Source organism: Burkholderia sp. AU15512 (genome assembly GCF_002223325.1).
GTDB lineage: Bacteria > Pseudomonadota > Gammaproteobacteria > Burkholderiales > Burkholderiaceae > Burkholderia.
The window spans coordinates 2,293,600-2,519,372 of sequence record NZ_NKEX01000006.1; the positions used below are offsets into that span (position 1 = coordinate 2,293,600).

Consider the following 225,773-nt stretch of genomic DNA (forward strand, 5'->3'; position numbering starts at 1 on the left):
ACGGGCGCGGCGCCAGTCCGCATCTTCCATAGGGGCGGCACGGCGGCCCCGCAGCGCTTTCAGCATGTAAGCGGACAACGCCGGCGGCCACGCGCCGGATCGGCCGTTTACACGCATTCGCGCAACGCGGCGAACCTGCACGGCCCTCCCTTTCCGGCCGCCTTTACATGCCTGCCGGCCCCGTCCGGCGCACCGGCCGACGCGCCGCCCACCTTCGCCCGATAGCGGCCGGCCGTGCTCGCCGCCCCCTTCCCCGCCCATACCGATGCGACCGGCACCCGCGTCCCGGTCGTGCGTGGTTCCTCGCAATTCGACTTTTGTGCGCGCGCAACAATGGCGATGCCTCGCGCCCGGCGCCCTGCGGGACACTCGCCTCCCGCTCGGCACCGGGCGCGACGGTCTTCGAAAACCACATCTCACGAGGACATACCATGCAACTCCAATCCCATCCCGCGTGCCGCCCGTTTTATGAAGCCGGCGAACTCACGCAACTGACTGCCTTTTATGAAGAGGGACGTAATGTCATGTGGATGATGCTGCGATCGGAGCCGCGGCCGTGCTTCAACCAGCAACTCGTTACCGACATCATCCATCTCGCACGCGTCGCACGCGATTCGGGCCTGCCGTTCGACTTCTGGGTGACAGGCTCGCTCGTCCCCGAGCTGTTCAACGTCGGCGGCGACCTGAGCTTTTTCGTCGACGCGATCCGCAGCGGCAAGCGTGACCTGCTGATGGCCTATGCGCGCTCGTGCATCGACGGCGTGTACGAGATCTACACGGGCTTCGGCACCGGCTCGATCTCGATCGCGATGGTCGAGGGCAGCGCGCTCGGCGGTGGCTTCGAGGCCGCGCTCGCGCATCACTACGTGCTCGCGCAGAAGGGCGTGAAGCTCGGGTTTCCCGAGATCGCGTTCAACCTGTTCCCGGGCATGGGCGGCTATTCGCTCGTCGCGCGCAAGGCCGATCGGGGCATTGCGGAGCAACTGATCTCGACCGGTGAAGCGCACGCCGCCGAGTGGTACGAGGATCGCGGTCTCGTCGATCAGACGTTCGACGCGGGCGACGCGTATCTCGCGACGCGCACCTTCATCGACGTGACCAAGCCGAAGCTGAACGGCGTGCGCGCGATGCTGCGCGCACGCGAGCGGGTGTTCCAGCTGACGCGCTCCGAGCTGATGGACATCACGGAAGCCTGGGTGCATGCGGCGTTCACGATCGAGCCGAAGGACCTCGCGTACATGGAACGCCTCGTGATGCTGCAGAACCGGCGCGTGTCGAAGCTGCGCACGGTGTAATGCGACGGGCGCCGCCGCTCGCCGGCGGCGCCTGTTCGTGAACGAAGCTCAGGCGATCAGCCTGAGCTTCCTCGTCTCCGCGAGCCACGCCTCGAACGCCTGGGCCGGCATCGGGCGGGCGTAGTAGTAGCCCTGCGCATGATCGACGTCGAGCTGCTTGAGGAATTCGGCTTCCGCATGCGTTTCGACGCCCTCGGCGACCACCGCGAAATTCAGCGCCTTCGCGAGCGACACGACCGAGCGCACCAGCGCCTGCGAGCGCGGATTGCGGTCGATGCCCGTGATGAAGCTGCGGTCGAGCTTGATCGCGTCGAGCGGCAGGCGCGACAACTGCGACAGCGACGAATAGCCGGTGCCGAAATCGTCGAGATGGATCTCCGCGCCGAGCTGGCGGAACTGTCGCATCAGCCCGTTGGCCGCATCCTCGTCCTCGATGAAGCAGCTCTCGGTCAGCTCGATGTCGAGCAGGCCGGGCTTGAGGCCCGCGGCGTCGAGGATCGACGCCAGCTGGTGCACGATGTTCATGTCCTGCAACTGCCGCGCGGACACGTTCACCGCGATCCGGATGCCGAGCCCCTTCGCCTTCCAGGCGGCGGCCTGCGCGGCCGCGGTTCGCATCACCCAGCGCCCGAGCGGCGCGATCAGGCCCGACTCCTCCGCGAAGCGGATGAACTCGACCGGCGCGACGAGCCCGCGATCGGGCGACTGCCAGCGGATCAGCGCCTCGACGCCGTGCACGTCGCCGGTCGCGATATCGACGACCGGCTGGTAGTGCAGCACGAACTGCTCCTCTTCGAGCGCCTTGCGCAGGTTCGTGTCGAGCCACATGTACTTCGCGACCTTCTGGTTCATCTCCAGCGAGAACACGCGATACGTATGCTTGCCCTCTTCCTTCGCGACGTACATCGCGGTATCCGCGCTGCGGATCAGCGTCTCGAGCGAGTCGCCGTGCTGCGGATGCATCGCGATGCCGATCGAGCAGCTCGTGTAGACCTCCATCAGCCCGAGATGAATCGGCGTGCGCAGCCGTTCGAGAATGATCTGCGCGGTCGCTTCGAGCAGCGGCCGCGTGCCGTGCTCGAACAGCACGAGGAATTCGTCGCCGCCGAGCCGCGCGAGCGTCGCGCCGGACGGCAGGCAGCCGCTGATGATCGCCGACACGTCCTGCAGCAGCCGGTCGCCGGTGATGTGCCCGTAGTGATCGTTGACGCGCTTGAAGTTGTCGAGGTCGAGGAACAGGATGCCGACCTGCCCGCGCGTCGCGGCGGTCTCGGCGGCGATCGCCGCGTGGATGCGCTCGCTGATCGCATGGCGATTCGGCAGGCCGGTCAGCACGTCGGTGTTCGCGAGCTCGATGAGCCGCTGCTGCGCGCTGCGCTCCTCGGTGATGTCGATGCCCGAGCAGATCAGGAACTGCTCCTCGACGCCGCTGCCGCTCTGCACGAACTTGTTGCGGAACTGGAACAGGCGCGGCCCGTTGACCGTGTTGATGTAGCGCTCGACCGCGAACGAATGGTTGCTCGCGAAAAATCCCGTGATGTTGCTGCGCGACTGCGCGCCCTGCTCGGGGGTCATGAACAGCTCGAACGCGCTGCGGCCGATCACGTCGACCTCGCGCTTGCCCGTCACTTCCTCGCACAGACGGTTGAAGCGCTGCACCATCCCGTTGCGGTCGAGGATCACCACGAGCGAATTCACTTCGGACACGACCTGCTCGGCGAATGCGAGCCCGTGCGCGAGATCGCCCGCGACGGACTCGGCATCGGAATAGGCGGACGCCGTGCCGGCCCAGTTGGTCGTGTCGACCTTCCGGCCGACGAGATGGAGCTTGACCGGTTCGCCGAACAGCGCGATGTCGAGCACCAGGTGCGACGTGACGCCGGTCAGCGCGCGGATGCACGCGGCCTGTTCGACCGTCAGCGCGACGGCAACGTTGGTCAGGCCGCGGACGGCCGCCAGTTCGAGTGCGTTGCTGTCGCTGCCGAGACGCCAGCAGGGGCTGCGCGTACCGACGTGCGCCTCGAGCACCGCGCTATCGTTTTCGTCATCCATGGAGACGCCCCGATCCAGAAAAAACGCACAGTTTAGACGGAGGCGAGCCGGCCGGCCGCCCTGCCGGGTCGCGCGTCATGCGCGCCCGGCAAGGCGGCCGTGAGTGCCGTGCTGATGGGCCTCGTCCCGTACTTGTTTCCCGCTAATGCGACCCGGCGTTCGCGCGTCATGCGCGCAGGTGCTGCCTAACGAATGATGAGAGCCATCTTATCAAATGACGATCAGGATTGGCACTCACATTTAGAGCAGAGTGTCAAGGAATTGGGACTCGATTGGCAAGCCGGATTTTTCATGATTGGCAGCCGGCTCAATTGGGGTGGCGGCGCTGCGAAGCGGGTTCGGCGGGTTGGCTGAGCGCCCCGCCAGTCGGGCGTTTGCGGCTGATTCCAGCATTCGGGGAGCGCGCGCTGACGCGACCGCGAGGACAGGGTCGGATCGCCCTCCGGCGACCCGACCTTCCGTCGAATTTGATTCCTTTCGTGCGTTAATGCGCAGCTTTATTCCACAGTCCGTTGCAATGCCGGCCGAGCGCCGGCGCGACGCGCCGGCACCGGCTGCCCGGCTCAGCCCGCGGCGCCGTATCCGCCGCCGCCCGGGGTTTCGACGACGAATACATCGCCCGGCGCCATCTGCGCTCGGCCGATATGGTCGAGCGCCTCGACCGTGCCGTCCGCGCGCTCGATCGTGTTGCGGCCCAGCGCGCCGGCCTCGCCGCCCGCCGCGCCGAACGGCGCGTGGATCCGGTTGTTCGACAGGATCGACGCGGTCATCGGCGCCAGGAAGCGGATCCGCCGCACCGCGCCGTCGCCGCCGCGCCAGCGCCCGCCGCCGCCCGACCCGGCGCGGATCCGGTGCGAGTCGAGCCGCACCGGGTAGCGCCATTCGAGCACCTCGGGATCGGTGAGCCGCGAGTTCGTCATGTGCGTCTGCACCGCGCCGACGCCCGCGAACCCGTCACCGGCGCCGCTGCCGCCCGCAATCGTCTCGTAGTACTGGTACTGATCGTTGCCGAATGTGAAGTTGTTCATCGTTCCCTGGCTCGACGCGACGCAGCCGAGCGCGCCGTACAGCGCGTTGGTGATCGCCGACGACGTTTCCACGTTGCCCGACACGACCGCCGCCGGATACTCGGGGTTCAGCATCGAGCGCGCGGGCACGATCACCGTGAGCGGCTTCAGGCAGCCGGCATTCAGCGGGATGTCGTCGCCGACCAGCGTGCGGAACACGTACAGCACGGCGGCCATGCACACGGCCTTCGGCGCGTTGAAGTTGTTGTCGAGCTGCGCGGACGTGCCCGTGAAGTCGATTTCCGCGCGCCGTGCCGCACGGTCGACGCGGATCGCGACGCGAATCTCCGCACCGTTGTCGAGCGGGTAGCGGTACGCGCCGTCCTGCAGCGCGCCGATCACGCGCCGCACGGCTTCTTCCGCGTTGTCCTGCACGTGCCCCATGAACGCGAGCACGACGTCGCGGCCGAACTGCGCGACCATCCGGCGCAGCTCGTCGACGCCCTTCTGGTTCGCGGCGACCTGCGCGCGCAGGTCGGCCATGTTCTGCTCGACGTTGCGCGCCGGGTAGCGGCCCGACGCGAGCAACGCGCGGGTTTGCGCATCGCGCAGCGTGCCGGCCGACACGAGCTGCCAGTTGTCGATCAGCACGCCCTCCTCGTCGATGTGGGTCGAATCGGGCGGCATCGAGCCCGGCGTCGTGCCGCCGATGTCCGCGTGGTGGCCGCGCGAGCCGACGTAGAACAGCGGCGCGTCCGAGCTGTCCGCGAACACCGGCGTGATGACCGTCACGTCCGGCAGGTGGGTGCCGCCGTGATACGGGTCGTTCAGCATGAACACGTCGCCGTCGCGCATGCGGCCGCGGTTGCGCTCGATCACCGTGCGGATGCTCTCGCCCATCGAGCCGAGGTGCACGGGCATGTGCGGCGCGTTCGCGATCAGGTTGCCGTCGCCGTCGAAGATCGCGCACGAGAAGTCGAGGCGCTCCTTGATGTTCACCGAGTACGCGGTGTTCTGCAGCCGCAGCCCCATCTGCTCGGCGATCGACATGAACAGGTTGTTGAAGATCTCGAGCCGCACCGGGTCGGCGTCGGTGCCGAGCGAGCGGCGCGTCGGCAGCGGCGTCGTGCGCGTCAGCACGAGGTTGCCCTGCGCGGTCATCTGCGCGCGCCAGCCGGGCTCGACGACGGTCGTGCCGTTCTGCTCCGCGACGATCGCCGGGCCGTCGATCGCGTCGCCGGCCCGCAGCGTGTCGCGCACGTAGAGCGCCGCGTCGTGCCATTGGCCGCCGGAATGGAAGCGCACCGCGGAATGGGCGCGCAGTGCGGCATCGTCGCCGTTGCCCGCGTGGCGCGGCGCGAGCGGGGCGATCTCCACCGGCGCGTCGGAGCGGCCGATCGCCTCGACCGACGCGAGCTCGGCGACGAGCGGCGTGCCGGGCATCAGGAACGCGTAGCGCTGCCGGTACGCGGCCTCGAACGCGTGCTGCATCTCGGCGACGCTGCCGGCCGGCACGTCGAGCGCCGAATCGGTGCCCTGGTAGCGCAGGTGCACGCGCCGCTCGGTCGCGATCCGCTCCGGCGGCACGCCCTGTTCGAGCAGCGCGCCGACGGCCTCGTCGGCCAGCCGGTCGAGCGCGGCATTCAGCGCCGGCAATGAATCGTCGGACAACACCGCCTCGACCGCGCGCTCGCGCATCGCGGTCTGGTCGGCGAGGCCCATCCCGTATGCGGACAGCACGCCCGCCAGCGGATGCGCGAACACCTGCGTCATGCCGAGCGCATCGGCGACGCCGCACGCGTGCTGGCCGCCCGCGCCGCCGAACGTCGTCAGCACGTAGCGCGACACGTCGTGGCCGCGCTGCACGGAAATCTTCTTGATCGCGTTCGCCATGCTGCCGATCGCGATTTCCAGGAAACCTTCGGCGAGCGCCTCGGGCGTCTCGCGCCGCCCGGTCGCTGCGTGGATCTCGTCGGCGAGCGCGGCGAACTTCGCGACCACGCCGTCGCGGTCGAGCGGTTCGTCCGCATGCGGGCCGAACACGCGCGGGAAATGCTCGGGCTGGATCTTGCCGAGCATCACGTTGCAGTCGGTCACCGTCAACGGGCCGCCGCGCCGGTACGCGGCCGGCCCCGGGTTCGCGCCGGCCGACTCGGGCCCGACGCGCAGCCGTGCGCCGTCGAAGCCGAGCACCGAGCCGCCGCCCGCGGCCACCGTGTGGATGCTCATCATCGGCGCGCGCATCCGCACGCCGGCCACCTGCGTCTCGAACACGCGCTCGAACTCGCCGTGATAGTGCGACACGTCGGTCGACGTGCCGCCCATGTCGAAGCCGATCACGCGCTCGAAGCCGGCCGCCTGCGCGGCGCGCACCATCCCGACGATGCCGCCGGCCGGGCCCGACAGGATCGCGTCCTTGCCCTGGAACGCATCGGCGCGCGTCAGCCCGCCGCTGCTCTGCATGAACTGCAGGTTCACGCCCGGCATCTCGTGCGCGACCTGCTCGACGTAGCGGCGCAGGATCGGCGACAGGTAGGCGTCGACCACCGTCGTATCGCCGCGCGACACCATCTTCATCAGCGGCGACACCTCGTGCGACACCGACACCTGCGTGAAGCCGATGCGGCGCGCCAGGTCCGCCAGCGCGCGTTCGTGCGCGGTGTAGCGATAGCCGTGGATCAGCACGATCGCGAGCGCGCGCACGCCCGAGTCGAACACGCGGCGCAGCGACGCCTCGGCGCCCCGCGCATCGAACGGCACGACGACGTCGCCGTGCGCGCCGATACGCTCGTCGATCTCGACGACGGTCTCGTACAGCGCATCCGGCAGCACGATGTCGAGATCGAACAGGCGCGGCCGGTTCTGGTACGCGATGCGCAGCACGTCGCGAAAGCCGCGCGTCGTCGCGAGCGCGGTGCGTTCGCCCTTGCGTTCGAGCAGCGCGTTGGTCGCCACCGTCGTGCCCATCTTCACCATGTCGACGCGCTCGGGCGTGATCGGCTCGCCGGCCGCGAGGCCGAGCAGGTGGCGAATCCCGGCCACGGCCGCATCGCGGTACTGCTCGGGGTTCTCGGACAGCAGCTTGTGCGTGACGAGCGTGCCGTCGGGCCGGCGCGCGACGATGTCGGTGAAGGTGCCGCCGCGGTCGATCCAGAATTGCCAGCGTGCGGCGTCGGACGGAACGGAGGAAAGGTGTCGGTCAGTCATGATGTCGGGTCGATGCGTCGTGGAATCGAGGGATGAGCGCCGCCGCACGGCGCGCGTCGCACGCCGTGTCGCGGGGTCGGTCAAGGGGGAAGAAAAACGACGGGCCGGCCGCCCGTGCCGCTTACGCGGCGTCGAGTTCGCGGCCGCGGGTCTCGGGCAGCGTCAGCGCGGCGACGATCACCACGCCGTACGCGGCCACCGCGAAGAGGCCGATGCTCGTGCCGAGCCCGTATTGCTTGGACAGCGCGCCGATCAGGAACGGGAACAGCGCACCGATCGCGCGGCCCACGTTGTAGCAGAAGCCCTGGCCGGAACCGCGCACGCGGGTCGGGAACAGTTCGGTGAGGAACGCGCCCATCCCCGAGAAGATGCCCGATGCGAAGAAGCCGAGCGGGAAGCCGAGCCACAGCATCGACGCGTTGGTCAGGTTCAGCGACGTGTACGCGAACGCGATCACCATCGAGCCGACCGCGAACAGGATGAAGTTCGGCTTGCGGCCCAGGCGGTCGGTCAGGTACGCGCTCGTCAGGTAGCCGACCCACGAGCCGAAGATGATCATCGCGAGATAGCCGCCGGTACCCATCACCGTGAGGTGACGCTCCGTCTTCAGGAAGGTCGGCAGCCACGTCGTGATCGCGTAGTAGCCGCCCTGCGCGCCGGTCGTCAGCAGCGCCGCGCGCAGCGTCGTCGTGATCAGCTTCGGCGCGAAGATCTCGGTGAGGCGCGGCGCATCGGCCACTTTCGCCTGCGCGGCCTTCTCCTTCTCGTAGACGTCCGGCTCCTTCACGTAGCGACGGATCGCGACGACCAGCAGCGCGGGCGCGAGGCCGACGAGGAACAGCGCGCGCCACGCCTGCTCGGCCGGCAGCACCGAGAACAGCAGCGCATACAGCAGCGCGCACAGCCCCCAGCCGATCGCCCAGCCCGACTGCACGAGGCCGACCGCCTTGCCGCGGTCGCGCGCGCGGATCACTTCGCCGATCAGCACCGCACCCGCGGTCCATTCGCCGCCGAAACCGAAACCCATCAGCGCACGCGCCGCGAGCAGCTGGTGGTAGTTCTGCGCGAGCCCGCACAGCGCGGTGAACACGGCGAACCACAGCACGGTGAGCTGCAGCGTGCGCACGCGGCCGATCCGGTCGGACAGGATGCCGGCGATCCAGCCGCCGGCCGCCGACGCGAGCAGCGTGATCGTGCCGATGAAGCCCGCGTCGGCGAGCGAGATGCCCCAGGTCGCGACGAGCGTCGGGATCACGAACGACAGCATCTGCGTGTCCATCCCGTCGAGCATGTAGCCGACCTTGCAGCTCCAGAACGCGCGGCGCTCGCGCGGCTGCGCGTCCCCGTACCACGAGAACAGGCCGTTACGCTCGGGGCTCGCGGGCTCCGCGGCGTGCGCCGCGAGGGTCTTGCTTTCCATGGTGGTACTCCTGTCGTTATGCGCCGTCGAATGATTGTCGCGCGTGCGGCGTGCCGTGCGGGTCGGGTTGTCGTCGTCCTGGCTCAGAACACGGCCAGCGACGCGTTCGTGATGTCGGTCATCAGCATGTGGCCGGGCGTATGCGCGATCGCGATCGGCAGCTTCGCGTCCATCAGCGCGGTTTGCGGCGTCACGCCGCACGCCCAGAACACCGGAAGCTCGCCGTCGCGGATCGTCACCGCGTCGCCGAATTCGGGGGCGTTCAGGTCGGCGATGCCCAGCTCGCGCGGATCGCCGAGATGGATCGGCGCGCCGTGCACGCCCGGAAACCGGCTCGTGATCTGCACCGCGCGAATCGCGTCGGCGCCGCGCATCGGCCGCATCGACACGACGAGCTGGCCGCCGAAGATCCCCGCGCGGCGATTCGGAATCGACGTGCGGTACATCGGCACGTTGCGCCCCTCCTCCACATGGCGCAGGCCGATGCCTTCGCGCGCCAGCATGTCCTCGAACGAGAACGAGCAGCCGATCGCGAACACGACGAAATCGTCGCGCCACAGTGCCTCCAGCGATTCGACGCGCTCGGTCAGGCGGCCGTCGCGGTAGACGTTGTAGCTCGGCACGTCGGTGCGGATGTCGAGATCCTCGCCGAGCACGTCGACCCGGAACGCGCCCGGTTCGCCGACGCCCAGCAGCGGGCAGGCTTTCGGGTTCGCCTGGCAAAAGCGCAGGAAATCGTGCGCGAACGCGTCGGGCAGGATCGCGAGGTTCGCTTGCGCGTACGGGCCGCAGTGGCCGGCGGTCGGGCCGCGGAACGCGCCGTGGCGCACGGACTGGCGGAATTCGGAAGGGGTCATGAGGTTCTGTCGCAGATCGGTGTGTCGTCGGGATGACGGTGCCGTGTCATCGGATACAGCGAAGAGTAGAAAAGAAAAAATTTTGTCGCCAACGAGTTTTTTTGCGCTTCGTGTATAGAATTTCTTAACGGATCTCGGGGTTTTCCCCGGCTCCGTTCACTTTTCCTCACCGGCAAAGTGCGCGCTCACCCTCCGTCCGACCGCCATGAACACGCGTTTTCTCGAAACCTTCGTCACGCTCGCGAAGCTGCGCAACTTCCGCACGACGGCCGCCGCGCTGCACGCGACGCCGGCCGCGATCTCGCAGCGCCTGAAGGCGCTCGAGGACGAACTGCAGACGGTACTCGTCGACCGCGACAGCCGCGAATTCCGGCTCACGCCGAACGGCGAATACCTGCTCGGCTATGCGAAGGCCGTGGTCGAGGCGACGCAGGAGCTGCAGGCCGCGGCCTCCGGCGAGCGCGCGCTGCGCGGCAAGCTGCGGCTCGGCGTGATCGAGACCGTCGTGCACAGCTGGCTGCCGCACTACATGCGGCGGCTGGCGGCCGACTATCCGCAGCTCGAGATCGACCTGACCGTCGACGTCAGCGTCGTGCTGCAGCGCCGGCTGATGGCCGGCGAACTCGACCTGATCATCCGCGTGGAAGGCAGCGACGAGGCGTCGGTCGTGTGCGATGCGCTCGCGAACTACCCGGTGCGCTGGATCGCGCGCGCGGGGCTGCTGCCGAACACGCGCACGGGGCTCGCCAGGCAGGTGCTGCGGCAGCCGATTCTCACCTATGGGCGGGGTACGGCGCCGCATCGCGCGCTGGAGGATATCGTCCGCACGCTCGCGCATGCGCACGGCGTGCCGTTGTCGGACACGCGTATCACCGGGTCGCCGTCGATCTCGGTGATCGTGCAGCTCGTGCGCGACGGGTTTGGCGTGGCGGCGATTCCGGTGCTGTTCGTCGATGCGTTGATCGAAAGTGGTGAAGTCGTGGAGTTGCCGCTGCAGCCGTCGCCGCCGTCGATCGTCGTGTCGATGTCGCGGCGGGCCGATGCGCCGCGGTTCGTGCATGGCGCGTCGATTGCCGCGCGGGCGGCTTGTCACGAGTATTGCGAGAAGAGCAAGCGGTTGCTGGTTGAGGCGCTTTGATGCGGTGCAAGCCGGTGAATGGCCGGGCCGGGTATCCGGCACGCATTCGACATCGCGCGAATCACCCACACTCGCCTGCGACGCGTGCGCCCCATGCGTCGTGCATGCCGGGCATCGATCACCGCAAGGTCATCGACGCGCAGGCATCAGACAAGAATGCGATGTTTCCGATCTGGCGGCGTGCGGCTCGGGCTGAGCCGAAAGACAGCGAAACGCAACGCGCCGGCTGAATCCGTACCACGACAAAGTCGAAGGGCACGGCCACACCAACGCGCGACCGTGCCCGAGTCACCCGGCATCAATCAGCCCGGGGCTCTGCTACCTCAGCGCCACCGCCCCGTATCCGTCCCCGGCGCGAACTCGATCCCCCGCAGCACTTCCGCAAACTTCGCAGTCCGCAGCACCGCGAATTGCTCATGCGCAGCCGTCACCGCACTCGTGTTCTTCAACACATCACGCACCGCCACCAGCCGGTTCGGATCCGCACCGACGTCGCCGTTGCCGCTGACGGTCGACGTAATCGCCCAGATCGTCACCGTGCCGTCGCGTTCGACGCGGCCCGTCAGGTTGCGCAGGCCGGCCGTCGCCGGTGCCCACGGCAGGCCCGTCGCCGAATTGTTGCCCGCCGGATAGCCGGCGACCGAATACGGCTGGCCGAGGTTCAACCCGTTCTGCAGCGTGTACGCGAGCTTCCACTGCTTCGTACCCGCGTCGTAGACCCACTTCTGCAGGCCCGCCGTCTTCTGCGCAGCGGCGTGCGTGTACAGGTCCGCGCCGCCCGTGTAGCCGTCGCCTTCGTCCGCGACATACAGCGTGTTCGCGTCGGCGAACCAGATCCCGAACGGATAGGCGAGCGTCGTCGCGGTCTTGTTCGGCGTGCTCGGGAAGCCGGCCAGCACGCACATGTTGTTCGGCAGGCCCGCCGTCTGCAGCGTGGCGGCGTTGTACGCGAGCGGCGCCGTCGGCAGCACGGCCTTCGGCGACGGCACGCCGACGCCCGACGGGCACGCGGTGCCGGTCGTATCGACGAAGTACACCGTGTTCACGCCGTTGCCGCCGCTGCCCTTCGTGTAGTACACGACGTTGTCGTGCACCGCGATGCCGCGGAAGTTGTCGTCCTTGCCGATCTTGTCGGCCTTCGCGCCGAGTTCCGTGACCGAGAAGCTCGCGAGCGGCGTCGGCACGCCCGGATCCTGCTGCGCTTCGTGATGCTTCGCCCCGTCGATGAGCTGCGCGCCCGCGCCGAGGATCACGTTGTCCGGCTGCGGGTTCGCGCCGTTGCCGGCGTTGCCCGACGTGTAGTAGATCTCGCGGCCGTCGCGATCGTTCAGGATCGCCGCGCGGCCGTTGTTGCCGCTGTACGCGTTCGTCTCGGTGAAGCGGACATGCCCGTGGCGATCGATGCGCGCGATCGCGCGATAGAAGTTCTGCCCGTCCGGGTTGGTCGTATCGACCGCGAGCGGCGTGTTCGAGTTCGACACGTCGATCGCATTGACCGGCGCGACGTAGCCCATGAACGTCAGATAGCGGCCGTCGAGCGACAGGTGCAGGCCGAGTTCCGACTTCGAGCTGAAGCTCGTCACCAGCTGGTCGTGCGCGAAGCCTTTCTGCAGGCTGTTCGGCACTTCGAGCGTGCTGACGACACCGCCGGCCGGCGTGATCTGGTCGAGGAAGATACGCGACGTGATGCCGAAGCTGCCGTCGTAGCGGTCGTTGTTCCACACGGTCGGATAGGTGCCGTCGTTCGGCGCGCCGGATGCCGCGCCGCATCCGCCGGTGGTCTTCGCGCAGTTCGGCGGCAGGATCGCGCCGGGCTGGACGTTGGCCGACACGTTGTCGTACACGCTGCGGCTGACGACCAGGAAGCCCGGCACGAAACCCGGCTCGAAACGGCTGTCGCCGTCGTTGTCGTGCGGGGCAGCGTGTGCGCCGATGCTCGCGGCAATCAGCGTCAGTGCGAAGACGGGAACGGTGCGAGCGCGCAGCGCACGGCGGCGCTTCGCGGACAAGGCGAGATTCGGCATGGACAAGGCTCCGTACGACATCGAGTGAGGACGTTGTGGGTGGACAGACTGACGACGTGAAGCCCCGCCACCTTAGCCATGCTTGATGAAGAATTGATTGCACGCGATCCCGCGGAAACCCGCGTGAAAACACGGGCTGCCGCGCACGGCACCTTGTTATTGATCCGTAATGCGAAAGAAATGAATCAGACAGCAATTCGGGCGCACTGCCCCGCATGCGGCTGCGCGAGCTTGCCGTCGCCATACTCGCGCAACACTTTCGAAATCACGACGCGATAGCCGTCCAGCCAGCGCGCCTGTTTCGTCTTCGCCTCGAGATGCGCCGGGTGCTGCATCAACTGCTGCAGCGCCGCCTCCGACTCCCAGTAATAGACGTTCTGGATCAGCCCCGATGCTGCGTTCTCCCACGTCTCCTCGCCCAGATAGCCGGGCGTTGTGCGCGCCATGTCGGCGATCTGCCGGTCGAGCCGGTGGAATTCGTCGTCGTATTGCCCGGCACGGAAAATGAAGGTCGACGCGTACATGCCCGCTCCATCGAAAGCGATTGAAAGAGCGCAGATTGTAAGGCACGTGCGGCTGGCCGCTGTCGCTACGCGGCGAGCGTATCGAGGTCGGGCCGGTCGGCGAGCCACGCGTCGATGCGCGGTGCGTCCTCACGGATCCCGGCCGCGGGCGCCGGCATCGCGGCCAGGGCGTGCCGTGCCCGTTCAAGCGCCTGCGCGAAACCGCGCAACTCTCGCGTCGCGGGCCGGTCGTCGGCGTGCCGGCGCGCGAGTGCTGCTTCGATGTTCAATCCGATCAACGCGAGTTGCGCGTCGATAAACGCGAGGCAGCGTGCACGGCAATGGGCTGATATCGAGGCGACGGCCAGCAGCACCGGCACGATCGACACGGTCAGATAGCCGCCGGGCGCAAGCCGCGACAGGGCATGCCGCACGTCCTGCCCGCCATCGGTCAACGATGCGAACACGGCATCCCGCCAAACCGCGCGCTCGAACACGAGCGCATCGCGATACGCGTCGAGCGCCGCACGGTCCGCGACCTCTCCGGCCGTCACCAGCGGAATCGGGAATGACGATTCAACGGACGATTGCGCGCTCGCCGTTTCGACGATGCAGTTCGCGCCAAGCCATCCCGCATCGTCGCGCCGCGCGGCCAGCACGCGCGACTGCAAGCGATCCGGCAGCATCGGATCGAGCGGCACCGCGCGGCAGATCGACGGCTTGTCCGCATGCACGCTGCAGCGTCCGTCGTCGGCCAGCGCCGCGCAACGGCCGAGCGACGGATAGTCGTAGCCCTGCAGCGTCAGCGCGATCCATTCGCTCGCCGCGCCGCCGCTGCGATGAAACAACCGCGCCGACAGCGCATCGGACGCCGCGACGTCTTCCGCATCGAGCGCGTGCTCGCGGCCGCCCGCACGCCAGCGCTCGCCGGTTCGACGCGTCGGCACGCGGCGGATCGTCAGCGCACCGACGAAGCGATGCCCGTGCCGGAACAGTTCGCGCAACGACAGCGTCGGTGCGCTGTTGCAGCAGCGTCCGCATGCGTTGCACGCGAGCAGCCAGGTGTCTACCACGGCCGTCGCACCGAATCCTGGTAGCGCGTGAGGATGAAGCGCGCGACGTCGTCCGAGTGATACGCGGCGACGAGCTGCGTGACCCACGGCTTCGCGCGATCGGCCTCGCGCACTGTCAGCACGTTCGCATACGGCGAGCGCGCATCCTCGATGCTGATGCTGTCGCGTGCGGGTTGCAGCCCGGCATGCGCGGCATCGTCGCTGTCGATCGCGACGAACGCGGCCGAATCGAGCGCGGCATAAAGGCGATCGCGGCGCAGCGCGACGAGCTTCAGCCCGAGCCGGTTGCCGGTCACGTCGCGCAGCGTCGCACGCAGGCCGGCCCGCTCGCGCAGCGTCACCAGCGTGTCGTTCTGCAGCAGCACGAGCGCGCGCGCCATCCCGCGCGGATCGGCGGGAATCGCGACCGTCGCCCCGGGCTGCAGTTCGTTCAGGTTCTTCAGCTTGCGCGAATAGAGCGCCATCGGCAGCGTGACGGTCGGCGCGATTTCGGTCAGCGCGTAGCGTTTCTGCGCGCGCGTCGCGGCAAGCTGTTGTGCATCCTCGAAGCTGGCTGCGTCGATCCGGCCGTCGGCCAGCGCCGCGTCGATGCGCGATGCATCGTCGAATTCGACGACGTCGATGCCGAATCCTCGCGATGCGGCGACCCGCTTCACTTCGTCGAGGATCTGCGCATGTACGCCGCGCGTCACGCCGACGCGCACCGCCGGTGCGGCCGATTCGGCGGCCAAGGTCAAACCCGAATGAACGATTGCACACGCCGCCATCAGCCACGCGCCCACGCAAACCATGACGCGCTTCATGACGCATCCCTCAGAATCGTGCGAAATCCGATATGCGACGCGCCGAGATCGGCTTCCTGCTGTTCGCGCGACGACGCGCGATAGCGCACGCAGTAGTCGCGCGAGCACAGGAACGAGCCGCCCTTGATGACCATCGGCGTGTCGTGCTTCCGCGTCGGCGGCGCGACGGCCGCCGTGTCGCCGTTCGTATGCGACTGGTGCGGGCCCGTGTATGCGTCCTTGGTCCATTCCCATGCATTGCCGATCATGTCGTAGAGCCGGAACCCGTTCGCCGCGTAGCAGCCGACGGGCGCGAGCCCCGCATGGCCGTCCTCGGCCGTGTCGAGCACCGGGAACACGCCCTGCCAGTAGTTCGCGGCCGGCTTGCCCTGCGCGTCGCGCGGCGCCGCGTCGAGCGCTGCGTCGTCGCGGCCGGCCTTGCCCGCGTATTCCCACTCGGCTTCGGTCGGCAGGTCGCGGCCAAGCCAGCGCGCATACGCGAGCGCATCGCGCTGCGTGACGAGCGTGACGGGCAGGTTGCCGAGCCCGTCGATGCCGCTGCCCGGCCCGTGCGGATGACGCCACGACGCGCCCTTCACCCACGACCACCAGGCAAGATCGCGCGCGTTCATCTCGTCGCGCGTCGGCACATGGAACACGGCCGCCCCCTCCTGCTGCTCGGCCTCGGTCACGTAGCCGGTCGCCTGCACGAACGCGGCGAACTGCGCGATCGTCACGTCGGTCTGGTCGATCCAGAACCCGCCGACACGCGTGCGGCCGTCGCCCGCCGGGCGCTCGTCCGCATAGCCGCGCGTGCTGCCGAACACGAACGCGCCGCCGCGCAGGTGCACCATCCCGGCTTTCGGGTCGTCGCGCCATCCGGCCGGCAGCCCCGAATAACGCGCGCACTGTCGCTCCGAACCGAGCGGCGCGAGCGCGCGGCCGCGATTCGCGTCGTCGAAGGCGCCGCCCGCCGGCGCGACGGGATTCGCATAGCCGGCCGCGAATGCCGCTGCGAACAGCGTGCCGGCCAGCGCCGCGCCGATGGTCCAGAACCGGAACCGCATCGTGTCGCTCCCGGCTTCAGTAGTAGCCGCGCGGACGCAGCGGTTCGACACCGCCGACGTTGCTCATGTAGGTCTTCCACTGGTCGACGAGCGTGCTGATCACCGACGGGTTCTGCGCGGACACGTCGGTCGTCTCGCCGCGATCCGCCGCGAGGTCGTACAGCTGCCAGTGGCCGTCGAGCGGCCCGAGCGGCGGCTCGGTCCACAACGCCTTCCAGCGGCCGTCGGCGCTGCGCAGGTACGCGCGGCCGTACGCTTCGTCGCCGAACGGCGCGGTATGCACCTCGCCCGTCGCCGTGCCCGTCAGCACCGGCAGCAGCGACTGGCCGGTGACCGGATACACGTAGCGGTTGTTGTAGACGACCTTGCCCTTGTTCTGGTCGACGCCCGTCAGCGTGTTGACGAGCGGCGGCGCCGGCTGCGACGGCGGCGTGACGCCCGCGACCGCGAGGAACGTCGCCGTGTTGTCGGTCACGTGCGTGAACGCGCGCAGCGTCGGCAACTGCTGCGTCTGGCCCGGCAGGCGCACGATCGTCGGCGTCGAGACGCCGCCTTCGGCCGAATAGCCCTTCGTGAGCCGGAACGGCGACGCGCTCACTTCGGCCCAGCGCAACCCGTACTGCAGGCGCTGCGCGTTCTGCTTGCCGTTGTCGGTGCCGAGCGTCGAATAGATCGGATCCTGCCCGTTCGCGGTATCGGTCGCCGTCGGGTCGGCGCCCGAATCGATCGGCCAGCCTTCCGCGCCGTTGTCCGACTGGAACATGATGAACGTGTTGTCGTATTCGCCGATGTCCTTCAGGTGCTGGATCAGCAGGCCGATGTTGTAGTCGAGGTTCTCGACCATCCCCGCATAGATCTCCATGTAGCGCGCCTGAGCCTTGCGCTCGGCCGGCGACAGGCTCGCCCACAGCTTGTCGACCTTGCCGGGGCCGTAGTCGCTGTAGCCGTCCGCGGCCGAATGCACCGCGCTGATGTATTTCGCGGCGGCCGTGCCGTTGTTCGCGGTCGCGGGCGACGCAGCCGTGGTTTCAGGCAGGCCGTCGAACGGCTTGAAATCGGCGGGGATCAGGCCGAGCGCCTTCTGCCGCGCGATCCGTGCGTTGCGGATCGCGTCGTAGCCGGCGTCATAGACGCCCGCGTACTTGTGCAGCCACGGCTCGGGCACCTGCAGCGGCCAGTGCGGCGACGTGTAGGCCGCGTACGCGAAGAACGGCTTGCCGTCGCGCTGGTTCGAATCGATGTACGAGATCAGCTTCTGCGTATAGAAATCGGTCGAATAGAACACGGCCGGGCTGCCGCCCGTGCCGCCCGGCTGCCCGGGCTGGCCAGGCTGCACGTAGCGGCCGTCTTCCGTGTAGTTCGACGAGCCGGCCGGCTCGTGCGCGAAGTGATTCGTCGCCGCGCCGCCGAGCAGCACGTAGCTGCGCTCGAAGCCCCACTGGTCGGGCGTCTGCCCGCTGCCCGTCGCGCTGCCGACGATCCCCGAGCCGATGTGCCACTTGCCCGCGATGTACGTGTGGTAGCCGGCGTCCTTCAATAGTTGTGCGAACGACAGCGCACGGTCGTTCAGGTAGCCCTCGTAGCCGGGCAGCCCGCGCCGTTCGTCGGTCGGTACGCCCATCGTGCCTTCGCCGACGAGATGGTGGTCGGTGCCGGACACCAGCATCGCGCGCGTGATCGCGCAGACGGTGCCCGTGTGATGGTTCGACAGGATGCGGCCCGACGCGACGAGCGCGTCGAGGTTCGGCGTGTTGATCTCGCCGCCGAATGCATGGATGTCGGAATAGCCGAGATCGTCGGCCATGATGTACAGGATGTTCGGGCGTTTCGCGGCCAGCGGCGGCGGGGTGTTCGTCTGGGACGACGGCGTATCGCTGTCGACGCCGCCGCACGATGCAAGCGACAGCGCGCCGGCAATCGCGGCGCAGACGACACGGAAACGAAAGGCATGCAACGGCGACGCGGACTTTTTCATTGTTCTGGAACGCTCGATCTACGGGATCGGCGATCTTAGCGTCGCGTGCGCGGCACCCAAAGTCCGATTCGTCACATGCTAACGGGGTGGCGGAATATGCGCGCAAACAGAATACCCGCCATCAGCACGCACACATATGCGCGAGCGCGATGCGCGCCGACACCGGCGCGCGGGCATCGTCGCGAGCACCGGAACCCTGCGCTTTTCATCGGACGATTCCACGTGCGTAACGGCACGTTACGTCGTGTCGTTACGGCCGAACCCGTAGCAACACGTTACGTTTTCTCCGCGTCAGCATCGCGAGGAATTTCCAAATCACGATTTTCAGAAAATATCGTCTGATTAAACTGTAATGCTCCATTTATAAAAGAAAGCTTGTTAATGAATATCCAACTCGCAAACGTTTTACGCGACGAAAATATGCGATTCAAAAATTAGACGAATAACGACTTAACAAAATATACCGTTTAAAACAACGGCAGGCATGCCTCTTGCTGACTCCCCCCACCATGTGCCGCGTTCGACCAGGAACGAATAACCCGAAAATCGGGCGGGGCCTTATTTCGTACAAATGATTCCGGGGTCGGGGAAATGGTATCGAGCGCAAGCAGGCGATTGGCCTGGGGGGCCGTGACGTGTCTGTCGCTATTCGCGACGGCGCGCGCGCAGGCACAAGACACCGTCGACGCACCGCCTGCCGCGGCGGTGAATGGCGGCCATCCGATTGCGCCGCCCTCGACGCTGCTGAACGCCGAACGCGTCCTTGAAGCACCGAAGCCCGCGCCCGGCGCGGGCCCGGCCGCGGCGAAGCCGGCCGCCGGCGCCGCGTCGGCCGGTGCCCGGGCCGCCGCCCGCCGCGCCCTTCCGGAAGACCAGCTCGGCGGCACGGTCACGACCGATGCCGTGACGCTCGCCGGCCGTGATTTCTATACCTACTTCTCGCAGACGTGGTCGGAAATCCCGCTGAGCGAGCGCTACATGGTCGCCATTCACGAACGTCCGTCCGGGCGTTACGGCAGCCTGATCTGGGTCGAATTCCAGCAAAAGCGCGTATTCCAGACTTTCCTGCCGATCGCACGCGCAAACGTCAAGGCCGTGGCCGAAAGCGCCGCCAGTATTTCCTTTCAGACCGTCATTCAGGACGATCTGTCGAATTTGCTGTTTCCCGATTCGGATCTGGCCAAAGACGAAATTTAATCGATTAATCAAAAACGGGGGTTGGAGAAAATGAATCGAATCAGATTGAGCGTGATCGCGCTGGTCGCGATGACCGCGGTGTCGCCGTATGCGTGGTCGTCGACGCTGGTTTATCAGCCGAACAACCCGAATTTCGGCGGCAACCCGGCAAACGGTCCCAACCTGCTCAACGAGGCCAACGCGCAGAACAAGCATACGGATCCGTCGCTGTCGGCCTTTTCATCGCCGACGTCCACGTCATCGCTCGACCAGTTCAACGCGCAGCTGCAGCAGGCGATCCTGTCGCGCGTCGCCGGCTCGGTGACGAACTCGATCGTCGGCACCAACGGCGAGCTCAAGCCGGGGACGATCAGCACGGGCAACTTCACGATCGTCGTGAGTGCGGCCGGCAACGGCAACCTGCAAGTGACGACCACCGACAAGACGACGGGTGCGACCTCGACGTTCATCGTCAGCAACGGCCAATAAATCAAAAAACGACTGAGCGAATCATGAAAAAAAATGCTGAACGCACACGCGTGAACACGGGGACGACACGGATCGCCATGGGCGCGCTGTTGCTGATGTCGCTGGTCGGCTGCGTCACGCGGCCGATGCCGGCCTTGAGCAACGCGACGCTGACGCCGCCGACGCGCACCACGCGCGACCTCACGCACCTGCCGCCGCCGAAGGGCAAGATCGTCGCGGCCGTGTACGGCTTTCGCGATCTGACGGGGCAGTACAAGGCCTCGCCGGACAGCTCCTTCTCGTCGCAGGTCACGCAGGGCGGCGCGTCGTTCCTCGTCAAGGCGATGCGCGACTCCGGCTGGTTCACGCCGGTGGAACGCGAGAACCTGCAGGACCTGCTGACCGAACGCAAGATCATGCGCGCCACCGACGGCGCGGATGCGAAGAAGGCACAGAACGATGCGATGGCGCCGCTGATGCCCGCGAACATCGTGCTCGAGGGCGGCATCGTCGGCTACGACACGAACGTCCGGACCGGCGGGGCCGGCGTCGCGTACCTCGGGATCAGCGGGTCGACGCAATACCGGATCGACCAGGTCACGGTCAACCTGCGCGCGATCGACATCCGCACGGGCCAGGTGCTCAACAGCGTGTCGACGACCAAGACCGTCTACTCCTATCAGGTCGACACGGGCATCTATCGCTTCGTCGGCTTCAAGGACCTGCTGCAGGCGGAAGCCGGGCTGACACGTAACGAACCCGCGCAGATCTGCGTGAACGAAGCGATCGAATCGGCGCTCACGCACCTGATCGTCCAGGGGGTCGCGAATCAGACCTGGGTGCTGAAGAACGACCAGGACTGGTACGACCCGACGATGCAGCGGTATCTGCAGGAAGACCGGAAATACGCGCAGGACATGGAGGACGCGAACACCGCGTACGACCCGCAGAAGATCGATCGCTCGGGCGTGTCCACTCATTAACCGGCATCAGGCCGGCCAGCGGAGAAAACAGGATGAATCGACACCATGATCGAAACGGGCGCGCCCGCGTGGCATGGCAGGCGCTCGCGACCGTGTGGGCAGCGGCCGCCATGCAGGCGGCGTGTGCGGCACCCGTGCCGCTCAACGATCTCGGCCCGCCCGAACCGGCATTCGACTACAGCGGCAACATCGTCGCGGTGCGCCAGAGCGGTGTCGGCAATGCCGCGTCGCTGGACCAGGCCGGCCACAACGGTGCGCTGATCTGGCAGGCCGGCGACGGCAACGCGATCGTCGCGCGGCAGGCCGGCGCGCAGAACTGGATCGCGGCGTCGCAGGCCGGCGTCGGCAACAAGCTGAATGCGACGCAGCGCGGCAACGGCAACACGTTGCAGGTGCAACAGAACGGCGCCGGCAATTCGGTCGACTCGACGCAGGTCGGCACATCGCTTTCGGCGCGCGTCACGCAGAACGGCAGCAACAACGCGGTGAACCTCGTGCAGGGCGGATCGAACGCCGGGATCCAGGTGATCCAGACCGGCAACGGTGCGCGCGCGACGGTGCTGACGCGGTAACGGTGACGCAGTTTGCAGGTGCTTTGCTTCAAGTGGTGTGAGGTGTGGGACGTGAGAGCGTCCTCAATTGGCGGGGGTGCCGGCAAAGACCCACTTTTCCGGCGAATTTTCTTTCGAATCAGGAGCAACAAATGAAGGTGACCAAGTCTGCAATCGCAATCGCAGTGCTGATGCTCGCATCGGCTGCGGCACAGGCCGATTCGTCGGGTAACAACGTGACCGTCGGGCAAACCGGTAGCTTCAACTCGGCAACCGTCGAACAGACGGCGACGAGCGGTGATTCGGTGTCGATCAACCAGTCGGCAGCCGGCGACGATCCTCGTTACGGGTTCGTCGCCAACGTGACGACCGTGGGCGGCAGCGGCGACACGACCGTGATCCAGCAGAACTCCTGGTGGGCGGAGCCGTATTCGAGCGTGAACGTGTCGCAGACGGGCACGTCGCATGAGCGGAACTATGTGACGCAGTCCGGTGGCGGCGACTTCTCGGCGACCATCACGCAGACGACGTCGGCCTACACGGGCGGCCCGCAATACGACACCAACACGATCAACCAGTACAGCTATATCGACAGCGCGTCGATCTCGCAGCAGGGCGGCGGCTGGAACGCGGTGACGATCAACCAGGGCTCGCCGAGCCAGTCGGCGATCGGCAACAACGCGACCGTCGCGCAGACGGACACGGTCGGCAACACCGTCGGCATCACGCAGACCGGCAACAACGGCACCGCGAACGTCCAGACGACCTGGGGCGGCGGGAACGCGACGTCGATCACGCAAACGGGCGGCACGACCAACGCCAGCGTGACGCAGTTCGCCGAGATTGGCGACCAGGTCACGACGACCCAGAGCGGCACCGAAACCGCCACCGTGAATTCGTCGTTCGGCGGCGGCAACTCGACGACGATTTCGCAATCGGGCGGCGTGAGCGGCAACAACGCAGCGGTGCACCAGCTCGCGGCGGCCGGCAACGCGACGTCGATCACGCAGACCGCCGACGGCAACAACGCCACGGTCAACCAGTGGTTCGAGTCCGGCGACAGCGCGACGATCAACCAGTCGGCCGCATCGAACAACGCAACGATCACGCAGCAGTACGGCTACGGCAACGGCGCGTCCATCACGCAATCGGCCGCGTTCAACACGGCGTCGATCACGCAGAGCAGCTCGAACGGTTCGACGGCATCCATCACGCAGGCTTCGGCGGACAACGTGGCATCGGTGACGCAGTCGGCATCGGGGTCGTCGACGACGGTGAGCCAGTCGGGCGACATCGGCAACTACGCCAATGCGTCGCAGACGGGTGCGGATGACCTGCTGAGCCTCTCGCAAACCGGTGGCTTCAACATCATCAACGCGTCGCAAGTGTCGGGCACGGGCAACCAGGGCTACGTGACGCAGATCGGCTACAGCAACAATGCCACGCTGCTGCAGCAAGGCAACGGCAACTACGCGAGCATCAGCCAGACGGGCGCCTTCAACACCGCATCGATCAAGCAGCACTGAGCACCGCCGGTGTAACGAAAAGGCCGGACGGTTGCCCGTTCGGCCTTTTTTTCATTCGACAGGGGACGATCATGGTCGGCATTCACGATCTCAACGCCTATTTCGACATCGCCGCCAGTGCCGGCGGCGTGAACATCGTGCCGCACGTGCGGGCGGCCGCGCCGGTCGACGTGTCGTACAGCCTGCGCATTACCAAAACCGGCGGCGCCGGCTCGGCCTCGCTCACACGCTCCGGCGAATCGCGACTCGCCGGCGGCGAGGATCAACCGCTTGCGACGCTGCGGCTGAGCGTCGATTCGGGCGACATCTGCACGGCGACGCTGGTATTGCACGTCAATGGCGAGCACGCGGAGTATTCGGTGGACTGCAATCCGCATCGGGCCGCGAATTGAGCCGGCGCGGCGCGAGCCTGTCGCGAACGCCGCACCGCGCCCGCCTCAATCATCCGACGCCAGCATGCGCGGTATCTCGTCGACGAGCGCATCGATGACCACGCGCACCTTCGACGGCACCTGGCGCGAGGCCGGCCGCACCGCGAACACTTCGGCGCCCGACACGCTGTTGCTGTCCATCACGAGCGCGAGGCGGCCGTCGCGCAGGTAAGGCGCCATCAGCCAGCACGGCAGCCACGCGAGGCCCGCGCCGGCGGCGGCCGCATCGGCGATCGCCTGCAGGTCGTCGAGCCGCAGGCGGCCGGCCGGGCGATGGTCGTGCACCGCGCCGTCCGCGCCGAGAACCCGCCACGGCGTCGGTTGCCCGCCGCGCGAATACGCGATGCCGACGTGCGACGCGAGCGCGTCGAGCCCCGCCGGCCGGCCATGACGGTCGAGATACGCGGGCGACGCGCAGATCCCCATGCGCTGCACGCCGAGCTTGCGGCCGACGAGCGCGCTCGTGTCGGCCAGCTCGCCGATGCGCACCGCGATGTCGAAGCCGTCGTTCACCAGGTCGGCCACGCGGTCGCTGAACGACACGTCGATCTCGAGCCGCGGATGGCGCTCGACGAGGCGCCGCATCACGGGCGCCACGCATTGCCGCCCGAACAGCACCGGCACGCTGACGCGCAGCCGCCCCGCCGGCTCGCGTTGCCCCGCGTCGAGCGCGGCCTCCGTCTCGCCGAGTTCGGCCAGCAGCCGCCGGCATTGCTCGTAATAGACGAGCCCCTCGTCGGTCAGGCCGAGCTGGCGGGTCGTGCGCTGCAGGAGCCGCGCGCCGAGGCGGCGTTCCAGCCGCGCGACGACCTTCGCGACGGCCGAGCGCGTGACGCCGAGCCGCAGCGCGGCCGCCGCGAAGCTGCCCGACTCCACCACGTCGACAAATTCGGCCACGCCTCTCAGCCGCTCGTCCATGCGATTCCGCTCCAGTTGGGTCACAGGGTTGTGTCCACACAGGCGACAGTCGTCGGCCGAATTCTCGCCAATGCGTCCCCGTGCGCAACACTATGATAGTCCGCTCTATCTCGAAAAGGAGTCGACATGCACGCATGGCAAGTGAAACCGGGCGACGGCGCGGCCGGACTTCGGCGCATCGACGCGACACGCCGCGCGGTCGGGCCGACCGACGTCGTCGTGAAGATCCATTCCGCCGGCCTGAACTACCGCGACCTGATGTTCGCGCGCGGCGACTATCTCGGCATCGGCACGGACGCGCTGATCCCGGTGGCCGACGGCGCCGGCGAAGTCGTCGAAACCGGCCGCGACGTCACGCGCTTCAAGCCGGGCGATCGCGTGATCAACACGTACTTCCCGCACTGGATCGACGGGCCGCCGACGCTGCAGAAAGTCTCGGGGTCGCCCGGCGCGCAATTCGACGGCGTGCTGGCCGAACATTTCGTGTCCGACGAAGCCGCGCTGGTCGCGATTCCCGCGCATCTGAACTACGACGAGGCGGCGACGCTGTCGTGCGCCGGGATTACCGCGTGGAACGCGCTGTTCGCCGACGGCGGCCTGCGGCCGGGCGCGACCGTCGTGCTGCTCGGCACCGGCGGCGTGTCGATCGTCGCGCTGCAGCTCGCGCATGCGGCGGGGCTGCGCACGATCGTCACGTCGTCGAGCGATGCGAAGCTCGAGCGCGCGCGCGCACTCGGTGCGGACGCCACCATCAACTATCGCGCGACGCCCGAATGGCAGCACGAAGTGCTGCGGCTCACCGGCGGCGCGGGGGCGGATCTGGTCGTCGAAGTCGGCGGCAAGGACACGCTGCCGCGCTCGGTCGCCGCGACGAAGCTGGGCGGCATCGTGTCGGTGATCGGCGGCCTCAGCAGCTTCGCCGGCCCCGAACTCGGGCTGCTGTCGCTGATCGGCGGGATCCGGCAGTTGCATGGGATCATGGTCGGCAGCCGCGCGATGCTCGACGATGTCGTGCGGCTCGTCGACGCGAAGCAGATTCGGCCGGTGGTCGATCGCGTGTTCGGCTTCGACGAAGCGCCGCAGGCGTATGCCTATCTGCAGTCGGGGCAACACTTCGGAAAGGTCGTGATCCGCGTTGCGCAGTAAGCGCGTCGAGGCGGCGGGTCGCTCGGCCCGCCGCCTCTTCCGTCATCGCACTCAGAACTTGTGACGGATCCCCGCGTGAACCATCAGCTGCTTCGAGGTCGACGACAGGTCCGCCGCGCCGGGAACATAGGCCTGGTCGAGCGACGAGCCGGTCGCGTCGCCCGCGATCCGCTGGTACGCGCCCATCAGGTACACGTCCGTGCGCTTCGACAGGCTGTAGTCGGCCATCAGCCCGAGCGAATGGATCTTCGGCTTCGCGCTGCCCGTCGTCGCGTCGTAGCGCACCGTCGTGTACACGTACTGCGCCCCGACGAACAACGCCGGCGTGAACTGGTATTTGCCGTTCACCTCGAAGTTCTGGTACTTGATCGACGACACCGTGCCCCCCGCGAGCGGGCCGGTCACCGGCTCGATCGTTTCGTCGCCGAACAGGTAGCCGACGTTCGCGGTCGGCCGCGTGACGTTGCTGTTCGTGTACGCGAACCCGACCGTCGCGGGCCCGGCCGTGTAGTTGATGCCCGCACCGAAGATCCGCAGCCGCGCCGACGCAAAGTTCGCATCGGCGCCGACCGACCCCGAGCCGGCGATCGCGCCGCCCGCCGTCGCGCCCGGGTTGTCCGCATTCAGGAAGGCTGCGCCGACCAGCAAGCCGCCCTGCTCGTACTGCGCGCCGACGCTCCACTGCCGGTTGTTCGCGAAGTCCGTGTCGTTGCTGAAGCTGTACGTGCCGCCGAACGAGAAGCCGGCGAAATCCGGGCTCGCATACTTCACCGTGTTGTTCACGCGGAACGTGTTGCCGGTGTTGTCGTTGTCGAGCGGATGCGAGAACGGGTAGACGCCCCAGCTTCCGTTCGCGGTCGTCGGCGCGAGATAGTCGACCACCGCATCGTATTGCCGGCCGAGCGTCAGCGTGCCGAACCGCGCGCTGCCGAGCCCGACGTACGCCTGCCGCCCGAACATGCGGCCGCCCTGCGCGAGCGTGCCGTTGTTCACGTTGAAGCCGTTCTCGAGCTGGAACAGCGCGCTGTAGCCGCCGCCCAGATCCTCGGTGCCCTTCAGCCCCCAGCGGCTGCCTTGCGCGAAGCCGCTTGCCATCTGCCACGCGCTGTGGCCGCCGACGTTGTTCGTGTAGTCGATGCCCGCATCGACGAGGCCGTACAACGTGACGCTGCCTTGCGCGAATGCGAGCGCGGGCGCCGTACACAGCGCCGGGACCGCGACGAAAGCCAATCTCCAGTTCATTCGTTTTCCTTATTTATCGTGTCGTGACTGCCCGTGTTCCGGGCGTCGCCGCTTACTTCGCGCCGTAAATGTCGAAGTCGAAGTACTTCTTGTTGATCCGCTGGTACGTGCCGTTCGCGAGGATCGTCGCAAGTGCGTGGTTGAAGGCGTCGCGCAGGTCGTTGTCCTGCTTGCGCAGCCCGAGCCCGTCGCCCTGCCCGAAGTACTTCACGTCGTCGATCGCCGCACCGACGAACGCGAAATCCTTGCCCTGCGGCTTCTTCAGGAAACCGTCGCTGGCCGCGATCGATGCCTGGAACGCCGCGTCGAGCCGGCCCGTCACGAGATCGGCATAGACCTGGTCCTGGTTCTGGTACGACACGACCTGCACACCGGCCGGCTGCCAGTTCGCGACCGCGTAGTCGGCCTGCGCGGAACCCTGCTCGACGCCCACGCGCTTGCCCTTCAGCGCGTCGGCCGTCGGCAGCAGCGGCGAGCCCTTGCGCGCGACGAGACGCGCCGGCGCATTCGAGATCCGGTTCGTGAACGCGATCTGCTGCTGCCGCTTCGGCGTGATCGTCATCGACGACGCGATCACGTCGAACTTGCGCGCGAGCAGCCCCGGAATCATCCCGTCGAAACTCGACTCGACCCACACGCAGCGCGCATGCAGCTCCGCGCACAACGCGTTCGTGATGTCGATCCCGAAGCCCGTGAGCGTGCCGTCGGGCAGCTTGTATTCGAGCGGCGGGTACGTCGGATCGACCGCGAGGCGGATCTCCTTGCCCGCCCAGTCGCCCGCATGCGCCGCCCCCGCCGCCAGCGCCACCGCGAGCGCCGCCATCCGTTTCCATTGCTTCATTACCAGTCTCCTTCCTTGTGTGAATCGTCAGTCAAAATCGTGCGGGCCCATCACGCGAGGTAGCGCTCCGCCAGTGCAATCCAGTAGCTCGCGCCGGTGGCGAGGCACGCGTCGTTGAAGTCGTAGCCGGGGTGGTGCAGCCCGCATCCGGCGGCGCCGTCGCCGTTGCCGATCGACAGGTAGCTGCCGGGGCACGCGTTCAGCATGAACGCGAAGTCCTCGCTTGCCGCGATCGGCCGCAGGTGCGGGATCAGCGCACCGTCGCCGCCCCATTCGCGGGCGACGTCGCATGCAAACGCGGTTTGCTCCGCGTGATTGACGAGCACCGGGTACGCGTGCCGGTAGTCGATTTCGGCGGTCGCGCCATAGCTCGCGGCCTGCCCGTGCACGATCTCGCGAATGCGCCGTTCAAGTAGCGCCCGCACGTCCGGCGACAGCGCACGCACGCTGAGTGCCAGATCCGCGTGCGGCGGAATCACGTTCGATGCGGCGCCGGCATGGATCGAGCCGGCCGTCACGATCGCCATCTCCTGCGGGTTCACGTTACGCGACACGACGGTCTGCAGCGCCATCACGATCGACGCGCACACGACCACCGGATCGATCGTCGTATGCGGGGCCGCGCCATGCCCGCCGCGCCCGATCACACGCACTTGCACCTCGTCGGCCGAGGCCATCGCCGGGCCGTCGCAGAAACCGAGCACGCCGGCCGGCAGACCCGGCACGTTGTGCATCGCGAACACCGCATCGCACGGAAACCGCTCGAACAGCCCGTCGTCGATCATCCGCTTCGCGCCGCCGAGCCCTTCCTCGGCCGGCTGGAAAATCAGGTTCAGCGTGCCCGTGAAGCGCTCCCGCTCGGCCAGGCAGCGCGCCGCCGCGAGCAGCATCGCCGTATGGCCGTCGTGGCCGCACGCGTGCATCACGCCGTCGCATCGGCTCGCGTGCGGCAGCCCGGTCGTCTCGCGGATCGGCAGCGCGTCCATGTCCGCGCGCAGCCCCAGCCGCTTGCCGGGGCCGCGCGTCAACGTGCCGACCACGCCCGTGCCGCCGATCCCGCGCGTCACCCGATAACCCCACGTTGTCAGGAAACCGGCCACGAGATCGCTCGTCGCATGTTCCTCGAAGCCAAGCTCCGGATGCGCGTGCAGCCGGTGGCGCAGCGCGATCATCTCCGCCTCGATGGCCGCCATTTCCGGATGGATAGGTTTATGGTCCAACCCCGATTCTCCTCGATGCGTTCCGGTTGCCGATCGCCCGAATGACCGATCGTGTCCGCATCGTAGGCAGCGAAAATCCCGGCGAACAGCCGCGGTTTCGTTATGATGACAACCTTTCGTTGTCGGGTATCGCACCATGAGCACGATCAAGCTGCATCAGTTGCAGGCGCTCGTCGCGAGCGCGGAGGCCGGCAGCATCCGCGGCGCGGCGCGCACGCTCGGGCTGTCGCAGGCGGCCGTCACGCGCGCGCTGCGCGAGCTGGAGGCCAGCGAACGCCTGCCGCTGCTGGTCCGCGCGCCGGAGGGGATCGGCTTCACCGAATACGGGAAGACGCTGCTCACGCACGCGAAGCTCGTGCTGAAGCAGCTCGAACACGCGCAGAGCGATCTCGAGCGCATGCGCGGCCGCATCGAGGGCCGGTTGAGCATCGGCGTCACGCCGTGGCTCACGATGACCTTCCTCGCGGAAGCGGTGCTGCGTTTTCGGGAGCAGATGCCCGACGTACGCCTCGAACTCTACGAAGCGCTGATGGCCGTCGCGCAGCCGCTGTTGCGCGACGGCAGCATGGATTTCGCGCTCGGGCACGTGCAACCGGGCGGTACGCCGGAATTCGCGTTCGAGCCGATGCTGCGCTACGAGACCGCGGTGATGGTGCGCGCCGGCCATCCGCTCGAGCACGCGCGTTCGATCCACGACCTGCTCGACCACGACTGGGTGCTGAATTTCGCGGCCGACGGCCAGGGCGCGCTCGTCGATTACCTGTTCACGCGCCACGGCGCCAAAATCGACGAGCGGCGCATCGTGCGTGCGCAGTCGGTGGCAATGCTGCAGACGATGCTCGAGCAGGCCGACATGTGCACGTGGTGCCCGACGATCCTCGCGGCCGTGCCGTCGTTCGGCGAACGGATGCGCGCGTTGCAGTTGAAGGAGACCTTCGAGCCGCGCGACCTCGGGATCGTCACGCGGCGCAGCAGCACGCTCAGCGACGCGGCGCGCTGCTTCATCGACTGCCTGCTGCACGTGATCCGCCGGCATGCGCGCTCGGCACGCAAGGCGGATCTCGCGCTGTTCAGGACGCTGTCGTTGCTGATCTGACGCGCGGCAGACGCGGCTCGCCGCCGCGCCGCCGCATGTTGCCCGTCAGATCTTCGCCGTCAGCGTGATCCCGACCGTGCGCGGATCGCCATACAGCACCGGATACGCGCCATACGACGGCAGCAGCTCGAGCTTCTTGTAGACCTTGTTGGTCAGGTTCGTCACGTAGCCCGTCACGATGTACTTCTGGTTCGGCGTCGTGTAGGACACGTGCGCGTTCAGCACCGTGTAGCCGCCCTGCCAGAGCTGCGGCATCGTCTGCCGCGTCGCGCTGAAGTATTCGCGGCTGCGGTAATTCACGTCGCCGCCGGCCGTCAGCGTGCCGAACGACACCGGCACGCGATAGTCGAAGCCCGCGTTGATCGTCGTATGCGGCGAACGCGCGAACGAATTGCCGACGGCGGTCGGCACGTAGCGGAATTCCGTGTAGCGCGTGTTCAGCATCCCGAGGTTCGCGAACAGGTAGAGGCTGTTGACCGGCTGCGCCTTCAGCTCCAGCTCGAAGCCGTCCGCACGCCCCTGCCCCGCATTCGACAGCGTCGACACCGGCGGGCCGCCGAACGGGTTCGGCGCCAGCGCGAACACCTGGATGTCTCGATAGTCGTAGTGGAACACGCTCGCGTTGACGATCAACCGCTTGTCGAACCACTCGCTCTTGATGCCGACTTCGTAGTCGGTCAGGTACTCCGGCGACACGGTCGACACCGTGCTCTGCGTGTACGCGTTGCCGTTGTAGCCGCCCGAGCGGAAGCCGCGCGCATAGCGGAAATACGCGCGCACGTTGCTGCTGAGCGCATATTCGGGCGTGAGGTCCCAGGTCGGCGCGCGCCACGTGTTCGTCTGGTTCTGCCGCGCGCTGACCGCCAACGGCGACGACACCGACGACGGATCCCACCAGCTGCCCGGATTGCTGAACGTCACGTTGCCGGTGCCCTGCAGCCCCGTCAGGTTGATGTTCTTGCGCTCGATCGTGTAACGCAGCCCGCCCGTCACGTTGAAGCGGTCGGTGAAGCGGTACTTCACGCTGCCGAAGATCGCCGCGCTCTGCGTGTGCTGCGTGAGGTCGGTCAGGTGGTAGAACGCGGGCGACGGCGAGCCCGGCAGGCCGCCGCCGGCACCCTGCTCGGCCAGTTGCTCGGTGAACAGGTGCGTGCCGACGAGCCAGCTGAACCGGTCGTTCTGCGGCGATTCGAGCCGGAATTCCTGCGAGAACTGGCGGCTCGACAGGCGATCGTGCGAGCGTGCGGCGTCGAACGCCGAATAGTCCTCGTCGTCCTGGTACCAGCGGTGCAGCCCTTCGAACGCGGTGATCGACGTCAGCGTCACCGCCGGGTTGATGCGCCAGTGCGCGGTGAGCGACGTGCCCCAGGTCGAGATGTGATCGCTCGACGGCGCATTGAGCGACACCGTGTACGGATCGCTCGACCCGACGAAGCCGAACTGGTTCGCGCCGCCCGGCCCCGCGCCCTCCGCGTGCCACGCGTTGCCGCCGCCCGTGTAGTTGCGGCCGTGGATGTTGAACAGGAAGTCGGTGTCCGAGGTCGGCACGGCCAGCACCTGGAAGCGCACCGCATTGTCGTGGAAGCCGCCGAAGCGCCCTTGCTGCACCGTGTTCGTGTAGAAGCTGTCGGCGTTCTCGTGATACACCGACACGCGCGCGGCCAGCACGTCGTTCTTGCCGATCGGGCCGCCGATCGCGGCTTCCGCGAGCCGGCTGTTGTACTGGCCGAGCCCGATCTTGCCGTAGCCGCTCACGTCGAAGGTCGGCTTCTGCGACGTGATGCTGAGCGCGCCGCCGACGGTATTCTTGCCCCACAGCGTGCCCTGCGGGCCGCGCAGCACTTCGATGCGATCGAGGTCGAACAGCGGGAAGCCCTGCCCGAACACGCTGTTGATGTAGACGTCGTCGAAGTACACGCCGATCGGGCTCAGCGACAGGTCCGACGGATCGTTGCTGCCGACGCCGCGCAGGAACCAGCGCGGCCGCTCGCGGCCTTCGGTCGACTGGCCGGTGAAATTCGGCACGTACTTCGTGACGTCGTTCACCACGCGCAGCTCGTTGTTCTTGATCGTGTCCCCGCTCAGCGCGCTCACCGCGACCGGCACGTCCTGGATGCTCTCCTTGCGCCGGCGCGCGGTCACCGTCACCGTGCCGAGGTTCGTTTCGCGTGCGGCCGTGCCGCGGGTCGCACGGGCGGCCTTCGGCGCCGCCGCGGCTGCATCGTCCGCGCCCTGTTGCGCCGGTTTCGCGTCCGGCGCCGCCGTCACTGCGCCGTCTTCCGCCCATGCGGGCAACGATACGGCTGCGCCCGTCAGCAGTCCCCCCAGCGCGGTGACGATTAGTTTTTTCCTGAACATCGATGAGTCATCCTGTTTGATCGGTTGAACGCACGTGCGTGCGCGACGCACGGGTGATCTATTGCAATTCGGATGCCAGCATCGAGAGGCCTGTCGCACGGGGTTTCCGGCCTGCGCGTGGTGCAGGTGTTGCTGCATGCGCATCTGTGACGGGGAGCAAACTGCTGGTCACGCAACACCGCGCGGATTCCGCCACATCCGATTCGATGGTCGTCAGGACAGCTTCGCAGTTGCAGCACGCGATGCCTCGCGCCGCCCTGTCGACGCGTGCAGCGCGAGCCCAACCAGCACGACCACGGGCAGCCAGCACAGAAACACGCCCGGCAACCCGACGATCGGCACGAGCGCGCTGCCGGCCAGCGGGCCGCAGAACGCGCCCGTCATCGATGCGAGGTTGTAGAGGCTCGACACCTGGCTCTTGTCGGCCGGGTGACGGCCGAGGCGCTGCATGTTGACGAGATGCAGCAGCGACGAGCCGGCGCACAGCGCGGCGAGCCCCGCGCCGACGACCCATGCGTCATGGGCGAGACCCAGCGCGAGCAACCCGGCCACGCCACCGGCAAGACTGAGTGCCTGGCAACGGCGCGCGGTCATCCGCTGCGCGACGTGCCCGAGCCCGAACAGTGCGATCACGGCGACGACGCCCTGCAGCGTCAGCAGCACGACGGCTTTCGTTTGCGACAGCCCGAGCGACTGAATCGCCAGCACCACCGTATACGCGCCGGCGAGCGAACGGGTCGCGCTGTTCACGGCCTCCAGCACGAGCTGCTCGCGCACGTCGTGACTCCACGCGAGCGCCAGCAACGCGCGCAGGCCGCCGGGTTCAGGCGGCGCACCGCGGGCCGCGGGCTCCGCATCGCCGAGCAGCGTCCGGCTGAACAGCGCCATGCCCGCGAAGCTCGCGGATGCCGCGCAGAACGTCGCGACCGCGCCGTGCGCGCCGATCAGCCCGCTCGCGAGCCACGGCCCGACCATGCCGGTGCCGACCGACATCGCCGCGCGGTACCAGCCGGCGCGGGCGAGGCCGATCTGCGCGAGACGCGCGAGGAACACGCCGTTGATCGACACGATCCGGAACGGGATGCACAGCCCGATCAACACTTGCGTGAGCGCGATCAGCGGCCATGCGCCGGTGAACGGCACGACGAGATTGAGCAGCATCGGCCCCATGCTCGCGACGAAGTACACGCGCCGCGCGCCGTAGCGCGCGACGAGCAACCCGGCCGGCAGCGTCATCAACGCGATGCCGAGCGGCTCCATCGCCGCGATGATGCCGAGCCGTGCGCTGTCGACGCCGAGCGCGAGCGCGAGCGCGTACAGCGTCGTCGCGAGCTGCGCCATGCTGATCGTCGTGCCGCTCGCGAGCGCCAGCAGCATGAAGCCGCCGGTGAAACGCTCGCGCCGCCATGCGTCGGCGACGCGTGCCGGCGCGCTCACCGCGCGGCGTCGCGAGACCGCGTCGCGATGCAGTCGAGCGCACGCCGGTCGATCCACGCATGCACGTCGAAGTCGGCCGGCAGGAAGCGCCAGTCGACGAGGAAGCGCTTGAAATCGTCGAGCGCGGCGATCGATGCTTCGTCGAGGTCCGTGCGCAGCCGCCGGTGCACGTCCGCGCCGTATGCCAGCCGCAGCCAGTCATGGCCCGATCCCGTCTCGCGGCCGAGATAGCCGAGCACGTCCTGCTCGTGCTCGCGCGCCCAGCCTTCGACATCGGTCACGCGCGCGAGGAAGCGGCTGACGATGTCGGGATGCCGTTCGAGCGTCGACGCATTGACGGTCAGCGGGCGCGGCGACCCGTTGTTGATGCGGATCTGCGGATCGGGATGAAAGCCGATGTCGATCACCGCCTGCGCGCCGATCAGGTGCGCGGTTTCGAGCCCGAGCGAGCCCTTCACGTAGATCGCGTCGACTTCGCCGCGCACGAGCGCGGCCGCTTCGGCCGCATAGAGCCGGCGGCTCGACAGGCTCGCGGGATGGCTGAAGGCCGCGTCGCGCGTCGCTGGGGTCGACACCGGTGCGCGCAGGTTCGACGCCGGCACGTCGATCCATTCGACATCGGCGGGGCCGAGCCCGTCGAGCGACAGCGCACTGACGAAGCCGCGCAGCGCCGCCGCACGAAAGATGTCGATGCGCTCGCCGTCGCGGCGCGGCAGGCCGATGCGGCGCCCGCGCAGGTCCTTCGGCCGCGTCAGCCCGCTTTCCGGCAGCGCGACGATCGCCTGCGCCTCGTCGACCCACGTGAGCGCGACCACGCGCGTCTCGGCGCCGGCCGCGCGCGCCCACAGCGCGGGAATGCTGCCGCCCTGCCGGAATGCGTTGTCGAGCGAATGATCGACGTGCGCGTGATGCAGTGCCGCGTGCTGGCTCTCCTGCAGCGCGCGCACGGTGATGCCGTCGCCGGCGAATTCACTGTCGAGCCAGCCGAGATGCGCGGCGATGCCGAGCGGCGTCGGCACCGGACAGCGTGTGTACCAGATCGACTGGACGTTGGAGGAAGCCGTGATGCTCATGGATGCGTTCTTGGACAGAGTCGTGAACCGCGCGTCAGCCGCGCGGCGCGGTGAGCACCGACAGCCGCGTGATGCCCGCATGCTCGATCGCGGCCATCAGCTTCGCGACCGTGCCGTACGGCACGTGCTCGTCGGCCTGCAGGTCGAGCGCGACGTCGGGCCGGCCGGCCTTCAGCGCGGCCAGCTCGGCCGGCACGGCGGCGAGCGCGACCGCCCGCTTGTCGAGATACACGACACCCTTGTCGTCGACGCTCACGGTGACGTTCGGCTTGCGATCGGCCGGCGCCGTGGCGACGGTGTTCGGCAGGTTCACGTGCACCGCGTTGTTCAGCAGCGGCGCCGTGACGATGAAGGCGACGAGCAGCACGAGCATCACGTCGACGAGCGGCGTGATGTTGATTTCGCTGAGCACGTCGTCGTTGTCGGAGGAAGAGGAGAAGGCCATTATGCGAACGCCTCCTGACGGGTGTCGCCGGCACGGCGCGCCGGCGCGGGCGCGGCGGCGGCGGCCGGCACGCGGAAGCCGGCCTTCTGCGCGAGCGTGACGAAATCGGTGGCGAACGCGTCGAGGTCGGCCGACGCGGCCTTCACGCGGCGCACGAAGAAGTTGTACGCGAGCACGGCCGGCACGGCGACCGCGATGCCGATCCCGGTCGCGACGAGCGCCTCGCCGATCGGCCCGGCCACGACGTCGATGCTCGCCGACGCGCTGTGCGTGATCGCGGTCAGCGCATGGATGATGCCGAATACGGTGCCGAACAGGCCGACGAACGGCGCGGTGCTGCCGATCGACGCGAGCACCGCCAGCCCCGCCTCCTCGCGCCGGCGCGCGTTGTGGATCTGCTGCCGCAGATGCCGTTCGAGCAGATCGTGGCGGCTCCAGCTGTGTTCGAGATCGTGCGCGCTGCTCTCGTCGGCGCGCCGCAGCGCGTCGAAGCCCGTCGCGGCGAGTTCGCCCACCGGGCTGTTCGCGCCGTCGAGCGCGGCGGCCTCGTGGAAGCTGTTCGCCGCCCAGAACGCGCTGACGTAGCGCCGGTTGCGCACGCTCGCCCGCAGGCTCTGGATCGCCTTCACGACGATCAGCGTCCACGTGACGACGGAAAAGACGACGAGCAGCCAGAGCGCGCCCTGGACGATGAAGGTGGTCGGAATACCGTTCATGATGTGAGTTCCTTTGAAAATGTGGCGGGCTGCCCGGCGGGTCAGCCCAGCTTGAAATCGATCGGCACGTTGACCCAGCCGTCGACCGCCTCGTCGCCGCGCTTCGCGGGCACGAACGTCCAGCGCTTCACGGTGGCCACCGCCGCGGTGTCGAGCATGCGGCGGCCGCTGCTCGTGCGGACCTCGACGGAATCGGGTGAACCGTTCGCGAGCACGTGCACGCGCAGCACGACGCGCCCTTCCCAGCCCTGGTCCTGCGCGAACGCCGGATAGTCGGGCGCCGGGTTGCGCAGGTAGGCCGCGTCGCCGATCGGTGCGGTTTCGCGCACCGGTGCGGCAGGCGCGGCCGGCGCGGGAGCCGGCGTGGCTGGCGCGGCGGCGGCCGGTGCCGCCGTCGCAGGGGCCGCCTCGCGGGTGAATTGCGGCGCGGCAGCGGGCACCGGCGCCGGATGCGCGACGGCCGCACGCGGCTTCGGCGGGGTCGGCGCCTGCTTCAGCGGCTTCGGGGGCACTGCCGGCGGCGGCGGATGCGCGGCCTGCGGCAACGGTTCGGGCGGCCGCGTCAATTCGACCGTCATCGGCAGCGGCCGCGGTGGCTGCACGGGCGGCGCGGCAGGTGCGCGCGCGGCCAGCAACGCGACACCTGCATGCAGCGCCGTGACGGCGAGCGCAATCGCCCCCGTGACGCGCCACGCGCCCGGCTTCGCCTTCGGCGCATCCGGCCGTGCCGACGGCGAAGCGGACGGCGGACGCGCGACCGCCGCCCCGCTCGCACCCGCACCTGCACGCGGCACGGCGCGCGCCGCATGCCGGCGCGCCGGCGGCACGCCGTATTCGATCGTCAGACCTGTCATGCTCGACTCCTTGGAATGACGCGCCGCGGCGCGCTACGCGACCCACGCATGGCGTTGCCGGTCGATGCGCGTGAACGGCGCCGGGTCGATCCACGCGCGTGCATCGAAATCCTGTTCGAGAAAGCCCCACTCGACGAGGAAGTCCTTGAACGCGACCAGCCCGTCGATCGACGTCTGCGCGAGCCCCGTCTCCAGATGGCGGTGCACGTCCGCGCCGTACGCATAGCGCACCCACTCGTCGGATGCGCGCGTCTCGCGGCCGATATACGCAACCGTCTCCGCCGGATGGCGCGCGGCCCAGTCGCCCGCCCCCACCACCACCGACAGGAAGCGGCTCACGAGATCGGGGCGCGCGTCGATCAGTGCGCGGTCGACGGTCAGCGTGCGCGGCGTGCCATTGCCGATCCGCACGAGCGGATCGGGGTGCGCGCCGAGATCGATGACGACCTGCGCATCGATCAGATGCACGGTCTCGAGCCCTTCGACGCCTTTCACGAACACCGCGTCGACCTCGCCGCGCACGAGCGCCGCGATCTCGATCCCGTACTCGTGCGGGCCGCGCGTGAACGATGCCGGGCCGGTGCGACGTTCACGTTCGTCGGGCAGGTCGACCCATTCGGCGTCGCCGTGCCCGAGCCCTTCGAGTTCGAGCGCGCTCAGGAAGCCTTTCAGCGCGGCCGCCCGCCAGAAGTCGATGCTGATCGGATGGCGCGGCAACCCGAGCCGCCGGCCGCGCAGATCGCGCACCGAGCGAATGCCGCGATCGGGCAGCGTGACGATCGCCTGGAATTCGTTGGTCCACGACAGGCCGATCACGCGCGTATCGGCGCCGCGTGCCCGCGCCCATAGCGCCGGAATGTTGCCGCCCTGCCGGAACGAGTGCGGCAGGCTGTGATCGAAATGCGATTCGCGCTTGCCGGCATCGGCCGTCTCCTGCAGCGAATTCAGCGTGATGCCGTCCGGCCCGAACTCCTCGTCGAACCAGCCGCGGTGCACGGCGATGCCGAGCGCGGTCGGCACCGGGCAGCGCGTGTACCAGAGTGCGTCGCAGGCCGTGGCCTGCGCAGCGAGTGTCGTCATGGTGAATGTCCTTGTCGATGTCGTTGGATGACGCGGGAAGGCCGTCGCGTTCATGCGCCGGCCACGCGCAGCGCCGCCTGCGTGCCGCGCGCGTTCAGCGCGCCGTCGACGAGCGGCAGCACTTCCTCGCCCACGCGGTACGCCTCCTCGAGATGCGGGTTGCTGGCGAGAATGAACGTCGACACACCGATGTCGACGTATTCCGCGAGCCGCTCGGCCACCTGCTCGTGGCTGCCGACGATCACGCAGCCGGGGCCGCCGCGAATCTGCGACATCCCAGCCCACAGGTTCGGGCCGACGATCAGGTCGTCGAAGTGCTGCGTGTTGCCCTGGTGCAGCGCGAACTGGCGTTTCGCGCCGACCGACTCCGACGATTCGCCGCGCCCGCCGAATCCGCCGCGCGTCGCGTCGCCCACCGTCGCGAACATCTGCCGCAACTCGGCCCACGCCTGCTCCTCGGTCTCGCGCGCCAGGATGTCGATGCGCATGCCGAAGCGCAGGTCGCGCTCGGCGTTCTGGCGGTCAAGCGCGCGGCGCGCCGCATCGATCACTTCCTTCTGTTTCGCGAGCGGTTCGCCCCAGCTCAGGTGCACGTCGCCGTGCTTCGCGGCCACCGCGAGCGCGGCATCGCTCGCGCCGGCCAGGTAGATGCGCGGCGGCTTCTGGCCGCTCAGCGGCGGCAGCAGGCCGCCGGCTTCGACGCGATAGAAGCGGCCGTCGAACGTGAACGGCTCGCCGGCCGCGACGCCCTTCACGACATCGAGGAATTCGTCGGTGCGCGCATAGCGGCTGTCGTGATCGATGAAGTCGCCGTACGCACGCTGGTCGGGGCCGCCGCCGCCCGTGACGACGTTCCACTCGACGCGCCCGCGGCTGATCCGCTGCAGGCTCGCGGCCATCTGGGCCGCATAGACCGGATGCACGAAATGCGGCTGCAGCGCGATCAGGAGCCGCAGCCGGCGGGTCTCACGCGCCAGCGCGGCAGCGACGACCCACGGTTCCTCGGTAAACCGAAAGATCGGAATCAGCGCGCCGTGGAAGCCGGCGATGTCGGCCGCGCGCGCGACCTGCGACAGATAGTCGATGTAGCCGAAATCGTCGTCGTCGACTTTCGGCGCGACGCGCGATGCGCGCTGGCGGTTCCATTCGCCGCGCGTATGCAGGTCGTGTGCGCGCCGGCCGTCGCCATGCATCGGCAGGCGCCACAGAAATTCAACAGCCATCGGAGTTCTCCTGGTCGGGCCATTCGGATTGCGTGCGGCATCGGCGTGCCGCGCGAGTGCTGCGCTGTAAAGCACGCGGTGTGCCAACGCGCTCGCCGCTGCGCGAACGTGGTCGCCGGCGATCCCGCGCAGTGCCTTGCATACCGGGCGTCAGCGGCAATCGAATCGCCCCCGCTCGCGGTTACCCATGCCGTCACGACACGCACCTATCGCGCTGCTGCACCGCCCCCACTGCTGCTGCGCGCGCAACAGCGGCCGACGCGACTGTTGCTGGCGCAACAGGCGCTGCATCGGTACGCGCACCGCTCCTCCCGCGCGATGCCCGCGCCGCGTGCGGCCGCGCCGTTTCCGTTCACTGGCCCGGAACTTGCAACGTTGACCGGCCCACGCGTGCGACACCGACACCGTGCGCGACCGGGCTTCAACCATGCTTACGCAGAGAGGGAATCTCACCCATGACAGACAGGCCCGATTCGTCATCGGACAAGCAACAGACGTTCTGGTACGCCCGGTCGCCCGTGCCGACCCCGCTCGGCATCGCCGTGCATCTCGGCTGGCTCAACGGCGAGACGTCGGCCGACGGTGTCGCGATCCGCTCGCCGCGCGGCGCCACGCGGCACGACGTGTCGTCGATCAGCGATCACACGCTCGCGCAGTCGTTCCGCCAGGGCGGCAGCATCCCCGCGATGTGGGCGCGCTCGAACGGCGCGAACACGCGCGTGATCGGGCTGTCGTGGGTCGACGAATCGCAGTTGATCCTCGCGCGGCCCGAGTCGGGCATCCGCTCGGTGAAGGCCTTGCGCGGGCGCCGCATCGCGATCCCGAGCCGCCCCGACGACCGCATCGACATCTTCCGCGCGTCGGCGCTGCGCGGCTTCGTCAACGCGTTGAGCCTCGACGGGCTGACCACGCGCGACGTCGAATGCGTCGATGTGCGCGCCCGCACGCTGCAGGCCGTCGGGCCGGCGCGCGCGGCGGACCTGTTCGCGTCGCCGCACGGCTTCTCGAGCCGCGCGCTGTACGCGGCCGAAGCCGGCGCGCTGCTGCGCGGCGAGGTCGACGCGATCTACGTCAAGGGCTCGACCGGCCTCGAGATCGCGCAGCTGATCGGCGCGCACGTCGTGATCGACATCGGCTTTCATCCCGAGCGCGCGATCCGCAACAACAACGGCACGCCGCGCCCGCTGACCGTCAACGCGGACGTGCTCGCGAATCATCCGGACATCGTCGCCGGCTTCCTGAAGCTCGTGGTCGCCGCCGGCGACTGGGCCGGCACGCATCCCGACGAAACCGCGCTCTACGTGGCCGGCGAAACCGCGTCGTCGATCGACTGGGTCCGCGCCGCGTACGGCAACCAGCTGCACCGGCACCTCGGGGTCAACCTCGACGACGAATCGATCGCCGCGCTCGACGACTTCAAGACGTTCCTGCACGACCACGGCTTTCTGGAGGCTGACTTCGACGTCTCCGACTGGATCGACCCGCGCCCGCTCGCCGACGTGCTGCGGCCATCGCTGCAGAAGCGCGCGTGAGCCCCTTTTCCGCCTATCGTTCCGGACCACCATGAAACACACGCTCTCCCTCGCCGCGCTGCGCCGCCCGCTGCGCGCGCTGTTCGCCGCGCTGCCGTTCGCCGCGGCATCGCTCGCCGCACCGGCCGCGCATGCGGACGACGCGCCCAAGGTCGTGCGGATCGCCGTCGTCGCCTATTCGAGCGGCGGCAAGACGCAATACGCGGGCGCGTCGGCACTGATCGACGCCGACAAGTCGCTCGAGAAGGCGCTCGCCGCGCGGCACGTGAAGCTGCAATGGGTGCCGGTGTCGACCGCGGCGGTCGGCACGCTCGTGAACGAAGCATTCACGAACGGCAGCATCGATTTCGCCGGCTACGGCGACCTGCCGTCGGTCGTCGTCAACGCGTCGGGCACCCATACGCGGCTGATCGTGCCGGGCAGTGTCGGCAGCAACACGTATCTCGTCGTGCCGGCCGGCTCGACCGCGAAATCGATCGTCGACCTGAAAGGCAAGCGCATCGCGCTCAATCGCGGCCGGCCGTGGGAAGTCACGTTCAGCAAGCTGCTCGCCGAGAACGGGCTGAAGCTGTCCGACTTCAAGATCTACAACCTCGACCCGCAGGCCGGTGCGGCCGCCGTCGCGGCCGGACGCGTCGACGGCTTCTTCACGCTGTCCGACGCGTATTCGCTCGTCGACAAGCACGTCGGCAAGATCATCTGGTCGACCAAGACCGCGCCCGACGACTGGAAGATGCGCGCGGAACTGTGGGCGTCCGACGATTTCGTGCGGCGCTATCCCGACCTCACGCAGCTCGTCGCGACGGCCTACGTGCGTGCCGCGCACTGGATCTCGCAGCCGCAGAACCGCGACGCGTACGTGAAGATCCTGAGCGCATCCGGCCAGCCGGAAAGCGTCGTGCGCCGCGAATACGCGGATGAGGCGACACCGTGGAAGGACCAATGGGCGCCGCTCTTCACGCCCGCGCTGACCGGCCACTACCGCGACGTCATCGCGTACAGTCGCCAGGCCGGCCTGACGTCCACGCCGGTCGACGTGAACGCGCTGCTCGCGCCGACGTTCGTCGCGACCGCGCTCAAGCAGCTCGGGCTCGACGGCTACTGGCGCGCCGACGCGGCACGCGTCGCGAGCCGCTGATGCCGATGCATGCCCTCGCGTCGAACGGTGCACGCGCGCTCCGCCCGCCCGGGATTGCCCGGCTTGGCGGGCTCGCGCTGTGGTGGGCCACGCCCGTCGCGTTCGTCACACTGTGGTGGCTCGCGAGCGCGCAGCGCTGGTTTCCGCCGCAGCTCGTCGTGCCGCCGGATCGGCTCGCGGCAACGCTGCGCACGCTGCTCGACACCGGCGAACTGCGCGACAACCTGCTGATCACGCTGCATCGCCTCGCGCTCGGCTTCGCGATCGGCGCGACCGGCGGTGCCGCGTTCGGCATCCTGCTTGCGCGCAGCCGGCTGTTCGCCGACTACCTGCGGCCGACGTTCGACCTGCTGCGGCAGGTGCCGACGCTCACGCTGATTCCGCTGCTGATCCTGCTGATCGGCGTCGACGAGCCGCTGAAGCTCGTCGTCGTCGGCAAGGCCGTGTTCTTTCCGGTCGCGCTGGCCGCGTACACGGGCGTGCACGACGCGCCGCGCGACCTCGTCGAAATGGCGCGGCACTACGGGCTCGGCCGCTTCGCGCTGCTGCGCGACGTGCTGCTGCCGGCCGCGTTGCCGCCGCTGCTGACCGGCGTGCGGATCGCGCTCGCGCGCGCGTGGCTCGCGCTCGTCGCGGTCGAGCTGCTCAGCGCCGACAGCGGGATCGGCCAGATGATGGAACTGGCGCGGCAGATGCTGCGGCTCGACGTCGTGCTCATCGACGTCGCGGTGATCGGGCTGATCGGCTTCGCGATCGACCGGTCGATCGCACTCGTGCAACGCTACGCATTGCGCTGGCAGACGCCTGCGCGCTGAACGAACAGGTATCCGAATGACCCTCGCCATCCCCGCATTCTCGTTCGCCGCGCTGCGCCGTCGTGCACGCGGCCTCGTCGTGCCGGCCCTGCTGGTCGCCGCCTGGCAATACGCGTCGTCCGGCGACGCGGCCCATCAATACGCGTTCGTACCGTTGCAGCAGGTCGGCGCCGCGCTCGTCGAGCTCGCACGCAGCGGCGAACTCGCGACCGATCTCGGCGCGAGCCTGCGCCGCACGACGGTCGGCCTCGTGGCCGGCGTCGCGTTCGGGCTCGTGTTCGGCGCGGCGATGGCGCGCTCGACGCTCGCGCGCAAGCTCGGCGAGCCGACGTTCCAGGCGCTGCGCTACGTGCCGCTGCTCGGGCTGATTCCGCTGCTGAGTTTATGGGCCGGCACCGGCGAATTCGCGAAGGTGTTCATCATCGCGCTCGCCGCGTTCTACCCGATGACCACCGCCAGCTTCGACGGGCTGCGCCGCGTCGATCCGCGCTATGTCGAACTCGCGCAGTCGTATCGCCTGACGCGCATCGGCCTGTGGCGCGACGTGCTGATTCCGGGCGCGCTGCCCGACCTGTTCGCGGGCGTGTTGCAGGCCGTGCCGTTCGCGTGGATCACCGCGACCAGCAGCGAGCTGCTGTTCAACGCGGGCGCGGGGGTCGGCAGCCTGATGCAGAACGCGCAGGCCGGCGCACGTGCCGACGTGTTGCTGGTCTGCGTGCTGGGGGTGACGGCGCTTGCCGTCGGCATGAGTGCGCTATGCGAGCGGATCGCGCAGCGCGCGCTGCGCTGGCGCGATCACGCCTGACGGCGCAGCCGCGCGTCGGCGTCGCTCGCGTCGCCCGCGTCGCGCGGCTTCAGGATGCCGAGCTGCGCGAGCCGCGCGCGCACGATGTTGCGCGACTGGTCGAGCAGGCGCGACATGCGCAGCTGGTTGTGGTCGCTGTAGTCGAACACGCTGCGGTAAACGGTGTCCTCGATGTGCTGCCACAGCGCCGGCGTGCCGAGATCCAGCAGCTCGATCACCGCGTGGCGCAGCGCATCGGTGGCCTCGGCCACGTCGCGCGCCCGGCGCGGCGGTGCCGCCGCCGTGCTGCGCGGATCACCGGCATCGGGCGCCAGCGACAGCGCGGAAAACTGCAGGTCGCCCACGTCGATCGCGCCACCCGCGCAGATCAGCACCGCGTGGTGGATCACGTTCTCGAGTTCGCGGATGTTGCCGGGCCACGCATGCGCATGCAGCCGGGCGCGCGCGGCGTCCGTCAGCGTCGGCGCGGCCACGCGCAGCCGCTTCGCGTAGGTGTCGATGAAGTGCTCGATCAGCGGCGCGATGTCGCCGGGCCGCTCGCGCAGCGGCAGCAGGCTCAGCTTCACGACGTTGAGCCGGTAGTACAGATCCTCGCGGAAATTGCCCGCGCGCACCGCGGCTTCAAGATTCACGTTGGTGGCCGCGACGAGCCGCACGTCGATCTTCACGGTCTTGCGCGAGCCGACCGGCGTCACTTCGCGCTCCTGCAGCACGCGCAGCAGCTTCACCTGCGCGGACAGCGGCAGGTCGCCCACCTCGTCGAGAAACAGCGTGCCGCGATTCGCGGATTCGAACCAGCCGGGCTGGCTGTTGATCGCGCCGGTGAACGCGCCGCGCTCGTGGCCGAACAGCTCGCTCTCGATCAGCGTCTCGGAGAATGCGCCGCAGTTGACCGCGACGAACGGGCCGTCGTGGCGCTCGCTCAGCGAATGCACGAGGCGCGCGATCAGCTCCTTGCCGGTGCCGCTCTCGCCGGTGACGAGCACGGTCGCGTCGCTGGGCGCGACGAGCTGGATGCGCTCGAGCAGCACCCGCGATTTGGGATCGTCGAACGTCAGCGCCTTCGCACGAATCGTGATCGCATGCGAAGTCGGGTCCGGCAAGCTGAAGATGGCCATGGCACGACCGGCGTGTTGAACGGGGAAGGTTCGACGATAGCAAGGCGCGCGCCGGCCACGAACCAATTCATCGAGCTATCGGTATGACGGCGGCCGGATTGCGCCGGCCGCGGCACGAGGTCACGCGAGGCCGGTCATCTTCCATTGCTGCTCGAGCGCGCCCGGCCCGAATTCGAGCGAGCCGCCGAGCGGTTCCGCGAGCGCCTGGAAATACGCGGCCTCCTCGAGGATCAGGATGTACTTCGAAACATCGAGGATCGATGTGCCCCAGAACGTCGCGCCGCCGTTCGCCTCGATGATCGCCGGCACCTCGGGGTCGCGGCGGATCGTGTCCACGATGAAGCGCGGCTCGCCGGGGCGACGATCGACATACACCGGAATCTCGCGGGCGCGCGTGTAGCGCGCGGCCGGCGCATAGCGGATCGGCAGCGGGCGATGCGCGCTCGCCCACGCACCGAGGTACGGGCCGTGCACGTGGATCACGACGCCGACTTCCGGCACCTCGCGGAACACGTCCGCATAGCGCGGCCCGCTGCCGCCCGCGCGCGCGTCGCCGTGCAGCACGTCGCCGTCGAACGTCACGACGACGGGCTGGATCTCCTGCGACGCGGCCCACGGGCTCGGCGCCGACAGCGCGACGATGAGTTCCGTGCCCGGCACGCGCTGGAACGCCTGGAACGTGTTGGTCGCGGACAGCGTGCGCGTGTCCTTCAGCACGCGTTCGGCCTGCGTGAATTCGCGCGTGGCGCGCTCGACGAATGCCACGAGTTCGCCGCTGTCGATGGTGGAGGTGACTGGCATGAGGACGGTTTCCTTGATCGGATGGACGGATGGGCTCGCATCGCGATGTCGTGACACCGCGACGCACGGCCACCGGATCAGCAGCAATCGTGCCAGCCGGGCATGCATGCGGCGCAGGCCCGCGCCACGGTGCGTGTGCGCCTTTTTCACGACGCGCGTCATGCGCCCCCCGCGTGCACCTCTGTTGCGGGAGCAACAGCCTGCCGGCCCGGATTGTTGCGCGACGCGCAGCGGCCGAAAGCGTGCGCGGCTCGCCGTACGGCGCGGCGGCCCGTCGTGTCTCGCGCCTGGCCCCCAACGGCTGCGCTGGTTCGAAACTTGCGTCGTGGTCGGCCCGCGCCGCGCACTGTCCGGCGCGCCCGATCCGATTTCACCGACACCCATCCGACCATGACGCTCCTCCCCCTGCGCGGCTACGCCGCACGCACGCTGCTGGCTTCGGCGCTCGCCGTCTCGTCTCTCCTCTCGCATGCGGCGTCCCCCGGCCGCGTGCCTGCGCCCGATCCGTTGCAAGGCGACGGCCGCGTGTCCGCGTTCTACACGTGGGACCGCGACATTCCGGCGACGCCCGGCGTGCTGCTGCGCACCGAGCCGCTGCCGGCGACGCTCGGGCTCGCGAGCGCCGGCCACCAACTGCGCATCCTCTATGCATCGACCGACGGTGTCGGCGGCCGCACGCCGATCGCCGTGTCCGGTGCGCTGTTCGTGCCGCGCGGCACACCGCCGGCCGGCGGCTGGCCGATCGTCGCGTGGGCGCACGGCACGTTCGGGATGGCCGACATCTGCGCGCCGTCGTGGTTCGGCCGCTCGTATCGCGACGTGCGCTACCTGAACGCGTGGCTTCAGCGCGGGTTCGCGGTCGTCGCGACCGACTACCAGGGGCTCGGCACGCCCGGCCCGAATCCGCAGCTCAACAACCGCTCGAACAGCTACACGCTGCTCGACAGCGTGCGCGCGGTGCTCGGCGGCGTACCGGGCCTCGCGAACGAGGTCGTGCTCGTCGGCCAGTCGCAGGGCGGCTCGGCCGTGTTCGCGGCGGCCGGCTACGCACCCACCTATGCGCCCGAACTCGCGATCCGCGCGACCGTGGCCACCGGCACGATCTACAACGCGTCGCCCGCCGCGCTCGCGTCGCTGCCGAAGTTCGAGAGCGCGTACCGGCGCGATCCCGAGCGCGTCGATCCGACGCTCGCGTACCAGTTCTACTCGGTGCTCTCCGCGCAGCAGATCGACCCGTCGCTGCGCGCGGACGAGGTGCTGACCGACCAGGCATTGCCGATCCTCGAACAGTCGCGCATCAGTTTCCTTGCATCGCTCGAGGACGACGCGGCGCTCGCGCACCTCACGCACGCGAACACCGTGAAGCCCGGCGGCGATGCACGGCTGAAGGCCTGGTGGGACGAATACCTGAAATACCCGACGCTGAAGATCGCCACGCCGGTATTCATCGGTGCGGGTGCCGACGACGGGCTCGCGCCGCTCGAACTCGCGCTCGCAAAGGATGCGTGTGCGGCGGGCACGACCGTCGAGGCGCACCTGTATGCGGGCCGCGAACACAACGGCACCGTGAACGCGTCGCTCGTCGATTCGATTCCGTTCGTGAAGCGCGTGCTCGCCGGCGAGACGATCCGCCGGGTCTGCACGCCCGCCGCCCAGCCGGCCGTGTCGCAATAGCGGACATGATGCGCTTTTGCACGGCGGCGCGAATGCATTTCGGAATCCGTTATTGGATCGCGCCGCCGCGCATTTTTATACTCGTCAGCACTCTCTGTTAAAGAGTGCCAGCCCATTTCAACAGATCAGCACAGGACGAACCAATGAGCCTACGCCCCTTGCACGACCGCGTGATCGTGAAACGACTCGACCAGGAAACCACCACCGCATCGGGCATCGTGATCCCCGATAGCGCCGCGGAAAAGCCCGACCAGGGTGAAGTGATCGCCGTCGGCCCCGGCCGCAAGGATACGGACGGCCAGCGCATCGTGCCCGACCTGCAGGTCGGCGAGCGCGTGCTGTTCGGCAAGTACGCGGGGCAAGCCGTCAAGGTGGACGGCAACGAGTTTCTCGTGCTGCGCGAAGAAGACATCGTCGCGGTCGTCAATCAATAACGGAGCGCAATCATGGCAGCGAAGGAAATCATTTTCAGCGACGTCGCACGGGCGAAACTGACGGAAGGCGTGAACATTCTCGCGAACGCGGTGAAGGTCACGCTCGGGCCAAAGGGCCGCAACGTCGTACTCGAACGCAGCTTCGGCGCACCCGTCGTCACGAAGGACGGCGTGTCGGTCGCGAAGGAAATCGAACTCGCGGACAAGCTGCAGAACATCGGCGCGCAGCTCGTGAAGGAAGTCGCGTCGCGCACCAGCGACGCCGCCGGCGACGGCACCACGACGGCCACCGTGCTCGCGCAGGCGATCGTTCGTGAAGGCCAGAAATACGTCGCGGCCGGGCTTAACCCGCTCGACCTGAAGCGCGGCATCGACAAGGCCGTCGCGGCGGCCGTCGACGAGCTGAAGAAGATCAGCCGCCCGACCACCACGAGCAAGGAAATCGCGCAGGTCGCGACGATCTCCGCGAACGGCGAGGAATCGATCGGCCAGCGCATCGCGGAAGCGATCGACCGTGTCGGCAAGGAAGGCGTGATCACCGTCGAGGACGGCAAGTCGCTCGCGGACGAGCTCGACGTGGTCGAAGGGCTGCAGTTCGATCGTGGCTACCTGTCGCCGTACTTCATCAACAACCCGGACAAGCAGATCGCCGAGATCGAAAGCCCGTACATCCTGCTGCACGACAAGAAGATCTCGAACATCCGCGACCTGCTGCCGGTGCTCGAACAGGTCGCGAAGTCGGGCCGGCCGCTGCTGATCATCGCGGAAGATGTCGAAGGCGAAGCGCTCGCGACGCTGGTCGTGAACAACATCCGCGGGATCCTGAAGACGGTCGCCGTGAAGGCGCCGGGCTTCGGCGACCGCCGCAAGGCGCTACTCGAGGATATCGCGATCCTCACCGGCGGGCAGGTGATCGCCGAGGAAACGGGCCTCACGCTCGAGAAGGCGACGCTCGCCGAACTCGGCCAGGCGAAGCGCATCGAGGTCGGCAAGGAGAACACGACCGTGATCGATGGCGCGGGCGATGCGAAGAACATCGAGGCCCGCGTGAAGCAGATCCGCGTGCAGATCGACGAAGCGACGTCCGACTACGACCGTGAAAAGCTGCAGGAACGCGTCGCGAAGCTCGCGGGCGGTGTCGCGGTGATCAAGGTCGGCGGGGCCACCGAAATCGAAGTGAAGGAGAAGAAGGACCGCGTCGACGACGCGCTGCACGCGACGCGCGCGGCCGTCGAGGAAGGCATCGTGCCGGGCGGCGGCGTCGCGCTGATCCGCGTGCGGCAGGCGATCCGCGAGCTGCAGGGCGTGAACGCCGACCAGAACGCAGGAATCAAGATCGTGCTGCGCGCGCTCGAGGAACCGCTGCGCCAGATCGTCACGAATGCCGGCGAGGAAGCGAGCGTCGTCGTCGCGAAGGTGGCCGAAGGCTCGGGCAACTTCGGGTACAACGCACAGACCGGTGAATACGGCGACCTCGTCGAGTCGGGCGTGCTCGATCCGACCAAGGTCACGCGCACGGCGCTGCAGAACGCAGCGTCGGTTGCGGGGCTGTTGCTGACGACCGATGCGACCGTGTTCGAGGCGCCGAAGGATGCGGCACCGGCGGCAGCCCCGGGCGGCCCGGGTGCGGGTGGGCCGGGGTTCGATTTCTGACGATGTAGCGCGTGTGCCGTGTGCCGGTTCGCCGGCATGCGCGCGACCTTGCAGACTCCCATTGCGCGTGGCGATGAAAGTCGTCACGCGCATTTTTTTTGCCGCGATGCCTCTCGCGCGGCGCCGGCTACCACGTCGTGGCGTTCCCGCCGCGATCGAGTTCGAACACCTTGTGCGCCTGCATTCGCCGCTTGAGCCACGTGCCGGCCTTGCCGAGCACGCGCGCTTTGCCCCAGATCAGGTCGACGCCGACCAGCCAGTCGGTATGCGGATACGCGGCCAGTTGCAGCTCGACGAGTTCGCCGGCGTCCAGTTCCCGCAGGATCAACTGGCGCGGCAGCGTCGTCCAGCCGAGCCCCGCGCGCACCATCTCCAGTAACGCCAGATAGCTTTCGGCCTGCCAGCAGCGCGCCGAGTCGAGATACTCTGTACTCGGCAGCGTGTCGTTGTGCGCGCTGAATGCAAGCCGGCGATGCGAGCGCAGCTCCGCGAAACTCACGCTGTCCTGGCACGCGAGCGGATGATCGCGACGCGCCACGTGCGCGAGGATCAGCTTGCCCATCTGCGCAAAACCGAGGTCGCGCGGATACGCGGGCTGCGCGAACGCAACGCCCAGGTCCGCTTCGTCCTTCAGCAGCAGATCGGTCACGTCGCCATGAAACGGATGGCGGATATCGAGATCGACATTCGGAAACTGCGTCGAGAAATCGACGATCGCCGGCATCACGGTGTTGTACGGCACCTCGATCGCGAGCGTCAACCGTGGCTCGACCAGGTCGCCCAGTTCGTTCGCATGCGACTCCAGATCGAGACAGCGCTCGAGCACCAGCTCGACTTCATTCAGCAGCTTGAGGCCGGCCGGCGTGAGCGCGGGCAGCTTGCTCGTGCGGTCGAAGAGCGGCAGGCCCCAGTCGACTTCCAGGTTCGCGATCGCGAGGCTGATCGTCGATTGGGTCTTGCCGAGGCTGCGCGCCGCCGCGGAAAACGAGCCCGTCTTCACGACGCGGGCAAACATCTCGAGCTGCTCGAGCGAATAGCGCATGGCGCTTCCCTGACCTATTGAAAAAACCGATGGATATTCATTTGGTGCCCCGGCAGGCGTGATGGATTATGGCGCACCGACCAGCACGCATCCAGCCGCTTCCGGGCAGGGAATTCCCTTGGATCCGGCAGCACGGCCACCCGGTTCGAGACAAACCACAGGAGTCATCGCATGAGCAAGCCACGCCCGCATCCGGTCGACGAAATCCTGCCGTTACGGCAACTCGGCAGTTATGGACTGCAACACGTGTTGGTGATGTACGCCGGCGCCGTAGCCGTCCCGCTGATCCTCGGCAGCGCATTGGGACTGTCGCAGCAGCAGATGGTCATGCTGATCAACGCGAACCTGCTGACTTCCGGCATCGCGACACTGATCCAGACGATCGGAGTCTGGAAGTTCGGCGCGCGGCTGCCGTTGATCCAGGGCTGTTCGTTCATCGCCATCGCGCCGATGATCATGATCGGCAAGCAGTACGGCATTGCCAGCGTGTTCGGCTCGGTGATCGCCGCGGGCGCGCTGACCGTCGTCATCGCGCCGGTATTCAGCCGGCTGCTGCGCTTCTTTCCGCCGGTGGTCATCGGCAGCCTCATCACGATCATCGGCGTGTCGCTGATGCCGGCCGCCGCGATCTGGCTCGGCGGCGGCAACCCCGACGCACCGGCGTTCGGCTCGACCGCCAACCTGCTGCTCGGCTTCGCGACGGTCGCGATCACACTGTTCGTCTATGCGCGGTGCCGCGGCTTCGTCGCCAACCTGTCGGTGCTGATCGGGCTGATAGTCGGCACCGCGATCGCCACCGCGTGCGGGATGACGAGTTTCGCGCACGTCGGCGAAGCCGCATGGTTCGAATTCAGCACGCCGTTCGCGTTCGGCATGCCGAGTTTCGCCGTGACGCCGATCCTCGTGATGGCGCTGGCGATGCTCGTCATCATGGCGGAGACGACCGGCAACGTGCTCGCGATCGGCACGATCATCGGCCGCCCGTCGTCGCAAACGACCCTCGGCAACGCGTTTCGCGCCGACGGACTCTCGACGATGCTCGGCGGCATCTTCAACAGCTTTCCCTACAATGCGTTCACGCAGAACACGGGCCTCATCGCGCTTTCGAACGTGAAGAGCCGCTACGTCGTCGCATCCGCCGGCGTCATCATGATGCTGATGGGGCTATTCCCGAAACTGGGCGCGCTGATCGCATCGGTACCCCGCCCGGTGCTCGGCGGCTGCGCGATCGTGATGTTCGGCATGACGACGGTCGCCGGCATCCAGGAACTCGCCCGCGTGAAATTCGACGGCACCCGCAACGCGATCATCGTGGCCGTGTCGGTGAGCGTCGGCGTGCTGCCGATGTCGCTGCCGGCCCTGTTCGGTCACGTGAGCGGCCCGGCCAGGCTGATTCTCGACAGCGGCATCTTCCTCGGCGCGCTGACCGCCATCGTGCTCAACGTGCTGCTCAACGGCACCCGGCACGAAGCCGATACGCACGCGCCGGCCGCTGTCGTTCCGGACGGCGCGGGCACGCACGCCCGCTGAATTTCCCCCTCCCTGATCTGAATCCTGATTCGAACCCGAACCATACGGAGAACGCACCATGCAAATCGACACGACACCGGCACCCGCGAATCTCGACGAACGCGACCTGGCGCTGCTGCGCGCGGCAATCGAACTCGCCGACGAATCGCGACAGGACGGCCATCACCCGTTCGCCGCGATCGTGGCGGACGAGCACGGCAACATCGTGGCATCCGCAGGCAACAACTCGATGCCGCCCGAAGGCGACCCGACGCAACACGCCGAACTCGCCGCGGCGGCCAAGGCCGCGCGCCTGCTGTCGCCCGAGCAACTCGCGCGATGCACGCTCTACACGAGCGCGGAGCCGTGCTGCATGTGTGCGGGCGCGATCTACTGGTGCAATATCGGCCGCGTCGTGTACGCGCTGTCCGAGCACCGGCTGCTTGGGCTGACCGGTGCGCACCCGGAGAACCCGACGTTCTCGCTGCCGTGCCGCGAAGTGTTCCTGCGCGGGCAGCGGCACGTCGAAGTCGTCGGGCCGCTGCTCGAGGATGAGGCCGCCGGCTCCCACCGCGGCTTCTGGGCGTAGGTCGCGACATGCCCGGCATTTCGATTCACGTGATCGACGTCGCGCGCGGCGTCGTCGCCGAAGGGCTCGGCGTCAGCGTCGAACGGATCGGCCCCGCGAGCCGGGAACTGCTGTGCCGGGGGCGCATCGGATCGAACGGCTGCCTCGATGCGCTCGACTCGGTCGCCCTCGCGTGCGTGTCCGGCGTGTACGAGGTGACGCTCCGCACGGGCGCGTGGTATCAGGATCGAGGGATGGCGGACGCCGATCCGCCGTTCCTCGGCGACGTCGTCTACCGGTTCGGGCTGGCCGATGCGGCGCAGCACTATCACCTGCCGTTCAAGATGACGCCGTGGGGGCTGTCCTGCTTTCGCGGCGGCGCGTGAGCGGGCGGCGGGCTCGGGCCAGATGAAATCTGGCAGTGCACGTCGTGCGGACCGCACAACCTTTACGACCTTTTTACTTGCGCCCGCGCATGCGTTCACTAGAATGTGTTCGCAATCGATCCATCCACGAGTACGCATATGCGCATCCGAAGTCCTCGCCCTCCGAGTTGCTTTTCTGCCTGACCGGCAGGACGCCTGCGTCTCTCTGTTCCCGAGCCACCGTCCTGCCCGCAGGCGGACGGTGCGCGCCGTAGTCCTTCCCGTGCACGCTTGAACACGACGTCGATGCGTTAGCCGCGCATCGCGCGCTGCAAGCGTGTCCGCGCGGAAATTCCCGCCTCACGACGCGCCATCGATCCGCCGCCCCGGCAACGATCGACTGGCATGCCTCGCATCCCCCATGTCGATCCAACCTGATTACTTTGCATACCTGATTTAACCAACGGAAGTTTCCGATACCGGAGCACGATCATGTTCGAGATCGACAAGCAGTACACCCGCGAATTCATCCACACCGCGTGCGGCGGCAGCAAGCAGGCGTTCCTGCCGACGAAGAACGGCAAGGTCGTGGCCGCCTGCCTGCGCACGGACCTCAATCCGCACGCACCCGACGTGATCCTCTGCGACGGCAGCGCGTCCGCACGGGCGGCCGGCAGGACGCTCGCCGCGCAACGCGATGCGATTCCGGTGTTCATCCGCATGGCCACCGACGCGTACCGCTTCGTCGGCCAGTACGTCGTCAGCGAATCGCTCACCGCACCGCTCGACTGCGCGCCTTACGTACGCAACAGCAGCTTCACGCCCGGGCAGATCTCGCGCGTGCTCAAGCTCAAGCGTTGCTGATACGCATGCGGGGCGCCTCGCGCACCCCATTCCGGCCATCTTTCATACAGGAGCCATCATGCTTGGCCTGACGTTCTGGAAACACGTGATCGGTGCGCGGACCGGTGCAATCCGCGATGACAGGGCGGCTGCACACGACCGGCACCGACGGGTGTCGAGAACGCTCGTGCTGACCAGCGCCGCGGTGGCGTTCGGGGCGATCGCGTTCGGCGCGCCGGTGGTCGGCATTTCGGTGTTTCTGCTGACGACGCTGCCGTTCGTGCTGTCGGGCACCTGAAGCGCTACGTTTCGGGCCTGGCTCCATCGGCAATCGATACACAATTTTAATGTCGGGCCCGCTCGTATCTAACACCGTCTTTACGCGGTTTTGTCTAGGATTTCCCTGTCATCCCGACACGGAGAGATCCGCATGCAAACGCAGCAGGCCGCCGCCGGCGGCCAACCCGACCTTCCCTACCGACGCGGCGGCACACCGTTCGCGACCCGGCTGGCCGACGCCTGCCCGCCGGACAATATCCTGCTCGACGTACCGGTCGAAAGCGCGATCCAGTTGTTCGACCTCGTCGCGCGCTATGTCGAGCGCGGCAGCGGCGTGTCCGCGGAACGGATCAGGACCGAACTGACCAAGCGCGAGCAACTCGGCTCGACCGGCCTCGGCCAGGGCGTCGCGATTCCGCATGCACGCGTCGCCGGTCTCCGCTCGGCCATCGCGCTGTTCGTCCGCGCGCAGTATCCGTTCAGCTTCAACGCACCGGACCGCAAACCCGTGCGCGAATTCATCGTGCTGGTCCTGCCGCAGGAAGACAATCGCGCACACCTCGAACTGCTCGCCGACGCGGCGCGGTGTTTCAGCGAACGCCCGTTTCGGCAGGCATCGCGCGACGCGCTGACGCCCGACGAGATTCACCAGCTGATGCAACGCACGCACTGATGCCGAATTGATGCCGCACCCTGCGGCGACAAGCACTCCCTTCATCCATTCGAATTCTCATGTTCCCAGACCCTGAAAGTCCCACCCTGACGTCGCGCCGCGTAGCCGGCCTGGCGCGCTCGCTGCCGTTCATGCAGGCCCTGCACGGGCAGACCGTCGTCATCGTCGATGGCGGCGCCGCGAGCGATGCACGCGCCCGCCAGGCGTTCGCGCAGGATGTCGCGCTGCTCGCCCTCACCGGCGTTCGCCCGATCGTCGTCCAGGGCGTGCCGGCCGCGGCCAGCACGCAATCGATCCACGCCGTTCACGCGGCGATGGCGGGCGTCAATCATGAACTGGTGCGCCTGATCGGCAGTCACGGCGCCAAGGCAATCGGCATCGACGGTCACGACGGCGGCCTGCTGGTGGCGAGCGCCGATTCCGACCGCACCGACGCGAGCGCGGTCGCACGGTTCGACGGCACCGCGTTGAACGCGTTTCTCGAGAACGGGCTGGTGCCCGTCGTGATGCCGGTCGCCCCGGACGACGCGGGCCACGATCACCTGCTGCGCGCGGAACGGCTCGGCAGCCTCTTCGCGCAGCGCACGGGCGCCGTCACGCTGGTGATGATGGTCGACGGTGCGCTGCTGCGCGAACTCGGCGAACTCGCGGGGCTGTACGGCATCACGGAACTCGAGCACTGGCTCGCCGAGCACCCGGCTGCCGCGGCGGCGCCCTGCGTGCGGGACGCGCTCGATGCGCTTGCGCACGGCGTGCAGAACGTCCATCTCGCCGATATCGGGCAACCCGAATCGCTGATCGACGAACTGTTGACGGAGGAAGGATCGGGGGTCGTGTTCTGCCGGCGCGGCAACACCGACCTGCTGTCGGAAACCCGCCGCTACTTCGCGGATTCGGCGAGCGTGCTGCGCGACGGCTTCAACGTCGAGCAGAAGCAGGTCGTGCGGTTCTGACTTTCTGGTAGCGATAAAACGCTTGCGGCGACCCACCCGGGCCGCCGCGAGCGAATGGCGTCAGCGCCGCGTCGCAAGCCGCCGCACGACGCTCACCAGCGCATCGACTTCGTCGCACGTGTTGTAGAACGCGAGCGACGGCCGCACCGTGGCCTCGAGCCCGAACCGCCGCAGGATCGGCTGCGCGCAGTGATGCCCCGAGCGCACCGCGATGCCCTCTTCGTTCAGCGCCTGCCCGACTTCCTCGGTCTCATAGCCCTTCAGCACGAACGACAGCACGCTCGCCTTGTCGCGGGCCGTGCCGACGAGCCGCACGCCCGGCACCGGCGCGAGCACGCTCGTTGCATACGCAAGCAGGTCGTGCTCGTAGCGCGCGATGTTCTCGATGCCGACCCGGTTCACGTAGTCGAGCGCGGCGCCCAGCCCCACCGCATCCGCGATGTTGCCGGTGCCGGCCTCGAACCGGTTCGGCGGCGGCTGGAACACCGTGCGCTCGAACGTCACGTCCGCGATCATGTTGCCGCCGCCCTGCCACGGCGGCATGTCGTCGAGGATCGCGCGCTTGCCGTACACGACGCCGATCCCGGTCGGCCCGTAGATCTTGTGCCCGGAGAACACGAAGAAATCCGCATCGAGCGCCTGCACGTCCACGCGCATGTGCGAGATCGACTGCGCGCCGTCGACGAGCGCCTTCGCGCCCGCACGATGCGCGAGCTCGACGATCTCCTTCACCGGCACGACCGTGCCGAGCGCGTTCGACACCTGCGTGACGGACACGATCTTCGTGCGGTCGTTGAGCAGCTTCCGGTATTCGTCGAGCAGCACCTGCCCCGAATCGTCGACCGGAATCACGCGCAGCTTCGCGCCCTTGAGCGCGGCAAGCTGCTGCCACGGCACGATGTTCGCGTGGTGCTCGAGATGCGACACGACGATCTCGTCGCCTTCGCCGACGTTCTGCACGCCCCACGACTTCGCGATCAGGTTGATCGCCTCGGTCGTGCCGCGCACGAACACGATCTCGTCGGGCGACGATGCGCCGATGAAGCGCTGCACCGTTTCCCGCGCATGCTCGTACGCGTCCGTCGCACGGCCGGCCAATGCATGCGCGGCGCGGTGGATGTTCGAGTTCTCGTGCGCATAGAAATACGCGAGACGGTCGATCACGGCCTGCGGCTTGTGGGTCGTCGCCGCATTGTCGAACCACACGAGCTGCTTGCCGTTCACGCGCTCCTGCAGGATCGGGAAATCGCGGCGGATCGCGTTCACGTCGAACGGCGGATGCGCGCCGCGATACAGCTGGCCTTGCGGCTCGGCTGCGTGCGTGTCGTCGATGAAGTAACGCGGCACGTCGCCGCCCGATGCACGCGACACCGGTACGTCGCGATGCACGGCGAGCAGTGCGCGCAGCGCGTCGTCGCCCGGCAGCCCGAACGCTTCCGGCGAAGCAAGACCGTTCGACGGCACGACGATGTCCTGCGGCGTCGCCTGCCAGCCCTGCAGCGAACCGTTGGTGAAGTAGTACGGCGAGGCCTTCGCCGCGCCTTCCGATACCGGCGCATTCACTTGCGGCACGCCGAGCGCCGCGCCGCCGACGCGCGGTTCGAGCGCTGGCGCGATCGACACGACGTTGTCGGGCAGCCCGTTCTGCGCGGCCGCATGCGGCGCCAGCGCGGGTGCGCGGTTACCGAGCGACAGTACGTGCGTCGGGGCGGACGGCGCGAGATTCGCACCGGGCACCTTCCCTTGCGGGAGTGCGAGACCGGGCACGCCGGTGCCCGCACCGCCCGGGCCCGCGAGCGGCGAACCGCCGGGTACCGGGTTGCTGACCGACGCAAGGATCGGCGCGGCGGCCGGCAAGGCGGACGGCACGCCGCCCACCGCGCCGCTGCCCGCCGACAGCCCGGGCGCGGTAGCCTGCCCGGGCGGCGTCGCGAAGAACTCGGACGCGAGCCGCGCGAGCGTCGCCGGGTCGGGCAAGCCGGCCGGCAGCGGCGCGTGCGGCAGCGCGTGCGCGTCGCCGCCGGCCAGGCCGGGATTAACGGTAGGTGTCGGGATAGTCATGGAACTTGGCGATTTCGACGTCATCGAGGACAGCCAGCGCATCCGGCGAATGGACCGCGAGCGAGCAATACAGCGAGATCAGGTACGACGCGATCGCCTGGTTGTTGATCCCCATGAAGCGCACCGACAGGCCCGGGCCCTGCTCGCCCGCGACGCCCGGCTGATACAGGCCGACCACACCCTGGCGCTTGTCGCCGACGCGCAGCAGCAGGATCTTGGTCTTGCCGTCCGCGACCGGCACCTTGTCCGACGGAATCAGCGGAATGCCGCGCCACGTGAGGAACTGCGAACCGAACAGGCTGACCGTCGGCGGCGGCACGCCGCGCCGCGTGCATTCGCGGCCGAATGCGGCGATCGCGAGCGGGTGCGTGAGGAAGAACGCGGGCTCCTTCCACACCTTGGTCAGCAGCTCGTCGAGATCGTCCGGCGTCGGCGCGCCCGTCAGCGGGAAGATCCGCTGCTCGTCGGTCACGTTGGCCAGCAGCCCGTAGTCGGGGTTGTTGATCAGCTGGCTTTCCTGCAGCTCCTTGATCGTCTCGATCGTCAGGCGCAGTTGTTCCTTGATCTGGTCGTGAGGACTGCTGTAAAGATCGGAGATCCGCGTATGCACGTCGAGCACCGTGCTCACCGCGTTCAGGAAATACTCGCGCGGCTGTTCCTCGTACGGCACGAAGGTCTGCGGCAACACGCTTTCGTCCTCGAGCTGCGTGCACGCGGCGCGCACGGCTTCCGGGTTCTTCACCTGGTTCAGCCGATAGATGCCGGCCTCGACCGGCACCCATTGCAGCAGGTGGGTCAGCCAGCGCGGCGTGATCGTGGAAAGCTGGGGGACGGTCTTGGTAGCGTTCGCTAGTTGGCGGGCGGCGTGATCGCTCAGCGCGGCCGTGCCGCTTGCAACGGTCGACATGTGTGGCTCCGGGTTCTTTAGATGAAAAACGGGATTGCTTATGACGCTCGGTGATTATCGGAAGCACGCACCTGCCGGCTCAACATGCTATAGCCGTCAGGTCGCGTGCAACCGAAAGGGAAATGAAACGAGGCAGCGTCAGGTGACGTACGCGCCCGGCAGCAGTGTCGAGATCGACACGTCGAATGCGCGCGCGATCTTGTCGGCGGTGACGATCGACGCGATCGCCTCGCCGCGCTCGATCTCGCCGACATACGAGCGGTTCAGCCCCGCATGCTCGGCCAGTTGCTCCTGCGACCACGTGCGCGCCTCGCGCAGCTTGCGCACGGTGGCGCCGAAGTGATGGATGAGGTCGCTCATCGCGCCTCCTAGGCGACGCGCGCCGCCGCGCGCGGCGCGGCGTTCGCTTCGCTGCGCAGCACGGCCTGCGTGACGTTTTCGCCGGGCAACACGTCCTGCGTGAGCCATACGTTGCCGCCGATCACCGCGCCGCGTCCGATCGTCACGCGGCCAAGGATCGTTGCGCCCGCATAGATCACCACGTCGTCCTCGACGATCGGATGGCGGGCATGCCCCTTCTCCAGATGGCCGTCAGCATCGCGCGGAAAGCGCTTCGCGCCGAGCGTGACGGCCTGGTACACGCGCACGCGCTCACCGATGATCGCCGTCTCGCCGATCACGACACCCGTGCCGTGATCGATGAAGAAGCCCGCGCCGATGCGCGCGCCCGGATGAATGTCGATACCCGTTTCCGCGTGCGCCTGCTCGGCGATGATCCGTGCGAGGAGCGGCAGCCCGAGCCCGTACAGCTCGTGCGCGAGCCGGTGGTGAATCATCGCGAGGATGCCCGGGTAGCACAGCAGCACCTCGTCGACGCTGCCGGCCGCCGGATCGCCATGGAACGCGGCCAGCACGTCGCTGTCGAGCAGCCGGCGAATCTCGGGCAAGCGCGCGGCGAAGGCCTGCACGGCCGCCGACGCCACTTCATCGACGTTGTCGACCGGCCCGTCGGCATTGCGCTGTCGCGCCGCATAGCGCAATTCCAGCTTCACCTGCGCGAGCAGCGCATTCAGCGCGGCGTCGAGTGCATGGGCCACGTGGAAGTTCTCGCTCTCCTGGCGCAGGTCGGGCGGCCCGAGCCGCATCGGGAACAGCACGCCCTTCAGCGCGCCGATGATCTGCGCGAGCGCCTCGCGCGCCGGCAGGTCGCGCCCGCCCGGTTCCAGCGAGCGCCGCTGCTTCTCGCGCCATGCGCGGCGCACGGTCTGCAGCGATTGAACGATGTCGTCGATGTCGAATGCGGCCATGCTGCTTTCTCCCTGTAACGGCCGTGAATCAGTCCTGCGCCCACGGCAGGCCGCGAAAACGCCAGCCATTGCTGCCGCCGCGCTGCTGCCGCTCGTCGAGGTCGCCCTCGAACCCTTCGAGCACGTTGAATACCTGCGTAAAGCCGCCCTTCGTCGCCGCCTCGGCCGCCTGCGCCGAGCGGTTGCCGCTGCGGCACAACAGCAACACGACGGCCGTCTTGCCGGTCTTCGCTTCCAGTTCGCGCACGAAGCGCGGGTTGCGCGTCAGGCTCGTGCCCGTCGCCCACGGCACGTGCAACGACTCCGGCACGTGGCCGACGAATTTCCGTTCCTCGGCGGTGCGTACGTCCACCAGCAGCGCATCGCCGGCGGTGAACAGCGCCCACGCCACTTCCGGCGCGACGCCGCCCGCATAGGGCGTGCCGGCCGCCGTAGCCGCCGCGCGCGCGCCTTCGAGCGCCTGCTGCGCAGCGGTTCGTTCTTCCAATGCAACCGTCATGACACTTCCTTGTTTTCGTTGATTCGTATGATCAAAGACACCGGGAATGCGGCTGTTGCAGCTTGCGTGCTGTCTATAGCCGTCAGCGCCACTATGCGATTGCGGCCGGGCAAGCTGAACCAATAAAAATTCATTTCCTAATCAGCGGCACGGGGAATGCAATAGCAGACGTGCGCTATCGGGGCGGGTTCATCGGCGAGCAGGACGGGAAGCATGGTGACCGTTCGATGTCACGCATCGAAGGATTTTGAAAGGGTTCGCGGAAGACGATCAACGCGGCGTGCGGCGCGTTGCAATGGAATCCGAAATGGCCTGCATGCACGCGCGCGCATGCAGGGACAGCGGGTGACATCCTGTTGGCCGGCGGAATGCATCGGTGCGACGCCGGACGCGGCATCGCCGATGCATTCACGCTTCAACGCGTCACACCACGGGGTCAACCGGCGCGACCGGCACGCCGCGCGCTTCGATATCGCGCCCCGCGAGCAGGCACAGATCCTCGCGATGATGCGCGGCAATCACCTGCACGCCGACCGGCACGCCATTCACGAGCGCCGTCGTCACGGCCAACCCCGGCAGCCCCATCGCCGGCAACGCGCGCAACGTGAGCTGCGCCTCCCACACGCGATCGAACCCGTCCTGCCCCTGGCGGTCGAGATCGTCCGGGAACGGCAGTTCCGACGACACCGGCAGCAGCAGCACCGCGTACTCGTCGAGAAACAGCCGCCACTGACGCGTCAGCGTCGTGCGCCGGACGAGCGCGCGGCTGATCACGTCGGCCGGCAGGTCGCGCACCTTGCCGCGCACGGCCTCGACCACGGCAGCCGCCCCCGGATCGCCGTCGTTCACGACCGCGTTCATCAAAGCGTCGAATCCGTCACCGAGCCAGAGCTGCTCCTGCAACAGTGCCGCCTCGCGCATCGGCGGCGTGTCGTCGATCTCGTCGACGGTCCAGCCAGCATCGATCAACCGCCGTGCGGCATCGCGCAATGCGGCCTCGACCTCGGGCACGACCTGCAAGCCACCCGGCCGCACGCACAGTGCCGCGCGCTTCGGCACCTCGCGCCCGTCGAACGGCACCGCCACGTGCCACGGATCGCGCGGGTCCGGTGCGGCGAACGCACGCAACGCGAGCGAGAGATCGTCGATCGTGCGTGCAATCGGCCCCGCCGTCGACATCAGCTGCGCGCCGATCGCACGCTCGGGCGACGACGCATTGAACGCAGGCACGCGACCCAGCGACGGACGAATGCCATGCACGCCACACGCGTAGGCCGGATAACGCACCGAGCCGCCGATGTCGGTGCCGACGGCAAGCGGGCCGATCCCGGCGGCCACGGCTGCCGCCGCGCCGCCACTCGATCCGCCCGGCGTCAGCGACGGATTGCGCGGATTGCGCGTGTGGCCATGCACGAGATTCGACGTGAACCAGCGCAACGCGAACGTCGGCGAATTGGTGCGGCCGAGCAGGATTGCGCCGGCCTTCCGGATGTTGCCGACCACCGGGCTGTCGGCGTGCGCGATCAGGTTCTCCTGCAGGCGCGTGCCGTTGGTCGTCGCGAATTCCGCCTGGTCGACGTTGATCTTCACGGTGACGGGCACGCCCGCGAGCGGCCCCGGATCGTCGCCGCGCGCGATTGCGCGATCGACTTCGTCGGCTTGCCGCCGGACATCGTCGGGCCGATGTTCGACTACCGCGTTGATCGCCGGATTCACCGCATCGAGACGATCGAGCACCGCGTCGGCCACTTCTCGCGCGGACACGTCACGATGCCGCACGCGCTTCGCGAGTTCGGTTGCGGGCAGTTGCCAGAGTTCCGTCATGACTTCTCCTGGTGGAAGGACATCACACTCACGCATGGCGCCGCGCTTCCTCACGAAAGCGCGGCGCCGCGTTCACTCACTGCTGATCCTGCTTCGCGCGTTCGGCCGCCGCGATGATCGCGTCGGCCACGGCCTTCGGCTGGCTCAGCATCGCCACATGGCTGCCGTTCACGCGCGTGACCGTCGCGCCGATCCGCTTCGCCATCGCTTCCTGCAGCGTCGGGTCTATCATCTTGTCCTGCGTCGCGACGACGAACGTCGACGGCTTCGCATGCCACGCGGCCTGCGTAACCTTCTCCGAGATACAACCGCCATACCACGGCCCCTGGGTCGCCGCAACGATGCGCTGCTGCGCGGGCGGCAGGTCGGGTGCGAAATCCTGCGCGATCGCCTTGTCCGACAGCGTGGCGAAACCGCCCGCGTCCTTGCGCAGCTCACCGGCCCACGCAGGGGCCGGCAGCCCCTGCGTGACGTCGGCGATCGACTGGCCGTTGTCGGGCGCGAACGCGGCGACGTACACGAGCGACTTCACCTTGTCGTCGTTGCCCGCCTCGCTGATCACGACGCCGGCCCACGAATGGCCGACCAGCACGACCGGCCCCTTCTGCGCGTCGACCGTGCGCTTCGTCGCGGCTGCATCGTCGGCGAGCGAGCTCAGCGGATTCTGCACCGACACCACGTGCAGCCCGCGCGCCTCGAGCAGCGGAATCACGCGGTTCCAGCTCGACCCGTCGGCGAACGCGCCGTGCACGAGCACGACGTTCGTCCCCTTCAGATCTTCTTTCGGCGCGGCCTGTGCCGCCACCGCACCGAACAGTCCGCCGATCACCGCGGCGGATACCAGAACGCGTTTCATCAAACCGGCCATCGTCATGCTCCTTGCTCTGTTGTGTTTTTCACATGTAGTGCTGCAGTGGTGGCCGCGCCCGCCTGCGGCAAGCGCGGCAGCCAATCACGAATGCGCGTACAGGTCGTCGGCGGCATTCCGCGCGGAGCGCGACTGGGACGCGTCGTGATGGCCGGCCGGCGTCGACGCATCGGCCACATTGTCGCCTTGCGACTTCGACGGGCCGTTCTGGTCGGAACGCGCGACCTGCTGCGCGGCGACGGCGTCCTCCGCGGCCGCGATATCGTTCGGGTAGTTCGCTTCGCTGCCGGCCGGGCGGTAGCCGGCCTTCTCCAGGCGGACGAGATCGGCGCGCACGTCGGCGCGCGTGAGGCCGTGGCCGGTATCGGCGAACGACAGGGCGGGGATGGCAGCGAGAACGGCAACGGCGAGGAGTCGAGCGGCTTTCATGAGGGTTCTCCTTGAGAGAGGTAGGTCAGTCGATCATTCGGCATCCGATCCAGTTCGTCTGGCATCGAACGTTTCCTGCATGTCGACAGTAGAACCCGCGCACGTATCTGCGATGTTTCCGAAACCGGGGCTTTCTGCATGCCAGTTTTTCAGGAACGGCCGCAGATACAGTGCGATACAAACCGGGCTGCCGCATCGTTCACTCGCCCGTCTGCCGACGCGGTCCCCCCAAGCCCACTCACCATGAAAAAAGGCGTGCCACGCATGGCACGCCTTTCCGTCGAACCCGTCACACCACGCACGTCACGGCGCAAGCCGCGTGAACACGTAGTCGTGGTTCTTCACACGCGCCTGGTGGCACGCAAAGCACGTCTGATGCTGGCCGATATCGGCCGGTACGCCGTTGATGAAGCGTCCGAAACCCCAGCCGCCCGTCGATGCATAGCGGCGCGAGTCCTTCACCATCACCTGCACGGTCGTCGCCTGGCCCGGCACCGTGGCACTCGGGAGCTCGTCGGACTGCTTGCGCTTGTACGCGAGCTTCACGAGGATCGTGCCGTCCGGGAACGGCAGCGTCGCCTGTTCGAGCGCACGGATCGCGACGGGGTTGCCGAGCACCACACGGAGTTCATCGAGTGGCGCGGCTTCCTCGGCCGGCGCGACCATTTCCCACTTCCGGTAGCCGGGCGGGATCGTCACGCCATAGATCGGCGAAGCGGCGGCGGCCGGCTTCGGCTGCTCCGCGAATGCGGCCGGACCGCTGGCCGACCACGCGCCGGCCAGCAGCACGCCCGCGACGACCGTGCGTCGCATGATGCGGCGCATCACACCCACCCGCGCCCGCATCACAGATGCTCCACTTGCAGGATCGCATCGGCGAACGCCTGCGGCGCTTCCTGCGGCAGGTTGTGGCCGATGCCGCCGGTGATCGTGCGGTGCTGGTACTTGCCGGTGAACTTCTTCGCGTAGGCGGCCGGCGCGGGATGCGGCGCGCCGTTCGCGTCGCCTTCCATCGTGATCGTCGGCACGGTGATCGCCGGCCCGGCCGCGAGGCGGCGCTCGATGTCGTCGTACTGCGCTTCGCCCTTCGCGAGCCCGAGGCGCCAGCGATAGTTGTGAATCACGACGGCGACGTGATCGGGGTTCTGGAACGACGCGGCCGTGCGCGCAAAGGTTTCGTCGGAGAACTGCCATTTCGGCGACGCGAGCTGCCAGATCAGCTTGTTGAACGCATCGCGGTTCTGCGTGTAGCCGAGTTCGCCGCGCTCGGTCGTGAAATAGAACTGATACCACCACTGGAGCTCGGCCTGCGGCGGCAGCGGCGCGGCGTTCGCCGCCTGGCTGCCGATCAGGTAGCCGCTCACCGACACCAGCGCCTTCACGCGCTGCGGCCACAGCGCCGCGATCACGTCGGCCGTGCGTGCGCCCCAGTCGTAGCCGCCGAACACCGCGCGGTCGATCTTCAGCGCATCCATCAGCGCGACGATGTCGACGGCCGTCACGGCCTGCTGGCCGTTGCGCACCGTGTCGGCCGAACGGAACGTCGTCGACCCGTAGCCGCGCAGGTACGGCACGATCACGCGATAGCCGGCCGCGACGAGCAGCGGCGCGACTTCCGCGTAGCTGTAGATGTCGTACGGCCAGCCGTGCAGCAGGAACACGACGGGGCCGTTCTTCGGCCCGAGGTCCGCATACCCGACGTTGAGCACGCCCGCGTCGATCTGGTGAATCGTGCCCAGCGACGCGACGCCGGCCGTGCGCTTGGCGGGCGCTGCATCGGGCGCCGACTGCGCATGCGCGAGGGCGCTGAAGCCGAGGTCGGCGAGGCTCAGGCTTGCCAGCGTCGTACCGAGGATCAGGCGGCGGCGGGTGTTCACGGTTTCAGGCATGACTCGTTCTCCAGTGTCGATCGCTAAGGAAGGGGGACCACGGCGCGCAGGGGCGCTCGGGAATCCGCGTTCGCGGCGGCGGCGCTGGCACTGCGCTGCCGTGTGAATCGCTTCACCGGATTTATATCCGATCCATCCTCAGGCTTTGTATCCCAACGTATCTGTGCGTGAACACGACACACGGGGATTCAAAAATCGTGCTGGAGAGGCGTGTTGACAGGGGAATCAGCCCGCATTCCCCCCTTCAACCATGCTGACATGAGAATCCGCTCACACCTTCCGATCCGGCAGGATATGCGCACGGATCGACCGTCCCCGCCACGACAGGTGATCGATCCGTGCGCGCAACGTGTAGAGCGCCACCGACGACAGCGTATTGAACCTGAGCAGCGCGATCGGGTTACCGATCCCGGCCGGCACCCGCTCGATCGAATCGAACAGCGGGAATCCATACCGGGTCAGGAACGCGCCGACCTCGTCGTCGCGTGCGTGTTCTTCGACATTGACCAGCAACAGTTCGGCCATGACGGCTCCTTGCTTGATTCGACCGCCGTCACCGGATCAGCCGGCGCGTATGGTGCGCGATCATCAGTTCTTCGTTGGTCGGGATCACCCACGCCGACACGCGGCTCGACGCCGTCGTGAGCAGCGGCCCGCCGGCATGGTTCGCGTCGACGTCGATCTCGACGCCGAGCCAGGCCGCACGGCGCATCACGCCTTCGCGAATCGCCGCCGCGTGCTCGCCGATCCCCGCCGTGAAGACGATCGCGTCGATGCCTTCCATAGCGGCGGCGAGCGATCCGAGTTCGCGCGCAATGCGGGTGATATACAGTTCGATCGCGAAGCGCGCATGCGGATCGTCGCTCGCGAGCAGCGTGCGCATGTCGCTCGATATGCCGGACACCCCGAGCAACCCGGAGCGCCGATAGATCAGATCCTCGACGGCGCGCACGTCCATCCCGAGCTCTTCCATCAGGAAGAGCACGACGCCCGGGTCGAGGTTGCCGCAGCGCGTGCCCATCGGCAGCCCGTCGACGGCGGTGAACCCCATCGTGCTCGCGACGCTCTTGCCCGCCACGAGCGCGCACATGCTCGCGCCGTTGCCGAGGTGGGCGACGACCGTACGCCCGCGCGCCGCCTGTGGCGCGACGTCGGGCAGCACGCTCGCGATGTACTCGTACGAGAGCCCGTGGAATCCATAGCGGCGAACGCCCCGACTGGTGATCGACTCGGGCAGCGCGAACGCCTGGGTCACCGCGGGCTGCGTGCGGTGGAATGCCGTGTCGAAGCAGGCCACTTGCTCGATGCCGGGCTGCACCGTTTCGAGGATGCGAATCGGCGTCAGGTTGTGCGGTTGATGCAACGGCGCGAGCGGCGTGAGCTTGTCCAGCTCGGCCACGATCTCGGGCGTGACGCGCACCGGGCCGCTGAAGCGTTGCCCGCCATGCACGACGCGATGGCCCACCGCCGCGAGACGGTGTCCTTCCTGGTGAGCCTCCAGGAATGCGGCGATCTGCTCGAGCCCTTCGTGATGGCCGAACGTCTCGCCGCCGGCCCATTGCTGCTCGTGATGCTCCCCGTGATGGTCGACGGCGCTGAAGTGCGCGGTGGCCGTGTAAAGCCCATCGACCTGACCGTGCACGATCAGCCCGAGCGTGTCGCCCTGCACGTCGAATGCGGAAAACTTGATGCTCGACGAGCCCGCATTCAACACCAGAATCACGTCTGCCATGGCATCACCCCGCGTGCGTGGCCGCTTCACGCTGCCCGTTCGCGACGAGCATCGCGACCGCGCATGAAGCCAGCCGGGTGATCAGCGAATCGGCGCGACTCGTCAGGATGATCGGCACGCGCGCGCCGAGCACGATCCCGGCGGCGTCCGCGCCGGCCAGGAACGACAGGCTCTTGGCGAGCATGTTGCCTGCTTCGAGGTTGGGCACCATCAGCACGTTCGCGTGCCCGGCCACCGGCGAATCGATCTGCTTGATGCGCGCGGCCTCGGGATCGATCGCGTTGTCGAGCGCAAGCGGGCCGTCGACGAGCGCGCCGGTAATCTGCCGCCGGTCCACCATCTTGCACAGCGCGGCGGCTTCGAGCGTCGACGGCACTTTCGGGTTGACCGTCTCCATCGCCGACAGGATCGCCACGCGCACCTGCGGAAAGTCCAGCGCATGCGCAAGATCGATCGCGTTCTGCAGGATGTCGACCTTGTCCTCGAGCGTCGGCGCGATATTGATCGCCGCGTCGGTCACGATCAGCGGATCGGCATGCGCGGGCACGTCCATGACGAAGCAATGGCTGATACGCCGGCCGGTGCGCAATCCGGCATCGTGACGCACCACTTCGGCCATGAGCTCGTCGGTATGCAGGCTGCCCTTCATCAGCGCAGCCGCCCGCCCGTCGCGGACGAGCCGCACCGCCGCCGCTGCCGACGCCTCGCTGTACGGCGCATCGACGATCTCGTGATCGATGATCGACAGCCCGCACGCCGCGGCGGTCGCTTCGATCCGGGCCCGCGGGCCGACCAGGATCGGCGCGATCAGTCCCTTGCGCGCCGCCTCCAGCGCCCCCTCGAGCGAGCTTCGATCGCACGGGTGCGCGACGGCCGTCGGCATCGGCGCCAGCGTCCGGCAGTGTTCGATGAGGCGGAGATATTTCTCGTGTCTGTTTTCCATCGTGGTTCCTGGCTGTCCGTCACTGCACACGTTCGAGGGCCGCCACCGGCCCCTTGGCCGGCCGCTTCGCGGGCGACGCGCCCAGCACCGCGCGGATGCGTTGCAGGGCCGCCCACTGCTGCTCGCTCACCGACGCGCTCTGCACGCGCGGATCGCCCAGCAACTTGTCCAGCAACGTCAGCAGCCGCTGGCGATCCTCCGGCCGGGCCAGCAGCGCCGGCAGCGTGGCAACGGCCTGCTGCGGCGCGTAGGTCGCGATGATTTCCTGCTCGCCATAGATGCGTCGCCACTGGTCGGGCGGCAGGTCCGGCAGATACTCGGCGTAGGTTTCGGCGAGTTCACGCTCGGTCGCCAGTTGCGCCAGCGGAAACGGCTCGCCGCCGCGTTCGAGCAGAAACGCTGCGCGCGCAACCGCTTCGGTGTAGCCGCCCCGATCGATCGACGCGAGCGCGTCCTTCACGAACGGCAGGTCGCGCGGGTTCGTCGTGACCGGCGAAGCGGCATGATGGTCGCGATACTGTTCCGCGAAATGAAGCATGAACGGCTGCGTGTACAGCGTGAAGAACAGCGACTCGGTGCCGGCATCGCGCATCGCGCGGAAAAAATCGAGCGATGCGCTGACGACGTCCGAGCCACGGCGTTCGAGCTTGCGCCACGGTTCGATATCGTCGGCCGGCTGGCGATGTGCGTTGACCGTGTCGGCAGCCGGCTTCAGCCAGCCAAGCCATGGGTTCAGGTCCGAAAACGCCCAGCGCTGAAAGCGCAGCGGATGAAAATCGCGCAACACGCGCGCCGTGGTTTCGTTCGAGGCCTGCTGCACGAACGGCTGCAGGAACAGTTCATAGGCGCGCTGCGTGAATTCGGACAGCTCGGCGACCGCCTCGAACGCATGCTCGTCCTTGCGCCCGAAGCGGTTGAAGTGTTGCGCGATCTCTTCGAGACGATGCTCGGCGAACGTGACCTCGTAAGCGACCTTCCCGTCGGCGCCTTTCACCTCCTCGATCGACATCGCATAGAGGGCGGGCGGCAGCGTTTCGACGGCATCCAGCACGCTGACGATCTGTGCGTGCTCCTTCTTCGCAACCTTGCCCGACACGAAGATGCCCAGATGCCCGACATCCTCCTCCATCAAGCCGATGATCACCTGCCCGCGCGACTTGATCTCCTCCGTGCTGCCGTAGATGTCCGCGACCCAGTTGAACGCCTGCTGCGGCGGCGTGATGTTGTCGCCCATCGACGCGAACAGGATGATCGGCGAGCGGATCTCGCGCAGGTCGAACGCCTTGCCCGCCCCGTCGCGCACCTCGCCGGACCAGAGCTTGTTGCCGATGAACAGGTTGCGCGTGATCCATTCGATCTCCTCGCGGTTCATCAGGTAGTAGCCGCCCCACCAGCGCTCGAACTCGAGGAAGCGCGGCGGCTCGGTGTCGATGTTGTCGTACACGTGGTAATACTTGTCCCACCACGTGTTCGCCGGATTCAGGTTCTCGAAGTTCTGCACGAGATATGCGCCGTCGAACTTGCCGTTGCCGAGGTCCGACGAAAACGACGCGAGCCAGGTGCCGCCGAGCAGGCCGCCGGCATAGCGCATCGGATTGTCGCCGGGCCCGTCGCTCCACGCGCCGCTCCAGTACGACATCGGGGCGCCGTTGATGACGATCGGGCCCGTATCGTCCGCCGACGAGCTCGCGAGCATCATCGCGGCCCAGCCGCCCTGGCAGTTGCCGACGATGGCCGGCTTGAGGCTGTCCGGATGCAGCTCGCGCACCTTCCGGACGAACGCCTGTTCCGCCGCGCACACGTCGAGCAGCGTCTGGCCGGGCTCGGGCTCCTGGAAGAACACGACGAAGTACACCGGATGTCCCGCGCGCAACGCCACGCCGACCTGCGAATCGTCCTTGAAGCCGCCGATGCCGGGGCCGTGCCCCGCGCGCGGATCGATGATCAGGTAGGGCCGCTTGGCGGCGTCGACTTTCACGCCGTCCGGCGCCTGGATGTGAACGAGCGCGTAATTGACGGGCCGCTCGAACTGCCGGCCGTCGAGCACCACGTCGTAGTCGAAATGCAGCACCGGCTTGAGCCCCTGGGCCGTGCGCTCGACGTATTGCGTGCCGCGCTCGCGCAGCGTGTCCCAGAACAGCAGCGAGCGCTGGACGGCGTCGACCGCGTAGTGCCATGCGCTCAACGGCGAAAGCGCTGTGGCGAAGGGCGCGGCGCCCGGATCGTGGCTGAGGCTATCGCCGCCGTCGAATGCTTCGCTCAACCGCTTTCCATACTGTTCCAGCGCGTGCTGCGTGCGCTTTTGCAGGACGTGGACAATTTCCGCGGCGATCTCGTGACTGCGCGCCAGTTGCGTGGCAGCATCCATAACACTGTTCTCCAGAGGGGCAAGGTGAATCCCGACGCATTCCGGGAGCGGCCGTCTCGCGTCAGCCGAGCACGTGCATTCCCGCGTCGACGTAGTGAACGCCGCCGGTCATCGCACGTGCGGCATCGCTGGCAAGAAAGGTGCACAGCGCGCCGACGTCGTCGATGTCGAACGGCCGGCGCAATGGCGCACGCCGTGCGGTGTCGTCGAGCAGATGATCGAAGTTCGGCAACCCGGAGGCCGCCCGCGTGGGCAACGCACCGGGCGACACCGCATGCACGCGGATGCCTGCCGGCCCCAGCTCGACGGCCAGATAGCGAACGGTGGCCTCCAGCGCCGCCTTGACCGGCCCCATCACGCCGTATTCGGCGATGACCTGGTCGGCGCCGATATAGGTCATCGCCAGCAGGCTGCCGCCGGACGTCATCAACGGCTCGGCAAGTTTCGCCATCCTGATGAACGAGTGGCAGGAGGTATCCATCGCGAGTGCGAACCCTTCCGGCGAACTGTCGACGACCCGCCCGTGCAGGTCGGCCCTCGGTGCATAGGCGACGGCATGCAGCAGAAAATCGAGGCGGCCCCATTGCTCGCCGATCGTGTCGAACACGTCGCGCATCTGGTCGGTCCGGCCCACATCGAGCGGCATCGCGATCGCCGGCTTCAACTGCTCCAGCAGCGGCTCGACGTACGGCAACGCGCGGTCGGATTGCCAGGTCACGGCCAGCTCGGCCCCCGCTGCGTGAAAGGCGCGCGCACATCCCCAGGCGATGCTCTGCTCGTTCGCCAGGCCGACGACGATGCCCCTTTTGCCTTCAAGCGGCCGCATGCCATTGCCGGGCGCGCGCGACTCGCGCACGTCGTTATTCGTCATCGCGAAACCTCGGGTCGTATTTTTTCATCGAGCGAAACTGAGAAAGGGCCGAATTGCCTTTGTACCGCGAATCATTGTATTGAGGGTTTCAAACCACCCGATCATTCACGCGATATATTTTTGATTTTTATCAAAATCGCTTTCAAATCAGATAATTACGATGGAATGTTTCGATCCAGAAGGATCGATTTCATCGACATGTCATTCAATCGTGTGCAATTAGTCAGGCCAACGTTGCAGGTCGCCCCGTTCCCGACACGGTAGCGCCCCTTCGTGCAATCGCATGTAAATGATTCAGCGATGGGGCGGGCCTGATGTTTATCCCAGGCAGAAGCCCATCATTAAACCTTGCCAATCAAGCGCCGACGATTTCTCGTCGAATATATGCAGATACATCGAGGGTCTTGTGCAAGGATGATTTCCACGTGAGGCTGCTGTCGGGAAAGAAGCGTTCATTTATCGACTCATCCAATTACCGCTCAGAGGAAAAAATGGCAAAAATTTATTACTTGGCCGACAACAGCTGGCTCATCGGTGTCACCGATCGCGTCAAAGGCGACAGGTTGGCGCTCCTTCCCACCAGTACGGACAGGGACTTCCAACCGGATGGCGGAATCACGCTGCACAGCGACTCCACGCTCGCCATCGACTGCGGAACGGTATCCGCCGAGCAATACCTTTTCCTGAACACCTACAAGAAAAACAACGCGTCGGCCTCTCGGCAATGGCAATTCGACCCGCAATCGGACGACGCGCAATCGGGCTACATCAAAAACGTGAGCAATTCGCAACTGGTCTTCGATCTCCCATGGAGAAACGTCGCGAAGGGCACGTACATCTGGACCTTCACGGCCAACGCGTCGGATGCGGAGATCTGGAGCCCGGTACCGGTCCCGCAGGATTCGTTCAAGAAGTGACCTGACCCAGGCTTCGGTGGTGTGCCGATTGACTTGTTCGGCGCACCATCGTCACTGCCGGTGGGCACGACACATCGAACCGCAGGTAGCCGAGGTTGCCATCCGCGTGGGCGTGCTGAACCGCAAAACAGAAACAAACGCAGGCCGCATGACCGCGCCGGCCCGCGTTCGCCACTCCTTCTCCGCTTACACGCGCCGCAGCGGCCGGAACCCGGCACGCACTTCACGCGCAAACAGTTCCGGCTCCTCCCATGCCGCGAAATGCCCGCCCTTGTCGACTTCGTTGAAGTAGATCAGGTTGTGATAACTGCGCTCGGCCCAGCTGCGCGGCGCCTGGTAGATCTCGCCCGGAAACACCGTGATCGCCGCCGGTAGCGAAATGTCCACCGCGTTGAAGTTGTTCGAGTGATCCTCCCAGTAGATCTGCGCGGCGGACGTCGCTGTGTTCGTCAGCCAGTACAACGAAATGTCGTCGAGAATCTCGTCGCGCGGAATCGAGCGTTCGGGCACGCCGCCGCTGTACGTCCATTGCGAAATCTTGTCGTACATCCACGCAGCCTGCCCCGACGGTGAATCAGCCAGCGCATAGCCGACCGTCTGCGGGCGCGTGACCATCATCGCCGAGTAGCCGCAGTTGTCGCGATAGAACGTCGCGAGCTTCTCGTACGCGGCCTTCTCCTTCGGCGACAGCGAAGCCGGCGCGGGCGCATCGGTCGCGAGCAGCGTCGCGATATCCGGCGGCACCGTCGCCGGCATGTTCACGTGAATCCCGGCGAGGCCCTGCACGCGCTGCATCGCCATCCGGTGCGAGATCACCGAGCCGCAATCGCCGCCCTGCGACACGAAGCGCGTATAGCCAAGCCGCGCCATCAGCTCGCCCCATGCGCGCGCGATGTGGTCGGAACCCCAGCCGGTCTGCGTCGGACGGCCCGAGAAGCCGAAGCCCGGCAACGACGGCACGACGACGTGAAACGCATCGTCGGCGCTCGCGCCATGCGCGGTCGGATCGGTCAGCGGGCCGATCGCCTTCAGCAACTCGAAGATCGAGCCCGGCCAGCCGTGCGTCATGATCATCGGCATCGCGTTCTCGTGCCGCGAGCGCACGTGAATGAAATGAATGTCGAGCCCGTCGATTTCCGTGATGAACATCGGGAAGCCGTTCAGGCGCGCCTCGCCCTTGCGCCAGTCGTAGTCGGTGCCCCAGTAACGCAGCAACGCCTGCATGCGCGCGAGCCGCACGCCTTGCGATTCGTCGGCGACGGTCTCGCGACCCGGCCAGCGCGTCGCGGCGATGCGGCGGCGCAGGTCGGCCACGGCGTCATCGGGTATGTGCGCGGTGAACGGGCGTATGCCGGTCGCGCCGGTCGCCGCATGCAGCGCGGTGGGCAGCATCGCCGAGACCCCGGCGGCCACGGAGGTGGCCAGCAGGTGGCGACGCATCGGGGAAAACGGTGTGGAAGACATCGTTCGGCATCTCCTTTCGTGAAGTGGAAAGTGAACATGCCGCGCGCGGGAAACGCGCCTTCGCTTTCAATCCGGCGCGCCCGCGTCACGCGGCGTCGCCCATTTGAAAGGTCTGATGTATCCGGTATTTGTCTGATTTGTACGCGTTTGTAGCGGCTGGGAGGCGAGCGCCGTGTCAACGACGCGCCAGCATCGACTGCTCGGGCAAGTGCGCGTCAAAATCAGATGGCGTGACCGAAAAGTTCTTCGAATCCGTTCTGGCACAGCCTGAGCATGGTAACGGGTTCGATGTATCGATCGGATCGCGGAATGTCCGCCGCGGCCCGAATCGTATCGTTGACCTCCGTGAATAGCGCCTCCACACCCGTTTTGACCGACTTGCGCTGCGCATCCGTCAACGTGACTTCGAGGCTTTTCCAGATGGGCGCCAGGTCATCTCCGATCGCGACGCCGAAGATGTTCATCGTGTCGTGGATGTAGAGAACGTCCTGGGGACGCTTTTCCACGAACCGCTCCTCCCGGATCAGAAGCTTCTGGATCATGAAGCTCACCGGATTCGGAATGCGTAGATCACGCACTGACTCGCCCAGGCCAGACTCCGTTGCGGGAATCGTCACGATCCATGGCTCGTGCAGCAGTACTTCGAGATGCGGCAGCTTCTGTGCAACCACACCCGCCTTCGCTTCGGTTGCGTTCGGCTCCGTATCATTCGTGCCCTTGACGCGTCGCCTGGGGCTACCGACCAGCGGCGTCAGGAATTCCGCATAAAACCCATTGCCGCCCTCGCCCAGCGTGTATCGCATTGCAGGCGGCTTGAACCCGCCTGCGAAGTTCGGCTCTGCCTTGAAACCCGCCCCCTCCAGCGCACTTTTGATATCCCCTTCGAGTACCGCCTGGTGTGCGTACGCAACATCGGCATCTTGCGTGAAGATCGGCTTGTGCTCGGGTTTGTAGGCGCGCGGCTCGTATTCGTAAAGCCGGAATGCCCAGCCCCCGATGAACACGATGTTGGAGCGCCACTGCTCGAGCGTTACTGCGAGCTTGCTGAATTCCGCGAGTTCGCTCATGCCCCTTCTCCTACTACCTTTGCAAGTACCCCATGCTCCAACTCGGCCGCCATTTCCGCGCCTCGCGCAGGATGCGCGGAAACGTCGAGCCATGTCTGGATGAGGTCCGTGACACGCACGCCTTTCCTGTCGACGCAACCACGCGTCAGCGATTGCGGAAAGCTCGGTTGCTGCAGGACAAGATCAGGACGCTCCCCCTCTTTCGCCAGTCGCAGAGGACGCCAGTTTTCGGCCTCTCGCAGGTTGTGAACCCAGACCGTTGGCGTCACGCCCTTCACATGCCCGAAACCCAGTGCCTCGGCCGCCGCGAAGTTGCCGAGAATGCCACCATGTCTTTGGAGGAGTCTGCGCAGTTGCACGTCGGGCGCTGCTTCCGAAAGAAACTTCATGGGAAGAGCCAGTGCAGGGGCCCGGTATTCCGCCTTCCAACGTCGCGCGAGTTTGCCTCGCTGTACGAGTTTCAGGAAAGGGCGCGTCTCGAGGAAACCCTCTTCGATCAGGCCGTTCACGAGCCGCGTGGCGGTCATGAGCGACACGCCGGCGGCGCGTGCGAGGTCGGTCGCCGAGCCATAGCGCATGTTCTCGGCGCCGAGCCACGGCTCGTCACCCTCGTCGGGATTCGACGTGAACGCAATGTCCGGCGCCAGCATGAGTTTGAGCATCCACTGCGCGAGGTCCGACAGCACCAGGCGCGGCCGCGTCCCGTCACTACTCCTGTAGAAGCTGGTCGGTGCGTCCGATGGCTTATCCAGTTCGAAACCCGGAAACCGGACATATCGCGTCCCGGCCATCGAGAGGACGGCAAAGGGTTCGGAATCTCCGTACTCGCGATGGAATTCGACCAGACGCCTGATGAGAGCGGGCGAAGCACTGCGGACCCAGATCAGAATGGCGGGACGCATTCCTTGCCGCTTCGCGTGCACACGCGCCTCGAGAAGCATCTGGGCAAACGCCGCCGTCACTCGGTCGGCTCGTCCATCGTTGAAGGCCTTGAGGGCCGCGAGAAAGGTGTGGCCACGATCGCTGCGCAGGAGGACGTCGCCGGCATGATCCTGCTCTCCCCTATCCATGACGTGCCATCCGTCTGCTTCCTCGAATAGCTTTCGGAAGGCCAGGAGCGCGTGACGCCCCGGCATTTCGTCTGAGATCGGATCCATTTCGGCCTCGCGCGGCTATGCGATATCACATGGCCGGATCATATCACATGGGCGTGTTACATCACTCGGCCATGTTATGGCCATCCTGACATCGGCGCAAGGGCCGTCCGATCAGACGGCCACCCTGCAAATGGCCGCCGCCTCCATACGGGAAGACAAAATTCGACGCGTCTTACGCAGACGTCGAGACAGCGCGTTGACACCGCAAGCAAGCGCGCACGCCTCATACGTGCGCGAACCGACTCCCCGCCGGCGAGCGATCAGCCCGTGCAGCCGCCCGCCCGCCGCTCAGAGCGCCTTGACGATCGCGCCGTCGACGCGAATGTTCTGGCCGGTGATGTAGCCCGCGCCGTCCGACAGCAGGAACGCGACCGTCTTCGCGATCTCGCTGGTCTTGCCGAAGCGGCCGGCCGGAATGCGCGCGACGATCTCCGGCGTTTCCGGCCAGCTGTCGATGAAACCCGGCAGCACCGCGTTCATCCGGATGTTCTCGGCCGCATAGCGTTCCGCGTAAAGCCGCGTCCACGCGCTCAGCGCCGCGCGCAGCGCCGACGAAACCGGCATCGGCTGCTCGGGCGCATCCGCCGCGAAACTCGAGATGTTGACCACCGCGCCGCCGCCCTGCTGCTGGAAGATCGGCGTCACGCGGCGCATCACGCGCACCACGTTCAGCAGGATCAGGTCGAGCCCCGCGTGCCAGTTGTCGTCGGTGATCGCCAGCAGCTCGCCCTTCGGCGGGTGCCCGGTATTGTTCACGACCGCATCGATGCGACCGTAGCGCGCCACCGTTTCCTGCACGAGCCGGTCGATGTCGGCTTCTTCCGTCACCGAGCCCTGGATGCCGAACCCGCCCAGTTCCTCGCCCAGCGCCACCGCGCTGCCCGACGGCGACATCAGCGCGACGCGATAGCCCGTCGCCGCCAGTTCGCGCGCGATCGCCGCGCCCATACCCTTGCCTGCCGCCGTGATCAACGCTACTTTTTCTACAGTCACGATGTGCTCCTCGTTCGAATCCTGCCGCCGCGCAGCCGCCGTTCGGCCCGCCATGGTGGTAATGTAGGCGCATCCATCACGACTGTCGAACCAGTATTTCTGCCTCCAGCCGATAGTTTTTCTACAGCCTGACGATGCCGCCTCGCCCCTCCCGCCTGCCGCCGCTGAATGCGCTTCGTGCATTCGAAGTGTCCGCGCGGCACCTCAATTTCCGCGCCGCCGCCGACGAGATCGGCGTCACGCAGGGCGCTGTCGCGCAGCAGGTGCGCCACCTCGAGGACGTGCTCGGCCTGAAGCTGTTCGAACGCCTGCCGCGCGGCCTCGCGCTGACGCACGACGGCGCCGCGTATTTCTCCGACGTGCAGCGCGCGCTGCATGCGATCGCCGACGCGACCGACAAGCTCGTGAAGCGGCGCGCCGCGCTGACGATCAGCACGACGCCGTCGTTCGCGTCGAAATGGCTGATCCCGCGGCTCGCGCAGTTCACCGACGCGCATCCCGACTACGACGTGCGCGTGATCGCCGACCCGCAGATCGCGACGTTCCGCCACGACGGCGTGGATCTCGCGATCCGCTACGGCAAGCCGCCGTTCGGCAAGCATCTCGCCACGCATGCGCTGTTCCCGCTCGACGTGTGTGCCGTATGCAGCCCCGCGCTGCTGGCCGCGCCCGCGTCGCCGCGAGCGCTCGCGGGCCACGTGCTGCTGCATGACGCGCACGACCTGTGGCCCGAGTTCCTCGCCGCGATGCCCGAGCCCGTCGACCTCGATCCGCACAAGGGGTTGCGCTTCAACCAGACGTCGCTCGCGATCGATGCGGCCGTCGCCGGCCAGGGCATCGCGCTCGCCACCGATCCGCTGGTCGAGCGCGACATCGCCGCGGGCCGGCTGTGCAAGCCGTTCGATTTCGCGTTTCCGCTGTCGGTGGGGTTCTATCTCGTGTATCCGGCCGAGCGGCGCGACGACGATGCGATCGTCGTGATGCGCGAATGGATGGCCGCGCAGGTGATGTCGGACAGGCGCCCTTGAGCGGGCGTCGGCCGCGTCAGGGCGCGACCCAGCGGCCTTCGTAGCCGCTTTCATGCAGGTCGAACACCGCGCGGCAATGGCCGGCGCGCGCGAGTTCGAGCCAGTCGATACGCGTCACGGTCACGTGGAGCAGGCAGAAGTTGTCGTAGCCGTCATCGGTCGATGCGGCACCCTGGCTCGCCGGGACATGCGCGGCCTCCGGCGACTCGACCGGCGTACCCGGCGGCAACGGTGCGCGATACAGCAGCAGCGTATGCGGACGGCTCGCTTGCCAGATCGCGCGCCGTTGCGCTTCGTCGTCGCAGATCGATGCCGCACCTTCCACGCGAATCTGCACGAGCGCATCGAGATCGCTGGCGACGAGCGCGATGCGCGGATCGCGGCGCAGCTCCGCGACCTTCTCCGAACGCGCATCGGTATGAAACGACAGCATGCGATCGGCGCGGCTCACCTGACGCAACACGATCGTGCGCACCTTCGGCGCGCCGTCGATGCCGAGCGTCGCGGCCTGCAGCATCGTGAACGGCGAGCGTTGCGCGCTCACGCCGGATTCGAGGCACGACCACAGGCGCTCGTAGGTTTGCGCGAGTGATTCGGAAGTGGCGTCAGGCATGACGAAGCGGCGATCGGGCGGGTGGCGATCGCGCCAGCTTAACCGTTTGCTGCGGCGAGGGCACGCGGGTGGCGCGCCGACCGTCGCCGCGCGGCTCAGTTGTAGCCGAGTACGACCGGTGCCGCGTCGCCGAGGTCGGCCGCCGGCTCCGCGCCGAAGCGGCCGAGCACGTCGGCCACATACTGCGGCCCGGCGCTGATCTGCGACGACCGGTGCGCAACCGGCCGGTTATCGCCCGCGCCCGGCGCGATGCTCATCGATACGGTGTCGTTGACGGTGATGTTCACGTTGATGTCTCCTCACGCGGCCAGCGCCGCACCATACGCGCGCACGAGGCGCGCCACGCCTTCCCGGATCGCGTCGACGTCCGGCGCGGCGAACGACAGGCGCAGCGACGCCGCGTCGACGTTGTCCGCGAAGAACGCCTTGCCCGGCACGAACACGACCTTGTTCGCGATCGCCTGTTGCAGCAGCACGTCCGACGACACCGCGCCGATCCGTGCCCACACGAACATCCCGCCTTCGGGACGATGGAATTCGATCGCATCGCCCAGGCCGTCGCGCAGCGCGTCGCACATCGCGTCGCATTTGCGCTGGTACGCGGCCGTGATGCGCGGCAGATGACGTTCGAGCGCACCGTCGGCCAGATACTCGGCGGCGGCCGCCTGGGTCCACGGCGTGCTGCACAGATCGACCGTCTGCTTCGCGATCACGCAGCGCCGCGCGATCTCGGCCGGCGCGATCGTCCAGCCCACGCGCAGCCCCGGCGCGACGATCTTCGACAGGCTCGCGAAATGCACGATCCAGTCGCGCGCGCCATCCACTTCGTCGGCGAGAGCGAGCATCGACGGCACGGCTTCGCCCGCGAAACGCAGGTCGCCGTATGGATCGTCCTCGACGATCAGGAAACGGTATTGCACCGCGAGACGCAGCAGCTTCAGCCGGCGCTCGCGCGTGAGGGTCGCGCCCGTCGGGTTCGCGAAGGTCGGGACCGTGTAGAGCAGTTTCGGCTGCGCGATCGCGCCGGACGCGAGCTGTTCGCCGAGACGATCGACGTCGAGGCCCGCGCCGTCGACCGGAATCGTCACGATGCGCGCCTGCTGCAGACGCATCGCCTGCAGCGTCGCCGGGTAAGCCGGTTGCTCGGTCAGCACGACGTCGCCGGGCGACACCATCACGCGCAGCAGCAGGTCGAGGCCCTGCTGCGAACCGGTCGTGACGAGCAGCTCGGCCGCCGTGCACGTCACGCCGCGCCGCCCCATCAGCGCGATCAATTGCTGCTTCAGTTCGGCGAGGCCGTCGGTCGGGCCGTATTGCAGGCAGCGCACGGGCTGCGCGTACGCGCGCTCGGCGGCCGCGTTCAGGCCGTCGACGTCGAACAGGTCGCTGGCCGGATAGCCGCCCGCGAAGGAAATCATGCCTGGTTCGGACAGGTACTTGAACAGTTCGCGGATCGGCGAGCCGGCGGGATTCTGGAATGAGGGAGTGAACGCGTACATGTCGTCGTGGGCTGGATGGCGCGGACGGCCGGGATAGCCGCCCGATACCGGCCACCGCGGCGCTTCTGGCGCCACGGCGGTGAAATCGAGCCACGATTGTCGATAGTCATTAAGGCCGCGGCAAACGATATCTATGCACTAGGTCTTGCGGTTTGGTCATCACATGGGGGAGGTGGCGCGCCCGCCGATGGGGAGGGTGATGCGTGGTTTGGGGTGCACGCCGTCGCGCGGCATTCAATTCGGGCGATTGTTTCGACAACGTGCCGCCTCACGTCACTTGCAGCCGTTCGTCGGGTTTGCCGACGACGAACGCTTGGTCCGTACCCGCTCCGGCCGCATCACGCACTGCGTGTCGATATGTGAACGCGCGGGGCGGCCACAGCCGCCCCGCCAACATCAATCAATCGGCCACATTCCGGTTGGCCTCGATCACCGTCAACGCAGCCATGTTCACGATCCGCCGCACGGTCGCGCTAGACGTCAGAATGTTCACCGGCGCATTCACACCGAGCAGGAACGGCCCCACCGCCACATTGCTGCCCGCTTCAGTCTTCAGCAGGTTGTACGCGATGTTACCGGCGTCGACGTTCGGGCAAACCAGCAGGTTGGCAGCGCCCTTCAGCGGCGACATCGGCAGCAACTTCGCCCGCAGCCCTTCATCCAGCGCGCAGTCGCCATGCATCTCGCCGTCCGCCTCGATATCCGGCGCCTGCTCCCGGACGATCTCCAGCGCCCGGCGCATCTTCACGCCCGACGCCGCGCTCCCCGACCCGAAGTTCGACCGCGACAGCAACGCCGCTTTCGGCGTCAGGTTCAGCCATTCCATCTGGCGCGCCGCGGCGATCGTGAATTCCGCGATCTGCTCCGCGTCGGGATTGTCGTTGACGTGCGTATCCACCAGCGCGACCGTCCGCTGGTCGAGCAACAGGATGTTCATCGCCGCATAGGTCGACGCCCCCGGCTTCTTCCCGATCACCTCGTCGACGAACCGCAGGTGGTTGTGATACTCGCCCACCGTCCCGCAGATCATCCCGTCCGCATCGCCGAGCCGCACCATCATCGCGCCGATCAACGTCAGGCGGCGCCGCATCTCGACCCGTGCCATCTCCTTCGAGATGCCGTCCCGGCAGCGCAGCTCCCAGTACTTCGTCCAGTACTGCGGGAAGCGCTCGTCATATTCCGGATTGGTTACTTCGACATCCTGACCGAGCCGGATCCGCAGGCCGAATCGCTCGATGCGCGCCAGCAGCACCTCGGGACGCCCGACCAGGATCGGCCGCGCGAGCTTCTCGTCGACGATCACCTGCACCGCGCGCAGCACGCGCTCGTCCTCGCCTTCGGTAAAGACGATCCGCGCCTTGCCGCCGTCGCGCACCAGCCGGCGCGCCGTCGCGAACAGCGGCTTCATGAACGCACCGGAGTGGTAGACGAATTGCTGCAGTTGCTCGACGTACGCGTCGAGATCGGTCAGCGGTCGCTTCGCCACGCCGCCGTCCATCGCCGCCTTGGCCACGGCCGGCGCGATACGGACGATCAGGCGCGGGTCGAACGGCTTCGGAATCAGGTATTGCGCGCCGAACGCCACGTCGTACGCACCGTAGGCCGCCGCGACGACTTCGTTCTGCTCCTCCTCGGCCAGCCCCGCGATCGCGTGAACCGCGGCGATCTCCATTTCGCGGGTGATCGTCGTCGCGCCGACGTCGAGCGCGCCACGGAAGATGTACGGGAAGCAGAGGACGTTGTTGACCTGGTTCGGGTAATCCGAGCGGCCCGTCGCGATCACGACGTCGTCGCGCGTCGCGTGCGCCAGTTCCGGGAAGATTTCCGGCGTGGGGTTGGCCAGCGCGAGAATCAGCGGGCGCGGCGCCATCGCCTTCAGCATGTCGGCGGTCAGGATGCCGCCGACCGACAGGCCCAGGAACACGTCCGCGCCGCCGATCACGTCGGCCAGCTTGCGCGCATCGGTTTCCTGCGCGAAGCGCGACTTCGCCGGGTCCATCAGCGTGGTGCGGCCACGATAGACGACGCCCTCGATGTCGGTCACCCACACGTTTTCAACCGGCAGCCCGAGGTCGACCAGCAGGTCCAGGCAGGCCAGCGCGGCGGCGCCTGCGCCCGACGTCACGACCTTCACTTCCTTGATGGACTTCCCAACCACCTTCAACCCGTTGATGAACGCGGCGGAGACTGTGATGGCGGTGCCGTGCTGATCGTCGTGGAAAACGGGAATCTTCATGCGGTCACGCAGCTTCTGCTCGACCGTGAAGCACTCGGGCGCCTTGATGTCCTCGAGGTTGATGCCGCCGAAGGTCGGCTCGAGGCCGGCGATGATGTCGACCAGCTTGTCCGGATCGGTTTCGTTGATCTCGATGTCGAAGACGTCGATCCCCGCGAACTTCTTGAACAGCACCGCCTTGCCTTCCATGACCGGCTTCGACGCGAGCGGGCCGATGTTGCCCAGGCCGAGCACGGCCGTGCCGTTCGTGATCACGCCCACCAGGTTGCCGCGGCTCGTGAACCGGTGCGCCTGCAGCGGATCGGCGGCGATGGCCTCGCACACGCCCGCCACGCCCGGCGTGTACGCCAGCGCGAGATCGCGCTGGGTCACGAGCGGCTTGCTGGCGACGACCGAGATCTTTCCCGGGGTCGGAAATTCGTGATAGTCGAACGCTGCCTGCTGCTGTGTCTCAGTCTGTTTCATGTTTTTCGATCCGGGCACGGGCGCCAGGCCAGTCCCGGCGCGATCCATGAAGGTGATTCTAGGGATCCGCCATAAGGTGTTGATTCTGTTTTAATATCGGTCCATCACTTTTTCATGATGGATACGTGACCAGTCAATGAATTTTGACGCAAACGACGTGGTCAGGCGGCTGGGCGCCCGCTTGAAGATGCGGCACCTGGTGCTGTTGCTGCAGATCCAGCAGCACGGGTCGCTGACGCGCGTCGCGGAGCACATGGCCAGCAGCCAGCCCGCCGTGACCAACGCGCTGTCCGAGCTGGAGAGCATGTTCGGCACGCCGCTGTTCGAGCGCTCGTCGCGCGGCATGCGGCCCACCGCGCTCGGCGCGGTCGTGCTCGAGCGGGCGAAGGCGATGATCAAGGATCTCGACCACCTCGCCCGCGAGATGGAGGCCGTCGCCGCCGGGCATGCGGCCCACCTGCACATCGGCGTGATTCCGTTCATTTCCGGGCAGATGCTGTCGGCGGCGCTCAAGCGGCTGCAGGCGCGCATGGAGCGGCGCCTGACCGTGACGATTCATGAAGGCACCAGCGATCAGTTGCTGCTGCAGCTCAGGGATCACAGCGTCGACATCGTGATCGGGCGGGCGTCGTCGGCGATCGACCTGGGGCAGGTCTCCTTCGAAGTGCTGTACCAGCAGCAGCCGCGCATGATCGCGAGCCGGCGGCTTGCCGCGAAACTGGCCCGCACCGCGCTCGACTGGCACAAGCTGCATGCGCTCGACTGGATTCTCGGCGCGCCGCATACGCCGATGCGGGAACAGGTCACCGACCTGTTCCTGTCGGCCGGCATCGCGCCGCCCGTCCCGATCGTCGAGAGTTACTCGTCCAAGCTGATCGGCGAGATGATCGCGTCGAGCGACGAGGCCGTGTCGATCGTGCCGGCCGATATCGCGGAAGAACTGGTGCGGATCGCCGGGGTGGCGATCGTGCCGTACTCGCTGGTGTGGACGCTTCCGCCCATCGCGCTGTTTACCCGCGCCGCCGATTCGCGTTCGCCGGCGCGGGATCTGCTCGTCGACGCGCTGCGCCAGGTGTGCAGGGAGACTTACGGGGACGCGCAGCGGTAGGGTTTCGCGTGCCACGCCTGCGTTGAACGGCCCGCCGGCCCCGCCGAAACCCGTCGTGCGTCGCGACGGCTTCCCGGCGCGCCACCGGCCCCGGGCTACTTGCCGGCCGCGAGGCGCCGCAGGATTTCCGCATGCTCGGCGGTCAGCACATGATCCGAGCCCTCGCCTCGGTCATAGCGTTTCGTCGTCCGGTAGGAAAACCGCTTCTTGTACTGGTTGGTAGCGGGATCGAACACCCACGCATCGACGTCGAACAGGTGCGCTTCGAAATGACTCTCGTCCTTGCCCCACACATAATCGGCGCGAACGAACACCGGATAGGGCGACACGTCCGGCACCTTCCACATCGCGCGGTCGGCCAGCTCCGTCTGCGTGACTTCCGGCATCAGGTTCTCGATCTTGCCGTTCGCGCCATAACGCAGGATCGCCACGCGCTCCAGCATCCCGCTGCCGCCGCCCGAGAACATCCCCGAGAAGAACACCCACGAGCCGCCCGACGCGATCGGCAGCCGCTCGGACCTTGGCGTCAGTCCGAACTGGTAAAGCTCCTTCGGCGAATTGGGAAGCGGCGCGGGCGGCATCTGGAAGCACGGCGCACGGTCGGGAAGCACGCAAAGTTTCACGCCGGACAGCGGGAGACCGTCGGTATCCGTCCGGCCCTCCGCCTGGGTGAAACGCGGGAAGGCGAGTTCGCCGGATGCGGCTTGAACGCCGGTGACGCCAACGACGGAAAGGCCCAGGATCACCCCAAGCGTTTTACGGAACCCGCGCATGCACCTGCCCTCTTCTCTCATGTTTTGATAGGCGCGAATTGTCGATGATCCGGCCGTGTCTGTCGATTGAACGCGCTTGACGTGGCGTCAGGGACAAGGGAGCGCTATTCAGCTGCCTTCTCGTACAGTGCCCAGACGATCCCGTCTGATTTCGACCCGACGCGAATGAAGCCCAGCGACTCGTAGTAAGCGCAGAGCGTCACGTTCTCCACGGCGCAATCGAGCCGAACGAAACGCCGGTTCGAGCTGCTCACCATGCGCCCGCACCAGTCCAGCATGAAGCTGCCGAGCCCTTGCCCGTTGAAACCTTCCCGCACGCACAGCCCGTGCACATAGCCGGCGATCGGTTCCTGCGGCCCCCAGTGCGTGTCCTCGTCGAAGGCGAGCGAGAACGTTCCGGCCAACGTGTCGTCCAGTTCGACGACATACACGTCCTTTTGGGACAGGTTGTTGCGTACCCACGCCTCGGAAAATCCGTCGCCTTCCTTGCCCCATACAGGGTCGTCGTACGTGAGCTTCTTCGCGTGTGCGTCATTCCGGATCCGCGTCAGCACCGGTACGTCGTCTGCCGTTGCCCTGCGGATGCTTTTCGAGGTCATTGCTCATCTCTCCGTTACAGCGAGTCGGTGAAGGAACAACCGCGATTCACAGTTCACGGTTGCGTGGTACCGAGACCCGGCGCCTGCTACTGACTGGTCGCACTCCGACGCGTACAACGTCCGCACGCCGGCAACGTTTTGCACGCCATGCGCCAGCGTGATTTTCCTGAACGCTAACCCAGGGACAAGTAAATGCCGGTGCCAGCATCAACGACGAACAACAGCGCAATGACGAGGCAGACACCTTGCCAGACACCGCGCAGGCGAGTTGCCCCGACATACAATCCTGCCGCGCCGACACAAAGCGTCACGGGCCAGTATTCCATGCCAGTTCCAAGCACAACGAGATAAAAAGGAAAATCAATGGTGATGTCACTCATCCCGGAATGCTCGGTTGCGTGCGTGGCATATGCGTTCGCTCATGGTTTGAATGACATCGATCAGTCGCCGGAAGCTCCCCCCTGCGCCTGATGGCACACCACCTCGATATTGTGCCCATCCGGCCCGATGACGAACGCCGCGTAGTAATTCGCGTGATAGTGCGGCCGCAGCCCCGGCGCGCCATGGTCCTTCCCGCCTGCCGCCAGCGCCGCGCGATAGAACGCGTCGACTTGCTGCCGGTTGTCGGCCACGAACGCGATGTGGAGATGCGCCGGTTTCTCCGACGTCTGGAACAGGCACAACGAAGGCTTGCCCGGCGGAGAGATCTCGATGCCGTACGACGGCTCGCCCTCGCCCTGCACCACGACGCCTAGCGGCTCGAGTGCGCTCAGGAAAAACGCCTTGCTCGCTGCAAAGTCGGTCACGCCGAATTTGACATGGTCAAACATGACTCCCCCTCGGATAGATGGGTCTGCCGGCACCCGGATGGAACGTCGAAATCACCGCGATGTTGCCACACGTCGCCGTCGCCGGCATCCCCTGCGCGACCGAACAAGAAAAGTCCGACACAGTCGGGCCGACGAGCGGGATGCTCACCCCTCATCGAGCGGTCACGGCGTGCGACACAACGTCATCGTGATGCTGGCGACACCCGGCGATCGCGCACGACGCTGTGACCGATCGTCGATCGACAGGCATGTCTGGAAGGATTCCGAAAGAAACGGCTACTGCGAAACAGGCGCATCGGGTGACCCGCCCGCCGGCATGGTCGGCAAGAGAATGGCCGGGCCCATCGACCTTCATCGCTAGCCCTCTCGTTTGTGCGGAATTGCCAGGTCATGCGATCCCGGAAAATCGGACAGACGATACGGGAATGTCGGCGCCCGGGAATCCCGGAATGAAGCAGCGAATCGGTGACGGGATCTCGCTGCCGGTTCGCTGTACCGCACGCTCGATACGTCGCACTGAACTTCCGGTCTCACCGGTTTCAGCGGCATGCTTCCGCGATCTTGGAAGTTCGATTCCGTGCTGCTATCGTTGTGCACCTTTTGACGATTTCGGAGCGGCCGAGACATGCCCTTGATCTTGCGTCGCGCGATTGCTGCGGATGCCGCAGAGGTGGCTGACGTCTATCTACGGTCGCGCAACACGCTGGCATCCTATGCGCCGCTCGCACACTCTGAAGCCGCTGTCCGCGATTGGGTGGCCAACCTGCTAGTTCCGTCCGGCAACGTTACCGTTGCCGTGAACGACAACCGCATCGTCGGCATGGCCGCGCACGTTGTCACTGACGGCGTGGTGTGGCTTGACCAGTTGTATGTGTGCCCCGAATTCAAGCGACAAGGAATGGGTTCTTCCCTCCTGGAATCGGTGAAGTCGCAGACGGTTGGCAGGCTCCAGCTCTACACGTTCCAGATGAATCACGATGCTGCTGCGTTTTATGAACGGCACGGGTTCGTTGCGATTGCATACAGCGACGGAAGCAGGAACGAGGAAGGGTGTCCTGACGTCTTGTACTGCTTGACCCGGTAGCGCACGAAGCGCCCGTCTGCCCTGCACAGACAAGCGTTTCCCCAAGGGTCATCGGCATGGCCCTTGGAGCATGCGCATCGACGTAGCGGCCCACACACCGCCACCCTCATGCTCAGCGAGTGCTCAGCTTGATTGCCCGTCGTCGGCGACGCGGGCAAGCCACGCCGAGAAGCTCCCTGCAACGCGCTCGCGTCGCGCGTCATCGTGCCAGACCCGAATCACTTGTCCCGAGAAACCGTCTTCCGTGGGATCGAGGTCAAGACACAGATGATTGCCGCTACCGTCATGCGTGAATGGAATCCACTTCAGGTTGTACCAGTCGTCCCCGATGCCTGGATCCGGTTCCGATTCCACACCGTCGAAATCGCCTCCGTCGACGAGACCTTTCCAGATACGCCATTGCGCGAGGATCTCGTGCGAGCTCAGCAGCGCATCACTTCCGGAAAATTCATCCCCCGCATCGGCCTGGCCATCGTGAATGCGCAGGCTGTCGACGAATGCGTCAGGCAGGCGCGTTCCCAGCGCAGTCTGCAAGGCCGCGATCTCGTCGTCGGACGCCGGCCCGTTGAGGCCACCCGGCAGACGTGACGCATCCGCGGCGAAGGCTGCTTCGAGCCGTTGCCATGTTTCGCGAAGATCGATGCTGCGTGCGTCGTCGATCTCGCGGGTCGTCGCGCGGGCGTCGACCACCGGCGATGGTGAGGCTGCCTCGGCGGATGTTTCCGCCACGGGGCGCGGCGGTTCACTGGCGAGGTCGCGGTCGAGACGCAGGAACAGCACGGACGAACCGGCTGCCATGGGACATTCCGCAGCGGGGATCGCGACGAGCACATCGGCACGAACGACGCCGCCGATCCTCCCGTCGCCTTCGGACGGCAACAGGCGGACGACCAGGTTTCCGTCGACGCCACGATGCAGATTGCCCCATCGCATCGCGTTCAGTTGACCATCGCGCTCGACGCCGTGGTCGACGATGCCGGACTCCCAATGAGGCCCCGGTGTTGCCGCGTGCTCGAGCGAATCGAGCACACGCGGCATGATCGCGTGCATCAGCATCGCCACGGCACCCGTGTGGCCCGACAGGTTGATCAGGGTGGCCTGATCGTAGCTGGTCAGGACCGTCATCCCGCTTTGCGTACCATCCGGACGCGTGAACGGCAGCATGGTTTTCTTCGGCGGCGAGCGATTGTCGCTGCGTCCGAAGTTGAAGCGGTCGGCCGGTGTTTGCTTGATGTCAACCGTCGTTTCGTCGTAGGCGTACACCTGCTGCGTATTCAGCCCCAGATCCAGAAATGGCCGCACGGCAGGCAGCCCGGCTCCCACGATCAGGTCGTAACGCTGCGCGAGCTCGGCCAGTTTCTTCTTGAACGCGTATTCGTTCTGTTGCACCTCGAGCGGCGGCCGTGCCATGTCCGGCGGCTCGATGTACTCGACCGAAGCCACCTCGTATCCCCAGCGCTGCAGTACCGCACGGATATAGGGCCCACTCGTGTCGGGGCGCCGCCAACCCTCACGTGCGGCGCGGGGCGCGCACGGCTCATACCCGACGATCACCACGCCGATGCGCGGCCGTTTCGTCACCTCGATGTCGCGTATGCCTGCGGCCGTCAGCGCGATCTGCCGTTCGGCCGTTATCCGGCTGCCCTTGGGCAGGAGCAGGCTGCCTTGCCGACATTCGCTGCCCGGTGCGATCACATGTTGGCCGGCGGATCGCGGCGCGTGCAGCAGCAGAAAAGATCGAGCGCCACGGTACGAAACCTCGAGGTCGCTTTTCGGGACGACGGTGTCGGCATGTTCCGGCAGCGGGAAATACGGTGGGACATCGACCGCGCACTGTGCGCCGATTGCACGAGCCGCCGGACTGCCGGCCGGCGAGGCCAGCGCGCGCCGGCTGAACTGGAATTCGAGCTCGACCGGTGCATCGTGCGCCGCATGCGCGGTATCGGATGCGCGTAAAGCATAGCCTTCGACCGCCGCGAGCGGAACGGGCGGAACATTCTCGGGGGCGAAAACGTCCGCCGCCGTCACGCGCGTCAGCGCATCCTCGACCGGAATCGCCTCGGATTGCATCGCGCCCGGCACGGCGCGTCGGCAGAGCTTGTAGGGCTGGTCGAGCCAGAAGGGGAAGTGCTCGTGATCGTTCATGGTGATGGGTGTTGTCATGCCGTGGTTCGAAGGATGCGTGCGAACCACGGCAAAAATGCGGCTTTCGTCGCCTGCGGCTCAACGTTTTGCGGCAGGCTGCGAAGAACCGACGTCGACATAAAACGCCTCCTGGTCGATCACGCGCTGGTTCAAATAGAAACTTCCGAGGAAAGCGCCCGCGCGCCGATTATCGCTCGCATCGATACGCTTGACCGATACTTCCGGTTCTCGTGATGCGCCTTGCTCCGTCGACGCAAACGGATACTCGTCGCAATCGCAATCGCTCGGCGTTTCGTCCGGATCACCGGTGAATGTGCACTGGCCAGTGACCGGGCCGAATTTCTCGATGCATTGCGCCTTGGAATCGCTCCGGTTGGCCCGCCGCCATGCTGCGTCGCGCGTGCGTGTCAGCGGCCTGGCTTCAAAGGCCGGAAAGATCGTGCCGTCGCCCTTCGGTACGAACTTGCCGGGACGCCCGGCGGCTTGCGCCTCGCGTATATGGATTGCGGATTCGTTGACGTCGGGATTCGTGTCGACGATGGTACGCAGGACGGCCGGTGCGTCCGCGTAGATGCACCCTTGCGAGTTGCTCTTGACGAGCGCGATGTCGCATCGAATGTTGGGAATATAGCCGACGCCCGCGTAGGGATTCATGCTTGCGCCGTTCTCGAACGAGTCTCCCGATTTCGCCACCCGGTACTCGAGCGTCGGACTGAACCTGAGCGGATTACCGGATCCCATGTTGGGCGTGATCATCACCGATAGCTCGTTGGACAGCCCGCCAAGGGCGAGCGGCACGCCGGCATTGGGCGCAACCGTACAATCCGCGCCGCATTCGACGATCGGCTTGATCATCAGGCCGGGCGGATTGCCGGACAGGACGCGCGTGCGGAAGCGAAACGTCACCGGCCATGCGAGCTGGTTCGACGGATTGTCGGAATACGCATAGGCATCAATCGCCACCCGGCCGATTTCATTGTTCTGGCCGTCTGTCGCGACATAGACGAGCGGTTCGGTTTTCTGGCAATAACTGGTCCGGCTCAACAGCGAATCCTTGCTCGTTTCGGTCCGGACGGTCGTGCAGACGGGCGAAACGTCCGTCGCACTTTCCGCATGGGCAGGCATCGCCGTCGCAAGCACGATCGCACCGGCAAACAGCCGGCCAAACAGCATTCGATACATCGCTTCCCATCCTGAAAATTCATCAATCGAAATGATTTACTTTGTCTCGGCTCAATTTAAATCTCGATCCGATTGAAATAAAACTGTTAAATTTGTCAGGAATATGTAAATGATATTAACGAGACCACCTCACGATCGTTTCTTTTCCATAAATAATCCAATCCAATTCACCGGCCATTGAATCCTTTGTCGATCAAGGCACCTCACGACGCGGCTCGCCACGAGGCTGGGCATGGGCGCCCCTTCGAGACCACTCCGCAAGGTGATTCCAGATCAATTGACTCCGGTTTACCGAGTGGACAAATCACTTTGAAACTATCGCATCAACAATTTCATCCGCAGCATTCAATTTAAAAACGCACCCAGATATATTTCATTTTCCTTTCAATGACTGACGAATGATGTAGGCTTGCTGGCGGCGTCATGAACTTCTTGCAAACCCTCTTCGCGGTGCATTTGACCATGCGCAATTTATTAAGTCGTCCTGCCTCGAATTCGATTCAATACTCCATTGGAATCCTGCTGATTGCAGCCAGCCTTGCCGAAATCGCGCAGGCGGCGCCAATCGAGACGTCGTTGCAACGCTCGATCGGGCAGGCGCTTCAATCCCGATCGGGTGGGGCGTTGAAGCTGCCGGCCCGGTCGGACGACAGCCTGGTCGAGGCCATCAAAACCGACGACGTTTCCGGATGGGTATTTGGCACTGCGACACAAATCCTGCGCGACGACGAATCCGGCGATCCCGTCACGAAGCTGTTCATTGCGCGCAACATGAATGGCCGATGGATCTCGGGTGTGGAGGGCAGCAGCGAGTTTGGAGCATTGCTCGATGCGGCGCCACCCACGCTGCTCGCGGCCGACGAGCGGAAAAATCTGGCGTCGAGACGCGCATCGCTTGCACCACGGTCGGCTGCATTGCCGCAACCGGGCCTTGCGTTGCCGTGGGAACCGAATGCCGGGTGGTACTGGACGGGCGGTGCACACGGCTGGTCCGGACAAAGCAGGCCGTATAACTCCCTCGATTGCTCGGGCGGCAACGGCCGCGTGCTGGCGGCGCGAGACGGCTATCTTTACAAGAGCTGCGAGCGCGACGGCAGCGCCATCGTGAAGGTGGTTCACGACAATGGCTATGCGACGACTTATTACCACATGGTCCAGCTGACGTCGCTGAACAGCGGTACGCGTGTTCGCCAGGGGGAGTATCTCGGCAGCGTCGGAAACGGCCTGCCGTGCGGCGGACAGACGACGGGGCCGCATGTTCACCTTTCATTGAGCAAGGATGGCAATGACGTGTCCGTCAATGGCATGACGATCGGCGGCTGGCAATTCTTCGAAGGCACTTCGCCGTATTCCGGATACGCGGTTCGCAATCAGCGGCGCGTCTCCCCGCAGGCATGGCTGGTCAACTACGGGAGCGCGGATTCCGGCGATCCGTCCACGCCCGTCAGCGCGCGTGTACAGGCACCGGGTACGGCGAATCTGCGCAGCGCGCCTTCATTGTCGGCGCCGGTCGTCGGTTCGCTCGAGAATGGGCGCATCGTGCAGCTCGCGTGCCACCAGTACGGCGACTCCGTGAACGGCAACTGGGGCGCTACACGGCTTTGGTATCGCCTCGACTCGAATCAATGGATCTCCGACGGATTCGTCTACACGGGCAGCAACGACCCGGTGGTGCCGGAATGCGTGAATTAGCGCGGGCGCACCGCGACAGGAAAAACGATGCCTCAACGTTACGTGATCCGCAGGAACATCCCCGCCTTCTCAGGCAGCACCGACGGTTGAAAACCGTAACGCTCGTAGAACTTCGGTGTCCCGTGATCCGCCATCAGGCTGACGTAGGCGGTCGGCGGCGCGTGCTCGTGAACGTAGCCCATGAGTGCCCGCATGATCAGGTCGCCCACGCCTTTCTTCTGATGAGCGGGCAACACCGCGATATCGACGATCTCGAAGAAACAGCCGCCATCGCCGATGACGCGGCCAATTCCGACCGGATCGCTGTCGCAATACGCCACGACGCTGAAAAGGCCATTCTTCAGCCCGATCGTCGCAGCCTGTTCCGACTTTCTGCTCAACCCTGCGGCAAGACGAATGCCGATGTAGTCGGATACCGACGGGACTTCCTGTCGAACGACGTATGCCATGCGAACCCTTCAGGTTAGCCGAACAGGCAGATGGACCGGCCTCGCTGCGCATAAGCCCATCGAACCACGAACCCGAACGCGCGGATCGGACGAGACCATGACCCTCCATCCAGCGAGGCAGTAGACCAAAGGCGCGCACACCCATCACCCACTGCCTCGCCCAATCCACCAAGCGCCTTAAAGAACCCGCTCCAGCGCATCCGCAAACCGCCCAACCGCCCCATCGACATCGTGCAGCTTGTCGAGCCCGAACAACCCCAGCCGGAAGGTCTTGAAATCCTCCGGCTCGTCGCACATCAGCGGCACACCGGCCGCGATCTGCAACCCGACGTCGGCAAACTTCTTCCCGGTTCGAATCCCGTCGTCGTCCGTATAACTGACCACGACACCCGGCGCCTCGAACCCTGCCGCCGCCACGCTCCGGAAGCCCTTCTCGGCCAGCAGCGCACGAATCCGCTTGCCCAGCTCGAGCTGCTCCGCTTTCACCTTGTCGAAGCCGTACGCCTCGGTTTCCTTCATCACGTCGCGCAGCGTGGTGAGGCTGTCCGTGGGCATCGTCGCGTGGTAAGCAAAACCGCCGCCCTCATACGCTTCCATGATCTGCAGCCACTTGCGCAGATCGCACGCGAAGCTGGTGCTGGTCGTGCCATCGATGCGTTCGCGGGCGAGTTCGCCGAGCATCACCATCGCGCAACACGGCGACGCGCTCCAGCCCTTCTGCGGCGCGCTGATCAGGATGTCGACGCCGCTCGCCTGCATGTCGACCCACACCGTGCCGGACGCGATGCAATCGAGCACGAACATGCCGCCGACCGCATGCACGGCATCCGACACCGCGCGCAGATACCCGTCGGGCAACATCATCCCGGAGGCGGTTTCGACGTGCGGCGCAAACACCAGATCCGGCTTGTGTTCCTTGATCGCGGCGACCACTTCGTCGATCGGCGCCGGCGCGTACGCGGCCTGCCGTCCCGCTTCGACCGGGCGCGCCTTCAGCACCGTCGTTTCGGACGGGATGCTGCCCATGTCGAAGATCTGCGACCAGCGGAAGCTGAACCAGCCGTTGCGGATGACGAGGCACTTCTTGTGGGTGGCGAACTGCCGCGCGACGGCTTCCATGCCGAACGTCCCGCTGCCGGGGACGATCACGACGGACTTCGCGTGGTAGACCTTCTTCAGCGTGCCGGAGATGTCGCGCATGACACCCTGAAAGCGCTGCGACATATGGTTGACCGAGCGATCGGTGTACACCACCGAATATTCGAGGAGCCCCTCGCGGTCAACATCGGGAAGTAATCCTGGCATGCTCGCCTCCGGTGAAAGATGAACGATGGAATCTGGGCGAGCAGTGTCCGTGATGCGATACCGCGCTGCACCCATGCAATTGCGTTATTTTCTCGACGAAAGCAGATTCTAACGAAGGCCGCGCGCCGCTTGGGGCATATTTTGTCGGCCGCCTGGCGCAGGCGTGACGGGGCGCCGCCGCCGGCCGACGCGCCGCGCTGCAACGGAGCCACGGCGGGCCCCGGCTGAATCGCCCGCCCCGTGTCCGTCCACGCCGATCGTTGCAGCGCACGACGCCCACGAAGCCCTGTTCCATGTACGGATAAATGGCACGTCCGGCGCATGCCGCCTACCATGTCGGCTCCCCCTTCACGACAGAGTCTTCGATGATCCCCAACCGAGCATCATCACAGCAGCCGTCGGCCGATCCCGCGCTCGCCGAGCGCGTCGATGCGGTACTGTCCCGCCAACTCGACACGCAACGCCTCGTCGGCGTGGTGGTCCTGATCGCACGCGACGGCGAACTCGTCTATCGCCGCGCGGCCGGGTTCGCCGACCGCGAAGCACGCACGCCGATGCGGGAGGACACGCTGTTCAGGCTCGCGTCGGTGACGAAGCCGATCGTCGCGGCGGCCGCCATGGCGCTCGTTGCCCAGCACAAGCTGTCGCTCGACGACGACGTCACGAAGTGGCTGCCCGAGTTCCGTCCGGCGCTGCGTGACGGCAGCGTGCCGGTGATCAGGGTGCGCCACCTGCTCACGCATTCGGCCGGCCTCGGCTATCGCTACGCGGAAGCCGACGCGGCGGGCCCATATGCTCGCGCGGGCGTCTCCGACGGGCTCGATGGCGCCTCGATCACGCTCGCCGAGAACATGCGCAGGATCGCGAGCGTGCCGTTGCAGTACGCACCCGGCACCGGCTGGAACTATTCGCTCTCCATCGACGTGGTCGGCGCGCTGATCGAGGCCGTCACCGGACAACCGCTCGCCGATGCGGTCGATGCGCTGGTGCTCCGCCCGCTCGGCACCCGCGACACGGGATTCGTCGCACGCGACGCCGCGCGGCTCGCGACGCCTTACGTCAACGACACGCCGCAGCCGCACCGGCTCGCCGAGAACGAAGCCGTACCCATCTACGAAGGCTCCGTCGGCGTGACGTACTCGCCGTCGCGCGCGCTCGACAAGAATGCGTTCGCATCGGGCGGCGCCGGGATGATCGGCACCGCCGGTGACGTGCTGAACGTACTGGACACGCTGCGGGCGGGCGGCGGCGCCATTCTGCCGGCCGAGCTGGTCGACGAGATGGGCCGTATCCACACCGGCAGCCTCGCGTTGCCCGACCTGCCCGGCGCGGGTTACGGGATCGGGTTCTCCGTGTTGCGCGACCCGCGCGCGGCGCTGTCGCCGGAGTCGCCGGGCACGTGGCGCTGGGGCGGCGTCTACGGTCATTCGTGGTTCGTCGATCGCGCACAAGGGCTCACCGTCGTGTCGCTGTCGAACACGCTCTACGAAGGGATGAACGGCCCGTACACGCTCGATCTGCGCGACGCGGTCTACGGCGTCGGCTGACACGCCCAATTGCACGCGCAACAAAAAAGGCCCGACACGGTCGGGCCAATGAGGTGAGACACAAGGAGAATCCCGCCCACCACACCGGGCGGGTCACGCCGCGCTACACGACGTTCTTTTCGACGATCGGCCGGTTCTCCAGCACGCGCGCCCAGCCGAGCGTCGACAGGTCGAGCGTGTCGTAACGCCCGCCCAGAATGAGTTCACTGACGCCGCGCCCCGTCGCCGGCCCCTGCTGCAGCCCGTGGCCGCTGTAGCCGTTCGCGAACACGACGTTGTCGAGGTCCGGGTGATACCCGATGATCGCGTTGTGGTCGAACACGTTGTACTCGTAGTACCCCGACCAGCAGTTCTCCACGCGCAGCGCTTCGAACTCAGGCACGCGGTTCGCGAGCGTCGGCCAGATCACTTCGTCGAACAGGTCGTGGTCGACTTCGTCGAGCGGCAGGTCGTCCGGGTCGCGGTCCGGGCTCGGCGACGTCCCGCAGATATACGTGCGCCCTTCCGGCCGGAAATACACGCCGGTCGGATCGATCAGCAGCGGGCAATCCGTGAGCTTCGCCGGCGACGACACGTTGAAAATGCTGCGGCGCCGCGCATACACGGGGATGTCGATGCCCATCATCGACGACAGCGTGCGCGTCCATGCGCCGGCCGCGTTCACGAGGGTGTCGCACGCATAGCGTTCGCCGTCGGCCGTGACCACGTGCGTCACCTTGCGGCCGTCGCGCACCACGTCCTTCACGTCGGACGGCACATAGCGCGCACCGAGTGCCTGCGCCTTCTTGCGCAGCGCCTGCACGAGCCCGTAGCCGTCGAACCAGCCTTCGCCGCTCACGCCATACGCACCCGACACGAGATCGTCGACGTTCAGCCACGGGAACTTCGCGCGCAGCGCATCGCAATCCATCAACCGGATGTCCGCGCCGAGGCTCGTCTGCAGCGCATGGTTCTCGCGCAGCGTCGCGTCGCCGGCCGGCGTCGCGAGGAACAGGTAGCCGCCTTCGTGCAGGTCGATCGACGGCTGATGGCCGTCCACTTCGAGGCGCTCGCCGATCGTGCGCAGGAAGTCGATGCCGAACAGCGACATCTCGATCGACAGCGGCGTCGAGAACTGCTGGCGAATCGACGCGGCCGACAACGCCGACGACGAGCGCGCATAGGTGGGGTCGCGCTCGATCACGGTCACGGAAACCGTGGGATCGGTGGCGCGCAGGAAATAGGCGATCGAGCTGCCGATCACACCACCGCCGACGATGACGACTTGAGAACTCACGACTGACTCCAGTTGCACAGATTGGGCGCGGCCAGCCGGCCCCGCCCGTGGGTTGTTCGTGCCGCGTCACGCGCGGCGCCGCGCGGGCAAACCCGTGCGGCTGCCACACCGGCGTGCGCCGCGATCGGCATCGATCGCTGATGGCATTTCAGCACGTCCGGCAGCGCCGCGAAAGTCCGCGCGCGGGCGGCGTTCAATCCGCCGATTTCGTCGTGACGGGCTGCCACGCGGCGTTCTTCACCTCATACAGCGTCGAGCTCGGGTTCTTCAGGTCGCCCGTGTTCGTGAACGCGATCGTGCCCGTGATGCCGTCGTAGCGCGTGCCCTTCAGCGCGCCGTTGAAATCGGCCGGCTTCGTCGAGTTCGCCTTCTGCATCGCGTTGATCGCGATCCACGTCGCGTCGTACGCGAACGGTGCGTACGCAAGCATGTCGATGCCGTACTTCTGCTTGAATTTCGTTTCGAATTCCTTGCCCTTCGCGAGACGCGCCAGCGGCTGCCCGTATTCCCACACGGACGCGCCTTCCGCCGCATTGCCGGCCAGCTTGATGAAGTTCGCGTTCATCACGCCGCCGCCCGCGAGGAACTGCGCGCGGATGCCGAGCTGGCGCATGCGCTTCACGAGCATCGCGGCCTGTGCGTCGAGCCCGCCGAAGAACACGAGATCGGCGTTGGTGCTCTTGATCTTCGTGAGCTGCGCGCTGAAATCCACCGCCTTGTCGTTCGTGAATTCGCGCGCGACGATCGTGCCGCCGTTCGCCTTCACCGACTTCTCGAATTCGTCGGCTTCGCCCTGGCCGAACGCGGTGCGATCATCGATGATCGCGATGCGTTTCGCCTTGGTCACGCTCGCCGCATACGCGCCTGCGTTGCCGGCGTTCTGCGTGTCGGTCGCGATCACGCGGTACACGGTGCCGAGCCCGGCGCGCGTGATGTCGGGATTGGTCGCCGACGGCGTGATCATCGGAATGCCGGCCTTCGCGTAGATCTTCGACGCGGGCAGCGTCGTGCCCGAATTGAAGTGGCCGATCACGACGGCCACCTGCGCGTCGGCGAGCTGCTGCGCGGCCTGCACGCCGGTGCGCGGATCGCTCTGGTCGTCCTGCGACGCGACGACGAACTTCACGGGCTTGCCGCCCACCGTCGTCCGCGCGGCATTCGCTTCGTCGACGGCCATGCGCACGCCGTTCTCGATGTCCTTGCCGTAGGCGGCGCCGCCGCCCGTCAGCGGGCCGGCCACGCCGACCTTGACGACCGTCTCCTGCGCGTGAGCCGCGCCGGTCTGGAGCGCGAGGATCGCGGCGGTCAATGCGACGCCGGAAAGCGAACGAATGCGGAACGTCATGACAATCCTTGTTCTGGGGGCCGGGATGCAACGCGCGATCGCCGCGCGTCGGCAACCTCCCGCGTGCCGGTCATGTCGTCCGCCTGCGGGGCGTCATGCAACGCCCTTGCCGGCCGGTCGATCGCCGCGGCTCCGTCTCCGAAGAGCCTTTCATCGCGAAAGAGGTGAATGGATTGTGGATAGCCAATACCCGTGCAGCAAACGAAATATCGGAACTATGTTGTGAGGATTTGTCATCAAGTTCCGCATACGCGGGCGGCCCGCGCCCCACGCAACGGTGGGCCGCGGGTAAATCGCTACCGTGGAATGCCGCGCCGGCGCCCGGCCGTCAAGGCCGGCCGTGGTCATGCCGGCGGCGCATCATCGTGGCGATGACGGCCCGGCCGGCCATCGCGACGCCCGCGGCGCCGCGTCATCGGTCAGTGCCGATCGGTGCCCGTCTCCTGGCGCACCGCATCGGCCGCCTCGCCGGCCTGCTCCTGCATCTTGCCGGCCTCTTGTTCAGCGACGCCTTCCGCTTCCGTCTCGCGGTCGCCCGTGACCTTGCCGAGCGCTTCCTTGACCGAACCCCTGACCTGCTTGAGCTTGCCTTCGATGCGATTCCTGTCCATGGTCGTCTCCTGCGATGGTGGGGGAGAGCCGGCGGCGTGACGGCCCGCGCCGCACCGCCGAGCGGACAGGATCGCAAGCGGAGGCCGCGCGCGGCAGATGCGGATGCACCAGCGCGCATGGTGCATTCGTACCGACGGCGTCAGTCCTTGTCCTTCGCGCCGCCCTTCTCGCCACGCGCGCCATTCGCATCGGCCGCGCCGACGATCCCGCGTTCGCGCGCCCACACGATCGCCTCGCCGCGGCTGTGCACGTCGAGCTTCCCGTAGATCGTCGCGACGTGATTGCGCACGGTGTTCGGCGCAAGCCCGAGGCGGCCGGCGATCTCCTTGTCGGCCAGGCCATGGCACAGCAGATCGAACACGTCGCGCTCGCGTGCGGTCAGGTCCGACAGCTGGGCGCCCGCATCCGGCGCATTCGCACGCCGCACGTTCGCGAGCTTCTCGATCAGCGTGCGGCTGAACCACGATGCATCCTGCATCGCCGTCTCGATCGCGTAGACGAGCTCCATCTCCGTGCGCTTGCGGTCGCTGATGTCGAGCAGCGCGACGAGCAGGCAGTCGCGCCCGTGAATCGCGACGGGATCGGCCGACACGACGCAATCGCGCACGTCGCCTTCCCGCGTGCGGATCTGCACGTCGGCGTTGCGCACGCTGCCGTCGCGCGCGAGCTGGCCCTCGATGCGCTGCCATGCGCCGCGCTCGGCCCACAGCCCGATCTCGTCCGCGGATTTGCCGAGCAGGTCGTCCTGCGCATGGCCCGTCATCGCGGCGAACGCGTCGTTCACGTCGAGCAATTCGAAGCGGTCGGCGGTGACGATCGCGGTGGCGACCGGCGCCATCCGGAACGCCGTCGCGAAGCGTTCCTCGCTCTGCCGCAGCGCGCGCTCGGCCTGCTTGCGCGGCTCGAGATCCATGAACGTGAACAGCATGCACGCCTCGTCGTTCATGTCGATCGGCTGCCCGGCGACCACCACGGCCTTCGTGCTGCCGTCCGCGCGCTTCAGCACGGCCTCCATCTGCGGGATCGTCGCGCCTTCGCCGAGCCGCTCGATCGCGAGGTCGCGCCGCTCGGCCTGGTCGAGCACGTCGATCTCGTACACCGAGCGGCCGAGCACGTCGTCACGCGCGTGGCCGGTCAGGTCCAGAAAGCCCTGGTTGACCTTCACGTAGCGCAGGTCGTCGAGCCGGCAGATCACGGCCGGCGCCGGGTTCGCGTTGAAGGTGCGCTCGAAGCGTTCCTCGGCGCTCGCCCATTCGGTCGCGTCGTGCAGCACGAGCGCGAGACAGTCGGGCTCACCGGCTGCATTCGTCAGCACGAGGCTGCGGATGCGGTGAACCCAGCTCACGGTTTCGTCGGCGGCCGATTCCACTTCGACCGTCACGTCGCTGAACTCCTCACCCGCGATCACGCGATCCATCGGATAGTGGCCATCGCGCACCGGGTGGTTGTTCCGGTAGCGCAGCCGGAAACGCTCGCGGTAATCGGTGACGGTCGCACCGAGCGCCTTCAGCTCGGTCACGCCGTGCATCGCGAGCGCGGCTTCGTTCGCCCAGACGATCCGCTGGTCGGGCTCGATCAGGATCACGCCCTCGGTGAGCCCCGCGATGATCTGGTGCAGCTGGCGCCGGTCGGTATGCGACTTCAGCGCCTGTTCGTTTACCTGTTCGTTCATCGAATGGTTGTCCCTGTCGTCAGCATGACTGCCGGCCCGGTTGCCGCCACGTCGACACGCGCCGGCCGGCGCGTGTGACGATGATCGCGTGCCGCACCGGTGCACGACAGTCGCGAATGCACTATTCGTCATAGTACATGCGCACGGCCTGCCCTACCGTGCGGTGCCCCGCCGATCCCCGAAGCACACGCTGCACCTGCTTTCCGCACGCCCCGGCCGGCAGGCGCACCCCCGCCCCCTTCCCGACACCCCGTGCAAACGCACTAGCCGATCAGGTGAATTTGCGCGATGTCCACGCCCGTTTGCATCGGTACGCTGGTACTGCATCGGCGCTCATGCGCTGCCTTCCGAACCGCAGAGGAGAAGCACGATGAAGCTGCATCAGACACCCGATCCGACGCGGCCCGAACCGGCCCCGGACAGTCCGCCCGAACCGCCGCCCGGCACCGATCCGCCGGTGCCGCTGCCGCCCGACGTGCCGCGCCCGGACATGCCGCCGCGCGAGCCCGGCTACGACACGCCGATCGCCCGTTGATCCGGGCACGCGCCGTGCTCGGCAGTCAATTCATTCACCACGCCAATCGAAGGAGAACATCAATGAACAAGACCTCGCACCTTTCGACGCTGCTCGCCGCCAGCGCGGCCTTCCTGCTTTGCGCCGCACCGCTCACGAGCGCACAGGCGCAAGCCTCGTCCGCCGACAGCAACATGACGGCCGAATCGAACCAGCCCGTCACCGACACGTGGATCACCACCAAGGTGAAAGGGGAACTCGCGACCACCGACGGCGTGAAGAGCACTGACATCAGCGTGAAGACGGTCGACGGTGTCGTCACGCTCACCGGCGTGCTGCCGACCAAGGTTGCCGTGAAGAAGGCTGTCGCCGTGACGCGCGCGATCAAGGGCGTGAAGCACGTCGACGCATCCGGCCTGAAGGCGAAGGCCTGACCTCCCGGCGCGGCACGCCGCCGCGCCTTTTATCCCTGCATGACAAGGAGCACATGATGAACGAGGACAAGATCAAGGGTCAGTGGAAGCAGCTCTCCGGCAAGCTGAAGGCCAAGTGGGGCAAGTTGACCGATGACGACCTGAAGGTGGCCGACGGCAATCGCGAGTATCTGGCCGGCAAGATCCAGGAGCGTTACGGCATCGCTCGCGATGAAGCCGAGAAGCAGTTGAAGGATTTCGACCGCGAGCTGTAACGCGATAGCGCTTCCATCGCGCTTCAATGCAACCGCCGCGGCGCCCACGGCGCCGCGGCCACCAGGACAACGACATGGGCAAATACCTGATCGCCTGGCTGCTCGGCGTGCCGGTCGGGCTGCTGGTGCTGTTCTTTCTGATCACGCACGTCTTCTGAGCGTGCCGGCTCGATCAGAGTCGATCAAAACAACTCGTTTTTCAGGGAGATAAACAATGAAATTTCTTTCGATCTCGGTCGCCTGCATCGCGTTGATGACCGCTTCGATCCCGGGATTTGCAGCAGGGTGCCTGAAGGGCGCGGCCGTGGGCGGAGTCGCCGGCCACGTCGCGGGGCACCACGGGGCTGTGGGCGCCGCCGCGGGTTGCGCGATCGGCCACCACCACGCGGCAAAGAAAGCCAAGGCGGCAAGCGCGGCAACGGCCGCGTCGCAATGAACGCGTCACGACGGGGCCGGTGGACGTTCGCCGAAACCGCCGGCGTGGCGCCGCGCGCCGGCGGCCGCAGGTGAAGGCGTGACCGCCGGATTTACAAAAATTTCGCCAATCCAGAGGGAAAATCGTTCATGGATATGCATGGCTTGATCATATGGCTGGTCATCGGCGCCATCGCCGGCTGGCTTGCGGGCGTGCTCGTCAAGGGCGGCGGTTTCGGCCTGCTCATCGACATCGTCGTCGGGATTCTGGGCGCGGTGATCGGCGGCTGGCTCGCCGGATTGCTCGGTATCGGCTTCAGCGGGATTCTCGGCTCGATCGTCATCGCCCTCATCGGTGCCGTCATCCTCTTGCTCGTGATCCGCCTGTTCAATCGCGCAACGTGACAGGTCATCAAGCGCGCCGGCGAAGCGCTGCGTCAAAAAATGCCGGAATGACACGTTCGACGCCATGAGGGACGAGCCCGGCGTTCGACACCGGGCTCGCGATACTTAGTGCCCCTTGTAGAGTTCGAGCAACTGGCTCTGCAAGGCCATCATGTCCTTGTCATGCTGCATCTGCAGCTTCGCCATCGCTTCGTTGTGCTGCATTTCCATCGCCATCATCTTTTGCTGGATGCCGATGGCCTGAGTGCGCTGCTCGGGCGTGAGCTTGTCCATCATCATCATGGTCCAGTCGCTGGTATGCGACATGTAGGTGCCGCTGCGACCAATGCCGCCACCGTCTGCCTGTGCCGCACCCGCGACGAGCAGGAACGGAATGGCGCCACACAGCATGAGCTTGCGAATCGGGTTCATCCGGGTTCTCCTGTCAAGAAAGGACGTCGGGAAGCGCCCGTGTCGCATGCACGGGTTTCCTGAGCGTGTGTCATGAACTGCCAGCTGACATCAAGATCTCGTCCAATCCATCGACCCGATGATCGAAAGGCGTCTCCCTGACACGTGCTACGACGAATCGGCCGATGAATGATGGTTCGACTGGCGAGACGTTTGTCGTCCCATACCGGCGGATATGACACGGCTCGATGAGATTTTCCGGGTCGCGCAAACCCGCGCGCCCGGCCGTGGCATCCATGACGCCCCTTCCCCGAAATGGCAAACGCCCTGCATTCGCAGGGCGCTTCAGGCCGCGGTTCGTGCGTAGGCCGGCCAATCGGTCGCGGCCAGCGCAGCCTCCCGCTTTCCTTTCGTTACTTCGCCGCGTTCGCCGTCATCTTGAAGATGCCCTGCGCGTTGCCCGCATCGAAACGCAGGTCGGTCACCCAGCGGCGCGCCGCCTGGTCGAACGTGCGCTTGCGCGTGATGAACTCGTAGAACGAACCCGGCACGTTGCGCTTCACCGTGCCGCCGTCGCGCGTACGGAATTCGCGTTCGACGGTATCCGCGCGATACGCGGTCTGGAACACGCGGCCCGAGCGCGAGCGCTCGACTTCCGGCTTCATCGGCCGGCCCTTCGCCTTCTCGTCGTCGGACAGCTTGAACACGTCGGCGACGCGGTCGGTCGCGTGGTTGAACGCGTTGCCTTCGGTCGCGATCCACGCCATTTCCGCCGATTCGAGCAGCAGCGTTTCGTAGTCGAGTTCGTTCGGCAGGTCGTGCTGGCGCGCGAACGCGCCGACGATCTCCGGCAGCAGCGCATGCGCGGCCTCCAGCGGCAGCCAGCCTTCGCGCTCGACTTCCCACAGCAGCGCGACGGCCGTCGGCGACAGCGGATCGCGCGACGTGCTCACGACGTTCGTCACGGCCTGCTGGAATTCCTTCGAGAAACGTTCCGGATGCAGCTCGCTGACGAAGAACTGCGCGATTTCGTCCGGTGCGTCTTCATGCGCATACGCGCGGCCGGTCATGCCGAGCTTGTCGAGCGGGTAACGGCCGTTCAGGCGGAAGCCGAGCGGACGCAGGATGCGCGTGAACGCGGCCTCGCCCGGCGGCAACGCGCCGGTGTGCGGCCAGCGCACCGTGCGCAGCGCGCCGTGGTCGAAATAGACCGAGCCGCCGCTTTCGACCGCTTCGGCCGTGTACGCGCGGCCGTTCGCCGAACGTTCGAGCAGCCCTTCGAACAGCGCCATGTTCATCGCCTGCGCGATTTCCGCGCGCGTCACGACACCGTCTTCCCATTCTTCGAGGATGGCCGGCATGTTCAGGGTCGAGAACAGGGCGTCGGTCTTCGCCTGTCCCAGCAGCTTCGTCAGCAAGCTCTCGATATTCGGATTGCGCATCAGGATTCTCGTCTCGGGGGACCGCCGGCAAACGTGCCGGCAACTCGTCGGCCGGCCGCCCCACGGGCGCCTGACCTTGCGTGGAGAGCATTATTCAAAGGGTTGCAGCCGGGCGTAAAGCGAGATTAAATTGATATGTGATGAGTTTTTGGAATTATCAGCCGCTCCCCTGCTCCGCGTTCCGCCTTGTGCCGTACGGGCCTTATCGTCAGACGAACGAACATCATGCGTAAATTCAAGATCCCCAACATGGGCGCGCTCGTGGCTTTCGAAGCCGCCGCGCGCCACGAAAGCTTCACGCACGCGGCCAAGGAGCTGTTCCTGACCGAAAGCGCGGTATCGCGCCAGATCGCGACGCTGGAAGCAAGCCTCGGCGTGCGGCTGTTCGCCCGCGTGAAGCAGCGCGTCGTGCTGACGCGCGCCGGCAAGCTGTACGGCACCCAGGTGCGGCGCGCGCTGGAAGCGCTCGACCGCGACACGCTGTCGATCATCGCGCACGGCAGCGGCGGCGGCTACCTGGAGCTGGCGGTGCTGCCGACCTTCGCGTCGCACTGGCTGATCCCGCGCATCAAGAGCTTCTACGACCGCACGCCCGACGTGCGCGTGAACATGGGCAGCCGCACCGACCTGTTCTCGTTCGAGGACACCCACTTCGAGGCCGCGATCCACTACGGCAAGCCGACCTGGCCCGGCACGTCGTCCGACTACCTGTTCGGCGAGGAAGTCGTGCCGATCTGCTCGCCGGCGCTGCTCGACGGGCCCGTGCACAGCGTCGAGGACCTGCTCGCCTACCCGCTGCTGCACTCGACGACGCGCCCCGGCGCGTGGGCGCAGTGGTTCGAGACGCACGGCGTCGAGGACATCCGCACGATGCAGGGCGTACGCTACGAGCTGCACACGATGCTGATCAGCGCGGCCGCGGCCGGGCTCGGTATCGCGCTCGTGCCGAAGTTCTTCGTCGAGGAACAGTTGCAGCAGCTCGGGCTGGTGGTGCCGTGCGATGCGGCGACGGTCGGCGATTCCGCGTACTACCTCGTGTATCCGACGGAGCTCAGCCACAGCAAGCCGCTGGAACTGTTTCGCGGCTGGCTGCTCGAGCAGGCGAGCGCGTATGCATCGCCGCATCCCGATGCGGATGGCGACGATCTGGAGGACGACGAGGACGTCGAGTAACGGCGCGGTCGCGCCAGCCTCATGGCGCGGCGGCCTCGCACGCATGTCGCGTCGGCGGGCTGGCCGTCACGACCTTCACCAGCCACGCGTGGTCGGGCTCCTCCAGCCCCGGGCACACGGTTTCCAGATCGCGAATCACGAGCGTCGCATGCCCGTCGAAGCGGCACACGCCTTCGGGTTGCGCCGCCGGCAGCCGCAGACTGCGCCGAGCATCGCGCTGGTTCGTGAACCGGATCACCCCCGCGCGTTGCGAACGGTCCGGCAGGCGCCGCGCCGATGCGTCGTCCTCCTCGAACCACACGTCCTCCCCGCTCTCTTCATCGCCGTAATCCACCACGTAACGGCCCGACAACGTGATCGCCCGGCCGACGGACACCGAATGGCATTCGGGTTCGGCGTCGGCCGGGATCGTCTGCGCATGCGCCGCGGCCGCGCCGCAAGCCAGCCCCAACACGGCGCACAGCACGCGGGCGCGGCCGGTCAGGTTCGACACATCAATCGATTGGCGGATCATGGGCAGTGAGGGGCGGGGTATCGTGACGAAGCCCCGCATTGTCACCCGGCGCCTGCATCACGTGCATTACATGTGCCACTTCACCGTGGCGGTCAGCGTGCGCGGATCGCCGGGCATGTTGTACAGATCCGCATTGCCGTGCGCGGCGATGAAGTAGCGGCGATTGAACAGGTTGTCGAGCGTGAGCGTCACGTCGACCTTCTTGCTGCGATAGCCGGCGCCCAGGTTGAACACGGTGAACGACGGCAGCGTGACGAGATCGCTCGCCGACGTGTAGCGCGCCGACTGGAACTGCATGCCGGCCGCCGCGTAGAAGCCGTACGGCAGCTCGCGCTTCACCCACAGGTTCGCGCTGTGGCGCGGCATCAGCCCCGGCGTGTTGCTCGACACCGCGACGCCGGCCGCCGTCGATTGCGCCGAGCCGTCGACCGTCCCGTTCAGGTACGCGTAGCCCGCATACACCGACCACTTCGGCGCGATCTCGCCGGTGAAGCCGAGCTCCATCCCGTGCACGTGCTGCGTGCCGATCGGCAGCGCATAGCCGGGATTCGCCGGGTCGCCGATCTGCTGGTTGGTCTGGCGCATGTCGAACAGCGCGACGCTGGCCGTCGCCTTGCCGCCGAGATCGAAGCGCGAGCCGACTTCATACGCGGTGGTCTTCTGCGGCGCGAGCGCGGCGCCGTTCGAGAACGCGCCCGAGCTGATCAGCGTATCGGCCAGCGGCGAGAACGACTGGCTGAACGAACCGTACAGCGTCAGCCAGTCGAGCGGTTCGTAGATCAGGCCGACGCGCGGGCTCCACGCGTGATCGGTGCGATCGAGATTGACGTTCGACGACGTGTAGTCGTGACGGATCTGGTTCAGGTAGTCGAAGCGCAACCCCGCGAGCACCTTCCAGTGCTCGGTGAGCGAAATCAGATCCTGCGCGTACACCCCCGCGAGCCCGACGACGGTCGACGCGTTCGTCTTCGCCCGCGCGCCGGTCGGCACGCCGGGCAGCACCACCTGCTGCGGATTGAACAGATCGTAGGTCGCGACCTTCGACACGCTGTAGATCGTGTCGAACTTCTGCTGCTGCGACAGTTCGAGCCCGTACAGCAGCTCGTGGCGCATGCCGAACAGCGACGTCTTCTGCGTGAGTTCGAACAGGCCGTCGATGCCGTGGTCGGTGCGCTGGCGCGTCGACTGGTCGAGCGTGACGACCGGGTGCGCGGCCGTCTTGATCGGCTCGTACGTGACGTAGTTCTTGCGTTCGAGCGAGAAGTCGTACGCGCGGATCGCGCCATGGAACGACAGCGAATCGTTGAAGCGATGATCGAGCGACACCGTCGCGCTCTTCGCGGAGACGTCGTTGTACGAGCTGTTCGCCGCGTCGGCCGAGCCGTAGAACGTGTTGATCGGCACGTCGACCGGCCGGCCGAGATACGCGGGCAGCCCCTGGTCGGACGTGCGGCGGTCGTGCAGGTAGTCGAATTCGACGTTCAGCACCGTGTTGCTGTCGAGCTTGAACTGCGCGGACGGCGCGATCGCCTGGCGGTTGAGCTGGAACTGGTCGCGGAAGCTGTTCGAGTTCTCGGCCGCGCCGGTGATGCGGAAACGCGCCGCGTCGTTCGCATTCCAGCCGAGGTCGAATTCGCCGCGCCGCTCGCCGCGCGTGCCGAGCGTCACGCCCACGTCGCGCACCGGGTTCGCGTCCGGCCGCTTCAACACGCGATTCACGATGCCGCCCGCCGAGCCGCGCCCGTACAGCACGGCCGCCGGCCCCTTCAGCACTTCGACGTGATCGACGTTCGACAGGTCGCGATAGTAGAGCGCATCGTCGCGGATGCCGTCGACGTACTGGTCCGTGATGCTGTTGAAGCCGCGGATCGTGATCTGGTCGCGCTGGCCGTCGCCGACCGAGAAGCCGACGCCCGGCACGTTGCGCAGCGCATCCTGCATCGACGTCGCGTTCTGGTCCTCGATCACCGCGTGCGGCACGACGTTCACCGTCTGCGGGACGTCCATCAGCGACATGTCGGTCTTGGTGGCGGCACGCGAGCGGCCGCCGTCGTACGACGCATGCTCGGCGGTCGCCTTGACCGAGATCGCGGGCAAGGTCGCCGCGGCGTCGCTCGCCTGTGCGAAGGAGGTGCGTGCGCCGGCCAGCGACGTGGCGATCAGCAGCGCATGGCAAGCGCTCTTGTTGAGTTTCATCGTTGAAATAGAGGCTGAGGGAAAACGGCGAACGGAAACGCATCCGGCCCACGCGCGAACCACGCGGTGAATCGGGCTGGCGACAGCCTTTCCGTGAACAAGCAGCGGCGCGCAGGGATCGCCTCGTCGCGCCGACGGGCCGGTGAACGGCCGGCGGCGGATGGCAGCCGGCCGGCAAGACCGGCACGAAAGAGGCCGTGACGCTCCGTCACGGCTCGTAACGGAGCGAAATATTAAACGAGAATGATTCGTGTTTTTAGTTAATTTTCAACGTGTCGCCTGCCCGCAACGTGCAGGCGCATGGCGCTCTGCATTCCTGACGAATGCCTTTCTATTTCGCGCTTTTACGCGATCCGGCGGTAATAAAAACGAAAGAAATGCTTCGAGCGCATCAGGCGATGACGGGCCAGGCAACAGGCGGGATTCGGGAGACGACGACGACGACGACGACGACGAAAGGACTGGAGAGGATCACGAAGCATCCGTCGAAGCGGACGGCGCATATTCGAAGTCCGGTGCGCGCCGGACCGGGCAACCCCGACCCGGCGCTCCGGGCAGCCGACCTCGCATCGGCAGCGCGGCGGACCTTCTTCCTTTTTTCACTACCTATGCTCTCAGGCTCACTTCATTTTTTTCTTCGCCGCGCCGGGCCATTATCCGCTGAAACCGGCCCGTTTGAAACGTTTGCGAGCGCTGTTGGCGGCTTATACCAAGCATTCGGCAACAGTCTTTCCGAATGCTTACGATGCATGCGGCGCGATTCGGCAATTCTTGCATTCGCGCCGGCGTTCCTTTTTAATGGAACTGGTTCCAGTCGTTGAATCGGCCAGGGTCACGCGTGACGTGTCGTCGTCCGCGCGTCATGATGCCGATTCAGGATCGAGGATTTCCCGCTCAGGATTCGCATCGCCCGTCCTTCCCGGACACCCCGTCAAACGAGACCGTCATGCCCGATTCCGCCTCCCTGCAGCAACTGTTTCCCGCCTTTCAGGACATCCCCGCCGAGTACCGGCTCGCTTCGCCGATTCACCAGCGCGTGTCGCTCGTCGACGGCGCGTTGCGGCCGTGGGACGGCGCGACCAAGACCGTGCTGTCGCCCGTGTGCGTGCGACAGGCGGACGGCAGCGTCGAGCAGGTCGAGATCGGCAGCTACCCGGTGATGGGCGAAACGGAAAGCGACGCGGCGCTCGACGCCGCGGTGCGCGCGTACGACGCCGGCCGCGGCGAGTGGCCGACCATGAAGGTCGAACAGCGCATCGCGTGCATGCAGGACTTCATCAAGCGGATGGTCGCGCAGCGCGAGCTGGTGGTGAACCTGATCATGTGGGAGATCGGCAAGAGCCTCGCCGATTCGCAGAAGGAGTTCGATCGCACCGTCACGTACATGACGCAGACGATCGACGCGCTGAAGGAGCTCGACAACGCGAATTCGCGCTTCGTGATCGCCGAAGGCACGATCGGCCAGATCCGCCGCACGCCGCTCGGCGTCGTGCTGTGCATGGGCCCGTACAACTACCCGCTGAACGAAACGTTCGCGACGCTGATCCCCGCGCTGCTGATGGGCAACACCGTGGTGTTCAAGCCGCCTCAGTACGGCACGCTGCTGTTCGAGCCGCTGCTCGAAGCGTTCCGCGATGCGTTCCCGAAGGGCGTGATCAACACGATCTATGCGCCGGGCGCGGTGGTCGTGCCGCACATGCTCGCGTCGGGCAAGATCAACGTGCTCGCGCTGATCGGGTCGAGCAAGGTGGCCGACCACCTGAAGAAGCAGCACCCGAAGTCACACCGGCTGCGCGCGATCCTCGGCCTCGACGCGAAGAACGCGGCGATCGTGCTGCCCGACGCCGATCTCGATCTCACCGTGAAGGAATGCCTGCTCGGCGCGCTGTCGTTCAACGGCCAGCGCTGCACCGCGCTGAAGATGCTGCTCGTGCACCGCTCGATCGTCGACGAATTCCTGAAGCGCTTCACCGCCGCGCTCGAGCAGTTGAAGATCGGCATGCCGTGGGAGAAAGGCGTCAGCATCACGCCGCTGCCGGGCATGCATCGCACGGCCTACATGACGGATGCGATCGACGACGCGAAAGCCAAGGGCGCGCAGGTCGTCAACCATTCGGGCGGCGAGTTCAGCAAGACGCTGTTCTATCCGGCCGTCGTGTACCCGGTGTCGGAAGGAATGAAGCTGTATCGCGAGGAACAGTTCGGGCCGATCATTCCGGTGGCGACGTTCGACGACGTGGAAACCGCGCTCGACTACGTGACGACGTCGGATCACGGCCAGCAGGTCAGCATCTTCGGTTCCGATCCGGCGCAGATCGGCGCGCTCGTCGATCCGCTCGTGAACCAGGTGTGCCGCGTGAACATCAACTGCCAGTGCCAGCGCGGGCCCGACGTGTTCCCGTTCGCGGGCCGCAAGGATTCGGCGGAAGGCACGCTGTCGGTGAGCGACGCGCTGCGCGCGTTCTCGATCCGCTCGATGGTCGCGGCGAAGCAGACCGACAGCAGCAAGCAGCTGCTCGATTCGATCGTGTCGGATCACCATTCGAAGTTCATCAATACGGGTTTTATTTTCTGAAGCGCGCTGATTCGGGTGCCCTCCGCCGCGCGTCAGTGCGGCGGAGTCATCGGGTTGAGTGCGCACCCCACCTCGTCCGCCTCCGGTCAGGTCGCACCAGGCCTCGCGCGCAGGCTGTTCAGCAGTGTGTCCCATACTTGCAACGCGCCCGCTTCGTCCACCGGCGAGGTGGCCTTTTCCGGTGGCAAGTCGTCGCGCGCGGGCGCGCCCAGCAGCAGTTCGACCGATGTATGCGGCTGCTCCACCGTCGCGGGATTCCCCGGCGCGAGCAGGTAGAAGCGATAGACGGTGACCGCGCCATCCCTGAGCGCAAACAGCACCTCCTCCGCGTCCATGCCGGCGACCTGCCGTTTGCCTTGGCGCAGGATGCTGTAGCGTCCCGGCATGCGATTGAGTGTCGCGCGCAGCGCGCGCAGATTGCGAGTGAGCGGTTGCTCCAGATCGACGTCCACCGCATCCCGCAGCTTGATCACAAGCAGCGCCGGTCGGCCCGGCATCAACGCGAACGACTGGCTCACTTCCTCCGAGTAAGTCGACGGGCCGGCGACGACCCCGCCATCGAAGCAAAAGCCGGATTCCGTCGGCACGGTCCAGTTATCGCGCACCTTGATACGGCGGTAGGTATCGTCATAGATGCTTTCGGCCCGATCCAGCACATCCGCACCGATCAAGCTCGTCGTCCGGACGAGCGTGCGGTTCGCGAACAGATAGCCTTCCGTATCGAACGGCAAAGCGACAGCTTTCACCACTGCATCGTTGAAGACGAAAACCCGTGAGTGCGGCACCGGAGAGAAGGCCTTTTCCAGCGACATGCGTCCCGTCTGCTCCTGCAGATCGACGGGATTCACCCGCTGTTTGGTACGCAGTTCCTTCTCGCGCGCCGCGACTTTGGCGTCGTAGTCCTCCACTGACACATCGTGCGTCGTCACCAGCTTTTCGCCGCGGTACTCGTAACGCTCGTCCGAGATCTCGCTCGAGACGGGCCGGTCGAACATCAGGCGACCGATGCACCACGGACGCAATTCCGATAACAACGGATTGTTCATCCCGGGTTCCACGGCATACGCAAACGAGCAGGCACACAGCCCCGTCAGCAAGAGCAGCGAACGAACAAAACGCGCCATCACGAGCCTCCCCGCACATTGATATCTTTCATTGTCTGCACCCTGTTGCCGAGAAGCACCCGGCGCGTCCATGTTCGGCGTGAAGCAAGCCTCGACACCGATGTCTTTCGTGACTATAGGCGAGCCCAAGACGTCCGGTATGAAATTCACCGGAATCATGGGGTGCAGATCCTGAAGTTCATCGATGGACGCTTCAAGTTCGGAAGCGCGCCGTTCGCAAAAAAGCCACTGCACACACCCGCGCAGCGGCTTTTTTACGCCAGCGCGTCACTACGCCCGAACCGGGAACGTCAACGCGTCGAGATCGAGCGGGCCGCCGGTCAGCTGAACCGGGCGGGCCTTCCGCGTCAGACGTTTCACACCAGCACCGGATCCCCGCCACGCCGAATACGACGGCGAGACACGCTTCCATCGCACGCCGGCCACGGACGTAAAGCCGGCGCAAGCAGTTGCTCGATTCGATCGTGTCGGATCACTACTCGAAGTTCATCAATACGGGTTTTATTTTCTGAAGCCGCGGAGATCCAGCGCGGGAGACGCACTGGATCTCCGCCTCCGGTACGAATCGACCGCTCACCGCGCGAGCGCGGCCAGTACGTTCGCCCGGTAGCTCATGTCCTTTTCCCGGATCTCGAGTACTCCGCGCGTCACGTCGATGTTCGTATATAGCTCGGCATAGCGCGATTCAGGGCCGTCGGCGAAGAAAAAGACTTTCGCCTGCATCGGGTAGGTGTCGACTTCGCGGAGGTCTCCGCTCAGCACGGCGACATCGCCGTACGCGCGTGCGGCAAATTTCGCCGACGGCTGCGGCTGTCCGTACAACGTCGCCAGTGCGCCCAGCAACGCATCGCTTTCGGCGCCGATCGACTGATAGACGATTCCGCTGCGCCCGCCTTCGCGCGCACCGAACACGACTTTGACGCCCACCGTCTTGCCCTGATAGACACCGCGCGCCAACACCGAACATTGATTGCGGTCGTCGCATTCGATCGACCGGACCGCGAGGCGGATGTCAGCAAAATCGCGTAGCACGGGCCCCTTGGCCGCGGATATTTCGGGCAACGCCGGCTCGCGTGCAACACCTGCAATTGCAAAGGAAACGAACAACCCCGCGCCCAGCAGGCGCATGACATGGGGGCGGAATGGGCTCACGTTAAAAGCTCCCGTTCGGATGGTCCAGAGGCACCGGTGATGCGCACGTCTGCCTGAGCGGCATCACACCCGGTCGCCCACCCTACACGTTCGACACCAGCAGCCTGATTCCCGCCACGCCGAACACGACGGCAAGACACGCTTCCATCGCGCGCCGGCCGCGCACGTACAGCCGGCGCGCGCCGTCCATCGAGAACACGAGCGCATAGCCGCCGAACACCAGGCACCCGATCACGATGCAGCCCGGCACGACGGCGCCGTGCGACGCGCCCGCGCCGTTCGACGACAGCGCGACGATCGACACCCACACGAGGATCGCTTTCGGATTGGTCAGGTGCAGCATCGCGCCGCGCACGTAGAAGCGCGACAGCCGCTGCTCGCCCGCTGCGTTCGTCGACGCCGCCGCGTTGCCCGACCATGCCGTACGTCCCGACTTGTACGCGAGCCACAGCAGGTACAGCCCGCCGAACAGCTTGATCGCGACCAGCAGCTTCGACCACGCGAGCAGCGCGGCCGACACGCCGAGCGCCGCCACCGTCGCCCAGCACATCGATCCGGAAATGACGCCGAGCGCGAACGCGAGCGCCGCCTTGCGGCCCTGGTTCGCGGCGACCGACATGATCGCGAGATTGCTCGGCCCGGGGCTGGCCGTCCCGATGAAGTAAGCCGTGTAGGCCAGCAGCAGGTTGGCCGAGAAGAAGGCGTGGACGCTCATGTCGAACCTCGCAGGGATGATCGGGGCATTGTTGGCAAACGCGCGCCGTCTGCCCATGGACAATTGGCCGACAATTCGCTGGGCCAGTTGGACGGGGCGCGCAACCGGATCGCCACGGGTCAATCCGTCTCGGATTTGAAACACCCGGCACATTCGCGGGCGGCTTTCGCCGAGCATGGCGGACACCCTGTCCCAACGCTTCCGCCGGCCCGAACGCTTGACAGGCGCAGGCGGCACGCGCGGGCCGGCCCGATTCGTCAGACCGCCGGGGAACGCGCCACGCAATTTATCCCGGCGTTACGTTACATCCGTGAAGCATTTCGCGTCGGCGAGCTGCTCCGCGTACGCGATATGCATCGCACCGCGCCGGTAGACCGCCTCCTCGGTCCCCTCCTCCCCCCAGTACCGGCGGGACTCGCGGCCCTCATCGCCTCGCGGCTCAACAATACTCAACAATCGTCTCGTGCCGCTGGTACGAAACCTGCATCCCGTTCGGGTAACCGCCGCGCCGATCACCGCGCGGACACGAACCCACCGTCGGGCGCATCCAGCGGACACGCCCGAACGATCCGAGCAAGTAACGAGGCCCTTCATGGATGCACTGCCCAATTCGTCCGACACGTCGTTCCAGCTCTTTCTCGCGAAGGTGCTCGAACAGCCGTTGCCCGACTGGACCGAAAAGCAGCAGATGGAACTCGAGATGGCACGCTCGTTGTCCACCGAAATGGTTCACCTCGCCGAGGACATGCGCGGCCGCACGCCCGATCTCGCGCGCTGCCTCGTGCTGCTCCGCTACGCGAAAGTGCTCGACTTCATGCTGACGTCGCTCGCCGCGCACCGCGACATTCATCCGCAGACGCTGCGCACGCTGTTCCGGCTCGCGAACCTGAAAGTCGACGATGCGTATCCGGCCTGAGCCGGCGCACTGCATCGGCTGCCGCGGGCGTCACGCACGGCTGCGGCGGCCTTTCCCGATGCGCGGCACGCGCATGCCCGATGATCTCGCCGCATGATTCCCCGGAACCGGCCATCCCGACAGGCCGGCGCACTCGGCGTGTTCGTGAAACGCGACGGACGAGACGCACAGGAGCCGCTCGACCCGAACGCTCGCCGCGACGATCGCGACGTCGAGCGGACGATGCGGCGCGTGTCGCCGGCCGGCCTGTCCGATCAAGTGGCCGACGATGACGGCAGCGCCGACGACGCCGAGGCCGAGTCCTGTTTCGCCGATGTGAGACGCGCGCCGTGACCGCTGCCGACTTCGACCGGATCTGGCCGGCCATCTGCGACACCCCTGCCTGGTCCGTGACGAAAGGCCAGGGCAGCTTTCTCACGTTCGAATTCGGGCAACCCGCGCTGCATGTCAGGGAGCCGCTCGCCGGCTCGCCCGGCCTGTCCGCGACGGCACGGGACAGGCTCGCGTCGCGGCACGTGACGGTGGCCGGCAACGGGCATCTGTGGATCTGCTACTGCCATTGGTCGATCGCGCTCGACGGTCACGAGCTCGCGCACAGCGAATCCCGATCCGGCGACATCGCGGCCGCCGCGCAACGGCTCGACGGGCAGATCCTGCAGTGGGTCACGCCCTGCGCCCAGCCGGGTTCGTGGGCGTTCGATTTCGACCTCGGCGGCAAGCTGACGACCTGGCCGTACGGCGACGATCCGGCCGACGAACAGTGGCATCTGTACGACCGGCGCTCGGGCAACGTGCTGACCGCCCGCGCGGACGGCACCTGGTCGTATGGCCCGGCGAACCCGCCGCCCGGCAGCGGATCGTTCGGTTCCGAATAGCCGCCCGCGTGCTTTCGTCCGCTTCCGGCAGCACGCCGGGCTGATGCCGTGCATCAGCGTGGCGGACGGCCCCGCCCCGCAAACGGAGGTACAATCGCGCGCCATGAACGCACTTCGCCGCTTTCTGCTCCGGCAAGGCGTCGCGCGACAGCTTCTGTGGGGGATCCTCCTCGTGACGCTGCTGTCCCGCGCGCTGATGTCGGGCGCCGTGATGCTCGATCCGGACGGTCCGGATGCGGGCTCGGTGGTGCTGTGTTCGGGCCGCGGCCCGCTGATCGTCAACGTCGCCGCGCTGGCGGCCCGTTTCGATGCCGGCGCGCCGATCACACCGGCCAACGACGCGCGCGCGCTCGCCGATGCGCTCAAGCATGACGGCCATGCCGACAATGCGACCTCGTCCGGCAGCGGCGACAGCCTGTGCGCATTCGGCGCCGCGCTGTTTACCGCGCTGGCGTCGTTCGTGCTGCTGGTGCTGCTGTTTCCCGCCGCCGCGCCACGGCGCTTCCGGATTCACGTCGACCGCATTCCTGTCGTGCGATCGATCTTCGACGATCGCCCACCCTCCCGCGCCCCTCCGCTGTCCTGCTGACGGTTCCGCCCCGCGGCTCGTGCACGTCGACGTGCGCGCGCCTGCATGCCGTTCGTCTCGCACGACCTGATTCAAGCGTTCACCCGCCTGCCCGCCTCGCGCGGGCGACGCCGTCATGCGCCGCTTCCGCGCATGGCGCCGCGCCGCCCGTTCCGTCGATGCCGGCCGGCGGGCGCAACGCGCGTTGACGTCCGCCGGCCCGTGCCGGCGCGGCCGCTCAACGAACCCGAGGAGCTGACACCATGTCGACCACCGTCGAACGGGCGATCTCGCCCGCCCAATCCGCCCACGCCGGCTACCGGACGCTCTGGCGCTGGCACTTCTATGCCGGCCTGTTCGTCATGCCGTTCCTGGTGGTCCTCGCGATCACCGGAACGCTCTATTGCTTCCAGCCGCAGATCGAGCCGCTGCTGTATCCGCACCGGCTCGTCGTCGAGCCGCGCGCCACGCCGCGGCTCGATGCCGACACACTGCTCGCGCGCGCGCGCACCGCGATGCCGGCCGGCGCGACGCCGGTGTCCGTGCAGGTCTCGACCGCGCCGGACCGCAGCGCCGAATACGTGTTCCGGCTGCGCGACGGCAGCCGCGAGAGCGTGTACGTGAACCCGTACGACGGCAGCGTGCTCGGCACGCTGAGCGTCGAGAACCGCTTCATGCAGATCGACCGGATGCTGCATCGCAAGCTGCTGCTCGGCAAAACGGGCGAGTTGCTGATGGAGCTCGCCGCGTGCTGGACCTTCGTGATGATCGGCACCGGCATCGCATTATGGTGGCCGCGCGGCGCGGCGCGCGTCGGGCAGGCACTGCGCCCCGACCTGTCGCTGCGCGGCCGGCCGCTGTGGAAAAACCTCCACGCAACCGCCGGCATCTGGCTCGCGGCCGGCACGATCGCGTTCATCCTGACGGGGCTGCCGTGGTCGGGCTCGTGGGGCAAGAACTTCAAGGCGCTGGCCGCGACCGTGAACCTCGGCGCGCCGGAAGGCGCATGGGGCGGCGGGTCGGTTCGCTCGACGCGCCCCGGTGCCGCCGCGGCGCCCGCACCTGCCCAGGCTGCCGCACCGTCCGGCCATCACCACGACTCCGGCGAGTCGATGCCGGGGATGGTGATGGACGACCTGCCGTTGCCGCAAACGCCGTGGGCGGTCGGCAACGTGCCCGTTCCGCATTCGCCGTCGGCACCGACGCCGGCACCGCTGCCGCTGGCCCACGCGATCGCGATCGTCGCGGGCCTCGGCGTGACGAGCGGCTATACGCTCGCGCTGCCGTCCGGCGCGGATGGCGTGTTCACCGCGTCGTACTTCCCGGACGACCCGAAAGCCGAGCGGACGATCTACCTCGACCAGTACAGCGGGGCCGTGCTGAAGGACATCCGCTACGACGACTACGGCGCGGTATCGCGCGCCGTGTCGTACGGCACGTCGCTGCACATGGGCCGCTACTTCGGGCTCGCGAACCAGATCGTCTGCGCGGTGCTGTCGCTCGGGCTGGCCGCGATGGCCGTCACGGGCACCGTGATGTGGTGGAAGCGCCGCCCGGCTCGCAAGTTGGGCGCGCCGTCGCGCGAACGCGGCGCGCCGCCGATGCGCGGCTGGATCGCGGGGCTCGTGCTGCTCGGCATCGTCTTCCCGCTGATGGGCGCAACGATCGTCGCAGTCTGGTTGATCGACCGTGTGCTGTTCGGCCGTGCGGCACGCGCAGCGACCTGATTCATCGCGCGCCGGCGTACGCGGCGCGACGACGCGACAAGCCCGGGCCACCGCGTGGCTCGGGCTGTTCGCGCTCGTGCTCGCACTCGTCGCGCCGCTGATCTCGCAACTGCGCGCCGCCGCACCCGATGATGGCGTGCCGGCCGCGCCGATCTGCTCGGCCACCGGCAACACGCTCGTGGCGCACGCGCAATCGCCTGCGCCGTCCGCTTCTCCGTCCGCTTCTCCGTCCGCTTCTCCAGCCGATTCTCCATCCGACCGGCATTTCGACCGCTGCGGCTATTGCGGCCTGCTCGCCGGCCATCCGCCGCTGCAGTACGCGGTGTTCCTGTCCGCTTCCCCGGCCGTGCGGCATGCGCCGCCCGCGCCGCCGATCCCCTCTGCCCGCTACCCGGCGAAGCGCTACGCGCTCGCCGCGCGCGGGCCGCCTTCCGCCCGCGCCTGACGCACCTCGGGACCGCGCCGCCGCACACCGCGCGGCGCCGTCCGCTTCGCCTGCCCGCCCTGCCGGTGCCCGATGCCAAGCCCGCGCGCGTGACCACGCGCGGTGGCCGGTGCCGTGCATGGCGCGCATCGTGTCCGACTCATCATCGTCCTACGTACAACGACATGCTTACCTTGACCCGTATTGCCGTCGCGCTGTCCGGCGCGATCTCCGTGCTCTCCGCGTCGGCCGCCTGCGCACAGAGCGCCGACGCGCCAACCGACGCACCGGCCGCGTCGCCCCTGCCCGCAATCAACGTCAACGCACCCCGCGAGATGGACTCGCTGACATCGAAATCGACCGGCAGCCTGAAGCGCACGCTCGAGCAGACGGTCGGCTCGGTGGGCTTCGTCGATGCCGACAGCTACCGGAACACCTACGCGTTCACGCTGCGCGACGTGCTGAAGGACGTGCCGGGCGTGTTCGTCGAGAACCGCTACGGCCAGGAGTTGCGGCTGTCGATTCGCGGCTCGGGCATCGCCCGCTCGTACCACACGCGCGGCCTCGAGATCCTGCAGGACGGCATCCCGACCAACCTCGCGGACGGCAGCGGCGACTACTACCAGATCGATCCGCTCGCACTGCAGGCGGTGCAGGTCTACAAGGGCGGCAACGGCCTCGCGTATGGGGCGTCGACACTCGGCGGCGCGATCGACTTCATCACGCCGACCGCTCATACCGCCGACGCGCCGAACATCGTGCGCGTGGAAGGCGGCAGCTACGGCACGGTGCGCACCAGCGCGCAGATCTCGCGCGTGCTCGGCCCGCTCGACTTCCTCGCGAACTTCAGCGTCAACCACGCGGACGGCTATCGCGATCATTCGAAGGGGCAATACGAGCAGTTCAACGCGAACGTCGGCTACCGGTTCAGCCCGACGGTCGAGACGCGCTTCCATGTCGGCGTGTACGTCGTCGACCAGTTGCTGCCCGGCACGCTGTCGCTGTCCGACGCGCTGAACAATCCGACCAAGGCCGCGCCGAACGCGATATCGGGCGACCAGGCGCGCAACACGCGCACCGAGCGGATCGCGAACCGCACGACGGTGAAGCTCGATTCGGGCGAGCTGCAGTTCGACACGTGGGCGATCCACAAGAGCCTCTATCACCCGATCTTCCAGGCGCTCGACCAGGACGGCTGGACCTACGGCTTCGCGCCGCGCTACACGGGCCACCTGACGCTCGGCGGGATGCGCAACGACCTGATCGTCGGTGCACGCTTCTTCGGCGGCCGCACGCAGGCGAACCAGTACGTGAACGTCAACGGCAACAAGGGCGCGCAGACGCTCGACTCGACGCAAACGGCGTTCAACTACGAGGCGTATGTCGAGAACCGGCTGTTCTTCGTGCCGACCGTCGCGCTGATGACGGGCGTGAAGGTGCTGCACTCGGTGCGCGAGTACATCGACAACGGCGGGCTGCCGCGCGCCCCAAACTACAAGTCGACGAACGCGAGCTACAGCGGCGTCAATCCGAAGCTCGGGCTGCTGTGGCAGCCGGACGCGCACACCCAGGCCTACGTCGACGTCACGCGCAGCCAGGACGTACCCGACTTCACCGACCTCACGCAGACCTTCTCGAACACGACGCGCTTCACGCCGCTCGCGGCGCAGCACGCTTGGACGATCGAGTTCGGCACGCGCGGCTCGCGCGAGCGCGTGAGCTGGGACGTGACCGCCTATCGCTCGCTCGTGCGCGACCAGCTGCTGCAGTACACGACGAACCCGGATGTGCCGGCGTCGACGTTCAACGCGAACAAGACGGTGCTGCAAGGGATCGAGGCCGGCGCGTCGGTCGAGCTGCTGCGCAACGTCACCGGGCGCGGCGCGGGCGACAAGGTCACGCTGTCGGGCATCTGGAACCTGAACGACTTCCGCTTCAAGAACGACCCGCAGTACGGCAACAACCGGATCGCGGGCGTGCCGCTGAACGTGCTGCGCGCGACGCTGGGATACGCGCGGCCGAGCGGCTTCCACATCGCGGCGACGCTCGACTGGGTGCCGTCGGGCGCATGGGCCGACGATGCAAACACGTTGCGCGTGCCGAGCTATACGCTGCTCGGACTGCAGGCCGGCTACGACTTCCGCAATGGCCTCTCGCTGTTCGTCGACGCGCGCAACCTGACCAACAAGCGCTATGTGAGCGACATCAGCACGGTCGCCGATGCGCGCACCGCGAACACCGCGATCTTCTATCCGGGCGAAGGGCGCAGCGTGTTCGCCGGCATGCGGTACGCGTTCTGATGCGCCGCCTTTCAAGCAACACCGCATTAAGCAGATTCAAAGGATCTCGAAACATGAAGTTCAGATTGATGCTGCCCGCCGCCTTGCTCGCGGCCTTCTCGCCCGCCGGGCAGGCCCAGGAAAGCGATGCCGCGAGCGCCGGCGCCACGCTCGCACCGATTCGCGTCAACGCCCAGAAGGCGACACCGCTCACGCAGCCGCTCGACACCGGCAGCCGTCTCGGCCTGACTTCGCTCGAAACGCCCGCGAGCGTCGAGCAGATCGATCGCAAGACGCTCGACACGCGCGGCGACAGCGCGATCGTCGACGCGGTGAGCCGCGCCGCCGGCATCAGCGCGTCGCCGCATCCGGGCAACGGCGGCTCGGAACTCGGCGCGCGCGGCTTCGTCGGCGCGTCGTCGGTCACGCAGCTCTATGACGGCGTGCGCCCGTACGGCGCGATCGGCATCACGTTTCCGTTCGACACGTGGTCGGTCGACCATATCGACGTGCTGCGCGGCCCGGCGTCGGTGATCTACGGCGAAGGCGCGATCGGCGGGGTCGTCAACATCGTGCCGAAGAAGCCGACGCGCGGCGCGATCCAGAACGAGCTGCAGGTCGGCGGCGGCACCGAGGGCACGGCGCGGGTCGCGTTCGGCAGCGGCGGTGCGATCAACGACACGCTGTCGTACCGCTTCGACATCAGCGGCAACCGTTCGTCGAACTGGGTCGACCGCGGCAATTCGCGCAACCTGTCGATCTCCGGCGCGCTGCGCTACGACGTGAGCGCCGACCTGTACGTGACCGCGTCGTACGCGCAGGGCTTCCAGCATCCGATGCAGTATTTCGGCGTGCCGCTCGTGAACGGCGCGCGCGATCGCGCGCTCGACAAGAAGAACTACAACGTCGGCGACAGCGACATCGCGTTCCGCGACAGCTGGGCGACGGTCGCGGCGAACTGGCAGCCGAGCGACAGCCTGAACGTGACGAGCACGCTGTACCGGATGAAGAGCAACCGACACTGGAAGGACGCCGAGTACTACACGTACCTGCCGTCGACCGCGCAAGTGCGGCGCAGCAGCTTCACGGAAATCTTCCACGACCAGGAGCAGTACGGCAACGTGACGGCGGCCACCGTCACCACCGCGTTGCTCGGCATGCGCAACACGTTCTCGACGGGCTTCGAGTTCAATCACACGACGTTCCAGCACGACAACAACTCGCCCTATTCGGGCACGTCGACGGTCGATCCGTTCAACTTCGATCCGGGCAGCTTCATCAACACGGCCGGCACCTATCCGAAGTACCGCAGCCAGGCGAACCAGTACGCGCTGTTCGCCGAGAACCGGCTGGAGATCACGCCGCGCTGGTCGGTGATCGGCGGGCTGCGCTACGACCATGCGAGCGTGAACCGCGACGATCTCGTGAACGGCGGCGCATTCACGAAGGTGTTCGCGAACACGGGCTGGCGCATCGGCACCGTGTACGACGTGCAGCCCGGCCTCGCCGTGTACGGCCAGTATTCGGTCGCGGCGGATCCGATCAGCTCGCTGCTGTCGCTGAATGCGTCGAAGGCGAACTTCACGCTCGCGACCGGCCGGCAGATCGAGATCGGCGTGAAGCAGTCGTTCCTCGGCGGCAAGGCGGAATGGACGCTCGCCGCGTACCGGATCGTCAAGAGCAATCTCCTGACGGCCGATCCGCTGAACCCGAACCAGTCGATCCAGATCGGCCGGCAGTCGTCGCGCGGGCTCGAGGCGACGGTCGGCGCGGAGATCGCGAAGGACTGGCGCGTCGACGCGAACGTGTCGATCCTGCGCGCGAAATACGACGACTTCCAGCAGACGTCCGGCGGCACGACGGTGTCGCGCGCGGGCAACGTGCCGGTGTCGGTGCCGCAGCGGCTCGCGAACCTGTGGGTGAGCTGGCGCTTCGCGCCGGACTGGACGGGCATCGCGGGCGTCAAGTACGTCGGCAAGCGTTTCGCCGACACGGCGAACCAGCTCGTGATGCCGTCGTACACCACGGTCGACCTCGGCCTCGCGTGGAAACCGCGCAAGGACACGACGATCACCGCGCGCGCGTACAACGTGTTCAACCGGCGCTTCGTGCAGTCCGCGTACTACAACGAGACGCAATACCTGCTCGGTAACGACCGGCGGCTCGAAGTCGTGGCGAACTACCGGTTCTGACGCGGCGCGATGCGGTGCGCCGCACCCGCCGCCGGTGCGCATGCCCTGCGGCGGGCGCATTTCATCGCGACCTCACCGCGAATGCGCGGCCACTGACGCAACCGCATGAACGCCCTGGATCGGCGCACGGCGGCCCGACGAACCCGTCGCCGGGCCGCATGACCGCACGTCACGCACGCGTGCCTGCCGCGCGCCCCGCCATCCACTTCCGGTAGCGCCGCGTCTGGCACTGCGCGGCCAGTTGCTGCCCGACCAGCGCGCGCAGCGGCGACACCTGCGGGTGCGTGCGCCGGCCAACGCTCAGCCGCGCGAGCTGGAACTTGACGACCGCCATGTTGGCCAGCGCGCCCAGCGCCTTGTTCTTCCAGCGGATCGGTTCCAGCACCGGCGCGCTGTCCTTGCCGGCCCGCCAGTCGCGCGGCAGGTTCGGCTCGATCGACAGCGCGGTCGCGATGCCGACCATCGCCACGCCGCTGTCGACCACCTGCTCGGCCACCACGCGGCGCCGGATGCCGCCCGTGACCATCAGCGGCATCCGCGCGACCGCCGTGATGTCGCGCGCGAATTCGAGGAAATACGCTTCGCGGGCCAGCGTGCGCCCGTCGCGCGCCTCGCCCTGCATCGCCGGCACTTCGTAGCTGCCGCCCGACAGTTCGACGAGATCGACGCCGAGCGGATTCAGCAGTTCGACCACGCGCTTCGCATCGTCCGCGCTGAAGCCGCCGCGCTGGAAATCGGCCGAGTTCAGCTTGACCGCGACCGCGAATTGCGGCGACACCGTCGCGCGCACCTCCCGCACGATGTCGAGCAGCAGGCGTGCGCGATTCTCGATGCTGCCGCCCCACGGGTCCTGCCGGCGGTTCGTCAGCGGCGACAGGAACTGGCTCAGCAGATAGCCGTGCGCCGCATGGATCTCCACGCCGGTGAAGCCGCTCTGCTCCGCGAGCTGCGCGGCGCGCACGAAGCGCTGCTGCACGTCGGCGATATCGGCCGGCGTCATCTCCTTGGGCACCGGGAACTGCTTCGACAGCGCACCGAGCGCGAGCGGCACGGCCGACGGCGCGAGCGTCGTCTGGCCGAGTGCCGCCTGCATCTGGCGCCCCGGGTGATTGATCTGCATCCACACGTGCGCGCCGCCCGAGCGCGCCACCTGCGCCCAGCGGCGGAAGCGGTCGAGATGCGCATCGCTCTCGAGCACAACGCCGTTCGGCCCCGTCATCGCGCGGCCGTCCACCATCACGTTGCCGGTCAGGATCAGGCCGACCTGGCCATCGGCCCACGCCTGGTACAGGCGCAGCAACGCGTCGGACGGTGCGTGGTTCGCATCGGCCATGTTCTCTTCCATCGCGGCCTTGGCCAGACGGTTCGGAATCACCGCCCCGTTGGGCAGTGTCAGCGGTGTAAACAGGTTCATGGAGGGCACCCTCGATTGACGATGCCCAACGATAACTTTAAAGTCAACTTTAAGGTCAAGCCCTTTTGGAGCACAGCATGAAAATCGGCGAACTGGCGAAGGCGAGCGGCCTCGCGGCATCCCGCATCCGCTTCTACGAAGCGAGCGGGCTGCTCGAACCGGCCCGTCGGCAGGCGAATGGCTATCGGGAATACGGGTCGGAAGCGTTGACGCGGCTCGCGATCATCGACCGCGCGCAGCGCGCGGGTTTTGCGCTCGACGAAATCCGCGCGGTGTTGCCGCCCGATCTCGGCGCGTGGCCGCGCGACGAGCTGCTGGTGGCGCTGCGGCACAAGGTCGACGAAATCGTGCGGCTCGAACAGCGTCTCGCGCAGAACCGGCAACATCTGGAGGTGCTGATCGAGGAAATCGAGAACAAGCCGGACGGCGAGGATTGCGCGGAAACCGCGCAACGAATGCTCGACCGGCTGTGCGCGCAGGCCGAGGAAGCGTCGGCGTCGGCACCGGTGCCCGCGCCGGTCCCGCGGCCGACACGCAAGCGCGCATGACTGGTTACGCTGCGTCATCTGACAAACAATCAACCTCCGCGGCGGCGAGACGAGTCGACGCGCGTGCGCCGGCTTCCGCGGCGCGACTTCAAGACCCGATCCGCATGACGATCCCCCGCACCACAGGATTCCTCGTCGCCGCACTGCTGACGTTCGGCATCGGCATCGGCAACGCTTGCGCCAGGACGTGCGCCGATACGCCTGCGTCGTTCGCCTGCCCCGCCGCCCCCGACCTTCCGGACGAGATCGTCGCGCAGCTGCCCGCCGGCTACGAAGCGATGGATGCCGCGTCAGGGCGACTGACCGACGGCGCCCGCATCGGCTATGTGGTCGTCGCGCATCAATCGGACGACTCGATGCGCAAGGCGTCGCCGCGTCCGCTGATGATCTTCCTGCCGGACAAGGACGGGCACTACCGGCTCGCGGCGCGCAACGACGCCGTGATCATGAAAGCCGACGAAGGCGGGATGGGCGACCCGTATCTGGATGGCGTCGCCGAGAACGCGCTCACGGTCGAACCGCGCACCTTCACGGTCGAACAGGGCGTATTCGCGGGCCATGACCACTGGCGCGACCGTGTCACGTTTCGCTACGACAACGCGCATCGCACGTGGGTGTTCCATCGCGAGGTGTTCCGGAACTGGCGCTTCAACGACGATCCGAACGGCGATGCGCTGAAAGCCGACCCGGTGCGCGTCACGCGCGCCAATGCGGCGAAAGCGGTCACGTTCGAAGCGTGGCGGCCGGATTACTGGTGTGATTCGGCCGAGCGGCGAGGTAGCGATCCGGCTTGCAGCAAGACGCATTGATGGTGACGCCGCGCCGCGACTGACGATGCGTGCGGACAAGCGGTATGCGCGGACGCTGCCGCGCCGCACGCGCAGTGTGTCTGCCGGCACACGCCTGCCCCCTTCCGCAGCCGCGCAGATTTGCTTACGTCGCAGGTAATCGACGCGCGCCGCCCACGCCGCGATGATGGCTCCATCGACGCACGAACCGCATCACATCAAGGAGCCTCCCATGACCGCCTACGCCATCGCCCACCTGCACGACGTCGAGATGTGCGACGACATCGTCGAATATCTCGAACGCATCGACGGCACGCTCGCGCCTTTCAGCGGTCATTTCGTGATTCACGGCGCGCGGCCCGAGGTACGTGAAGGCGCGTGGCGCGGCGACCTGATCGCGATCGCGTTTCCCGATCTCGACACGGCGCGCGCGTGGTACGAATCGGATGCGTACCGGCAGATCCAGCCGCTGCGCGCGCGGCACGCGAGCGGCCCGCTGATCCTGATCGACGGCGTCGACGCGCGGCACAAGGCGACCGACATCCTGCGCTGACGAAGCATTACACGCCGCCGGTCGCCAATCGGGCTGTTGGGCCGCCACGCGCCGACGGCGGCGTTACATCCCTTCGAGCGGCTGACCCGGCTCCCACGCGTCGACCGTCGCCTTCGCTTTCTCCCGATCGCGCGCCGACAGCACGCCGTCGAGTTCGGCGGCCGATACCTCGGAGAACTCGACCTTGCGGCTGCCCTTTGCGGATTTCAACGCCGCGAGGTAGAACGTGTACGCGGTCAGCTGGTTCTGCTTCACGCCACGCCCTTTCTGATAGAGCGTTCCCATGCTTTCGAGCCCCAGTGGATCGCCCTGGCGCGCGGCCGAACGATACAGCGCAGTGGCTTTGTCGAGGTCCGCGGGCAGCTTCAACCCCATGTCGTACATCAAGCCGAGCGCGCTCTGCGCGGGTGCGTAGCCACGGTCGGCTGCCAGCTGGAAGCAATCCGCGGCCACGCGGAAATAACGCTTGGCCGGATCCTCTTCACGACGGAACAGCCGCCACGCGATATCGTCGATCCGTACGGCCATGTCGTACTGCATCTTCACGTCGCCATGCTGGGCGGCGATGAAGCTCCACTTCACCGCCTGCTCGTCGTCCCTGCTCGGGTAGCGGTAGTACTTGCCAAGCAACGCGGCTGCTTCGGCGTTACCCGCGTTCGCCGCGGTCGTCAGCTCGGGGATGGCGGTCTGGTAGTCCTTCTTCTCGTAGGCGGCCAACCCGTCCTTCAGATCGGCAAATGCCGGCGCAACGGCCAGCGCGGCGCACAGCGCCAATAGGGGTTTTTTCATTGCTCTCGATATTGTGATTATTCGATCGGATTACGGCGAAGCACGACATCGTGCCCCCACGTGTCGCGCTTCGCATGCAGCCGTCCGGTGCGTATCGTCGTTCTGCGGCCCCGCATGGCGGAACCTGTCGCACCGGATGGCTTTCCTTTTACCGCAATCGCAAATCCGTCGTCAATGAAGCGGCCCTCGCCCCACCGTGCCGGCTACCCCTTGCGCTCCATCGGCTCGCCGACGACGAACCCGCCGCCCTGGAACCGCTGCGCGGGATCGTCGTAGTCGGCGGTCGGCGCCGTCACCGGGAACAGCCCGGCGAATTGCTCGGAGCTGTCACGCGGGCGGAAGCCGAGGAAGCCTGCCTTCGTGTTGTCCCACCACTTCACCGGGTTGTCCGACGCGCCGTACACGATCGCGTGCCCGACGCGGTTCGTCAGCAGCGAGCAGCGCACCAGCTCGATGAAGTCGCGATAGCTGAGGAACGTCACGAGCATGCGCGGATTCTTTGGCACTTCGAACGATGAGCCGATCCGCAGGCACACGGTCTCGATCCCGAAGCGGTCGAAGTAGTAGCGCGACAGCGATTCGCCGAAGCACTTCGTCACGCCGTACAGGCTGTCGGGGCGCAGCGGCGAATCGGCGTCGAGCACTTCCGTGACCGGATGGAAGCCGATCGCATGGTTCGAGCTCGCGAACACGACGCGCTTCACGCCGTGCTTGCGCGCGGCTTCGTACAGGTTGTACGTGCCGGTGATGTTCGCGCCGACGAGATCGTCGAACGGCGCATCGACCGAAATGCCGCCGAGGTGGACGATCGCGTCCACGCCGTCGACGAGCTGCATCACCGCGGCCCGGTCGGCCAGGTCGACGACGCGGGTTTCTTCATGCGCGGCCGCGTCGCCGAGCGTCGCGATGTCGCTGACGCGCACGACGTCGGCCCAGTCGGCGAGCGCGCCGCGCAACTGGCGGCCGAGGTTGCCGGCCGCGCCTGTCAGCAGCAGGCGCCCGAACGGTTTGCGCGCGCCGGTGGATGAGGCGTTCATCAGAATTTTCTCCGAGAGACTCCGCTCTTTTCCTCAAGGAAACTTCCTTGGGGACACGGGGCGGAGAGTGAAAGGAGTGCGCTTGACAGGCAGCTTCTTCCACGGGTTAGGATGGCCGGCATGATCCTTGTCTACCGTTACCGGGTGAAATCGCTCAACGGACTGCTTAACAAGCAGAGCCGTGCGGTGAACTACGTCTGGAACTTCTGCAACGACACGCAGAAGCACGCGCTCAAGTGGAACAAGAAGTGGCCCACGGGTTTTGATCTGAACGTGCTGACCACCGGCAGCAGCAAGGAGCTCGGCGTTCACTCCGGAACGGTCAATGCAACGTGTGAGCAATACGCGAAGTCGCGCAGTCAGCACCGTCGGCCCTACCTGCGCTATCGCGGCAGGAAATCGCTTGGCTGGGTGCCGCTGAAGGGCCGTGACCTGAAGCGGGAAGGCAACGCATTTCGCTTCGCCGGCAACAGCTTTCGCGTGTTCAATAGTCGGCCGCTTCCAGAAGGCAAGATCAAGGATGGGACCAATTTTGCGCAGGATGCGCGCGGCAACTGGTTCTTGAATATCGTGATCGAGATGCCCGAAGTTCAGGCCCGCCCAATCCGTTCCGGTGTCGGCATCGATCTCGGCCTGAAAGACTTCGCCACACTTTCGACCGGCGAGAAGCTGCCCAATGACCAGTTGGGTCGACGAGCGGCGGAAAAGCTGGCGAAAGCGCAACGGGCGAGAAAGCACAAGCGGCATATCGCGAAGCTGCACGCCAAGGTCGCGAATGCCCGTGCCGATTTCCAGCACAAGCTTGCGCTCGATCTGGTGCGGCGCTTCGATTACATCGCGGTCGGCAACGTGTCGGCTGTCAAACTCGCCAGAACCAGGATGGCGAAGAGCGTCTACGACGCATCCTGGTCGTCCTTCCGAAACAAGCTCCGCTACAAAGCGATCGCGCACGGAGCCACGTTCGAGGAAGTCGACGAAAGCGGTTCTACCCAGTCCTGTTCGGCGTGCGGGTCGAAAGACAGCACGACGCGGCCGAAAGGTATCGCGGGGCTGCGAATAAGAGAGTGGGCCTGCAGTGACTGCGGTGTCGTGCATGATCGTGATATCAACGCTGCGTTGAACATTCTCCGATGCGGACGTGCATCGCCAGGTGTGGGAATCCTCCGCCTTTAGGCAGGCGGAGGAGGACGTCAATGAATCTCCTTGAATCTGACCTGGGCGCCGAGCTGGTATTTGACCAGAATCGGAAAACGTTTTCCAACTATACGCGGGCGCGCTGCCGAACGTCAATGGCCGAACCCGCTCGCAGCCATCCGCACTTTCCCGATATCGGCGCGTGGCCGCGCGCGCCCTTTTTCTGCCACAATCCGGCCTTACGGAACGAAAACGTTACCCTTCGAATGAAAAAAGTTTCCCCGACGATCCGCGACGTGGCGGCGGAAGCCGGCGTGTCGGTCGCGACGGTATCGAAGTACGTGAACGGCACGCAGCGCTTCTCGCCGACCGTCGAGGCCCGGCTCAAGGAGGCGATCGAGCGGCTCGGCTACCGTTCGAACCCGCTCGCGCGCTCGATGATCACCGGCCGCACGCGCACGATCGGCCTCGTGATCCTCGACATCAGCAACCCGCACTTCACGAACGTGGTGAAAGGCGCGAACCGCGTCGCGCTCCAGCACGACTACACGCTGCTGCTCGTCGATACCGAGGAGAGCCAGGCACGCGAACGCTCGCTGATCGAGGCGCTCGCGCAGCGCGTCGACGGGCTGATCGTCAGCACGCGGATGCCGGATGAAGAAGCCGGCTGGATGCTCGATCTCAACAAGCCGCTCGTGCTGCTGCGCCGCAGCCCCGGCCTGCCGATTCCGAGCGTCGGCATCGACAACCGGCTGTCGACCTATATGCTCGCGCGCCACCTGCTCAATCTCGGCCACACGCGCATCGCGTATCTCGGCTTCGGCACCGCACGCGTGAACGACGAACGGATCCAGGGCGCCCGCGACTGTCTCGCGGAAGCCGGGCTCACGCTCGACGTGCACGATGCGCATGCGCCGACCGCCGAGGCCGGCGAGCGTGCGTGTTCGCGCGTGATGCTCGGGCCGCAGCGCCCGCAGGCCGTGATCTGCTACAACGACCTGATCGCGCTCGGCTTCATGAAGGAAGCCGCGTCGCTCGGCTTCCGGCTGCCGCAGGATGTGTCGGTCGCGGGCATCGACAACGTGCCGTACGGCGAATACGCGGCGCCCGCGCTGACGACCGTCGACATCCAGAGCGAGAACATGGGCGAGCTCGCGATGCAGAAGCTGATCGATGCGCTCGCGGGCCGCACCGATGCGAGCTACTCGACGTTCGAACCGCGGCTGATCATGCGCGCGTCGACGGCCGCGGCCGGCTGAGTTCCCTGTTTTCGCGCCTGCACAAGAAAACGCGCCGCCCTTGGGCGGCGCGTTCGTTTGCGGATACGCGATTACACAATCACACCATCACGCGTCGAGCTGCGCAGGCTTCATCTTCGGCGTGAGCAGGTGCATCACGCCCAACGCGATCAGGTAGGCCGACGCGCCGATCGCGAACAGCACCCAGTAGTGGCCCGTGCGCTGCAGCACCTGGCCGATCACTTCCGAGAACAGCACGCCGCCGATCGAACCGGCCATCCCGCCGATGCCGACCACCGATGCCACCGCGCGGCGCGGGAACAGGTCGGATGCCGTCGTGAACAGGTTCGCCGACCAGCCCTGGTGCGCGGCGGCGGCGAGGCCGACGATCAGCACCGCGGCCCACAGGCTCTGCACCTGCGACACGAACGCGATCGGCAGCACGCAGCAGGCGCAGATCAGCATCGCCGTCTTGCGCGCGCCGTTCACGCTCCAGCCCGCACGCAGTAGCATCGACGACAGCCAGCCGCCGCCGATGCTGCCGACCGTCGTCAGCGCATAGATGCAGACGAGCGGCAAGCCGATGTGCTGCATGTCCATCCCGCGCGATTCGTTGAGCCACTTCGGCAGCCAGAACAGGTAGAACCACCACACCGGGTCGGTCAGGAACTTGCCGATCAGGAACGCCCACGTCTCGCGCTTGCGAATCAGTTCGCCCCAGCGCGGCGCGCCGGCATTCGCGTTCGCCGCGTCGAGCGCTTCCGCTTCGTCGCGCGGCTCGTCGTACTCCGCGGCCAGCGCGCGCGTATCGGCCTGGCGATAGAGCACGAGCCACACCGCGAGCCACACGATGCCGATCGCACCGACGATCACGAACGCCGCGCGCCAGCCGTAGGCCACCGCGATCGCCGGGATGATCGCCGGCGCGAACACCGCGCCGATGTTCGCGCCCGAGTTGAAGATGCCGGTGGCGAGCGCGCGTTCGCGACGCGGAAACCATTCGGCCGTCGTCTTGATCGCGGCCGGGAAGTTGCCGCCCTCACCGATCCCGAGCAGCGCGCGCACGAACGCGAAACCCATCACCGAGCCGACCGCCGCGTGCAGCATCGCGGCGATGCTCCACACCAGCATCGCCAGCGCGTACGAAATGCGCGTGCCGAGCCGGTCGACGATACGCCCGAAGCCGAGCAGACCAAGCGCATAGAACGCGGAAAACGCCATCACGATGCGGCCGTACTGCACCTGGCTCCAGCCGATGTCGTGCTGGAGCATCGGCGCGAGCAGGCCGAGGATCTGCCGATCCATGTAGTTGATGACGGTCGCGAAAAACAGCAGCGCACAGACGGTCCAGCGGTAGCGGCTGGCGGCCGCGCGCACGGCGCCGACGACGGCAGATTGCATGAATGTCTCCGATGCGCGGCCACGCCCGTCGCGCCGCACGTTGTTCGTTGACCGGCGACCGGCGCCGGGGCGGACGGTGGCGCGCCTGTCGCGCATGGCCGATTCCGCCGATCAATCTGGAAAACGTTTTTCAAAGAATAGGACGTGCGCCCATGCCCTGTCAGTCGGGGATTTCGATGAGTCATCTCAAATTAGTCAACCGTAAAAGAGACGACTGTTTCACTACATGGCATTAACCGTTTTTCCCGGATTTTCCTGACGAGCGCGCGCGAGGATGGCCGCCGAGACACATGTCCGATTCCAGCCAGAATCGGCGGGCGGGATGGTTTACAGTCGTCCCATGCGCCTCGATCCCGACACCTGCTACGACGCCCTGCTTTCGCGGAACCGCCGCTTCGACGGCTGGTTCTTCGTCGGCGTCGCGACGACGGGCGTGTATTGCCGCCCCGTCTGCCCGGTGAAGCCACCGAAGGCGCAGAACTGCAGCTACTACCCGAGCGCCGCGGCCGCCGAGAAAGCCGGCTTTCGACCCTGCATGCGATGCCGCCCCGAGCTCGCGCCCGGCCACGGGCTGCTCGACCTGTCCGGCACGCTCGCCGACGCAGCCGCCACGCTGATCGAGGACGGTTTCCTGAACGCGCAGTCCATCGATGCGCTCGCACGGCGTGTCGGCGTGACCGAACGCCACCTGCGCCGGATCTTCGGCGCGCAGTTCGGCGTGTCGCCGGTCGAGTTCGCGCAGACGCACAGGTTGCTGATGGCCAAGCGGTTGCTGACCGATACCGCGCTGCCGGTGGCCGTCGTCGCATCCACGGCCGGGTTCGGCAGCGTGCGGCGCTTCAACGACCTGTTCCTGCAGCGTTACGGCCTCAATCCGTTGCGGCTGCGCAAAGGAGCCCGCGCATCGGCCGACGGCGACATGACGTTTCCGCTGCCGTATCGCCCGCCGTTCGCGTGGGACGAGCTGATGCGCTTCCTTGCGCAGCGGCAGATCGACGGTGTCGAGCGGATCGATGCGCAGGGTTATGCGCGTGTCGTCGAATTGCCGAACCGCAACGGGAACACCACCGCCGACAACGGGCGCGTGGCCGGCCGGCTGTCCGTCGCGCACGTGCCGCAGCGCTTCGCGCTGGCCGTCACCGTGTCGCCCTCGTTGACGCCGGTCGTACCGGCCGTGCTCGCGCGCGTGCGGCGGCTGTTCGATCTCGACAGCCGCCCCGACGTGATCGACGCGCATCTCGGCGAACTCGCGAGCGGCTCGCCGGGCCTGCGTGTCCCCGGCGCGTTCGACGGTGTCGAGATCGCGATCCGTGCGATTGCAGGCGAACGGCTTGCGGCGACGCATGCGGGCGCGCCGGTGCTGGCGCGCCTCGCCGAACGTTTCGGCACATCGATCGAAGGCGCGCCGCCGGGCCTCATGCACGCGCTGCCCTCCGCCGCGACGCTGGCCGCCCTGCCGCCTTCCGCGCTTGAAACGATCGGCATCTCGCGCGAACCCGCACGGGCGATCGTGTCGCTCGCCCGCGCAGTCGACGACGGCACGCTCTCACTCGAACCGATGGCGCCGCTCGACACGACGCTTGACGCACTGCGCGCGCTGCCGGGTTTCGACGAGCACGCGGTGCAGTACGTCGCGATGCGTGCGATGGCCTGGCCGAATGCGTTCCCGGCCGACGATGCGTGGCTGCCCGCGCGCACCGAACGCGCCCGTGTGCCATCATCCGCGCCGCATGCGGCGCGCTGGGCGCCGTGGCGCGCGTATGCCGCACTGCACGTGTGGCGCCTTCATGGAGATGTGTCGCGATGACTCCCGCTCACCTGATTCCGAGCCCGCTGGGCGACATCGCCGTGCGCATCGAGGACGATGCGCTGACGGGCCTCTACTTCGTCGGCCAGAAATACTTCCCGCCGGTTGCGATCGTGACCGAGGCAGACGCGCTCGCGATGTCGCCGCTTGCGCGCAAGGTCGCGGAAGAAGTCGCCGAGTACTTCACCGGCATGCGCGAAACATTCTCCGTGCCGATTCACCTGCGAGGCACCGCGTTTCAACGACGGGTATGGAGGGAACTGCTCGCGATTCCGTTCGGCGAACTCGTGACGTACGGCGACATCACCGAGCGCGTCGGGTTGCCGATGAGCGGCGCGCGCGCCGTGGGCGGTGCGGTCGGCCGGAATCCGGTGTCGATCATGGTGCCGTGCCATCGCGTGGTCGGCGCGTCGGGCAGCCTGACCGGCTATGCGGGCGGCATCGATCGCAAGCGTGCGCTGCTGTCGCTCGAAGGCGCGGGGTTCGAGCGCGGCGCCGACCATCCGGTGCAGCAGGCGCTCGCGTTCTGAGAGGGCGTGTGCCGCCGCGTCACGCGTTCAGCACGGGCCGGCGCGCTTCACGCTTCGCATACGCGCCGGGCGTCAGCTGGAATTTCGCCTGGAACAGCGCGATGAACGATGACGTCGAGTCGTAGCCCAGTTGCGCGGCCACCGCGCCGATCGGCTCGCCCGCATCGAGCAGCGGCAGCGCTGCCAGCAGCCGCACCGCCTGCCGCCATTCGGTGAACGACAGCCCCGTGTCCTGCCGGAACAGCCGCGACAGCGTGCGTCGCGTCGCGCCGACCTGATGCCCCCATTCGTCGAGATTGCGCGTATCGCCCGGATCCGCATGCAACGCACGCGCGATTTTCAGCAGACGCGGATCGCGCGGCAGCGGCACCGTCAGCGGCGCCTGCCGCATCCGTGCGATCCGGTCCGCGATCAGGCAGACGAGCGCACCGTCCGGCCCCGCCTCGTCGTAGTTCACCGGCAAGTCGGCCGTGGCGAGCACCAGCTCACGCAGCAAAGGCGTCATGCAGAGGATCGCGCAATCGTCATGCACGTCGTCGCGCGCGATCGCCGCATCGAGATACAGGCTGTGGAACGCGACGCAATCGCGCGTCGACACCGCATGTGGCACGTGCGGCGGAATCCACATCGCATAGTGCGGCGGCAGCAGGTGCCGGCCCGACGGCGTCGACACCTCGAGCACCCCGCTCGTCGCATACATCAGCTGCGCCCACGGATGACTGTGCGCGTCGATGCTCACGTTGCCGGGAATGCCGAACGCACGCACGTACAGCGGCCTCGGCAGGCGCGCCATCGGCGGCACCGCGTAAGGGTCACCCGATTGTCCCGCCAGCACCATAAGACGTCCTCCGAAGGTCATTGCACGAACGAGCGCGATGCTACCGTGGCGGCTCTTCCTTCACACGGCTTCCGTTCATGAGCGCTCATACCCGCACCACCCGCAAGACCGTCACCGCGATCCGTTCGACCAAGGGCATCGGCAGCCTCGTGTCGCTGACCGCGTATTCCGCGCCGATGGCGAAGCTCGTCGACGAGGTGGCCGACGTGATCATCGTCGGCGACTCCGTCGGCATGGTGCTGTACGGGATGCCCGATACGCTGCGCGTCACGCTCGACATGATGATTGCACACGGTGCGGCCGTCGTGCGCGGCGCCGCGCAGGCATGCGTCGTCGTCGACCTGCCGTTCTCGACGTACCAGGAATCGCCCGTGCAGGCGTATCGCTCCGCCGCGCGCCTGCTCGCCGAAACCGGCGCGCAAGCCGTGAAGCTCGAAGGCGGCAGCGAGATGGGCGACACGATTCGATTCCTGACCGAGCGTGGCATTCCGGTGATGGCGCACGTCGGCCTCATGCCGCAGCAGGCCAACGCGACGGGCGGCTTCCGCGCGCAGGGGATGGACCCGCGCTCGGCCGCGCAGGTGTTCGACGCCGCGTGTTCGGCGGAACGGGCCGGCGCGTTCAGCGTCGTCATCGAAGGGACGGCCGAAGCGCTCGCGCGCCATATCACCGACACGCTGACGATCCCGACGATCGGCATCGGCGCATCGCCCGCGTGCGACGGACAGGTGCTCGTGACCGAGGACATGATCGGCGCATTCGATGCGTACACGCCGCGCTTCGTGAAACGCTATGCCGATGCGTATGCGGTGATGCGCGATGCGATTCGTCTGTACGCGCACGACGTGCGGCAGCGTGTGTTTCCGGAGCCCGCGCATTGCTTCGGGTATGGCAAGCCGTTGCAACTGGTGGGCGCGGCTGACGCGGCTGCGTGATGACGTGATGACGTGATGACGTCGCGCAGGCATGCGCGAACGCATCGCGAATGATGGTGCAATCACCTCACGCGCGCTTGCGCATCGCGTGCGTGACCCGAGCGTTCGCTTCGAATTTCGCGCGATGCGTCGAGAAGAACGTCCGCACGTTGCGGACGTTCGATGCGCCGGTGAACAGCCGGCGCGCGAATTCGTCGTATTCGGCGACGTCGGCCAGATCCGCCACCACCACGAAATCCGGCCCCGGCGACACGCGATAGCACTGCGTGACGGCCGGCTCCGCGCATACGTACGCTTCGAACGCGTCGTAGTCTTCGGCCGTCTGCCGGTCGAGGCTGATCTCGATCAGCGCGGTGACGGCCGTGCCGATCGCCACCGGGTCGAGCACCGCGACCTGCCGACGGATCACGCCGGCTTCCGTCAGCCGGCGCACGCGGCGCATGCAGGTGGGCGGCGACGACAGCGCCCGCTCGGCCAGTTGCAGGTTCGACACCGACGCGTCGTCCTGCAGGATCGCGAGGATGCGCAGGTCGAGATCGTCGAGGGTGATGCCGGCCATCGGCGGCTCCTTCCGGTCAGGACGTGAAATTTAATTTCAACATGATAGACGATCTATCGTCCGTTTCATTTGTTGTCTTATTTTGAAATTTAATTCCATTTGGCTCGCCCTACCATCGCTCTCACTGATCCAGACAGGACATTTACGGAGCGCGATATGTGTGGAATTGTCGGGGCGGTCGCCCAGCGGGACATCCTGCCGAACCTGGTCGACGGCCTGAAGCGGCTCGAATACCGCGGCTACGATTCGTGCGGCGTCGTGGTGTACCGCGACCGGGCGCTGGCGCGCGCCCGCAGCGTCGATCGTGTGGCCAACCTGCAGCGCGAGATCGCCGAGCATGCGCTGTCGGGTTACACCGGGATCGCGCATACGCGCTGGGCCACGCATGGCGCGCCCGTCACGCTCAACGCGCATCCGCACTTCTCGCCGAGCGACGCCAATGCGCGCATCGCGCTGTCGCATAACGGGATCATCGAGAACTGCGATCAACTGCGTGCGGAACTGCAGGCGCATGGCTACGTGTTCGCGAGCCAGACCGACAGCGAGGCCATCGCGCACCTGATCGATCATCTTTACGACGGCGACCTGTTCGATGCGGTGCGGCGTGCGGTTGCGCGACTGCGCGGCAGCTATGCGATCGCGGTGATGTGCCGCGACGAGCCGCACCGGATCGTCGGTGCGCGCGATGGCATGCCGCTCGTCGTGGGTGTCGGCGAAGGCGAGAATTTTCTGGCGTCGGATGCGATTGCGCTGTCGGGGATTACCGATCGCATCGCTTACCTGGAGAACGGTGACGTTGCCGATATCCAGCTGCACCGATACTGGATCGTCGATGCGGCCGGCCAGCGTGTCGAGCGTGCGGTGCAGCGAGTCGCCGCGCATAGCGGGGCGGCCGATCTCGGGTCGTATCGCTACTACATGCAGAAGGAGATCTTCGAGCAGCCGCAGGCGGTGGCCGACACGTTGCTCGATGTGTCGTCGATCATGCCGGAGTTGTTTGGTGATGGTGCTTGGCGGGTTTTCAACGACGTCGATTCGGTGTTGTTGCTCGCCTGTGGCGGTAGTTATCACGCGGCCCTCACGGCGAAGTACTGGATCGAGAGCATTGCGAAGCTGCCGGCCAGCGTGGAAATCGCCAGCGAGTTTCGGTATCGCGACAGTGTGCCGAATCCGCGCACGCTCGTTGTCGCGGTGTCGCAGAGCGGCGAGACGGCCGATGTGCTCGGGGCGGTGCATGTCGCGAAGCGCAGCGGGATGATGCATACGCTCGCGATCTGCAATGTCGCCACGAGCGCGTTGATGCGGGAATGTGCGCTGCAATTCGTCACGCGTGCGGGCGTCGAAATCGGGGTGGCTTCGACGAAGGCCTTTACGACGCAGCTCGTTGCGTTGTTTCTGCTGACGCTGTCGCTTGCGCAGGTGCGTGGGCGGTTGAGCGACGACGAAGAGAAGAAGCATCTGCGTGCGCTAAGACATCTGCCCGATGCGATGTCGAAAGTGCTCGCGCTCGAACCGCAAATCATGGCCTGGTCGGAGCTGCTCGCACGACGCGACAACATGCTGTTTCTCGGGCGCGGGATGCATTATCCGATCGCGCTCGAAGGCGCGCTGAAGATGAAGGAGATTTCGTATATTCATGCGGAGGCTTATCCGGCGGGGGAGCTGAAGCATGGGCCGCTGGCGCTCGTCAGTAACGAAATGCCGGTGATTGCGGTCGCGCCGAATGACATGCTGCTCGAAAAGCTCCGGTCGAACATGCACGAGGTCAGTGCGCGGAATGGGCGGCTTTTTGTGTTCGCGGATGTGGACTGTGGGTTGGTGCCGAGCGAAGGGATCGAGGTGATTCGGCTCAACGAGTACTACGGGCCGCTTTCGCCGATTCTGCATACGGTGCCGATGCAACTGCTCGCGTATCACGCCGCGCTGGCACGGGGGACGGATATCGATAAGCCGAGGAATCTGGCGAAGTCGGTGACGGTGGAGTGAGGGTGGACCTCTCCGGGGCCTAAGGTCCCTGGGTTTTCCAGTACATACCTCCGGCACATTTCAAAGCCCGGATTTCGTCCGACAGAACTCCTCGAACACGTTAGACGAGTCGATAGCCTGACGAGCAGCATTGTCCGAGAGTGGCAGGTAGTTGAGCATTGGCCGTAGAGGTCTGTTTTTTGTACCACAAACGGCCAATCTTTATAAATCAATAGGTTACGATGATTCCCAGAGGTGTTCTGGCCCGCTTGGCCGCTGAGCCCACGTCTCCGCCCGAATCTTCCCCGCCAGCTTGCGGATATCGCGCCTCAAGCGAGCCTGATCAAGATACCCGAGCGGGCATGAGCCAGTTCCGCGAGATCAACCGGCTCGCCACCGGCGAGCCAGCCGATGGACTCATGCAACCGGCATCGACAGATCCCCCGCTTCGGCATCACGCCCACATCGCTGGAAAAACGCTGCTGCAGCGTGCGCTCGCTCAACCCCGCACGCTCGAAATGTTCCGTTGCGGAGCCCCTTTACCGCCCAAAGACTCGCACAACAAACCCACTACTTCGAGAAACTAAGCTTCTTCAACAACACCGCCCCACTCGCCCGACTCACGAGCGAAATGGATTCGATATCCAGGTACAACCTCGACGTCCTCGTCGTGATGTCGGTCGGCTCGTCGTTGCTCGGCTCGGCGTGCTCGATGTGTTCGGTCAGGTACGGCCGGACCAACCGCCCGGATAGAGCCAACACGAACCCGCCCTGCGCTTGCGCGTACGCAGCGGGTGACAGCCGCACGCTGCCGCGCACGGTGGACTTCCCGCCTTTTCCGGGATCGAGTTCGATGATGTCGATCTGCTGGATATAGCCTTTTGCCTTCGCCTCGGGTGCGATCACGAGCCCTCGCCCTCGCGGCCCGGTAATGGCCTTTCTGAGCAGGATGCCGGTCCGGCCTTCGCCGTCGGCGTCGACCAGATCGACGTTCACCTTCAACAGATGCTTCTGCGACTGATATCGCAGCCCGTACGAAACCGGCACCAGGAAAGTGACTTCACGATCCAGGTTGACCTCGGCCAGGCCGGCATCCTTGCCATGCTTGTCGGCCACGCCGGGGATCAGGCCGCGGACGCGATCGCTCAGGGACGGTGACGCGCTTTTGACGTGCAGCTTCTCCAGTGCTTCCCGAATCGCGACCGGATCGTCGCCGACGATCGGCCGCGTAAGCGACGTGTTGGCCGAAACGGCAGGCGCGACGCTCGCCGTATCGTTGCTATGGTCGGCCGCTGCACGCGTCGCGACTGGCGCCAGCATGATCGCCACGGCGACGACGCACGCGACATTCCGACGGCCCAACATGGATCTCCGGTGAAACACGACACACTCCTGATTTTCTGGCGAATCGGTCGACGATGAGATCGGCGGGATCAAACGATCGGTAACGGTCCAACCGTTCGGGTTCACCGATCGCCTGCGCGACCCATCATAGGTTCATTGTCAGTTCGGCGGCAGGCCGGTGCGCCACACTATCGTATTGCCCAGACTACAACAATCCCCGACACGCGAGCAGCGGCACGACGGGTGGGGGCAGTGACATTCAGTTGCCCGTCGCCGACCCACCCCGCACGAAATGATGCTCCACCCTCGTGCGCAGTACGCCATCGAGCGCGGCCAGTCGCTCGCGCAGCCGCACCGCCTGCCCTTCCGTCATCTCCCCGAGAACGATCTTTTGCTCGAGAACGTCACCACAGCGGGTGATGGCCCAACGGTCGACCGTGGCGGTTTCACCTTCGAGTACGGCAGCCGCGGTCGAGACGATGCCTGGGTTCCGTCTCGACACGAGATGAACCGTATGCGTCAGCGTGAAACCCGGGAGGTAGTGTGACCAGTCTTCACAGACCGTCGGACAGGAGGCAGGGGTAGCTTGACGCATGGTTGCTCCGGATGAGTGGTTATCGAACCGGTGCCAGCCATGCTGCTCCCGTTTCGTTGCCGTAAATCGGCCGCATCGCCTCAGAGGCGTCCACCTTGCCCGGGAGGGCAGGTTGGCGTCGGAGAATCCGACTCTGGATGCTTGACTTCTCACGTTCGACATTCCGAACGTGGGTTCATTATACCGAAAAACAAACATCGAACAAGGGACCTCGGGAAAGCCCCCCTTCGACAAGCAGAACCTCCGATCCGTCCCTTGTACTGTGGGAGCCCGGCACGGCACGACAACCGCTCAGACTAAAACCACACGCTGAACCGCGTCCCCGTGGCCAGCACATCGACCGTCAGTTTCCATTGATGCGCCACCGCAATCTCCTTGCAGATCGCCAGCCCGAGACCGGCGCCGTCATACCTTGAATCCGGCGCCCGCCAATATCGGTCGAAGAGCAGCGGGACATGCTCCCGCTGAATGCCCGGCCCCTCGTCGTCGACGTGAATCGCCGCATCGAGTACGGTCAGCACGACCACACCCGCCGTGGGCGACGCGTTGATCGCATTCTCGAGAATGTTCTTGAGCAGGATGAAGAGCGCCCCGCCGTCGGCCCGGATGGGCGCCGCGGAGTCGCGCGCTTCGATATGGAGCTTCACCTGCTTCGCATCGGCCTTGCCGGCCAGCAAGCCAACGGCGTCGCGCGCCACTTCGACGCTGTTCACGTCGTCGAAGCTGAAGTTCTGCGCTTCGCTGACTTCCGCCAGGTGCAGCAACTGCTTGACCTGCCGAGCCATCAGGTCGATCTCGCGAAGCAGAAGCGCCTTGTGCCGGATGTCGGGCTGCAGCTCGATCTGGCCTCTGACCAGCGTGAGCGGTGTCTGCAACTCATGCGCGGCGTCGGCCAGGAACCGCTGCTGAACGGCGAAGCCATTCTCGAGTCGCGTCAACGCATCATTGAACGCATCGATCAGCGGCTTGATCTCGCTCGGAATCCCGTCCGACGACAGTCGCGTCTTCAGGTTGTGCGGCTCGATTCCGCTCGCGGCACGCGACACCTCTCGCAACGGCTTCAACACGTGGCTGATCGTCAGTGGAAGCGTCAGCCCGAAAATGATGGTCGCGATGAGCAGCACATAGCCGACGGTCTTCGGGATCGGCTCGATCTTCGACACGACAAGCGCGTCCATAAGCTGCCTGCTTTGCGCAACCTGCACGTAATAATCGACGCCTCCTTTCGACATGCGTCGTGTGGCGACGGCGTATACGTTGCCGTCGATCGTCGCGGGCACCACCTTGCCGGCCACCTTCGCGAGGTCTTCCGTCAGCCACGGCCGGCCCCCGTTCGAAGGCGTCGACGCCAGCAACAGCCGCCCCGTCGAATCGAGCACGCGATACTTCACCTCGCTCGACAAGAGCCGGAACATCAGCGCCGGACGGCCGTCCAGTTGCACGGATACCGGACGCCCGGCGTCGTCGAAGCTCAATCCGGTCACGACGTGACCGACGATCTCCATCTGCTGTCGCCGCCCCAGGAATGCCGGATAGCGATCGAGGGCATACACGGCGAGCGCAGACAGCAGCGCCAGGCTGATGGCGAACGCCCCGACGTTGGTCATCCACAGACGCGTCGACAGACGTCGAATCCAATGATCGAACATGGTCGCTTCCTTACCCTGAAGCTGAAGCGGCAACGAGCAAGACGCGGCGCAGCGTCATGCGTCCCGCAGCGCGAAGCCGGCACCGCGAATATTGGTCAGCCGCATCGTTGCGCCGATCGCCGCCAGCTTCTTGCGCAAGCGATGCACGGTCACCTCGAGCGCGTTCGGCGTGACCGCCTCCCCGAGCCCCCACGCGGCATGCTCGAGTATCGAATGCCGTACCGTCCGGCCCGCGGCTTCCATCAGGCAGAGCATGACCTGCAACTCGGCCGGCGCAAGCGGTATCGTCCTGTCGCCACAGCACATCGCGCGCTGTGGCGGGTCGACCGTCACGTCCGCGAACGATGCGACGAGCGTCGTCAGCAGCGCCGGGCGCCGCATCAGCGTGCGTACGCGGGCGACGAGTTCGCTCATTTCGAACGGCTTGGTCACATAGTCGTCGGCCCCGCTTTCGAGTCCGTCGATGCGGTCGTGCAACGCATCGCGTGCGGTCAGCATCAGGCAAGGCATCATGCGCCCCGCCGCGCGCAGCGTCCGCAAGAACGCCAGGCCATCGCCGTCGGGCAATCCGCGGTCGATGATCAGCAGTGCGTAGTCGGCCCGGTCGATACCGTAGGCCGCTTCACGGAGATTGCCGAAGCGGTCGGATTCGATCCCCGCTGCGGCCAACGCCTGGCTCAACATGTCGGCCAGGCGCTCATGATCCTCGACAATCGCAACTCTCGGCATCGCCGCTCTCACTTGAACCGGTACATGTAGCCCACTCTTGCCTCGGGAACGAACCGTCTTCCGACGATCGGACTGTCGGTGATGGCGTCGCCGAGGCGCGACACGCCGACGTCCAAAAATATCGTCTGCTGCTTCGTCGGCCGGAAGTCGATACGCGTGCCGGCCGACACGTTCACCGTCGAACCCGCACTGTAGGCGGCACGATCGGCGCGCGCTTCCGATGGTCGCACGCCGTAATAGTAGTCGACGTATTTGTTGCTCAGCCATTCCGCGCCGACATGCGGCGTGATCGAGAATTGGCCGAAAGCAAATGCCTTCTCGAAGCCGATTTTCGCGCGCTCGCCCTTGTTTCCGCCGAACAGGAAAGTGCCCGACAACGTACCGAACCCGGTGCCCCATGACAGTGCAGGCCCGTACCAGAGTGCGCCCTTGCGATTTTCCATGCCGTTCAGGATCGGTGCGTCGGAGCCTTTGTATCCGTCGAACAGCGAGAACTGGCCGCGAAGCGCGACACTGACACCGCTCCAGCTCCCGATTTTCAGATCGGCGGTGGTACCGATGACCTGTACCCATTTGTTGTCGAAATAGACCAGCGGAAACGGCAACACGCGGGTGCTGTCGCCCTTGTAGGTCGATGGCTCGAAGCCGACGCCGGCACCCAATCCCCAATGCGTCACATTCGTCGCGTTGTTGAGGATGGTCAGCCCCGAATTATCGGGATCGGGCGGGATCACGCCGTCGTCCGCCCAGGCGGAAGCAGACGCAAATGCGAATGAAGCGGCAAGCAGCAGTAACGGACGTTCGCGGCGGAAGGCTGTTTTCACAATCATTTTCCTGGAGTCGACGATCGAAACGGGGGCTACTGTAGGACCAGTCGACTTACCGCTCACTTACCAGGAAATTATCGTCTTGCCGCAAATCCTGCGATGCATATCGGTGACGGAGAATATCGACGCAGGGCGAGCATGGGTCGCCCTGCGCGCTTGAGGAACGGGTGCCACGCCCCATCAAAACACCGTATGCAACCCCACCCGCGCCACCGTCTGGCTCGCGGAACTCGATGCCCCGTTCGGATCCAGCACGCCATTGACCTGCGCGTTCGCGCCGTTGTTCGCGCGCTGGTAGTCCGCCGACACATAAACCATCGTCCGCTTCGAGAACAGGTACTGCAGCGCCACGCTGACCTGATGCGCGTGGTTGTCGTTCACCGCTTCATTGCCCTTCATGTACATGTACTTCGCGCCCAGCACGACATCCGGCCTGACGTGCCACAACCCGCCCGCCTCGGCCATCCACACGCCGGCGTCGTTGAACGAGTTGTGCACGGTGGTCATCAGCGCGTTCGCGGTGACGACACCGAAGTCGTAATGCATCCCGACACCCCAGTTGCGCACGCTGGTGGACGGCACGCCGGGCGCGGGGCCGTATTTCTCGTTCGTGTAGGCCGCCCCGATACCGAACGGCCCCGCTTCATAGTTCAGCCCGGCGCTGACCGCATTGTCCGCGCCGACCGAACCGGCCACCCCGCCGAACGCATACATCGCGCCACCGGAAAAGCCCGATACCGTCGGCGAACTGTACTTGACGGAATTCGCGATCGGTTTGCTGCCTGCCGTGCGGTCCCAATCGAATGCACCGGTCGGATTGTCCGGAAGCGCGAGACGTTGAAACGGGCCATTGCGAAAGCCGTACAGCCCCGAGATATCCCGTGAAATCGCGTTGTTCTTCGAAAACAGCGAATCCACCATGAAGTCGTACTGATTGCCCAGCGTGATGCTGCCGAACCGGTTGCTTTCGAGGCCGACATAAGCATTGCGCCCGAAAATCCCCGTCCCGATGATCGCGCCGTTCGCCATCGAGAACTGGTTCACCAGCGCGAAGATCGCGCGATATCCGCCACCGAGATCTTCCGTGCCGCGAAAGCCGAAGAGGTTGGGCGCGAATATGCCGTCGTCGAACTTGACGTTCTTTCCGCCGCCCTCGTTGCTGACATAAGACACGCCCGCGTCGATCAGCCCGAACATCGTCACGCTGCTCTGCGCCCATGCGCCCTGCGCCACGGCGAGAATCGCCACTGCTCCAAACCTGAGTTTCATTTTGTCTCCGTCTTTTTTATGACAAAGCGAGACCGCCACCTGCTACGTGGCAGGTGCTCGCTCGGTGCTGCACAAGGAATCGCCGTTATTCAGGTGTCGATTACCGGACACCTGAAATATGATTAGCTTTACTGATCGAATAAAAAGATGGCCGTCGCGTTAAACGGCCCTACTCGCCCCTCATCAAAACACCGGAATCAAGCGCCTCGACAGACGACCCACGCGGCGGCATCCACGTCGACAGCCACGGCCTCCAGCGCCGATCCCGAGCAAGGCCCGTCGATACACACGCCATCGTCGAACCGGAACAGCGCGCTGTGATGGGCGCACATCAGCACCTGCGACCGATAACAGGAAACGCTACCCGGCACGAAATCGAGCGGCACCGAGAAGTGCGGGCAACGATTCACATACGCCCACACGCGCTCGCCCCTTCGCACCACAATCACGGGACGCCCGATACACGCTTCATCGACGACCCGCGCGCCGCCGTCGGGCACATCGGAAAACCGGCAGAGTTGTCGAGCTTCCATGATTCACGCCCGCTGCTCGGGGTTGCCGAGGCTCCAGTCCCACGGCCGCACTTCCACATGCGAGAACAGCCCTTCCTTCACATACGGATCGTTGCCGATGAACTGCATCACCGCCTGAATGTCGTCCGCCTCCACGACGAGCAGCGTGCCGTTCATCGCGTCGCCGTGCGGGTCCAGCGTCGGGCCGCCGAGCCGCACCACCACGCCGTGCTGGTCGGCCGAGCGCAGGTACGTCCGGTGAATCGGCCGCACGCGATCGCGCACGTCGCGCATGCCCGGCTGGTCCGTCGCAAACACCGCAAAAAATCTTGCCATGGCGGTCAGCTCCGATCGGCGACGAACGCATGAAGATGCCGCGCGAGGCGCTGCATCGGCGCACGCAAGCGCGGGCTCGGCATGCCGTCGAAGCGGGCGACAACCGGCTCGGCCGGCGTGGCGTCACCATCCTGGTGGTCAAGGCTCATGGTTGTCTCCGTTGGCGCATGCAGCCGCTCATTGCGGCGCACGCCCTTCCCATGCGCGCTGAAGCAGCGCGCGAATCGCCTCACGCTCGATCGGCCGCGGATTCGCATACGGGTTGCGGCACGCGAGATCGGCCGCTTCGTCGAGGCCGGCCTCCGGCATTCCGATATCGGCGAGCGCCGGCGCGATGCCGAGCCGTGCGTTCAGCGCGAACAGCAGCGGGCCGGCTTCGGCCGCGTCGTTCCCGCCCAGCGCGCGCGCCACGCGGCGCAGCGCATCGGGCGCGGCTGCGTGGTTGTAGTGCGCGGTATGCGGCAGCATCGCCGCATGCGTCTGCGCGTGCGGCAGGTTGAAGGTGCCGCCCAGCGTGTGGCACAGCTTGTGATGCAGCGCCATGCCGACCGCGCCCAGGCAGGTACCCGCGAGCCACGCGCCGTACAGCGCGCGGCTGCGCGCGTCGCGGTTCGCCGGGTCGCGCACGACCACGGGCAGCGCTTCGCCGAGCGCGCGGATCGATTCTTCCGCCATCAGGCTGATCACCGGGTTCGCATCTTCCGCATAGAGCGCTTCGACGGCATGCGCCATCGCATTGATGCCCGATGCCGCGGAAATGTCCGGCGGCAACGACAACGTCAGCGACGGGTCGTAGAGCACCGTCCGCGGCAGCACGCGCGCGTCGCGCCCGGTGCGCTTCAGCCGGCCCTCCGTGAGCCCGAAGATCGGCGTCATCTCCGAGCCGGCGTACGTCGTCGGCACCGCCAGGATCGGCAGCACCGATTCGAGCGCAATCGCCTTGCCCAGCCCGATCGTCGACCCGCCGCCGATCGCCACGCAGCAGTCCGCTTCCAGCTCGGCAGCCATCTCGCGCGCCGCGTGTGCGACCTCGATCGGCACGTGCATGACCGCCTGCGCGCAGATGCCGGCCGCGCGCTCGCCCAGGATCGCTTCCACGCGCTCGGCGAGCGGCCGCTGCTCGGGCGTGGACAGGATCAGCGCGCGGCGGGCGCCGAGCGTCGACAGCTCGTCCGGCAGCCTGTCGAGCGCGCCCCATTCGAATACCACGCGGGACGGGGTGCCCTGATAGACGAAGCGATCCATGGCGACCCTCAGCGCTTGAAGTGCGGCGGCACGTTGCCGTCGACGTTGACCCACACCGACCGCGCCTCGGTGTAGTCGTGCATCGCTTCGAAGCCCATCTCGCGGCCGTAGCCCGACTGGCCGACGCCGCCGAACGGGCTGCCCGGATTGACGCGCTTGTAGCAGTTGATCCAGCACATGCCCGCGTTGATCTGCGACGCCATCTTGTGTGCGCGGGACAGATCCTTCGTCCACAGGCCGCTGCCCAGCCCGTATTCGGTTGCGTTCGCAATGGTCAGTGCTTCGTCGTCGCTGCCGAAGCGCAGCACCGTGACGAACGGGCCGAACACTTCCTCCTGTGCGATACGGTCGGCCGCGCTCCTGGCCTCGATGACCGTCGGGCGCACGTAGTAGCCGTTGGCGAGCGCGGGGTCCTGCGGCGCGCTGCCGCCGGTGAGCACACGGCCGCCCTGCTCGCGCGCGACATCGACGAACGCCAGCACGCGATCGAGGTGCTGCTTCGACGTCAGCGGCCCCATCTCGGTGTTCGCATCGAGCGGGTTGCCGATCCGGATCGACGACGCGAGCGCCACGAAGCGCTCGAGGAATGCATCCGCGATGCGCTCATGCAGCACGAGACGCGAGCCCGCGATGCACGCCTGCCCCTGGTTGTGGAAGATCGCCCACGCGGCGCCGTTGATGGCCGCGTCAAGATCGGCATCGTCGAACACGATGTTGGCGCCCTTGCCGCCCAGTTCGAGCTGCACGCGCTTCAGGTTGCCCTGCGACGCTTCGACGATCCGGCGGCCGGTGGCCGTCGATCCCGTGAACGCGATCTTGCCGACGCCCGGATGGTCGGCGAGCCGCTGGCCGGCCGTGTGCCCATAGCCGGGCACGATGTTGACGACACCCGCGGGGAACCCGACCTCGGCCATCAGCTCGACGATGCGCAGCGTCGACAGCGGCGTGATTTCCGAAGGCTTGAGCACCACCGTGTTGCCGGCCGCGAGCGCCGGGCCCATCTTCCAGCTCGTGAACATCAGCGGAAAATTCCACGGCACGATCTGGCCGACGACACCGATCGGCGCGCGCTGCACGTAGTTCAGGAAGCCGGTCTCGACAGGAATCACCGAGCCTTGCAGCTTGTCGGCCATGCCACCGAAGTAGCGGAAGCACGCAGCCGTGCGCGGCACGTCGAGCGCACGCGAATCGCGGATCGGGTGGCCGGTGTCCAGCGATTCGAGTTGCGCCAGCTCCTCCGCGTTGGCCTCGATCGCATCAGCCAGGCGCAGCAGCAAGCGGCCCCGTTCGGCAGCCGGCAGCGCCGACCATCTGGGGAACGCGCGCGTCGCGGCTTCGACGGCCAGGTCGACGTCCGCCGCGGTGGCGGCCGCGATCTTCGTGATGACGGAGCCGTCGTGCGGGTTCAGCACGTCGATCGTGCCGCGGTCGACGGCGTCAACGAAGCGCCCGTCGATGAAGAGTTGGGTTTGCATGAATCGTCCTCGGTGGATGGCGTGAAGCGCAAGCGGAAACCGACGCGCCGCTCAGAACGCGATCGGATACGGCGCGAGCTCGCCGCTCTCGTAGCGCTGCGGCAGGTTCGGTGTCGCGTTTTCCCAGACCAGCAGCATCGACCGCTTCGTGGAATAGCCCTGATGCCGGATGTCGGCGGGCATCGCGCAGATGTCGCCGGCGCGCATCGTCACGCGTGCACGCGGCGCGCCGGTGTTCTTGTCGCCGATGTCCCACACGATTTCGTCGGACAGTTGCAGGAACCATTCGACGCGGTCGTTGCCATGGAACACCGGCAGGATGAATTCCTCGGTGGTCGGGCAGAACAGGCTGCGCCCGCACACCGACGTGACCGACGGATTCCACGTCACGTCCGAACGCGACAGGTACTTGAACAGGTTGAACGCGTGCAGTTCGCCTTCGAAGCCCGGCTCGACGTGCACTTCCGGTTCGTCCTGCGCGACGTCGAGGAACGCGCGGTTGACCGGCAGGTCGTCACGCAGCGGCGAATCGCCTTCGAGGCCCGGCATGCGGCGCGTCGCGATCCGCGTGCGCTCGATCGCCGAGCCGTTCTCGCCGTGCTTGCGTCCGAACGCCGTGCCGGTTTCCTCGGGCGCCGCGAACGGATCGAAGCCTTCGTTCGTCCAGTCGTGCAGCATCGCCTTGAAGGTCGCCATGATCGTGGGCGTGTCGAAGGTCTCGGTGTAGTCCACGCCGGCGTCCTTCAGGATGCCGTTGAAGGTGCCCGCATACATGTCCACCTTGCCGTAGTGGTTGCGCGTGCCGAACACGTGGTCGAAGTTCACCCAGCCGTAGAAGAAGCCCCATGCCACGTCGCGCATCATCGCGCGCAGGAACGCGTCCGCCGGCATCGCGTGCGTGCGGGTCTGGCCTTTCGCGGGCCAGCTGATCTTCACGAAATATTCGTCGCGCTGGAATTCGAATGCGCCGAGCTGGAAGCGGCGGTAGCCGGTGACGGCATCGGCTTCGGTGGCTTGCACCAGATCGGCGGCGAAGCCTGCGGAGGTATCGAGGGTGTCGAGAGTGGCCATAACGTGTCTCCTGGAAGTGTCGAATGCGGTCGGACGAATCAGTGCAGGCAGATGTCGGCCCACTTCTCCACGGACAGCTCGCCCAGGACGGTCTGCACGAGTGCGACGCCCGGCTTGCCGGCGGTGAAGCGGTATGCACAGCCGGCCGGCAGCAGCGCCTGATGGCCCTGGCGCAATACGACGTAGCCCATCTTGCGGCCGGCCAGTTGCGTGCCGGCATTCACGGTGCCGCGCCCCGCTTGCGGCGGCGTATCGAGCTTGATGAATTCGATCCGGACTTCGCCATCCATCTGGATCACGAACTCGTCGTGCGTGCACGCGAACCACGGCGACTGGCCGTCGGTCCGCAGCACTTCGATCACGTATTCGAGGTTCTTGCCGGCGACGACCTTTTCATAAGGGGCCGACTTCGATGCGACCTCGAAGACATTCGAGAACGCGTAGTGTTGAGCGCTGCCGCTCGTGATTTCGATCTCGCCTTTCCGGTAATCGTTGAGCGAGCCAAAGACGGTGTGGAATGCCGTGTCGGTCATTTCTGTCTCCTGAGTTGAACCGCTTGTTGGATTCCACTCTAGGGGCAAGGCCCACCCGCAACAAGGCACGGGACGGCGACTACGGCATTTGCGTTTCGCGAATAATCCGCGCGCTTCAACGCACCCAGCCACGCTCCAGAAGGGGAACATCCCACGGCGATTCGTCGCCGATGGTTTCCGCGAGGAATTCGACCAGCGCCTTCACCTTCAACGCCTGTCGCTGCGTTGCGGGATACACCGCGGCAAAGCTCAGCGGCGCGAGCTGAAAGTCGGTCAGGATCGGCACCAACCGGCCCGCGACGAGCGCCTCGCTCGCCACGAGCGTCGGCAGGCACACGACGCCGCCGCCCGACAGCGCGTACTCGCGCAGCAGGTGCACGGAGTTCGAGCGGATCATGCCCGGCAGCTCCATTTCGACGACCTCGTCGCCGCGCGTCATCGTCCAGCGGTTGCGCGACGGATAACCCGAATAGAGCGCGGTGGTGTGCTGCAGCAGGTCGCGCGGATGTTGTGGCGCACCATGCGCGTCGAGGTACGCTGGCGATGCGCAGAAGAGGCGCTTGACGGTGAACAGCCGCCGTTCGATCAACGACTCGGAGATCGGCGGAAAGATCTGGAACGCGATGTCGAACCCTTCTTCGACAGGGTCCACGACACGGTCATTGACGATGACGTCGAGCTGGATGCCCGGGTAGCGCCGGTTGAACTCCACCAGCGGCGCGCCGAAGTGATCGAGCGCGAAACCGGGCAGCATCTGGATGCGCAGCCGCCCGGTCGGGGTCGCGCGAAGCTCGCGCATCTGGTCGGTCAGCTCGTTGACGCGCCCTACCACGTCCGCGCATTCGCGATAAAACGCCTCGCCCACGTCGGACAGGCGCACGTGGCGCGTGCTGCGATGGAACAGCGGCGCGTTGACGAACTTCTCGAGCTGCTGGATGCGGTTCGTCACGACCGAGCTGGTCACGCCAAGCTGCCGCGCCGCCTCGGCGAAGCTGCTCGCCTCCGCCACCCGGACGAATGCCTCGATGCTCAGGAACCGGTCCATACCGCGCCCTTTTTCGACAGCGAAACCGGCAGTCTACCCGTGCGGATCACGGGCTGTGTCATGCGGGACGCGTCACACTGTCACCCAATCGATGTCAATCGCCGATGACGCCGGCCCGCGCATGCGCGGCCCTGCCCCTGTATTGCCTTACCGCGATTGCTCGCCCGCCGCCAGTTCCGGTTGCACGGCCGCCAACCGACGCTGCAGCACGGCCGGCGCGGTTTCCTTCAGCAGCAGGCTGACCACGATGCCGAGCATGACCGCACACATCGGCAGCCACAGAATGTTCTGGATGCCAAAGTGTGCGGCGACGTAGCCGCCCATCGCCGGCGCGATGCCGCCGCCGAAGATCTCGCCGACCCCGACCACCACGCCGATCGACGTCGACACGAGCCCGATGGGCGCGGCCTCGGTCGCCACCGGGCCGGACAGCAGCGACACCAGCCCGAGCGTGAAGAACGACGCGACGAACAGCACCCCGAACAGGGCGAGCGGCTGCGGGCCGAGGCCGCGGAAAATGTAGAGCATCACGGCCGTTCCCGCGAAGCCGACGATGCTCGCGACGCGGCGGCCGACCAGGTCGGACAGGCCCGGCAACCCGAATTGCCCGAGAAAACCGCCGAAACCGATCGCCGACACGACGAGGCCCATCTTCTGCGTGCCAAGCGCCAGGTAGTCGGTCAGGTACAGCGGCAGCAGCGCGCCGAGCACGAATACGCCGGTCATCGCGCAGCACAAGGCGGCCATCGCCACGAGGATGTTGCGGCTCTTGAGCACATGGCCGAGCGACGCCGGCGCATGCTCCGACGCGACGGCCTTCGTGACCTTCGGCTCGCGGATCACGAAGAACATGATCGCGCCGAGGATCAGGCCGGGCACGGCCACGAGCGCAAAGACCCAGCGCCACGACACGAAGCCGAGCAGCTGCGTCGCGATGATCGGCGACAGCGCGAGCCCGAACAGCGCGAAGCCGCTTTGCTGCAGGCCGAGGTTCAGCCCGCGCCGCCGCGGATGCGATGCGTCGGCCGTCGCGGCAAAGCTCGTCGGGCAGAACGAGCCCTCTGCGACGCCCATCAGGCCGCGAATCGCCATCAGCCCGAGCAGCCCGCCCGCCATCCCCGAGAAGCCAGACAGCAGCGAGAACGCGATGATGGCCGGAATCAGCACCTTGCGGCGGCCGATCCTGTCGGAGATGCCGCCCATCAGCGCCGCGAAGATCCCCCACGACAGGCCGAGTACGCCGATGCAGTTGCCGACGTCCTGCGCGTTCAGGTTGAGGTCCTTCATGATCGAAGGGAACAGCGGCGCGATCAGCCAGCGATCGAGGCCGACCAGCCCGAAGCCGAGCGCCAGCAGCGTGACCGCCTTCCACTCGTATGAGGTATCCCACTCGTTTGCTTTCATGTCCGTCTCCGTGGACACAGGTTCGCCTGCGCGCGCCGCAGCGCCTGCGCATGAGCCAGGTCCGATGGTTTTTGTGTGCGACGCGAATCGCGAGGAAATGCCGGCTGGCGTTCGGGTGCGACGCGTTGGGTTCAATCAGCCGACGTCACCACGATAGGTGCACGGCATCCAATCGGGTAGGGAACAACCGGCGAACGCGCCATTCGCGAAACGCAAATAATCGCGGGGGGTGCGCGGGAAGCATCGACGGAGAAGCGCGGAGCGAACGAAGGCGGCGTCGAAGTGGCGCTCGTTCGCGTGTTCCGGGGGAATCCCTCATAGACATCGAAGCATCGGCAGTTCGCCGCATGAACGCGGCGGATGCATCGGCTCCGCTCGACATGACGGAGGCGACGGTTTCTACGTATCCCGAACGACCGGCCGGCCGGCGTCCGGCGGCATGCCCGTCACGCGCTTGAACGCGCGGCTGAACGCGGCCTGCGACACGTAGCCGAGCCGCAGCGCCCCGGTTCAGTCGCGACGCGGCAAACCACCGGCCTGCACGTCAGGCCGATCCCTGCCTGGATGCATCTATCGCGTTTCGCAGTGGGCAACATAGCCGTCGCCCCAGTCTTTCATCGCGTTGAGCACGGGCGCGAGGGTACGGCCCACTTCCGTCAACGAATATTCGACACGGGGCGGAACCTCGGCGAATACTTGCCGGGAAATGACGCCGTGCGCTTCAAGCTCTCGCAGCTGCAATGTCAGCGACCGCTGCGTGACGCCGCCGATGGCGGCGCGAAGCTCGCCAAATCGCTTCGTACCGCTGAGCAGGTAGTAAATGATCAACGGCTTCCACTTCCCGCCGATGACATCGACTGTCGCCTCCACCGTGCATCGGTACCCGTGTGTATTCGGCTTTTCCATGCGCCAATAGTATAAAAAATTACCCTATATATCAAACTCGTACTTACTTGCGATCCGTATCCCTTCAACCCAGAATTTTCCCGTCCGGCGGTCAGGTCCACCTGGCCCGCCGCCTTGGTGAAAACGATTGGAGCGCGACAGATGCAAGCAGCCTTCTACGAACGTCTCGGTGCAGCCCGGGACGTATTGACCGTCGGTGAATGGCCGATGCCCGAACCGGGGCCCCACGAGGTACGCGTCCGCATCCACGTGTCGGGACTGAATCCGACCGACGTGAAAGCGCGTACCGGATTCTCGTCCGCGCTGCCTTACCCGCGCATCATTCCGCATCAGGACGGCGCGGGCGTCATCGACGCCATCGGCGTCAACGTCTCGCCAGCGCGCATCGGCGAACGCGTCTGGCTTTACGAGGCGCAATACGGCCGGGCCACGGGTACGGCGGCGGAATACGTCGTGGTCCCGTCGAGCCATGCGGTACGCTTGCCGGACCATGCGTCGTTCGATGTGGGCGCCTCCCTTGGCATCCCGGCGTTGACCGCGCACCGCTGCCTGTTCGCCGACGGCAGCCTGACGGGACGACGTGTGCTGGTTCACGGTGGCGCGGGTGTCGTCGGCACCGCCGCCATCCTGCTGGCGAAATGGGCCGGCGCATGGGTGGCGGCATCGGTCACGAATGCCGAACAGGCGACCGTCGCCAAAGAGAACGGCGCCGATCTGGTCGTCGACCGGCATGCGGCGGACGCGGCAACAGGCATTCTCGACGCAACCGGCGGCATCGGCGTGGACCGTATCGTCGATGTCGACCTGAAGTCCAATCTCGAGGTCGACCTGGCCTGCGTGTCGCACGGCGGCGTCATCAGTTCCTATGCGATGGCTCATGCAACGGACGAACTGTCCGTTCCACTATTGAGGGCGATGATGCATGGCTGTGTCCTGCGCTTCGTCTATATCTATCACGTGCCCGACGACGCCAAGCAGCAGGCTGTCAGGGACGTCGCTGCCTGCGTGGCCGCAGGCGCCTACTCACCCAGAATCGGCATGAAGGTTCCGCTGGAAAGAATCGTCGACGCTCACGAGGCACTGGAGTCCGGCCGCGTCATCGGCAAGGTGCTCGTGCACAACCGGTTCGATGCGGCCGATCATTGCCGGCATTAGCAGCCGGCTGCAACGGGCCGGCCGCACCGCCGCTCGCACGCGTACGGTCGGGCCGGACGATAAAAAACGTCCCAAGATCCGCACTCAAATAAAACCGGCGAACGCGCCATTCGCGAAACGTAAATAATCGCGGGCGATGCGCGGGAAGCATCGACGGAGAAGCGCGGCGCGAACGAAGGCGGCGTTGAAGCGGCGCTCGTTCGCGTGTTCCGGGGGAATCCCTCATAGACATCGAAGCATCGGCAGTTCGCCGCATGAACGCGGCGTGCAGCCAGTCGAGTGTGCCCCGGCGCTTGCCGCGGTTCAGCGGAGGCACGCGGCAAGACCGCCGCTGCGGAGGCGTCGATACGTCACCTGCCGTCGCATCGTGCGGGGCAGCGCGACATCTGCAACGCTTCCCCGGACATTCAACCCAGCGGAGACCACGCCTCCGGCAGGCAAATCGTCGACGTAGCCCGCTCGATCTGCTGCGGCCCGCCTTTCGGCGGCCAAAGCCCTTCGGCATAGTGGCGCGCGCGCAATGCCATGCGCGCCTCCAGGCTCGAGAACCCCCAGATATGGGCAATGCGTGGCGGGCCGTCGATCGCGTACATATTCGCGACGAGATGCGACGTATAGGCCTCGGCCGGACCGACGGCCTGCTCCCAGGCAGCGATCGTCGGCGCGATCCCGGCCGGCTTGAGCCAATAGCGGCGAAATTCGTAGAACCTGCCGAGTGTCTTCGGTTCGATCGCGGGCAGGAACGGAAACAGTTCGTAGGTTTCCATGCTGAGACCCACGTGGTCACCGTCGATATTGAACGGCCCGCCGCTCATCAACGCACGACGGCGCTCCTGCTGCAGTTCGTCGATTTCGTCGAAGCCTCGCAGCACGACGATCTGCCCCAACTCGCCGATTTCCGAACGCCATGCCCCGAGGAGACGCCCTGCTGCCCCCGGATCCGTTACCCATCGGTGCGCACCAGCGGAAACGGCATCCTGCTCCAGCAGCAAACACGACAACGTCGTCAGTTCATACTGCATCTCGACCATCCCTCGCAAAATGGGCCGCGGACACGCAAGTCGCACCCGCTCGCCGCCATAAAAATATATTCCCCAAATCCAACTTCTGATAAAACGTTATTCCATATCAAGCTGAATCGCCAGCCAACTTTGGATCCTTTTTCCCTTCTGTCCCCCGTATCATTTCTTCCATTCCGAAAGAAACGAGCAAGAGAAGGACATGAGCGACACCACCCCGCTGCACTACCTCGACTACGCCGCCACGACGCCCGCCGATCCGCGCGTGATCGAAGCGATGACGGCCTGCCTCGGCTTCGACGGCATCTACGGCAACCCCGCGTCGAGCTCGCACGCCGCCGGCCGGCTCGCGAAAGACAAGGTCGAGCAGGCCCGCGCACAAGTCGCCGCGCTGATCGGCGCGGACGCCGACGAGATCGTCTGGACCTCGGGCGCCACCGAATCGAACAACCTCGCGCTGAAGGGCTATGCGGAAAACGCGACCGGCAAGCGCCACCTGATCACGAGCCGCATCGAGCACAAGGCCATTCTCGACACGATGGCGAACCTGTCGAAGCACGGCTCGACGGTCACGTTCCTGACGCCCACGCGCGACGGCGAAATCACCGCCGACGCGGTCGCGGCCGCCATCGGCCCCGATACGGGCCTCGTGTCGCTGATGCTCGTGAACAACGAACTCGGCACGCTGACCGATATTGGCGCAATCTCGCGCATCGTGCATGACGCGGGCGCGCTGCTCCACGTCGACGCTGCCCAGGCGCTCGGCAAGACGCCGATCGACGTGCGCGCGCTCGGCATCGACATGCTGTCGATGTCCGCGCACAAGGTGTACGGCCCGAAGGGGATCGGCGCGCTGTTCGTGCGCCGCGATATCGCGGATCAAATCGCGCCTCAGATTCATGGCGGCGGGCATGAGCGCGGCTTGCGTTCGGGCACGCTCGCGACGCATCAGATCGTGGGCATGGGCGTGGCATGCGAACTGGCCGCTGAGAAGCTCGACGGCGAAGCCGCTCGAATCGCGGCGCTCGGCGCGCGCCTGACGGACGCACTGGTCGCACTCGGCAATGTCACACAGAACGCGGCCGCCGCGCGCCGCATCCCGCACACGCTGAGCCTGACGGTGAATGCGCCGGGCTTCTTCCCGTTCATGCTCGGCGAAGCGCTCGCGGTGTCGTCGACGTCCGCATGCAACTCGACCAGCGGCGCACCGTCCCACGTGCTGACCGCGATCGGCCTCGATGCGGAAACGGCAGGCCGCACCGTGCGCGTGAGCTTCGGCCGCTTTACGACGGAGCAGGACGTCGACTTCGCGATCGCCTGCTTCCGCCACGCGATCGAACAGTGTCGCGCGACGGCGGCGAACGGCTTCTCCGCGTCGCGGCAGATCACGCCGGCCGACCTGAAGGCGATCCGCAATGCCGGCTTCCGCTCGGTCATCTGCAACCGGCCGGACGGCGACGGCGACGCCCATCCGGCGTTCGACGAAATCGCCGCGGCGGCCCGCGAACTGGGCCTCGAAGCACGCTACCTGCCGGTCGAGCGCGACGGCATCGGTGATGCGGAAATCGATGCCTTCGGTGCACTGGTCGACACGCTGCAGAAGCCCGTGCTTGCGTACTGCCGCAGCGGCAATCGCTCCGGCATGCTGTGGAATCGCTGGTCCGCCCGACGTACGGCCTCGGCCTCGGCTTCAGCCTGACCGGAAACACCGCCCCGTTACGCTCCGCCCCGGCGTTCACGCACGAAGAAAATACTTCGATGCGCGGCCGCCGGATGGCGGCAGCGATTGCCCCCCTTCAGTCCCCCTCATCCCCGCTCACCGGCGTGTAAATCGCCAGCTTCAGCGCGGGATCGTCGTTCGCCTGGAACGTCGCGTATTCATAGCGCTGCGCGCCCCGTTGCGCATGCGCGAACACCTTCTGGCCCGACACGCCGCTGCGCACGTCATGCGCATCCCACCATTGCGCGAACTCGCTGCTGCTCGTGCGCAAGCGCGCCACCAGCGCGATGAATGCCGGATCGCTCGCATGGAACGCGCCGCCCTCACACGCCGTACGCATCCAGCGCCTTCAACGGCACATGCAGGCTCTCGTTCGCGGCAAACGCGTCGAGCAGATAGTCGACCGTCGCCTGTACGCGCGACGCCTTCAATGCGCGATGCGGATACTGCATCGCCATTTCGTAGCTGCCGGGCAAGTGATGGCGGTGCAGCAGCACCTTCAGCGCGCCGGCGCGCAGATGCGCCCACGCGAGGTGCACCCCGACCTGCGCGATGCCCAGCCCGTCACGGGCGGCCTGCAGCACGGCCTCCGGCGCGGAGAATGTCAGCGGCGCCGTCTCGCCCGGATCGACCGCCACGATGCTCCCGCCGCGCATCCTGAAGCTCCATGTCGCGACCTCACCACCGAGAAACCGGCGTGCGATCAGCCGGTGCGTAACGAGATCGTCCGGCGCGCGCGGAATGCCGTGACGCTGCAGATAAGCGGGTGATGCAACCAGCACCGTATTCATCCGAAAGACCGGCCGAGACACCAGCGCGGAATCGTGGATGTTGCCGCCGCGGATGACGATGTCGTAGCCGTCGCGTACGACGTCGACGATCCGGTCGTCGAAATCGGCCTCCACCGACAAGCCAGGGTAACGCGCCAGCAACCCGGGCAGCACCGGTTGCAGATGCTCGCGCCCGAATGCGGCGCTGGTCGAGATGCGTATGCGCCCTTGCGGCCCGAGCCGCTGCGCGACGATGCTGTCGACCGCCGAATCGAGCGCGTCCAGTGCGACGCGTGCCTGGCGCAGGAACACGCTGCCTTCGTCGGTGAGCTTCAGCGTGCGTGTGGTGCGGTTCATCAGCCGCACGCCGAGCGCCTGCTCGAGGCCCGCGACGTTCTTGCTGACGGCGGCCGACGTGATGCCGAGCATGCGCCCGGCCGCCGCGAAGCTGCCGCCGTCGGCCGCATGCACGAACGACAGGATCGCACGCGTGCGTTGTGACACATCCAAAGCAGCCTCCTTCGATCGACACGTTGCACGGTACACCTTCGCTTGCCGCCGATTATCAACCTGAAGTTGTGAGCGACTCAACCCGGACTCAACTTCCGGTTGCGACCCGCGCCGCCCACAATCCGGCCATCGTTCAACGCACTGCAAAGGAATGTCCATGCTTGCCGCCATCGTTTTCGACAGCGGTCACGGTCACACCGAGCGACAGGCGCAAGCCGTCGCGGAAGGCGTGCGCCGCGTGCCGGGCGCGGAAGTGCGGCTCGTCGCGGTCGCCGACGGCGCGATTCCGTGGGAGACGCTCGCCGCGAGCGACGCGATCATCTTCGGCTCGCCGACGTACAACGGCTCGATCAGCTCGCGGCTCAAGAAATTCATGGAAGACTCGACGCGCCCCGCGTGGATTCCGCAAACCTGGCGCAACAAGGTCGCGGCCGGCTTTACCAATTCCGGCGCGCAGCACGGCGACAAGCTGAACTCGCTGATGACGATGACGCTGTTCGCCGCGCAGCACGGGATGATCTGGGTCGGGCTCGACCTGTTCGCCGGCACCGCGGCGAACGAGCGCAACCGGATCGGCGGCTGGCTCGGCGCGATGGCGCAGTCCGACGACGTGTCGCCGGAACTGTCGCCGATCGCGAGCGACCTCGACACCGCCGCGCACCTCGGGCAGCGCGTCGCCGAACTGGCGTCGCGGCTCGCGGCCAGCGCGTAAGCAGCCCCCCATTCGCCAGGAGATCGACATGAAACTGCTGTGCCTCGACGTCCCGTTGCCCGGCGCCAGCCCGGACGCGTATCAGCCGCACCTGCTCGACGAAGTGCGCTACGCGTGGCAACTGCTTAAGCGCGGGATCGTCCGCGATATCTATTTCCGTCAGGATCGCCCGGGCGTCGCGATCATCGCGGAGTGCGAGTCGATCGAAAGCGCCCGCGAAGCGCTGCGCGAGTTTCCGCTGGCGAAGGCCGGGCTGATCGACTGGGACATCATTCCGCTTGGCGCGTTTCTCGGCTGGGAAGCGCTGTTTGCAGCGGACCCCGCGTGACTTTCACGGTCGGCGGCGTGTTGCTTACCCGCCGCTCACTCAAACTTCGACCGGGCCATGCCCGACGCCGGCGAAATCCGTCACAAGCGCGGCACGCAATGCCAGCATGCCGCGCAAAACGGCCGCTACTTCGGATACTCCAGTTGCAGCGCAACCCAGCCCGATGTCGCATCGCCGTAGCGTGCCGCGATGTCGCCGAGCACACCAGGCAGCACCGCGTCCCCGCGCCGGTCGGCCGGCACCGCCATGCGCGCGTGCCGCGCATTCGCCGGCTGCGCCAGCAACCGCAGCCCGTGCCTCGACTCGACCACGCGCGCGTCTGCCGTCGCGACGACGTCACTGCGCCAGGTCCGCGCCCACGCGTCGGCGGTCAACGCAACCGGTAGCTCGTCGAACCCGGTTTCGAGCGGAAGATCGAACGTCTCGTGCCGCCAGAACGCGACGCGGTTGGTCAGCGCGACCGCCACCGCACGCGCCGTCAACGCGAACCGGCTGCCGTCGTGAACGTCGCTCCATGACTGTGCGCCGACGCGCCGCGCCGTCTCGCGCGCCGCTGCCGGCCCGGCCAGCGTATTCACCAACGCCAGCGAAGCGGGAATCGACGCCGATACGCCGGTCGTCGTCATGACGTTACCGTCCATCACATAGCGGCGATCGTCGATCCACGTCGTATCGGCAAAGCGGTGACGCAGGCTGTCGCGCACATACCAATGAGACGTCGCCGTACGGTGCCGCAACAGGCCCGCATTCGCGAGCACTTCCGCACCCTCGCAGATCGCCACCATCGTTGCACCGGCAACGGCCTGCTTGCGCAACCATGCCAGCACCGCCGGGCTGTCCGCGCGATGCAGCGCGGGCACGATCACCACGTCGGCTCCCGCAGGCGTCGCGGCATCGAACCGGTCGAACGTCGTATCGGCCAGCATGCGCAGCGCGGGCATCAGTTCGACCTCGCCTTCGGCAGCCGACACGGCGACGACATCGACCGCATCGGATGCCTTCAGCATCGCGTACGGCACGATGAAATCGGTCGTCTCCGTTCCGGCGTTGTCCGCGACGATCGCCACGAGCGGCCGCGCGCGGGCCGCCTTCGGCGCGCCGATCGTCAGCGCCTGGGCGACCGGCCGTGCGTCCTCCGCCTTCACCGGCACATGCCACCCCGCGGCCCATGCGCCCAGCATCGCGCACACCAGCAGCACCGCCCCGCCTGCCTTCCATCCCCGCATCGTTCACCCGCATCCGTCGATTGCATGTCCGGAAAATTACAAGGATCATGCTCGCGGTCACAAGGACAACTCCACCGCACTTTCCGCCATGTCCCAGTCAACCTGTTCGGCACGCGACATCGTCGTCGTCGGCTTCGAAGGCGTCCAGTCGCTCGACATCACGGGCCCGATGGAAGTGTTCGCGGTCGCGAACCGTCACCTTCCCGACCATGCCGCGCCGTACCGGCTCACGCTCGCGTCGCAACACGGCGGCGACATCGTCACGCACGCGGGCCTGCGCCTCGCCGGCACGGCCGCGCTCGCGGCGCTGCCCGAGCGGATCGACACGCTCATCGTCGCCGGCGGCGATGAAGCGGCGCTACGCCATGCCGCATCGGAAACCGGCGTGCTGCCGTGGCTGCGCACGCGGATCGCCGGCACGCGGCGCATCGCGAGCATCTGCACGGGCGCGTTCGTTCTGGCGGCGGGCGGATGGCTGGACGGCCGGCGCGCAACCACGCACTGGAACCAGTGCGCGATGCTGCAGGCGCTCCGTCCCGACGCGCGGATCGAACCGGACGCGATCTACGTCAGCGATCCGCCGTTCCATACGTCGGCCGGCGTGACGGCCGGCATCGATCTGTGTCTCGCGCTCGTCGAGGCGGATTGCGGTGCGCCGACCGCGCTCGCGGTCGCACGCGAACTCGTGCTGTTCATGCACCGTCCCGGCGGACAGGCACAGTTCAGCGTCGGGCTCGGGGCGCTGGCCAACGCGACGCCGCGCATGCGCGCGCTGCTCGCCGAGATCGCCGACGATCCGGCTGGCGATCTCGGCGTTGCCGCGCTGGCCGCGCGGATGCACATGAGCGAGCGCACGTTTGCGCGCAATTTTCTGAAGGAGACCGGACGATCGCCCGCGCAGTTCGTGCTGGCCGCACGCGTCGAGCGCGCGAAGGCGCTGCTGGAGCGGGCCGACTGGCCGCTCGAACGCATCGCCGAGCGGTCGGGATTCGGCAGCGTCGACGCGTTGCAGCGCGCGTTCGCGAAGCAGGTCGGCGTATCGCCACGCGACTATCGCGCGCGCTTCGGACCGCGACACGACACGCCGAAAACGGAATAGGCCGTCGCTGGTTCCCGCATGCGTCCGGGGCCACTGGCGTGGCGGCGATCCGGCGATCGCCCTTCGCCGTCGCCACCACCGTCGCCGCGCATCCGTCACGCTCCCGCTCCGCCCGGCGACGCAACGGGCCAACACGCCCTGTTCCGGTGCATCCGTCCGGATTTTCACTCCATTGCCGAAATCTGATAGAGCCGGGAAATTTGATTTCATACCGTTCACGCATCGGACGGGAAAGCGATGGCCGCTCGACACGGCATCGCGAGCCGCCGACGAATCCCAGGAGCGGGCCAGAATGCTTGGCCCGGGCGGCGATGACGGTCCTGCCACGCAGGACATTCGTGACGGAGCGACCATGGATGCAAAACGCCAGCCTGATTCAGGCACCGACAGTGACGTAAGCCTGCTGCACAAGATGGGCTATGCGCAGGAACTGTCGAGACGTATGAGCGGTTTCTCGAACTTCGCGGTGTCGTTTTCCGTGATCTGCATCCTGTCGGGCGGCATTACCGCGTTCCAGCTCGCGTTTTCGGCCACCGGCGGCGCCTCGATCGGCCTCGGCTGGCCGTTGGGCTCGCTGTTCGCGCTGATCGTCGCGGTGTCGATGTCGCAGATCGCGTCCGCGTTTCCGACGGCCGGCGGCCTCTATCACTGGGGCGCGATCCTCGGCGGGAAGAAATGGGGGTGGATGACGGCGTGGCTCAACCTGATCGGGCTGATCTTCGTGATCGCCGCGATCAACTTCGGCACCTACGATCCGTTCTTCAAGACGCTGATCGCGCCGATGTTCGGCGTCAGCCCGGACAGCCTGACCTGGTGGCACCAGACGGCGTTCATCGCGTTCATCACGATCTCGCAGGCGATCCTGAATGCCCGCGGCATCAGGATCGCGAGCAAGATCACCGACCTGTCGGGCTATCTCATCTTCGTGGTGACGATCGCGCTGGTGGTGTCGCTGCTCGTCTACTCGCCGGTCGCGTTCGACGCGCATCGCCTCGTGACGTTCACCAATTTCACCGGCGTCGATGGCGGCGCATGGCCGAAGCAGGCCACCCCGCTCGCGTTCCTGTCCGGCCTGCTGCTCGTGACCTACACGATCACCGGCTTCGACGCTTCCGCGCACACGTCGGAAGAGACGCACGACGCGGCCAAAAACGTGCCGCGCGGCATCATCGGGTCGGTGTTCTGGTCCGCGGTGTTCGGCTACGTGATGGTGTGCGCGTTCGTGCTGGTGATGCCCGACCTGACCGCCAGCATGAAGCAGGGCACCGGCTTTTTCGAGGCGATTCTCGCGCCGATTCCGAAGGCGTTGCGCGTCACCCTCGAACTCACGATGTTCTTCATCAACTACGTGTGCGGGCTCGCGGCGATCATGTCGACGTCGCGGATGGTGTACGCCTTTGCACGCGACGGCGGGCTGCCGGCGTCGAAGCTGCTGCGCAGCGTGAGCCCGGCGCACCGCACGCCCGGCCCCGCGATCTGGACGTGCGCGGTGCTCGCGATCGTCGTCACGCTGTACGGCGACGCGTTCTCGGTGCTGAGCGCCGGCAGCGCGGTGTTCCTGTTCATCTCGTATGCGATGCCGATCGGCTCCGGGATGCTGGCCGAAGGCCGCTCGTGGACCGACAAGGGTCCCTTTCAGCTGGGAATCTGGTCGAAGCCGTGTGCGCTGCTCGCGTTGGTCGGCGCCTGCGTGCTCGCGTATGTCGGCATCCAGCCGCCGAACGAGAAGGTGCTGTACGTGCTCGTCGGTTTCGTCGTCGTGCTGATGGCGATCTGGTATGGCTTCGGCGTGCGAAACACGTTCGCGGGGCCGCCGGTGCTGAAGGACACGCGCAATCTCGAGCGCATCCGCGAACTCGAGGCGAACGTCGATCCGTCTGTCTGAAGCGGCTTCGAAGCAGGTTGAAAAAAACCGACTCGCCGGCTTCGTGCCGCGAGTCGGTTTTTTATCTCTACCGGCAACGACGAAATTCAACCGCCTCGCAGCGGTTGAATCTTGCGAGCATCCGCGATCAGACGGCGGAGAAACAGTTGTCGACGAACAGGTGCGTGCCGTTGACGAAACTCGACTCGTCGGACGCGAGGAACAGCGCGGCGGCCGCGACTTCCGACGGCTCGCACAGGCGGCCTTGCTGAACCGCGATCGCCGCCTCGGTCGCGTCGACGCCCATCGCCTGCAGGTCCTTCAGTTCGCGCATCCCGTGCGGCGTGCGAATGAACCCCGGTGCGAGCGCGTTGCAGCGAATGCCGCGGTCGCGATACTCGACCGCAATCGCCCGCGCGAACATGTGGCACGCGCCCTTGGTCGCGTCATACAGCACCTCGCCCGGCGTCGCGCACACCGCGGAAATCGATGACGTACAGACGATGCTGCCCCGCCCCTTCTCCAGCATCTGCGGCAGCACCGCTTGCGTCATCAGGAACATGCTCTTCACGTTCACGCCCATCAGCCAGTCCCATTCCGATTCCTCGATGTCGAGGAACGGTTTGACGATCAGCGTGCCGGCGTGATTGAACAGGATGTCCGCGTTGCCGTACTGCTCCCGTGCGGCGCGCGCCGCCTGCTGGACTTCCGCCTGCTTCGACACGTCGGCGCCGAGGCCGATCGCCTGCAGGCCCGCATCGCGCAGCCTGGACGCGAGCGTTTCGGCGGCGTCGCCGTCGCGGTCGATGATCGCGACCTTCGCGCCCTGGGCGGCGAACAGTTCCGACGCCGCGCCGCCGCAGCCGCCGGCGCCGCCGCTCACGATGGCGACCTTGCCGGCCAGGCGGCCGTCAATCTTGACATTCATGTTGCGTGCTCCATTCTGGTTCGTTCGGTCTGCTCAACTGAACAGCGTCCGCAGGTGATCGTTGAGGAAATAGCCTTCGGGGTCCACGCTGCGGCGCAGCGCGCGGAACGCTTCGGCCTTGGGGAACCAGCGATCGACGTCCTCGCGGTTCGTGAAATGCAGCTTGCCCCATTGAGGACGCGAGCCGTAGTCGCGCAGGATCGTGTCGACGTCCTTCAGGAACGGCCAATAGTCGACGCCGTTCGGGCCGCCCGAGCATGAAATCGTGACGCTGTCCTGGTGGTTGAACGGGCTGATCCACGCCGGATCGCCCTTCGTGAAGCGATATTCGACCGGGAAGATGCAGTCGCGGTGTTTCGTGAGGATCAGCTCGCGCACGCGGCGCAGCGCTTCCTTGCCGTGTTGCGCGGGCACTGCGTACTCGAGCTCGTGGAAGTTCGGCACGTAGTGGATCGCATAGACCTCCGAGCTATAGGCGATCTTCTCGTGCTCGCCTTCATGGAACGTGCGCGCGTCGGTGATATCCATCACCTTGATCTCGCACACGTCGTAGTCCTTCTTCGAATTCGACACCTTCGTGGTGTCGGGCAGGCAGTAGAGATCGCGGCTGGCCGACGTCGGGCACCAGAAGAAACCGAAATGCCGGTGCTTCGCGGCCAGGTCGTCGTACTGCTCCATCAGCGCGTCGAAGTCCTCGCGCCACACGCGGTCGTGCAGCCAGAACGCATCGGTCACCTGCAGCGTGATCTCCGACACCACGCCGAACATGCCGATGTTCACCTGCGTCGCATGCAGCAAGTCGAGGTCCTGCCGGTCGCTCACCTTCATGATCGAGCCGTCCGGGCGCACGATGCGCATCCCGACGACCTGCGACGACAGGTTGCCGAGCGTCGTCCCCGTGCCGTGCGTACCGGTGGCCAGCGCGCCGGCAATCGCCTGCGAATCGATGTCGCCCTGGTTGACGAGCGACAGGCCGAGTGCCTTCAGGTGCCGCGTCACCGCATTGATTTTGGTGCCGGCCTTCACGGTCACGCGCTTGCGCGCTTCGTCGACCTCCACGATGCCCTGGTAGTCCTGCAGCGACAGCAGCAGGCCGCTGGTGGCCACCACGGGCGTGAACGAGTGCCCCGACCCCGCGCACCGCACGTGCTTGCCTTGCCGCGTCGCGGCATGCACGAGTGCCGCGATCTCGGCCTCGCTGGTGGGCGACGCCAGGTGCGCGGCCACGCACGACTGATTGCCGACCCAGTTTCTCCAGGATCCGCCACGGGGAAGTTCCATCATGTCTCTCCAGCGTCGTATGGGTGCCAACGGTAAGGTACCGAAAGGTTTTCCACTATCGGATTTCGGCAAGTCAGGGTTTTGACGAGACGATGCCCGTCCGGTGCTTTTTGACCGGCGCGACGAGCGGCTACAATGAATCGATCCGGCCCGCCCGTTCCCGCCCTCCGCCCTCGATGACGCCGCCTGCCCACCCGAGCGATTTCTCCGGCGATCCGCTGTTCGCGCGAACGGTCGCGTTCTGCGCGTTCACCGACGTGGAAGAACAGGCGCGCGCGTTCGACGGCTGGAACATGAACTACACGCAGATCTCCGGTGGGCGATTTCACGGCTCGTCGTCGATCGTGTCGCTGGGCGGCATCAAGCTGCTGGTCGAGGATCTCGACAAGGTCATCCTGCAGCAAGGCGCGGTGCCGCCGGAGCGGATCGCCGTGGCCGTGCCACTGGAACTGGAAGGGCATGCGCGCCTGTGCGGCGAGAAGAGCGGGCGCGACAGCCTGCACGTGTTCTCGAGCCAGCCGGCATTCGAGTTCTATTCGCCCGACCGCCATCTGCTCGTGAACGTCGAGATCGAGCCGGAGAAGCTGTCGACGCAGGCGCTGCGCACGGTGGCCGCGTCGCTGCGCGCCCAAACCCATGCGCCGGTGATCCCGATGGCGACCGGTGTGGCCGATCATCTGCGCGACCTGCTGCGCCAGACACTGGCCACCGCCGTAAAAACCACCCGCATCGACGACGTGTCGACGCAGGACAGGATCGAACTGCTCGAACGCACCGTGCTGTACGCGATCTCGGAAGTGATGACGGCCACAACGCAAGGGGCCGGCGCACGGATCGTGCGCCCGACGAAGTACTGGTCGCTGGTCAATGCGGTGCGGGAGCGGCTGCAGGATGCATCGACCTGCCCGCTGTCGATCGCCGAGCTGTGCGTGGAACTCGGTGTGAGCCGGCGCACCGCGCAATACGCGTTCCAGGACACGTTGAACCTGAACCCGATCGCGTACCTGCGGGCCGTGCGGCTGAACCACGTGCGCCGCGAGCTGCGGCTCGGCGATTCCGTGACGACCGCGGCCACCAAGTGGGGCTTCTGGCACCTGAGCAGTTTTGCGCAGGACTATCGCGCGATGTTCGGCGAACTGCCGTCGGCCACCGCGAAGCGCTACGCGCGCCAGGCCACCTAGCGCCTGTCGTTCACGCTGTCGTTCATCTTCCAGCGGCCGGTGCGCAGGAATCCGCACCGGCCGCCGTCCTGCCTGCTACGTCACTCGTCCTGCTGTTCCTGCTGCGCCTGCACCTGCCGCTGCTGGATGAACTGCCGCACATCGCTCATCGTCACGCGGCCGGTGTGCTTCGCATCGATCTCGTCGAAGTGCTTCGACACGAAGCCGAGACCGCTGCTCTGCGCCTGCGCCTTCGTCACGGCCGCGCCGTTGCTCAGCACCGTATTGGCGCCGAGCCGCGCATCGACACGCTGCTGCGCCTGCTGCTGCAGCGTCGCGCCGGTCGACGGCAACACCGGCGCCGCTTTCGTGGCGGGAAAGAACGGACCGTCGACACCGCGCCCGCCGTGCGGCAGCTTCACCGGCGCCACCGCCTGCGGCGGCAACGCGTAGGCACTGCTCATCACGGCACCGACGACGATCAACGGAGACATACGCCGCATCATTTTGATTAGGGACATGATCACTCGCATTCAATGGATGAATAGAGGGTTCCTTTGACAAGGAGTCCGTCGCTCAGGCTCGCTCACGGGGCCGCCGCCAGCGTCGTCCCGGCGGTCGCGCCCGGGACGCTGCCGGTCGGCACGCTCGGCGGGTTTTCATCCGGCCACGGCGGCGGCAGCGTGTGCAGCGTCAGTGCCGTCGGAATCCGCGCACCCTTGTAGAACGTCTTCAGATCCCGCTTCATCTGCGGACGGGCGACGTCGTCCAGGTAGATCATGTGGCCGCCCTGGAAGAAGTTCACCTGCAGCTTCGGATTCAGGCCCTTCACCGTCTGCAGCCGCGCGAGTTGCTTCTCGGTGTTGAAGAACGGCGTCGCGAGATCGTGGAAGCCGTTCTCCGCGAGCACGCGAAGCTTCGGGTTGAGCTGCAGCGCACCGAGCAGATCGGGGATCGTGTCGGGCATCGGCTGGCCGTCGTGCGTGAAGTCCCAGACGCCGATGATGTTGTCGTTCAGCGGGAGGTACGTCGCGTTCGGTGCGGTGTAGCCGAGGTAATCCGGCATCTGCGTCGCGAGCGCGTTCGTGAACGGCTGCGAAATCAGGATGTCGGACGGGTCGCCGTCGTTCTGCAGGCGCGGATCGGAATTCGGCAACGACACGCGTCCGTCATACCGGCCGATCGTCGTCCCGGGCAAGAGGCTCGTGCCGAACGGATTCGCGTTGAAGTAGCCGCGCAGCGCCTGTTGCGTGAGGCTCGACGGGATCGACCACAGCCTGAGCGTCGCATCGCTCGGGAACACCGGCGTGCCGAGCGCATCCGGAATGCCGAGCTGGCTCAACACCCACGACTGCGAATACTTCTGCAGCTGGTTGTAGATCAGCGTCGTGAACAGTTCCGTCTGCAGTGCGTACAGATCGGCGTTCACCGGTGCCGGCGACACCTGGTTGAAGTACGCCGCGACCGCCGCATAACCCGGCAGGTAGCCGGCCACGGTATCGGTTTCGAGCAGTAGCCCCTCCGTCGACTGCGTGATCGCGACGGCTTCCACCGCATCCGCGAAGTAGTTCAGGATCGCCGACTGCAGCACGATGCCCGTCAGGTGCACGCCGGCCGATTCGAGCGCCAGCGCGAGCATGTCGGTACGCGGCGTGCCGTACGATTCGCCGTACAGGTAGATCGGCGACGTGCCGCGGCTGTTGACGTTCAGGTAGCGCTGGATGAAGTCGCGCATGATGTTCACGTCCGCGTCGGAGCCCCAGTACTTCTGGTTGGTGTTCGGCAACACGGCTTCCGACAGCCCGGTGCCGGGCGGGTCGATGAACACGAGGTCGGTGGTGTCGATCAGGCTCTCGGCGTTGTCGACGAGCGGATAGTTCGGCCAGTTGCTGCCGAACAGCGGATCGGGCGTGGCCACGCGGGTCGGCGCGAACGAGCCGAGCCGCAGCCAGATCGACGACGAGCCGGGGCCGCCGTTATAGACGAACGTGACGGGGCGCGGCTTGCCGTTCGTGCTCGGCGCGGTGTACGCGACATACGACATCGACGCTTCCGCATTGCCGTTCGCGTCTTGCGCGGTCAGGTGGCCGGTGGTCGTCGTGTAGTTGACGGTCGTGCCGCCGTTCTTCCACTGGTAATGCATGACGGCGGTTTTCTCGGACACCTGCCCGGGGGCCAGGCCGTCGGTCGCATTCATCGAATACGCGACCGGGTCGACGTACGGCTGGTTGGCCGGTGTCTGCCCGGCCGCCTGTTGCGCGCTCGCCTGCTGGCTGGCGGTGGCCTGCGCGAGGCTCGACGCACCGACGGACGACGAATCGTCGCCGCCGCATGCCGCGAGCGCCAGTGTCATGACGGTCAATGCACCTAGCCCGGCCAACCGGCCGTGACGGCCACGGCGGCTGCCGGTACAGCTCCTGTCTGGTTTCATCTCTGTCCTTTGATTCGGATACCGTTTCACACAGGCCGCCAACGCCTGCGGAACGCGCAGGCGAACCCGCCACTCGCGTTGCACGGTCGGCAGTCGGCGGTTGGGGATTGGACTTCCAAGAGACTGAACTTGATACAGACACAGCAAACTGCTGGCGAGAATGGTGCTCGGACGCCCCCTGCAGTTTGGACAACTTTTATATGACCCAAATTTACGACAACACAAAAATAGGCGGTGCTGCGCCGCGTTGTCAAAGATCATTCGGATATTAAAAAACCCGCAATGATGCTAACGGCGGACAGTGTCTGGCAATTGAAAGAAAACGGGATTATTCGCGCATTGCGCGCTCTAACGACAATAATCCGCCGAATTTGCCGCCTTTATCGCACAACCGGCAATCCTTTACCGACGTTGATGTTGCGCCTCGAAAGCCTTCAGATCACCGGAATTATTCTTTCATTTTAATTACCTGAGATCGATTAATTCAGCGTGACGGCATGCATGGGCCGCCATTCAATGATTCAAGTCACTTCAACCATTCTTCAAGCGATGCGCTTATCCGCATCGTGTCATCCATAAAATACCGATTTATCGAATTCCCATAAATTAAGTGGAATTATTTACCCTTTCCCCTGCCAGCGCTTCCAATAGGCAAGAAGCGCGACATGCAGCCTCGCCGCACGCCGCGCTTCTTCCGCATTCAATCCGCCATTACTTCCCGCCGCCCGGCAGCGCGATATCGATCAGCACCGGATCGTGATCCGACGAGCGATACGCATCCGGCGCGTAGAACGTCTTCTGCTGCTCCGCCGACTTGTACGCAAGCGTGTACTGCAGCGCGAGCGGCTCGTCCGCGTTGATGTGCCATTCGTGCACGGCCTTCACGTGCGATGCGAGCGGCAGCGTCGCGAGCGCGTGATCGAGGTAGCCGGCTTCGCCGTTGTACACGTAGCTGTACGCATTCGCGCCGATCCAGCGCGCGACGAGGTTGCGGTAGCCGCGCGATTCGAGCGTGCGGATCGGGTCTTCGTACGTGTAGCTGTTGAAGTCGCCGATCAGCAGCACGCCCTGGCCGGCGACGCCCGTCGGGTTGCCGGCGAGCCAGTCGGCCACCTTCGCCGCCGCACGCGTGCGCGTCGGGTTCCAGCAGCCCTGGCCGTCGCCCTGGTCGAGATCGTCGTTCGCGGCGTCCGGGCAGTTCTTCGACTTCAGGTGGTTGACCGCCACCGTCAGCGACTGCTTGTTGCCGTTGATCAGCCGGAACGACTGCGCGAGCGGCTGGCGGTTCTTGTCGTCGATCGCGAGCGTCGCCGCGCGGCCGACCGGTTCGACCTTGCGGCTGTCGTAGATCATCGCGACCGTGATCGCATCGCCACCGAGGCGCGACACGCCCGGATCGACGACGCGCCATTGGGTGCCGAGCTTCGCCGCGAGCTGGCGCACCGCGCTCAGTTCGCCGTAGCCGTTGTTCTGGATTTCCATCAGGCCGATCACGTCGGCGTCGATCGCCTTCAGCGCGCTGACGATCTTCGCTTCCTGGCGCTGGAATTCCTGGAAGTTCTTCGCGCCGCGGTTGTTCGGATCGTCGAAGCCGCCGCCGAGACCGTTGCCGTTGAAGTAGTTCAGCACGTTGAACGACGCGACGCGCAGGTTCGATTTCGGATCGCGCGCCGGTGCGTGGGTGCGCGGGTTCGTGCGTGCGTCGAATGCCGGCACGGCGGCGCCCGGCAGCGGCTGCACGCGCCATGCGCCGTAGCGCACTTCGAGCACGCCTTCGACGTCGCGCACCGTGTAGCCCGCGCGCAGCGTGTTCGCGGCCGACAGGCCCGGGGCCGGATACGGCACGGTCGCGGGGTTCTGCTTGTTCGAGCCGTCGTCGAGGATCAGGCGATTTCGTGCGTTCGCCTCGATCTGCGTCTGCGCCTGCGCGGGCGGCACAACGCTCGTCGGCGTGCGCAGGCGGCCGTTGCTGAGCATCACGCTGCCGTAGCGGCCGAGCTCGTAGGAGTCGGTGACGTTCAGCGTCTGCGGCAGGCGCACCCGCATCCCTTCATACGCGGCGAACGCGTTCGGGCTGTCGACCGGCAGCGTGAGCGTCACGGGCGTGACGATCTGGTTGTTCGCGCACACCGCGATCGCGCCCGACTGCGTGAGCTGCGTCTGGCCGTACTTCTCCTCGACCTTGCCCGTCACGTGCACGAGGTCGCCCGCTTTCGCCCGCACCTTCGGCGCGTAGACGAACAGGCCTTCCGACACGCCCGGCTGGTTGCGGCGCTGCGCGTCGGCCTGCTGGACGAAGAAGCCGCCGAAGCCGTCCGTGCCGCCGAAATCGGCAGTGACGACCGCCTCGATCGACACGTTCTGGCCGGCGAGCGGCGACGGCGCGCCCGGACCCTGGATATCGGCGATCGGCGTCGTGCTGCCGCCGCAGTTCGGGCTGACGGGCGCGGCCGTGGCGGCGAAAGCCGGCGCGGCGAGCGTCGGGAGCAGCAATAGCGGGGTGATGAGGCGGATTGTCGAGCGCATGACGGGGAATCCCGGTTGTGAGGGTGGCGAAAGCTTAGCGGCGCTCAATGACAGTTTTTGGTAATCGAAAGACAGGCTGATGTAATTGTCGTTATCACACCGCGATCGCCGTCGAGCGTGCGTTTACGCCTGAAAAAGCGGGGAAATCGTCTGATGAAAATCCACCGTGACCGTGACGATTGCCCCGCGTGGTCTTGCTGCGCGGCTCCGCGCCGCCACGCTACACCGTGCCCGGCAACGCGCTCGACACGAGCACGGCCGCGACCATCAGCACGCCGCCCAGCACCACCGCTTCGATCTGCAACACTGTGCCGAACCGTTTCAACGAACTGGCCGGCATCGAGGCGGCCGGATCCTTCAACGCGGCCAGCAACGTTGGCATCCCGAAGAAGCGGTTGTGTCCGCCGAGCGCCGCCGCGATCAGCACGAGCGCGAGCTTCAGCAGCAGGATCTGCCCGTACGCCGATGCAAGCAGATTGGCGGGCGTATCGACGCCGCGCCAGCCGTTGTACGCACCGGTCGCGAACAGCACGATCAATGCGTAGGTCGACGCATCGGATAGCGACTGCACGAACGATGCGCCGGTCGTGCGTTCGCTTGCGGGCATCGCTGCAAGCCTCGGCATCACGCCGAATGCCGTCACGAGCACGAGCCCGACCCATGCGCTGATCGCCAGCAGATGCAGCCAGTCGATCCACACCGGCACGCTGAACAAGCCGGCATCCACCGGATGCCCGCCGTTGCTGCGTGCGAGCGCGACGCAGGCCAGCGCGGCCCACATCGCGAACGGCAAGCGCCTATCGTTCGCACACCGGACGAACGACAGCACCACGACGACGAGCATGAACACCGCGCCGGCCAGCCACGCATGACCGAAGCCGGTGCCCGCGAGCATCGCGCAGACGGCCGGCCCCGCTTCGAGCAACGACACCTCGCTCATCAGCGCGCAGTGCGCCCAGAACGCGGTGATGCTTGCGAGCAGCGAGATGACGGACGCGATGCGCAGCGTCGCGCCGAGCCGCCGCGCGATGCCGTGCTGCCACGCCGACGCGCCGCGCGCGAGCCAGTGGCGGCCGAGCAGCGCGCCGACGACGACGGCGAACCCGGCGTTCTGGATCGCCACCGATACGAGCCGCAGGAGACCGATGACGCCGTCGTTCACCCCTTCACCCTGAACGTGTAGGTGCCTTTCGTGCGATGCGCGTCGGCCGTCATCGCCACCCACTGCACCGTGTACGCGCCGGGCGCGAGCTTCGGCATCGCGACGGTCATCACGCGCGGGTTCGCCGCATCGACCTTTGCCTTGTCCTGCGTGACGGCGTTGCCGTTCGCATCCGACACCTTCACCGAGCTGAACGCCGGTTCGAGGTCTTCGTTGAACGTGAGCCGCACCGTGTCGGGCGCGGTGTCGACCGTGCTGCCTGTCGCCGGTGCCGCGCTTTCCAGCTTGCCGTGTGCGGATGCCGCGATCGGTGCGGCGGCGAGCATCGCACCGGTCGCGACGATCGCGGCCAGCCGCGTGAGGGTCGTGATCTTCATGGACACGCTCCGCGTCACGGCTTCTTCAGTTCGACGACGGTCAGCGCGCCGTCCACGTCTTCCGCGACGAAGTCGATCTTGTCGCCCGCTTTCACCTGCGACAGCATCGCCGGGTCCTTCACCTTGAACACCATCGTCATCGCATCCATCCCGAGGTTGTCCAGCGGGCCGTGCTTGATCGTCAGCTTGCCGGCAGCCGTATCGACCTTGCGGATTTCGCCGTGCGACATGCCCGACGTCGCCGCAGCCGCCTGCTTTGTGCCGCCGCTCATGTCCATGCCGGCCATGTCGCCGGCCGCATACGTCGCCGCGGAAAACGCCAATGCCCAACCCGTTGCCATCAAAACCAGTCCCTTCTTCATCGTGTCGACTCCCAGTGAATGAAACGAAACCGGCGGCCGCATGCACGCAGCCGCCGCATGCTGCTGCTCAGCCGTCCGGCAGTTCGCCGGTGTACTCGTACGCGACGGTGCCCTTCGGATGTTTGAACCAGCCCGGGTCGCGATAGTCGTGGCGGCCGAGCCCCTGCCGCACCTTGCAGACCGTGAACATGCCGCCCATCTCCAGCGGCCCGAACGGGCCCGTGCCCGTCATCATCGGCAGCGTGTTGTCGGGCAGCGGCATCTCCATGCCGCCCATCGCGCCGCCGGTGCTGCCCATCGCCATGTAGTCGGGCACGAGCTTGCCGATGCGCTGCGCGAGATCCTTCTGCGGCACGCCGATCAGGTTCGGCACCTGGTGGCCCATCGCATTCATCGTGTGATGCGACTTGTGGCAATGGAATGCCCAGTCGCCCGGGCGATCGGCGGTGAACTCGATCGCGCGCATCTGGCCCACCGCGACATCGGCGGTCACTTCCGGCCAGCGCGCGGCCGGCGGAATCCAGCCGCCGTCGGTGCCCGCGACTTCGAAGCTGTAGCCGTGCAGGTGGATCGGGTGGTTCGTCATCGTCAGGTTGCCGAAGCGAATCCGCACGCGATCGCCCGCGCGCACCGGCAGCGGATCGATGCCCGGGAACACGCGCGAATTGAAGGTCCACATGTTGAAGTCGGTCATCTCGTTCACGCGCGGCGTGTAGCTGCCCGGATCGATGTCGTATGCGGCGAGCAGGAACACGAAGTCGCGATCGACCGGCATCGTGCCGCGATCCTTCGGATGCACGATGAACATGCCCATCATTCCCATCGCCATCTGCACCATCTCGTCGGCGTGCGGGTGATACATGAACGTGCCGTGCGCTTCCAGCTGGAACTCGTAGACGAAGGTCTTGCCGGGCGGGATATGCGGCTGCGTGAGGCCGCCGACGCCGTCCATCCCGTTCGGCAGCCGCAGCCCGTGCCAGTGGATCGTCGTGTGCTCGGGCAGCCGGTTGGTCACGAAGATGCGTACCTTGTCGCCTTCGACGGCCTCGATCGTCGGGCCCGGCGACTGGCCGTTGTAGCCCCACAGGTTCGCGTTCATGCCGGGCGCCATCTCGCGCACGACGGGCTCGGCCGTCAAGTGGAACTCCTTCCAGCCGTTCTTCATCCGCCACGGCAGCGTCCAGCCGTTGAGCGTCGCGACGGGCGTGTACGGGCGGCCGTTCGGCGGCACGAGCGGCGGCTGCGTGCCGGTTTTCGCCATCGTGGGCGCTTCGGGCAGCGACGCGGCGCCGGCCTTGCTGACCATCGCGGCGCCCAGCAGCGCGGCGCCCGAGCCGCTGAGAAATTGTCGACGGGACACCATGTCAATGACCTTCCGGATGCGGTTGTGTCGCGGGCGCCGGTTGCGCCGCGGATGAAGAAGCCGGCCGCGGCGCAGCGTCGGCGTGTGAAGGGGCGTCGGGTTGGGTGGATGGCGTCGCGCGCGGCGTGGCACCGTCGGACGGCAGCCGGCCTCCGACGGCCATCTGCAGATCGGTTTCGGCGAGCCAGTAATCCTTCAGCGCATCGATGTAGCCGTTGACCGCGCCGACCTGTTCGCGTGCATCGGCCAGCAGCTCGAACACGCTCGCGAGCATCCCGTTGTAGCGCAGCAGGAGTTCGTCGGAGATCGTCTTGCGCAGCGGCACGACTTCGTCGCGATAGTGGGTCGCGACGTCGTAGCTCGTCACGTACGCCGCATACGACTCGCGCACGTCGGAGCGCGCGTCGATGGCCGTTTTCGCGAGCCGGTTCGCCGATTGCATGTAGACGGCCTCGGCGCGCGCGACCTTCGCGCCGCCCCAGTCGAACAGCGGAATCTCGACGCTGATCTCGTAGCCGTGCTCGTGACCCTTGCCGGTCTCGTAGTCGTTCACGTAGCCGAGGTCGACCGCATTGACGAAGCGCGTCGCCTTGCTCAGGCCGAGCGACGACGCGACGCCCTGCGTCTGCAGCTTCGCGGCCTGGATGTCGAGGCGGTTGCTCATCGCGAACCGTTCGAGATCGGGCAGGTTCGGCCGCGCGTTCGGCAGGTCGGGCAAGCGCTCTGGCAGCGCGTATCGCGTGCGTTCGCCCCACAGGCCCATCGCGCGCGTGAGCTTCTCGCGCGCGGCGACGGCCTGCTGGCGCGTCTTCGCGTGCTGCGCAACCGCATCGGCATGGAACGCCTGTTCACGCGCGTAATCGAGGCGGCTGAAGTTGCCGGCCTGCCGCATGCGCAGCGCGAGTTCGGCGGCCGCGCTCGCGGCATCGCGCACCTGTTGCGCATAGTTCGCGGCCTGCTCGGCCGCGACGGCCTCGACGTACGCACGGCGTGCGTCGGCTGCGACCTTCAGCATCGCGTCGGCGGTTTCGAGCTTGGTCTGCTCGAAACGGCGGCGTTCGATGTTCGTCGCGAGCGGCATCGTCAGCAGCGCGAACACGTTCGCCGAGAACGTGCGGCCGAGCGTCAGCTCGCCGTCGCCGGCACGGGTGCGGCTGAACGCGAAGCGCGGGTTCGGCAGCCGGCCAGCCTGGACCAGATCGGCTTCCGACAGCCCCAGTTCCGCATATGACGCCTGCAGCCCGCGGTTGTTCAGCAGCGCGACCTGCACCGCGTCGTCCATCGACAGCGGCTTTGAAAGCAGCTCCTTCGTGCGCTTGTCGACGGCTTCGCGGTCGGCGTCGGTCTTGATCACCACCGCGTCTTTCCCGATGCGCTCCGACGCGGCGGAAGACACCGCGTCGAAGCCACCGTCCTTCGAAAACGTCGTGCAGCCGGCGAGGAAGGCCAGCACGGCCGCGGCCGCGCCAATCCTCGGCGATATCGCAAGCATCGTCATTGCGCGGCGCCTCCGTGCTTCGAATGCGTGGCGCCGCTTCCGGCCGCGCCGCCCGTCGCACGGCCCTTCGCGGGCCGTGCCATCACGTCGCGGTTCAGTTGTTTCCAGCCCGGGCCTTCGTCGTCCCGATACGGCCGGTAGCCGTCGAATGCGGAGGTCACTGTGATATCCGGCACGGCCACGGTGGCATCCGCCGGATCGGGCAGCGGGGTTTGCGCTGGCGCGAGCGACGGCACGAGGGCCGCCGCGCTCAACAGCGCCGCAGTAATGAATCGCATGAATGGGTCTCGTCACGAGTCGTCCGGCGGCCTTGATACCGCCGCCGGAACGGATTGCAGAGCGCGGCCGGTCGAGGCCGCGGGCAGGGTCTAGACGAGAAGCCGGCGCGGCGGCCTGTCGATGCCGCCAGTCAGGAACGACACGACGACGGGCGCCGAAGCGAAAGAGACGAGCGCGATACCGATACCCGACGCAACGGACATCACGGGAAGATCCGCCATGCCGGTGCCGAAGCAGCAGGATCCGCATGCGGAACATGGCTGTGCATGTCGCGCATGATCGCCGCGCGCGTGCTCGTCTTTATGCTGGCCACCATGCGCGCTCGGCATCGCACGCGGCGCGACCGCGTCATCGTCGCTTGCTCCGTCCCCCGCGTGCGGCATTGCCGCGACCGCCCCCGCGCACGCCATCGACACAGCCGCGAACGACTGGATCGGCAGGCTCAGCGCCAGCAGCACGACGACGAGGAATTTGCGCCAGTACGACATGGATGCGAAATCACGCAGACAACGACCGGATGGGCCGGCGCAGCGCCGCGACGGCGCGCTCCGGGGACACGACGGCCGCAGCTTATCGTCGCCGCGGTGACGACGACATGGCCGAAACATGACCGGCATTTCATGACAATTCCGTCATCCGGCGGTCACCCTTCGCGCACGCACGGCGCCGTAAGCTCACGCGTTACACTGACCGGCTGGAATCACGGATGACTCACGGACAGCCTGCCTCACCATGCGAATACTGATAGTCGAAGACGAACCCAAGATGGCGTCGTACCTCCGCAAGGGGCTGATGGAGGCGAGCTACACGGTCGACGTCGCGGAAAACGGCAAGGACGGGCTGTTCCTCGCGCTGCACGAGGAGTTCGATCTCGTCGTGCTCGACGTGATGCTGCCGGAAATGGATGGTTTCGAGGTGCTCAAGCGGCTGCGCGCACAGAAGCAGACACCCGTGCTGCTGCTCACGGCGCGCGAGGCGATCGAGGACAAGGTCGCCGGGCTCGAGCTGGGCGCCGACGACTACCTGCTCAAGCCGTTCGCGTATGCCGAGTTCCTCGCGCGCATCCGCTCGCTGCTGCGGCGCGCGCCGCGCAACGTGCGCGACATCCTGCAGGTCGCCGATCTCGAAGTCGACCTGATCCGCCGCCGCGTGCGGCGCGCCGACACCCGCATCGACCTGACCGCGCAGGAATTCGCGCTGCTGCAGTTGCTCGCCGAACGCGAGGGGGAAGTGCTGACGCGCACCTTCATCACGTCGCAGATCTGGGACATGAATTTCGACAGCGACACGAACGTCGTCGATGCGGCGATCAAGCGCCTGCGCGCGAAGATCGACAACGCGTATGAGAAGAAGTTGATCCACACGATCCGCGGGATGGGCTACGTGCTCGAGGATCGTTCGTGACGCGCCGCCCTGGCGCGTATTCGCTGCTGCGGCGGCTGACGCTCGCGTTCGCCGTCGTCGCCGCGCTCGTGTTCGCGCTGACCGGCGCGTACCTGTATCGCTCGCTGTCCGCCGAGCTGACGCGGCGCGACGACATCGAGATTTCCGGCAAGCTCAACCAGTTCCTGCAGCTTGCACACGCGAGCGGATCGATCGCCGCGCTGCGCGCTGATCCGGCCGTGTTTCATGAGGTGCTGCTGTCGCATCCGGGCGTGTATCTCGGCATCTACGATGCGCAGAACCGCGCGCTCGTCGAGCATTCCGACGAAGCCGGCAATACGCTGGCGTCGGTGATCGCGGCACCGCATCCGGCCAGCCGAGCCCGCGAGCCGTTCACCTGTTCGCCGCCCGGCATCGGCACGTCGCGTTGCGTGTACGCACGCGAAACGCTGCCGTCCGGCGACGCGATCCAGGTCGCGCTCGCGCGCACGGCGACCGATCGCCAGTCGCTGCTCGAAAGCTATCGCGTCGACATCTGGCTCGCGGCGGCCGTGGGCGCGCTGCTGGTCGGCGCGCTCGGCTATGCGGTTGCGTCGCGCGGCCTGCGCCCGGTCGAGAGTCTCGGCCGGCAGACGTCGCGCATCGAGGCGCACAACCTGAACGCACGGCTCGACGCGCGCGGCGGCCCGGTCGAGCTGCGTGAACTCGCGACGTCGGTCAACCGGATGCTCGACCGCCTCGAACGCGCGTTCGTGCGGCTGTCGCAGTTCTCGTCCGATCTCGCGCACGACATGCGCACGCCGCTCGCCAACGTGATCAGCGCGTCGCAGGTCACGCTGTCGCGCGCGCGCACGACCGAGGAATACGAAGCGCTGATCGATTCGAACATCGAGGAATGCGAACGGTTGCAGCGGATGATCGAGAACATGCTGTTTCTCGCGCGCACCGACAACGCCCGGCAGCACCTGAAGACCGCCGAGCTCGATGCGGGCAGCGAGCTGCGCCGGCTCGCGTCGTATTTCCAGGCGCTGGCCGACGAAGCCGGCGTGCGGATCGACGTGCGCGGCGAAGCGCCGGTCGTCGCCGATGCGACGCTGTTCCGGCGTGCCGTCAGCAACCTTACGTCAAACGCGCTCGAACATGCGGAGGCCGCGTCGACGATCGAGCTCTCGGTGTCGGCGCAAGGCCGCTACGCGGTCGTCGAAGTCACGAATCGCGGCACCGCGATTCCGCCCGAACAGGTCGACAAGATCTTCGAACGCTTCTACCGGATCGATTCGTCGCGGCACGGCGCGGCGCGCAACGCGGGGCTCGGGCTCGCGATCGTGAAGTCGATCATGGAGCTGCATCGCGGCAAGGTCGAGGTCGCGAGCCGCGACGGGCGCACGACGTTCGCGCTTCATTTTCCGCGGGGCACGGATAGCTAGACCGTTCACCGCCTTCCGGCTAGTGCTCCTGAGCGGCGGCAAATGACGCGCGAATGCACACGAGCAACACGATGGTCACCGCGCTGAACACGGCCCCTGCGTAGAACGTCGCCGCCGCCCCCACCCGGTCCCACAGGATGCCCGCGACGACACTCGACACGAGCGTCACCACGCCGCTGAGCAGGTTGAACACACCGAACGCCGTGCCTCTCAATGCTGACGGCGCGGCATGCGCGACCATCGTCGCGAGCAACCCCTGCGTCATCCCCATATGGAGCCCCCACAACGCAACACCGACGAGAACGGTTCCCCAATGCGTGCCGTGTGCGAGCACGATATCGGCGGCGAGCAACAGGACGAGCCCGGCCACCATCAGCGTCTTGTGGCTCGTCGTGTCGGCGAGCTTGCCGAATGGGTAGGCCGACAAGGCGTACACGACATTCATCGCCACCATCACGAGCGGCACGAGCGCGACGGGCACGCCGCTGCCCATCGCGCGCAGCACCAGGAACGCCTCGCTGAAGCGGGCCAGCGCGAACACGGCGCCGACGGCGACGACCCACCAGTAGCGCGCGCCGAGCTGCGCGACGACATCGCGGCGGATCGGGTTGACGCGCGGCTCGCCCGGCGCACGCGCCGGCTCTTCGATGCCGAACGCGAGCAACGCCACGGCCAGTACGCCGGGAATCACGGCCAGCCAGAATGCGAGGCGGAAATCGTCGTGCCACCCCAGCATGATGACGACGGCCAGAAGCGGCCCGAGGAACGCGCCCACCGTATCGAGCGACTGTCGCAGCCCGTAGGCGGCGCCGCGCAGGTGGACGGGGGTGACATCGGCCACCAGCGCATCGCGCGGCGCACCGCGGATTCCCTTGCCGATCCGGTCGACGATCCGCGCCGTCACGACGACGCCGAGCGTCGGCGCGATCGCGAACAGCGGCTTGCTGAGCGCGCCGAGCCCGTATCCGGCGACCGCCAGCCATTTGCGATTGCGCAGGTAGTCGCTCAGCGTGCCGGAGAACACCTTGACGACCGGCGACGTCGCCTCGGCGATCCCCTCGATGACGCCGATCGCGGTCGCGCTCGCGCCGAGCCCCGCCATCAGGAACATCGGCAACAGGCTGTGGATGATTTCCGACGACACGTCCATCAGCAGGCTGACGCAGCCCAGCACCCAGACACTGCGCGGAATCTGGCGAAGAACGCCGGTCGACGGTTCGGTCTGCATGGGTCGCTCCCGGTTCAGGAATCCCGACACGGGATGCCGGTGATACTACTGCAGTCCGGTGGCACGACCGCGCATGCCGGCCCGCGCTATTCCCCCGTCTCGCGCCGGATCTTCGCCTGGCGGCGATGGCGGTCGTTCAGTATCTGGTGCCGGCGATGATCGGTCAGTTTCTTCCAGTCGCGTGCCTCGTCGCGCGTCCTCAAGCAGCCCGTGCAGAATCCGGTGCGGCCATCGAACGCGCACAGCTCGATACACGGCGATTTCACGGCCACGGTCAGGCAGCCGTTGCCGGCGTCATCACTTCGACGGTTACGTGCGACACGCCGCCGAAGCCTTCGACCAGTGCATGGTAGAAGCGCGCGTCGCGCGCCGCATCGACGGTCTCGACCGACACGATCGCGCTCATGTGGCCGGGGCCGACCCGCCACACGTGAAGATCGTTGACCTTGTCGCCAAACGCCTCGATCGCGTGACGTACGCGCTCCGCCAGCTTGCGGTCGACATTGACGTCGAGCAGGATGCCGCCCGTATCGCGCATCAGCCCGTACGACCAGTTCGCGATGACGAGCGCGCCGACGATGCCCGCGACGGGGTCCATCCAGACCCAGCCGAAAGCCCGCGCGAGCAGCAACCCGATAATGGCCAGCACCGACACCGCGGCATCGGCGATCACGTGAACGTAGGCCGACCGGATGTTGTGATCGCGGGCCGCCGCAGCGTGCGCGCCTTCATGATGATCGTGTTCGACGAACGTCAGCGCGTGCTCGTTGCCGTTGAGCGTCACGATCGCCTCGAACGCATGGGGCTCGGGAATGGTCTCCCGCGATTCCAGGAAGCCGTTGCGCGCCACCATCGTGAAATGCTGTCGCGACTGGTCGGGACGGACAGTCGTGATCGATGCAAGCACCCCGTCGACGCTCGACTCGCCTGTGGCAGGCGCGATCCGGAACATCGGCGGCACACCGTCCTCGAACACCGATACGTCGAACACGCCGGCTGTCGAGAACACCCGCATGGCCTCATCCGCGTGATCGTCGTGCGCGCGGCCGTGGCCGTGGCCGTGGCCGTGGCCGTGCCCATGATGGTGGCCGTGATCGTGCCCGTGATGCCCGCCGCTCAGCAGCCACACGCTCGCGAGGTTGACCGCGAGACCCAGCACAGCGATCGGAATCGCCTCGCCAAAATGGATCGGTACCGGCGCCAGCAACCGCGCAACCGCCTCGTAGCCGATCAGGATCGCGATCATCGCGAGCACGATCGCGCTCGTGAACCCGGCCAGGTCGCCCAGCTTGCCGGTGCCGAACACGAAGCGCGGATCGTCGGCATGCCTGCGCGCATAGGTATAGGCCAGCGCGGCGATCAGCATCGCGCCTGCGTGCGTCGACATGTGCAGCCCGTCGGCGACGAGCGCCAGCGACCCGAACAGCGTGCCGCCGACGATCTCGACCATCATCATCGCCGCGCACAGGCCGATCACCATCCACGTCCGCCGCTCGTTCTGCTCGTGCGCGGCGCCAAGGAAGATATGGTCGTGCCCCGCGCCGAACGCATCATTCGTGAAATTGCTCATGCTCCACCCCGATCACTTGAAATAGCTGTGCACCACGTCGATCAGCTGCTCGGTCGCGCTGCCTTCGTGCTCATCCGGCCCATGTGCATCGACCATGTGCTCGCGAATGTGATCTTCCAGCACGACGGCCAGCAGCCCGTTCATCGCGCCGCGACAGCTCGTGATCAATTGCAGCACCTCGTTGCAGCCGCGCTCGTCCCCGAGCGCGCGCTCGATCGCCTCGACCTGGCCCTTGATACGGCGCACGCGGTTCAGCAGCTTCTGTTTTTCACGAACGGTATGACTCATCGATGACGGACTCCTGCATAGGGAGGGGGAGTATAGCTCCGGAAGGCTGCCCCTATAGGGGAGAGGGGTATATTTTTTGAGATGAAGGCTTGCCGAAAGCAATTCGCCCGGCTAGACTGCCCTTCGTCTTTGGGGAGTAGCCTGCTTTCCGTCCCCGGAAAGCGATCGTGTCAACACACTCGGCCTGCGGCCGTGGCACGATCAGCCTGATTGGCCTGGCGAGACCATGGGCGCATCGCGTCGTTCCTGGTCGGACGTCGGCGGATGCGCCATGGTTCGTCAGCGTCCGACCACGGAGTCCCCATGTCCCACACCGCCCTCTCCCCGCGTTTCGCCGCCGTCCGCGCGCATGCCTGCCGAGGTGCCGCATGACTCTCATGTTTGTCGAACTGGCGTTCATGCTGGTCGTCATCCTCATCGCCGCCGAGGTCTTCACCAACGCGCTCGAACATCTCGGCGAGCGCCTGAAGATTTCCGAAGGCGTCACCGGTTCGCTGTTCGCGGCCGTCGGCACCGCGCTGCCCGAAACGATGGTGCCGCTGCTCGCGCTCGCCGGCGGCACCGCGAACCAGGCCGTGAACGAGGAGATCGGCGTCGGCGCGATTCTCGGCGCGCCGCTGATGCTCGCGACGCTCACCACCTTCCTGATGACGCTCGCCGTGATCCGCTCGCGCGGGCTGCGCGGCACGATCGCGCCCGAACGCACGGGCTTCGTGCGCGACATGAACTACTTTCTCGCCGCGTTCTCGCTGGCCACCGCCGCGATGTTCGTCCCGCATCACAACGGGGCCGTGCGTGCGTTGCTCGCGGCGATGCTGGTGGGCATCTACGTGATGTATGTCGTGATGACGTTCCGGGCGTCGACCCAGCTCGTCGATGCCGGGCACGGCACCGAGGCGCCGCACACGATGTTCCTGTCGCGCCTGGGTGTGCCGACCAACCTCGCGACGATCGCGCTGCAACTGCTCCTCGGCGTCGCGCTGCTGGTCGGCGGGGCGAAGGGTTTCATTCACGGCGTGGAAGGCGTGTCGCACGCGCTGGGCGTATCGGCGCTGCTGCTGTCGCTGATCATCGTGCCGATCGCGACGGAACTGCCGGAGAAGGTCAACAGCGTGCTGTGGATCCGCCGCGGGAAGGACACGCTCGCGTTCGGCAACATCACCGGCGCGATGGTGTTCCAGGGCACGCTGCTGCCGGCGATCGGCATCATGCTGACGCCGTGGGAGCCGCGTCCCGAAGTGCTGACCGGCGTGATCATCACGCTCGCGGCGGCGGCGTGGCTGCGCGTCAATGCGCGCACGCGCGGGCTCGCGATCTGGGCGTTGCTCGCGAACGGCGCGGGGTATGCGGGGTATCTGTTCCTGACGCTGGCGCGCTGAACTTGCTCGACGGACTCAACGGACGCGCCGGGCACGATCCCGCTGCCCGGCGCGAACGACGCATCGTCGCGCCGCCGGCCCGCAAGCGATTCAGATGCGCGTCTGGTTCACACGCTGCGACAGTTGCTCGGCGCTTTCCTTGCGCTCGCTGTACCGGTCAGTCAGATACGCGCCGACGTCGCGCGTCAGCAGCGTGAATTTGACCAGCTCCTCCATGACGTCGACGACCCGGTCGAAATACGCGGACGGCTTCATCCGGTCGTCGTCGCCGAATTCCATGAACGCCTTCGCGACGGACGACTGGTTCGGGATGGTCAGCATGCGCATCCAGCGTCCGAGCACACGCATCTGGTTGACCGCGTTGAACGACTGCGATCCGCCGCTGACCTGCATGACCGCCAGCGTCTTGCCCTGCGTCGGCCGCACCGCGCCGACCGACAGCGGAATCCAGTCGATCTGCGCCTTCATCACGCCGGTCATCGCGCCGTGCCGCTCGGGGGAGCACCACACCATGCCCTCCGACCATTGCACGAGTTCGCGCAACTCGGCCACCTTCGGGTGGTCGTCGGGCGCATCGTCAGGCAACGGCAAGCCGGCCGGATTGAAGATCCTGGCTTCGGCGCCCATCGCCGCCAGCAACCGCGCCGCCTCCTCGACCAGCAACCGGCTGAACGAGCGCGTGCGCAACGACCCGTAGAGCAACACGATTCGAGGCGGATGCGTCGACGGCCGCGCGGGTTGCAGCCGGCTCGCGTCCGGCATGCGAAACAGCGTGGCGTCGAGTTGCGGCAGATCGTTCAGTCGCTCAGACACGCTTGCCCTCCGCGTCGATCACGATTTCGCCGTCTTCCTTCGCAAACGGCCCCTTCTGCGGATCGGGCAGGATGTCGAGCACCTGCTCGGACGGACGGCACAGCCGCGTGCCGAGCGGGGTGACGACGATCGGGCGATTGATCAGGATCGGGTGAGCGGCCATGAAGCCGATCAGGTCGTCGTCGCTCCACTTCGGATTGTCGAGATCGAGTGCGTCATAGGGTGTCCCCTTGCGCCGCAGCACGTCGCGCACGGACACGCCCATCGCCGCGATCAGCGCGCGCAGCGCTGCCTGGCTCGGCGGCGCTTCGAGGTAAAGCACGACACGCGGCTCGACGCCGGCGTTGCGAATCATCGCCAGCGTGTTGCGCGACGTGCCGCAATCGGGGTTGTGATAGATCGTGATGTCGGTCATTTCCGGATTCCTGAATGGTTTCACGCGCACTCGTACCAGCGCTTCGAACGATTGACGACGCGCACGACGAGCAGCATCACCGGCACTTCGATGAGCACGCCGACGACGGTCGCGAGCGCGGCGCCCGAGTGGAAGCCGAACAGGCTGATCGCGGCGGCCACGGCCAGCTCGAAGAAATTGGACGCACCGATCAACGCCGACGGACACGCGATGCTGTGTTTTTCGCCGACGAGGCGATTGAGCCCATAGGCGAGCGCTGCGTTGAAGAACACCTGGATCAGGATCGGCACCGCGAGCAGCGCGATCACCAGCGGCTGCTTCAGGATCGCCTCGCCCTGGAACGCGAACAGCAGCACCAGCGTGGCCAGCAGCGCGACGATGGCCCACGGGCCGATCTTCGCCATCGCGCGGTCGAACGCCGCCGGCCCCTTCGCGAGCAATAGCCTGCGCCATACTTGCGCGAGGATCACCGGGATGACGATGTAGAGCACGACCGACGTGAGCAGCGTCGCCCAAGGCACCGTGATCGCGGACATCCCCAGCAACAGGCCCACCAGCGGCGCGAACGCGATCACCATGATGCTGTCGTTCAGCGCGACCTGCGACAGCGTGAACAGCGGATCGCCGCCCGTCAGCCGGCTCCACACGAACACCATCGCCGTGCACGGCGCGGCGGCCAGCAGAATCAGGCCGGCGATATAGCTGTCGATCTGGTCGGCGGGCAGCATCGGCGCGAATAGCTGCCGGACGAACAGCCAGCCGAGCAATGCCATCGAAAACGGCTTGACGAGCCAGTTCACGACGAGCGTCACGCCGATCCCCCGCACATGCTGCCGAACCTCATGCAATGCGCCGAAATCGACCTTGACCAGCATCGGCACGATCATCACCCAGATCAACAGCCCGACGGGCAGGTTGACCTGCGCGTATTCCATGCGGCCGATGTGCTGAAAGAGCCCGGGCAGCGCGTGGCCCAGCGCGATGCCGAGCACGATGCACAGCGCCACCCACACGCTCAGGTAGCGCTCGAAGAAGCCGATGACGGGCTGCGCCGCCACGGCTGGCGGTTGTGCAACGTCCGAGCCGGTCATGCGTCGCCTCTGCAGCAATCGGGCACCGTCGGCACGCCGCAGGCCGCGCCGGCGCAGCAGTTCTCGGTCAGGAACCCGATGAGCCCGCTCATCGATTCGAAATTCGCCGCGTAATAGATGAACCGGCCGTCCTGGCGCGCGGTGACCAGGTCGGCGTGCGACAGATCCTTCAGATGAAACGACAGGCTCGATGGCGACAGCCCGATCTGCTGGGCGATCGCGCCAGCCGGCAGCCCTTCGGGCCCGGCCACGACCAGCGCGCGAAAGATGGCCAGGCGCGCTTCATGAGCAAGCGCGCCCAAGGCGCGCACGACGAGATTGGAGTCCATGGCGCGAAGGATAGCGGCTTCATTTCAACATTTCAAGCATTGTTGAAATGAAGGTGCGGATCCCGTGTTTGGCCGCTCCCCAGCCCTTCGCGCACCGTCAAACCCGGCCGCACGCGCGACTTCCGGCCCGACGCGCACGGCACCGGTGCAGCCGCCCGCCTCGCGGACGGACGACGCACCGGCATGCGCTCAGGTCAGGACGCCTTCACCAGCTTGACGATCGTCAGCGTGCCGTCGACCTTCTCGATCCGCACCTTGACCTTGTCGCCCGCATGGGCGTGCTCGAGCATCGCCGCGTCCTTCGCCTTGAACGCCATCGTCATCGGCGGCATCCCGACGTTCTCGAGCGCGCCGTGCTTCAGCGTGATCTTGCCGGTCGCGGCATCGACCTTCTTCACTTCGGCGTCGGTCAGCGCGGCATTCGACTCGGCCATGCCGCCCGACGACATCTTCATGCCGGACATGTCCATGCCGGCCATGTCGCCGGCTGCAAAGGCGGGGGTGACGAACGTGCCGACAGCGAGCACAGCGGCGGCAGCAACGGTAACAGTGATCAACTTCTTCATCGGGATTCTCCGGTTGGGATGGATGGCACGTTCGTGCCGTGAGGAACTGCTTCGGAATGCCACGCATGGCCCGCGCTTCGCGCACGACGGCGCTGCAGCAGGAGCCAGGCGGCGGGAATGACGAACATCGACAGCAGCGGCGCGGTGACCATGCCGCCGACCATCGGCGCGGCGATGCGCTGCATGACTTCGGAACCGGCGCCGCGCCCGACCATGATCGGCACGAGGCCGGCGAGCACGACGGCCACCGTCATCGCCTTGGGCCGCACGCGCAGCACCGCGCCCTCGCGGATCGCGTCGAGCAGCAGCGCATCGGTCAGCGGTTCGCCGGCGTCGAGCCGGCGCTGCAGTGCGCCCTTCAGGTACAGCAGCATCACGACGCCGAATTCGGCGGCCACGCCCGCGAGCGCGATGAAGCCCACCGACGTCGCGACCGACACCGCGTGGCCGAGCGCCCACACGAGCCAGAAGCCGCCGACCAGCGCGAACGGCACCGTCGACATCAGCAGCAGCGCATCGGTCGCCGAGCCGAACGTGAGGAACAGCAGCACGAAGATCACCACGAGCGTCACCGGCACGACGGTGCGCAGCCTGGCCGCCGCGCGTTCGAGATACTCGAACTGCCCCGACCACGCGATCGAATAGCCGGGCGGCAACGCGACCTGCCGTGCGACGGCCTGCTGCATCGTGCGGACGGCGGTGCTCAGGTCGACGCCGCGGAGATCGACGTACACGTAGCCGGACAGTCGCGCGTTCTCGCTGCGGATCATCGGCGGGCCATCGGCGATCGCGATGCGTGCGACGTCGCCCAGGCGGATCTGCGCGCCGCGCGCGGTGACGACCGGAAGCTGCCGCAGGTTCTCGACCGAATCGCGCACCTCGCGCGGGTAGCGGAGGTTGATCGGAAAGCGCTCGCGCCCCGCGATCACTTCGCCGACGTCGTCGCCGCCGACCGCCGTCGACACGACCGACTGGATGTCGGCCACCGACAGCCCGTAGCGCGCGGCCGCGAGCCGGTCGATGTCGACGTCGATATAGCGGCCGCCGTTCAGCCGTTCCGCGAGCGCGGACGTCACGCCCGGCACGGGCTTCACGGCGGCCTCGACCTGCTTCGCGATCGCGTCGATGCCGGCCAGATCCGGCCCGGAAATCTTCACGCCGACCGGCGTCTTGATCCCGGTGGACAGCATGTCGAGCCGGTTGCGGATCGGCGGCACCCACACGTTCGACAGCCCCGGCACCTTCACCGTGCGATCGAGTTCGTCGACGAGCTTCTCCGGCGTCATGCCGGGCCGCCAGGCGCTGCGCGGCTTGAAGCGGATCGTCGTCTCGAACATCTCGAGCGGCGCGGGATCGGTCGCGGTATCGGCGCGGCCCGATTTGCCGAACACCGTGTCGACCTCGGGCACGCTCTTGATCAGCCGGTCGGTCTGCTGCAGCAGCTCGCTCGCCTTGTCGGCCGAGATGCCGGGCAGCGCGGTCGGCATGTACAGCAGGTCGCCTTCATCGAGCGGCGGCATGAATTCGCCGCCGAGCCGCGACAGCGGCACGGCCGTCAGCACGAGCGCGACGACCGCGATGCCGATCGCGATCCACGGGCGCCGGAGCGTCGCTTCGAGCAGCGGACGGTACGCGCGAATCAGCACGCGGTTGAGCGGGTTCGCGTGCTCGTGCGGAATGCGGCCGCGCACGAGATAGCCCATCAGCACCGGCACCAGCGTCACCGACAGGCCGGCGGCCGCGGCGATCGTGTAGGTCTTCGTGAGCGCCAGCGGCGCGAACAGCTTGCCTTCCTGCCCTTCCAGCGAAAACACCGGGATGAACGACAGCGTGATGATCAGCAGCGAGAAGAACAGCGCGGGCCCGACTTCCGCGGCCGACGTCGCGACGAGTTCCCAGCGTCGCGCGGCCGTGATCGGCTCGCCGGGATGCGCGTGGTCGTACGCTTCGAGATGCTTGTGCGCGTTCTCGATCATCACGATCGCCGCGTCGATCATCGCGCCGATCGCGATCGCGATCCCGCCGAGCGACATCAGGTTCGCGTTCACGCCCTGGTAGCGCATCACGATGAACGCGGCCAGCACGCCGAGCGGCAGCGACAGGATCGCGACGAACGCGCTGCGCAGATGAAACAGGAACATCGCGCAGACGAGCCCGACGATCACGAACTCCTCGATCAGCTTGTCCTTCAGGTTGCCCACCGCACGCGCGATCAGCTGCGAGCGATCGTAGGTCGTGACGATCTCGACGCCGGGCGGCAGCGAACGCTTCAGGTCGGCGAGCTTCGCCTTCACCGCATCGATCGTGGTCAGCGCGTTCTTGCCCGAGCGCATCACGACGACGCCGCCCGTCACCTCACCCTGCCCGTTCAGCTCCGCGATCCCGCGCCGCATCGCCGGGCCGACCTGGATGCGCGCGACGTCGCCGAGCAGCACCGGCGTGCCGGCGTCGTTCGTGCGCAGCACCACGTGCCGGAAATCGTCGAGCGTGCGCAGGTAGCCGGTCGAGCGCACCATGTACTCCGACTCGGCCAGCTCGACGACCGAACCGCCGGACGCCTGGTTCGCGTTGCCGAGCGCGCTCGCGACTTCCGCCTGCGTGATGCCGTATGCGCGCAGCTTGTCGGGATCGAGCACGACCTGGTACTGCTGAACCATGCCGCCAATGCTCGCGACTTCCGACACATCGGGCACCGCCTTCAGCTCGAACTTCAGGAACCAGTCGTTGAGCGCACGCAGTTGCCCGAGATCGTGACGGCCGGTGCGATCGACGAGCGCGTACTCGTATACCCAGCCGACGCCGGTCGCATCGGGCCCGAGCGACACCGTCGCGCCGGCAGGCAGACGGCTCTGCACCTGGCTCAGGTATTCGAGCACACGCGAACGCGCCCAGTACGGATCGGTGCGGTCGTCGAACAGCACGTAGACGAACGCGTCGCCGAACGACGAATACGCGCGGACGGTTTTCGCGCCGGGCACGCCGAGCAGCGTGGTCGTCAACGGATAGGTCACCTGATCCTCGACGATCTGCGGCGCCTTGCCCGGATACGACGCCTTCACGATCACCTGCGTGTCCGACAGATCGGGCAATGCATCGAGCGGCGTCTGCCGCAGCGAATGAACACCCCATGCGGCAATCAGCACGGTGGCGAGCAGCACGAGGAAGCGGTTGTGGACGGACCAGCGAATGACGTGCGCGATCATCGTTCGCCTCCCTGCGGTTCGACCTTCGTCAGCCGGTAACCGTCGTCGCCCTGCGTGAACGCGAAGCGCACCGTCTGGCCCGGCTTCACGTCCGGGAACGCGGTGGCCGACGGCTTGCCGAACGCCATCGTCATCGCGCCCCAGCCGAGCGCCGGAACGGGCTGATGCGAGAACGTGATGTCGTCGGCCGTGACCTGTTCGACCTTGCCGGTGGTTTCGTAGACTGGTGCCGTCGCTATCGGCACCGACGCGGGCATCGCGCCTGCCCCGCTCGCGCCGGTGCCGCTTTCCAGCCGCGGCAACACGCTTTTCAGGCTCGCCTCGGAATCGATCAGGAACTGCCCCGATGCAACGACCGTGTCGCCTTCGTTCAGCCCGCCGAGCACTTCGGTGTCGCTGCCGACGTCGTTGCCCACCGTCACCGTCACGGGCTGGAGCCGGCCGTCGCGATTCTTCACGATGACGATCGAGCGCTTGCCGGTCGCGATCACCGCCTCGGACGGCACGAGCAGGCGCGATACCGTCTGCCGCGCGGCGACCCGCACGCGCATCAGCATGCCGGGTGTGAGCCTCAGCGCGGCGTTGTCGATCTCGACGCGCGCCTGCAGCGTGCGGCTGCTCGTGCTGATGCCGGGCAGCACTTCGCGGATGCGTCCGGTGAAATGCTGTGCCGGGTCGCCCGCGAACGTCGCATCGACCGCCATCCCCGGCTGCACGTTCAGCGCAAGCGCTTCCGGCACCTCGACGATGAGCCACAGCGTCGACAGCCCGGCGATCTTCGCGAGCGTCTGGCCGGGCGCGACCATCGCGCCGCCCCGCACGTTCAGCTCGCTGACGACGCCGGTTTCCGGTGCGGTCAGCACGACATGCGTCTGCGCGCGGCCGGTGCGATCGAGGCTCGCGATCATGCCGTCGGGAATCGACAGCGCCCGCATCCGTGCACGCGATGCATCGAGCAGGCTGGCGTCCATCCCGCCGCGCTTGAGCGCGAGGTATTCCTCCTGCGGCGCGAGCCAGTCGGGCACGAACAGCGATGCGATCGGCGCGCCCTTCGCGATGCGCTGCATCGGTGCGCGCGCATAGAGACGGTCGATGTAGCCGGTCACGCGCGACTGGACGACATCCGCGCGCGATTCGTCGAACTGCGTGGTGCCCACCGCATCGAATCCGGCCGCTGTCTGCTGCCTGCGCACGGTCGCATAGCGGATGCCGAGGTTCTGCTGCAGGCCCGGATCGATCCGGATGCCGGACGCGCCGCCGCCTTCGTCCGCGTAGACGGGTTGCAGTTGCATGTCCATGAAGGGCGACTTGCCCGGTTTGTCGAAATGCTGGTTCGGCACCATCGGGTCGTGCCAGTAGAGCACCTTTCGGCCGCTCGTCGAACCGGGCTGGCCGGTCGAGGCCGAGGCGGCGGCGTCAGTCGCGGCGCTTGCCGCATGGCGTGCGCCCACGAAATAACCCGTGCCGAGCAGCGCGGCACCGGCGAACGCCAGCACGGCCGCGCGGGCCCATGTTTGCTTCGTCATGTCGTTCTCCTTTATTGCGCGGCGGCCAGCGTCGACGGCACGACCTGGTATTCGAGCTGCGCCCAGGTCTGCGACACCTCGCGCCGGAGATCGAGCACCTGCAATTGCGCCTCCAGTTGCGCGCGGCGCGCGGCGAACGTATCGGCGAGCGAGCCTGTGCCGGCACGGTAGGCCGCGTTCGCCAGTTGCACGCGCTGGTCGGCGGCGGGCAGCAATGCGTCGCCGAGATTCGCGATGCGCGCACGACCGCTCGCGAGCGTCGCGGACTGCGTGCGGATATCGGCCTGCACCTGGCGCAGCGTGTCCTCGTACATCAGGCGCGCCTTCGTCGCGAGCGCGGCCTTTTCGGCGACGTCGCGGTTCTGGCGGTTCTTGCGATTGAGCGGCAGCGGGATCGTCACGCCGACGGACACCATGTTCGAATACGCGCCGCCACGCTGCTGGTACGCGACTTCCCACGTCCAGTTCGGGCTGCGTTCGCTGTCCGCGACGGCCGTATCGGCCTCGGCAACCGCGATATCGTCGGCGGCGGTGACCAGCGCCGGCTGCGACAGCCGCAACTCGTCCGGCGGCAGCGACGACACGAACGATTCCGGCGCGGGCGGCGCGCCCGCAACGTCGTCGACCGGCACGGCGGTCCAGCGCGACAGCACGATGAGCGCGGTCTGGTAGACCTGCCGCGCTTTCAGTAGTTGATCCTGCGTCTGCGCGAGCATGGCCCGCGCCTGGACGACATCGGTCGCACTCGCCTTCGCGCCGCGATACGACGCCTTCGTCGCGTCAAGCTCATGGTTCATGTGATCGAGCAGCGCCTGCTGCAGCGCGAGCGCCTGCTTCGCGTAGACGGCGTTCAGCCACGCCGTCGCGGTTTGCTGGCGCACGCTCGCGAGCTGCGCGAGATAACCGGCGCGCTCGCGCCCGACCTGCTCGTTGGCGAGCGCCGAGCGCAGGCGCCGCTTGTCGCCGGACACCCACTCCTGCTCGATGCCGATGCGGCGCATCGTCATGAAGTCCTGGCCGACGGTGAAGCGCTGGCCGCCGTTGACCGGCAGGTTGTCGATGCCTGCCTTGAGCATCGGGTCGGGCAGCTGGCCGGCCTTCACGGCCGCCTCCGCGCTCGCGCGCACCGACGCCTGCGCGGCCTGCATCGAAGCGGAATGATCGGTGGCGGACTGCAGCGCGGCGTCCAGCGTGACAGGCGATGGCTGCGCGTGAACGGCGCCCGCCACCAGCAGCGCCGCCCAAAGCATGGGCGCGCGCCGACGTGCACGCCGCGCAAGCGGCGTGCCGAAATGGAATGACATGGTTGAACCCCAACGGCGGAACCCCATAGGGATTCCACGTCCTGATACAGGACGAACCTCACCGCGAATGCGGCGAACCTATCGGATCGGGATCAGCTGAGGCGTGGAGGGCGCCACAATCCGTTCGGATCGCGGACCGGGAGGATTTGCGTGTAGTGGAACGCGACGGTGCTGGCGAATGCCGCGGGGCGACTGACTTCGGCGCGAGCGGCAGGATGATAGAGACTGCCGAACTGGCATTGCGCCGTCAGCTTGCAGGCCGTGCCCTTCGCTTTCGCGTGGGGCTTGCCGGCGGACGACGACTGCATCGAATCGCAGCCCGGCATGTCGGCGGACATGCCGGCGTCCGTGTCCATCGACATGCCCTGCTGCATCATCGGACATTCCCCGGCCAGGCCGCTGGCTGCCAGCCCGCTGATGGGCAGCACCGCGCAGAGCAGCAGCAGGATGAGCGTCCGGAGGAATTTCATGGCGGGGATTATAGCGCGGGGTTTTGCTGTGCGGCGGCGCGTCGATGAAGCGTAACGACGTGCCGACTCCGCGACCGCCGTCGCCTGCTACCGCGCCAGCCCGTCCGCCTCCACCGCCGCCCGCACCGCCGGCCGCGCCCGCACCCGCTCGTACCACGCACGCAGATGCGCATAGCGGGTCAGGTCGATATCCGCGTGGTACACCGACCGCAGCCATTCCGCCTTGCCCCAGCCGGTCAGCGCGAACAGGTAGGCATCGGCGAGCGTGAACGAGTCGCCCATCAAGAACGTATTGCCGTCGAGCTGGCGATCGATCCAGGCGAAGCGACTGTCGAGCTTCGTTCTCGCCGGGTCGACGTATTTGCCCGCCTGCACCGCGTACAGCAGCGGAATGAAGCCCTTGTGGATTTCCGCCGTGAGAAAATTCAGCCACTCCATCAGCCGATAGCGCGCGAGCGTGCCGTACGCCGGCGCGAGCCCCGCCTGCGGACACAGATCCGCAAGATACTGCGCGATCACCGGCCCTTCGCGCAATCGCGTGCCGTCGTCGAGTTCGAGCAGCGGCACGTAGCCGAGTTCGGTCACATCGTAGTAATTGCGCCCGTCTTCAATGACATGCTTGCGCGCGTCGACCTGGATGACTTCCGCGTCGATGCCGCCTTCGCGCAGCACGACGCAAATGGCCTGCGAACAGCTTCCGGGAGCGTGATAGAGCTTCATGCGTGTCCTTCGTGGGTTGTCCATGTATCGATTCGCCGCGACGCGGGCGCTAATATCTCGCATCGGCGCAGCGCTGAGAAGACGGCAGTCGTTTGTGCCGTAGTCACAAAAAATTTACCGACCAGGATTCGGCACGATGAAAACGAGTGCGACAGGATGTTCCGTTGAAGAAGCGATGCGCCTGCTCGGCGGCCGCTGGCGGCTGCTGCTGGTGTCGTATCTGCTCGACGGGCCGCGGCGCTTCAGCGACCTGCGGCGCGACATGCCCGGCATCTCGCAGCGGATGCTGACGCTCGACCTGCGCGCGCTCGAAGACGCCGGGCTCGTGCGGCGCACCGTCTACCCGGAAGTGCCGGTGCGGGTCGAGTACGATCTGACCGCCGACGGCGACCGGCTGCGGCCCGTCGTCGAAGTCATGCGCGAATTCGGGTTGTGGCTGAAGGCGCGCGATGCCGATGCGTCGTGCGATATCGGTGTCGCGCCCGATGCGGCAGCCGCCATCGAAACAGCACACCATTCCACCCGATAACCCCGACTCCCCTACGCAGGAACCCACACTCATGGAACTTCACGCCACCATCGGCGCGGCGACGTCCGATCTCGACGACGACGAAAGCTTCGCCAATATCTATTGCCACGACGCCGAGCAGGACTATTGCTTCGCGCTGTCGCGTTTTCCGGACGACGCGCTGATCGAAGTGATGGTGCGCGACCAGGTCACCGCGCGCGTCAAGGATCTGTCGGTGCGCCTGACGGACGACACGATCGACGTCGAGATCGAACCCGCGCTCGCCGCGCGGCTCGACGGCCAGACGCGCTACGTGATCCATCTCGCGCCCGGCCAATACGATCCGGTCACGCTGCGCGCCGCGCTGAAGGAGATCTTCGTCGGCAAGAACGGCTTTCAGGACGACAGCACGCGCGGCTGACGTGTCGTCACGCCAATCGAAGGGCCACGACGACAGCCCGGCTCGAGGTCCACTGACATGAAGATGCTGCTCATCCTGGCGTTGACGGTTGCGATCGTGCTTTGGTTTCGTTCGCGATACTTACGATTCACGGCGCCCGTGCGCAGGGACAGGGACGCGAAAGAAGCCCTGATGCGCCAGGTTTTGCTCGACCGCGCCGATTATATCGACAAGCCCGTGCAGCGCCTGATCGACACGCTGGGCGAAACGAAATCGCAGAGCCTGGACCACGGCGTGGTCATTTATACGTGGCGGGCCAATCAGCTATGCATCGACGCATCCATACGAAACGATGTGTGTGAATACCTGGATGAACGCCAATGCAGCAAGCACGACTAGGGCACCGTATTCACACCATCATTCCCACATATTGAGCGCACCACGTCCCATTATTAGGGATGCCTGCCCAGATGTTGACGCACGTCGTTCCACGGCTCTAACGTTCGCCCCAATGCCATTCGATTCGGCCGCCCCGCTCGCGGGCGACGGCCGGGCACAGAACACAGGAGACAACCGTGGCCCAATCCGCGTCGCGCACCCACGCCCACCCACCGGAACAACCGCCCGCGCGCGCCGACATCGCATCCGATTCCGCCATCCGCACAGCCGCGGCGCAAGCCACACCGCCGAGCCGCAAGCGGCTGCTGATCCTCGCGTTGCTCTTCGTCACCGTCGTGATCAACTATCTCGACCGCAGCAACCTGTCGATCGCCGCGCCCGCGCTGTTCAAGGAACTGAACATCGATCCGGTGCGCGCGGGCCTCGTGTTCTCCGCGTTCGGCTGGACCTACGCGCTGATGCAAATCCCGGGCGGCTGGCTCGTCGACAAGGTGTCGCCGCGCGTGCTGTATGCGGGTGCGCTCGCGCTGTGGTCGGCCGCGACGCTGCTGCTCGGCTTCGCGGGCTCGTTCGTCGGGCTGATCGTGCTGCGCCTCGCGGTCGGCGCGCTCGAGGCGCCGGCCTACCCGATCAACAACCGCGTGGTGACGACCTGGTTCCCGACCCGCGAACGCGCGAGCGCGATCGGCGGCTACACGTCGGGCCAGTTCGTCGGCCTCGCGTTCCTCACGCCGGTGCTCGCGTGGCTGCAGGTGCATCTCGGCTGGCACATGGTGTTCGTCGCAACCGGCCTCGCGGGCATCGTGTGGGCCGCGATCTGGTATGCGGTGTATCGCGAGCCGCGCGCGTTTCGTGGCGTCAACGCGGCCGAGATCGCGCTGATCCGCGACGGCGGCGGGCTCGTCGATCTCGAGGACCGCGTCGCGGCACGCACCGAACGCGCGCCGTCGACGTGGCGCGACCTCGGCGTCGTGCTCGGCCGGCGCAAGCTGTGGGGCATCTATCTCGGCCAGTTCGCGCTGAACTCGACGCTGTGGTTCTTCCTCACGTGGTTCCCGACCTACCTCGTCAAGTATCGCGGAATGGACTTCATTAAATCGGGCTTCCTCGCGTCGCTGCCGTTCCTCGCCGCGTTCGTCGGCGTGCTGTGCTCGGGCGTGCTGTCGGACTGGCTGATGCGCCGCGGCGCATCGCAGGGCTTCGCGCGCAAGCTGCCGATCATCTCGGGGCTGCTGATCTCGACCTGCATCATCGGCGCGAACTACGTGACGTCGACCGGCTGGGTGATCACGTTCATGACGATCGCGTTCTTCGGCAACGGCTTCGCGTCGATCACGTGGTCGCTCGTGTCGGGGCTCGCGCCCGCGCGGCTGATCGGCCTCACGGGCGGCGTGTTCAACCTGATCGGCAACCTGTCCGCGATCGCGACGCCGATCGTGATCGGGCTGCTGGTCGACGGCGCCGACTTCTCGCGCGCGATCACCTACATCGCCGCGATGGCGCTCGCCGGAAGCCTGTCTTACGGGCTGCTCGTCGGCAAGGTCGAGCGCATCGACGCGTAAGCGTCACGAGGGCGGCACGCGCGTGCCGCCCGGCCTTACCGCTACCGCTACCGTTAGCCGCGCGTCGCGCGTCGTGCGTCGTGCATCACGTCAGAACCGCAGAGCCCCATCCCGCGCGAGGTCGTTCGGATTGCCCGCCACGTAGTCGAGCGCGCATGCATCGGTATCGATGCCGACGGTCAGCAGCGTTTCCCAGCGCTCGGTGTCGGGCATCGACTGGTCCGGATGGAAGCACACGACGGCCTGATCGCCGGCCGCCCCGCACATCGCCGCCGCGCGCTCGCGCACATCGGCGCTCGTCATCCCGTTCACGACGTCATTCAGGTGCGCGAAACGCTCGCGCGTGGTCGAGCTGTCGGGCATGCACTCGCCGCCGCTCAACGCGCGATCGAGGAAGTGGTTCGTATGCAGCAGCCAGCCATCCGGACGCGGCACCACCACGCCCACACCCGACGGGCTCAGCTCGATGCTCGCCGCCCGCGGGTTCGCGTCGTGCCGCATGAACACGGTCAGCACCGTCGACGCGCTCACGCGTGCGGTGCGCGCGATGTCGATCGCCTCCTGCACCGTCGTCGCGTCTTCGAGCAGGCGCCGCGCGATCGCATGCACGGGCACGCCGGCGCTGTCGTTGTCGCTCGCGTGATGCAGGATGTTGAAGTGCAGCCCGAGCCCCGCGCTGTTCACGCCGAGCTTCGCCAGCATTCCGAATTCGGAGAACAGCTTGACGGTACGGCCGTAGGGCGTCGCGATCTGCATCAGCAAGCCCTGCGGCGCGAGGCTGTCGTGCCAGTCCCACGTCTGCAGTGTGCGCGGTGCGTGCGGACCGGCCGGTGCGTAAACGGTCGTCGAGCACTCGCCTTCGGCCGATGCGGGTGCGGTGGCGAGAATCTCGGTGCGTGCGTTCAGGCATGCGAGCTGCCAGCGCGGCAGGTCGACGCCGTCGGCGATCGCCTCGACTTCGGCGGCGAGGCGCGGGCACCACGCGCCGAGCGTGGCGAGACTCGCTTCGCCGATCTCCCGCGCGCGCTGCGGCGCGATGCCGAGCTTCGGGAAGAACGCGAGGTACAGCGCGACCGTCTCGCGGATCGCCGGTGCGAAGCGCTCGCCGATCAGGCGGCCGCGCTCGCGCGGATCGGTGATGTCGGTCACGAAGGTGTGCAGCTTCAAGGTCAAATCTCCTGGGTTGAATGCGCCGGGCCCGCGCGGCCCGGCGCGTGATGCACCGTGCGGCCGGTCAGAACGAGTAGATGAACTGCATCCCGGCCAGGTCGTTGCTGCGCGCGTACGTGCCGTTGCTCTTCAGGAACACCGGATGGTTCGCCGCGTCGTGGCGGTATTCGAGCTTCACGGTGATCTGCTGCGTCGGATAGAACAGCAGGTCGGCCGTGATCGCATAACGCTGCGCGCCCTTGCACTCGGTGCCGTTCGTCGACGAACCCTGGAAGCACGCCGGATCGACGCCGAAGCCGCTCGACCCGTTCACCGAGGGGTTGCCGCCCGCGAGCCCGTACTGGATGTTGGTGCCGCCGCCGCCGTTCGACGTGTTGTTCAGGTAGTCGAAGCGCAGCGTCGCGCCCATGCGGCCGACCCACGACGTCGTCCACTTCGTATGGCCGAGCAGCGACATCCCGTACCAGCGCGCGGTGCCGCCGTTCCATGCGCCCTTCTGCAGCTCGCCGTAGTCCACCTGCGCGTTGACCTGCGTCTTGTCGTGCGTATAGGTCACGTCGGCTTCCACGTATTTGTAGAGGCCGGTCGGCGAAGAGCCGTTGCACTGGTAGCCGTAGCCGCCCGCCTGCGCGCACGGCGAGAACAGCGACTGCCGGCCGAGCATCCCGGAAATGCCGAAGTCGAAGGCGGTCGACGTCGCGTTGTCGAAGCGCGCGGTGATCGTCGGCGTCCAGTTGGTCTTCGTCGTGTTGTTCGCCGCGTTCGCGATCGCGCCGGCCGTGCGCAGCACCTCGTTACCGATCACGACCTGCCAGAAGCGCGTCATCGCCGCGTTGGAGCCCTTCAGCCCGACGCCGATCAGGTTGCCCGGCTCGCTGAAGTCGTACAGCAACCCGTGCGTGAGCGTGAGCATCTGCGTCGACGGCTGCACCTCGTAGCCGGCGAGGCTCGGCATCATCCCGATCTCGAAGGTGCGGGTCGTGCTGAGCGGCACCGTGACCACCGCCTGCGTGACGATGTTGTTGCCGACACCGCCGTGCGCGTTGCTGAACACATTGCCGAAGCCGCGGTTCGGCTGGATCACGATTTCCGCCGCCGGCGCCATCGGGCCGACGCCGAAGGTCTTCTTGATGTCGAGGTAGACGTCGCCGATCGTGCTGTTGAAGTAGTCGTACGCGCCCGGGTCGTGGTTCAGGAACTGGAAGCCGGACGTGCGCTGCGCGCGGTTGAACAGGTACACGGGATCGACGTAGCCGGTGATGCTCAGGCCCGCGAGCGGGCCGGTGGTCGCCGCTTCCTGCAGCGAGTCGACCTTCAGCGATGCGTTCGCGATCTGCTCGCGCATCTGCTGCAGGTCGTCGTTCGTGAACGCCGGCGCCGCATCGGCGGCCGGTGCAGCGGCGGCCGCCGTGTTGATCGAGCCGATCGTCGCGCCGCCCGAGGCGGCATTAGCGGTCGTTGCCGCGCCGGCCGGCTTCGCGGCCAGCATGCTCGCGCGCAGCTCGTTCACCTGCTGCTGCAGCGCGGTGACCTGCGCCTGCAGCGCCTTCATCCTGCTCGCGTCGGTCGCCTGCGGCGTGTGCGCGAATGCCGCGGCGGCTTCGAACGCCAGCAGGCACAGCGCCGTCATGTGTGTGATTTTCATGGTGTGGGTGGTCGTCGGGACGCGCGCGCCCCCGCCCGCCGCGATGAGCGGCGGGGCGCGCGAAAGGTAGTCGGGAGTGGGGAGAAGCGGCGGCCGGCTTACTCGGTCTTCAGCTTCGTCCAGAGACGGTTCTGCAGACGCATCAGCTCAGGCGGCACCGGCTTGCTGAGGCTCAGCTTGCGGATCACGTCGGCGGGCGGGAACACGGCCGGATCGCTCGTCACGTCGGCGCGCACCAGGTGCTTCGACGACGACACGGCCGACGGGTACGACGTGTCGTTGGTCAGGTTCGCGCTCTCCTTCTCCGACAGCACGAAGTTGACGAACTTCAGCGCGGCGTCCGGATGCGGCGCATCCTTCGGCACCGCCATCATGTCGAACCACATCGCGCTGCCCTCGGTCGGGATCACGTACTTGATGTGATACGGCTTCTTCGCGGAAGCGGCCGCGATCCGCGCGGAGTTCACGTCGCCCGACCAGCCGAGCGCGAGGCAGATGTCGCCGCCCGCGAGATCGTTGATGTAGCTGCTCGAATTGAACTGCGTGATGTACGGCCGCACCGTCTTCAGCAGCTCGTACGCGGCCTGGTAGTCGGCCGGGTTCGTCGTGTTCGGATCCTTCTTCAGGTACACGAACGCCATCCCGAACGCATCGACCGGCGAATCGAGCACCGAAATGCCGCAGTGCTTCAGCTTCTGCGCGTACTTCGGGTCGAACAGCAGCGCCCAGCTGTCGAGCGGCGCGTCGTTGCCGAGCGCGGCCTTCACCTTCTCGACGTTCATCCCGAGGCCGTCCGTGCCCCACGTCCACGGAATGCCGAACTGGTTGCCCGGATCGTCCTTCGCGAGCACCTTCATGATGTTCGGATCGAGCAGCCCGTAGTTCGGCACCTGGCTCTTGTCGATCTTGCGGTAGATGCCGGCCTGCAGCTGCCGCGCCCAGAAGATGTCGGACGGCACGACGACGTCATACCCCGACGTGCCCGACAGCAGCTTCGCCTGCAGCGTCTCGTTCGAATCGAACTCCTGGTAGACGACCTTGATGCCGGTCGCCTTCTCGAAGTTCGCGATCGTCGCCTTGCCGATCGAGTTGCCCCAGTTGTACACGTTGACGACGTCCGCCGCGTGCGCCGCCGGCGCGCCGGCCCACAGCGCGCCGCCCAGCGCGAGCGCCGCGCATGCCGCTTTCAGATGCTTGCTCCAATCCCCAGCCATGGTTTCCTCCGTCGATATCATGATCCGCTCGCGATGAACGGTGTGTGCCTCGGTCCGGAAAAATGTAGCCAGAGGAAATTGGCCGGTCTGCCCTGCCGTTAGGGGGACACGCCGCACAATCGGGGCATCCGGTTCCGGGCGGATGCCCGATCGACCCGACCAGGAAGCGAATTGAAAGCTTTCTTCGCCGCTTCGTCACGCCAATCAAAAACCGAAAACCGCTCAGGATGCCTGCACGCCCGTGCGCACGCCGAAGTCCTCGCCCACGTGCGTGACGCGGCCGTCCATCATCGTCAGCGCGACGTCGATGCGGCCGATGTCGTACTGGCCGACCTCGAACAGGTCGTGTTCCAGCACGACGAGATCCGCGCGCTTGCCGGGCGTGAGCGAGCCGACCTCGTGCTCCATCCCGAGCTGATATGCGCCGTGGATCGTGTACGCGGCGATCAGTTGCGGAATGCTCAGGCGCTCGGCGATGTCCGGGAACACCGGCGCATCGGGCTCGCCCGCAAGCTGACGCGTATGGCCCGACTCGATGTGCTCGAGCGGCTTGTGCTGGCAGCGGCACTGGCACGCGAGGCCGTCCATGCCGATCGACACCGTCACGCCCTCGTCGAGGAACGTGCGGAACTTGTACATGTTGCTCCAGCGCTCATGGCCGTAGTGGTCGCGCAGTTGCTCGGTGTACGCATCGACCACGCCCCACTGCAGCTGCGTATTCGCCATCACGGCCGCGCGGCGGAAGCGCGGGATGTCGTCCGGATGCGTGAGAAACGCGTGCGTGATCACGTGGCGGCGGTCGCGCGGCGGGTTCGTGCGGTTGACCGCGTCGAAGCCGTCGAGCGCCATCCGCACCGCCGCGTCACCGACGCAATGGACCATCACGTTCGCGTTCACGCGATCGGCTTCGACCAGGTAGTGGTTGAACGTGTCGGCCGGCATCGTCGGCGCGCCGCAGGTGTCGGGGCGGTCCGCGTACGGCTCGAGCAGGTACGCGGTGTGGTTCGCTTCCGTGCCGTCGAGGAACAGCTTCAATGCGCGCGCCTTCACGAGCGGCGAATCGTACTGCTCGCGATATTTGACGAGCGTGCCGACCGGATCGTCGATCTCGCCGATCACCGCGACGCTGCCCACCACGCGCAGCTTCAGGTCGCCCGCGCGCTCCATCGTCTGCAGCGTCTCGTACAGCAGCGACTGGTCGCCGCTCGCGTCGAAGAAGCCCGCGTCGAACACGGTCGTCACGCCGGCCGCGCACAGCTTCTTCTGCCACGGCGGGATCGACTTCAGGTACAGGTCGATGCCGGTCGGCAGCAGGCCGGCCGCGCTGATCCGTTGCATCAGCAACGAATACGCGGCGCCGTCGACGATCAGGCCGGTCGGCTCGCCGGTCACCGCATCCTTCTCGAACCAGCTCGCGCCTTCCTGCACCGGCGGCGTCGACGCGTCGATACCGGCGATCTCCAGCGCCTTCGAGTTCACCCACATCGAATGGAAATCGGTCGACAGCAGGCACACGGGGCGATCCGCGCAGATCGCGTCGAGCGTCTCCTTGCGCAGCAGCGCGGGCGGAATCGTCGCCTGCACCCAGCCCATCCCGGTGATCGCCGGCTCGTCCGGATGCGACTCGACGTACGCGCGCAGCGCGGCGAGCACCTGCTGTGGATCCTCGAAGTTCACGAACGCCTGGAATGCGAACGCGGTCGTCTCGAAGTGCCAGTGCGATTCGACGAAGCCCGGCAGCACGAGCCGGCCGGCCGCGTCGACGACCTTCGTCTCCGCGCCGACGTACGCCTGCACGGCCGCCGTGTCGCCGACGTGGACGATCCGGCCGTCGCGCACGGCGACCGCCTGTGCCCACGGCTTGTGCGGATCGACGGTGTACACCTTCGCGTTGGTGAGAACGAAATCCGCCGGTGCCGAATCCTTGACGGCGGCGGGCGTCGGTTGCATCTGCATGGCCTGTCCTTTCTGTTGATCAGGTTTTCGAAGTGCTTTCACTATAGGCAGACGATTCACGGCGGTATGCCCCCCCGCCGCCGGGGCTTGGACGAATTCCGGCCGCCGCGCGCACGGTCTTGTCATCGTTTTGGGGACAACGCACGAAATTGGTCGGGTTGATTCGGTGAATTCCCGGCTGACGCGCGTATATCGTTCGCGTAACGTCGCACTGTCCCCTGACCGCCCACGCCCGACCATGCGACTTCTCCAGCCCGACCCGGCCGCCCGCGGCCACTACCTGATCGGTGTGCGCCCCGACACGCTCGGCGCGACGTTGCGCGCGGTCGGCACGCCGGATTTCGTCGGCGCGGTCACGGAGTTCGTCAACGACAGCATCGACGCCGACGCCGTGCACCTCGAACGCTGGCGCGCGGATACGGGCAGCACGTCGGGCTTCGTCGTCGAATGGATCGGCAGCGGCAGCCTGCGCTTCGCGGCCGACACGCTGCGCGTGATGGATGTCTATTACCAGGACTACTGCCAGGCCGATCCGCTGGTCGCGCCGCTGCGCGGCAAGGCCGGCACGCTGCTGGTGCAGCGCCACGTGGAAGGGATCGCGCACGGCGAGTTCCGCCGGCGGATCTTCGACGAGCCCGGCATCGAGCAGGAATGCATGCTCGTGCACGGCAACGCGCACCTGCAATACGCGCTTGGGCTGGCGCGCACCGTCGGCCGGCCCGCGTTCACGATGGACGAGCTGTTCCACTTCCGGCAGATGGTCGACCTGCTGTTCCCGATGTTCGAACTGCATGCGCGTAGCTGCGCGGCGCGGCGCGTGGCGTCGGGGACGGTGAACACCGCGTCGCAGGCGAGCTTCGACGCGCGCCTGGAACGGCAGGACGTGCAGCTGTCGCGCCGCGAGCACGAGATCTGCCGGCTGATGCTGTGCGGGCGCTCGGTGCCCGAGGCCGCGCAGCAGCTCGACGTGAAGCTGTCGACGGCCGAGTCGTACGTGAAGCGCGCGTTCGCGAAGCTCGGCGTGCGCACGCGCCGCGAGCTGTTCGACTGGGTGCTGGTGGACTGCTGAACGCGCGGCGTGCGTGGCCCTAAGCGGCCAGCGCGGCCGCCTTGATGTTGAACGCGCGCAGCAGGTCCTCGCAGAACGCGTCGACGATCGGCTTGTCGCTCGCGCTGCGCTTCATCGCGAGATGCAGCGGCACGTCGAAGCTGAACGTCGCGCGGCCCACCGCCTTCACGAGCCCGCGCTGCTCGAACGGCTCCGCATAATGCGCGGGCAGGTAGCCGAGATGGCCGCCCGACAGGATCAGGATCGTCGCGGCCTCGATGCTGTCCGCGCTCGCGGTCACGCGCCGCTCGGGCAGCGGGTACTGCTCCTCCGGCACCGGATAGGTGCGCCAGACCCAGTCGTGCAGTTGCAGGTCGTCGGCGGTCACGGGCCGCGATGCATGGAACAGCGGATGCCCGCGCCCGCAGTAGATCACCTGCTGCTCGGTGAACAGCGGCGTGTAGAGCAGCCCCGGCACGCGATGCCAGAAATAGCCGATCGCGAGATCGAGCTGGTTGTTGACGAGGCTTTCCTCGAGCTCCTGCGGCGACGCGACCTTCATCGCGAACGTGACCGCCTGGTCGCGCTTGCGGAACGCGCCGATCGCGTCGGCCACGCGAGCGTTCTCGACGAGCGGCGCCTGGCCGATCAGGCCGATCGACAGCGTGCCGACCAGCTTGCGGTCGATGTCGCGCACCCGCGCGACGAATTCGGAGGTGGCCGCGACGAGCGTGCGCGCGGTGGCCGCGAAGCGCTCGCCCTTCGACGTCAGGCGAAAGCCGCCGCGCCCGCGATCGCACAGCTTGAAGCCGACGCGCGCTTCGAGCGCCGACAGCTGCGTGCTGATGGTCGACTGCCGCACGCCGAGCGACGCCTCGGCGGCCGTGATGCCGCGTGCGTCGACGACGGCCAGAAAGACCCGGATGAGCCGGAGATCGAGATCGGAAGTATTCGAGAACATGCTTCAAACCGCTGCGCGTGTGCGCGTTACCCGGCCGGCTGGCTCGACGCGCCTCGCACGTCACGCTCGCCGCCTGCGCCGATGAACCGAACCGGACGCGCGCCGCCATCGGCAGCGGTGCGCGTCGCCACCGTCATTCAGATGCCACCGCGAGCGCGCGTTCCATGCCGAACACGGCCGGCCGCAGCCGCCGGTAGCAGAGGAACGCCACCGCGCACAGCACGATCGCCGCGATCAGCGCCGACTGCGTGCCCGCGCGCTCGATCAGCGAGCCGCCCGCGACCGAGCCGACGCCGTAGCCGAGCGCGACGCAGCCCGGCGACAGCGCGGCCGACTTGCCGACCAGGTCGTACTGCGGAATCGTCGCGTAGATCAGCAGCGCGCCGCCGGTCCAGCAGCCGATGAAGACGATCGCGCCGAGCGTGAACGTCACGGCCGAGGCCGGCAGCGCGAGCAGCACGGCCGCGACCGCGCAGCCGCCGAGATTCAAGAGCGCCCAGCGGCGCAGGCCCGCGCCCGCGCCGAGCTTCGGCATCGCCGCGCAGATCACGAGGCTCGCGACGTTCGCGGCGCCGAGCACGAGCGACACCGACTGGCCGCTCAGGCCGGCCGCGGTGCCGATCTTCTCGAGGAAGGTCCACACGACGCCGACGCCGCCGTACAGCGCGAGCTGCGCGCACAGCACGAGCATCGCGCCCTTGCGGTCGATGCGGCCGGCCACGCCTTCCGGCGCCGGTGCGGCCAGCGTCTCGCCGCGGCGAAACAGCGGCGTCGCGAGCACGAACATGCCGAGCACGCACGCGACAAAGCCGAACACGCCGTGCGCGCCCCATGCATCGCTCAGCATCGGGAAGATGGTCGCGAGCAGCACCATGCTCCACGTCACCTGCCCCATCAGCATGATCCCGAGATTGCGTTCCGGTGCGCGCGAATACGACAGGTAGCGCAACGCGATACCGTTCAGCCCGCCCGAGCCGACGCCCGCGATGAACTGCAACGCCGAATACGCCACCAGCCCGTGCGTCGCGAGCGTGCCGAGGTTCGCGCCGGCCGCGAGCGTCACCGCGCCCGCGAGCACCCACCGCACCGGCTGGCGGCCGAGCACGAACGCGACGAGCAGCGTGCCCGTCGATTCGCCGAGCACCTCGATGAAGCTCGACAGCCCGAGCGCCGCTTCGCCGAATCCCCAATGACGCTCGACCTGCCCGACGATCGCGGGCAGGCCGAGGAAGACCGTCGGCCCGAGCATGCCGAGCAGCAGCATCACGACGACGAACAGCGCGCTTTCCTGTCGCGCTTCATCCTGCAGGTTGACTACATTCATCTGGGTGTCTCTCTCCGTGTCCGCGGCGCGGACCGTGTCCTCTGGGGATCGTTTTTGTTGTGCCGCCATGACGGGGTGCCCCGTGGGGCCGCCCCGTCGTCGCTTACATCGGGAAGCCCATCGCCTTGATGCCGCTGATCCACGCGCGCTTCCAGCCGCCTTCCGCATCCGCGCCGTCGAACGCATGGAACGTGATCTTCGCGGCGACCCAGCGCACTGGCTCGGGCGGGATATAGCTCGGGCTCTGGTTCGCGATGTCGAGCTTGCGCTCGGGGCTGTCGCGATCGAACAGGATGTTCAGCCCCATGAACGCGCCGAACCGGCTCGCCGCGACGCCGAAGCCCGTATAGCCGGCGACGAACACGGCCTTGTCGCCGAGGTAGCGCTTCGCGAATACCGAGCCGCGCGAGCAGTAGTCGATCGGGCCACCCCACGCGTGCGAGAAGCGCACGTCGCACAGCTGCGGGAACGTGCGGTAGAACGCTTCCGCGAGCCGGTAGTAGGTTTCGCGCTGGCCGTCCTGGTGCGGTTCCGGGTCGCCGTCGAAGTGATAGCTCACCAGCCCGCCGAAGATGATGTTGTTGTCCTTCGTTAGCCGGAAATAGTTGAGCTGCGTGCGCGTGTCGTACACGCCCTGGCGATTCTTCCAGCCGATTCGCGCGAGCTGCGCGTCGGTGAGCGGTTCGGTCGCGAGCACATGGTCGCGCACCTGCATCACGCGGCGGTTGATGTCGGGAATCCCGACCTTCGCGGTGCCGCTGCCGAACACCACGCGCGGTGCGCGTACGCTGCCCTTCGGCGTCGTCACGAACACCGTGCTGCCTTCGTCGCTCACGGTCACGAGCGGCGTGTGCTCGTAGAGCTTCACGCCGAGCGTCAGCGCCGCGCGCTTCAGCCCCCACGCGAGCTTCGCCGGGTGCACGATGCCGCTGCGGTTGCGCGACCACAATGCCCCCGCGAACAGCGGCGAATTCAGTTGTTCGAGCGTTTCCTCGCGGTTCAGCAGCACGACGTTGTGGCCGTACTCGCGATGCAGGTCGTAGTCGCCCTTCAGGTGCGCGATGTGCTCGGGATCGACCGCGACCGTCATCTCGCCGTTCCACTCGATGTCGGCGTCGATGTCGTAGCGCTTCAGCGTGTCCTCGAAACCGTCGAGGTTGTGATGGCCGAATGCCTCGAGCTGCGCGATGTCGTTCGGGAACACGCGCACCGCATTCGGGAGCCCGTGCATCACCGACGTCGAAATGATCCCCCCCGCGCGGCCCGATGCGCCGTGCGCGACCTTGCCGGCCTCGATCAGCACCACGTTCAGGTGCGGCATCTGCTCCTTCGCCTGCACGGCCGCCCACAGCCCCGTGAAGCCGCCGCCGACGATCAGCAGGTCGGCCGTCGCGTCGCCGACGAGTTCCGGCTCGGTGGCCGGCGCGGCCGGGTTGTCGAGCCAGTACGGGAACAGCTTCGTATTCGCGAGCGCCGCCTCGACGCCCAGTGCGACCGGCGCGCCACGCATTGCGTGCGCCTGCTCCGGTGCAGTCTCTCTTGTCTTGACTTCCATTTCCATGATCCCAGCCATCACACGCGAACAGCGAAACCGCCGCCGGGCGCGCGTCACACGGACGACGACACTCCGGCGGCGGTTTCGGACATCACGACTGCTCGAGCAGCACGTAGAACTTCTTCGCGTCCTCGATCGTCTCCCAGCGGCCCGCGAAGCCGGCCGGCAGCAGGTAGCCCTGGCCCGGCGTGAATTCCTTGCGGTTGCCTTCGACGTCGGTCAGCGCGATCCGGCCCTCGACGAGCCACACGGCTTCGTCGGCCGCGGTTTCCGGAAACTCCACCGAGCCGACCTTGCCTTCCCACCAGCCGACGATGTAGTTGCCGCTCTTGCCTTCCGCCGCGCGCCAGTCGCTTTCGTCCATGCCGAAGTCGAGCTTCGTGAATTCGCCGATGCCTGCGCCGAGCGGCAGGATGTCCTTGATCAGTTTGGTCATGTGAATCTTTCGTCTCTTGATTGAAAAAAGCAGAGACAAAGTTACTCATTTACACTGCCCCGGTATGCCCCCCTCCGGGGGGGACAAGCGGTGTTTTCCGGGGCAAACGGGTCGGCAGGACAACCGACGGTGTTTCCCCTTACTGACGTTTTTCGTTGTGACCGCTACAATCGCGCCGCTTTTCACCCGGGGAACCGCATGCTGCTCAACGTGAACCCCTTCCACCGCGACAACGACCGTTTCAACGTGTCGTTCAAGGCGCTGGGCGAGCTGATCGAGACGGTCGGCACGCCGCATTTCGTGCCGCGCCTCACGCAACTGCTCAATGAAGTCGTGCCGCTCGACGTCGCACACGTCGAGCGCTCGCGCGTCGACGGCTCGATGCCCACAGGCTATCGATGCGAATGGATCGGCAGCAGCGGCATCGATACCGAATCCACCGAAATCTCCGACGTGATGACGCTCTACTACGAGCGCTTTCTCGACAGCGACCCGCTGTTCGCGGGGCTGCGCGGCAAGACGGGCACGATGCTGGTGGTGCGCGACATCGCGGCGATCCCGCCCGGCGAATTCCGCCAGCGGCTGTTCGACGACGTGCATATCGGGCACGAATGCGTGCTCGCGCGCGGCACGCGCTATTCGCAGCATTCGATCGCGCTGGAGCGCGGCCGCGACCGCCCGCCGTTCACGCTCGCCGAGATGAACCGCTTTCGCAGCATCAGCGACGTGCTGTTCCCGCTGCTCGAACTGCATGCGTCGACCACGGCCGTGCGGCGCGTCGCGCACCCGACGCCCGACGTCCATCCGCTCGCGCAGTTCGATGCGCGGATCGCGGCCGACGGCGTGAAGCTGTCGAAGCGCGAATACGAAACCTGCAAGCACCTGCTCTCCGGCAAGACCGTGCCGGAGACGGCCGAGATCCTCGGCGTGCGGGTCGCATCGGCCGAGTCGTACGTGAAGCGCGCATTCGCGAAGCTGGGCGTGCGCACGAAGCGCGAACTAGCCGCGTGGGGTTCGGCCTCCACGGCGTTCCCTTCCGCCGGCGCGCACGACGGCACCGCGTCGCCCGGCATCTCGCGCTGACCCACCCGGCCGCGCCGCGCGGCTGCTTTCGGTTGCGCCGCGTCGATACGGTGGCGCCACTTGCATCGAAGCCCGTCGATGTAAACGTTGCGACTTCAAAATCTTCGCGCGCGTGTTCTCCTCTACCATCGGCCGATCGCTTGACCTCAAATAAAGGAGACGGCCCATGCCCCGCGAACTGAATCAACCGATGGGCGGCAACGAGATGCCGCGCTTTGGCGGCATCGCCACGATGATGCGGCTGCCGCAGGCCGCGACGACCGACGGCCTCGACGTGTGCTTCGTCGGCGTGCCGCTCGATCTCGGCACGTCGAACCGCTCGGGCTCGCGCTTCGGCCCGCGCCAGATCCGCACCGAATCCGTGCTGCTGCGCCCGTACAACATGGCCACGCGCGCGGCGCCGTTCGATTCGCTGCAGGTGGCCGACATCGGCGACGTCGCGACCAACCCGTACGACCTGAAGGACTCGGTGCGCCGCATCGAGGAGGCGTACGACGAGATCGTCGCGAACGGCTGCCGGCCGATCACGCTCGGCGGCGACCACACGATCGCGTGGCCGATCCTGCGCGCGCTGCATAAAAAGTACGGCAAGGTCGCCGTCGTGCACGTCGACGCGCACGCGGACGTGAACGACACGATGTTCGGCGAGAAGATCGCGCACGGCACGCCGTTCCGCCGCGCGGTGGAAGACGGGCTGCTGCAATGCGACAAGGTCACGCAGATCGGCCTGCGCGGCACCGGCTACCACGCGGACGATTTCGACTGGTGCCGCCAGCAGGGCTTCACCGTCGTGCAGGCGGAAGCGTGCTGGAACCAGTCGCTCGCGCCGCTGATGGCGCAGGTGCGCGAACGCGTCGGCGACACGCCGGTCTACCTGAGCTTCGACATCGACGGCCTCGATCCGTCGTTCGCGCCCGGCACCGGCACGCCGGAAATCGGCGGCCTCACCGTGCAGCAGGGTCTCGAGATCGTGCGCGGGATGAAGGGCCTGAACATCGTCGGCGCGGACCTCGTCGAAGTCGCGCCGCCGTACGATCCGACCGGCACCACCGCGCTCACCGGCGCGAACCTCGCGTTCGAGATGCTCTGCGTGATGCCGGGCGTCGCCTACCGCTAACCCGACCGACAGGATGACCTTCATGTCCACCGCCGAGCTTTCCCGTTCCCCCGCCACGTTCGTGCTGCCCGCCGCGCACATCGCCGGCCAGCCCGTGCGCACGCCTGCCGACGCGCCCGGCGCGCCGATCTTCGACGCATCGACGGGTGCCGCGATCGGCTGGCAGGCATTCGCGACGGCCGCGCACGTCGACGCCGCGGTGCGTGCCGCGCGCGACGCGTTCGCCGGCTGGCGCGATACGCCGCCGGCCGAGCGCGGCCGGATTCTCGCCAAGATCGCCGAGCGCGTCGAAGCATCGCGCGATCGTCTTGCGGCGCTGCAGATGCAGGTGAGCGGCAAGCCACCGTTCGAGGCCGAGGCCGATGTCGGCGACGTCGCCGCGACGTTCGCGTACTACGCGACGCTGTGCGAGGACCCGGCGCTGTTCGCCGCCGAACCGGTCGCACTGCCGAGCGACGCCGTCACCGCCGAGCGCTTCTACGATGCCGTCGGCGTCGCGGCGCTCGTCATGCCGTGGAACTTCCCGATGGTCACGACCGCGTGGAAGCTCGCGCCCGCGCTCGCCGCCGGTTGCGCGGTCGTGCTGAAGCCGTCCGAACTCACGTCGCCCACCGAGCACGCGCTGCTCGACATCGTCGCCGAAGCCGGTGTGCCGGCCGGCGTCGTCAACGTCGTGAACGGCGGCGCCGAGGTCGGCGCGGCGCTGACCGCGCATCCGCTGATCGACAAGATCTCGTTTACCGGCAGCACCGCGGCCGGCCGCAGGGTCATGCAGGCCGCCGCCGTCGACATGAAGCGCGTGACGCTTGAACTCGGCGGCAAGTCGTCGCTGATCGTGCGCGACGATGCCGACCTCGACGTCGCGGTGTCGCTCGCGGTCGCGGGCGCCTTCACGAACGCGGGCCAGATGTGCTCGGCCACCGCACGCATCCTCGTGCACGACAGCGTGTACCGCAGCTTCATGGCCGCGTTCGAGACGGCCGTGCGCGCGCTCGTCGTCGCGCCGCCGGCCGCGGAACACGTCGCGATGGGGCCGCTGATCTCCGCCGCGCAGCGCACGCGCGTCGAAGCGATGCTCCGGCACGGCATCGATGCGGGCGCACGCGTCGCCTTCAGCGGCCGCGTCGCGGATGCCGGCGGCGACGGCTTTTTCATGGCGCCCGTCGTGATCGCCGAGCCGGGCGCCGACAACCCGCTGTGGACCGACGAAGTGTTCGGCCCCGTCGCGTGCGTGAAATCGTTCCGCACCGACGACGAAGCGATCGCGCTCGCGAACGACACGCGCTACGGGCTCGTCGCGACCGTCGTGACACGCGATGCGGCTATCGCGAAGCAATTCCAGCAGCGCGTGCGCGCGGGGCTCGTGTGGATCAACGCGCCGCAGCTCATCTACCCGCACGTGTGCTGGGGCGGATTCGGCCTCAGCGGAATCGGGCGCGAACTCGGCGTGGCGGGGCTGCGCAGCTATCAGGAACTGCGCCACGCGATGCGCGCGATCGACTGATCAGTGGGGCCTTCGAGGCCGTTGGCGGCACCGTGTCTCGCGGCACGGTGCCGTTTTTTTACCGATTTCCGACAAGAGGCCCTGGCGGCACGATAACCGGCGTTCGTCGGTCATGCGGTTGGACGGTGCGTGAGCAACGATCAATAGGAATGCACCGCAGCATGATCGTGCTCGCGCAGCTGGCCCGGAATCGCACACACCGCGAGCCCGCCCTCCTCGATCCACGCGCGTGTGCGTTCCGCGGCCTTGTCGATCAGTTGCGCGCACTGCGAGTAGTCATAGGACGACACCTCGAGCGGACAGAGCGGCGGCACGACATGAATGTGCGCGCGCGCCCCGTATAGCTCCAGATCGCGCACCAGCTGCCGCGCGATCACGAGCGTCAGCGCGTGCGTCGCATGCGCGATCGGGCTGCGCGGCGGGACGCGCAACGCGCAGGCGAAGCCGGCCGGCAGCACGACGATCCGCCTGGCGCCGAGCGCGATCGCGACCGAGATCGGCGTATTGTTCGCGACGCCGCCGTCGACGAGTTCCATGCCGTCGATGCTGACCGACGGAAACACGCCGGGAATCGCCGCGCTGGCCTGCACCGCATCCACGACCGGGCCGGCCGACAGCACGACTTCGCGGCCGCTCAGCACGTCGGTCGCGACGATATGGAGCGGCAACGCGGCCTGCTCGATCCGGCGGTACGGCAGGTTCTTTTCCAGCAACAGGCGCAGCGCGTCGGCCTCGACCAGATGCGGCCGGTTGCGCAGCAGCATCGCGAAGAGGCTGCGCATCGAGAACGGCATCACGTCCTGGCGGCGGATCCTGCACCACAGCGCTTCAAGCATCGCGATGCCGTCCGCGTCCGGCCGGCCGGCGAAATAGGCGGCATTGATCGCGCCCGCCGACGCGCCGATCACGCAATCGGGCCGTTCGCCGCTCGCGACCAGCTCGCGGAGCATGCCGACCTCGATCGCACCCAGACTGCCGCCGCCGGCGAACACGAAGGCGGTCGAGAGAATGGAATCGGACGTCATGGTGCGACCTCCTGCGGTTGGCTGCGACGGTGGATTCGCCATGATGGATCGTGCAGCGCTCCGGATGTCCTGCTGAAAACCCTGCCGGCACGCGAATCCAGCCGGTCGGCCGACGATGGACGAAACGGCCGGCGCCCGGCCCCCCGTGCTGCCGGCGGCGGTCATGCGGCAGCATCAGGCGCACGCGCGTTCACGCACGCGGGCCGGATGTGCGCGGCCATCGCGCCCATCCTCGTGCCCGACAGCGCGTACCTCCGCTTCATGGCCGCGTTCGGAACGGCCGTGAGCAACATCTACTGACCCGTCAGCCGCTCAAGGCGTTGACGGCACCGTGTCTTCTCCACGGTGCCGTCATTTTTTCTCACTCGATATATTTCGTAGAATATATCGCTACCCGCACTTCCGGAGACTCGCCATGCCCCGCACGCCGACGGATCGCGCCTCGCAGCGCGCCGCACGGGAACAGCCGCTCGCGCGCAAGATCCGCGCACTCAGGCCGCTGTCGAGCGACGCGCGCGCACAGCAGGTCACGGATGTCGTCGACGCGTTCCGGCGCCTGCGCGGCAGCATCGTGCGCTTCATCCGGATGTTCTCGGCGGCGCACGCTGAAGCGCTGGCCGCGATGGGCTTTCGTGAACTGCTGTCGACGCTCGAAGACGCCGCCCGCGCCGCCCGCTTCACGCGCCTGCCCGAACTCGAACGGGTGATCGGCCACGCACGCCGCCTCGAACGCACGCGCGACGACGTGTTTTCCGACTCGTTCAGCAACGACCCGGCCGCGATGCACGACGCGGTCGCCGCGCTGGAGCGCGTCGACGTGCTGTTCGTCGGGCTGTGCGTCGAGTACGTGATGGCGCGACATGCGCCGGCATCGCTCCCCGTTTCTCGCGCAGCCTCCACCTCTGCCTCGGACCCCGCCGCACTGCCGCTCACCGACGATTCGACCGCGCTCTGCTGACCGCGGCGCGCGGCCTTCGCTCCGTGATTTCCCCGGAATTTCCAGCGTTATATTCCGTGGTATATTTCGCGAATCTTTCGCGCATCCGTCTCCGGCCCGACCAGGCCGGACAGAGGTCAACATGCACGCTCCGCCTTTTCGCCCTGCCCGCACGGCGGATCTTTCGACGCCCGGCGGCACCCTGCCCGCGGCAACCGGCACGCGGATCGACGCATGCTGCGCACCGTCGCGCGCGCAACGGGCCGAGCTGAAGCGCCGCACGCGCCTGTCCGAGCTCGATGCGAACCTGCACTGCTCGATCATCGGCACCTGCCTGACCACGCACGAACTGCGCAAGCTCGTGCCGAAGTTCACCGACCTCGACCGCCAGCGTGCGACCGACCTCGAAATCCATCACGCGGCCGTCGAACTCGCCATCGACGGCACGGCCGGCGCGAAGGCGTTGCACAAGGCGCTCGACGAGCGCTACGCCGGCGCGATCCGCGCGTTCGACAGCGCGAAGGATGCAGACGAACTCCTCGCGCGCTGGAAGGAAGCGCTGAAGCGCGGCGACATTCCACCTGCATACTGGGCGCTGATGACGCATCCGCGCACGACGATGGGCGTGCGCCAGGCCGCGTTCGGCGACCTGCACATGCTGTCGCACCTGGTCGGCGCGGCCAATCGTGCCGATATCCGGCGGCTGGTCGCGCTGGAGGAAGAGAATGCGGCGCTGCACGCGAAGATCGAACGGCAGCAGGTGCGCCTGCACGAAATGAGCGCGCAGCGCGACGCGGCGCTGCAGGAACGCGATGCCCTCGCCGCGCGCCAGAACGCGCAGCCGCTGGCGGCGGAAAGCGTCCTGCGCGACGAAGTGCACGAACTGCGCGAAGCGCTGGCCGCGCGCGACGAACGGCTCGCACTGCACACGAGCCGCCGCGAGGCCGCCGAGCAGCGGATCGCCGCGGAACAGGCGAGCGCCCGCGCGATGCGTGCGCGGCTCGACGAACTGATGGCGATGGTGAAGACGCTGCGCGCCGAAGCGAGCGCGATCGAACGGGCGGTGCAGGCGTCGGCGGACGATCCGGCCGAGCGCGCGGCCGATCCGCTGTCGATCCTTCAGGGTACGCGTCTGGTGTACGTCGGCGGGCGTCCCGGCTCGAATCGCGCGATCAAGCGGATCGTCGAAACGGCGGGCGGCGAAGTGACGCTGCACGACGGCGGCATCGAGGATCGCAAGGGCCTGCTGGCGGCGGCGCTCCCGGGCGCGCGGATGGTGGTGTTCCCGGTCGACTGTATCGACCACGATTCGACGAACCTGCTCAAGCGCATCTGCGAACGCCACCACATCGCGTACTACCCGCTGCGCACGGCGAGCGTCGCCAGTTTCGTCGAGCTGATCGGGCGGCTCGATGCGCAGTCGCGCGACGGGATGGCACCGGATGCCGCCACGGGCGACGCGTCGCGCTTTTGCCTGCGGCACGGCTAGGCTCTGATTCGCTTCGCCGCACGCGCGCTGCCGTTCAAGGGGCCGATGAAAGCCCGTTGTCAGCGTCAGCGCACCTTCAGCGCCGGACCATTTTCGTGAGCGCGGCGATGTCGTCGGCGCAGGCCGCGTAAGCGCGCGCCTCGATCCCGCGATAGAGGCGGATGATCTCCTCGCCGACTGGCGTGAGCACGCTGCCGCCGCCGCTCTGCCCGCCATGTTCGGACACCGTCGCCGGCGATTTCAGCGAGCGGTTCAGCTCGTCCATCAGCAACCACGCACGCCGGTACGACATCTTCAGGCTGCGCGCCGCCGCCGAAATCGAACCATGCTCGCGCACGGCTTCGAGCAGCGCGACCTTGCCCGGCCCGAGCGCGATCGTGTCGGCTTGCTGGATACGCATCCTGAACCGCACCTCAGGCTTGGGGTGTGCCGGTGTCTTCATGTTGTCCCGCCCTTTGAACGATGCGGGCAAGCATACACGATGGCTGGTGCGGCGCGCGCCGGTTCAGACCTCGAGCACGCGCGCGACGATGCCGGCCAGCCGGTTCGCGTGACGCCTGGCGTCGATTGACCACGTCGCCACTTTGTTCATCAGACGACGAAACGCCCGGATCCGCGGCTCATGTAAGTTGCCGTGATCATTTCTCAATGAATTTTTGTCCAATAACCCGTCAGACGCGTCGCGGCAGGAGCACCAAGTCGGCCGCTTCCTCGGCATCTTTGAGGAGCATCTTGCGCGGCACGCCTAGCTGCGCACGCATGGTTAGCCCACGCGCCAAATCCGTGACCTGGGTTGCACGCGCGGCGACGGGAAAGTCGGACGGGATTTCTCCCGCGATGATGGCGTCCCGGAAACGACCTTCCACCAGCGCGGCGCCACCAGCGGCCGCGTTCTGCAGGAACTGCCGGACCTCAGGGTCGTCCACCAGCGGCGCGACGCAAATCAGAAGGCAGCCACGGGCGGACCCTTTCTCGGTCGCACTTTCGACGGCGTACCTCAGAAAGCCCGTGATCGAGTCGCGAAGACTCAGTGGTGAGAGGAGTGTCTTCGCGGCCGATGCGCCTTTCCGTTCCGCGTACGCCTTGAGGACCCGCAAGAATATCGCCCGCTTGTCCCCAAAGACGGCATACAGGCTCGGCCGTCCCACACCCATCCCGGCGACGAGATCGTCAATCGTCACTCCGTCGTAGCCTTTCGACCAGAACACCTGAGTTGCCTTTTCCAGCGCCCCTGCCTCGTCGAAGCTGCGCGGTCGGCCCCTCGGCCTGGCAGTATTTTGAATCATTTGGTTCAAAACTCCTTGACACTCGTCATCGCATAAATATACAACTGAATAGTTCTAAATTGGCAAGTCGTCCGTGGCCTCACGACTCGACCTTCCCCCTTTCCCCTTTAACACTGAGACGCCCATGGAACATTCGATCGTGCTCGTCACCGGTGCCACCTCCGGGCTCGGTTATGCGGCTGCCCGCACACTTGCCGGAGAGGGCTGGCGCGAGATCATCGTCACTGGCCGCAGCCTGGCTCGAGCCCAGGAAACGGCCGCTCGACTCGCAACGGAAACTAAAAGACAGGTCTTCACGCCGCTGGAACTGGAGTTGGACACGCCGGCCAGCGTCCAGTCCGCGCTCGCCGAACTCGTCAAGCGAGGTCGGCCGATCGATTTCCTGCTGCTCAATGCAGGGATGGTTCCTGGCAAGGCGCGCGTGATCACCGCGGAGGGCGTCGAGGCTTCTCAAGCCCCGCTCATCGGTCATCATCAATTGACTGTCGGGTTACTCCGCGCCAACCTGCTGAGCCCCAACGCACGGATTGTCATCACCAGCGCGGAGCCTGCCCGAGGCGGCGTACCCATGTTCAAATACACCGACGTGGACGCACTCGCTGCCCAATACCACCAGGGCGATCTGACGGCTGCCATGGAAGCCCTGATTCGCAACGGGCCGAACGTGAAGTACGTGCCCAACAATGCGTATGCCGACGCGAAGCTCCTCGTCGCCTGGTGGGTCGCTGCGCTGGCGCGGCGGCTACCCTCTGGCATGGCCGTGTACGCCGTCTCCCCCGGTGCGGCGACCGCGACCAACGTTTCGCGACAAGCTAGCCTGGCGGTGAAGTATCTGTTTATCCCGATCGCGAACCTCATTCCCGGCATGAATCAGACGCCGGAGACGGCAGCGGGCCGGTATATCCAGGCTTCGAAGTTCGGAACCGAGGTCTCAGGGCAATTCTTCGCCTCCGCTCAAGGGAAGTTCTCAGGCCCGATTGAGGCGCAGCGACACCCACACCTCCTCGATGGCGCGAATCAGGAAGCCGCGTGGCAGGCCGTCGTCAACGTCTCCGGCGTCAACTGGCCGTACGCGGAATCCTTACGCGTGCTGTCGTGAAGGCGCGCCGGTCGCGGCGAAATGGTCGCAGTGGCCAGGATCAGCGGGCGATTGCGTAGTGACATGATCGCCCACGGGCCATACGGAATTTTTTTTAATAAATCTACGCCAGCACGATGCGCTTGATGACTTTCTTGAGGCCCTTGTAGCTGTCGACCGATTCCGCCTTCGCATCCGTCACCAGTGTGCCGATCCGCGCCGGCTCGCAGAAGCTGACCCGGCTGTTCGTGCCGAGCTTGCTGAAATCGGCCAGGATCGCGACGTCCGCCGCGTTGCTGACCATCGCACGCGCCACTTCGGTTTCCATCCGGTCATAGTTGGTCGCACCACGCACGGCATCGACGCCCACCGGCGACAGCAGCGCGAGATCGGCGCGGTAGCGGAAGATCTCGGCAACCGTGCCGTCGCCGACGGTCGCGGCCGCTCGGCTGCCGATCATCCCGCCGAGCAAGATCGTTTCGTTCCTCGCCTGCCCCGGGTCGCTCGACCGCATCTTCAGCGCGACGTCGATCGAATTCGTGACGATCGTGAGACCCGACAGTTTCGCCAGTTCCTCGGCCAGCAGCGTCGTGGTCGTGCCCGCATCGATGAACAGCGTCTGCGAGCCCGTGACCAGCCTGGCCGCCGCGCGGGCAATCGCCAGCTTCGCCTTCACGTGCGTCTGCGCGCGCTCGGCGATCGGCGCTTCGTCGCCCACCTGCACCGCGCCGCCGTGTACGCGCTTCAGTTCACCGAGCGCCTCGAGATCGACGAGATCGCGCCGCACGGTTTCCCGCGACACGTTCAGGTCGGCCATGATCCGGTCGGTCGACACGCGCTGCATCTTCGATAACAGAAGCCGGATCCTCTGGTATCGCTCTTCTTGCCACATGGAATGTCCTCGGAATGAACGCCAATGTTATTCGAACGGCGGACTACGCTGCGCTCTCCTCCATCTTTTTGATGCCGACGAGGGTCTGCAGGGATTGACGGACCGCCTGGCACTCGCGGCTCGTCATCTTCGAAAACACCACGTGGATGCGGTCGTCGTCCGGCGCGGCGTCGTCCTGCTCGATGATGAACTGCACGATGCGCGCCTGATCGATGCCCGGCATCGCCTGCAGCGATGTCAGCTTCACGGTGCCGCGGCGCGCGAGGATGCGCACGCCCCAGCGCTGCCGCGCGGCGAAGAAGCGCTTCTCGATCGGCTTCAGGCCGGCCAGGATCGCGAGCACGATCGCCGTCGCGGCGATCGCGGCGACATACATGCCGCCGCCCACGGCGAGCCCGACCGCCGCCACGACCCACAGGCTCGCCGCGGTCGTCAGGCCGCGGATGATCTCGCCGCGCAGCATGATCGACCCGGCGCCGAGGAAGCCGATGCCCGACACCACCTGCGCGGCGACGCGCGACGGGTCCAGCGACACGTTCTTCGCGTTCTGGATATCCGCGAAACCGAACGCCGACACGACCATCACGAGCGCGGCGCCCACCGCGACCAGCATGTGCGTGCGCAATCCGGCCGCCCACGACAGGCGCTCGCGCTCGATGCCGACGATGCTGCCGAGCAATGCCGCCAGCAACAGGCGGGACACGATTTCCAGTTGACTGATCATGCGAGGTCTCCTTGCTTTGCCTGGTCTACCTGATGAAGCACGGCCCGCCTGGGCCGCCGCCCGATGCTTCCTGCCCTCGCCTGCCCGTGGCCCACCTCGGCAACCGGCAAGTTGTATTTTTGTGCGATCTTGCGATTTTGTGCGTTCTAATATACGGTACGCAAAACTACAAAGCCAGACCCAAGTTCGTTTGTTTCATCCGATCAGCACGATCAATCGTCAGACCATTCAGGCAACACGATCCGGAACACTTGCTTAGGAGACCAACATGATGAAGAAGGCATGGATGCTGGCCGCCACACTGCTGACGGCGCTGGCGACGGCCCCCGCTCACGCGTTGGAAGGCGACGTCTGCAAAAAGGTGACGCTCGGCGATGTCGGCTGGAGCGACATCGCGGCCACCACCGGAGTCGCGATGATGCTGCTCGACGGGCTCGGCTATGAGGCGACTAAAACGATCGCGTCGCCGCCGATCGTGCTGGCCGGCGTGAAGAAGGCACAGATCGACGCGTTCCTCGGCTACTGGGATCCGAGCATGACGCCGACGGTGAAGCCGTTCGTCGATGCCGGCGCCGTCCACCAGTTGCCGCAGCCGAACTTGATCGGCGCGCGCTACACGCTGGCGGTGCCGCAATACGCATCGGACAAGGGCCTCAAGAGCTTTGCCGACATTGCTAAATTCCGCGATCAGCTCGACGGCAAGATCTACGGGATCGGCGCCGGCAACAACGGCAACGCGCTGGTGCAGCGGATGATCGACAGGAACGAGTTCGGGCTCGGCGGCTTCAAGCTGATCGAATCGAGCGAGGCCGGGATGCTCGTGCAGGTCACGCGCGCGGTGCAGGAGCACCGGATGATCGTGTTCCTCGCGTGGGAGCCGCATCCGATGAACATCAACTTCAAGATCGCCTATCTCGACGGCGGCGACAGCGTATTCGGCCCGAACTACGGCTCGGCGAAGGTCTATACGCTCGTCACGCCCGGCTATCTCGAACGCTGCCCGAACGTCGGCCGGCTGCTGACCAACCTGAAGTTCACGACCGACGAAGAGAACCAGCTGATGGTGCCGATCATGAATCACGCCGATCCGGTCGCCGTGGCGAAGGAATGGGTGAAGAAGAACCCCGGCGTGCTGTCGAAGTGGCTCGACGGCGTCACCACCATCGACGGCAGGAACGCGAAAGACGCGATCGAGAAGCGCATCGGCACATGACCACGCCACACAAGGAATCACCCATGTACAAGAATCTCGCGCTGTTCGACCTCGACCACACGCTGCTGCCGCTCGACAGCGATCAGGCCTGGAGCCGCTTCATCACGCGGGTCGGCTGGCGGGAAGACGACGCGCACATGGCGTTGATCGACGAGCATTACGGTCACTATGCGGCGGGCACGCTCGACATGGACGCGTATCTCGCCGTGACGCTCGCGCCGCTCACCCGCTATCCGCGCAAGGTGCTCGAGCGCTGGCATGCGCGGTTCATGGACGAAGTGATCCGTCCAGCGATCACGCCGCAGGCGCGCGAGCTGGTCGACCGGCATCGCGAGAACGGCGATCTCTGCTGCATCGTGACGGCGACCAACGTGTTCGTCACGCGGCCGATCGCGGCGGAATTCGGCATAGCGCACCTGCTCGGCATCGAGCTCGATACCGACGACGGCACGCCGGACGGCGCGTTCACCGGACGCAGCACGGGCGTGCCGAGCTTCCGCGAAGGCAAGATCGTGCGCACCACCGCGTGGCTGTCATCACTTGGCTACGCGCCATCCGATTTCGAACGCACCTACTTCTACAGCGATTCGATCAACGACGTGCCGCTGCTGGACTACGTCACGCATCCGGTCGCCACCAATCCCGACTCGAAACTGTTGCACGTGGCAGGCACGCGCGGGTGGCCTGTCATGAAGTTGTTCTGATTCGGGCGATATCCTCTGCTGTCCATTTTTCATGTCTGGAGGGGTAATGAAATACGGAGCATGCAGCAATAGTCTCGATCATTCAGGAATCCGACTCGAATCGGATCGAAAGCCTGTCGTCAATTCGCGCCAGCCGGAAAGCCGCTTTCCGCACTGGCGCGGCGTTTTCATGATCGCACTCCTGTGCACGCTGGCCGCTTGCGGCGACGGCGATTCGGGTACGTCAGCCAGCATGGCGGCCGCGCGCGCGGCCGCACCGGGCTCGGCGTCCACGCCCGTCCTGCACTGCGCGAGCGCGTGCCACTGACCGACGCCGGCCCCCGGGCCAGCCATCCAAGACAGAGAGCGATCATGCAAAACAAACCCACAACCCGACGTCAATTCATTGCCGATGCGCTGAAGCTCGCCGGCGCCACCGCGATCACGGGCATGCTGCCCGAAAGCATCGCCCGCGCGCAGGCCATTCCGGCTGCCACCGTGACCGGCACGATCCAGGACGTGAAGCACGTCGTGATCCTGATGCAGGAAAACCGCTCGTTCGACCACTACCTCGGCACGCTGGGTGGTGCGCGAGGCTTCGGCGATCCGCGGCCGGTCGTGATTTCGAGCGGCTATCCGGTGTGGCGGCAGCCCTGGATGCTGTCCTACGTGTTCCCGTTCAACCCGTCCTCGCCCTCCGGCACGGCGAACGGCGACACCTATTACGGCGACCTCCCTCACGACTGGGGCACCACGCACAGCGCCTGGAACAACGGCCGCTACGACAACTGGACCGCCGCGAAGACCAGCGGCACGATGTACTACTTCACGCAGAACGACATTCCGTTCTACTACGCGCTGGCGAGCGCGTTCACGGTGTGCGACGCGTACCACTGCTCGATGCTCGGCCCGACGGACCCGAACCGCCTGTATCTGTGGACCGGGTGCTGCGGCAACGTCACCGGCTATTCGCCGTACACGACCAACACGATGACGGGCACCGGCTGGACCACGCTGCCGGAGCGCCTGAACACGGCGGGCGTGACGTGGAAGTTCTACCAGGACAAGGGCAACGGCCTGGATGCCGGCCATGGCTACGGCGAATACAACGGCTCGAAAAGCGATCTCTGGTGGAACGGCAATTACGGCGACAACGTCATCCTGAACTTCAAGCAGTACCAGAACCTCGGCGCCAGCGATCCGCTCGCGCCGGCGCTCAACGGCACGCAGATCGACCCGTCAGGCGGCGGCAAGGAATACGACACGAACCTCTTCAGCCAGCTGCGGGCCGACGTCGCCAACGGCACGCTGCCGCAGGTATCGTGGATCGCCGCCCCTTACGCGTACTGCGAACATCCGTCGTGGGCCGCGAGCGGCGGCGAATGGTACGTGAGCAACGTCCTCAATGCGCTGACGTCGAATCCGGCGGTGTGGGCCAGCACGGTGCTGCTCGTCATGTATGACGAGAACGACGGCCTGTTCGATCACATGCCGCCGGCCGTCCCGGCCAGCGCCGCTGCCGGCACCGGGCAGTCGACGGTCTCGACGGCCGCCGAATTCGTCGCGAGCAGCGGCGCCGCATCGGACGGCTCGGCCAGCGGCGACGTGCCGATCGGGCTCGGCCCGCGCGTGCCGATGTTCGTGATCTCGCCGTGGTCGAAGGGCGGCAAGGTCAACTCGCAGGTGTTCGATCACACCTCGGTGATCCGCTTTCTGGAAGCGCGCTTCGGGCTGCAGGAAACCAACATCACGCCGTGGCGACGCACGGTGTGCGGCGACCTGACGTCGGCCTTCGATTTCTCGAACGCCGACCAGGCGGTTCCCGCGATCCAGCCGCCCGCGAGCAACATGAACCCGAACGGCCCGGCCGTTCCGATCCCGTACCCGACCACCACCGCGGTGCCGGCGCAGACCGCCGGTCGCAGCGCGGCCTGCCGCCTGCCCTACGAGTTCTTCGTGCAAGGCAAGGTCAACCGCGCCGGCCGCGCGCTCGCGCTGACGATGACCAACACCGGCACCGCGGGCGTGCATCTGCAGGCGTGGGTCGACGGCACGAGCACGATCCCCCGCCATTACACGATCGCGGCCGGCGCGAGCCAGTGCACGAACCTGTCGGATTCGCTCGCGCTGAACAGCGGCGGCGGCTACGACTATTCGGTCTACGGCCCGAACGGCTTCCTGCAGACGTTCCGCGGCAGCATCGGTACGTCCGGCAACACGGGATCGACTGCCGAAATCAGCCTGTGCTACGACGTGGCGAACGGCAACGTGCAGATCACGCTCGACAATTCGGCGGGGACCAGCGCGACGACGTTCCAGCTCACCGACAACGCCTACGGGATGAACACGCGGCAGTCGTACACCGTCGCCGCCGGCGCGACCCAAGCGGTCACGTGGTACGGCGACGGCGGCTGGTACGACGCCAGCATCCGCGACGCGAACGATCCGAACTTCCTGCGCCGGGTGGCCGGCTGCGTGCAGACGCAATCCGGCACGCTGCTCACGGATTCGGCGATCGGCAATACCAGCAAGAAGTTCGTCGCGGCGCTCGCGTCACAGGGCTCGACGTACGGCACGCTGCGGTTCGACTACGTTGCACCGCCGTGGAGCCACAGCCCGAAGAACTGGGTGGGCATCTTCGCGCATGGCGCGCAGCCGACCAAGGGCAGTTACAAGTCGTGGGCGTACCTGCCGAAGAGCTGCGGCTCGCTTCTGTTCTCGTCCACGGCGAACAGCACGCTGGCGCCGGGGCAGTACGATGCGTGGTTCCTGTTCGACGACGGCTACACGCCGCTCGCCGGCCCCATCACGATCAACATCTGACGGTACGGCCAGCCGGTGTCGGACCGACACGCATTCGGGCGCGACGTACCCCGTCGCGCCCGAATGCTTTTCCAGCCACGCGGCACGCGCTAGACGAGCCGATCCTCGTGGAACGCGCCGAACGGCCGTGTCGGATGTCAGAACTTGTGACGCAGGCCGATCCGCGTGACGAACTGCGTGTTCGCGCCCGCGTTGCCGATGAACGACCTCGACGAGCCGATCTCGGCCTGCACCGGCACCACGCGGCCGTTGATCGTGTTGCTGCCCGACGCCTTCTGGTAGGCCGCGCTCACGTACACGTCCGTGCGCTTCGACAACGCATAGTCGAGCGCGGCATTGACCTGGTGCCACCTACCGTCGAAGCGGCCGTCGAGCTTCGAGAACGTATAGCCGAGACTGCCGTCAGCAATTGTTTGGGGTCCTGTCGTCTTTCATCCAGATGCGACTGGCGGCCACGCGGTTCGATTACACGACACGCGACGACCGTCATCGCACCGATGCGAGCACGGGGCCGCCGCGGAAATCCAGCATAATCAGGCGATTGAACGAGCGCCCCTGCCGGCGCGCGAACCCCGCACACGTTTGCGCGGCCGTCCGGTTCGTCGCTTGACCGCGTTCCACCGGCACGGACTCAGCCGGTCTGTGCCGGTCTCACGCGCGGTAGATGGTGCGGGCACAAAAAATCGAAGCAGGAACACACTCGATGCGGCGCATATCATGGCGCCGACAATCGCATCACGGACACCACCACGCATCCCGCAGAAGACAGGACACCGACACATGGACCGAGCCGAGCACATCAGCATCGAACAGACGACCGGGCTGCCCGCCGACGAACTGGACCGATGCGACTTCTCGTTCGACATCGCCTGGGAATTGAACGCGCCGTATCAGGATTTGCTCGATCTCCGCGCGCTGCCTGCACGCCGCAAGAACTACGGGTTCGATCCGGCCGGCTGGGCGGACGAAGCGACCGGCAAGACGGCGCTCTTTCGTGCGACGGCCGGCGGCCGGCTCGCCGGGTTCGTGGCCATCGGCCAGAGCTGGAACGGGATGGCGGAGATCGCGGAGCTGGCCGTCGACCGCCAGTACCGGCGGCAAGGCATCGGGCAGTTGCTGCTGGCGACCGCCGAGTCGTGGGCGCGCGGCCACGGGTTCGGCTTCATGCGGCTGGAAACGCAGTCGAACAACGTCGCCGCGTGCAGCACGTATGCTCGCTCAGGCTTCGTGCTGGGCGGACACGATCGTCTGCTGTACGCGGACGACGAGAACGACGGCGAAGTGGCGCTGTTCTGGTACAAGGACCTGCGCGACGGGCAGACCGCACGCATCCGCACGGTCGACCCCGAATCGGTGCG

Annotated in this window: 215 protein-coding genes, 3 pseudogenes and 2 riboswitches (1 of these 220 running past the window's edge); of the genes and pseudogenes, 82 read left to right on the forward strand and 136 right to left on the reverse strand. The window is 66.7% G+C overall.

Annotation, left to right across the window (positions count from 1 at the left end):
- The first annotated feature begins 431 nt into the window (after positions 1-431).
- On the forward strand, positions 432-1,295 hold the full coding sequence (locus CFB43_RS29610) for a crotonase/enoyl-CoA hydratase family protein (RefSeq protein WP_089497677.1): 864 nt from the start codon (positions 432-434) through the stop codon (positions 1,293-1,295).
- 48 nt (positions 1,296-1,343) lie between these two features.
- Here CFB43_RS29610 and pdeR read toward each other — a convergent pair whose 3' ends face one another.
- The 4 genes from pdeR to CFB43_RS29630 form a co-directional block, all read right to left on the reverse strand.
- On the reverse strand, positions 1,344-3,347 hold the full coding sequence (gene pdeR / locus CFB43_RS29615; protein WP_089497678.1) for a cyclic di-GMP phosphodiesterase: 2,004 nt from the start codon (positions 3,345-3,347) through the stop codon (positions 1,344-1,346).
- Positions 3,348-3,910: 563 nt separating this feature from the next.
- Entirely contained in the window at positions 3,911-7,561 is a 3,651-nt protein-coding gene (locus CFB43_RS29620; protein ID WP_089497679.1) for a hydantoinase B/oxoprolinase family protein, read from the reverse strand.
- Between the two features lie 121 nt (positions 7,562-7,682).
- Positions 7,683-8,981: an MFS transporter gene (locus CFB43_RS29625; RefSeq protein ID WP_089497680.1), complete on the reverse strand. Its 1,299-nt coding sequence runs from the start codon at positions 8,979-8,981 to the stop codon at positions 7,683-7,685.
- An 83-nt stretch (positions 8,982-9,064) separates the two neighbouring features.
- Entirely contained in the window at positions 9,065-9,838 is a 774-nt protein-coding gene (locus CFB43_RS29630; protein ID WP_089497681.1) for a putative hydro-lyase, read from the reverse strand.
- A gap of 205 nt (positions 9,839-10,043) precedes the next feature.
- Here CFB43_RS29630 and CFB43_RS29640 point away from each other — a divergent pair, with 205 nt between their 5' ends.
- Both CFB43_RS29640 and CFB43_RS38975 read left to right on the forward strand, forming a co-directional pair.
- Positions 10,044-10,976 (forward strand): LysR family transcriptional regulator, encoded by a 933-nt coding sequence (locus CFB43_RS29640; RefSeq protein WP_089428277.1) that lies wholly within the window; start codon positions 10,044-10,046, stop codon positions 10,974-10,976.
- A gap of 104 nt (positions 10,977-11,080) precedes the next feature.
- On the forward strand, positions 11,081-11,206 hold the full coding sequence (locus CFB43_RS38975; protein ID WP_256990131.1) for a hypothetical protein: 126 nt from the start codon (positions 11,081-11,083) through the stop codon (positions 11,204-11,206).
- A gap of 93 nt (positions 11,207-11,299) precedes the next feature.
- On the opposite strand, the gene CFB43_RS29645 is transcribed toward CFB43_RS38975, so the two are convergent.
- The 6 genes from CFB43_RS29645 to CFB43_RS29670 all read right to left on the reverse strand — a co-directional run bounded on the left by CFB43_RS29645 (position 11,300) and on the right by CFB43_RS29670 (position 18,400).
- Positions 11,300-13,000 (reverse strand): hypothetical protein, encoded by a 1,701-nt coding sequence (locus CFB43_RS29645; RefSeq protein WP_089497682.1) that lies wholly within the window; start codon positions 12,998-13,000, stop codon positions 11,300-11,302.
- 185 nt (positions 13,001-13,185) lie between these two features.
- Positions 13,186-13,524 carry an antibiotic biosynthesis monooxygenase family protein gene (locus CFB43_RS29650; protein WP_089497683.1) on the reverse strand — a complete coding sequence of 113 codons (339 nt, stop codon included), beginning with the start codon at positions 13,522-13,524 and terminating at the stop codon, positions 13,186-13,188.
- A gap of 65 nt (positions 13,525-13,589) precedes the next feature.
- Complete coding sequence (locus tag CFB43_RS29655) at positions 13,590-14,576, reverse strand: YkgJ family cysteine cluster protein (RefSeq protein ID WP_089497684.1); 987 nt, start codon at positions 14,574-14,576, stop codon at positions 13,590-13,592.
- Positions 14,570-15,379, reverse strand: coding sequence for a MetQ/NlpA family lipoprotein (locus tag CFB43_RS29660; RefSeq protein WP_089497685.1), 810 nt, complete (start codon positions 15,377-15,379; stop codon positions 14,570-14,572). The genes CFB43_RS29655 and CFB43_RS29660 overlap by 7 nt, the downstream gene beginning before the upstream one ends.
- A complete protein-coding gene (locus tag CFB43_RS29665) occupies positions 15,376-16,425 on the reverse strand; it encodes a formylglycine-generating enzyme family protein (RefSeq protein WP_089497686.1) in 1,050 nt (349 codons plus the stop codon). The genes CFB43_RS29660 and CFB43_RS29665 overlap by 4 nt, the downstream gene beginning before the upstream one ends.
- 16 nt (positions 16,426-16,441) lie before the next feature.
- Entirely contained in the window at positions 16,442-18,400 is a 1,959-nt protein-coding gene (locus tag CFB43_RS29670) for an arylsulfatase (RefSeq protein WP_089497687.1), read from the reverse strand.
- A 630-nt stretch (positions 18,401-19,030) separates the two neighbouring features.
- Here CFB43_RS29670 and CFB43_RS29675 point away from each other — a divergent pair.
- The 6 genes from CFB43_RS29675 (at position 19,031) to csgH (ending at position 23,496) form a co-directional block, all read left to right on the forward strand.
- Positions 19,031-19,597, forward strand: coding sequence for a CsgE family curli-type amyloid fiber assembly protein (locus CFB43_RS29675; RefSeq protein ID WP_179254920.1), 567 nt, complete (start codon positions 19,031-19,033; stop codon positions 19,595-19,597).
- Between the two features lie 30 nt (positions 19,598-19,627).
- Positions 19,628-20,065, forward strand: coding sequence for a curli assembly protein CsgF (locus tag CFB43_RS29680; RefSeq protein ID WP_089428285.1), 438 nt, complete (start codon positions 19,628-19,630; stop codon positions 20,063-20,065).
- Positions 20,066-20,088: 23 nt separating this feature from the next.
- Entirely contained in the window at positions 20,089-21,027 is a 939-nt protein-coding gene (locus CFB43_RS29685; protein WP_089497689.1) for a CsgG/HfaB family protein, read from the forward strand.
- Between the two features lie 32 nt (positions 21,028-21,059).
- Complete coding sequence (locus CFB43_RS29690) at positions 21,060-21,599, forward strand: hypothetical protein (protein WP_144023127.1); 540 nt, start codon at positions 21,060-21,062, stop codon at positions 21,597-21,599.
- 131 nt (positions 21,600-21,730) lie between these two features.
- Positions 21,731-23,104, forward strand: coding sequence for a beta strand repeat-containing protein (locus tag CFB43_RS29695; RefSeq protein WP_089497691.1), 1,374 nt, complete (start codon positions 21,731-21,733; stop codon positions 23,102-23,104).
- 71 nt (positions 23,105-23,175) lie between these two features.
- Positions 23,176-23,496, forward strand: a complete 321-nt coding sequence (gene csgH / locus CFB43_RS29700; RefSeq protein ID WP_089497692.1) for a curli-like amyloid fiber formation chaperone CsgH — start codon at positions 23,176-23,178, stop codon at positions 23,494-23,496.
- 45 nt (positions 23,497-23,541) lie between these two features.
- Here the strand turns inward: csgH and CFB43_RS29705 are convergent, their stop codons facing one another.
- Positions 23,542-24,453 (reverse strand): LysR family transcriptional regulator, encoded by a 912-nt coding sequence (locus CFB43_RS29705; RefSeq protein WP_089428290.1) that lies wholly within the window; start codon positions 24,451-24,453, stop codon positions 23,542-23,544.
- A gap of 126 nt (positions 24,454-24,579) precedes the next feature.
- Here CFB43_RS29705 and CFB43_RS29710 point away from each other — a divergent pair, with 126 nt between their 5' ends.
- Positions 24,580-25,599 carry a zinc-dependent alcohol dehydrogenase family protein gene (locus tag CFB43_RS29710; RefSeq protein ID WP_089497693.1) on the forward strand — a complete coding sequence of 340 codons (1,020 nt, stop codon included), beginning with the start codon at positions 24,580-24,582 and terminating at the stop codon, positions 25,597-25,599.
- Positions 25,600-25,650: 51 nt separating this feature from the next.
- Here the strand turns inward: CFB43_RS29710 and CFB43_RS29715 are convergent, their stop codons facing one another.
- From CFB43_RS29715 to CFB43_RS29725, 3 genes are read right to left on the reverse strand one after another with little or no spacing between them, the layout of a single operon-like run.
- Positions 25,651-26,841: a porin gene (locus CFB43_RS29715; protein ID WP_089497694.1), complete on the reverse strand. Its 1,191-nt coding sequence runs from the start codon at positions 26,839-26,841 to the stop codon at positions 25,651-25,653.
- A 52-nt stretch (positions 26,842-26,893) separates the two neighbouring features.
- Positions 26,894-27,682: an ABC transporter substrate-binding protein gene (locus tag CFB43_RS29720; RefSeq protein ID WP_089457612.1), complete on the reverse strand. Its 789-nt coding sequence runs from the start codon at positions 27,680-27,682 to the stop codon at positions 26,894-26,896.
- 50 nt (positions 27,683-27,732) lie between these two features.
- Positions 27,733-28,854, reverse strand: coding sequence for a M20 aminoacylase family protein (locus CFB43_RS29725; protein WP_089498185.1), 1,122 nt, complete (start codon positions 28,852-28,854; stop codon positions 27,733-27,735).
- 184 nt (positions 28,855-29,038) lie between these two features.
- Here CFB43_RS29725 and CFB43_RS29730 point away from each other — a divergent pair, with 184 nt between their 5' ends.
- The gene (locus CFB43_RS29730; RefSeq protein WP_089497695.1) at positions 29,039-29,998 is read left to right on the forward strand and encodes a LysR substrate-binding domain-containing protein; all 960 of its coding nucleotides are present in this window, start codon (positions 29,039-29,041) and stop codon (positions 29,996-29,998) included.
- Positions 29,999-30,043: 45 nt separating this feature from the next.
- Here the strand turns inward: CFB43_RS29730 and CFB43_RS29735 are convergent, their stop codons facing one another.
- From CFB43_RS29735 to CFB43_RS29770, 8 genes are all read right to left on the reverse strand, one after another.
- Positions 30,044-32,356 carry a TonB-dependent receptor gene (locus CFB43_RS29735; RefSeq protein ID WP_089497696.1) on the reverse strand — a complete coding sequence of 771 codons (2,313 nt, stop codon included), beginning with the start codon at positions 32,354-32,356 and terminating at the stop codon, positions 30,044-30,046.
- A gap of 213 nt (positions 32,357-32,569) precedes the next feature.
- Positions 32,570-33,793, reverse strand: coding sequence for an MFS transporter (locus tag CFB43_RS29740; protein WP_089497697.1), 1,224 nt, complete (start codon positions 33,791-33,793; stop codon positions 32,570-32,572).
- The gene (locus CFB43_RS29745) at positions 33,790-34,866 is read right to left on the reverse strand and encodes an ABC transporter substrate-binding protein (protein WP_089497698.1); all 1,077 of its coding nucleotides are present in this window, start codon (positions 34,864-34,866) and stop codon (positions 33,790-33,792) included. The genes CFB43_RS29740 and CFB43_RS29745 overlap by 4 nt, the downstream gene beginning before the upstream one ends.
- A 34-nt stretch (positions 34,867-34,900) precedes the next feature.
- A complete protein-coding gene (locus CFB43_RS29750) occupies positions 34,901-35,311 on the reverse strand; it encodes an ExbD/TolR family protein (protein ID WP_009694203.1) in 411 nt (136 codons plus the stop codon).
- Positions 35,311-36,027, reverse strand: coding sequence for a MotA/TolQ/ExbB proton channel family protein (locus tag CFB43_RS29755; RefSeq protein WP_089497699.1), 717 nt, complete (start codon positions 36,025-36,027; stop codon positions 35,311-35,313). Before CFB43_RS29755 ends, CFB43_RS29750 begins: the two co-directional genes overlap by 1 nt.
- Positions 36,028-36,068: 41 nt before the next feature.
- Positions 36,069-36,881 (reverse strand): energy transducer TonB, encoded by an 813-nt coding sequence (locus CFB43_RS29760; protein ID WP_089497700.1) that lies wholly within the window; start codon positions 36,879-36,881, stop codon positions 36,069-36,071.
- 33 nt (positions 36,882-36,914) lie between these two features.
- Complete coding sequence (locus CFB43_RS29765) at positions 36,915-37,961, reverse strand: ABC transporter substrate-binding protein (RefSeq protein ID WP_039354360.1); 1,047 nt, start codon at positions 37,959-37,961, stop codon at positions 36,915-36,917.
- Between the two features lie 50 nt (positions 37,962-38,011).
- Positions 38,012-39,184, reverse strand: coding sequence for an LLM class flavin-dependent oxidoreductase (locus tag CFB43_RS29770; RefSeq protein WP_089497701.1), 1,173 nt, complete (start codon positions 39,182-39,184; stop codon positions 38,012-38,014).
- Between the two features lie 455 nt (positions 39,185-39,639).
- On the opposite strand from CFB43_RS29770, the gene CFB43_RS29775 reads away from it, so the two are divergent.
- Genes CFB43_RS29775 through CFB43_RS29790 form a run of 4 tightly spaced genes read left to right on the forward strand, consistent with a single transcriptional unit; the run spans position 39,640 to position 43,474 of the window.
- Positions 39,640-40,716 carry an ABC transporter substrate-binding protein gene (locus CFB43_RS29775; RefSeq protein ID WP_089497702.1) on the forward strand — a complete coding sequence of 359 codons (1,077 nt, stop codon included), beginning with the start codon at positions 39,640-39,642 and terminating at the stop codon, positions 40,714-40,716.
- A 31-nt stretch (positions 40,717-40,747) separates the two neighbouring features.
- Positions 40,748-41,854 carry a PhnD/SsuA/transferrin family substrate-binding protein gene (locus tag CFB43_RS29780; protein WP_089497703.1) on the forward strand — a complete coding sequence of 369 codons (1,107 nt, stop codon included), beginning with the start codon at positions 40,748-40,750 and terminating at the stop codon, positions 41,852-41,854.
- Positions 41,854-42,669, forward strand: a complete 816-nt coding sequence (locus tag CFB43_RS29785; protein WP_089497704.1) for an ABC transporter permease — start codon at positions 41,854-41,856, stop codon at positions 42,667-42,669. Before CFB43_RS29780 ends, CFB43_RS29785 begins: the two co-directional genes overlap by 1 nt.
- Positions 42,670-42,685: 16 nt before the next feature.
- Positions 42,686-43,474: an ABC transporter permease gene (locus CFB43_RS29790; protein WP_089497705.1), complete on the forward strand. Its 789-nt coding sequence runs from the start codon at positions 42,686-42,688 to the stop codon at positions 43,472-43,474.
- On the opposite strand, the gene CFB43_RS29795 is transcribed toward CFB43_RS29790, so the two are convergent.
- Positions 43,465-44,592, reverse strand: coding sequence for a sigma-54 interaction domain-containing protein (locus tag CFB43_RS29795; protein WP_089497706.1), 1,128 nt, complete (start codon positions 44,590-44,592; stop codon positions 43,465-43,467). The two genes, CFB43_RS29790 and CFB43_RS29795, sit on opposite strands and share 10 nt — an antisense overlap.
- Before the next feature lie 120 nt (positions 44,593-44,712).
- Entirely contained in the window at positions 44,713-45,393 is a 681-nt protein-coding gene (locus CFB43_RS29800; protein ID WP_089498186.1) for a class II aldolase/adducin family protein, read from the reverse strand.
- A 390-nt stretch (positions 45,394-45,783) separates the two neighbouring features.
- Here CFB43_RS29800 and CFB43_RS29805 point away from each other — a divergent pair, with 390 nt between their 5' ends.
- The 3 genes from CFB43_RS29805 to groL all read left to right on the forward strand — a co-directional run bounded on the left by CFB43_RS29805 (position 45,784) and on the right by groL (position 49,154).
- A complete protein-coding gene (locus CFB43_RS29805; RefSeq protein WP_089497707.1) occupies positions 45,784-47,067 on the forward strand; it encodes an alpha/beta hydrolase in 1,284 nt (427 codons plus the stop codon).
- 143 nt (positions 47,068-47,210) lie between these two features.
- Complete coding sequence (locus CFB43_RS29810; protein ID WP_011694564.1) at positions 47,211-47,501, forward strand: co-chaperone GroES; 291 nt, start codon at positions 47,211-47,213, stop codon at positions 47,499-47,501.
- Positions 47,502-47,513: 12 nt separating this feature from the next.
- Positions 47,514-49,154 (forward strand): chaperonin GroEL, encoded by a 1,641-nt coding sequence (gene groL, locus CFB43_RS29815; RefSeq protein WP_039354347.1) that lies wholly within the window; start codon positions 47,514-47,516, stop codon positions 49,152-49,154.
- 127 nt (positions 49,155-49,281) lie between these two features.
- Here the strand turns inward: groL and CFB43_RS29820 are convergent, their stop codons facing one another.
- Complete coding sequence (locus CFB43_RS29820) at positions 49,282-50,196, reverse strand: LysR family transcriptional regulator (RefSeq protein WP_089497708.1); 915 nt, start codon at positions 50,194-50,196, stop codon at positions 49,282-49,284.
- 171 nt (positions 50,197-50,367) lie between these two features.
- Between CFB43_RS29820 and CFB43_RS29825 the strand changes: the two genes are divergently transcribed.
- The 6 genes from CFB43_RS29825 to CFB43_RS29855 all read left to right on the forward strand — a co-directional run bounded on the left by CFB43_RS29825 (position 50,368) and on the right by CFB43_RS29855 (position 55,386).
- Positions 50,368-51,726 carry a nucleobase:cation symporter-2 family protein gene (locus CFB43_RS29825; protein WP_089497709.1) on the forward strand — a complete coding sequence of 453 codons (1,359 nt, stop codon included), beginning with the start codon at positions 50,368-50,370 and terminating at the stop codon, positions 51,724-51,726.
- A gap of 58 nt (positions 51,727-51,784) precedes the next feature.
- The gene (locus tag CFB43_RS29830) at positions 51,785-52,294 is read left to right on the forward strand and encodes a nucleoside deaminase (RefSeq protein WP_089497710.1); all 510 of its coding nucleotides are present in this window, start codon (positions 51,785-51,787) and stop codon (positions 52,292-52,294) included.
- An 8-nt stretch (positions 52,295-52,302) separates the two neighbouring features.
- Complete coding sequence (locus CFB43_RS29835; RefSeq protein ID WP_089497711.1) at positions 52,303-52,659, forward strand: hydroxyisourate hydrolase; 357 nt, start codon at positions 52,303-52,305, stop codon at positions 52,657-52,659.
- A gap of 471 nt (positions 52,660-53,130) precedes the next feature.
- Positions 53,131-53,502: a DUF6697 family protein gene (locus CFB43_RS29840; protein ID WP_039354345.1), complete on the forward strand. Its 372-nt coding sequence runs from the start codon at positions 53,131-53,133 to the stop codon at positions 53,500-53,502.
- Positions 53,503-53,911: 409 nt separating this feature from the next.
- Positions 53,912-54,433, forward strand: coding sequence for a PTS sugar transporter subunit IIA (locus tag CFB43_RS29850; protein ID WP_089497712.1), 522 nt, complete (start codon positions 53,912-53,914; stop codon positions 54,431-54,433).
- Positions 54,434-54,492: 59 nt separating this feature from the next.
- Positions 54,493-55,386: an amino acid kinase family protein gene (locus CFB43_RS29855; RefSeq protein ID WP_089497713.1), complete on the forward strand. Its 894-nt coding sequence runs from the start codon at positions 54,493-54,495 to the stop codon at positions 55,384-55,386.
- Between the two features lie 60 nt (positions 55,387-55,446).
- On the opposite strand, the gene CFB43_RS29860 is transcribed toward CFB43_RS29855, so the two are convergent.
- The 15 genes from CFB43_RS29860 to fabI form a co-directional block, all read right to left on the reverse strand.
- Complete coding sequence (locus tag CFB43_RS29860) at positions 55,447-57,447, reverse strand: family 2A encapsulin nanocompartment cargo protein cysteine desulfurase (protein WP_089497714.1); 2,001 nt, start codon at positions 57,445-57,447, stop codon at positions 55,447-55,449.
- Positions 57,422-58,354, reverse strand: coding sequence for a family 2A encapsulin nanocompartment shell protein (locus CFB43_RS29865; RefSeq protein ID WP_006479760.1), 933 nt, complete (start codon positions 58,352-58,354; stop codon positions 57,422-57,424). Before CFB43_RS29865 ends, CFB43_RS29860 begins: the two co-directional genes overlap by 26 nt.
- A gap of 138 nt (positions 58,355-58,492) precedes the next feature.
- On the reverse strand, positions 58,493-58,714 hold the full coding sequence (locus CFB43_RS29870; RefSeq protein WP_006484517.1) for a helix-turn-helix domain-containing protein: 222 nt from the start codon (positions 58,712-58,714) through the stop codon (positions 58,493-58,495).
- A gap of 8 nt (positions 58,715-58,722) precedes the next feature.
- Complete coding sequence (epsC, locus tag CFB43_RS29875) at positions 58,723-59,661, reverse strand: serine O-acetyltransferase EpsC (RefSeq protein ID WP_089497715.1); 939 nt, start codon at positions 59,659-59,661, stop codon at positions 58,723-58,725.
- A gap of 28 nt (positions 59,662-59,689) precedes the next feature.
- A complete protein-coding gene (locus tag CFB43_RS29880; protein WP_089497716.1) occupies positions 59,690-60,160 on the reverse strand; it encodes a rhodanese-like domain-containing protein in 471 nt (156 codons plus the stop codon).
- A 423-nt stretch (positions 60,161-60,583) separates the two neighbouring features.
- Positions 60,584-61,984 (reverse strand): amidase family protein, encoded by a 1,401-nt coding sequence (locus CFB43_RS29885; protein WP_089497717.1) that lies wholly within the window; start codon positions 61,982-61,984, stop codon positions 60,584-60,586.
- Positions 61,985-62,060: 76 nt separating this feature from the next.
- A complete protein-coding gene (locus tag CFB43_RS29890) occupies positions 62,061-62,852 on the reverse strand; it encodes an alpha/beta fold hydrolase (RefSeq protein WP_089497718.1) in 792 nt (263 codons plus the stop codon).
- Between the two features lie 84 nt (positions 62,853-62,936).
- Positions 62,937-63,281 (reverse strand): DUF4148 domain-containing protein, encoded by a 345-nt coding sequence (locus CFB43_RS29895; protein WP_089497719.1) that lies wholly within the window; start codon positions 63,279-63,281, stop codon positions 62,937-62,939.
- 303 nt (positions 63,282-63,584) lie between these two features.
- Positions 63,585-64,127, reverse strand: coding sequence for a cytochrome P460 family protein (locus CFB43_RS29900; protein ID WP_089497720.1), 543 nt, complete (start codon positions 64,125-64,127; stop codon positions 63,585-63,587).
- A complete protein-coding gene (locus CFB43_RS29905) occupies positions 64,127-65,170 on the reverse strand; it encodes an alpha/beta fold hydrolase (protein WP_089497721.1) in 1,044 nt (347 codons plus the stop codon). Before CFB43_RS29905 ends, CFB43_RS29900 begins: the two co-directional genes overlap by 1 nt.
- A 270-nt stretch (positions 65,171-65,440) precedes the next feature.
- Complete coding sequence (locus CFB43_RS29910; protein WP_089497722.1) at positions 65,441-65,695, reverse strand: hypothetical protein; 255 nt, start codon at positions 65,693-65,695, stop codon at positions 65,441-65,443.
- A gap of 28 nt (positions 65,696-65,723) precedes the next feature.
- Positions 65,724-66,902: an acetate/propionate family kinase gene (locus CFB43_RS29915; RefSeq protein WP_089497723.1), complete on the reverse strand. Its 1,179-nt coding sequence runs from the start codon at positions 66,900-66,902 to the stop codon at positions 65,724-65,726.
- Between the two features lie 4 nt (positions 66,903-66,906).
- Complete coding sequence (locus CFB43_RS29920; RefSeq protein WP_089497724.1) at positions 66,907-67,845, reverse strand: phosphate acetyltransferase; 939 nt, start codon at positions 67,843-67,845, stop codon at positions 66,907-66,909.
- Between the two features lie 19 nt (positions 67,846-67,864).
- Positions 67,865-70,213 (reverse strand): DUF3141 domain-containing protein, encoded by a 2,349-nt coding sequence (locus CFB43_RS29925; RefSeq protein WP_089497725.1) that lies wholly within the window; start codon positions 70,211-70,213, stop codon positions 67,865-67,867.
- A gap of 61 nt (positions 70,214-70,274) precedes the next feature.
- The gene (gene fabI, locus CFB43_RS29930) at positions 70,275-71,084 is read right to left on the reverse strand and encodes an enoyl-ACP reductase FabI (protein ID WP_373452562.1); all 810 of its coding nucleotides are present in this window, start codon (positions 71,082-71,084) and stop codon (positions 70,275-70,277) included.
- Positions 71,085-71,509: 425 nt separating this feature from the next.
- Between fabI and CFB43_RS29935 the strand changes: the two genes are divergently transcribed.
- Positions 71,510-72,001: an RICIN domain-containing protein gene (locus CFB43_RS29935; RefSeq protein ID WP_144023128.1), complete on the forward strand. Its 492-nt coding sequence runs from the start codon at positions 71,510-71,512 to the stop codon at positions 71,999-72,001.
- Between the two features lie 186 nt (positions 72,002-72,187).
- Here the strand turns inward: CFB43_RS29935 and CFB43_RS29940 are convergent, their stop codons facing one another.
- The 4 genes from CFB43_RS29940 to CFB43_RS29955 all read right to left on the reverse strand — a co-directional run bounded on the left by CFB43_RS29940 (position 72,188) and on the right by CFB43_RS29955 (position 76,682).
- Entirely contained in the window at positions 72,188-73,465 is a 1,278-nt protein-coding gene (locus CFB43_RS29940; protein WP_089497727.1) for an epoxide hydrolase family protein, read from the reverse strand.
- A gap of 221 nt (positions 73,466-73,686) precedes the next feature.
- Positions 73,687-74,532 (reverse strand): GSU2403 family nucleotidyltransferase fold protein, encoded by an 846-nt coding sequence (locus CFB43_RS29945; RefSeq protein ID WP_089497728.1) that lies wholly within the window; start codon positions 74,530-74,532, stop codon positions 73,687-73,689.
- Entirely contained in the window at positions 74,529-75,689 is a 1,161-nt protein-coding gene (locus CFB43_RS29950) for a helix-turn-helix domain-containing protein (RefSeq protein ID WP_089497729.1), read from the reverse strand. The genes CFB43_RS29945 and CFB43_RS29950 overlap by 4 nt, the downstream gene beginning before the upstream one ends.
- 288 nt (positions 75,690-75,977) lie before the next feature.
- Positions 75,978-76,682 carry an SDR family oxidoreductase gene (locus tag CFB43_RS29955; RefSeq protein WP_089498189.1) on the reverse strand — a complete coding sequence of 235 codons (705 nt, stop codon included), beginning with the start codon at positions 76,680-76,682 and terminating at the stop codon, positions 75,978-75,980.
- A 134-nt stretch (positions 76,683-76,816) separates the two neighbouring features.
- On the opposite strand from CFB43_RS29955, the gene gcvA reads away from it, so the two are divergent.
- Positions 76,817-77,710 carry a transcriptional regulator GcvA gene (gene gcvA, locus CFB43_RS29960; protein WP_089497730.1) on the forward strand — a complete coding sequence of 298 codons (894 nt, stop codon included), beginning with the start codon at positions 76,817-76,819 and terminating at the stop codon, positions 77,708-77,710.
- 16 nt (positions 77,711-77,726) lie between these two features.
- On the opposite strand, the gene CFB43_RS29965 is transcribed toward gcvA, so the two are convergent.
- From CFB43_RS29965 to CFB43_RS29980, 4 genes are all read right to left on the reverse strand, one after another.
- Positions 77,727-78,323 carry a pyridoxamine 5'-phosphate oxidase family protein gene (locus tag CFB43_RS29965; RefSeq protein WP_089497731.1) on the reverse strand — a complete coding sequence of 199 codons (597 nt, stop codon included), beginning with the start codon at positions 78,321-78,323 and terminating at the stop codon, positions 77,727-77,729.
- 95 nt (positions 78,324-78,418) lie between these two features.
- The gene (locus CFB43_RS29970; RefSeq protein WP_089443292.1) at positions 78,419-78,610 is read right to left on the reverse strand and encodes a hypothetical protein; all 192 of its coding nucleotides are present in this window, start codon (positions 78,608-78,610) and stop codon (positions 78,419-78,421) included.
- A 12-nt stretch (positions 78,611-78,622) separates the two neighbouring features.
- Positions 78,623-79,822: an aminotransferase-like domain-containing protein gene (locus tag CFB43_RS29975; protein WP_089443293.1), complete on the reverse strand. Its 1,200-nt coding sequence runs from the start codon at positions 79,820-79,822 to the stop codon at positions 78,623-78,625.
- Between the two features lie 400 nt (positions 79,823-80,222).
- Entirely contained in the window at positions 80,223-82,523 is a 2,301-nt protein-coding gene (locus CFB43_RS29980) for an NADP-dependent malic enzyme (RefSeq protein ID WP_089457583.1), read from the reverse strand.
- A 136-nt stretch (positions 82,524-82,659) separates the two neighbouring features.
- Between CFB43_RS29980 and CFB43_RS29985 the strand changes: the two genes are divergently transcribed.
- Positions 82,660-83,631: a LysR substrate-binding domain-containing protein gene (locus CFB43_RS29985; protein WP_089497732.1), complete on the forward strand. Its 972-nt coding sequence runs from the start codon at positions 82,660-82,662 to the stop codon at positions 83,629-83,631.
- Positions 83,632-83,726: 95 nt separating this feature from the next.
- Here the strand turns inward: CFB43_RS29985 and CFB43_RS29990 are convergent, their stop codons facing one another.
- From CFB43_RS29990 to CFB43_RS30005, 4 genes are all read right to left on the reverse strand, one after another.
- Positions 83,727-84,242 carry a hypothetical protein gene (locus CFB43_RS29990; RefSeq protein ID WP_256990132.1) on the reverse strand — a complete coding sequence of 172 codons (516 nt, stop codon included), beginning with the start codon at positions 84,240-84,242 and terminating at the stop codon, positions 83,727-83,729.
- A gap of 266 nt (positions 84,243-84,508) precedes the next feature.
- Entirely contained in the window at positions 84,509-85,003 is a 495-nt protein-coding gene (locus CFB43_RS29995) for a GNAT family N-acetyltransferase (RefSeq protein ID WP_089497734.1), read from the reverse strand.
- 173 nt (positions 85,004-85,176) lie between these two features.
- Complete coding sequence (locus CFB43_RS30000) at positions 85,177-85,383, reverse strand: hypothetical protein (RefSeq protein ID WP_089497735.1); 207 nt, start codon at positions 85,381-85,383, stop codon at positions 85,177-85,179.
- Between the two features lie 60 nt (positions 85,384-85,443).
- On the reverse strand, positions 85,444-85,833 hold the full coding sequence (locus CFB43_RS30005) for a VOC family protein (protein ID WP_089497736.1): 390 nt from the start codon (positions 85,831-85,833) through the stop codon (positions 85,444-85,446).
- Between the two features lie 625 nt (positions 85,834-86,458).
- Between CFB43_RS30005 and CFB43_RS30010 the strand changes: the two genes are divergently transcribed.
- Positions 86,459-86,917, forward strand: a complete 459-nt coding sequence (locus tag CFB43_RS30010) for a GNAT family N-acetyltransferase (RefSeq protein ID WP_089457579.1) — start codon at positions 86,459-86,461, stop codon at positions 86,915-86,917.
- Between the two features lie 123 nt (positions 86,918-87,040).
- Here CFB43_RS30010 and CFB43_RS30015 read toward each other — a convergent pair whose 3' ends face one another.
- Together CFB43_RS30015 and CFB43_RS30020 are read right to left on the reverse strand one after the other, a co-directional pair.
- Positions 87,041-89,080 (reverse strand): SMI1/KNR4 family protein, encoded by a 2,040-nt coding sequence (locus CFB43_RS30015; protein WP_256990133.1) that lies wholly within the window; start codon positions 89,078-89,080, stop codon positions 87,041-87,043.
- 60 nt (positions 89,081-89,140) lie between these two features.
- Positions 89,141-90,244 carry a NucA/NucB deoxyribonuclease domain-containing protein gene (locus CFB43_RS30020; protein WP_226272632.1) on the reverse strand — a complete coding sequence of 368 codons (1,104 nt, stop codon included), beginning with the start codon at positions 90,242-90,244 and terminating at the stop codon, positions 89,141-89,143.
- Between the two features lie 462 nt (positions 90,245-90,706).
- On the opposite strand from CFB43_RS30020, the gene CFB43_RS30025 reads away from it, so the two are divergent.
- Positions 90,707-91,936, forward strand: a complete 1,230-nt coding sequence (locus CFB43_RS30025; protein ID WP_089498191.1) for a peptidoglycan DD-metalloendopeptidase family protein — start codon at positions 90,707-90,709, stop codon at positions 91,934-91,936.
- 38 nt (positions 91,937-91,974) lie between these two features.
- On the opposite strand, the gene CFB43_RS30030 is transcribed toward CFB43_RS30025, so the two are convergent.
- Together CFB43_RS30030 and CFB43_RS30035 are read right to left on the reverse strand one after the other, a co-directional pair.
- On the reverse strand, positions 91,975-92,385 hold the full coding sequence (locus CFB43_RS30030; RefSeq protein ID WP_071333191.1) for a GNAT family N-acetyltransferase: 411 nt from the start codon (positions 92,383-92,385) through the stop codon (positions 91,975-91,977).
- A 177-nt stretch (positions 92,386-92,562) separates the two neighbouring features.
- Positions 92,563-93,690, reverse strand: coding sequence for an aminotransferase class V-fold PLP-dependent enzyme (locus CFB43_RS30035; protein WP_089497738.1), 1,128 nt, complete (start codon positions 93,688-93,690; stop codon positions 92,563-92,565).
- 365 nt (positions 93,691-94,055) lie between these two features.
- Between CFB43_RS30035 and CFB43_RS30040 the strand changes: the two genes are divergently transcribed.
- Positions 94,056-95,237: a serine hydrolase domain-containing protein gene (locus CFB43_RS30040; protein WP_089497739.1), complete on the forward strand. Its 1,182-nt coding sequence runs from the start codon at positions 94,056-94,058 to the stop codon at positions 95,235-95,237.
- 103 nt (positions 95,238-95,340) lie between these two features.
- On the opposite strand, the gene CFB43_RS30045 is transcribed toward CFB43_RS30040, so the two are convergent.
- From CFB43_RS30045 to CFB43_RS30060, 4 genes are all read right to left on the reverse strand, one after another.
- Positions 95,341-96,513: an NAD(P)/FAD-dependent oxidoreductase gene (locus CFB43_RS30045; RefSeq protein WP_089497740.1), complete on the reverse strand. Its 1,173-nt coding sequence runs from the start codon at positions 96,511-96,513 to the stop codon at positions 95,341-95,343.
- Positions 96,514-96,706: 193 nt separating this feature from the next.
- Positions 96,707-97,858 carry a branched-chain amino acid ABC transporter substrate-binding protein gene (locus CFB43_RS30050; protein WP_089497741.1) on the reverse strand — a complete coding sequence of 384 codons (1,152 nt, stop codon included), beginning with the start codon at positions 97,856-97,858 and terminating at the stop codon, positions 96,707-96,709.
- 419 nt (positions 97,859-98,277) lie between these two features.
- Positions 98,278-98,469: a CsbD family protein gene (locus CFB43_RS30055; RefSeq protein ID WP_089497742.1), complete on the reverse strand. Its 192-nt coding sequence runs from the start codon at positions 98,467-98,469 to the stop codon at positions 98,278-98,280.
- Positions 98,470-98,609: 140 nt separating this feature from the next.
- Complete coding sequence (locus tag CFB43_RS30060; RefSeq protein WP_089497743.1) at positions 98,610-100,142, reverse strand: helix-turn-helix transcriptional regulator; 1,533 nt, start codon at positions 100,140-100,142, stop codon at positions 98,610-98,612.
- 370 nt (positions 100,143-100,512) lie between these two features.
- On the opposite strand from CFB43_RS30060, the gene CFB43_RS38575 reads away from it, so the two are divergent.
- From CFB43_RS38575 to CFB43_RS30080, 6 genes are all read left to right on the forward strand, one after another.
- On the forward strand, positions 100,513-100,677 hold the full coding sequence (locus CFB43_RS38575; protein WP_179254921.1) for a hypothetical protein: 165 nt from the start codon (positions 100,513-100,515) through the stop codon (positions 100,675-100,677).
- A 62-nt stretch (positions 100,678-100,739) separates the two neighbouring features.
- Complete coding sequence (locus CFB43_RS30065) at positions 100,740-101,090, forward strand: BON domain-containing protein (RefSeq protein WP_089497744.1); 351 nt, start codon at positions 100,740-100,742, stop codon at positions 101,088-101,090.
- A 56-nt stretch (positions 101,091-101,146) separates the two neighbouring features.
- A complete protein-coding gene (locus CFB43_RS30070; RefSeq protein WP_039354235.1) occupies positions 101,147-101,344 on the forward strand; it encodes a CsbD family protein in 198 nt (65 codons plus the stop codon).
- 26 nt (positions 101,345-101,370) lie between these two features.
- The gene (locus tag CFB43_RS38980; RefSeq protein ID WP_256941090.1) at positions 101,371-101,502 is read left to right on the forward strand and encodes a hypothetical protein; all 132 of its coding nucleotides are present in this window, start codon (positions 101,371-101,373) and stop codon (positions 101,500-101,502) included.
- A 56-nt stretch (positions 101,503-101,558) separates the two neighbouring features.
- On the forward strand, positions 101,559-101,780 hold the full coding sequence (locus CFB43_RS38985; RefSeq protein WP_089443317.1) for a hypothetical protein: 222 nt from the start codon (positions 101,559-101,561) through the stop codon (positions 101,778-101,780).
- A gap of 128 nt (positions 101,781-101,908) precedes the next feature.
- Positions 101,909-102,163: a GlsB/YeaQ/YmgE family stress response membrane protein gene (locus CFB43_RS30080; RefSeq protein WP_089497745.1), complete on the forward strand. Its 255-nt coding sequence runs from the start codon at positions 101,909-101,911 to the stop codon at positions 102,161-102,163.
- Between the two features lie 105 nt (positions 102,164-102,268).
- Here the strand turns inward: CFB43_RS30080 and CFB43_RS30085 are convergent, their stop codons facing one another.
- Positions 102,269-102,574 (reverse strand): hypothetical protein, encoded by a 306-nt coding sequence (locus CFB43_RS30085; protein ID WP_089497746.1) that lies wholly within the window; start codon positions 102,572-102,574, stop codon positions 102,269-102,271.
- Positions 102,575-102,966: 392 nt separating this feature from the next.
- Positions 102,967-103,995 (reverse strand): DUF1338 domain-containing protein, encoded by a 1,029-nt coding sequence (locus CFB43_RS30090; protein WP_089497747.1) that lies wholly within the window; start codon positions 103,993-103,995, stop codon positions 102,967-102,969.
- Between the two features lie 225 nt (positions 103,996-104,220).
- Between CFB43_RS30090 and CFB43_RS30095 the strand changes: the two genes are divergently transcribed.
- On the forward strand, positions 104,221-105,168 hold the full coding sequence (locus CFB43_RS30095) for a LysR family transcriptional regulator (protein ID WP_089497748.1): 948 nt from the start codon (positions 104,221-104,223) through the stop codon (positions 105,166-105,168).
- Between the two features lie 19 nt (positions 105,169-105,187).
- On the opposite strand, the gene CFB43_RS30100 is transcribed toward CFB43_RS30095, so the two are convergent.
- A complete protein-coding gene (locus CFB43_RS30100) occupies positions 105,188-105,721 on the reverse strand; it encodes a hypothetical protein (protein ID WP_256990134.1) in 534 nt (177 codons plus the stop codon).
- 27 nt (positions 105,722-105,748) lie between these two features.
- Positions 105,749-107,878: a TonB-dependent receptor gene (locus CFB43_RS30105; RefSeq protein WP_089497749.1), complete on the reverse strand. Its 2,130-nt coding sequence runs from the start codon at positions 107,876-107,878 to the stop codon at positions 105,749-105,751.
- Positions 107,879-108,201: 323 nt separating this feature from the next.
- Between CFB43_RS30105 and CFB43_RS30110 the strand changes: the two genes are divergently transcribed.
- Positions 108,202-108,699 (forward strand): hypothetical protein, encoded by a 498-nt coding sequence (locus CFB43_RS30110; protein ID WP_179254922.1) that lies wholly within the window; start codon positions 108,202-108,204, stop codon positions 108,697-108,699.
- Positions 108,700-108,824: 125 nt separating this feature from the next.
- Complete coding sequence (locus CFB43_RS30115) at positions 108,825-110,453, forward strand: NADP-dependent glyceraldehyde-3-phosphate dehydrogenase (protein ID WP_089497751.1); 1,629 nt, start codon at positions 108,825-108,827, stop codon at positions 110,451-110,453.
- Between the two features lie 86 nt (positions 110,454-110,539).
- Here CFB43_RS30115 and CFB43_RS30120 read toward each other — a convergent pair whose 3' ends face one another.
- The 4 genes and pseudogenes from CFB43_RS30120 to CFB43_RS30130 all read right to left on the reverse strand — a co-directional run bounded on the left by CFB43_RS30120 (position 110,540) and on the right by CFB43_RS30130 (position 113,444).
- Positions 110,540-111,736, reverse strand: coding sequence for a T6SS immunity protein Tli4 family protein (locus CFB43_RS30120; protein ID WP_256990135.1), 1,197 nt, complete (start codon positions 111,734-111,736; stop codon positions 110,540-110,542).
- A gap of 208 nt (positions 111,737-111,944) precedes the next feature.
- A pseudogene (locus CFB43_RS38990) lies at positions 111,945-112,019 on the reverse strand (LysE family translocator); the annotation flags it as partial.
- Between the two features lie 131 nt (positions 112,020-112,150).
- Entirely contained in the window at positions 112,151-112,729 is a 579-nt protein-coding gene (locus tag CFB43_RS30125; protein ID WP_144023131.1) for a hypothetical protein, read from the reverse strand.
- A gap of 82 nt (positions 112,730-112,811) precedes the next feature.
- Entirely contained in the window at positions 112,812-113,444 is a 633-nt protein-coding gene (locus CFB43_RS30130; RefSeq protein ID WP_089497754.1) for a LysE family translocator, read from the reverse strand.
- A 592-nt stretch (positions 113,445-114,036) separates the two neighbouring features.
- On the opposite strand from CFB43_RS30130, the gene CFB43_RS30135 reads away from it, so the two are divergent.
- The 8 genes from CFB43_RS30135 (at position 114,037) to CFB43_RS30170 (ending at position 122,425) form a co-directional block, all read left to right on the forward strand.
- Positions 114,037-114,360, forward strand: a complete 324-nt coding sequence (locus CFB43_RS30135; RefSeq protein ID WP_069259119.1) for a DNA-binding protein — start codon at positions 114,037-114,039, stop codon at positions 114,358-114,360.
- A 93-nt stretch (positions 114,361-114,453) separates the two neighbouring features.
- Positions 114,454-114,693, forward strand: a complete 240-nt coding sequence (locus tag CFB43_RS30140) for a hypothetical protein (protein ID WP_089497755.1) — start codon at positions 114,454-114,456, stop codon at positions 114,691-114,693.
- Positions 114,690-115,235, forward strand: coding sequence for a hypothetical protein (locus tag CFB43_RS30145; protein WP_089497756.1), 546 nt, complete (start codon positions 114,690-114,692; stop codon positions 115,233-115,235). Before CFB43_RS30140 ends, CFB43_RS30145 begins: the two co-directional genes overlap by 4 nt.
- 103 nt (positions 115,236-115,338) lie before the next feature.
- Positions 115,339-115,824, forward strand: a complete 486-nt coding sequence (locus tag CFB43_RS30150; protein WP_089497757.1) for a hypothetical protein — start codon at positions 115,339-115,341, stop codon at positions 115,822-115,824.
- Between the two features lie 242 nt (positions 115,825-116,066).
- Positions 116,067-117,530 (forward strand): PepSY-associated TM helix domain-containing protein, encoded by a 1,464-nt coding sequence (locus tag CFB43_RS30155; RefSeq protein ID WP_089497758.1) that lies wholly within the window; start codon positions 116,067-116,069, stop codon positions 117,528-117,530.
- The gene (locus tag CFB43_RS30160) at positions 117,508-117,975 is read left to right on the forward strand and encodes a DUF2946 family protein (RefSeq protein ID WP_089498193.1); all 468 of its coding nucleotides are present in this window, start codon (positions 117,508-117,510) and stop codon (positions 117,973-117,975) included. The genes CFB43_RS30155 and CFB43_RS30160 overlap by 23 nt, the downstream gene beginning before the upstream one ends.
- A gap of 164 nt (positions 117,976-118,139) precedes the next feature.
- Entirely contained in the window at positions 118,140-120,254 is a 2,115-nt protein-coding gene (locus tag CFB43_RS30165; RefSeq protein WP_089497759.1) for a TonB-dependent receptor family protein, read from the forward strand.
- Positions 120,255-120,307: 53 nt separating this feature from the next.
- Positions 120,308-122,425: a TonB-dependent receptor gene (locus CFB43_RS30170; RefSeq protein WP_089497760.1), complete on the forward strand. Its 2,118-nt coding sequence runs from the start codon at positions 120,308-120,310 to the stop codon at positions 122,423-122,425.
- Positions 122,426-122,594: 169 nt separating this feature from the next.
- Here CFB43_RS30170 and CFB43_RS30175 read toward each other — a convergent pair whose 3' ends face one another.
- Positions 122,595-123,839 (reverse strand): NADH:flavin oxidoreductase/NADH oxidase family protein, encoded by a 1,245-nt coding sequence (locus CFB43_RS30175; protein ID WP_089497761.1) that lies wholly within the window; start codon positions 123,837-123,839, stop codon positions 122,595-122,597.
- 77 nt (positions 123,840-123,916) lie between these two features.
- Here CFB43_RS30175 and CFB43_RS30180 point away from each other — a divergent pair, with 77 nt between their 5' ends.
- The 3 genes from CFB43_RS30180 (at position 123,917) to CFB43_RS30190 (ending at position 125,728) form a co-directional block, all read left to right on the forward strand.
- A complete protein-coding gene (locus CFB43_RS30180) occupies positions 123,917-124,387 on the forward strand; it encodes a MerR family transcriptional regulator (RefSeq protein ID WP_089498194.1) in 471 nt (156 codons plus the stop codon).
- A gap of 104 nt (positions 124,388-124,491) precedes the next feature.
- Positions 124,492-125,196 carry a hypothetical protein gene (locus CFB43_RS30185; protein WP_089497762.1) on the forward strand — a complete coding sequence of 235 codons (705 nt, stop codon included), beginning with the start codon at positions 124,492-124,494 and terminating at the stop codon, positions 125,194-125,196.
- A gap of 211 nt (positions 125,197-125,407) precedes the next feature.
- Positions 125,408-125,728: a DUF1330 domain-containing protein gene (locus tag CFB43_RS30190; RefSeq protein ID WP_089497763.1), complete on the forward strand. Its 321-nt coding sequence runs from the start codon at positions 125,408-125,410 to the stop codon at positions 125,726-125,728.
- 63 nt (positions 125,729-125,791) lie between these two features.
- Here CFB43_RS30190 and CFB43_RS30195 read toward each other — a convergent pair whose 3' ends face one another.
- The gene (locus CFB43_RS30195) at positions 125,792-126,517 is read right to left on the reverse strand and encodes a tetratricopeptide repeat protein (RefSeq protein WP_089497764.1); all 726 of its coding nucleotides are present in this window, start codon (positions 126,515-126,517) and stop codon (positions 125,792-125,794) included.
- A 203-nt stretch (positions 126,518-126,720) separates the two neighbouring features.
- Positions 126,721-127,554 carry an NAD-dependent epimerase/dehydratase family protein gene (locus tag CFB43_RS30200; protein WP_089428365.1) on the reverse strand — a complete coding sequence of 278 codons (834 nt, stop codon included), beginning with the start codon at positions 127,552-127,554 and terminating at the stop codon, positions 126,721-126,723.
- Between the two features lie 120 nt (positions 127,555-127,674).
- On the opposite strand from CFB43_RS30200, the gene CFB43_RS30205 reads away from it, so the two are divergent.
- Together CFB43_RS30205 and CFB43_RS30210 are read left to right on the forward strand one after the other, a co-directional pair.
- Positions 127,675-128,727, forward strand: coding sequence for an RNA-guided endonuclease InsQ/TnpB family protein (locus CFB43_RS30205; protein ID WP_089498195.1), 1,053 nt, complete (start codon positions 127,675-127,677; stop codon positions 128,725-128,727).
- A 116-nt stretch (positions 128,728-128,843) separates the two neighbouring features.
- Positions 128,844-129,947: a LacI family DNA-binding transcriptional regulator gene (locus tag CFB43_RS30210; protein WP_089497765.1), complete on the forward strand. Its 1,104-nt coding sequence runs from the start codon at positions 128,844-128,846 to the stop codon at positions 129,945-129,947.
- Positions 129,948-130,034: 87 nt separating this feature from the next.
- Here CFB43_RS30210 and CFB43_RS30215 read toward each other — a convergent pair whose 3' ends face one another.
- Positions 130,035-131,327, reverse strand: coding sequence for an MFS transporter (locus CFB43_RS30215; protein WP_089497766.1), 1,293 nt, complete (start codon positions 131,325-131,327; stop codon positions 130,035-130,037).
- A gap of 322 nt (positions 131,328-131,649) precedes the next feature.
- Between CFB43_RS30215 and CFB43_RS30220 the strand changes: the two genes are divergently transcribed.
- A complete protein-coding gene (locus tag CFB43_RS30220) occupies positions 131,650-133,134 on the forward strand; it encodes a bifunctional transcriptional activator/DNA repair enzyme AdaA (RefSeq protein ID WP_089497767.1) in 1,485 nt (494 codons plus the stop codon).
- Positions 133,131-133,664 carry a methylated-DNA--[protein]-cysteine S-methyltransferase gene (locus CFB43_RS30225; RefSeq protein ID WP_089497768.1) on the forward strand — a complete coding sequence of 178 codons (534 nt, stop codon included), beginning with the start codon at positions 133,131-133,133 and terminating at the stop codon, positions 133,662-133,664. Before CFB43_RS30220 ends, CFB43_RS30225 begins: the two co-directional genes overlap by 4 nt.
- Positions 133,665-133,683: 19 nt before the next feature.
- Here CFB43_RS30225 and CFB43_RS30230 read toward each other — a convergent pair whose 3' ends face one another.
- Complete coding sequence (locus CFB43_RS30230; protein WP_089497769.1) at positions 133,684-134,502, reverse strand: AraC family transcriptional regulator; 819 nt, start codon at positions 134,500-134,502, stop codon at positions 133,684-133,686.
- A 77-nt stretch (positions 134,503-134,579) separates the two neighbouring features.
- Between CFB43_RS30230 and panB the strand changes: the two genes are divergently transcribed.
- Complete coding sequence (panB, locus tag CFB43_RS30235; RefSeq protein ID WP_089497770.1) at positions 134,580-135,437, forward strand: 3-methyl-2-oxobutanoate hydroxymethyltransferase; 858 nt, start codon at positions 134,580-134,582, stop codon at positions 135,435-135,437.
- 67 nt (positions 135,438-135,504) lie between these two features.
- Here panB and CFB43_RS30240 read toward each other — a convergent pair whose 3' ends face one another.
- A complete protein-coding gene (locus tag CFB43_RS30240; protein WP_021160045.1) occupies positions 135,505-135,996 on the reverse strand; it encodes an Lrp/AsnC family transcriptional regulator in 492 nt (163 codons plus the stop codon).
- Between the two features lie 156 nt (positions 135,997-136,152).
- Between CFB43_RS30240 and glmS the strand changes: the two genes are divergently transcribed.
- Positions 136,153-137,982 (forward strand): glutamine--fructose-6-phosphate transaminase (isomerizing), encoded by a 1,830-nt coding sequence (glmS, locus tag CFB43_RS30245; RefSeq protein ID WP_089497771.1) that lies wholly within the window; start codon positions 136,153-136,155, stop codon positions 137,980-137,982.
- 308 nt (positions 137,983-138,290) lie between these two features.
- Here the strand turns inward: glmS and CFB43_RS38995 are convergent, their stop codons facing one another.
- The 18 genes and pseudogenes from CFB43_RS38995 to CFB43_RS30325 form a co-directional block, all read right to left on the reverse strand.
- Entirely contained in the window at positions 138,291-138,464 is a 174-nt protein-coding gene (locus tag CFB43_RS38995; RefSeq protein ID WP_256990136.1) for a helix-turn-helix domain-containing protein, read from the reverse strand.
- 67 nt (positions 138,465-138,531) lie between these two features.
- Entirely contained in the window at positions 138,532-139,344 is an 813-nt protein-coding gene (locus CFB43_RS30255; protein WP_089497772.1) for a hypothetical protein, read from the reverse strand.
- 220 nt (positions 139,345-139,564) lie between these two features.
- Complete coding sequence (locus tag CFB43_RS38580) at positions 139,565-139,900, reverse strand: hypothetical protein (protein WP_179254923.1); 336 nt, start codon at positions 139,898-139,900, stop codon at positions 139,565-139,567.
- Positions 139,901-139,942: 42 nt separating this feature from the next.
- Positions 139,943-140,046: riboswitch (SAM-I-IV-variant riboswitch) on the reverse strand.
- 150 nt (positions 140,047-140,196) lie between these two features.
- Positions 140,197-141,549: a sensor histidine kinase gene (locus tag CFB43_RS30265; protein ID WP_089497774.1), complete on the reverse strand. Its 1,353-nt coding sequence runs from the start codon at positions 141,547-141,549 to the stop codon at positions 140,197-140,199.
- 54 nt (positions 141,550-141,603) lie between these two features.
- Positions 141,604-142,278, reverse strand: coding sequence for a response regulator transcription factor (locus CFB43_RS30270; RefSeq protein ID WP_089497775.1), 675 nt, complete (start codon positions 142,276-142,278; stop codon positions 141,604-141,606).
- An 8-nt stretch (positions 142,279-142,286) separates the two neighbouring features.
- Positions 142,287-143,102: a MipA/OmpV family protein gene (locus CFB43_RS30275; RefSeq protein WP_089498196.1), complete on the reverse strand. Its 816-nt coding sequence runs from the start codon at positions 143,100-143,102 to the stop codon at positions 142,287-142,289.
- 183 nt (positions 143,103-143,285) lie between these two features.
- Positions 143,286-144,374, reverse strand: coding sequence for a porin (locus CFB43_RS30280; protein ID WP_089497776.1), 1,089 nt, complete (start codon positions 144,372-144,374; stop codon positions 143,286-143,288).
- 197 nt (positions 144,375-144,571) lie between these two features.
- A complete protein-coding gene (locus CFB43_RS30285; RefSeq protein WP_089497777.1) occupies positions 144,572-144,907 on the reverse strand; it encodes a Rieske (2Fe-2S) protein in 336 nt (111 codons plus the stop codon).
- A gap of 3 nt (positions 144,908-144,910) precedes the next feature.
- Entirely contained in the window at positions 144,911-145,222 is a 312-nt protein-coding gene (locus CFB43_RS30290; protein ID WP_089497778.1) for a YciI family protein, read from the reverse strand.
- Positions 145,223-145,227: 5 nt separating this feature from the next.
- Positions 145,228-145,371 (reverse strand): hypothetical protein, encoded by a 144-nt coding sequence (locus CFB43_RS38585; RefSeq protein WP_179254924.1) that lies wholly within the window; start codon positions 145,369-145,371, stop codon positions 145,228-145,230.
- A gap of 28 nt (positions 145,372-145,399) precedes the next feature.
- The gene (locus CFB43_RS30295; RefSeq protein WP_089497779.1) at positions 145,400-146,467 is read right to left on the reverse strand and encodes a maleylacetate reductase; all 1,068 of its coding nucleotides are present in this window, start codon (positions 146,465-146,467) and stop codon (positions 145,400-145,402) included.
- An 8-nt stretch (positions 146,468-146,475) separates the two neighbouring features.
- A complete protein-coding gene (locus CFB43_RS30300; RefSeq protein ID WP_089497780.1) occupies positions 146,476-147,942 on the reverse strand; it encodes an aldehyde dehydrogenase family protein in 1,467 nt (488 codons plus the stop codon).
- A 51-nt stretch (positions 147,943-147,993) separates the two neighbouring features.
- Positions 147,994-149,013, reverse strand: a complete 1,020-nt coding sequence (locus tag CFB43_RS30305) for a hydroxyquinol 1,2-dioxygenase (RefSeq protein ID WP_089428386.1) — start codon at positions 149,011-149,013, stop codon at positions 147,994-147,996.
- A gap of 38 nt (positions 149,014-149,051) precedes the next feature.
- On the reverse strand, positions 149,052-149,546 hold the full coding sequence (locus CFB43_RS30310) for a hydroxyquinol 1,2-dioxygenase (RefSeq protein ID WP_089497781.1): 495 nt from the start codon (positions 149,544-149,546) through the stop codon (positions 149,052-149,054).
- 115 nt (positions 149,547-149,661) lie between these two features.
- On the reverse strand, positions 149,662-150,591 hold the full coding sequence (locus CFB43_RS30315) for a LysR family transcriptional regulator (protein WP_089497782.1): 930 nt from the start codon (positions 150,589-150,591) through the stop codon (positions 149,662-149,664).
- 147 nt (positions 150,592-150,738) lie between these two features.
- A complete protein-coding gene (locus CFB43_RS30320) occupies positions 150,739-151,995 on the reverse strand; it encodes an MFS transporter (RefSeq protein ID WP_089497783.1) in 1,257 nt (418 codons plus the stop codon).
- A 399-nt stretch (positions 151,996-152,394) separates the two neighbouring features.
- Positions 152,395-152,505, reverse strand: a pseudogene (locus CFB43_RS39000) (AraC family transcriptional regulator); the annotation flags it as partial.
- Between the two features lie 60 nt (positions 152,506-152,565).
- Positions 152,566-152,901, reverse strand: coding sequence for a winged helix-turn-helix transcriptional regulator (locus tag CFB43_RS30325; protein WP_089497784.1), 336 nt, complete (start codon positions 152,899-152,901; stop codon positions 152,566-152,568).
- Positions 152,902-153,042: 141 nt separating this feature from the next.
- Here CFB43_RS30325 and CFB43_RS30330 point away from each other — a divergent pair, with 141 nt between their 5' ends.
- Positions 153,043-154,056: an NADPH:quinone reductase gene (locus CFB43_RS30330; protein WP_089497785.1), complete on the forward strand. Its 1,014-nt coding sequence runs from the start codon at positions 153,043-153,045 to the stop codon at positions 154,054-154,056.
- Positions 154,057-154,463: 407 nt separating this feature from the next.
- Here CFB43_RS30330 and CFB43_RS30335 read toward each other — a convergent pair whose 3' ends face one another.
- The gene (locus CFB43_RS30335; protein ID WP_089498197.1) at positions 154,464-155,078 is read right to left on the reverse strand and encodes an NIPSNAP family protein; all 615 of its coding nucleotides are present in this window, start codon (positions 155,076-155,078) and stop codon (positions 154,464-154,466) included.
- A 199-nt stretch (positions 155,079-155,277) separates the two neighbouring features.
- Here CFB43_RS30335 and CFB43_RS30340 point away from each other — a divergent pair, with 199 nt between their 5' ends.
- Positions 155,278-156,774, forward strand: a complete 1,497-nt coding sequence (locus tag CFB43_RS30340) for an aminotransferase class V-fold PLP-dependent enzyme (protein WP_089497786.1) — start codon at positions 155,278-155,280, stop codon at positions 156,772-156,774.
- 97 nt (positions 156,775-156,871) lie between these two features.
- On the opposite strand, the gene CFB43_RS30345 is transcribed toward CFB43_RS30340, so the two are convergent.
- On the reverse strand, positions 156,872-157,135 hold the full coding sequence (locus tag CFB43_RS30345; protein WP_256990137.1) for an MmyB family transcriptional regulator: 264 nt from the start codon (positions 157,133-157,135) through the stop codon (positions 156,872-156,874).
- Entirely contained in the window at positions 157,119-158,075 is a 957-nt protein-coding gene (locus CFB43_RS30350; protein ID WP_089497787.1) for a LysR family transcriptional regulator, read from the reverse strand. Before CFB43_RS30350 ends, CFB43_RS30345 begins: the two co-directional genes overlap by 17 nt.
- A gap of 157 nt (positions 158,076-158,232) precedes the next feature.
- On the opposite strand from CFB43_RS30350, the gene CFB43_RS30355 reads away from it, so the two are divergent.
- Together CFB43_RS30355 and CFB43_RS30360 are read left to right on the forward strand one after the other, a co-directional pair.
- Positions 158,233-158,787, forward strand: coding sequence for a flavodoxin family protein (locus CFB43_RS30355; RefSeq protein ID WP_089497788.1), 555 nt, complete (start codon positions 158,233-158,235; stop codon positions 158,785-158,787).
- Positions 158,788-158,815: 28 nt separating this feature from the next.
- On the forward strand, positions 158,816-159,115 hold the full coding sequence (locus CFB43_RS30360; protein WP_089497789.1) for a superoxide dismutase: 300 nt from the start codon (positions 158,816-158,818) through the stop codon (positions 159,113-159,115).
- A gap of 125 nt (positions 159,116-159,240) precedes the next feature.
- Here the strand turns inward: CFB43_RS30360 and CFB43_RS30365 are convergent, their stop codons facing one another.
- Positions 159,241-160,341 carry a DJ-1/PfpI family protein gene (locus tag CFB43_RS30365; RefSeq protein WP_089497790.1) on the reverse strand — a complete coding sequence of 367 codons (1,101 nt, stop codon included), beginning with the start codon at positions 160,339-160,341 and terminating at the stop codon, positions 159,241-159,243.
- An 88-nt stretch (positions 160,342-160,429) separates the two neighbouring features.
- Between CFB43_RS30365 and CFB43_RS30370 the strand changes: the two genes are divergently transcribed.
- Both CFB43_RS30370 and CFB43_RS30375 read left to right on the forward strand, forming a co-directional pair.
- Positions 160,430-161,440, forward strand: coding sequence for a GlxA family transcriptional regulator (locus CFB43_RS30370; protein ID WP_089497791.1), 1,011 nt, complete (start codon positions 160,430-160,432; stop codon positions 161,438-161,440).
- A gap of 352 nt (positions 161,441-161,792) precedes the next feature.
- A complete protein-coding gene (locus CFB43_RS30375) occupies positions 161,793-163,325 on the forward strand; it encodes an amino acid permease (protein ID WP_089497792.1) in 1,533 nt (510 codons plus the stop codon).
- A 127-nt stretch (positions 163,326-163,452) separates the two neighbouring features.
- On the opposite strand, the gene CFB43_RS30380 is transcribed toward CFB43_RS30375, so the two are convergent.
- A complete protein-coding gene (locus CFB43_RS30380; RefSeq protein WP_089497793.1) occupies positions 163,453-164,232 on the reverse strand; it encodes an SDR family NAD(P)-dependent oxidoreductase in 780 nt (259 codons plus the stop codon).
- A gap of 33 nt (positions 164,233-164,265) precedes the next feature.
- Positions 164,266-165,513 carry a D-arabinono-1,4-lactone oxidase gene (locus tag CFB43_RS30385; RefSeq protein ID WP_089497794.1) on the reverse strand — a complete coding sequence of 416 codons (1,248 nt, stop codon included), beginning with the start codon at positions 165,511-165,513 and terminating at the stop codon, positions 164,266-164,268.
- Between the two features lie 176 nt (positions 165,514-165,689).
- On the opposite strand from CFB43_RS30385, the gene CFB43_RS30390 reads away from it, so the two are divergent.
- The gene (locus CFB43_RS30390) at positions 165,690-166,694 is read left to right on the forward strand and encodes a helix-turn-helix domain-containing protein (protein WP_089497795.1); all 1,005 of its coding nucleotides are present in this window, start codon (positions 165,690-165,692) and stop codon (positions 166,692-166,694) included.
- 80 nt (positions 166,695-166,774) lie between these two features.
- Here CFB43_RS30390 and CFB43_RS30395 read toward each other — a convergent pair whose 3' ends face one another.
- The 10 genes from CFB43_RS30395 to CFB43_RS30450 form a co-directional block, all read right to left on the reverse strand.
- Positions 166,775-167,167 (reverse strand): 2-oxoglutarate dehydrogenase, encoded by a 393-nt coding sequence (locus tag CFB43_RS30395; protein ID WP_226205357.1) that lies wholly within the window; start codon positions 167,165-167,167, stop codon positions 166,775-166,777.
- A gap of 92 nt (positions 167,168-167,259) precedes the next feature.
- The gene (locus CFB43_RS30400) at positions 167,260-169,104 is read right to left on the reverse strand and encodes a S10 family serine carboxypeptidase-like protein (RefSeq protein WP_089497797.1); all 1,845 of its coding nucleotides are present in this window, start codon (positions 169,102-169,104) and stop codon (positions 167,260-167,262) included.
- A gap of 711 nt (positions 169,105-169,815) precedes the next feature.
- A complete protein-coding gene (locus CFB43_RS30415; protein WP_089497798.1) occupies positions 169,816-171,630 on the reverse strand; it encodes an ExeM/NucH family extracellular endonuclease in 1,815 nt (604 codons plus the stop codon).
- A gap of 220 nt (positions 171,631-171,850) precedes the next feature.
- Positions 171,851-172,792 carry a CopD family protein gene (locus CFB43_RS30420; RefSeq protein ID WP_089497799.1) on the reverse strand — a complete coding sequence of 314 codons (942 nt, stop codon included), beginning with the start codon at positions 172,790-172,792 and terminating at the stop codon, positions 171,851-171,853.
- A complete protein-coding gene (gene copC / locus CFB43_RS30425) occupies positions 172,789-173,169 on the reverse strand; it encodes a copper homeostasis periplasmic binding protein CopC (RefSeq protein ID WP_089428408.1) in 381 nt (126 codons plus the stop codon). The genes CFB43_RS30420 and copC overlap by 4 nt, the downstream gene beginning before the upstream one ends.
- Positions 173,170-173,183: 14 nt before the next feature.
- Positions 173,184-173,531: a copper-binding protein gene (locus CFB43_RS30430; RefSeq protein ID WP_089498198.1), complete on the reverse strand. Its 348-nt coding sequence runs from the start codon at positions 173,529-173,531 to the stop codon at positions 173,184-173,186.
- A gap of 67 nt (positions 173,532-173,598) precedes the next feature.
- A complete protein-coding gene (locus CFB43_RS30435) occupies positions 173,599-174,894 on the reverse strand; it encodes a multicopper oxidase family protein (protein WP_089497800.1) in 1,296 nt (431 codons plus the stop codon).
- Between the two features lies 1 nt (position 174,895).
- The gene (locus tag CFB43_RS30440) at positions 174,896-176,392 is read right to left on the reverse strand and encodes a TolC family protein (protein ID WP_089497801.1); all 1,497 of its coding nucleotides are present in this window, start codon (positions 176,390-176,392) and stop codon (positions 174,896-174,898) included.
- On the reverse strand, positions 176,389-176,670 hold the full coding sequence (locus CFB43_RS30445) for a hypothetical protein (protein ID WP_089497802.1): 282 nt from the start codon (positions 176,668-176,670) through the stop codon (positions 176,389-176,391). The genes CFB43_RS30440 and CFB43_RS30445 overlap by 4 nt, the downstream gene beginning before the upstream one ends.
- A gap of 90 nt (positions 176,671-176,760) precedes the next feature.
- Entirely contained in the window at positions 176,761-177,159 is a 399-nt protein-coding gene (locus tag CFB43_RS30450; protein ID WP_089497803.1) for a hypothetical protein, read from the reverse strand.
- Between the two features lie 244 nt (positions 177,160-177,403).
- On the opposite strand from CFB43_RS30450, the gene CFB43_RS30455 reads away from it, so the two are divergent.
- Together CFB43_RS30455 and CFB43_RS30460 are read left to right on the forward strand one after the other, a co-directional pair.
- Positions 177,404-178,075, forward strand: coding sequence for a heavy metal response regulator transcription factor (locus CFB43_RS30455; protein WP_089497804.1), 672 nt, complete (start codon positions 177,404-177,406; stop codon positions 178,073-178,075).
- On the forward strand, positions 178,072-179,481 hold the full coding sequence (locus CFB43_RS30460) for a heavy metal sensor histidine kinase (protein ID WP_089497805.1): 1,410 nt from the start codon (positions 178,072-178,074) through the stop codon (positions 179,479-179,481). The genes CFB43_RS30455 and CFB43_RS30460 overlap by 4 nt, the downstream gene beginning before the upstream one ends.
- A 19-nt stretch (positions 179,482-179,500) precedes the next feature.
- Here the strand turns inward: CFB43_RS30460 and CFB43_RS30465 are convergent, their stop codons facing one another.
- From CFB43_RS30465 to CFB43_RS30480, 4 genes are all read right to left on the reverse strand, one after another.
- A complete protein-coding gene (locus CFB43_RS30465; RefSeq protein WP_089497806.1) occupies positions 179,501-180,709 on the reverse strand; it encodes an MFS transporter in 1,209 nt (402 codons plus the stop codon).
- An 86-nt stretch (positions 180,710-180,795) separates the two neighbouring features.
- On the reverse strand, positions 180,796-180,981 hold the full coding sequence (locus tag CFB43_RS30470) for a DUF1289 domain-containing protein (protein WP_089428416.1): 186 nt from the start codon (positions 180,979-180,981) through the stop codon (positions 180,796-180,798).
- A gap of 2 nt (positions 180,982-180,983) precedes the next feature.
- Positions 180,984-182,279, reverse strand: a complete 1,296-nt coding sequence (gene dmeF / locus CFB43_RS30475) for a CDF family Co(II)/Ni(II) efflux transporter DmeF (RefSeq protein WP_089497807.1) — start codon at positions 182,277-182,279, stop codon at positions 180,984-180,986.
- Between the two features lie 12 nt (positions 182,280-182,291).
- Positions 182,292-182,567 (reverse strand): metal/formaldehyde-sensitive transcriptional repressor, encoded by a 276-nt coding sequence (locus CFB43_RS30480; RefSeq protein ID WP_089428418.1) that lies wholly within the window; start codon positions 182,565-182,567, stop codon positions 182,292-182,294.
- 119 nt (positions 182,568-182,686) lie between these two features.
- Positions 182,687-182,861: riboswitch (yybP-ykoY riboswitch) on the forward strand.
- Positions 182,862-182,935: 74 nt separating this feature from the next.
- Between CFB43_RS30480 and CFB43_RS30485 the strand changes: the two genes are divergently transcribed.
- Entirely contained in the window at positions 182,936-183,946 is a 1,011-nt protein-coding gene (locus tag CFB43_RS30485; protein ID WP_089497808.1) for a sodium:calcium antiporter, read from the forward strand.
- Between the two features lie 90 nt (positions 183,947-184,036).
- Here CFB43_RS30485 and arsH read toward each other — a convergent pair whose 3' ends face one another.
- From arsH to CFB43_RS30535, 10 genes are all read right to left on the reverse strand, one after another.
- Positions 184,037-184,759, reverse strand: a complete 723-nt coding sequence (gene arsH / locus CFB43_RS30490; RefSeq protein ID WP_089497809.1) for an arsenical resistance protein ArsH — start codon at positions 184,757-184,759, stop codon at positions 184,037-184,039.
- Complete coding sequence (gene arsC / locus CFB43_RS30495) at positions 184,752-185,174, reverse strand: arsenate reductase (glutaredoxin) (protein WP_089497810.1); 423 nt, start codon at positions 185,172-185,174, stop codon at positions 184,752-184,754. The genes arsH and arsC overlap by 8 nt, the downstream gene beginning before the upstream one ends.
- A gap of 20 nt (positions 185,175-185,194) precedes the next feature.
- Positions 185,195-186,265, reverse strand: coding sequence for an ACR3 family arsenite efflux transporter (gene arsB, locus CFB43_RS30500; RefSeq protein ID WP_089497811.1), 1,071 nt, complete (start codon positions 186,263-186,265; stop codon positions 185,195-185,197).
- A complete protein-coding gene (locus CFB43_RS30505; RefSeq protein WP_089497812.1) occupies positions 186,262-186,594 on the reverse strand; it encodes an ArsR/SmtB family transcription factor in 333 nt (110 codons plus the stop codon). Before CFB43_RS30505 ends, arsB begins: the two co-directional genes overlap by 4 nt.
- Before the next feature lie 194 nt (positions 186,595-186,788).
- Positions 186,789-187,160, reverse strand: a complete 372-nt coding sequence (locus tag CFB43_RS30510; RefSeq protein ID WP_089497813.1) for a copper-binding protein — start codon at positions 187,158-187,160, stop codon at positions 186,789-186,791.
- On the reverse strand, positions 187,157-190,363 hold the full coding sequence (locus CFB43_RS30515) for an efflux RND transporter permease subunit (RefSeq protein WP_089497814.1): 3,207 nt from the start codon (positions 190,361-190,363) through the stop codon (positions 187,157-187,159). The genes CFB43_RS30510 and CFB43_RS30515 overlap by 4 nt, the downstream gene beginning before the upstream one ends.
- Entirely contained in the window at positions 190,360-191,889 is a 1,530-nt protein-coding gene (locus CFB43_RS30520; RefSeq protein ID WP_089497815.1) for an efflux RND transporter periplasmic adaptor subunit, read from the reverse strand. Before CFB43_RS30520 ends, CFB43_RS30515 begins: the two co-directional genes overlap by 4 nt.
- Before the next feature lie 11 nt (positions 191,890-191,900).
- Entirely contained in the window at positions 191,901-193,193 is a 1,293-nt protein-coding gene (locus CFB43_RS30525; protein WP_089497816.1) for a TolC family protein, read from the reverse strand.
- A gap of 92 nt (positions 193,194-193,285) precedes the next feature.
- A complete protein-coding gene (locus CFB43_RS30530) occupies positions 193,286-193,663 on the reverse strand; it encodes a hypothetical protein (RefSeq protein WP_089497817.1) in 378 nt (125 codons plus the stop codon).
- Between the two features lie 87 nt (positions 193,664-193,750).
- Positions 193,751-194,383: a glutathione binding-like protein gene (locus CFB43_RS30535; RefSeq protein WP_089497818.1), complete on the reverse strand. Its 633-nt coding sequence runs from the start codon at positions 194,381-194,383 to the stop codon at positions 193,751-193,753.
- 136 nt (positions 194,384-194,519) lie between these two features.
- Between CFB43_RS30535 and CFB43_RS30540 the strand changes: the two genes are divergently transcribed.
- From CFB43_RS30540 to CFB43_RS30555, 4 genes are all read left to right on the forward strand, one after another.
- Positions 194,520-194,912 (forward strand): winged helix-turn-helix transcriptional regulator, encoded by a 393-nt coding sequence (locus CFB43_RS30540; RefSeq protein WP_089428429.1) that lies wholly within the window; start codon positions 194,520-194,522, stop codon positions 194,910-194,912.
- Positions 194,913-194,943: 31 nt separating this feature from the next.
- On the forward strand, positions 194,944-195,312 hold the full coding sequence (locus tag CFB43_RS30545; RefSeq protein ID WP_089497819.1) for a hypothetical protein: 369 nt from the start codon (positions 194,944-194,946) through the stop codon (positions 195,310-195,312).
- A 57-nt stretch (positions 195,313-195,369) separates the two neighbouring features.
- Positions 195,370-195,690, forward strand: a complete 321-nt coding sequence (locus CFB43_RS30550) for a hypothetical protein (RefSeq protein WP_089497820.1) — start codon at positions 195,370-195,372, stop codon at positions 195,688-195,690.
- 176 nt (positions 195,691-195,866) lie between these two features.
- Positions 195,867-197,252, forward strand: a complete 1,386-nt coding sequence (locus tag CFB43_RS30555) for an MFS transporter (protein WP_089497821.1) — start codon at positions 195,867-195,869, stop codon at positions 197,250-197,252.
- A 90-nt stretch (positions 197,253-197,342) separates the two neighbouring features.
- Here the strand turns inward: CFB43_RS30555 and CFB43_RS30560 are convergent, their stop codons facing one another.
- From CFB43_RS30560 to CFB43_RS30575, 4 genes are all read right to left on the reverse strand, one after another.
- Positions 197,343-198,419, reverse strand: coding sequence for a C45 family autoproteolytic acyltransferase/hydolase (locus CFB43_RS30560; RefSeq protein WP_089497822.1), 1,077 nt, complete (start codon positions 198,417-198,419; stop codon positions 197,343-197,345).
- Between the two features lie 67 nt (positions 198,420-198,486).
- Positions 198,487-200,067, reverse strand: coding sequence for a DUF3138 family protein (locus tag CFB43_RS30565; protein WP_089497823.1), 1,581 nt, complete (start codon positions 200,065-200,067; stop codon positions 198,487-198,489).
- A gap of 98 nt (positions 200,068-200,165) precedes the next feature.
- Positions 200,166-201,281: a polyamine ABC transporter substrate-binding protein gene (locus CFB43_RS30570; protein ID WP_089497824.1), complete on the reverse strand. Its 1,116-nt coding sequence runs from the start codon at positions 201,279-201,281 to the stop codon at positions 200,166-200,168.
- A gap of 222 nt (positions 201,282-201,503) precedes the next feature.
- On the reverse strand, positions 201,504-203,237 hold the full coding sequence (locus CFB43_RS30575) for an amidohydrolase (protein WP_089497825.1): 1,734 nt from the start codon (positions 203,235-203,237) through the stop codon (positions 201,504-201,506).
- 238 nt (positions 203,238-203,475) lie between these two features.
- Here CFB43_RS30575 and CFB43_RS30580 point away from each other — a divergent pair, with 238 nt between their 5' ends.
- On the forward strand, positions 203,476-204,306 hold the full coding sequence (locus tag CFB43_RS30580; protein ID WP_089497826.1) for a helix-turn-helix transcriptional regulator: 831 nt from the start codon (positions 203,476-203,478) through the stop codon (positions 204,304-204,306).
- Positions 204,307-204,325: 19 nt separating this feature from the next.
- Here CFB43_RS30580 and CFB43_RS30585 read toward each other — a convergent pair whose 3' ends face one another.
- The 4 genes from CFB43_RS30585 to CFB43_RS30600 form a co-directional block, all read right to left on the reverse strand.
- Positions 204,326-205,246, reverse strand: a complete 921-nt coding sequence (locus tag CFB43_RS30585; RefSeq protein ID WP_069250655.1) for a LysR family transcriptional regulator — start codon at positions 205,244-205,246, stop codon at positions 204,326-204,328.
- Positions 205,247-205,379: 133 nt separating this feature from the next.
- Positions 205,380-206,570 (reverse strand): MFS transporter, encoded by a 1,191-nt coding sequence (locus CFB43_RS30590; RefSeq protein WP_089497827.1) that lies wholly within the window; start codon positions 206,568-206,570, stop codon positions 205,380-205,382.
- Positions 206,571-206,673: 103 nt separating this feature from the next.
- Positions 206,674-208,131: an NAD(P)/FAD-dependent oxidoreductase gene (locus CFB43_RS30595; protein ID WP_089497828.1), complete on the reverse strand. Its 1,458-nt coding sequence runs from the start codon at positions 208,129-208,131 to the stop codon at positions 206,674-206,676.
- Positions 208,132-208,216: 85 nt separating this feature from the next.
- On the reverse strand, positions 208,217-208,561 hold the full coding sequence (locus CFB43_RS30600; protein ID WP_089457499.1) for a cupin domain-containing protein: 345 nt from the start codon (positions 208,559-208,561) through the stop codon (positions 208,217-208,219).
- A 198-nt stretch (positions 208,562-208,759) separates the two neighbouring features.
- On the opposite strand from CFB43_RS30600, the gene CFB43_RS30605 reads away from it, so the two are divergent.
- The 3 genes from CFB43_RS30605 (at position 208,760) to CFB43_RS30615 (ending at position 212,265) form a co-directional block, all read left to right on the forward strand.
- A complete protein-coding gene (locus tag CFB43_RS30605) occupies positions 208,760-209,644 on the forward strand; it encodes a helix-turn-helix transcriptional regulator (protein ID WP_089497829.1) in 885 nt (294 codons plus the stop codon).
- Between the two features lie 166 nt (positions 209,645-209,810).
- Entirely contained in the window at positions 209,811-210,761 is a 951-nt protein-coding gene (speB, locus tag CFB43_RS30610; protein WP_089497830.1) for an agmatinase, read from the forward strand.
- A 22-nt stretch (positions 210,762-210,783) separates the two neighbouring features.
- Positions 210,784-212,265, forward strand: coding sequence for an aldehyde dehydrogenase family protein (locus CFB43_RS30615; protein WP_089497831.1), 1,482 nt, complete (start codon positions 210,784-210,786; stop codon positions 212,263-212,265).
- Positions 212,266-212,405: 140 nt separating this feature from the next.
- Here CFB43_RS30615 and CFB43_RS30620 read toward each other — a convergent pair whose 3' ends face one another.
- The gene (locus CFB43_RS30620; protein ID WP_089497832.1) at positions 212,406-213,290 is read right to left on the reverse strand and encodes a patatin-like phospholipase family protein; all 885 of its coding nucleotides are present in this window, start codon (positions 213,288-213,290) and stop codon (positions 212,406-212,408) included.
- Between the two features lie 415 nt (positions 213,291-213,705).
- On the opposite strand from CFB43_RS30620, the gene CFB43_RS30625 reads away from it, so the two are divergent.
- The gene (locus tag CFB43_RS30625; RefSeq protein WP_089497833.1) at positions 213,706-214,248 is read left to right on the forward strand and encodes a hypothetical protein; all 543 of its coding nucleotides are present in this window, start codon (positions 213,706-213,708) and stop codon (positions 214,246-214,248) included.
- Positions 214,249-214,369: 121 nt separating this feature from the next.
- The gene (locus CFB43_RS30630; RefSeq protein ID WP_089497834.1) at positions 214,370-215,716 is read left to right on the forward strand and encodes a DUF2325 domain-containing protein; all 1,347 of its coding nucleotides are present in this window, start codon (positions 214,370-214,372) and stop codon (positions 215,714-215,716) included.
- A gap of 76 nt (positions 215,717-215,792) precedes the next feature.
- On the opposite strand, the gene CFB43_RS30635 is transcribed toward CFB43_RS30630, so the two are convergent.
- Positions 215,793-216,116: a winged helix-turn-helix domain-containing protein gene (locus CFB43_RS30635; RefSeq protein ID WP_034188511.1), complete on the reverse strand. Its 324-nt coding sequence runs from the start codon at positions 216,114-216,116 to the stop codon at positions 215,793-215,795.
- Positions 216,117-216,387: 271 nt separating this feature from the next.
- A complete protein-coding gene (locus CFB43_RS30640) occupies positions 216,388-217,002 on the reverse strand; it encodes a TetR/AcrR family transcriptional regulator (RefSeq protein ID WP_089497835.1) in 615 nt (204 codons plus the stop codon).
- A gap of 124 nt (positions 217,003-217,126) precedes the next feature.
- On the opposite strand from CFB43_RS30640, the gene CFB43_RS30645 reads away from it, so the two are divergent.
- Positions 217,127-218,101 (forward strand): SDR family NAD(P)-dependent oxidoreductase, encoded by a 975-nt coding sequence (locus tag CFB43_RS30645; protein ID WP_089497836.1) that lies wholly within the window; start codon positions 217,127-217,129, stop codon positions 218,099-218,101.
- Positions 218,102-218,204: 103 nt separating this feature from the next.
- On the opposite strand, the gene CFB43_RS30650 is transcribed toward CFB43_RS30645, so the two are convergent.
- Together CFB43_RS30650 and CFB43_RS30655 are read right to left on the reverse strand one after the other, a co-directional pair.
- Positions 218,205-218,972 (reverse strand): DeoR/GlpR family DNA-binding transcription regulator, encoded by a 768-nt coding sequence (locus CFB43_RS30650; protein WP_089497837.1) that lies wholly within the window; start codon positions 218,970-218,972, stop codon positions 218,205-218,207.
- A gap of 43 nt (positions 218,973-219,015) precedes the next feature.
- On the reverse strand, positions 219,016-219,696 hold the full coding sequence (locus CFB43_RS30655; RefSeq protein ID WP_089497838.1) for an MgtC/SapB family protein: 681 nt from the start codon (positions 219,694-219,696) through the stop codon (positions 219,016-219,018).
- Between the two features lie 268 nt (positions 219,697-219,964).
- Here CFB43_RS30655 and CFB43_RS30660 point away from each other — a divergent pair, with 268 nt between their 5' ends.
- The 4 genes from CFB43_RS30660 to CFB43_RS30675 all read left to right on the forward strand — a co-directional run bounded on the left by CFB43_RS30660 (position 219,965) and on the right by CFB43_RS30675 (position 224,415).
- Complete coding sequence (locus CFB43_RS30660; RefSeq protein WP_089497839.1) at positions 219,965-220,909, forward strand: choline ABC transporter substrate-binding protein; 945 nt, start codon at positions 219,965-219,967, stop codon at positions 220,907-220,909.
- Between the two features lie 23 nt (positions 220,910-220,932).
- Positions 220,933-221,613 carry an HAD family hydrolase gene (locus CFB43_RS30665; protein WP_089497840.1) on the forward strand — a complete coding sequence of 227 codons (681 nt, stop codon included), beginning with the start codon at positions 220,933-220,935 and terminating at the stop codon, positions 221,611-221,613.
- Between the two features lie 169 nt (positions 221,614-221,782).
- A complete protein-coding gene (locus CFB43_RS39005) occupies positions 221,783-221,920 on the forward strand; it encodes a hypothetical protein (protein ID WP_226205318.1) in 138 nt (45 codons plus the stop codon).
- Positions 221,921-221,964: 44 nt separating this feature from the next.
- Entirely contained in the window at positions 221,965-224,415 is a 2,451-nt protein-coding gene (locus tag CFB43_RS30675) for a phosphocholine-specific phospholipase C (protein WP_089497842.1), read from the forward strand.
- Between the two features lie 137 nt (positions 224,416-224,552).
- Here CFB43_RS30675 and CFB43_RS30680 read toward each other — a convergent pair.
- A pseudogene (locus CFB43_RS30680) lies at positions 224,553-224,816 on the reverse strand (porin); the annotation flags it as partial.
- A 379-nt stretch (positions 224,817-225,195) separates the two neighbouring features.
- Between CFB43_RS30680 and CFB43_RS30685 the strand changes: the two are divergent.
- Positions 225,196-225,773, forward strand: partial view of a GNAT family N-acetyltransferase gene (locus CFB43_RS30685; RefSeq protein ID WP_089497843.1) — the 5' portion only. 13 nt of this gene lie beyond the right edge of the window; the window shows 578 of its 591 coding nt (coding positions 1-578); the start codon lies at positions 225,196-225,198; its stop codon lies beyond the right edge, outside the window.

Bases quoted from the DNA above. Each gene is read 5' to 3' on its own strand.
- CFB43_RS30155 (WP_089497758.1), top strand. From the start codon at position 116,067: ATGTCGACCACCGTCGAACGGGCGATCTCGCCCGCCCAATCCGCCCAC.
- CFB43_RS29755 (WP_089497699.1), bottom strand. From the start codon at position 36,027: ATGAACGGTATTCCGACCACCTTCATCGTCCAGGGCGCGCTCTGGCTG.
- CFB43_RS30640 (WP_089497835.1), bottom strand. From the start codon at position 217,002: ATGATTCAAAATACTGCCAGGCCGAGGGGCCGACCGCGCAGCTTCGAC.
- arsC (WP_089497810.1), bottom strand. From the start codon at position 185,174: ATGACCGACATCACGATCTATCACAACCCCGATTGCGGCACGTCGCGC.
- CFB43_RS30665 (WP_089497840.1), top strand. From the start codon at position 220,933: ATGTACAAGAATCTCGCGCTGTTCGACCTCGACCACACGCTGCTGCCG.
- CFB43_RS29840 (WP_039354345.1), top strand. From the start codon at position 53,131: ATGTTCGAGATCGACAAGCAGTACACCCGCGAATTCATCCACACCGCG.
- CFB43_RS30305 (WP_089428386.1), bottom strand. From the start codon at position 149,013: ATGGCCACTCTCGACACCCTCGATACCTCCGCAGGCTTCGCCGCCGAT.
- CFB43_RS29645 (WP_089497682.1), bottom strand. From the start codon at position 13,000: ATGCCGAATCTCGCCTTGTCCGCGAAGCGCCGCCGTGCGCTGCGCGCT.
- CFB43_RS30025 (WP_089498191.1), top strand. From the start codon at position 90,707: ATGCGCAATTTATTAAGTCGTCCTGCCTCGAATTCGATTCAATACTCC.
- CFB43_RS30430 (WP_089498198.1), bottom strand. From the start codon at position 173,531: ATGAAGAAGGGACTGGTTTTGATGGCAACGGGTTGGGCATTGGCGTTT.
- CFB43_RS30655 (WP_089497838.1), bottom strand. From the start codon at position 219,696: ATGATCAGTCAACTGGAAATCGTGTCCCGCCTGTTGCTGGCGGCATTG.
- copC (WP_089428408.1), bottom strand. From the start codon at position 173,169: ATGAAGATCACGACCCTCACGCGGCTGGCCGCGATCGTCGCGACCGGT.
- epsC (WP_089497715.1), bottom strand. From the start codon at position 59,661: ATGGCCGCATTCGACATCGACGACATCGTTCAATCGCTGCAGACCGTG.
- CFB43_RS29795 (WP_089497706.1), bottom strand. From the start codon at position 44,592: ATGGCCATCTTCAGCTTGCCGGACCCGACTTCGCATGCGATCACGATT.
- CFB43_RS30650 (WP_089497837.1), bottom strand. From the start codon at position 218,972: ATGTGGCAAGAAGAGCGATACCAGAGGATCCGGCTTCTGTTATCGAAG.
- CFB43_RS29910 (WP_089497722.1), bottom strand. From the start codon at position 65,695: ATGGCCGAACTGTTGCTGGTCAATGTCGAAGAACACGCACGCGACGAC.
- CFB43_RS30225 (WP_089497768.1), top strand. From the start codon at position 133,131: ATGACTCCCGCTCACCTGATTCCGAGCCCGCTGGGCGACATCGCCGTG.
- CFB43_RS30000 (WP_089497735.1), bottom strand. From the start codon at position 85,383: ATGAGTGACATCACCATTGATTTTCCTTTTTATCTCGTTGTGCTTGGA.
- CFB43_RS29790 (WP_089497705.1), top strand. From the start codon at position 42,686: ATGACCCTCGCCATCCCCGCATTCTCGTTCGCCGCGCTGCGCCGTCGT.
- CFB43_RS38575 (WP_179254921.1), top strand. From the start codon at position 100,513: ATGAAGCTGCATCAGACACCCGATCCGACGCGGCCCGAACCGGCCCCG.
- CFB43_RS30600 (WP_089457499.1), bottom strand. From the start codon at position 208,561: ATGACCAAACTGATCAAGGACATCCTGCCGCTCGGCGCAGGCATCGGC.
- CFB43_RS29720 (WP_089457612.1), bottom strand. From the start codon at position 27,682: ATGAAGCAATGGAAACGGATGGCGGCGCTCGCGGTGGCGCTGGCGGCG.
- CFB43_RS29705 (WP_089428290.1), bottom strand. From the start codon at position 24,453: ATGGACGAGCGGCTGAGAGGCGTGGCCGAATTTGTCGACGTGGTGGAG.
- CFB43_RS29850 (WP_089497712.1), top strand. From the start codon at position 53,912: ATGCAAACGCAGCAGGCCGCCGCCGGCGGCCAACCCGACCTTCCCTAC.
- CFB43_RS38580 (WP_179254923.1), bottom strand. From the start codon at position 139,900: ATGCGTCAAGCTACCCCTGCCTCCTGTCCGACGGTCTGTGAAGACTGG.
- CFB43_RS30140 (WP_089497755.1), top strand. From the start codon at position 114,454: ATGATTCCCCGGAACCGGCCATCCCGACAGGCCGGCGCACTCGGCGTG.
- CFB43_RS29950 (WP_089497729.1), bottom strand. From the start codon at position 75,689: ATGGATCCGATCTCAGACGAAATGCCGGGGCGTCACGCGCTCCTGGCC.
- CFB43_RS29765 (WP_039354360.1), bottom strand. From the start codon at position 37,961: ATGACGACACTCGCTGCGCAGGCCACGGCCTGCGACGCACTCTGGTAC.
- CFB43_RS30675 (WP_089497842.1), top strand. From the start codon at position 221,965: ATGCAAAACAAACCCACAACCCGACGTCAATTCATTGCCGATGCGCTG.
- CFB43_RS29695 (WP_089497691.1), top strand. From the start codon at position 21,731: ATGAAGGTGACCAAGTCTGCAATCGCAATCGCAGTGCTGATGCTCGCA.
- CFB43_RS29715 (WP_089497694.1), bottom strand. From the start codon at position 26,841: ATGAACTGGAGATTGGCTTTCGTCGCGGTCCCGGCGCTGTGTACGGCG.
- CFB43_RS29750 (WP_009694203.1), bottom strand. From the start codon at position 35,311: ATGGCCTTCTCCTCTTCCTCCGACAACGACGACGTGCTCAGCGAAATC.
- CFB43_RS30170 (WP_089497760.1), top strand. From the start codon at position 120,308: ATGAAGTTCAGATTGATGCTGCCCGCCGCCTTGCTCGCGGCCTTCTCG.
- CFB43_RS30175 (WP_089497761.1), bottom strand. From the start codon at position 123,839: ATGAACCTGTTTACACCGCTGACACTGCCCAACGGGGCGGTGATTCCG.
- CFB43_RS29920 (WP_089497724.1), bottom strand. From the start codon at position 67,845: ATGGAAAACAGACACGAGAAATATCTCCGCCTCATCGAACACTGCCGG.
- CFB43_RS30080 (WP_089497745.1), top strand. From the start codon at position 101,909: ATGGATATGCATGGCTTGATCATATGGCTGGTCATCGGCGCCATCGCC.
- CFB43_RS29685 (WP_089497689.1), top strand. From the start codon at position 20,089: ATGAAAAAAAATGCTGAACGCACACGCGTGAACACGGGGACGACACGG.
- CFB43_RS38985 (WP_089443317.1), top strand. From the start codon at position 101,559: ATGAAATTTCTTTCGATCTCGGTCGCCTGCATCGCGTTGATGACCGCT.
- CFB43_RS29880 (WP_089497716.1), bottom strand. From the start codon at position 60,160: ATGACGGTTGCATTGGAAGAACGAACCGCTGCGCAGCAGGCGCTCGAA.
- CFB43_RS29735 (WP_089497696.1), bottom strand. From the start codon at position 32,356: ATGTTCAGGAAAAAACTAATCGTCACCGCGCTGGGGGGACTGCTGACG.
- CFB43_RS30400 (WP_089497797.1), bottom strand. From the start codon at position 169,104: ATGAAACCAGACAGGAGCTGTACCGGCAGCCGCCGTGGCCGTCACGGC.
- CFB43_RS30520 (WP_089497815.1), bottom strand. From the start codon at position 191,889: ATGACGAAGCAAACATGGGCCCGCGCGGCCGTGCTGGCGTTCGCCGGT.
- CFB43_RS30595 (WP_089497828.1), bottom strand. From the start codon at position 208,131: ATGGAAATGGAAGTCAAGACAAGAGAGACTGCACCGGAGCAGGCGCAC.
- CFB43_RS30510 (WP_089497813.1), bottom strand. From the start codon at position 187,160: ATGAAGAAGTTGATCACTGTTACCGTTGCTGCCGCCGCTGTGCTCGCT.
- groL (WP_039354347.1), top strand. From the start codon at position 47,514: ATGGCAGCGAAGGAAATCATTTTCAGCGACGTCGCACGGGCGAAACTG.
- CFB43_RS30540 (WP_089428429.1), top strand. From the start codon at position 194,520: ATGAAAACGAGTGCGACAGGATGTTCCGTTGAAGAAGCGATGCGCCTG.
- CFB43_RS29895 (WP_089497719.1), bottom strand. From the start codon at position 63,281: ATGAAAGCCGCTCGACTCCTCGCCGTTGCCGTTCTCGCTGCCATCCCC.
- CFB43_RS29905 (WP_089497721.1), bottom strand. From the start codon at position 65,170: ATGCCTGAAACCGTGAACACCCGCCGCCGCCTGATCCTCGGTACGACG.
- CFB43_RS30205 (WP_089498195.1), top strand. From the start codon at position 127,675: ATGATCCTTGTCTACCGTTACCGGGTGAAATCGCTCAACGGACTGCTT.
- CFB43_RS30415 (WP_089497798.1), bottom strand. From the start codon at position 171,630: ATGCGCTCGACAATCCGCCTCATCACCCCGCTATTGCTGCTCCCGACG.
- CFB43_RS30355 (WP_089497788.1), top strand. From the start codon at position 158,233: ATGCTTGCCGCCATCGTTTTCGACAGCGGTCACGGTCACACCGAGCGA.
- CFB43_RS30120 (WP_256990135.1), bottom strand. From the start codon at position 111,736: ATGATTCCGGTGAATTTCATACCGGACGTCTTGGGCTCGCCTATAGTC.
- CFB43_RS38980 (WP_256941090.1), top strand. From the start codon at position 101,371: ATGCAACCGCCGCGGCGCCCACGGCGCCGCGGCCACCAGGACAACGAC.
- CFB43_RS29630 (WP_089497681.1), bottom strand. From the start codon at position 9,838: ATGACCCCTTCCGAATTCCGCCAGTCCGTGCGCCACGGCGCGTTCCGC.
- fabI (WP_373452562.1), bottom strand. From the start codon at position 71,084: ATGACGAATAACGACGTGCGCGAGTCGCGCGCGCCCGGCAATGGCATG.
- CFB43_RS30620 (WP_089497832.1), bottom strand. From the start codon at position 213,290: ATGACGTCCGATTCCATTCTCTCGACCGCCTTCGTGTTCGCCGGCGGC.
- CFB43_RS30565 (WP_089497823.1), bottom strand. From the start codon at position 200,067: ATGAAAATCACACACATGACGGCGCTGTGCCTGCTGGCGTTCGAAGCC.
- CFB43_RS29760 (WP_089497700.1), bottom strand. From the start codon at position 36,881: ATGACAGGTCTGACGATCGAATACGGCGTGCCGCCGGCGCGCCGGCAT.
- CFB43_RS29900 (WP_089497720.1), bottom strand. From the start codon at position 64,127: ATGCGGGCGCGGGTGGGTGTGATGCGCCGCATCATGCGACGCACGGTC.
- CFB43_RS38975 (WP_256990131.1), top strand. From the start codon at position 11,081: ATGCCGGGCATCGATCACCGCAAGGTCATCGACGCGCAGGCATCAGAC.
- CFB43_RS30020 (WP_226272632.1), bottom strand. From the start codon at position 90,244: ATGTATCGAATGCTGTTTGGCCGGCTGTTTGCCGGTGCGATCGTGCTT.
- CFB43_RS30285 (WP_089497777.1), bottom strand. From the start codon at position 144,907: ATGGAAGCTCGACAACTCTGCCGGTTTTCCGATGTGCCCGACGGCGGC.
- CFB43_RS30320 (WP_089497783.1), bottom strand. From the start codon at position 151,995: ATGAAAGCAAACGAGTGGGATACCTCATACGAGTGGAAGGCGGTCACG.
- CFB43_RS29915 (WP_089497723.1), bottom strand. From the start codon at position 66,902: ATGGCAGACGTGATTCTGGTGTTGAATGCGGGCTCGTCGAGCATCAAG.
- CFB43_RS29800 (WP_089498186.1), bottom strand. From the start codon at position 45,393: ATGCCAGTCACCTCCACCATCGACAGCGGCGAACTCGTGGCATTCGTC.
- CFB43_RS30010 (WP_089457579.1), top strand. From the start codon at position 86,459: ATGCCCTTGATCTTGCGTCGCGCGATTGCTGCGGATGCCGCAGAGGTG.
- CFB43_RS30130 (WP_089497754.1), bottom strand. From the start codon at position 113,444: ATGAGCGTCCACGCCTTCTTCTCGGCCAACCTGCTGCTGGCCTACACG.
- CFB43_RS29995 (WP_089497734.1), bottom strand. From the start codon at position 85,003: ATGACCTCGAAAAGCATCCGCAGGGCAACGGCAGACGACGTACCGGTG.
- glmS (WP_089497771.1), top strand. From the start codon at position 136,153: ATGTGTGGAATTGTCGGGGCGGTCGCCCAGCGGGACATCCTGCCGAAC.
- CFB43_RS30535 (WP_089497818.1), bottom strand. From the start codon at position 194,383: ATGAAGCTCTATCACGCTCCCGGAAGCTGTTCGCAGGCCATTTGCGTC.
- CFB43_RS30480 (WP_089428418.1), bottom strand. From the start codon at position 182,567: ATGAGTCATACCGTTCGTGAAAAACAGAAGCTGCTGAACCGCGTGCGC.
- CFB43_RS30195 (WP_089497764.1), bottom strand. From the start codon at position 126,517: ATGAAAAAACCCCTATTGGCGCTGTGCGCCGCGCTGGCCGTTGCGCCG.
- CFB43_RS30135 (WP_069259119.1), top strand. From the start codon at position 114,037: ATGGATGCACTGCCCAATTCGTCCGACACGTCGTTCCAGCTCTTTCTC.
- CFB43_RS38585 (WP_179254924.1), bottom strand. From the start codon at position 145,371: ATGAGCCTTGACCACCAGGATGGTGACGCCACGCCGGCCGAGCCGGTT.
- CFB43_RS29710 (WP_089497693.1), top strand. From the start codon at position 24,580: ATGCACGCATGGCAAGTGAAACCGGGCGACGGCGCGGCCGGACTTCGG.
- CFB43_RS30095 (WP_089497748.1), top strand. From the start codon at position 104,221: ATGCGTAAATTCAAGATCCCCAACATGGGCGCGCTCGTGGCTTTCGAA.
- CFB43_RS30385 (WP_089497794.1), bottom strand. From the start codon at position 165,513: ATGGAACTTCCCCGTGGCGGATCCTGGAGAAACTGGGTCGGCAATCAG.
- CFB43_RS30340 (WP_089497786.1), top strand. From the start codon at position 155,278: ATGAGCGACACCACCCCGCTGCACTACCTCGACTACGCCGCCACGACG.
- CFB43_RS30055 (WP_089497742.1), bottom strand. From the start codon at position 98,469: ATGGACAGGAATCGCATCGAAGGCAAGCTCAAGCAGGTCAGGGGTTCG.
- CFB43_RS29980 (WP_089457583.1), bottom strand. From the start codon at position 82,523: ATGAAACAGACTGAGACACAGCAGCAGGCAGCGTTCGACTATCACGAA.
- CFB43_RS30390 (WP_089497795.1), top strand. From the start codon at position 165,690: ATGACGCCGCCTGCCCACCCGAGCGATTTCTCCGGCGATCCGCTGTTC.
- CFB43_RS29925 (WP_089497725.1), bottom strand. From the start codon at position 70,213: ATGGATGCTGCCACGCAACTGGCGCGCAGTCACGAGATCGCCGCGGAA.
- CFB43_RS29620 (WP_089497679.1), bottom strand. From the start codon at position 7,561: ATGACTGACCGACACCTTTCCTCCGTTCCGTCCGACGCCGCACGCTGG.
- CFB43_RS30375 (WP_089497792.1), top strand. From the start codon at position 161,793: ATGGATGCAAAACGCCAGCCTGATTCAGGCACCGACAGTGACGTAAGC.
- CFB43_RS30330 (WP_089497785.1), top strand. From the start codon at position 153,043: ATGCAAGCAGCCTTCTACGAACGTCTCGGTGCAGCCCGGGACGTATTG.
- CFB43_RS30180 (WP_089498194.1), top strand. From the start codon at position 123,917: ATGAAAATCGGCGAACTGGCGAAGGCGAGCGGCCTCGCGGCATCCCGC.
- CFB43_RS30635 (WP_034188511.1), bottom strand. From the start codon at position 216,116: ATGCGTATCCAGCAAGCCGACACGATCGCGCTCGGGCCGGGCAAGGTC.
- CFB43_RS30110 (WP_179254922.1), top strand. From the start codon at position 108,202: ATGCCTTTCTATTTCGCGCTTTTACGCGATCCGGCGGTAATAAAAACG.
- CFB43_RS30030 (WP_071333191.1), bottom strand. From the start codon at position 92,385: ATGGCATACGTCGTTCGACAGGAAGTCCCGTCGGTATCCGACTACATC.
- CFB43_RS29945 (WP_089497728.1), bottom strand. From the start codon at position 74,532: ATGAGCGAACTCGCGGAATTCAGCAAGCTCGCAGTAACGCTCGAGCAG.
- CFB43_RS29835 (WP_089497711.1), top strand. From the start codon at position 52,303: ATGCCCGGCATTTCGATTCACGTGATCGACGTCGCGCGCGGCGTCGTC.
- CFB43_RS29665 (WP_089497686.1), bottom strand. From the start codon at position 16,425: ATGCGGTTCCGGTTCTGGACCATCGGCGCGGCGCTGGCCGGCACGCTG.
- CFB43_RS30240 (WP_021160045.1), bottom strand. From the start codon at position 135,996: ATGGCCGGCATCACCCTCGACGATCTCGACCTGCGCATCCTCGCGATC.
- CFB43_RS29670 (WP_089497687.1), bottom strand. From the start codon at position 18,400: ATGAAAAAGTCCGCGTCGCCGTTGCATGCCTTTCGTTTCCGTGTCGTC.
- CFB43_RS30575 (WP_089497825.1), bottom strand. From the start codon at position 203,237: ATGCAGATGCAACCGACGCCCGCCGCCGTCAAGGATTCGGCACCGGCG.
- CFB43_RS30450 (WP_089497803.1), bottom strand. From the start codon at position 177,159: ATGTCGTACTGGCGCAAATTCCTCGTCGTCGTGCTGCTGGCGCTGAGC.
- pdeR (WP_089497678.1), bottom strand. From the start codon at position 3,347: ATGGATGACGAAAACGATAGCGCGGTGCTCGAGGCGCACGTCGGTACG.
- CFB43_RS30280 (WP_089497776.1), bottom strand. From the start codon at position 144,374: ATGAAACTCAGGTTTGGAGCAGTGGCGATTCTCGCCGTGGCGCAGGGC.
- panB (WP_089497770.1), top strand. From the start codon at position 134,580: ATGAGCGCTCATACCCGCACCACCCGCAAGACCGTCACCGCGATCCGT.
- CFB43_RS30590 (WP_089497827.1), bottom strand. From the start codon at position 206,570: ATGAATGTAGTCAACCTGCAGGATGAAGCGCGACAGGAAAGCGCGCTG.
- CFB43_RS30090 (WP_089497747.1), bottom strand. From the start codon at position 103,995: ATGCGCAATCCGAATATCGAGAGCTTGCTGACGAAGCTGCTGGGACAG.
- CFB43_RS30005 (WP_089497736.1), bottom strand. From the start codon at position 85,833: ATGTTTGACCATGTCAAATTCGGCGTGACCGACTTTGCAGCGAGCAAG.
- CFB43_RS29775 (WP_089497702.1), top strand. From the start codon at position 39,640: ATGACAGACAGGCCCGATTCGTCATCGGACAAGCAACAGACGTTCTGG.
- CFB43_RS29825 (WP_089497709.1), top strand. From the start codon at position 50,368: ATGAGCAAGCCACGCCCGCATCCGGTCGACGAAATCCTGCCGTTACGG.
- CFB43_RS30440 (WP_089497801.1), bottom strand. From the start codon at position 176,392: ATGACGATGCTTGCGATATCGCCGAGGATTGGCGCGGCCGCGGCCGTG.
- CFB43_RS30115 (WP_089497751.1), top strand. From the start codon at position 108,825: ATGCCCGATTCCGCCTCCCTGCAGCAACTGTTTCCCGCCTTTCAGGAC.
- CFB43_RS30335 (WP_089498197.1), bottom strand. From the start codon at position 155,078: ATGCAGTATGAACTGACGACGTTGTCGTGTTTGCTGCTGGAGCAGGAT.
- CFB43_RS29650 (WP_089497683.1), bottom strand. From the start codon at position 13,524: ATGTACGCGTCGACCTTCATTTTCCGTGCCGGGCAATACGACGACGAA.
- CFB43_RS30015 (WP_256990133.1), bottom strand. From the start codon at position 89,080: ATGACAACACCCATCACCATGAACGATCACGAGCACTTCCCCTTCTGG.
- CFB43_RS30580 (WP_089497826.1), top strand. From the start codon at position 203,476: ATGCGACTTCTCCAGCCCGACCCGGCCGCCCGCGGCCACTACCTGATC.
- CFB43_RS30040 (WP_089497739.1), top strand. From the start codon at position 94,056: ATGATCCCCAACCGAGCATCATCACAGCAGCCGTCGGCCGATCCCGCG.
- CFB43_RS29965 (WP_089497731.1), bottom strand. From the start codon at position 78,323: ATGCCTGACGCCACTTCCGAATCACTCGCGCAAACCTACGAGCGCCTG.
- CFB43_RS29725 (WP_089498185.1), bottom strand. From the start codon at position 28,854: ATGATCGCGCTGCGCCACCGGCTGCACGCGCATCCGGAGCTTGGCTTC.
- CFB43_RS29975 (WP_089443293.1), bottom strand. From the start codon at position 79,822: ATGTACGCGTTCACTCCCTCATTCCAGAATCCCGCCGGCTCGCCGATC.
- CFB43_RS30060 (WP_089497743.1), bottom strand. From the start codon at position 100,142: ATGAACGAACAGGTAAACGAACAGGCGCTGAAGTCGCATACCGACCGG.
- CFB43_RS30485 (WP_089497808.1), top strand. From the start codon at position 182,936: ATGACTCTCATGTTTGTCGAACTGGCGTTCATGCTGGTCGTCATCCTC.
- CFB43_RS30220 (WP_089497767.1), top strand. From the start codon at position 131,650: ATGGTTTACAGTCGTCCCATGCGCCTCGATCCCGACACCTGCTACGAC.
- CFB43_RS30505 (WP_089497812.1), bottom strand. From the start codon at position 186,594: ATGGACTCCAATCTCGTCGTGCGCGCCTTGGGCGCGCTTGCTCATGAA.
- gcvA (WP_089497730.1), top strand. From the start codon at position 76,817: ATGCCGCCTCGCCCCTCCCGCCTGCCGCCGCTGAATGCGCTTCGTGCA.
- CFB43_RS30570 (WP_089497824.1), bottom strand. From the start codon at position 201,281: ATGGCTGGGGATTGGAGCAAGCATCTGAAAGCGGCATGCGCGGCGCTC.
- CFB43_RS30100 (WP_256990134.1), bottom strand. From the start codon at position 105,721: ATGCGGGGCTTCGTCACGATACCCCGCCCCTCACTGCCCATGATCCGC.
- CFB43_RS30295 (WP_089497779.1), bottom strand. From the start codon at position 146,467: ATGGATCGCTTCGTCTATCAGGGCACCCCGTCCCGCGTGGTATTCGAA.
- CFB43_RS30365 (WP_089497790.1), bottom strand. From the start codon at position 160,341: ATGCGGGGATGGAAGGCAGGCGGGGCGGTGCTGCTGGTGTGCGCGATG.
- CFB43_RS29865 (WP_006479760.1), bottom strand. From the start codon at position 58,354: ATGTCGACCGTTGCAAGCGGCACGGCCGCGCTGAGCGATCACGCCGCC.
- CFB43_RS29985 (WP_089497732.1), top strand. From the start codon at position 82,660: ATGAATTTTGACGCAAACGACGTGGTCAGGCGGCTGGGCGCCCGCTTG.
- CFB43_RS30105 (WP_089497749.1), bottom strand. From the start codon at position 107,878: ATGAAACTCAACAAGAGCGCTTGCCATGCGCTGCTGATCGCCACGTCG.
- CFB43_RS30230 (WP_089497769.1), bottom strand. From the start codon at position 134,502: ATGGTGCTGGCGGGACAATCGGGTGACCCTTACGCGGTGCCGCCGATG.
- CFB43_RS30380 (WP_089497793.1), bottom strand. From the start codon at position 164,232: ATGAATGTCAAGATTGACGGCCGCCTGGCCGGCAAGGTCGCCATCGTG.
- CFB43_RS30265 (WP_089497774.1), bottom strand. From the start codon at position 141,549: ATGTTCGATCATTGGATTCGACGTCTGTCGACGCGTCTGTGGATGACC.
- CFB43_RS30465 (WP_089497806.1), bottom strand. From the start codon at position 180,709: ATGCAGACCGAACCGTCGACCGGCGTTCTTCGCCAGATTCCGCGCAGT.
- CFB43_RS30395 (WP_226205357.1), bottom strand. From the start codon at position 167,167: ATGTCTCCGTTGATCGTCGTCGGTGCCGTGATGAGCAGTGCCTACGCG.
- CFB43_RS39005 (WP_226205318.1), top strand. From the start codon at position 221,783: ATGATCGCACTCCTGTGCACGCTGGCCGCTTGCGGCGACGGCGATTCG.
- CFB43_RS29890 (WP_089497718.1), bottom strand. From the start codon at position 62,852: ATGGCCGGTTTGATGAAACGCGTTCTGGTATCCGCCGCGGTGATCGGC.
- CFB43_RS29730 (WP_089497695.1), top strand. From the start codon at position 29,039: ATGAGCACGATCAAGCTGCATCAGTTGCAGGCGCTCGTCGCGAGCGCG.
- CFB43_RS30370 (WP_089497791.1), top strand. From the start codon at position 160,430: ATGTCCCAGTCAACCTGTTCGGCACGCGACATCGTCGTCGTCGGCTTC.
- dmeF (WP_089497807.1), bottom strand. From the start codon at position 182,279: ATGAGCAATTTCACGAATGATGCGTTCGGCGCGGGGCACGACCATATC.
- CFB43_RS30615 (WP_089497831.1), top strand. From the start codon at position 210,784: ATGTCCACCGCCGAGCTTTCCCGTTCCCCCGCCACGTTCGTGCTGCCC.
- CFB43_RS30660 (WP_089497839.1), top strand. From the start codon at position 219,965: ATGATGAAGAAGGCATGGATGCTGGCCGCCACACTGCTGACGGCGCTG.
- CFB43_RS29860 (WP_089497714.1), bottom strand. From the start codon at position 57,447: ATGACTATCCCGACACCTACCGTTAATCCCGGCCTGGCCGGCGGCGAC.
- CFB43_RS29805 (WP_089497707.1), top strand. From the start codon at position 45,784: ATGACGCTCCTCCCCCTGCGCGGCTACGCCGCACGCACGCTGCTGGCT.
- CFB43_RS30270 (WP_089497775.1), bottom strand. From the start codon at position 142,278: ATGCCGAGAGTTGCGATTGTCGAGGATCATGAGCGCCTGGCCGACATG.
- CFB43_RS29660 (WP_089497685.1), bottom strand. From the start codon at position 15,379: ATGAAGCGCGTCATGGTTTGCGTGGGCGCGTGGCTGATGGCGGCGTGT.
- CFB43_RS29610 (WP_089497677.1), top strand. From the start codon at position 432: ATGCAACTCCAATCCCATCCCGCGTGCCGCCCGTTTTATGAAGCCGGC.
- CFB43_RS29940 (WP_089497727.1), bottom strand. From the start codon at position 73,465: ATGTCTTCCACACCGTTTTCCCCGATGCGTCGCCACCTGCTGGCCACC.
- CFB43_RS29830 (WP_089497710.1), top strand. From the start codon at position 51,785: ATGCAAATCGACACGACACCGGCACCCGCGAATCTCGACGAACGCGAC.
- CFB43_RS30165 (WP_089497759.1), top strand. From the start codon at position 118,140: ATGCTTACCTTGACCCGTATTGCCGTCGCGCTGTCCGGCGCGATCTCC.
- CFB43_RS29640 (WP_089428277.1), top strand. From the start codon at position 10,044: ATGAACACGCGTTTTCTCGAAACCTTCGTCACGCTCGCGAAGCTGCGC.
- CFB43_RS30150 (WP_089497757.1), top strand. From the start codon at position 115,339: ATGAACGCACTTCGCCGCTTTCTGCTCCGGCAAGGCGTCGCGCGACAG.
- CFB43_RS30515 (WP_089497814.1), bottom strand. From the start codon at position 190,363: ATGATCGCGCACGTCATTCGCTGGTCCGTCCACAACCGCTTCCTCGTG.
- CFB43_RS29625 (WP_089497680.1), bottom strand. From the start codon at position 8,981: ATGGAAAGCAAGACCCTCGCGGCGCACGCCGCGGAGCCCGCGAGCCCC.
- CFB43_RS30630 (WP_089497834.1), top strand. From the start codon at position 214,370: ATGCACGCTCCGCCTTTTCGCCCTGCCCGCACGGCGGATCTTTCGACG.
- CFB43_RS30185 (WP_089497762.1), top strand. From the start codon at position 124,492: ATGACGATCCCCCGCACCACAGGATTCCTCGTCGCCGCACTGCTGACG.
- CFB43_RS30215 (WP_089497766.1), bottom strand. From the start codon at position 131,327: ATGCAATCTGCCGTCGTCGGCGCCGTGCGCGCGGCCGCCAGCCGCTAC.
- csgH (WP_089497692.1), top strand. From the start codon at position 23,176: ATGGTCGGCATTCACGATCTCAACGCCTATTTCGACATCGCCGCCAGT.
- CFB43_RS30315 (WP_089497782.1), bottom strand. From the start codon at position 150,591: ATGGACCGGTTCCTGAGCATCGAGGCATTCGTCCGGGTGGCGGAGGCG.
- CFB43_RS30455 (WP_089497804.1), top strand. From the start codon at position 177,404: ATGCGAATACTGATAGTCGAAGACGAACCCAAGATGGCGTCGTACCTC.
- CFB43_RS30445 (WP_089497802.1), bottom strand. From the start codon at position 176,670: ATGCGATTCATTACTGCGGCGCTGTTGAGCGCGGCGGCCCTCGTGCCG.
- CFB43_RS30065 (WP_089497744.1), top strand. From the start codon at position 100,740: ATGAACAAGACCTCGCACCTTTCGACGCTGCTCGCCGCCAGCGCGGCC.
- CFB43_RS29785 (WP_089497704.1), top strand. From the start codon at position 41,854: ATGCCGATGCATGCCCTCGCGTCGAACGGTGCACGCGCGCTCCGCCCG.
- CFB43_RS30200 (WP_089428365.1), bottom strand. From the start codon at position 127,554: ATGAACGCCTCATCCACCGGCGCGCGCAAACCGTTCGGGCGCCTGCTG.
- CFB43_RS30310 (WP_089497781.1), bottom strand. From the start codon at position 149,546: ATGACCGACACGGCATTCCACACCGTCTTTGGCTCGCTCAACGATTAC.
- CFB43_RS30530 (WP_089497817.1), bottom strand. From the start codon at position 193,663: ATGAAATTCCTCCGGACGCTCATCCTGCTGCTGCTCTGCGCGGTGCTG.
- CFB43_RS29745 (WP_089497698.1), bottom strand. From the start codon at position 34,866: ATGAGCATCACGGCTTCCTCCAACGTCCAGTCGATCTGGTACACACGC.
- arsB (WP_089497811.1), bottom strand. From the start codon at position 186,265: ATGACCGGCTCGGACGTTGCACAACCGCCAGCCGTGGCGGCGCAGCCC.
- CFB43_RS30550 (WP_089497820.1), top strand. From the start codon at position 195,370: ATGAAGATGCTGCTCATCCTGGCGTTGACGGTTGCGATCGTGCTTTGG.
- CFB43_RS30645 (WP_089497836.1), top strand. From the start codon at position 217,127: ATGGAACATTCGATCGTGCTCGTCACCGGTGCCACCTCCGGGCTCGGT.
- CFB43_RS29810 (WP_011694564.1), top strand. From the start codon at position 47,211: ATGAGCCTACGCCCCTTGCACGACCGCGTGATCGTGAAACGACTCGAC.
- CFB43_RS30345 (WP_256990137.1), bottom strand. From the start codon at position 157,135: ATGCGTACGGCGTGTGAGGGCGGCGCGTTCCATGCGAGCGATCCGGCA.
- CFB43_RS30085 (WP_089497746.1), bottom strand. From the start codon at position 102,574: ATGAACCCGATTCGCAAGCTCATGCTGTGTGGCGCCATTCCGTTCCTG.
- CFB43_RS30290 (WP_089497778.1), bottom strand. From the start codon at position 145,222: ATGGCAAGATTTTTTGCGGTGTTTGCGACGGACCAGCCGGGCATGCGC.
- CFB43_RS30070 (WP_039354235.1), top strand. From the start codon at position 101,147: ATGAACGAGGACAAGATCAAGGGTCAGTGGAAGCAGCTCTCCGGCAAG.
- CFB43_RS30605 (WP_089497829.1), top strand. From the start codon at position 208,760: ATGCTGCTCAACGTGAACCCCTTCCACCGCGACAACGACCGTTTCAAC.
- CFB43_RS30325 (WP_089497784.1), bottom strand. From the start codon at position 152,901: ATGGAAAAGCCGAATACACACGGGTACCGATGCACGGTGGAGGCGACA.
- CFB43_RS29690 (WP_144023127.1), top strand. From the start codon at position 21,060: ATGAATCGACACCATGATCGAAACGGGCGCGCCCGCGTGGCATGGCAG.
- CFB43_RS29855 (WP_089497713.1), top strand. From the start codon at position 54,493: ATGTTCCCAGACCCTGAAAGTCCCACCCTGACGTCGCGCCGCGTAGCC.
- CFB43_RS30525 (WP_089497816.1), bottom strand. From the start codon at position 193,193: ATGTCATTCCATTTCGGCACGCCGCTTGCGCGGCGTGCACGTCGGCGC.
- CFB43_RS29680 (WP_089428285.1), top strand. From the start codon at position 19,628: ATGAATCGAATCAGATTGAGCGTGATCGCGCTGGTCGCGATGACCGCG.
- CFB43_RS30190 (WP_089497763.1), top strand. From the start codon at position 125,408: ATGACCGCCTACGCCATCGCCCACCTGCACGACGTCGAGATGTGCGAC.
- CFB43_RS30360 (WP_089497789.1), top strand. From the start codon at position 158,816: ATGAAACTGCTGTGCCTCGACGTCCCGTTGCCCGGCGCCAGCCCGGAC.
- CFB43_RS29885 (WP_089497717.1), bottom strand. From the start codon at position 61,984: ATGACGGAACTCTGGCAACTGCCCGCAACCGAACTCGCGAAGCGCGTG.
- CFB43_RS29820 (WP_089497708.1), bottom strand. From the start codon at position 50,196: ATGCGCTATTCGCTCGAGCAGCTCGAGATGTTTGCCCGCGTCGTGAAG.
- CFB43_RS29780 (WP_089497703.1), top strand. From the start codon at position 40,748: ATGAAACACACGCTCTCCCTCGCCGCGCTGCGCCGCCCGCTGCGCGCG.
- CFB43_RS29770 (WP_089497701.1), bottom strand. From the start codon at position 39,184: ATGGCTGTTGAATTTCTGTGGCGCCTGCCGATGCATGGCGACGGCCGG.
- CFB43_RS30050 (WP_089497741.1), bottom strand. From the start codon at position 97,858: ATGACGTTCCGCATTCGTTCGCTTTCCGGCGTCGCATTGACCGCCGCG.
- CFB43_RS30545 (WP_089497819.1), top strand. From the start codon at position 194,944: ATGGAACTTCACGCCACCATCGGCGCGGCGACGTCCGATCTCGACGAC.
- CFB43_RS30300 (WP_089497780.1), bottom strand. From the start codon at position 147,942: ATGCAAACCCAACTCTTCATCGACGGGCGCTTCGTTGACGCCGTCGAC.
- CFB43_RS30625 (WP_089497833.1), top strand. From the start codon at position 213,706: ATGCCCCGCACGCCGACGGATCGCGCCTCGCAGCGCGCCGCACGGGAA.
- CFB43_RS30435 (WP_089497800.1), bottom strand. From the start codon at position 174,894: ATGGTGTCCCGTCGACAATTTCTCAGCGGCTCGGGCGCCGCGCTGCTG.
- speB (WP_089497830.1), top strand. From the start codon at position 209,811: ATGCCCCGCGAACTGAATCAACCGATGGGCGGCAACGAGATGCCGCGC.
- CFB43_RS30210 (WP_089497765.1), top strand. From the start codon at position 128,844: ATGGCCGAACCCGCTCGCAGCCATCCGCACTTTCCCGATATCGGCGCG.
- CFB43_RS30035 (WP_089497738.1), bottom strand. From the start codon at position 93,690: ATGCCAGGATTACTTCCCGATGTTGACCGCGAGGGGCTCCTCGAATAT.
- CFB43_RS29870 (WP_006484517.1), bottom strand. From the start codon at position 58,714: ATGAGCGACCTCATCCATCACTTCGGCGCCACCGTGCGCAAGCTGCGC.
- CFB43_RS30585 (WP_069250655.1), bottom strand. From the start codon at position 205,246: ATGTTCTCGAATACTTCCGATCTCGATCTCCGGCTCATCCGGGTCTTT.